We start from the raw sequence: 219,889 nt of genomic DNA, 5'->3' as shown, positions 1-219,889 counted from the left end.
GGGACCGCACACCTCGGCGGCGTCACGGCGGCGCTGGGCCAGCGTCTCGGGGAGTGGTCGACCGGCGAGTAGTTTTAAGCCACCACCAGTGGTATCGTGTATCATGGTATTCAAGAAGGTGCGGCTCATCGGCACCAGCGACGAGAGCTTCGACGCCGCCGCGGACGACGCAATCGACCGCGCGCAGGACACACTGCAGAACGTGAAGTGGGCGGAAGTTGTCGAACAGGGCGTCGAGCTCGCGGCCGCAGACGGCCGACAGTACCAGTGCGAGGTGGAGGTCGCGTTCGAGCTCGAAGGCCCCCAGTAGTCGGTCACGTCGCCTTCTCGGGTGGGTTCGCACGAAGAACGTCCGACCGTGGAGCAGCGGGGAGAGCGCAGAGAGAAACCGCTACGTTCGGCTACGTCGCATACGCGCGTGTCGCGAGAACGGCGTACGCGAAGCCGCCGCCCGCCGTCCCGAGGAAGCCGCCCGCGACGGGGGCGGAGACGAGCGCGTCGGCGGCGACGCCGACCAGCAGCAAGCCGACGAGGACGCGGGCGCGCTGTCCGTGCAGTCGGGCTTCTGCCATTCGCCACGCGTCCCGGACGCTCGCGCGCTCCGCAACGAGAGTCGGCCCGACGAGCAGAAGCGTCGGGAGGACGCCGAGGACGAGCACGAAGAGGTAGGCGACGACGAGCAGGAACTCGACGCGCGCGACGGCGAACAGGGGATGGACGAGTGCGGTCGCGAGCAGGGCGACGACGAACAGGCGCGCGTACACTGCGGGCGTCGGGCGCGGCGCGTCGGGCAGCATCCGAGCGTACGCGACGCCCGCGACCACCGCCGCGACGGCGTGCAAGGCGGCGTAGAGCCCGAGAATTTCGATGAGGGACGGGAGCCGCAGACCGTACAGGGTCCCGGACCAGAGGCCAGTCACCTGCACGCCGGTCGGGAACCCGAGCAGGTGGACGTCCACCTGTCCAGTGTAGAACCCGGACTCGACGGCGGTCGGGACCGGGTCGCGGAGCCGAATCCAGTCGAACAGCCAGCCGACGACGCCGAGCGCGAGAAACGGCAGGACGCCACGGGTTCGGTCGCGGACGTTCACGCCGACCCCTCCAGTGCGTACAGCGTCCCGGTCGCAGTCACGGCGTACGCTCGCGTTCCGACGACGGCGAGGCCCCGCACGTCGCCGTCGCCTCGCGTCCACAGTTCGTCGCCAGTCGCGGCGTCGAGCGCTCGGACGCCCGCGTCTTCGGGCACGTAGATGGTGTCCCCGGTGACGACGGGCGGCGTCTCGTGGGTTCCGCCGGGAACACGCCACAGGCGCTCGCCCGAGTCGCCGTCGAACGCGACGACTTCGCGCTCGCGTTCGCGTTCGCCCACGGCGACAACGCGCCCGCCGCCCACCGCGAGCGGCGTGCGGCTGTCGTCGATACCGCCGAAGTCGTCGACCCGCCACAGCTCATCGCCGCTCGCCGCGTCGTACGCGTACAGCGCGTCGCGGTCGTGGAAGAACACCGCGTCCTCGGTGGCGGTCGGCGGCAGCACGTACACGTCGGTCTCCGGGACGCCCCACAGGCGCTCGCCGGAGTCGGCGTCGAGCGCGACGAGGCCGCCGTCGGCGGCCCGCGCGTACGACGAGACGAACACGCGTCCGGCGGCGACGGCGACGCGCTCGCGGTTCGCGCCCGGGAGCCGAGTCGTCCACTCGGTCGTCCCCGTCGCCGCGTCGAGTGCGACGACGGCATCCTCGGTGGCGGCGTACAGCGTGCCCTCTGCGACGACCGGTGGCGCCGGACGCGTGACAGTGAGCGCCAGTCTCCCGCCGGGGTCCTCGACGGTGGTGCGCTTCCAGCGCGTCTCGAAGTCGCGCTGGCGGCCGGGCGTGTCGAAGCCGCCGGTCGCCGAAATCGCCGCGTAGCCCGACCGCGTGGCGACGACGGGCATCACGTCGCCGTACGCGGGCGCGGCGGCGAGCGCGGGCTGGAGCCACGACCCGTGCTCACTGAGTTCCCAGTGCATCTCGCCCGTCTCGGGGTCGAGCGCGTAGAAGCGGTCGAACGCGCCGTGGTAGAGTCGGTCGCCGTGGACGACGGGGTCGGGCTGGGCTCCCATCCCCGAGACTTCGGTTGTCCACGCCACTTCCGGTTCGGTTCGTGGACCGGGCGCGTCGGTACCGTTCGTGCCGCCGGGGTCGGCGCGCTGCATCGGCCACGCGTCCGCCGCGTCCGGGTCGAAGTCGGGCGGGGACCCGAGACAGCCGGCGGCGACGGCGCTCGCGCAAGCCGCGAGGAAGCCGCGGCGCTGGAGGGACGACATGCCAGTCCGTTCGCGAGCAAGTAGGAGTTCGTGTCGGTTTACTCGTCCTCGAACCGCGCATCGACGCTGGCGGCGTGACCCTCTAGGCCCTCGGCGTCGGCGAGCGTCGTCACCGTCTCCCGGAGGGCCGCGAGGCCGTCACGGTCGAGGCGCTGGACGGTCGTCGACCGCAGGAAGGTGTCGACGCTGAGGCCGCCGGTCAGCTTCGCCAGCCCGTTCGTCGGCAGCACGTGGTTCGTCCCCGTGGCGTAGTCGCCGGCCGCAACGGGCGCGTAGCCGCCGAGGAACACCGAGCCCGCGCTGTCGATTCTGTCCAGCAAGGCCTCGTCGTCGTCGGCCTGAATGGAGAGGTGTTCGGCCGCGTACTCCTCGGCGACCACCACTGCCTCGCTCATCGAGCGCGCGAGGAACACGCCGCTCGCGTCGCTGCCCAGCGCCGAACGGATAGTGTCCGCCCGGTCGCGGTCGTCGATTCTATCCTCGACCTCGTCGGTGATGGCCGCGGCCGTGGCCTCGTCGTCCGTGACGGCGACGACGCTCGCATTCGGGTCGTGTTCGGCCTGTGCGAGCAGGTCGGCCGCCACGAACCCCGGGTCGGCCGTCTCGTCGGCGAGCACCAGCAACTCGGAGGGACCGGCGAGGAAGTCGATGTCCACGTCGCCCCGGACCTCGGCCTTCGCCGCGGTCACCCACTTGTTGCCCGGGCCGACGACCTTCTGCACGCTGTCGACGGTCTCCGTCCCGTAGGCGAACGCACCGACTGCCTGTGCGCCCCCGGCCTGATAGACCCGGTCAGCGCCCGCGACGTGGGCTGCCGCGAGCGTCACCGGGCTCAGTTCCTCCGCCGGCGGCGTCGCCACCGCCACCTGTTCGACGCCCGCCACGACCGCCGGAATCACGCCCATCAGCACCGACGACGGGTAGGTCGCGGTGCCGCCCGGGGCGTAGACGCCGACGCGCTCGACCGGCCGGAACCGACGACCGAGCTCCCTCCTTCCGGAGGAGCCGTGCTCCTCCGACGTCGCGTTCGCGTCGCTCGCGCGACCCTCCCCGAACTGCTCGCGCCAGTCCTCGGGGAGCTGGGCCTCGTGGAACTCGCGGATGTTCTCGGCGGCGTCCTCGATGGCGGCCCGCACGTCGTCGTCGATGGCCTCGTACGCGCGCTCCGTCTGGTCCGTGACGTCGAGGTTCCCCACTTCGACGCCGTCGAACTCGCTGGCGAACTCCCGGAGCGCCACGTCGCCCTCCGTCCGCACCCGGTCGACGATGTCTCGCACGTCCGACCGGACGGCGTCGACGCCGGCGTCCCGCTCGAACAGCGCCCGCCGGCGGTCCGGACCGAGGTCGGCCACGGCTTCGTAATCCATAGTTGTCGTTGGACAGCCCGGCGTTAGTGCGTTTTCATCACCAGCAGTAAACACCGGGAAACTTATTCGGCGTGTAGCCATTGTGTACGTAGTATGTCAGTGGGGTTGCTCGACACCACGGGGGCCGACGGAGTAATCTGGGAAGAGATGACCGAGCAGTTGTTCGAAGAGTACCCCGAACCGCTGTTCATCGTCGACAACGACGGGGAGATACGGCTCTGGAACGACGCGGTCGTCGAGATGACGGGGCTGCCGGCCGAGCAGGCCGTCGGCACGCCCGCAATCGAGGTGTTCGGCACCGAAGACGAAGAGGAGACGCTCGCGGACACGGTCGCCCGGCGCGGCGAACCGATTCGAGAGAGCGAGATTCGGACGGCGGAGATGGCGTCCGGGACGCACCACGCGCAGGCGTCCGCCACGCCGCTTCGCGGCCCGGACGGCGTCGTCGGCGCGGTCGAAGTGCTGACACAGGTGACGAGCGTGGTCGAGCAACGCGAGCGCGTCGAGCGCGCCCAGGAGACCCTCGGTAACGAAGTCGAGGCGACCGTCTCCGAACTCTCGGAGGCCAGCGAGGACGTCGCGGACTCCAGCCAGCTCATCAACGAGCTCGCCACCCAGCAGGCCGACCGCATCGAGGAGGTCGCCGAGGACGTCTCACAGCTGTCGGCGACGGTCGAGGAGGTCGCGGCGAGCGCCGAAGAGGTGCGCCAGCGCAGCGAGGACGCCCGGGAACGCGCCGAGCAGTCCCTGGAGGCAGCCGAGCGCGTCCTCGACGCCGTCGAGGCGTTCGCGACGGCCGGCGACACGGTCGCCGAGAACACGTCGTCGCTGCGCGAACACCTCGAGGAAATCGACCAGCTCGTGGACGTCATCACGGACATCGCCGACCAGACGAACATGCTCGCGCTGAACGCGAACATCGAGGCGGCGCGGGCGGGCGAGGACGGCAGCGGGTTCGCCGTCGTCGCCGACGAGGTCAAGGACCTCGCCGAGCAGTCCCGCAGCCAGGTGGCGGACATCGAAGCGCTGGTCGCGGACATCGAAGCGGACAGCGAGGAGACCGCGGAGAGCGTCGCGGACGCCATCGACGAGGTCGACGCGGCCCGGGAAGCCGCCGAACGCCTCGTGGAGAATCAGACCGCCATCGTGGAGGCGATCACGGAGACGACCGACGGCATCGCCGAAATCGCGGCGGCGACCGACGAGCAGGCGACGACCGCCGAACAGATTGCGAACGCGGTCGACGGCGTCGTCGACCGGGCCGACGAAATCGCCGACGAGACGTCGACCGTCGCGGCCGCGAACCAGGAGCAGACGGCGATGCTCGCTGACATCGAGGAGTCGATCAGCGAGGCCGAGCGCGCGCTCGACGACGAGTAGCGCCCGCGGCGAGTCGTCGGACTTATTCTCGGCGTGGCGCAAGCGGGGGCGTGTCGCGTCAGGAGCCGGTCGCCAGCGACGACGCCGACGAGAAGCCGCCCAGCGGGGCCACCACCCCTGCCGGCGGCGAGTCTGACGGCGTCGAGGCGCGCCTCGACGACGCGCTCGAACGGGTCGCGCACGGCGCAGCCGTCTCCGTCCCGAGCATCCTCACCGAGCGCGTGCTCACCGTGGCGTTCACGGCCGCCCTCACGAACGGCTTCTCGGCGGCCGCCTACGGCGTGTTCGCGCTCGCCCGCCGCCTCCAGCGCATGCTCATGTCGCTGTCTCTGGGGTTCCGCAGCGGCATCAGCCGGTTCCTGCCGAACGCCGACAGCGACGCCGAACGGGACGCCATCGCGTCGTTCGCGGCAGTGCTGCTGGTCGGCGTCGCCGCGGTCTTCGGGCTCGTGCTGTACGCCGCGACGCCGCTCGTCGCCGCGAACACCTCGGTCGGCGGCCGCTTCGAGACGCTGCTGCGGGTGTTTGCGCTCGGTCTGCCAGCGACAGTCTGGCTGTTCACGACCGTCGAGCTGCTGCGCGGCCTGGAGGCCGTCGGCGCGCTGAACCTCACGATTCGCGTCGCCTACCCCGGCCTCCAGTTGCTCGTCGGGGTCGCGGGCTGGCTCGTCTTCGGGGACATCGTGCTCGTCGCTGTCGGCGTCGTCGCGGTGATGGGCGCGACCGGGACCGCCGCCGCGGCGTGGCTCGCCTACGAACACGGCTTCCGGCCGCGGCTGTCCGGCGACCTCGCTCGCGAAGTCCGGCGACGATACGTCCGATTCACGGTGCCGCTGTTCCTCGGCGGCATCGCCACGACCGTCCAGCGGCTGGGGTTCTACCCGCTCATCGCCGTCTTCCTCACGGGCGTCGCGAGCGGCGTGTTCGCGGTCGGCGTGCTCGTCGGCGGGCTCGTCAGGCTGCCGCTGCTCGCCGTCAACCAGTTCATCCAGCCGGTCGCCGCGACGCTCCACGACGCCGGCCACCGCGCGGCGCTGAAGCGGCTCTACCACGTCACTAGCCGGCTGGTGCTCGTCGGCGTGACGGCGCTGTCGGTGCCCGCCGTAATCTACCGGGGGCCGGTGATGGAGCTGTTCGGCCCGACGTTCGTCGAGTACGCGTGGCTGCTCCCGGGGTTCATCGTCGCCCAGTACGGCGCGTGTGCGGCCGGCAGCGTCGGCATCCTGCTGACGATGACGGACAATCAGCGCGCGCTGCTCGTCGTGAACGCGGTCATCACGGCGATTCTGGTCGTGACCGCCGTCCCGCTCACGCTCGCGTACGGGCTGCCGGGGCTCGTGGCGTCGTACGTCCTGATGCTCACCCTGAACAACGGGCTTGAAGTCGCCGTCCTCTACCGGCTGGAGGGGCTCCAGCCGTTCACGCGCCGGCACGCCTACCCGCTGCTCGCGGCGGTCCCGCTGGCAGCCATCGCGTTCGCGGTGCGCGCGGTCGCACCCGCCGCGACGGGCGCGCTCGTCGGAACGCTCCTCGGTCTCGCGGCCTACGCCGCCGTCCTCTGGCGGCTCGGGTTCACGCGCGCCGAGCGCCAGCTCGCCGCGACGCTCGCCGACCGGTACCGGGGGCTGGTCCCGGGCGTCGGCCGGTGACGACGAGACGAGTGTTCGAGGCCGCGCCCTCCCCGGGTCTGGTGGTAGGCTTTTTGTCGATACGGACGTACTAGCGGGCGACCATGTCCGTGACGAGTCGCTTCCAGGGCTGGCAGTCGATGTTCCACATCGAGTTGCTGTACGGCGTGCTGTTCGTCGGCGGGTTCGCGGCGCTCGTCTTCCGCTTCGACCCGCGGCTGGCGGCCTTCGAGGGCGGGCTCGTCGTCGGCTACATCCTGCGCGTCTGGGAGAAGATGTCCATCTACGAGCGCGTCATCCAGGAGGCGGTCTCCGAGGAAGCTGAACAGCAGGTGCAGGTCGAGGCCGAGGAGCGCGTGCAGGCGGAGGTCGAGGACACCGTCGGCGACGAGGTTGCGGACGAGGTCGCCGAGCGGGTGCCCGAGCAGGTGGACGAGCGCGTCGCCGACGAGGTGACCGCCGAGGTCGAGGACACCGTCAGCGAGGAGGTCGCAGACGAAGTGGCCGAGCAAGTGCCCGAGCAGGTCGGCGAACACGTCGAGGACGCGGTGAGCGAGGAGGTCGAAGAGCAGGTCCGCGAGGAAGTACAGGACACCGTCAGCGAGGAGGTCGCCGAACGGGTCGACGAGCGGCTCGACGACGAGGCGACGACCGAGTAGTCCCAGTCGGCAGCCGCGTCCCGGAGCGCGAGCGCGGCGAGAGCGCGGCGACTAACACGGGTACGTCGCCGAACCCGACGCCTACACGCGGCTGGCACAGGGCCGCGACTCGGAGACCAATACGGCGAGAACAGCGTCGCGCCTCCGCGGTGGGACGTGTCGCTGACGACACTGTCCGAAACACGGCGGAGAGAACAAACAGAGTTCCAGCGGTCAAACCTGCCGGTATCGGTGCGCGAGTGCGCCGAGTAGCGCGAGGAAGCCGATGGCCCCGAAGACGAGCGGGGTTGCTGTGCCGGCCGGGACGCAGCGCCGAGGAACCCCACCGTCAGGAGGACGCCGGCAGCCCACTCTGCGAGTAGCTGTTGCAGTGGTCGTCTCGAAGAGACGATGAGCGGCGTGATTGTGAGACGTGTGGAGCGTCACTCATCGAATATGCGCTGGACAGTAACGTCGTAGCACGTGCCGTCGTGCTTCACCGTCGCATCGTTCCCCCCGGAGCTGTTCCAGAGCATATCGTAGAACGTCATCGTAGCGGAATCGTAGGGAGGGGTGGCTGTGTACTCACCCTCAGTCACTAACTCGTCGGCGATCTGCTCGACCGCCCGTGAGATATCTCGCGTATCGACATTCACGTCGATAGTGGCCTCGTTGCACGGGATTTCTGACGCAGCAATCGTGATGCTTCCGTCGTTTGTCCTGTCCCAGAGACACCCCCCGGTCAATGAAACAGCACCGACGGCGGAGGCGAGGACCCGGCGGCGTTTCATGGCCGTGATTCCTGTGGCGCAGCTAAGTGTTTTCTGGCGAGAGGGTCAGAGCTGGTGGTGGTATCGCACTCGTCTTGAACGTAGACTCAGCCGACGTAGCACCCGGCAGCAGCGGCGTGAAACAGTCGGGGGCTCAATCTGTCCATCTACGTAGGAGTGGGCGACGGCTGCGTTCCCTACGCGTCTCGCCAGTAGTTCTGTGCCCGAGCGCCGAGATATCCACCGACTGCGCTCAACACGATAAAGTAGAGGAATGCCGGAATCACCGTGAGTGCGAGGAGTGCAGCGGCGGCTGGTGCCAGATCTGCCGGAATGCGCACGAAAAGGCCGAACCCGGCAAATACCGTGATGGTGAGCAATGGGAGGCTCCCGATGACGCCCGCGAGCATGCCCGGTCCGAGTCCGCTCGCCGACTGGTCCGAATCCAGATAGCCGGCTACCCCACCGCCGATCACGGGAGAGAACGGGATGAAGCTCAGGAGACCGCTAACCATCGCACCGGCGACACCGAGAACCCAGGCGGGTGTCGCCTCATCGCTCTCACGCACTCGCCCGTGCACGACCACGACAGTAACTCCGAAGGCTACGAGGAGTACTCCTGTGACGAGGAGGCCGATTCCGCCCCATTGGCCGAGGCCGACCAGAATATCGATTGCTTCCGCCTCGGTCAAGACCTCCGATTCGAATTCCCCGTTCCGTATCACCGCTGTGACGACAGCGGAACTCGACGAGGCGTACAGCACGCCTCCGCTGAGTGCAACCAGAGTGCCAAACACCCAAAGAACCGCCCCGATGCCCCAATCGATTGTCCGACTGAATGCCAATCTGGACACGCCATCACCCGGTTCATCGTCGGGCGGTTTCTCGGTGCTTGCAGCCATACACTGTCGTATCGATGTTAGTGTAATGAACCCAGACACGGGTTCTCACTCACAGCAACTGCGTCACGCATCTGCTAGGCCACTCTGTCGGACCGTGTCTGGGATGACACAGCCAACAGAGCAACTACCGCCCTCGAACCAGTTGCGGGCACAAAACACGCCACAACGGTCTGAGCCCGATATCGGGAGTCGGTGTTAGTGACTGGACCGAGTTTCGGTGCGGTCTGACGGTCGGCTGACGTTCTATCGAGACTCTGTCAGCACCACCCTGCCGAATCCAGAGCAGACACCATGCACAGGCGTTTACGTGTGAGATCTGTTATTGTTACGCGTGTCTGAAGACGAGTCAGCGGAACGACCCACGCTCGAAGCGATCACCGAATGGGACAGGGGTATCGGCTGGTTCGCACAGCCCGACGAAGACGCCATGCGCGGGAGTCACGCCCTCGCAACCGAGAGTGGCGTCTGGGTGATCGACCCGCTCGACGCGGAAGGACTGGATGACCGACTGTCCGAGCTCGGCGAGGTCACCGGCGTGGCCGTGGTCCACGACCGGCACACGCGCGACGCCGAAGCAATCGCGAACCGCCACGACGTCGCCGTGTACGTTCCGGAGTGGATGGACCTCACGCGCGAGAAACTCCAGAGCGAGCCCGAGCCCCTCGGCGACGAACTCCCCGGCACGACCTACGAGATTCGTCGTCTCATCGACACCGACGAGTGGGAGGAAGCGATTCTCGTCGACGAAGCCGGCGAGACTCTGGTAGTCGTGGAGACACTCGGAACGCTGCCGGGATTCTGTGCGAGCGACGACGATATCGGCTTGCACCCGACCCTCGACGAGACGCCGGACGGCCTCGCCGACTACCAGCCGGAGCGCATCCTCGTCGGCCACGGCGAGAGCATCTACGAGGGCGGCGCGGCGGAGCTAGACGCGGCACTCGACAGCGACTGAATCGAACCCGTCCGCCGAGGCTGTACCACGTGGACGACGAGTCGACTGGCGAGTCGGCAGCCCCGATGTTCGACCCGGTCTCTCGCGTGGCATCGTCTAGTTCAGCACTGCCGATCGCTGGAGTTGCGCCAGCTACCGCCCGATTCGGCCGACGACGAAATTGATACTTCCGGAAGATTTCGTTCCCCGGCTCCCCTGCATCGACTGCGTCCGATAATTCGACGTGTCGGGCGACTACCACGCCAGCACCAACCGCAACTGTAGACCGTAGCCGAAGCGATAGACCTCGTTTATAGATTGTTCTGGTGGTACATTCGAGGTGTCGCCCGCGACACTAACGACCGGCCTCATCCGTGGGCGGCGTGCCCTGTCGGCCGGGAAACCCTCGTGGCGGGCGAGAGGGGTCGTGGACCCCTCCAGTTGCTGAGCCGGCGAACACCGGCGAAGCGGTCGGCCTCTGCGAGGCCGACGGGTGACGAGCCGGCGAAAGCCGGCGAGTCGGGTGGCGCTACGCGCCACCAGTTGCCGAGACGGCGTCAGCCGCCGCGGCGGGCGATTCGTGACGTGAATCACGCGGGCGGGTACGGCCACCAGCCGGGCACGGTGTGGGTGCCAGTCGGGCGTGGTACGGACGCCAGCCGGGAACCGGAGTTCCGGTGTCGCACGCCGGGGTTCTCCGAGCGTCATCGCGTCCGAGTGGACGTACTCGGTCGGGGACAAACGGCGCGCACGTCGACGTACGCGGCGGCGTAGAAAGAGGGTTACGCCGTGTCCTCGGCGGCGTCGGCGAGCTCGTACACCTGCTGTTTGCTCTCGCAGAGCCCGCAGACGCAGTCCACGAAGCCCGCGGCTTCGAGTTCGGCGAGTGCTTCGCTGGCCTGGTCCTCGGAGAGGCGTGCCTCGTCGGCGATCTCCGCGGGGGAGAGCGGCCCACAGTTGTCGAGGACGACGCGCGCGAGCTTCGCCGCGCACGACAGCGACCCGGACTCACTCATCGTCCGAGGGTACTCTACACGCGTCAAAAACCCTTCGTAAAGCGGCGAGTAGGGGCCGGCGTCGCGGAACGCTTACGGCTCGCCGCGCCGAGTCGGAGACGATGGCCGACATCGTCGTCCTTCGTCGGGGAACGCACGGACTGCCGATGGACGAGTACGCCGCGGAACTCCGCGAACGCCTGCCGGACCGCGAGATAGCGCTCGCACGGACGCCGGCGGAGGAGCGCGAACTGGTGGCGGACGCGCCGGTCGTGACGGGCGTCGGCATCGACGAAGAACTCCTCGACGCAGCAGAATCGCTGGAGCTGTTCGCCTGCGCGTACGCCGGCTACGGCCACCTGCCGATGGACGCGCTGCGCGAGCACGGGGTGGCGGTGACGAACGCCGCGGGCATCCACGCGCCGAGCATCGCCGAGCAGGTCCTCGGGTACCTGTTGACGTTCGCTCGCGACCTCCACGAGGGGTGGCGGCGACAGCGGAACCGCGAGTACCGACACTATCAGGCCCGCGAACTCGGCGGGTCGACAGTCACTGTCGTCGGCCTTGGGGCTATCGGCCACGCCGTCGTGGACCGGCTTCAGGGGTTCGACGTGGAGACAATCGGCGTGCGGTACACGCCCGAGAAAGGCGGGCCGACCGACGAGGTGGTCGGCTTCGACCCCGAGGCCGTCCACGACGCGCTCGCTCGCACCGACTACCTCGTGCTCGCGACGCCGCTGACCGACACCACACGAGGCCTCGTCGACGAAGCGGCGTTCGCGACGTTACCACCCGAGAGCGTGCTCGTGAACGTCGCTCGCGGTGGCGTAGTGGACACGGACGCGCTCGTCCACGCCGTCCGCAAGCAGTCGATTCGGGGCGCGGCACTCGACGTCACCGACCCGGAGCCGCTGCCCGAGGACCACCCGCTCTGGAACTTCGAGAACGTCCTCCTCACCCCGCACAACGCCGGCCACACGCCCGAGCACTGGCCGCGGCTGGCGGACATTCTGGCGGCGAACGTCCCGAAACTGGATAGCGGCGAGGAACTCCGGAACCGCGTCGACTAGCCCTCGACCGCACCGAGCCACGCGAACATGCAGCCGATGAGGGACGCGAAGAGCGCGACGTAGAGGCCGATACCGGCGGCGTCCCCGCCCTCGGTCGCCGCGAAGTAGCCGAACGCCGCTGCGACCCCGAACGAGCCGAGCGCGAACGCGTACAGCGTCTTCGCTATCAGTGGGTTCCGGTCGCCCTCCGGCGGGTCGGCGTCGCTGGAGACGAGCGCGCGCTCCACGGCGTCGGCCCGCGCCGCGGGCACTGCCAGCAGTCGCCGCGCTGACGACCCGGTTCCGTCGTGGTAGCCGACGCGGAGCACGGCGACGCCGCCGAGGTCGTACCGCCGAACAGCGGCGACTTCGGCGAGCGTCGATTCGCTGCCGCTGCCGGTGCCGCGGTCGGCCACGACGACGCCCTCGTCGGTGTCGACGTACCCCTCTGTGTGGAGGAGCGCCGCGAACGGGAAGGAGACGAACGCAGTGACGAAGACGACGCCGTACACCACAGCGGACCGCACGCCGGCGGCCAGCAGCACCGCGAGGACGACCGCCCACGCGACGCTCGCCGCGAGCAGTTCGCGAGCCGGGAGAAACCCCTGCGTTCCGGAGATGTCGCTGTCGAAGGCCGCGAGGGCGGGCGCGAATCTGCGCGCGCCGAGTAGCGCGAACGCGAGCAGGGCGGCGAGAATCGCGGACTCGCCGGACAGCAGCGAGGTCGCGACGACGAAGACGAGTGCGCCGCCGAAGAAGACGAACAGCGAGCCGATAGCGCCCGTGCCGACGAGCGCGAGGGCGTGGAGGAGCCGACTCGTCTCGACGGTGTACGTCCACTCGATGCGGGTCACACCCGAGCGTTCTCGGGCGCGGGCTAAAGTGCTTGGCCGGTTCTCAGAGCCAGCCGTCGCGGGCGAGCAGTTCGCCGTTCAGGATGCTGGCTCCGGCCGCGCCCCGGATGGTGTTGTGCGCGAGGCAGTTGTACTGGATGCCGGTGTCCGTGGTCTGGATGCCGCCGGCCGCGATGGCCATGCCGTCGCCGCGCATCCGGTCGAGCCGTGGCTGCGGACGCTCGGGGTCCTCGAACACCTCGATTAGGGGGTCGGGCGCGCTCGGGAGGTCGAGCGTCGGCGCGTCTGCGAGGGCGGCCGCCACGTCCTCGGGCGCGGGGTCGTCCCGGGTCTCCACGAAGACGTTCTCGAGGTGGCCGTCCAGGGTCGGCACGCGGTTGCACGACGCTGACACGACGGCGTCGTGGTCGTCCACTTCGGTGCCCGTGAACTCGCCGAGGAGCTTCCGGGACTCCGTCTCCATCTTCTCCTCCTCGCCGCCGATGTGGGGGACGACGTTGTCCAGAATCTCCATCGAGGTGACCCCGGAGTAGCCCGCGCCGGAGACCGCCTGCAGCGTCGAGACGTGGACGCGCTCCAGCCCGAACTCGTCGAGTGCGGCGAGCGTCGGCACCATCGTGATGGTCGAGCAGTTCGGGTTCTTCACGAGCGCCCCGTCCCAGCCGCGCTGGTCGCGCTGCACGTCGATGAGGTCGAGGTGGTCGGCGTTCACTTCGGGAATCACGAGCGGCACGTCGTCGGCGCGGCGCTCGTTGCTCGCGTTCGAGGACACGACGAACCCGGCCTCGCAGAGTTCGGGTTCGACCGCAGCGCCCACGTCCGAGGGCAGCGCCGAGAACAGCAGGTCGGTGTCGTCGGGAATCGCTCCGGGGTCGGTCGCCCGCACAGTCAGGTCGGCCGTCTCCTCCGGAATCGGGGTGTCGAGCCCCCAGTTCGCCGCCTCCCGGTACGAGTCGCCCGCGCTCGACGGGCTCGCCGTCACGACGGAGAGGTCGAACTCGCCGTGGTCGTCGAGGAGCTGTACGAATCGCTGGCCGACTGCGCCGGTCGCACCGAGTACGCCAACCGTGGTCATACCCGTCCCTCGGCGGCGGGCGGTGATACGACTTCGGGTCGCAGAATTAGTTGCGCTTGTGCGTGATGTAGCCCGCGATGCGGTTACGGACGTTCTTCGACTCGATGTTCGTCAGCTCCGTGACGGCTTCCTTGTTGTGCTCGAAGTCCTCCCGGGAGAACGCGTCCTCGTATCGCTCCATGAGGATGTTCCCCGTCTTCTTGACGTAGTCGGGCTTGATGGCCATGCACGACGTTTCACTCGCCGCGCGTTAAAAGCATTCGTTTCCCGAGCAGCCCCCCGTTCTCGATGGCGTAGCGTGAACCGAGCAGACGATAGCCGCGTTCGAGCCGTCGAAACCAGTGTGGGAGTCGCTCGGTTACTCTGTTCGCGGGTCCTCGAACGCGCCGGCGACGAGCAGCGGGAGGACGAGGGTGGCCTCGGCCTCTATCTGGGTGTAGTTCGGTTCGGCGTCCTCGTCCTTGATTTTCCCCCAGGAGACCGCTTCCTCGGGCGGCGCGCCCGAGAGCGAGCCGTCGCCCTCCATGCCCGTGGAGATGTAGACGGCGTAGTCGGCACCGCCCCGGAAGAGGTTCGTCATGATGGCGTGGTGTTTCGGGACGCCCGCGCCGACGCAGATGAGGCCCGTGGTGTCCGACAGCAGCCCGTCCTCGATGAGGGAGTCGTAGTCGTCGAGAATCTCGATGCCGACGTCGGGCCCGCTGCCCTGCCGGTAGTAGTAGAGGAAGTTCCCGATTTCGGCGTCGGTCAGCGCGGGACAGTAGACCGGCACGTCGTTGTCGGCGGCGTTCTTCAGGATGGAGTCCTCGTCGTCGAGGGTCTCGCCGAGCTCCTTCGCGAACTCGGTCGGCGTGCGGACCAGTTCGTCGTCGAAGAAGTCGTCGAAGAAGTCGTAGAGGTACTCCTCCAGCCAGACGTAGCGGTCCGACGGCACGAAGATGTTGCCGAGGCGGTTGATGCCCTCCTCGCGGAGCGCGGCCTCGTCGACGTCCCACTCGCCCATCTTGAACGGCTTCGCGGTCTTGATGACGTCCTCGGTGAGCGACCCCGACGTGGTGATGATGACGTCGACGTACCCCTCCCGGACCATGTGCGCGACGACCTCGCGCAGCCCGGAGGAGACGATGTTCGAGGTGAGCGTCAGGTAGACGGTGGCGTCCTCGTCGCGCATCTCTTTCGTGATGTCGACGGCCTCGGCGAGGTGGGTCGCCTGGAAGCCAGTGGTCGCATACGAGTCCAGCATCTCGAAGAAATCGAACTCCCCGCGGAAGTCGTAGCCGCGCACGTCCTCGGTGTCCAGCTCCTCGTCGGACCCCGGCAGGACGTTCTCGCGCGTGTCCTCGTCGGTCATGGCCACGGATACTGGCCGCGGCGATTTGAACGTCCCGACATCGGGCCGCGGCCTACTCGCCGCTCGCGTGCGCCACGTACACCTCCTCCTCGCCGCCCGGCCACGTCAGGCGGTAGTAGCTGTCCGACTCCTCCTCGGTGGTGGCGATGTACGGGTCGCCGCCGTCGTGGGTGTACGTCCACGACACCGTCTCGCCGGCGGGAATTTCGCGGTCGAAGGCGGTGACGGGGCTGTGCGCGCCGACGACGAGGACGCCGTTCAGGGCAGCGACGAACCGAGTGTCGTCGTCGCCCTCGTTCGTCACGGTGAACGTCAGCCGGGCGGCGTTCTCGGGCTGTGTATCCGTCAACCCCCAGTCGACTGTCAGTTCCGGTTCCGGCTGCGACAGCCGCTGACGAATCGCCTCGCTGGCCGGCCACTCGCGGCCCCCGTAGACGAACGCGGCGTGAGCAGCCGACCGCGCCACGGGGAGTTCGAACAGCAGCCACCCCGACCCGCGGGCGCTGCTGTACTGCGGGTCGTCGGTCTCCGTTTCGCGGTACAGCGACGCGCCCGACCCGACGTCCAGCACCGGCGCGAACACGTCGCCGCCGTACCGGAGCCCGAACTCGCTGCGGGCCGGGGGCTCGCCGCCGGTCACGTCGACGCGGCAGAACAGGTACTGGGCGCTGTCCGACCGCACGCCCACCGAGTCGACGCCCGTCACGAGGACGCCGGGCTGGACGCGCTCGTACTCGACGGACAGCGACACATTCCCGGAGGCGTCGGTTGTCCGGACGATGTCGTCGTCCGTCCTGGCATGCGTGGTCGTCGCGCTGTCGTTCGAGGTCGCCGGGCCGGAGTCGAGGCAGCCCGCGAGTGCGGCACCCACGGCGGCAGCACCGGTGGAGAGGAGGGCGCGTCGTCGCATACCCGGAGTACCCGCGGTCGGCGTATATGCCTTGTCTCGGCGTTGACCCACAGCGGCAGCGGTCAGGACTCGATTGTCACGTCTTCGTCGACCTGGAGTTGCAGCCGCTGGTAGTCGGCGTCGTCGTCCTGCGGGTCCCGGTACTGGATACCGCAGTTCGCGAGCGTCACGCGGCCGCCGGAGGCCGCTAGCTCGTCGAGACGCCGCGTCTGCTCGGCCGTCGCGTCGTAGAGGTTCAGGTCGATCAGGCCACGGCCGTCCCAGTCGAGCGTCGCGAAGTTGTCGTTGAACTTCGCGTCCACGGACCCACTGACCGGCCTGCGACACTCGTAGTCGGTCTCGATCTCGTCGAGTTCGGCGTCGGAAAGCGGGCGATGGTGTTCGCAGCGGTGGTCCGGGAGCTCCTCGACGAACACCGACTCCGCACCCTGCACGGTCAACACGTCGAGCCGGTCGACCGCCCGCGTCACGGCGACGTAGAAGAGGCGGCGTTCCTCTTCGAGCTTGTAGGACGCCGCTTCCGCCTCGTACACGTCCGGCGGCTGTTTCACCGGCTCCACCCACCGGTCGGCTTTCGTGCTCGGATACCCGCCGACCTCCGACACCTTCGGGACGATGACGTGTTTCGCCTCGGACCCCTTCGCGTCGTGTGCCGTCCGGATGTCGACCGCGTCCGGGAGCGCGTCGACGAGACTGTAGTAGAACTCCGGGTCGCCGTCCTGCTGGCGCAACAACACCTGCACGTCCCGCGGCGGGTGTGGCGACTCGCTGACGAGGGATTCGATCTTCCGCCGCATCGAGACGTTCCGCTTGTACTCGTACGTGTCACAGCCGAGGTGATGGACGTCGATGGGTGTGCCCTCGGGACTCCCGTCCGGGTCTTTCTCGGTCCGAATCTCGTTGTTTCGGATGACGCAGTTGCTCGCGTCGACGACCGTGTTCGGACACCGGAAGTTGTCCTCCAGGCGCGTGTCGGCGAACGCGTCGTAGGACGACAGCATCGGGTTGTCGTCGGTGAACACGGACACCGGGTCGGGGAGCCCCTCGTAGTCGCCAGCGCCGAGTACGTCCCCGTAGTCGATGAACAGGTCGGGTCGCGCACCCTGAAACCCGAAGATGGACTGCCAGTCGTCGCCGACGCCGAACACCCGCACGTCGTCGATTTGGTCCGCGAGCGCGCGAACCACGCCGAACTGGACCTGGTTCAGGTCCTGCATCTCGTCCACGAAGACGTACGGGTACAGGAACTCGTCGTCGACCTCGCCGGCGTCCAGGAGGTCCCGTGTCAGCACGACGGACCCGTGGAAGTCGGTCTTCGTCCGGTTGTCGAAGACGGCGTCGAACCGCTTGTAGGCCGCCAGAGCGAGGCGACAGAACGCCGGCACGCCGTCGTCGACGTCCTCGGCCTGGTCGAGGTATTCGCGGACTTCGCTGGCGGCACGCTCGGGGTCCCACTCCCGGACCCGTGCCTGCGTGATGAACGTCTCGACTGTCTCGACGACATCGCGGAACAGCACCTTGTGGTCGTACACGCGGTCCGCGAGGTCGTCGCCCCGGAGTCGCGTTCCCGGTGTGACCGTCGTTCCCTCGATGGCGGCCGCGAGCCGCTCCCTGACGGCCCCCCTGAACCGCTCGCGGGTCCGCTGGTCGTCCCAGTCGAGCTCGTCGCTGGGCGTCCCGAGGATTGCGTCGCCGTCGAGGACGATTCCCGTCCTGTCGCTGGTATCGGTGTCGAGGTGTTCGTTCGGCTCGAAGAGCCGCTCGACGGTCTCGGGGCGCTCGCTGTTACTGTTCCGGTAGGCAGGACGGTCTGCTCGCGTGGCTTCGGACGCACAGTACTCGATGTAGACCGTCTCGTCGGTCCCGGCGTCGACCAGTCGGAAGTCCATCACGAAGCCGCCGGACGCGGAGTGCGCCCAGTCCAAGTGGACCTGGTAGTCGTAGTCGAGGTCGTGCTCCACGAGGAACCGCGCAATCGCCTCGTGAGCCAGCCCTTCCTCGGGAATCGAGTCCATGGGAACGGACTCGTCGCCGACGGTCACGCCCGACTTCTCGGTGAGCTCCTCGTAGACGCCCCGGACCACGTCGTAGTCGTTCGGGTCGTACTGGGCGTCCTTCCAGGCCGAGAGAAACGCGTCGTGCGCGTCCGAGTACTGCTCGGAGGTACAGATTGCCCGCCAGATGGCGGCGATTTCGGTCGTCTTCGCCTCCCCGACGACGAGTTCGATGTCCGGATACTGGGCTTCGGCGACGGACTTGCAGTAGGCGTTGATAGTCGACACCTCGACGCCGGTGATGTCGAACGTCTCCGCCAGCTCCGACTCCATCTCCGAGACGCCGTTGCGCGTGAACGTAATCGCGAGCAGGTCGCTGGCCGACACGTCGTCGTACTCCGAGAGGACGAAGTTCACGCGCCGACCGAACGTTGTCGTCTTCCCGGTGCCGGCGGCTGCGTTCACCCGATTGAAGTTGTCGTTCGAGAAAATCGCCCGGAACTGCTGGTCGGTGTGCGTGAGGCCGTCCCCGAAATAGCTGTTCAGTTCGTCGCCGTGTTTCGCTTTCATCGCGTCGAGCCACGCCTCGTTGTAGCTGTCTCGGTGTTCGACGAACTCCCGCACCCGCTGGATGTCCTCGTGGAGCGTCTCCGCCGCCTCGACCGCGTTCGAACTGAACTGGCCGGGGTTCTCGCGAATCGGCGCGAGTCGGTCGAGCGCGGTCTCGGCGCGCTGGTACGCTTCGAGAGCGTCTTCGACTGTCAGGTAGTCCCGGTAGTCGTCGGCGTACCCCGACTGCCACTCGCGCAGTTCGTCGCGGGTCGCCGCGACTCCCTCGTCGCCGTCCCCGCCCTTGATTACCACGTCTGTGTCGGGGAGGTCGCGTGGCGGGTCGGGTTCGGGGCGCTCGCTCGGCGGTTCGTCGGACTCGGCGCGTCCAGCAGACGACGAGAACAGCCCGCGCACGAAATCGAACATACCGGCCATCAGTACGAGTACATCAATTCCGTGCCCACATCTTACATTTGACGCTACTTCGGTTCGGAATTTCGAAACGTGTGCCCGACAGCGCCACGGTCGAACGCCAGCAGTGGTGTCCAGTCCGCGGGCTCGACGGTCACAGCGGCCGATACCGTGTCGGCGCGCAGTCTAGCGCCGTGTCTCGTACACAGTCGTGAGCGGTGCGGCGCTACCAGTCGGCGTCGGCGTGTTCGCGGACGCGCGCCATCGCTGTGCGCTCGCGGGGGCCGCCGGCCGTCTCGACGACGCTCTCGAAGTACCGCAGTCGCTCCCGGAGCGTCTCGGTGTCGTAGGCGTCGACGTTCAGCCGCGACACCGCGACCGTCGCCTCGACGACGGCGTAGAAGCCGCGGTTCACCCGGAACGGCGCGTCCCTGACCACCGCCGTCTCCGCGGGCGACAGCGCCCAGTGTTCGACGCGCGTGCCCTCGTCGTCGCCGCTGCCGGTCTGCTCGGCGTCGACGCGCGCCCACGCCGCCGCGGCGTCCAGCACCGGGTCGTCGGTCTCGCGAATCGAGAGCGCGGCGTCGGCGAACGCCACGGGGTCGTCGACGAACTGGACGTAGCCGCCGCCCTGCCGGTGGAAGTTCCGGCGCGTCCGCGTGTTCCCCCACGTCGTCGCCGTCGCCGGCTCCCCCGGCTGGTCGGGCGCGTGCAGGCCGAGCGCGGCGTGGTTCCAGCGGTCGTTCGGCCCGAGCGTCGCGACGACCGTCTCCGTCACGCCGGCGAGGTCGACCGGCCAGTCCGTCACTGGCCACCACCGCCGTCGCCGCCGCTGGCCGTGCCGTCGGTCGATACGCCGGCGACCGACGCCCCGGATTCGAGCGCGACGAACAGCGCGGCCGCCGTGAGGTCCGCCGTCGTCCCCGGGTTCACGCCGCGCTCGACGAGGTCGTCGGCGAACTCGCGGATGTCGGCGTCCGGCGCTTCGATCAGACGCTCGGCCTCCGACCGGACCGCCTCGGCCGTCGCGTCGCCGTGTTCGGTGACGACCAGCGTGTCCGGTTCCTCGGCGAGCAACCGCAGGAAGGCGTCGGCGGCGCGGTCGGTGAGCGGGCCGTCGCCCGCCGCGATTCGCTCCGCGGCGTCGAACACCCGCGAAAAGCCGGTCGTCCACTCGCGGGCGTTCGCGTCGCCGTCGGCGCTCAACTCCATCACGTCGTGAAGTGTGAGGTCGCGCTCGCGGAGCGCCGGAACGGCGGCCGCGCCGCGGCGCACGTCGAGGTCGGCAGCGCCCTCTGGCGGGTCCCCGACGGCCACGTCGGTGTGCTCGAACGCCCGGTAGAATCCGGCCGCGTCCGCGACTGTCGTGGCCTCAGTGACCTCGCTCGCGCGCTCCCGAGTGAGGTCGCCCGTCGCGGCCGTGCGGACGAGCGGCGTCACCAGTAGCAGGCAGCCGAACTGGGTGTTCGTGTCCGAGGCGGCCGCCATCCCGGCGACGGCCGTCTCGAACGCGGCTCCGAGTCGCTCGTCGGGCTCCGCGGCCAGTTCGAGCCCCTCTCGTGCGCCGACGGCACCGGCGAGGAACTGCTCGAAGCGGAGGTCTGCGAGGTCGCGCTCCCGGTCGACGTTGCCCGGCTTCGGCGCGCCAGCGACTTCGAGCAGCAACGCGAGTTCGGCGTGCTCGCTGGGCGTCACAGGAACCACTCTTTCACGGCCGCGTAGACTGCCCGGACGCGCTCGGGGTCGCGGCTCGGCCGGCCGACGCTCACTGCGTCTGCGCCGTACGAGAAGTACTCGAAGACGTCCTCGCGGGTACGGATGCCGTTGTTCGCGACGACGAAGCAGTCGGTGGCGTCGGCGACGTCCCGGACGACGCGCCGGGAGTCCATCGCGTCGACGTGAATCGCGTCCGCTCCGGCGCGTTCGAGGGCTTGCGCGAGCACCTGGAGGTGGACGCCGTCGACCTCCGCTCGGACTTTCACCGAGACCGGGGCTCCCCGCTCGCTGGCGGTCCGGACCTGCTCGCAGAGCCGGTCGGTGTCCCGCAGGAGCGCTTCGCCGGCACCGGTCGCGCACATCTCGTCCTGCCGGCAGTGGGCGTTGAGTTCGACGAGTGCGTCGTGGTCGGCGCAGACGCCGGCGACTTCGCGAAGGGGGTCGAGAGTCGTCGTGCGGACGTTCACACCCGGTCGCAGGAACGCCTCGTCGAGGTCGGCGAGCTGGTCGTCGACCCACGCCACGGGGTCCTCGGGCAGGAACTCCACGCGGTCGCGGTCGACCATCTCGCGGGCCGCCTCCCGCGTGGGGCCGTCGATGGCGATGCCGCCGAGGAACGCGCCACCGGCGTGCTGGACCGACGCGTTCGCCCACTCGGCGTCGGACTCGCCGCTGAGGCTCGCGAGGGCGAGTCGGGGCGCGAACACTACGCCACCCCCTCGGCCGCCTCGTCCACGCGGGCGAGGGCGTCCCGGCACGCCTCGGCGACGCGCTCGGCGTCGGCCGCGGAGTCGAGACTCGTGTCTGTCCGCACGACGGGCCGGTCGAGGCTGGTGTCGTCCTCGGCGTCGAGGACGAACGCGTCAGCGAAGTCGTAGACCTCGGCCACGCCCGCCGTCGAGGGGTCGTGCCCGACTGCGTCCATGAGCTTCGCGGCGGGGCCGGAGAACACCTCGTCCTCGACGAACGGCGAGACGGCCACGACCGGCGTCTCGCGGAGCGCGTCTCGGATGCCGTCGAGGGCCAGCATCGGGCCGATGCTCGTCACGGGGTTCGAGGGGCCGACGACCACGGGCCCCTCCCGGAGTGCGTCGACTGCGGGCTCGGCAGCGGTCGCGCTGTCAGCGCCCCGGAACTCCACGTCCTCGACGGCGGGCTCGCCCGCTTCGGCCACCCAGAACTCCTGGAAGTGCAGCTCGCGGTCGGGCGTGTGGATGATGCTCGCCACCGGGTCGTCGCTCATCGGTACGAGGTCGACGTCGAGGTCGTAGGCGTCGGCGAGCCGGCGCGTGACCTCGGTGAGCGTGTGCCCCTCGTCGAGCAGGCTGCTGCGGAGCGTGTGGACGGCGCGGTCGCGGTCCCCGATGAACATGAACTCGCTGGCACCCGAGAACCGCCGCCAGTCCGCGATGTCCCGGCCAGCCGTCTGGCGGTCGTCCGGGAGGTAGCGCGGCTCGGAGTCGACGCCGGCGCGCTCGGCGAGGTCGCCGAGGTAGTCGTGTGTCGTCGACTCGTCGCCCTCGATGCCCCACCACGTCTCGCGGTCGAGCACGCCGCCGCCCGCGAACAGCACCGTGTCGACGTCGGGACAGACGAGCAGGCCGCCGAGTTCGACGTCGTCGCCGGTGTTCCCGACGACTGTCGTCTCGGCCGGGTCGAAGACCTCGCGAGCGCCCGCGAGCAGCTTCGGCGTGCCCGTCCCCCCGGCGAGGAACGTCGTCATACCCGACGATGCGAGTGCCGTCCGGTAAACGCTTCCGACCCCGGGCGGCGAGAAAGCGCTGCTGCGGTCTACGCGGAGGTGTTCGACTGCGCGTCGCTCAGCCAGTCCGGCTCGGCCACGTCCGTGTCGCCGATTGCAGTGAACCGCTGGGTGGTGTTCACGGACTGCGTCTGGCCCTGGAAACTGACGGTGAGGTTGTAGCCCGCCGTCGTCACCACGCCGTCGTCGCGGACGCGGAGGGTCGCCGTCGCCGCGTCGATGTTCGACTCGTTCAGCTGCCCGAACGCCCGCGAGGACGTGTTCACCGCGGCTCCGCCCTCGGCTCCGTAGACGTGGACCGTCTCGCCGTCAACGTCCTCGGTGCCCTCGTAGGAGAAGTCGAACAGCCCGACGAACGACTGCACGGTCGTGCGAGCGTACTGCGTCGCGTTGCCGGCCTGCCCGGAGACGTTCTGGTACCGGGTCCGGTCGCCGGCGATGAACGTCCGGAACGCGGTGCCGTCGCCGGCAGCGTACAGCTCGACCGTCTGCTGGACGCCTTCCGTCCGCGAGAACACCGCGTCGGAAGCCATGTCGCCGTTGATTTCGCCGCTCGTCTCGACGGTCTGGTTCTGTCCGGCCATCGTCTGGGTGCCCTCGGACTCGATGGTGTACGAGCCCGCGTCGCCGAGCGCGTCGATGTGGGCCTCGGTGACCGTGTCGGCGTCCAGCGATGTCTCGTAAATCGGGTCTCCGGTCGTCGTGTTCCCGTCCGCGGCCGGGCCGCTCCCGCCGGCACAGCCGGCGACAGCGACCAGCCCCACGACGAGCAGGGCGGCGAGTTTGCGTCGCATACGCGAAATTCGGGCAGCGCGTGGAAGAGTCCTGCGGAGTCGCCGTTCGGTCTCACTCGTCGTCGGCGAAGCGGTCGCGGAGGTCCGCGACCCAGGCGGGCGGCGAGGCGTCCGTCTCGCCGAGGTCCGAGAACGTCACTGAAGTTGCTACTTCGCGGCGTTGGTCGCCCTCTTCGACCGTGTACGCGAACCGCAGGCGGCCGACAGCGCCCGACTCGCGAACGCGCAGCGTTACGTTCACGTCTGTCAGTTCGACGCCCGTCAAATCTCCCGGCGTGACCGTGGACGTGTTCACGGCCGCCGGGTCGGTCGCGCGGTAGACGTGGACGCGTTCACCGTCGCGTTCGGTCACGCCACGGTGGGTGAACGACGCCAGCGGGAGCAACCGTTCGAGCGGGGCTCGCGTCCACTCGACGGCGGTCCTGCCCGCTGTGTCGTTCTCGGCGCGCGAGTACGAAGTTCCGCCGGCAGACCGGCTGAAGACGGTGTCGTTCGCGTACCGGTACGTCTGCGTGACTGGTGCCGGGCGCTCGACGAGGTAGACGCGGCCGTCCGCGAGACTCACGCGAGCGGTGGCCAGCGACTCGAAGCCCGCACCGGGTCCGGTCCCCGTGATGGTCGTGTTCCGGACGACGGTGACGGTCTCGGCGTCGCGGAGCGCGGCCTCGTGGTCGGCGAGCAGGTCGCTGTCTTCGAGCGGCGTGTCGTACGGTGACTCCGCCGGTTCGAGGTCGGCGTCGCGGCTCGGCGTGGCGTCGCCCCCCGGGAGGACGCCGCCACAGCCCGCGAGGGCGACCAGAGCCGCGACTGCTAGGAGGACAGGGGCCGTGCGGGACACGTCGGCTGTTGGTGTCGCCGCCGTCATAGTTCCCGAGGCCGGTGACACGAGTTTATACCGGAGAGCGACCAACGCCCAGCCAATGACGACCATCAAGGACAGCGTCCACGACCACATCGAGGTCGAGGGCGTCGCGGCCGCGCTCCTCGACACGCCGCCCGTCCAGCGGCTGCGGAACGTCAAGCAACTCGGGACAGTCCACCTCGTCTACCCGTCGGCGAACCACACGCGCTTCGAGCACTCGCTGGGCGTCTACCACCTCGCCGACCGCGCGCTCGGCCACCTCGGCATCGCCGGCAAGCGCGCGGAGCGCGTGCGCGCCGCCGCCATCCTCCACGACATCGGCCACTGTCCGTTCAGCCACAACGTCGAGGGCGTCGTCGAACGCCACACCGGGAAACGCCACGACGACGTCGACGACCTGCTCGCCTCGGGGCGGGTCGCCGACGTGCTCGCGGCCCACGACATCGACCCCGAGACCATCGCCGACTTGGTCGCCGGCGAGGGCGAACTCGCGCAGCTCGTCGCGGGAGAGCTGGACGTCGACCGGATGGACTACCTCGTGCGGGACGCCCACCACACCGGCGTCCCCTACGGCACCATCGACACCGGCCGGCTCGTCCGAGAACTCACGTTCATCGACGGCGACCTCGTGCTCGGCGAGGGGAACGTCCAGACCGCGGAGAGCCTGCTGCTGGCGCGCGCCCTGATGAACCCCACCGTCTACAGCCACCACGTCGCCCGCATCTCGAAGTCGATGCTGCGGCGGGCGACCGAGGACTTCCTGGCCGAGACCGACGCGACCGCCAGCGGACTCCGCCGGATGGACGACCACGACCTCGTCGTCGCGCTCCGCAGCCACGACGGTGCCGGGGACATCGCGCGCCGGCTCTCCGAGCGCGACCTCTACAAGCGCGCCGTCTGGGCGGAGCTCGGCGACGTCGACGAGGCCGTCGTCGGCGCGGACCACGAGACAGTCCGGGACTTCGAGCGGGACATCGCCGCGGACGCGAGCGTCCCCGAGTCCAGCGTCGTCGTCGACGTGCAGGGCGAGCCCTCGATGCGGGAGTCCTCCACGGGCGTCCTCGTGAACGGCGAGGTGCGGCGGCTCCACGAGCAGTCCACGCTCGTGAACGCGCTCCGGCTCGCCCAGCGCGAGCAGTGGCGGCTCGGCGTCTACGCGCCCGCCGAGCACGTCGAGGCCGTCGGGCAGGCCGCCGAACGCGTCCTCGGCCTGGAGACGGAGGGCGCGCTCGTCAGCGAGGTCAGTACGCCCGGGCGGTACGCGAGCCTCCAGGACTTCGAGTGAGGCGGAGCCGCTTCGAGTAAGCTTACGGGCTCGCAGCGAGACGAGCGGACATGGAACTCTCCGGAACGGTTCTCTGGGGCGACGACTTCGAGCCCGTGCAGGGGACACTCGTCGTCGAGGACGGCGAGGTCGTGCGGCTGGACGAGGAGCGCGTCGACAGCGACGACATCGTGCTGCCGGCGTTCGTCAACGCCCACACCCACACCGGCGATTCGATTGCGAAGGAGGCCGGCCGCGGGCTCTCGCTGGAAGAGCTCGTCGCGCCGCCGGACGGTCTGAAACACCGGCTGCTCCGGGAGGCCGACCGCGACGACCTCGTCGCGGCGATGCGGCGGTCGCTGGCGTTCATGGCCGACACCGGCACGACTAGCCACCTGGAGTTCCGGGAGGGCGGCAGCGACGGCGTGCGCGCCATCCGGGAGGCCGGCGAGGGCGTCGACGTCGACTCCGTGGTCTTCGGCCGCGGCGACCCCGAAGTCCTCGACGTCGCTGACGGCTACGGTGCGAGCGGCGCGGGCGACGGCGAGTTCGGGCGGGAGCGCACGGCGGCCCGGGAGGCCGGCAAGCCGTTCGCCATCCACGCCGGCGAGGTCGACGAGAGCGACATCAACCCCGCGCTGGACCTCGACCCCGACATCCTCGTCCACATGGTCCACGCCGAACCGCTCCACCTCGACCGCGTGGAGGACAGCGGGATTCCGGTCGCCGTCTGCCCGCGCTCGAACCTCGTCACGGACGTCGGGCTCCCGCCGGTCGAGGAGCTGCTGGAGCGCACGACGGTGGCGCTGGGCACCGACAACGTCTTCCTGAACTCGCCGTCGATGTTCCGCGAGATGGCGTTCGCGGCCAAACGCTTCGACGTCGACGCCGTCGACGTGCTGCGGATGGCGACGCGGGCGGGCGCTGAACTGCTGGACGCGAACTACGGCACCATCGAGGCCGGCCGCGAGGCGCGGCTCGTGGTGCTGGACGGCGACTCGCACAACCTCGCGGGCTACCGGGACGCCGTTCGCGCGGCCGTCCGGCGGGCGGGTGCCGCCGACGTGAAGCGGGTCGTCTCCCCCTGAAGACTTAACACACCACCGCGAGAACTACCACACGATGGGTCGCTACGAGCGCATCCTCGTGCCGACGGACGGCTCCGACGCGACGATAGAGGCCGTCCAGCAGGCCGTCGATCTGGCCGCCGAGCATGGCGCGACGATTCACGCGCTCTACGTCGTGAACTCCGCGAGTTTCGCGGGGCTGCCGATGGACTCCTCCTGGGAGAACGTCTCCGCGATGCTGAGCGAGGAGGGGTCGACGGCGCTCGACGACGTCGCCGCCGTCGCCGAGGACCACGGCGTCGACGCGGAGCGGGAGCTCGCGGACGGCAACCCCGCGCGTGAAATCGTGCGGTACGCCGAGGACGAGGACTGCGACCTCGTCGTGATGGGGACACACGGCCGGGGCGGCATCGACCGCCTCCTGCTCGGGAGCGTCGCCGAGAAAGTCGTGCGGTCCTCGACGGTGCCCGTGCTGACGGTTCGCGTCGACGAGTAGCGGGCGAACCTTCAAGCACGACGGCCCGGCAACAGTTCGCATGGACAGTCTCGACTACGGCAGTCTCGACGAGGGTCGGGACTGCAACTACTGGCAGTGGGACCCGACCCTGCGACGCCACGCTCGTCGACTGACCGACGACGCCGACTGGCCGTGGGTCGACGACCGCCTCGACGACTGGGGGCGAATCGTCGGGGAGACAGTCGCGGACAACGCCGACGTGGCGAACGCGAACCCGCCGACACTGGACACCTACGACCGCCGGGGCGAGCGAGCGAACGACGTCACCTACCACCCCGCCCAGCACGAGAACGACCGACTGACCTACGAGTTCGGCGTCGTCGCGGACGCCTTCACCGCGCCCGACGACCGCGAGGACGCGCCCGGTATCGCGTACTCGCTGACCGCACAGGCGCTGCTGGCGTACACCGACATCGGGTTCGCGTGCCCGGTGTCGATGACCGCGGGTGCCGCGCTCGTCCTCGACACCTACGCCGACCACAGCCCCCAGCCCGACGTCCTCCGAGACTACTTCGACCGGCTGGTCGCCCGGGACCACGGGGACGCCATCGAGGGCGCGATGTTCCTCACGGAGAAGCAGGGCGGCAGCGACGTCGGGCGCAACGAGACGACCGCCGTCGAGGCAGACGACGGCACGTACCGGCTCGCCGGCGAGAAGTGGTTCTGCTCGAACGTGGACGCGGAGGGGACGCTCGTGCTCGCCCGCCGCGAGGACGCCCCCGAGGGGACCGACGGCCTCTCGCTGTTCCTCGTGCCGCACACGCTCCCCGACGGCAGCCTGAACGACCAGACGTACCGCCGGCTGAAGGACAAACTCGGCACCGAGACGGTGCCCACCGGCGAGGTCGAGCTGACGGGCGCGACCGGCTACCTCGTCGGCGAGCCCGAGAACGGCTTCCGGCAGATGACCACGATGCTGAACTTCGAGCGCGTCGCGAACGCCGCGGGCGCGGTCGGCGTCACGGGCCGCGCACTCCTCGAAGCCAAGACCCACGCCGCCGACCGGGCGGCCTTCGGGCGTGCGCTCGACGGCCACCCCCTGATGCGGCGCGACCTCGCCGAGTGGACCGCCCGCTACGAGGGCATGGTCGCCGTCACGCTGGAAGCCGCCCACGCGCTCGACGCCGCCGAGCGGGACGAGGGAGACGCCGACGCTCGCGCGCTCATGCGCGGACTCGTCCCCATCGCGAAGTACCGCACCGGCCGGCTGGCCGTCGACGCCACCTCCTACGCGATGGAGATTCGGGGCGGCGACGGCTACGTCGCCGACTACGTCACCGAGCGCCTGCTCCGGGACGCACAGGTGCTGCCCATCTGGGAGGGGCCGTCGAACGTGCTCGCGCTCGACCTCCTGCGCGCGCTCGAACGCGAGGGTGCCGCCGACGCGCTCCTGGCTCGCGTGGACGAGAATCTCGACGCCGCGCGCGACAGCCGACTCGCCGACCTGGTGAGCCGAGTCAGCAGCGAGCGAGACGGGCTCCGGGAGTCTATGGCGGCCGTCGCGGGCGCGGACCGCGACCGCGCCCAGCACGACGCGAAGGCGCTCGCGGACTACGCCTACGACGTGGTCGCCGCCAGCGCCCTGCTCGCGCTCGCCGCCGACAGACTGGCGGCTGGGGACGCCCGCGAGGCGGCCGTCGCGAGGCTGTTCGTCCGGGACGCCTTCGGCGACGACCGACCCAGTCCGGAGCGCGCCCTCGCCCTCGACCACTTCGAGAGCATCGCGCACTACGCCGAGCTATCGCCCGACGCGCTGAAAATGTCGAGAACGGTCGAGTAATGGCTACTCCGCCGGCCGGAGGTGCTGGCAGTCACCGGAGTGGACGACGCGCTCGCCGTCGTCGGTCGCCACGACGAGCGCGCCGTGTTCGGTGACGTCGACGGCCTCGCCTTCGACTGTCTCGTCGCCGAGGTCGACGCGCACGCGCTGCCCGAGGGTCGCGGCTCGCTCCCGCCACGCGTCGAGCACGCCGTCGGGGTCGGCGCGCAGGTCGTCGAAGCGTTCGAGGACGCGCTGGACGAACACGCGCCGTGACACGTCGCCGGCCTCGGCGCGCACGCTCGTCGCCTCACCCTCCAGATCGGCGGGGTCGACGTTCGCGTTCACGCCCATCCCGACGACCACCCAGGAGACGCGGCTGGCCTCGCCCTCCATCTCCGTCAGGACGCCCGCCAGCTTCCGGCCGCCGCGCTCGCTCGTCTCGTCCGGCACGACCACGTCGTTCGGCCACTTGATAGCGGCGTCGACGCCGGCCTCCCGCGCGGCGTCGGTGACTGCGACCGCAGCAGCGAGCGTCAGCAGCGGGACGCGAGCGGGCGGCAGGTCCGGTCGCAGAACGAGGCTCGCCCAGATACCGCCGGACGGCGACGACCACTCGCGGTCTCGGCGGCCGCGGCCGCCCGTCTGGCGGTCCGCGAGCACGACCACGTCCGCCGCGCCTTCGGTGGCGAGTTCCCGCGCGCGGTCGTTCGTGCTCGCGACTGCGTCGTGGTACTCCACGTCGAACGACGCGTCCAGCCCGAATTCGACGGCGGGCCCGCCGTACTCGGGAACGCTGGCGAGCACGTAGCCGTCGTCGCCGCTGTCCACCTCGAAGCCGGCGTCACGGAGCGCCTCGACGTGCTTCCAGACCGCCGCTCGCGAGACATCGAGCGCGTCGGCGATCGCCGGCCCCGGTTCGGGGCCGTCGGCGAGCGCGTCGAGGACCGCTCGTCGCGTGTCGTTCATCACACTCGCGTTGCCGGCCGTCGCTGTTAAACCTCGCGCGTACATCCCAGCGAGTCTCCGTGCGGCCACGAAACGCCGCTTCGAGCCCGCTTCAGCGCGGGACGCGTCCAGCACCAGTCATCTATCCACGATCTTTTCACTTTATTTATCTATGTTATTTTCAGATAGATTGAATATACGGGCGTGGCTTGGAACAGATGACGATGGCAGACAACAAGTTCAGTCAGTTCCTGTCGGACCACCCGCGAATGATCGGCGTGCTGTTCTCGATGCTGGTGTTCCTGTCGACGACAGGCGCCGCTATGGCGTCCGAGACAGCATCGACGTCTGGACCTTAATTCAGCCTGTTCTCCAGTAAGTAATCGCTCCAAGTCAGTGACCCCTCGAACATTACTGGAAAGACTCCACGCTGGAAAAACGTCCGTAGATCGCTCTCATCAAGGAGATATTCGTCAATTTCACCCGAGTTTAGATACTGGGTTGTGAGGTTTTTTACGTGAACTGTGATGAGCGACCCAATCGAAGTTCGGGAGGTCGGGTATCCGTGAACCGTAACGCGATACTCGTCCCCAACCCGCTCAACCTCGGACATTGTCGGTGTCCCGGCCGACGACTGGACTAACTGGACCGTTCCGTCACCGACCGTAATATACTGGTTCCCGAACAGCGTCACGTTTCTCGCGACAGACAGCCCAGCGAGCAACGAGAACCCCTTGTTCAGGAGTCGTGCGAGCGCTCGGCCGATGCGCACGGCCGGGTCGTTGCTGATGTCCGTAAGCGTGACTATTCCGCCGATGCTCCCCGCATCGACGAGTGCACGCCCCTGTACGTACGACCGGCAAGCGTTCAACAGGAATGCCCGGACCTCTGTCTCGTCGAGCGTCCGCGCGTCGAAGAGCCCGTCACTGCACTGAAACCCACCCTCCTCGACGTGCCCGATGTAGTGAAGGAAGTCGATATCAGCGGTCAGTAACTCCCGGAGTTCGGCTCGTTCGAGGTCGTAGTGGACGCTGATGTCGAACTCGAAGAAGTCCCGCGCACCGTAGAACTCCTCGACGATGTCCTCCTCAGTCATCGACTGGTCGTTACAGACGATGTCGATTCGGATGGACTCCCGCTCGGAGGGCGAGTGGTCGAACCGCCGCTTGTAGTACTCGGCGGCCGCCTTGCTGGCTCCCAGTGGGAAACCGTTCGCGAGCCACGTGTGCTCGATCGTGTTCGTCGCGTCTGGTTTGATCACGTTCGAGTACCCGGACGCGCTGTCGTCTTCGTGTTCTTCCCCCAAGGGACTCCGAGCGAGGCCTTCGCGAGCGCGAAGGAACGACGTAACGGCCTCCGGCTCCTCCCGGACATCGGGTGTCTCCTCGTCGGTTCTGGGAATTCGGATCTCCGCCAGGTCGTTCACCACGAACGGCAGTGACTCGACCCGTTTGGGTTCGGCTGCAACGTCGACAGTCTGCTTCCAGCGTGGCCAGTGTGGCTTCGTCACCTCGGTCGGGACATCGAGGTACGCTGCGAGACGCGTCGACAGCGACGCATCGTAGATGTTCGATAGGTCGAAGTCGAGCTCGTCTTCGACGACAGACCGCTCGTGGAGGTCTACTGGGTAGAGTCCCTCTGTTCGGACGACGCAGTCGAGGAAGAACACGTGTTTGAGGAGCGCGTTTACCCCCCGCTCGAACCCCTGTGGAGTGTCCAGCGAGTGACGGTCACCATCGACGACGAGCGTACGCTCGTCGCCCGGACGGACGTCTGCGCCGAGGTAGAACGCTAGCGAGCTCGTCCGGTAGACATCTCCCCAGTTTCGGGGGAGTTCGATCGCAATGCCCGTCTCCGGACGTGAGAGGGCATCGGGTGCGTCGAAGCTGTCCCCCAACTCGACGAGTGGCGGGTGACCCCGTAGCGTCGGAAATGAACGTTCGGGGCTAGTGGTCTTCAGTGCAGAGCCAAACAGGGAGACTGCGCGCATCCCGTCGACCGGATCGTCGCTGACAGTGATGGTCGCGGCGGGCGACTCGTGGAGTGATCGGGCTCCGAGCCGGATCGGCGTTGGATTGTGGAAAGAGATGTACGTCGTGTTGCCTTCGCGTCGCACAGTGAACGCCGAACCGGTCGAAACTGCCAGTTTCATCGGCCCGAGGTCCATGTCGAGGGAGTACTGCCGCGCAGGGTAGGAATCCACTTCCTGGTTTACGGACTGGTCGGCGAGCGTACCGTCCTGTGTCCAGACGTCGACGTTCAACAGTTGCGGGAACTCCAGTTTCGTGACGGTGAACCGGACTGCGTTGTCCACCGGGAGCGCGAACCGGTCGCCGTCTGCTGGAGTTGGATTCACGGGGTTGTCCGTGTAGACCTCGAACTGCGCGTTCTCGATCGGGTCGCTGACGCGGACGCCCGGTGGCTTAGTTAGCGACTCGAACTGCGGTTTCACGCAGACCACCCGACTCTCGGCCGACCTTCGCGTCGGTAGTTTTCGACGGGGGCAGTAGCGACGGACTCGGCGTGAATCATGCGTAAGGGATGGCGGGCCGTCGAGTGAACGCGCCTCACCGAGTTGTAGATACCGGTCGGGGCACGGCTCCGGCGATCGACCCACCGCCAATGTTCTCGTACGTCACCGAGGACGGTGACGCCAGATAAAGATTCGGCTGCCGTCAGTCGATGACGACGAGCACGTCGCCCATGTCGACGCTGTCGTCCTCGTTGACCGCGACCTGCGTAACGGTGCCGCCGTGGGAGGCGACCACGTCGTTCTCCATCTTCATCGCCTCAAGGACGACGAGTACGTCGCCGGGCTCGACCTCGTCGCCCTCGGAGACGTTCACGTCCAGAATGGTGCCCTGCATCTCGGCCTCGACGGTCTCGCCGTCGCTCTCCACGACCGTCTCGCTGTCGTCGCTGCCGCCCGCGGGCTCGGGGCGCTCGCCGCCGCTGCTCCCGCCGGTCGCGAGCTGGGCCGCGCCGCGCTCCTCGAGGTTGACCTCGAAGCGCTTGCCGTTGACTTCGACCGTGAAGTCGCGTTCGACGACGTCCTCGTCGCTGCCCTCGGAGGTGGTGTCGCCGCCCCACTGCTCCTGCGCGTCGGCGACACGCTCCTCGTCGAGATCCTCGTCGAGGTACTTCGTCGTGTGCGTGCCGCCGACGAACTCGTCGTCCTCCAGCATCAGCCGGTGGAAGGGAACGATAGTCGGGATGCCCTCGATGTCGTACTCGGCGAGCGCGCGCCGGGAGCGCGCCAGGCACTCCTCGCGGTCGCCGCCGTGGACGATGAGCTTCGCGACCATCGAGTCGTAGTCGGTGACGAGGTCGTCGCCCTGCCGGAGCGCGTCGTCGACCCGCACGCCGATGCCGCCCGGCGGGTCGTAGGTCTCCAGTTCACCGCCCGTCGCCGGCGCGAAGTCGTTGGCGGCGTTCTCCGCGTTGATGCGGTACTCGACCGCGTGACCGTCCAGCTCCACGTCGTCCTGCTCGAACGTGAGCTCGTCGTCGGACGCGACCTTGAGCTGCCACTTCACGATGTCGATGCCGGTCAGCTCCTCCGTGACGGTGTGCTCGACCTGGATGCGGGTGTTCACTTCGAGGAAGTAGAAGTCCGTCTCCGGTCCGAGCAGTTCGCCGGGCTCGCGGTCGGGGTCCTCCTCGACGAGGAACTCGAAGGTGCCCGCGTTGTAGTAGCCCGCGGAGTCCGCGCCGCGACGGGCTGCGCGTCCAATCTCCTCCCGGAGTTCGTCGGTGAGCGCGGGGCTCGGCCCCTCCTCGATGACCTTCTGGTGGCGGCGCTGCAGCGAGCAGTCGCGCTCGCCGAGGTGCCGGACGTTCCCGTGGTGGTCGGCGAGAATCTGGACCTCGATGTGTCGGGGGTTCTCCAGATACCGTTCGAGGTAGACGTTCGCGTTGTCGAAGTACGCCTCGCCCTCGCGCTCGGCGGACTCCAGCTGGTCCTCGGCCTCGTCCTCGCTCCGCACGATCTTCATGCCGCGGCCGCCACCGCCGCCCTCGGCCTTGATGGCGATTGGGTAGCCGTGCTCCTCGCCGAACTCGTGAATCTCCTCGACGGACTCCACGGGGTCCGTGGTACCGGGGACGATGGGCACGTCGGCCTCCCGCATCGTCTTCCGAGCGCTGGTCTTCTCGCCGAGCTGGCGCATCGAGTCCGCGGACGGGCCGACCCACGTGACGCCCTCGGTGTCCTCGACCTTGCCGGCGAACTCGGCGTTCTCCGCGAGGAAGCCGTAGCCCGGGTGGATGGCGTCCGCGTCGGCCTGCTTCGCGGCGTCGATGATGCCCTCGTGGTCGAGGTAGGAGTCGGCCGCGCGCGCCGGCCCGACGTTGTACGCCTCGTCCGCGTACCGGACGTGGCCCGCGTGTTTGTCCGCGTCACTGTAGACGGCGACCGTGTCGACACCGAGGTCGTCACAGGCCCGCATCACCCGCACCGCGATTTCGCCGCGGTTCGCGACGAGCACCTTCTCGAACATTCTTGAACGTTCGTTCTTGGGACGCCCTACTCATAGCTTCGGTTCTGGGACGGGCCGCCCCTCGAAGGGGTCACCCGGTGGGGCCGCGGAGTTCTGACATCACCACGGACTCCGCCTTCCGAAGGTGGTCGGAGACCGTCGACGACGCCACCCCGACCTCGGCCGCCACGTCCGCTAGTGTCGCCGCCCGCGGCACGTCGTAGTACCCGAGGTCGACCGCCGCAGCCACGACCTCCCGCTGACGGTCGGTCAGCGGTACCGCCGGCCCCCGACGGCGGTCGTACTCCCCGACCCGCTCGACGGTCGTGTCGACACGTGCCGGGAGTTCCGAGAGGAGCCCCCGCAGATGGTCCGGCTCGCCGACCACCTCGAACACCGCGTCCCCCTCGTCAGTGTAGACGACGGGCGGCACGACGAGCAGCGACGCGTACGCGAACGCCAGCAGCCACTCCCACTCCTCGGCGGTGGGCGTCCCGCGGACGAACGCGTAGAACCAGCCGTCCCCGCCGGTAGTCAGGTCGAAGCCCGCGATGCTGTCGACGTCGGCGATGCGCTTCCGGTAGGGCTCTCGGGCCCCCTCGACGCGGAACAGCACCGCTGGGGCTGCGCCTTCGAAGTTCCACGACCACAGCTCCTCGCGGTGGAGCGCCGGGTGGTCGACGAGGAACTGGTGCATCGGGTGACGGGTGCGCGGCGGGAACGCCAGACGGACGCGCAGGTGCCGCATCGTCGCTCCGTACCGGCGACACTCATAAATAGGCTAGTGTGGACGCGCCAACGCCGATTCGGGGCTCACGCGAAGCCCGCGACGTGAGCGAACCAGCCGACCGCGCGCCACTGGCACCGAAACACAACGGAGTCCCGCTCGTCGGGAGCGCCGTGACGTTCGCCCGGGACCCCTACGAGCTGTACCAACGCCTCGGTGAGACCGGCGACGTCGTTCGGTTCTCGATGGGGACCTACGATATGGCGACTGTCCTCCATCCGGACGGTATCCGACAGGTCCTCGTTGAGGATGACGCCGCCTACGAGAAGCCGGACGGGCCGGGCGTCGACGTCCTCTCGGACGGCCTGCTGTTGACCGACGGCGACCGCTGGCAGCGCCAGCGGAGCCGCCTCCAGCCGCTGTTCTACCGCGAGCGCGTGGCGACCTACGCGGAGACGATGGCGACGTACGCCGCGGCGGCAGCCGACGAGTGGGCGACCAGCGACGCCGTCCCCGTCGAAGATGTCGCGTCCCGGTACACGCTCCGTGTGCTCGGGAAGACGCTGCTCGGCGCTGAGACGGCCGACCAGCACGCAGCGGTCCGGGCCGGGGCGGAGGCAATCCGCGAACGCACGAGCGAGAACCCCGTCGCCGTGTCGGTCCCGGACTGGCTCCCGACGCCCGCGAATCTGCGGTACCGCCGCGGCATCGAACGGTTGGACGGCGTCGTCGAAGAGCTGCTCGCGGACGCCGATGACAGCGGCAAGGACCTCCTCTCGCTTCTGGTCGCTGCCAGCGAGGACGACCCCGACGGCCCCAGCGAGGCCGAGGTCCGGAGCCAGGTGGTGACGTTCCTGTTCGCTGGCCACGAGACGACCGCCACCGCACTGACGTGGGCGCTGTACGAACTCGGTCGGAATCCAGCGGTGGCGAGCCGCCTGCAGGCAGAAGTCGACGCCGTCGTCGACAGCGGGCGCGCGACGCTGGGCGACCTTCCAGCGCTGTCCTACACCGAACAGGTGGTCCGGGAAGTCTTACGGCGGTATCCGCCAGCTTCCGCAGTGTTCCGCGAGACCCGGGAGCCGGTGGTCGTCGACGGTTCCCGGCTCCCCGAGGGAACGTTCGTCACGCTCCCGCAGTTCCACGTTCACATCGACGAGCGCTGGTGGGACGACCCGATGACCTTCGACCCGAGCCGGTGGGACGACATCACCGACCCGCCCGGAGACGGCCGCCCCGAGTACGCCTACTTCCCGTTCGGCGGCGGCCCCCGACACTGCATCGGGATGCGGTTCGCGCGCATGGAGCTACGGCTCGCGCTGGCGACGATAGCGGCTCGGACGACCGTGAACCACGACCACGACGGGGTCGGTGTCGATATTGGCTCCACGACGCGGCCGGAAGAAACTGTCCGGGCGACCTTCGAGACGCGCTAGCGGGAGTCCAGCGTCTGTTCGGCGACTGCTTGCTCCCGACCCTCGTCGCCATCTGTAGTCAGCGTGAGCACCGTTGAGGGAATCCCGCGAACCAACCACGACAGTCGCGAAGAGTGGTCGGCCGAACCAGTCAAGACTGCTCGTGGCGGCCGGTCGCCCACTCGGATTCGAGGAGCCCGAACTCGGCGACGTCAATCCACTCGCCGTCGACGTAGGCGGCACGCCGAGCCGTCCCCTCCCGGGTGAACCCGAGTTTCTCCAGTACTCGCTTCGACGCCGTATTCGACTCGAACGCCGAGGCGTCGACCCGGTGCAGACCGAGTTCGGCGAACGCGTATTCGACAGCGAGTTCGCTGGCCGCAGTCGCATACCCGTTCCCCCACTCTCCGGGAGTCACCCAGTACGCGAGTTCGGCGGCCCGATACACGTCGGCGTTCGGTTGCTCACGGAGCAGGTAGACGAAGCCCACGGGAGTCGTGTCCCGGCAGACGAGCAGCCCGAGCGTGTCGTCGCTCCGCCCCATCGTGCCACCGATTCGTCTCCGTGCCTGCTCCTCGCTCACCGGCGTCTGAACGCTCCGCGACGCTCGAATCTGTGGGTCTTGCTCGTTCTCCCGGAGAAACGAGACGTCTGCGTCCGTCGCTGGACGGAGTGATACGGTATCGCCGTCGAGGAACACTGGGCCGGGCATGACCCCAACAACGACGGACTGCTTCTAAAAGCCCCCTGTCAGAACCGCTCGCGCCGGCCGGCCGCGCTCCAGGCGTCCGTGGGCGCGCCGTCGGGCACGCGAACCGAGCGCCCGCCGAGGCCCTCGACGCGACCGGCGAACGCCCACTTCCGGTCGGTCCACGTCTCCTCGTCGTCTTCGGCCGCTTCTGCGGCGGCAGCGAGCGCCGAGACGTGGCTCTGGACGGCCGCAGCGATGGCAGCCGCCTCCTCGTCGGTTGCGTCCTCGGGAATTGTCAGGTCCATCTCGGCGGGCATTACAGCGGGATGTTGCCGTGTTTCTTGTCCGGGGTGTCCTCGCGCTTGCTCGACAGCATGTCGAGGTCGTCGACGAGCCGCGGTCGGGTCTCGGTCGGCTCGATGACCGCGTCGAGGTAGCCGCGGTCCGCGGCCGTGTAGGGGTTCGCGAACTCCTCGCGGTACTCGTCGATGAGCTCCTGCCGGCGCGCCTCGGTGTCCTCAGCCTCCTCGAGTTCGTCGTCGTAGAGGACGTTCACCGCGCCCTTCGGCCCCATCACCGCGATTTCGGCGGTCGGCCACGCGTAGTTGACGTCCGCGCCGATGTGCTTGCTCGCCATCACGTCGTAGGCACCGCCGTACGCCTTCCGCGTGATAACCGTCATCAGCGGCACGCTCGCCTCGCTGAACGCGTACAGGAGTTTCGCGCCGTGCCGGATGATGCCGTTGTGTTCCTGGTCGGTGCCGGGCAGGAACCCGGGCACGTCCACGAACGTCAGGATGGGGACGTTGAAGGAGTCACAGAAGCGCACGAACCGGCTGGCCTTCTCGGAGGCCGCGATGTCGAGCGTGCCGGCGTTCACGCGGGGCTGGTTCGCGACGATACCGACGGAGCGGCCGTCGAGTCGCGCGAACCCGACGACGATGTTCTTCGCGTAGTTCGCCTGCACCTCGAAGAACGAGCCCTCGTCCGCGACGCTGTCGATGACGTCGGTCATGTCGTAGGGCTTCCGGGGCTGGTCCGGGACGATGGATTCGAGGGCCTCGTCGCGGCGCTCCGGGTCGTCGTAGGGCTCCACCCGCGGCGGGTCTTCGACGTTGTTCTGCGGGAGGTACGAAAGCAGGCGTTTGATGTTGTCCAGTGCCTCCTCCTCGCTGTCGCAAGCGAAGTGCGCGACCCCGGACTCCGAGGAGTGCGTCGTCGCGCCGCCGAGCTCCTCGAAGCCGACCTCCTCGCCGGTCACCGTCTCGATGACGTCGGGACCGGTGATGAACATGTGACTGGTGTCTTTCACCATGAAGACGAAGTCCGTGATGGCCGGCGAGTACACCGCGCCGCCCGCGCACGGCCCCATGATGGCGGAAATCTGTGGGACGACGCCCGAGGCTTTCTCGTTGCGCGTGAAGATTTCGGCGTACCCGCCGAGGGCGTCGACGCCCTCCTGAATGCGGGCCCCCGCGGAGTCGTTCAGGCCGACGACGGGCGCGCCGACCTCCATCGCGCGGTCCATCACCTTCGTCACTTTCTCGGCGAACACCTCGCCGAGGCTCCCGCCGAAGACGGTGAAGTCGTGGGCGAACACGAACGTCGTGCGGCCGTTGACCTCGCCGTAGCCCGTGACGACGCCGTCACCCGGGAGCTGTGTCTCGTCCATGTCGAAGTTCGTGGACCGGTGCGTGCGGAGCTGGTCCAGTTCGTTGAAGGTCCCGTCGTCGAGGAAGTAGTCGATGCGCTCGCGGGCCGTCATCTTCCCCTTCTCGTGCTGGGACTCGATTCGGTCTTCGCCCCCGCCGAGGAGTGCGCGCTCGGTCTTCTCGCGCAGTTCCTCGATGCGCTCTTCCATCGTCATCTGATTGAGAGACGTTTCCGCGACCGACGGCAAAAGGATTCCGAGACGGGGATGGGTCGACCGCCGGTCCAGACCCGTCAGATGACCGAGTCTGCGCGCCGCAGACCGAGGAACGAGGCGAGCGCGACGAGGACGCTGACAACGACGAACACGCGTGTCTGGCTGAACGTGACACCGAGCAGCTCCGTCGACGCGACCGAGACGCCGAGCGCGCCGGCGAGCCCGGAGACGAACGTGAAGATGAGGAAGACCGGAATGAAGACGCCGGCGGCGTACAGCCACGGCGTCCCGAATCGGCTGGCGAACGCCCCCGCGCCGAGTTCGTACTCCGCGACGGCGTCCCGGCCGAGCACCCAGCCCGCGAACAGCAGGAAGCCGACGAGGCCGCCGGTCAACAGGAGGTCGACGATGGTGCTCGCGACGAGGTCGAAGACCCCGGGGTCGAGCGCGCAGACGGAGCCAGTGACCGCGAAGACGCCGACCAGCCCGGCGGTCGCGGTCGGTCGGGAGACGCCGTACTCGTCGACGAGGAAGGAGACCGGAATCTCCAGCATCGAGATGGAGGAAGAGAGCGCGGCGAGCGCGACGACGCCGAAGAACACGGTGCCGACGAGCTGGCCGTAGGGCAGCGACGCGAACGCGCTCGCGAGACCGACGAACAGCGCGCCGGGGCCGCCGTCGCCGACTTCGCCGACGAGCGCGAACATGATGGGGAAGACGACGACGCCGGCGAGCACACCGACGAACGTGTTCAGCACGGCGATGGCGGTGCCGTCGGCGGCGAGCGACCGGTCCTCGCCGAGGTAGGAGGCGTACGTGAGCATCGTGCCAGCGCCCAGCGAGAGCGTGAACAGCGCCTGGCCGGCGGCGACCGGGAGGATGTCGAAGAAGTTCGCTTCGAGCGCGGCGAAGTCCGGGGACAGCAGGAACGTGAGCCCCTCGCCCGCGCCGTCGAGCGTGACGCCCCAGACGGCGAGCGCGACCAGCAGGACGACGATGGCGGGCATCATCACCTTGGTCGCGCTCTCGATGCCGCGTTTGACGCCCCGTAACACGATGAGCGCCGTGATACCGAGGAAGAGGAGGTGGAAGCCCGCGGCTTCGAGCCCGTAGTTCACGGCGTCGAAGTAGCCGCCGGGGTTCGCGAAGTACGCGCCCGTGACGCTCGCGCCGACGTACCGGAGAATCCACCCGCCGACCACGCTGTAGAACGACAGCAGGACGATGGCAGTGACGACGAACACGTGACCGAACGCCGACCACGCCTTCGAGTCGGAGAGCGAGGAGAGCGCGCCGACCGGGTTGCGGCCGGAGCGCCGGCCGATGACGAACTCCGCGAGGAGGCCGGGGACGCCGACCAGGAGGACGACGCCGAGGTAAACGAGGAGGAAGGCCGCACCGCCGTTCTCGCTGGTCATCCAGGGGAACCGCCAGAGGTTCCCCAGCCCCACCGCCGACCCCACGGCGGCGAGGATGAAGCCGAGTCGCGTCTGCCAGGACTCTCGTGTCATTGAGAGCGCGTAGCAAGCCACCCCATTTCAGGGTTACGACCGACGAATCGTCAACTCCCGAATACCACCGCGTTGCGGCCGTGAAGAACCGTTACGGAATTTGGAATCTGTGCTGAATTCTGGATTTCGCTGACGATTCCTAGAGGAAGGGAATCGGGGGTGCCGAGTAGATGTCGGTGACCCCGAGGTACAGCGTCACGAAGACGCCCGCGAGCACGTACGTCCGGACGGACCACAGCCACGCCGTGGCGAACGACCCGCCGTTGCTGGTGCCCTTCTGAATCTCGTCGACGGCCTCCGGGCCGTACACCCAGCCGACGAAGATGACGCCGAGCAGCACGGAAAGCGGCAGCAGGACGCCGTAGGCCAGCGAGTCGAACCAGCCGAGCCACGCGGTGTTCCACGCGGACAGCGTACCGAGCGCGAACAGCGCGCCGCCGAAGCCGAAGGCGGTCGCCGGCCGGCTGTAGCCGTAGTTGTCGACGACGTAGGACGTGACGACTTCGAGGAGGCTGATTGCCGAGGAGAGCGCGGCGACGAGCACGACGCCGAAGAACACGACGCCGAGCGCGCGGCCGGCCATCCCGAGGTCGGCGAACGCCTGCGCGACGGAGACGAACAGCGCGCCGGCACCACCGCCCGCAGCGGCGTCCGGCACGGTGCCGAACTGCACGAACAGCAGCGGGATGACGACGAGGCCGGCGAGCAGGCCGACCGCCGTGTTCAGCACGACGATGAGGCTGCCGTCGGCGAACAGGCTGTCGTCGTCACCGAGGTAGGAGGCGTACGTTATCATTGCGCCCATCCCCAGCGACAGCGAGAAGAACGCCTGACTGACGGCGTACGGAACGATGGTCCCGAGGTTGTCCGCGATGAATCCGAAGTCGGGGGAGAGGTAGAACTCGTAGGCGGCCCCCGCGCCGTCGAGCGTGAACGCGTACACGGCGAGGCCGACGAGCATCACGATGATGGACGGCACCATCAGTTTGGTCGCCTTCTCGATGCCGTCCTCGATGCCGAACGCGACGATGCCGGCAGTGACGGCCATGAAGCCGCCGTGGAAGGCGATTGCCTCCCAGCCCATCGACACGCGGCCGAAGTACTCGGCGGGCGCGGCGAAGTACGCGCCGGTGGCGCTGCCGACGATGTAGCGCGTGACCCAGCCGCCGACGACGCTGTAGTACGAGAGAATCCACAGCCCAGTCAGCAGCCCGAGTGCGCCGACGACCGTCCACGCCGGGTGTTTGAGGCGGTCGAACGCTTCGACCGCGTTGATGTTCGCGCGCCGCCCGACGACGAACTCCCCGAGGATGGCGGGGAGGCCGATGAGGAGCGCGGCGACGAGGTAGACGAACACGAAGGCCGCGCCGCCTTCGGTCGAGGTCTTGAACGGGAACTGCCAGATGTTCCCTAGTCCCACTGCGCTGCCGACGGCGGCCAGAATGAACCCGATTCTGGTCCCCCACGTTTCTCGTTCTGCCATGGTCTACCACGCCGTTCTCCGTGCCCGCTTGAAAAGCCGTTCGGATTGGTAGAGTACAACACGCCAACAGGACACTCGGTTACCGTGTGTCCAGTCCCGGACGGCTATGCGACCGGGAGCGTGACGAGCGTCCAGTGGCGGGGGCGTGTTGTAGCGGAATCGAAAGTCCAGTGCGGAGCGGCGGTGGCGAGTCAGGCCTCGCCGTAGACCGGAATCGCGCCGCCGCTCGTGGGCGGGGTGGCGTCGGTGGAAAGTGCCAGAACGACGCGGGCGATTTCCGCGGGGTCGACCCACGAGTCGTGGTCGGCGTCGGGCAGCATCTCGCGGTTCTGCGGCGTGTCGATGACCGACGGCATGACGGCGTTCGCGCGCACCTCGCCGCGGTTCTCCTCGGCGATGGTCTCCGTGAGGAGGCGGACGCCCGCCTTCGCCGCCCGGTAGGGGCCGTCGCCCTCGCCGCCCTCCAGCGACGCGCGAGCAGAGACGGAGACGATACTGCCGCCGCTGTCCTGGAGGTGCGGGAGCGCGAACTTCGACGCGAGGAACATCGTCTTCAGGTTCACGTCGAACACGGCGTCGAACGTCTCGGCGTCTGTCTCCTCGATGGGGTCGCCGCCCTGCCACATACCCGCGACGTTGCAGAGCGCGTCGAGGCCGCCGTGGGCGTCGACGACGCCCGAGACGACCTGTTCGGCCTGCGTCTCGTCCGTGAGGTCGCCGCGGTAGAACGACACCTCGCCGCGGTCCAGCTCGGTGTCCTCGCTGGGTTCCACCACGTCCGTCCCGCAGACCGTCGCGCCGGCGTCGTCGAACGCCCGGCAGACCTCGCTCCCGAGCGCGCCAGACGCGCCCGTGACCAGTACCACGTCGTCCGAACAGTCGAATTCGGCGTGCATGCAGCTACCAAGGGCCCGCCCCACCGTAAACGTATCCGCGGGCCGACAGAGCCGGTTCGTGACCGTGGAACCATCCGGTTCTAGGCGGTCATAGCGGTTTCCTGTCGGTACCAGCAGGCGTGTCCGGAAACGGAGAACGATGGGCTTTATGCGCGCCCGGGTCGCGTTTTCGAACGCATGAAGCTTCACGAGTACCAGGCGAAGCAAGTCTTCGCCGACGCGGGCATCCCGACCCCGGGGTCGGCGCTCGCCACGACTGCCGACGAGGTAGTAGAGGTCGCTGAGGACCTCGGCTACCCCGTCGCGGTGAAGGCCCAGGTACACGTCGGCGGCCGCGGGAAGGCCGGCGGCATCAAACTGGTCGAGGACGCCGACGAAGCCCGCGAGGCCGCCGAGGACATCCTCGGCATGGACCTCAAGGGCTACACGGTCAACAAGGTCCTCGTCGAGAAGGCCGTCGACTTCACGAACGAACTGTACGTCGGCGTGACGATGGACCGCGGCGAGGGCCAGCCCGTCGTCATGGTCTCGGAGCGCGGCGGCGTGAACATCGAGGAGGTCGCCGAAGAGGACCCCGACGCCATCGCACGCGAGCACGTCGACCCCGCCTTCGGCCTCCACCCGTATCAGGCCCGGAAGGCCGTCTACGACGCCGGCATCCCCCGCGAAGTCGCGGGTGACGTGGCGTCCATCCTCACCACGCTGTACGACCTCTACGAGGACCGCGACGGCAGCGACGTCGAGGTCAATCCGCTGATGGTCACGGCAGACGACGAGGTCATCGCCGCGGACGCCGTGATGAACATCGACGAGGACGCGCTGTTCCGCCAGCCCGAACTCGCCGAGATGGAGGAGGAAGCCGCCGAGGACGACCTCGAAGCCAAGGCCAACGAGTACGGCTTCGACTACGTGCGCCTCGACGGCAACACGGGCATCATCGGCAACGGTGCCGGGCTCGTGATGACGACCCTGGACCTCGTGGACTACTACGGCGGCAAGCCCGCGAACTTCCTGGACATCGGCGGCGGCGCGAAGGCCGAACGCGTCACGAACGCCCTGGACATGGTGTTCAGCGACGAGAACGTCGACAGCGTCGTCTTCAACATCTTCGGGGGTATCACCCGGGGCGACGAAGTCGCGAAGGGCATCAACGCCGCGCTCGAACAGTTCGACGAGATTCCGAAGCCCGTCGTTGTGCGGCTCGCCGGCACGAACGCCGCAGAGGGCCGCGAGATTCTGAACGACGAGCTCGTGACCGTCGAGGAGACCCTCGAGGGCGCTGTGCAGCGCGCCGTCGACTTCGCTGACGAGGAGGGAGACCAATGAGCATTCTAGTCGACGACGACACTCGCGTCGTGGTGCAGGGCATCACGGGCGGGGAAGGCAAGTTCCACGCCGAACAGATGATGGACTACGGGACGAACGTCGTCGCGGGCGCGGTGCCCGGGAAGGGCGGCCAGGAGGTCGCCGGCGTTCCCGTCTACGACACCGTCCACGACGCCGTGGACGAGGAAGACGCCGACGCGTCGGTCATCTTCGTGCCGCCGGCGTTCGCCGGCGACGCCATCTTCGAGGCGCTGGACACGGACCTCGACCTCGCCGTCGCCATCACCGAGGGCATCCCGACCCAGGACATGGCGAAGGTGAACAAGCGCCTGCAGGAGACGGACACCCGCCTCCAGGGCCCGAACTGCCCCGGCATCATCACGCCAGGCGAGGCGAAGCTCGGCATCCTTCCGGGGAACATCTTCTCCGAGGGGAACGTCGGCCTCGTCTCCCGCTCGGGCACCCTCACCTACCAGGTCGTGGACTCGCTCACGCAGCGCGGCATCGGCCAGACGACCGCCATCGGCATCGGCGGCGACCCCATCATCGGGACGGACTTCATCGACGCCCTCGAGCTGTTCGAGGCCGACGAGGAGACCGACGCCGTCGTGATGTGCGGCGAAATCGGCGGCGAAGACGAGGAGGAGGCCGCCGAGTACATCGCCCAGCACATGGACACGCCGGTCGCCGGCTTCATCGCGGGCCGCACCGCGCCGCCGGGCAAGCGCATGGGCCACGCGGGCGCTATCGTCTCCGGCAGCGGCACCGGCACCGCGGAGTCCAAGATCAACGCCCTGAACGACGCGGGCGTCCCCGTCGGCGACACCCCCGAGGAGGTCGCCGACAACATCGAAGACCTGCTGTAGACCGCGCACTCGCGGTCCACCGTTCTGCAATTTCTCGCGCTGGTCGGCTCCGGTAGCGGCTTCGCTGTCCCTCGGCCCCCGAGCGCCCCCGACCACTCGGTTCGGTGACACTAGACTTGCCCGCCGTCGACGGGCAGAAATCACTGAATCACCCCGGCAAAACTGATTCTGGGTTTTCGAGGCGTGAAACCCCAGCATTTCGGCGATTTAATCCGGGTTAATTCGGGCAGAGCCCGGGCGAGCGTCGTCCCGGCTTATGCCCCTGCCACGTCACTGACGAGTCACGATGGCGACCACACCCATGGGGACGGAACGGCAGGAGCGCTGTGAGTCCTGCAGCCGCGACACCCCACACGACGTCCACATCGAACTGCGCGCCGAGAGCGACGACCCCGGCGAGAACGCGGCGTTCTCACGGGAGCCGTACCGGGTGGCGACGTGCCGGCGCTGCGAGACCAGCCGGTCCCGCCGCATGAACGACGCCTGAGGACCGCGACACTCGGCTCGGCCCGGTGCCGAAACTGGTTTGGGGCCGGGTCTAGTCGCGTGAGGTGATGGAGACCACGCACCGCGTGCACGTCGGTGACGCCCGGGAGCTACCCCTCGCCGACGACAGCGTGGACCTCGTGGTCACGTCCCCGCCGTACCCGATGATCGAGATGTGGGACGAGGTCTTCGCCGACCTCGACCGCGAAATCGGGCGTGCGCTGGACGCCGGCGACGGCGAGCGCGCCCACGACCTGATGCACGCGGTCCTCGCCGACGCCTGGCGGGAGGTCGGTCGCGTCCTCCGGCCGGGCGGCATCGCCGTGGTGAACGTCGGTGACGCCACTCGGTCGCTCGGTCGGTTCCGGGTCTACGACAACCACGCCCGGGTCACCGAGGCGTTCGCCGATCTGGGCTTCGACCCGCTGCCGGGCGTACTCTGGCGGAAGCCCGCGAACTCCGCGGCGAAGTTCATGGGCTCCGGGATGGTGCCGCCGAACGCCTACGTCACGCTCGAACACGAACACGTCCTCGTCTTCCGGAACGGCAGCCGCCGCGAGTTCGAGCCGGGGGCCGACCGGCGCTACGAGGCGGCGTACTTCTGGGAGGAGCGCAACGACTGGTTCTCCGACGTCTGGACGGACCTCAACGGCGCGCGGCAGGCGCTGGCCGACCCCGAGTTGCGGGAGCGCTCGGCCGCCTTCCCGCTCGAACTGCCGTATCGTCTCGTGAACATGTACTCCGTCTACGGCGACACCGTCCTCGACCCGTTCTGGGGGACGGGGACGACGAGCCTCGCGGCGGCCGTGGCGGGCCGGAGTTCCGTCGGCGTCGAGACGGACCCGGACCTCGCCGCGGCGTTCGACGACCGCATCCGGGACGCGCCCGGACTCTCCCGTGACCTCGTGGCCGACCGGCTGGCAGCCCACCGCGAGTTCGTCGCCGGGACGGACGCCGACCTCTCGTACGAGTCCGACCACTACGACACGCCGGTGCGCACGAAACAGGAACGAGGACTCCGGCTGTACGAGGTCACAGACGTCGCGGAGCGTGACGACGGCTGGCGGGCGACACACCGACCGTACGACACAGAGGACTGAGAGGTATCGGACTGAACGCCGGCGGCAGTGGACCTAGACCGCGTCCGGCCCCGTCTTCCCGGTGCGAATCTGAACCGCCGACGACACAGGCAGCACGAACACCTTGCCGTCGCCTTTCTCGCCGGTGTGAGCGGCGTCCGCGATGGCGTCGACCACGCGCTGGGTCTCGACGTCCGCGACGACGCACTCGACTTTCGCTTTCTCGTGGAGGTCGACGGTGTACTCCTCGCCGCGCCACTGCTCGGTCTTCACGGGCTGGCTGCCGCGCCCGGAGACCTTCGTCACCGTGAGCGACGGCGCGCCGGCGTTCGCAATCGCCTGCTTGACGTTCGAGAGGACGTCCGGACGGACGTAGGCGACGACCATCTCGATGTCGTCGTCAGTCATCGCTGTCACCCCCGGCGTAGCCGCCGTCGGCGCTCACTGGCTGGCTGTCCGGGCTGCCGCCGCCAGTGAACTCGGGGTAGGCCGCGACGCCGTGTTCGCTGGCGTCGAGGCCGGCTTCCTCCTCCTCGGGGGAGACCCGGAGGCCGAACAGGAGGTCCGCGACCCAGAACGTCGCGCCGCTGCCGACGACCGCCCAGGCACCGATGACGGCGACGCCGACGACCTGCATCGCGAGCTGCGTGGCGGAGAACCCGCTGGTCGCGAACACCGGGATGAGCACTGTGCCGACCGCGCCCGCCATCCCGTGGACGGCGAACACGCCACAGACGTCGTCGACGCGCAGCGCGTCCACGACGAAGCGGTACGTCGGCAGGACGAGCGCGCCGCCGAGCGCGCCGAGGACGATGCCGCCGGCCCAGGTCACGTGCGGGACGGCACCCGTCACGGCGACGAGGCCGGCGAGCAGGCCGTTGGCGGTCCACAGCGGGTCGGGCTTGCCCTGGCGGCGCGCCGAGACGACCATCGCTGCGACCGCGCCGGCCCCCATGCCGAGCGTGGTGTTGAGCGCGACGCGCCCGAGCTGGGCGGACAGCAGCGTGTTGTCAGCGCCGTAGATGGCCGAGGTGCCGACGTTGAAGCCGTACCAGCCGAACGCGAGGATGAGCGTCCCGAGGACGGCCAGCAGCATCGAGTGGCCGGGGATGGGGTGGCTGTCGCCGCTGGCGTCGAAGCGGCCCTCGCGGGGGCCGACGAACCACGCGCCGACGAGGCCGGCGACGCCACCGAGCATGTGAACGACGGTGGCACCCGCGAAGTCGAGGTAGCCCGCGCCGACGACGCGCGCGATGTAGCCGTCGGGGCCGTTGGCGTTCACCGCGAGCAGCCCGCCGCCCCACGTCATCCCGGTGGCGACGGGGTAGACGACGGCGGTCATCACGACCGCGACGAACACGTACGCGGGGAAGTTCATGCGTTCGGCGACGGCACCGGAGACGATGGTGGCGGCGGTCATCGCGAACACCGCGCCGACCAGCCACGTCACCCAGCCGCCGGGGTCGCCGAAGTACGCGAACGGCGTGCCGAGGGCCGCGCCGCTCGTCAGCGACGCGAGGACCGAGGACAGCCCGTAGCCGAGCAGGAAGTACGCGAGCACGCCGACCGTCCAGTCGGTCACGTTCTTCATCAGGACGTTGCCGACGTTCTTCGCGCGGACCTGCCCGCTCTCCAGGAGCGCGAATCCGGGCTGCATGAAGAAGATGAGGAACGCGACCACGAGCGCCCACACCGTGTTGATGCCGTCGGCGACGCCGGCGGGGACCGCCATTCAGGCACCACCCCCGGACCCGGACTGCGGACCGCGATGTTCAACATTCTCCGAAGTTTCCGCTACGTTCGTATCGTTCATTCCAGTAGAAGAGCAAACCAAACATCCACTTATCGCTACTCCTGAAAATCGTAAAGTACTGATACTGCGTTCGGTAGTGTGGGGAATGGTATCGAGGCGTATCAGGTGTATAAGGGAGACGCGCCGGCTGGACCCTGCGGGTCGGGGTGGCCGAGCGAGCATTTTTGCAGGCCCACCGCCTCCGGTAGGCCGAGCCGGCAGCCGACTGGCCCACCCGTGACCGCGAACCCACAGCGACGATGACAGTCGACGACCCCGGGCTCGACACGGCGTTCTACGCCATCGACACCGACGCGTCTCCCGAGGAGTTCCTCGCGGTCGCGCGCGTCTACGCCCGCGAGGTCGTCGAGAACTACGACCTCTCTGTGACGGTCGACGACCTCGACTGGACGGTCAGCAAGCGCGCCCGACGGCGCGCCGGGGCCGTCCGGCACCGCGACGGCGACCCGGAGACGGTCTCGCTCACGTGGAAAGTGTTCACGAACCGCGGCTGGGGCGCGGCCGCGGAGACCGTCCGCCACGAACTCGTCCACGTCCACCTCCTGAACGAACACGGCGACCCGAGCCACGGCGACCGCTTCGAGGCCTGGGCCGAGCGCCTCCAGACCGCGGTGACCTGCGAGCTGTTCGCCGAGCCGAACTACTGGGTGGTCTGTCGGGACTGCGGCAGCCGGATGGCGCGCTACCGGAAGTCGAAGCTCGTGCAGAATCCCGGCGACTACCGGTGTGGCGGCTGCGGCGGCCGCCTCGACGCCCGCGAGGCGAACGATTGACTGCCCGCTCGCGCTACTGTGGTCGCGTTACAGCGGGTAGTCGCGGGGCTCGTGCTGGATGGAGATCCACTTGGTCTCCGTGACCTCGCGGAGGAACGCGTCGCTGTTGTACTCGCCCACGCCGGAGGCCCCGGTGCCGCTGAACGGCACGTGGGCCTCGTCGTTGATGGGCTGGTCGTTGATGTGGACGTTGCCGGTCTCCATGCGCCCGGCGATGTCCTTCGCGACCGAGAGGTCGCCCGCGTGGACGGCCCCCGAGAGTCCGTACTCGGTGTCGTTCGCGATGTCGACGGCCTCGTCGACGGTCGAGAACGGGATGACGGGCGCGATGGGGCCGAAGTGCTCGTTGCAGGCGGCCGCCATGTCGTTGGTCACGCCCGAGAGGACGGTCGGCCGGACGACCAGCGAGTCGTCGACGCCGTCGAGGTCGGCGGTCTCACCGCCGGTTTCGAGGGTCGCGCCGGCGTCGACCGTCTCCTCGACGTAGCCCAGCATCTCGTCGCGCTGGGATTCGTCGATGATGGGGCCGACGACGGTGTCGCCCTCGTGGGCGCTGCCGACCGCGAGTTCCTCGGCGCGCTCGGTGAGCTTCTCGACGTACTCGTCGTAGACGTCCTCGTGGACGATGTGGCGGTTGATGGAGATGCAGACCTGACCCTGGTGGACGAACGAGCCGAACGTCGCGGCGTCGATGGCGCGGTCGACGTCGGCGTCGCTCGCGACGACGAAGGCGTTGTTCCCGCCGAGTTCCATCGCGGGCACGGCGAGGTTCTCGCCGGCGAGCCCCGCGACGTGCTGGCCGACCGACGTGGAGCCGGTGAACGAGACCACGTCGCTCTCGGGGTGGCTGGCGACGCGGTCACCGATGTCCGAGCCCTGGCCGGTGACGACGTTGACGACGCCGTCCGGCAGGTCGGTCTCCTCGAAGAGCTTCGCGAACAGCAGCCCGCCCGTAATCGGGGAGTTCGAGGACGGCTTCAGGACGACGCTGTTGCCGGCGGCGATAGCTGGCAGCACCGCGCGGGCGCTGAGGTTCAGGGGGAAGTTCCACGGCGAGATGACCGTGACGACACCCTTCGGGCCGCGCTCGACGAGGTTCTCCTTGCCGGGGATGTTGGACTCGGCGTGCTCGCCTTTCATGCGTCGCGGCAGCGTCGCCGCCTCGCTGGCGTGGTCGGAGGCGATCTGGATGGAGGTCTCGCCCATGACGCGGGAGCCGCCGACCTCGTGGGCGAGCAGGTCGATGACGTCCTCGCTGTGCTCGTCGAGCGCGTGCAGGAACTGCTGGACGACGGCGGCCCGCTGCGCGGGCGGGGCCTCGGCCCACTCGGCCTGGGCCTCGGCGGCCGCCTCGTAAGCGGCGTCCACGTCGGCCTCCGTCGCCGCGGCCACCTCCGTGACCACCTCGCGCGTCGACGGGTCCTCGTTCGGGATGGTCTCGGTGCTCTCGCCGGTGGTCCACTCGCCGCCGACGTACAGTTCGCTCCAGTCCGCGTCGATGGAGAAGCCCTCTGGCATACGTTTTACCAGACGGTAGAACGACGGATAAGGCGGCTGGATGGAGAGAGTGACGCCGGTTCGCTCTCCGGAGTCGGCGACGCCCGCGCGAACCACGAGTGTTTTACCGCGCGGTAAGCGAACGTCCGTATGGTCAGCGACGCCCCGCGCAGTCCCGACGGCCCCGTCCCCGGTGAGCGAGTCAGACACGGCACCGGCGTCCACTCGACGCGAGCGTTCCCCACGCAGGGGTTCCCGGGCCACCTCGACCCGTTCGTGCTGTTCGAGCGCTTCTACATCGACCCCGAGGACGGCTTCCCGATGCACCCCCACCGCGGGTTCGAAATCGTCTCCTACATGCTCAACGGCGGCATGGACCACGAGGACTCGCTCGGCGTCGCGAACACCGCCCGCGAGGGCGACGCCATGCGCATCACCACGGGCGAGGGGATTCGCCACTCCGAGTTCCCCGCCGACGGCCGCGCGTGCAACGGCCTCCAACTCTGGGTGAATCTCCCCCGCGACCGGAAGGACGCCGACCCAGACTACGTGGACGCGAGCGCCAGCGACCTCCCCACTTCCGACCGCGGCGGCGCGACCGTGACGACCGTCGTCGGCGAGGACTCCCCGCTCTCGCTCCACACGCCGATGGAGTACCTCGACGCGTCCGTGACCGACGCCTGGGAGTGGACCGTCCCCGACGGCTGGTCCGGCTTCCTGTTCGGCGTCGACGGCGAGGGCACGGTCGAAGAGAGCGCGTTCGGCGTGGGCGACGTGGCCGCCTTCGCTGACGGGGGCACGGCGCAACTCCGGAGCGACTCGGGGCTCCGGGTGGTCGCCGTGGCCGGCGAGCCACACGACCAGCCCATCCAGCAGCGCGGCCCGTTCGTGCTCTGACGGCGGGACCGACCGACTCGGCGAGATTTTTCCAATCGGTAAAATACTTCTTGCCGGGCGTACTCGACACGGACGTGACTGACGTAGCAGTCGTCGGCGGCGGCCCCGCCGGCCTGACAGCGGCACAGTACGCGGCCAAGAACGACCTCGACACCGTTCTCTTCGACACGGACGAGTCCTGGATGCACAAGGCCCACCTCTTCAACTACCCCGCGGTGCGCTCCATCAGCGGCGACGAGTTCCTCACCGTCGCCCGCGGCCAGGCGCGCTCCCGCGGCGCTGACCTCCAGGACGCCGAAGTCACCGCCGTCGAAGAAACCGAGGACGGCTTCGTCGTGACGACCGACGACGGCGACGAGTACGACGCGGAGTACGTCGTGCTCGCCACCGGTGGCGACCGCAGCCTCGCCGCGGACCTCGGCTGCGCGTTCACCGACGAGGACGTCGTCGACGTGAACGTCGACATGGAGACCAGCGTCGACGGCGTCTACGCCACCGGCGCGATGGGCCGCGCCGAGAAGTGGCAGGCCGTCATCGCCGCGGGCGACGGAGCCGCCGCCGTCCTCGACATCCTCTCGACGGAGAAAGGCGAGTACTACCACGACTTCGACATGCCGTCGGACGTCCCCGAGCTCTAATCGGCGGACTACATCGGCTTCTCACGGTCGTTGCGTCGGTAACGAACACGCGACGGCGACCGGGCGACCTCGTCAGCGACGAGCGAGCCGACACGGAACGTCGGGTGCCCCGTACACTCAACCGGGCGGGAGACGAACGCGACGGTATGGAGTTCGTCACACAGGCCGGCGACGACGTCCCGGCCATCGGCCTCGGGACCTGGCAGATGGAGACCGAAACCGCCTATCGCGCGGTTTCCACAGCCCTCGACCTCGGGTATCGCCACGTCGACACGGCACAGCTCTACGAGAACGAGGCCGGTGTCGGCCGCGCTATCGAGGACGCCGACGTCGAACGCGACGAGGTGTTCCTCACCACGAAGGTCGACCCGTCCAACCGGACGATCACCGACATCGTCGCGTCCGTCCGCGAGAGCCTCCGGCGGCTCCGCGTCGACCACGTGGACCTCCTGCTCATCCACTGGCCGCATCCCCTCGCCGAACTCGATACCGTCATGCGAGGGCTCGACGCGGCCCGCGACGAGGGATTGACTCGACACATCGGCGTGAGCAACTTCGGGAGAGACCGCCTCGACCGCGCGCGAGACCGCTCGGACGCCCCCATCTTCACCGACCAGGTGCTGTTCCATCCGTGGTGGCCGCAGCGCGACCTGCTCGCGTACTGCCAGCGCGAGGGCGTGACGCTCACCGGCTACAGTCCGCTGGCGAACGGCGCGCTCGTCGACGACGACACGCTCGCCGAGATCGGCCGCCGCTACGGGAAGAGCCCCGCGCAGGTCGCGCTCCGCTGGGCGACCCAGCACGAAAACGTCCTCACGATTCCCATGTCCACGTCGCGCGGACATCTCGCCCAGAACCTCGATAGCTTCGGCTTCCGGCTCACTCGCGACGAACACGACCGAATCACCGCCCCCTCCACCCTCCGGACGGGCTGGGCGATGACGAAAAGCCAGCTCGGAATCTGACCGTCTCGCACCCGGCACCAGTCACGGCCACCAGCCCGACTCACCGTGACCGGAACCCCGACAACCCTGCACTCGGTGGGTCTCGGTGCTACCACTCCCAGAACGACCGAGTGAACAGCACCAGCACGGGAATCACTTCGAGTCTGCCGAGCCACATCAGCAGTATCATGTGGAGTTTCGTCGTCGCCGGGAACGCGAGATAGCTCCCGAACGGTCCGAGCAGGCCGAACCCGGGACCGATGTTTCCGATGGTTGCGATGCTCGCGCTGAGCGCCTCGAGGGTCGTCAGGTCGAGTCCCACGCGACTCGCGTCGAGTGCGATACCCACGGCGGACACCCCGAAGATGAACAGGTAGAGGAACGTGAACGCGAAGACGCTTCTGACGACGTCCTCGTCGATGACGCGCCCACCGAGACGAACCGGCTCCACGACGTCCGGGTAGACCGTCGTCGAGAGCTGTCTCCGGGCGGCCTTGAGGACGACCAGCCACCGAATCACCTTGATGCCGCCACCGGTCGAGCCTGCCGACCCACCGATGAACATCACGCCCAACAACAGCACTTGCGCCCACTCGCTCCACTGCGCGAAGTCGCTCGTGGCGAACCCCGTCGAGTTGAGGAGCGTGACGGTCTGGAACAGCGCCTGCCGGAGTGAGTTCTCGGGGACACCCAGCGTGACGCCCCCCAGTTCCAGCGGCGGCGCAGCCCCGGTGAACAGCAGCCCCCACAGGAGCACCGCGATACCGACGATGGCACCGATGTACCCCTGGAACTCCCGGTTCCGGAACACCTCGACGTACTGCCCGCGCAGGACGAAGTAGAAGAGCGCGAAGTTCGTCCCCGCGACGACGATGAACGGAATGACGAGCCACTGGACGGCCGGCGTAAACGCCGCGATGCTCTCGGCCTGCGGGGAGAACCCGCCCGTCGGAAGCGTCGTGAATCCGTGGGCGACCGCGTTGTACAGGTTCATCTCGGGCGCGAGTCCGAGCCAGTGGAGGCTGTACAGCAGACCGATGCACACGACCGTGAACCCGGCGTAGACGAGCCAGAGGATGCGCGCGGTCTCGGAGATTTTCGGGGTCAGCTTCTGCAGCTCCGGTCCGGGGGCCTCGGCGTCGATGAGTTGCGCGCCGTTGACTGCCAGTTCGGGGAGAATCGCGACCATGAGTACGATGATTCCCATGCCCCCGAGCCACTGTGTCAGCTGCCGGTACATCAACAGCGCGTGGGAGTGCCGCTCGAACGATATCTCGCCGAGCACGGTCGCCCCTGTCGTCGTGAATCCCGAGGTCGATTCGAACAGCGCGTTGACGAGCGAGTGGAGCAGGGCGGTCGGCGAATCGAGAGCGAGGCCCACTGTCGATTGTGTGCCCACGCCGGCGAGCAGGTACGGGATTGTCCCGACGGCGGAGACGCCGACCCAGGCGAGCGTGACGAACAGGAGGGCTTCCTCTAGCCCGAGTTCGGCGTCACCGTCGACCCGTTCGAGCGCGAGTCCGAGCGCGGCCGTCGCCGCGATAGACACGAGAAACACCAGAATGTCGTCTCGGTACACGAGGGCGACGAACAGGGGGACTGCGAGTGTCACTGCGAAGTACTTCAGCACCGTGCCGACGAGCGCGACACTCTGTCGCCAGTTCACGTTCACCTGCATTCAGCGACCCCACCCCCGGGAACCGGAACGACGCCCCGACACGTCGCCGACTCGCGTGGTTCGGCGTCGGTTTCTGGAGCGATTCATAGGCGGGCAATCGTCTCTTCGACGACGTCACTGTCCGCGAGTATCACGGCGTGATCTCCGGTCTCTATCACGGTGTCACCCCGCGGCACGAGGAAACTCCCGTTTCGCGTAATCGCGCCCACGACGACGCCCTCCGGGAGGTCACCGACCGACTCCCTGATCGGTCGCCCCGTGAGGACGCTGTCCCTGTCGATCCGAATCTCGATCACCTGCGCCTGATTGTCTTCCAACAGGGCGACGTTCTGCGTGTCCTGGTCGCGAACGAATTCGATAATCTCCGTGGCCGTCGCTCGGCGCGGATTCACGGCGACGTCGACGCCGGCCGCTTCGAACAGATCGACGTACTCACCGTGGTCCACGATGGCGACCGACCGGTCTGCTCCCCGCCGCTGGGCCCGCAAGGCAGCCAACAAGTTCTCCTCACTGTCGTGGTCGAGGGCTGCGACGACGACATCGACGTCTGTCATCCGTTCGCTCTCCAGAAAGTCCCGGTCGGTCGGATCCCTGTTTCGAACCGTGGTGGTGGACAGCCGTTCGGCGAGCTCCCTGGCGCGGTCAGCGTTCGCCGCCACGAGATGGGGACGGAGGCCGCGCTCCTCCAGCAGCCGGGCCGTGTGGTAGCCGACATCACTTCCCCCGATGACCAGGACGTTCTTCGCGTCGGGCTCCCTGGAAGCCAGTTCGGCTCCGAACGCGTGTACCGACTGCGGCGGCCCCACGACGACCACGTCGTCTCCAGCCTGAATACGCGTCTCGCCGGTCGGGACGATGGTCGTTCCGCCTCGAAGAATCGCAGCGAACGTGAGCCCATCGAACTGGTCGGCCTCACGTACCGATTGGTCCACGAGCGGGCTGTCGGCACCGACTTCGAACTCGGCCATCTGGACCATCCCGCCGGCGAACACGTCGAAGTTGCGTGCGGCCGACAGACCGGTCCCGCCGGCGGCGGCGGCGACGGTCAACAGGTTCGTTCCGACCATGAAATCGACGTCAAAGACGTTCTCGGCCTGGTCCCAGGTGTCGATGTATTTCACGTCCTTGACCCGGGCGACTGTCGTCACGTCGGCGAGAGCCTTCGCCGTAGCGCACGTGAGGATGTTGATCTCGTCACTGTCGGTGCTCGCAATGAGGATGTCGGCGTCCTCGATGCCGGCCTCTCGGAGCGTGTCGATGGCCGAACTGTCGCCGGTGACCGTGAGGACGTCGAGGTCGTAGCTGAGCCTGTCGATTCGTTCGGCATCGGTGTCGATCAGTACGACGTCGTGGTCCGCATCGAGTTCCGCTGCAACCCTGGTTCCCACCTGACCAGCGCCGGCAATTATCACCCGCATTCCCGTATCTGACCGGATATTTCCCTCCGGTGGATTTGGTTCCTCCGATGAACGTGGCAGAAGGTCACCGCTCACTGTCCAGGCATACTGAGGCAATTCCAGCCGTGATTTCGCATCTAGCACAGACCAAACCAGCCATCAATCACCGATTGCGTTCCGCCGTGCCGGTGGGCACCGGACGCGAATCTCGGGGTCCACTCCCGCTCGTCAGCCCGGCGGAGTATCGAGACCCGCAACACGCCCACCGGTCGCCAACGTCACGCGTACCGACTGGCGGCGGGAGGACCGTGGCCGCAGCAGAGTCCGTGAGGAGACCACGTTCTTACACACCATCATCACGCACACGCTACGCGGTGCTCGGTGGCGTGAGTACAGTAGTAGTGGGTCGGGGCAGAGTTGAACCGAAGCCAGACGTGCTCGCTTCGCTGCGCGCGACTGGCAGGATTCAACTCCTTCCGACCGCATACACCCGCGAACGACGCGAGCGACCAGCGTGTCGCTCGCGGTCGTTGCTTCGGTAGAAGTGGGTCGGGGCGGAGTTGAACCGCCGACCTGCTCCGTGTGAAGGAGCCGTCATAACCGGACTAGACCACCGACCCGGACACCAGTTGGTACCCGGAGGCCGGCATTAAGACTTGCGTTTCCCTAGGTGCGTTGGCGGACGCGGCGAACCGCCTGTCGGGCCTCCTGTTCGGCGGAGCTGGCGCGCTGACGCACGCGTTCGCGCGTGGTCGGGTCGCGCTCGGCTTCGCGGCCGGTCAGCGAGCGCGCGCGGTCCTCGACTGGCTGGAGTTCCGTTCGGAGGCCGGTGGCAGCCTCTTCGGCGGCGCGTCGGACGTAGTACGCTGCGTCGGTAAAGTGTCGGTTCATACCCAACAGAAGTCGGCAGAGTACTTGGCGCTGTCGCCAGTGCGCCCGCCACCGCAGGATTTTAGTATCTTTAGGGTAACCTAAAACCGTGTAGCGGGCGTCGCCGACCGCCCGTTGCGCGTCTGTCCCAGCCAGAGAATCGGTCGGCACTCGCCGTCCCTGGAGAGGGACGTCGGCATCACTATCTGTCCTCGTCCGCGCCCGCCGTCAGTACGACGGCGACTCCTCGCGGACACCCGCCTCGTCGTTCGCCAGCCGCGCGAACACGAAGAGGGCGTCCGAGAGCCGATTCAGGTAGGAGACGGCCGTCTCGTTCACGTCGTCCTCGTGGTCCTGGAGCGCGACCGCGCGCCGCTCGGCGCGCCGGCACACCGCCCGCGCCTGATGGAGCGCCGCGCCCGCGTCGCTGCCGCCCGGGAGGATGAACGACTCCAGCGGCTCCAGCTGTTCCTCGCAGGCGTCGATCCACGCCTCGACCTGGTCTACGTGGTCCTCGCGGACCTGCGGGTCGTCCTCGTCGGGCTCCGGGTTCGCGAAGTCCGCCTGCGCGACGTGGAGGTGGTTCTGGACCTCCCGCAGGTAGTCGTCGAGGTCGTCGACGCCGGTCGGCCGGATGGCCCCCACGGCGGCGTTCAGTTCGTCGACCGTGCCGTAGGCCTCGATTCGGGGGCTCGCCTTCGACACGCGCTCCATCGTCCGGAGGTCCGTGTCGCCGTCGTCCCCGCGCTTGGTGTAGATTTTCACGCCAGCGTCGCCTCCACGTAGCCCAGGATGTTCTCGCTCTCGGCCATCGTCACGCCGCGCTCGTCGTCCACGAGCACGGGCACGCCGCGCTGGCCGCTCACGCGCTTCACTTCGTTCCGTTCGGAGTGCATCGCCTCGACCCACTCCGTCTCGTAGTCGATGCCGTGGTCGTCGAGCGCGTCCGAGACCGTCTCGCAGTACGGGCAGCCGTCGAGTGCGTACAGGGTCAGCGCCATACCCGGGGTTGGGCCGGCGCGCCCATAGGTGTTGGTCCCCACACGTTCACGTGGGTGGGCCGCGTGCGACGAGCTACCATGTTCGACACGACGTTCGCGGTCGGCGAAGTCGTCGCCGCCGAGGCGTTCCCGGAGGCCCGGAAACCCGAACTGGCGAAACTCGATATCGACCTCGACGACGGCGAGCCCGTGCAGTCCGCCGCCCAGACCGGCTACAACTACGACCCCGAGGAACTCGTCGGTCGGCAGGTGCTCTGTGCGACCGACCTCGGCACGGTGAACATCGCCGGCTACGAGTCGGAGGTGCTGACTGTCGGCGTTCCGGACGAGGACGGCAACCCCGTGCTCGTCGGCCCAGACGAGGCCGTGCCGCCGGGCGGCGAACTCTACTGACTACTGGGCGTCGCCGCGCGCCCGCTCCGTCGGCACGACCGAGTCGCCGCTGCCCGCGGGCGCGACGTACGTCAGCCGCGGCGTGGCGTCGACGGGAACGACGCCGTGGGTGGCGAGCAGCGACAGCACGCCCGACGCGCCCCCGAAGTCCCCGCGGTACCAGAAGCAGACGCGCGGCACCGCGACGACGCCGCGCTCGGGGTCGTACTCGGCGGCCTCCTGGAGGTACCGTCGCGTGAGCGAGTACAGTTCGTCGTCGACGTTCGCGGCCGTGAACGTCACCGCCATGCCGGGGACGTGGCGGGCGGTGAGCGTCGCGAAGTGGACGCGTTCGTCCAGTTCCCGGAGTCGGTGTCGTCGCAGGAAGTCCCCGGGCAGCGGGTCCGGGAGGTAGCCGAAGCCGTACTTCCAGCGGTTCGCGCGGAGGACCCCGTGTTTCACGTCGTCGGCGGTCAGCGTCTCGCCCGCGACCTCGCAGCGCGCCCGGTCGCCGCTCCGGCCGCGGTCGACGAGCGCGCCGTGGACGTTCAGCCAGAACGCGAGCGCGGCGTCCTGGTCGTCGCGCAGCACACCCAGCACGCCGTCGGTGACGTCCGCCAGCGAGTCGAAGAGGGCGTCGGCCTCACGCTCGTGGTGGGCGGCGTGGCGGAGGCGCTGTGCGGCGGCGACGAGGTCGTACGGCGACGTCGTTCTGGCGTTGGGGGCGAACACGCGCAGTCACCCCCCACCCCAGGCTGTCGTGCCGAGTGAAACCATACCACGAATTTGGGCGTCTGACTACAAACGTCTGTCGACGGACCCCAGTCAGACCCCCACAATCGGCCCCGACAGCCCGAATCCGGGCAGGTAGGCCGGGCAGAATCAGCGCGGGCGCTCGCGGTCAGTCGGCACCGGGTTCGACGACCTCGTAGCCGAGGTTGCGCTCGCGCAGCGGGTCCGTGTGTTCGGAGAGCAGGTCGGCGCTCACGACGAGGAGGACGGAGAGCCCGCGGCTGGCGGCGGCCGGCACCGCGCTGGCGGTGCCGAACCGGACGTCGGGTTCGACGCCGGCGTCCCTGACCGCGACCAGCGCTTCGACGCCCGCCGCGACGACGAGGTCGTGGGCGGCGAGGCGGTCGGCGACGGCGTCCTCGGGGAGCGCCGCGCTGCCGCCGCGCTGGACGGCCGGCGTGGAGAGCACGGTGACCTCGCCCGGGTCGTAGGCGAGCATCCCCTCGAACTCGGCGGCACCGACGTCCTGACCGGCGTCTGCGTCGGTGACTGCGACCGCGGTCGCGCTGCCGGCGTCGCCGGGCGTCGCGTGCATCACGCCGTCCCGCATGGAGAGCGAGACGCGCTCGCCTTCCTCGATGGCGGCCGTCGCGATGGCGGTGTCGACCTCGACCTCTTCGAGGACGTTCTCCGAGACGTACTCGACGAACGAACGGAGGTCGTCGGTCTGGGAGATGAGCCAGTCGACGCCCTCCTTCGTGACCTCGTAGCGGCCGCGGCCGTGCTTGCGCGCGTGGCCTTCCTCGACGAGGTCGCCGAGGTAGTCGCTGACCGCTTGCGCGGTGACGCCGATTTCGTCGGCGATCTCCTGCTGGCTGACCGCGGGCTGGCGCTCGGCGATTTCGACGAGTATCTGGTACCGGGTCGCGTTCCGCTTGCTCCGGAGGACGCCCAGTTCCCCGTTGCTCGGTGAGTCGGCCATCGCCCGCATCGAGGTGCCGCGAATTCAAGTATTTTTGTGTAACTCCTCGCGGTGGCGGCGCTGTGGCGGTTCTACCGGCAGTTTCCGAAAGTCAACTTTCCCTAGTACAACCAAAATTGTTTTGGGCGCTACTGTCGTTGTGCTCGTCGATGGCACAGACACGACTCCCACACGACGCCAAGGCCGGCCCGACCAAACCCGAGGTCCGGGCCGTCCTCCGGTCGAAGCTCTCGCTCGGCCCCGACGACCACTTCGTCGAGGTCGGGTCCTGCACGGGCGCGGTGACCGCGGAGGCCGCCCGAGACGCCGGCCGCGTCACCGCCCTCGAACGGAAAGCCGACCGGCTGGAGACCACGCGCAAGAACCTCGACGCCAACGGACTGGCAGACGCCGTCGACCTCCGGAACGCCGAAGCGCCCGACGGCCTCCCCGAGGACGCCGACGCGCTGTTCCTCGGCGGCAGCCGGAACTACGAGGGCGTCCTCGACCACGCCGTCGAGACCGGGGTCGACCGCGTCGTGATGAACGTCTCCCGGCTGGAGGTCGCCGGCGACGCCACCCGCGCGTTCCGCGAGCGCGGCCTCCTCGACGAGGTCGTGCAGCTCCAGGTGAGCCACGGCTACGAACTCGCCGGCGCGACCTCGTTCGACTCGGAGAACCCCGTCTACATGCTCGTCGGGAGCGCCACCGGCGACGACGGTGAGCCGACGGAGGCCGACCGATGACGCTCTACGGCGTCGGCCTCGGCCCCGGCGAGTCGGACCTCGTCACCGTGCGCGGGAAGCGCGTCCTCGAGGACGCCGACGTGGTGTACTCGCCCGGCCGGCTCTCGAAGTCGGTCGTCACCGACCACATCCCGGAGCGCCGCATCGGGGACCTCGACTTCCCGATGACCCGCGACCCCGAGGAACTCCGGACAGCGTGGCGCGACGCCGCCAGCGAGGTCGCGCCGCGCGCCCGTGACGGCGACGCCGCGTTCGTCACGCTCGGCGACCCGAACGTCTACTCCACGTTCGGCCACCTCCGGCGCACGCTCGACGCCTTCCACCCCGAGGTCGACGTGGAGACGGTCCCGGGAGTCAGCGCCGTCAGCGCGTTCACCACCGCGCTCGGCGTGGAGGTCGACGCCGGCGCGGGGCTCGCGCTCCGCGAGGCCTCGCAGGGCAAATCCCCGACCGGTCCCGACCGCATGGTTCTGTTCAAGGTCACGGACGCCCCGGCGACCCACGAGGGCCTCGTGGACGACGGCTACGACGTGACCTACGGCCGCCGGCTGTTCATGGAGCAGGGCGACACCACGGTCACTTCGGACCCCGAGGAGATTGCTGAGCGCGACTACTACACGCTCGCGTACGCCGAGCGCGCCGGCCTCCAGAAGGACCGGCCGACCGCGTTCGAGGACGCGCGCGGCGACGAGGTGGCCGGCGATGACTGAGGACCCACAGGACGCTATCGACGCCGCGAGCGAGCAGCGCCAGCGCGGCCGCGACCCCCGCGTCTACGACCACACTGCCGGCGACGTGCAGGACGGCATCCCGTTCGTCGGTGCCGGCCCGGGCGACCCGGGGCTGCTCACGGTGACCGGAAAAGAGCTCGTCGAGGAGGCGGACCTCGTCGTCCACGCGGGGTCGCTGGTGAACAGCGAACTCCTCGACGAGTACTGTGCCGACGCCGAGACCGTCTCTTCGGTCGGCAAGGACCTAGAGGAGCTGATTCCCCTGATGCGGGACGCCCACGAGGCCGGCGAGACGGTCGTCCGACTGCACAGCGGCGACCCGGCGGTTTACGGCGCGGCGCTGGAGCAGATGGACGCCCTCGAACGCGAGGGCGTGCCGACGTACATCGTGCCGGGCGTCACCTCGGCGTTCGCGGCCGCGGCGACGCTCAGGACGCAGTTGACGCTGAACGGCACCGCGAACCACGTCGCGTTCACGCGCCCGCAGGGCCGGACGCTCGACGCCGAGGACGACCACGTCTCGGAGTTCGTGGAGATGGGTGACGTGACGACCTGCATCTACCTCGGCACACACGCCATCCCGGACGTGATGGACCGCCTGCTCGCCGACGGCCACGACCCGGACACACCTGTCACCGTCGTCTACCACGCGTCGTGGCCGGACGAGGATGTCATCGAGGGCACGGTCGAGACCATCGGAGAGCGCGTCGAGGACGCGGGCTACCGCGCCTCCGCGCTCGTCGTAATCGGCGACGCGGGTGCCGGCGCGAACTACGAGCGCTCGTACCTCTACGGCGACTGGGCGAACCGCGGCGACACCGAGAGCGAGGCGGACGACTGACAATGAGCACGGACAACGACACCGACGACTCCGGGGGGCACTGTTCGACGCCGGACTCCGACGGCGAAGTCGCCGAAGACATCGCCATCGTGGCGTTCGAGCGGAAGATGGACACTGCCGAGGCCATCGTCGACGGCATCGGCGACCGCTACGACTCCATCGAGATTCTGGAGTACCACGGCGACGTGTTCGCCGAGCACTGGGGCGAGTACGACTGCTTCGTCGGCCTGATGGCCTCCGGCATCGCGATGCGGAAGACCGCCGGCCTGCTCGACGACAAGTGGGACGACCCGGCGGTGGTCGTCGTGGACGAGGAACTCACGTGGGCGATTCCGCTGACGGGCGGTCACCACGGCGCGAACCAGGTCGCCGACGACCTCGCCTCGATGGGGGCGGTCCCGGCGATGACGACGGCGTCGGAGGCAGCGGGCAAGCAGGGCGTCGAGGAGCGCGCGAAGGCCCTCGACACCCACGTCGTGAACGGCGACTCGACGGTCGCCACGAACCTCGCCGTCCTCGACGAGAATCTCGGACCGGTCGCTCGGCTGGACGGCCCCCGGGCCGTCCTCGTCGGCGACGACGTGACGGTGCTGAAGCGGAACAGCGAGGACGGCATCGTCCTCGGTACCGGCAGCGTCTCCGGCGCGAACAAGGCGCAGTTCCTCGACGCCTGGGAAGCCAGCCTCGAAGACACGGACTACGACCTCGGCGACGTGGAGTTCGTCGCGACTGGCACCCGGAAAGCCGAGGAAGACGGCCTGCTCGCCGCCGCCGAGGAACTCGACCTCGGCGTCGTCGCCTTCGAGAAGGAGACCCTCGAAGCTCACGAGGGCCCGACGCCCTCGCGCTCGAAGGAACTCATCGGCTGGCCCGGCATCGCGGAGGCGTCCGCCATCGCCGGCGGCCGCGACCACGACCTGCTCGTCGAGAAGGAGCGCTACGACGAGGCGGTAACGGTAGCGGTCGGAACGTAGCGCCTCAGACTGCCCAGTCGACCGTCGTCTCTGTCGACTCCTGTTCTGTCGATTCCCCGTCGGGACGACGGCTACTCCGCGGTGTCCGGCCCCAGGAGCGTGCCCACCGGTTCGCCGTCAGTCGCCGGGTCGGACTCGACTAGCGTGAGGCTGCGGCTGGCGTTCGTCCGGAGTCGACGCGAGACGGTGTCGCCTCCTCGCCATCGGGGGGCCGTAGCGCCTCAGGTCGGCCGACGACGGTCCCGGCGAGCAAGTCACCCGGAGTCTGGTTGCGTGCGGTGTTGAGCATCACAGTGCCACCGAAGACGTAGCCGACGACGAGACCGACGGGCCGGCCGGCGTTCCGGAGGACGGCCTGTCGCGTCGAGAGGGAGCTACCGTCCGTGTCAGTGACGACGAGTCCGAGCAGCCGCTTCCCGAGGGTCCGACCCCAGATGCGCTCCAGCACCGCGTGATAGCTCATAGGGACGACGTAAGCCGCTATCCCCATGACGGCGTAGCCGGCCGGTTCGAACAGCAGGTATCCGACGACGACCGCGGCGAACCACAGCACGGCCAGGATTGCGCCGTCGACGACCGCCGCGACGATTCGTCGGCGTTGGGTTCGGAGGGCGCTGAATAGGGTTCGGAGCCGTCGCCGGAATGCGGGCCCGTCGCTGGCGAGTTCGGGGAGTTCGTCGGGAGCGAACGACACCAGCGTCTCCCCGTCGTCCCGCCAGTAGGAGACGTGGACGCGGGAGACCGTGAACGCGTGGCTGGTGGCGTTTCGGGCCAGGCCTGCGAGGTGGCCTTTCCCGGTGACGAGGACGGCTTCTTCGTACGCCTCGTCGTCCGCGATTGCCGCGACCCGGTCGAGCATCACGTCGTTCCGGTGGCCGATGCCGGTTCGGACGTAGTGGCCGAATCCGACGGCCCCGACGACCAGAAGCAGGTACGATGCGGAACCGTGTAGCAGGAGCGCGGTGAATCCGAGCAGCCCGAGGACGAACAGCACGAGCGCCGAGAGTCGGTAGTCGGCTCGACGGACGAGTCCCGGAACCAGCGACGCGAGGGCGATACCGACGAACGTAACCGCGACGGCCGGGGGTTCGAACAGTGCGACCGGGAGCACGAGCAGCCAGTTCAGGAGGACGACCGTCCAGCCGGCCGAACTGGCCCCCTGAACCGGGTGCTCGTCCACTCGGTGGACCGCCAGGTTCAGGCGGTCTGCGACCCGACTCGTGGCGACGAACTCCGAGGGGAACAGGTCCCGGGTTAGGAGCACGAACAGCGGCCCCTGAACGAACAGTTGCACGAACAGCGCACCGACGACAAAGGCGGGCAGCCGAAGCGCCGCGGCGGCCCACGTCCACATGTCGGTCGGTTCGCGGGGATACTCCAGAAACAGTGCGTCGGCGTCACCGGTGAAGGAGTCCAGTTCCGCGGTGACCTTCTCGACGTCGTCCATGTGGATGACGCCGAAGAGCCCCAATCGGGTCGCCCCACTCATCTATTGTCGTTTTCACTATTTTGGCCTAGAAAAAAGCAGCGCTCCCGAGAACCATCACGGTTGTCTTAATTCAACCATAATTGTTTTACCCGAAACTGTCGTTGTGTTTCCCGATGCGTTCCAACAGATACGAGGTCGGACGACAGCGCCGGCCAATGCCGGTATGACGGGCGCGGAGCCGCCCGACGACTACGGCACACTGTACGTCGTCGGCATCGGCCCGGGGCTGCCGGGCGGGATGACCCAGCGCGCGAAAGACGTGGTCCAGACGGCGGACTGCGTGGTCGCGTCGAACCTCTACCAGGAGTTCCTGCGACGGGACGGCACGCTGCCGCCCGAGGGGTCGGACGAGCGCCCCGACCAGGAGGTCGTCCGGTCGACGATGGGGCGGCAGGTCGAACTCGCCCGGGAGGCCTTCGAGCGCGTCCGCGACGGCGAGGACGTGGCCCACGTCTCCGGCGGCGACCCGAACGTCTACGGGAAGTCCGACCTCGTCTACCTGATGGCCGAGGAGGACGGAGCCTACGACGTCCCCATCGAGATCGTGCCGGGCGTCACGGCGGCGCTCGGCGGCGCGGCGAACCTCGGCGCGCCGCTGTCCAACGACTTCTGCACCATCTCGCTGTCCGACAAGTGGCGGGGCTGGGACGAAATCGAGGAGAAGCTCCGGGCCGCCGCCATCAGCGGGTTCGTCGTCGTCCTCTACAACTGCTGGCGGGACTACGAGCGCGCCGTCGGCGTACTGCGCGAGGAGCGCGCCGACGACGTGCCCGTCGCCATCGTGAACGACGCGGGCCGCGGCGACGCCGGCCGGAACACTGACGGCGAGACGCACACCGTGACGACGCTCGGCGAGGTCGCCGACCACAGCGAGAAGGTCGGCGGCATGGGCACCTCGATTCTCGTCGGGACCCACGAGACGGAGGTATGGGAGAACGACCACCGCGAACACCTCGTCACCCCGCGCGGCGGGCGTGACGTGGAGGACTTCTGATGAGCACTGACGACACCACCACGACCGAGACGGAGGAATCGACCAGTACGTGCGGCGGCGCGAGCACGAGCGAGACGAGCAGCGAGTCGACGTGCGGCGGGTCGTCCAGTAGTTCGAGCGACTCGTCCTCGGCGTGCGGCGCGTCGTCGAGTACGGAGGAGAAAGTCGGGTCGACCGTCGACGACTTCGACGCCGAGCCCGGGCAGCTGACGGCCGTGGGCCTCGGTCCCGGCCAGCCCGAGGGGATGACCGACCGCGCGAAAGCCGCACTCGCCGACGCCGAGCACATCGTCGGGTACACGACGTACATCGACCTGCTGCCCGACGACATCACCGACGACGCCGAGGACATCTACGACACGCCGATGTGTGGTGAAGTCTCGCGCACCGAGGAGGCGATCGACCGCGCGCTCGCCGGCAACGACGTCGCCATCGTCGGGAGCGGCGACCCGAACGTGTACGCGCTGGCGGGGCTGGCGCTGGAAATCGTGGAGTCGAAGGGCGCGACCCCGTCGATGCTCGACTTCGAGGTCGTGCCGGGCGTGCCCGCGGCGCAGTCCTGCGGGGCGCGGCTGGGCGCGCCGCTCGTGAACGACTCGGTGAGCGTCTCGCTGTCGGACCACCTGACGCCGATGCCCGAAATCGAGTCGCGGCTGCACGCCGTCGCGGGCGAGGGGTTCACCATCGCCATCTACAATCCGTGGAGCCGGAAGCGTCGGGAGAACTTCGAGACGGCCTGCGAGATTCTGCGCGAGCACCGCGACGACGACACGCCCGTGGGCATCGTCCACGGCGCGGGCCGCGAGGACGAGGAAGTCGAAATCACGACGCTCGGCGAACTCGAATCGTACGGCGAGACCGACCTCGTGGACATGACAACCACAGTCGTCGTCGGCAACGAGGACACGTACGTCTTCGACGACCGGATGGTCACGCCGCGGGGCTACGAGACGAAGTACGACTACTGATGTACCGGGTGACTATCGACCGCGACGCCTGCGACGGCGTGTTCGCGTGTCTGACCCGGGATTCGCGGTTCGTCGAGGACGACGACGGCCTCGCGACCTTCGACACGGACGAAGGCAGCGTCGAACAGACCGACGAGACCGTCGTCGGGACGTTCGACGACGAGCGCGTCGCGGACGCCGAGGACGCCGCCGCGGCGTGCCCGCTCGACGCCATCACCGTCGAAGCCGTGGAGGGGAAGCGATGAGCGCCGACGCGCCGCGGGTCGAGGTGCCGGACTCGGCGCTCGCCGCACACCCCGAGACCGCGTACTTCTGGGGCTGCGTCGCCGGCTCGGGAGACCTCACCGAGTCCTGCGTGCGCGTGGAGACGACCGACGAGGCGGCGGCCGAGCGGCTGGCGGCCGTCGCGGGCGGCGCGCAGACCGAGACCGACCACCGGGTCCGGGAGCGCGAGTACGCCCACGACACCTCGATTACGCGCCGCGAAGACGAGTACACTGTTCAGGTGTTCGGCGGCCTCGCCGAGCGCGCGGCGGCCGCGTTCGGCCTCCCCATCGACGGGGCGGCTGGCGGCTACCGGCTGGACGCCTTCGAGGGACACGAGCGCCAGCTGCTGCGCGGGCTCGTCGAGTCCTGCGGGACGGTCTGCTTCAAGTCGTCGTCGGGCACCGTCGGCCTCTCGTTCGTCCACGAGGACCGCGCGCTCTTGGAGACGGTCCAGTCGCTGCTCGACGACGCGCCGCCCGACGCGCCGCGCGGCGACCTCTCGGACGCGTCCTCGGGGTACTACTTCAGCGTCGAGGACGACGCCGTGCCGGAACTCGGCGCGTGGCTCTACGAGGGCAGTACGGACTCGGGACTGTTCGCGCCGTCGCGCCGCCGGAAGCTCCGCCGGAGCCTCGAACAGGCCGAGGACGTGGACGCCACGCTGGAGGGCGCGGAGTCGTGAGCCGCACGGACAGTCCGACCGGGAGCCTGAACGACGAGGCGGTGTTGCTGGTCGGCCACGGCTCCCGCCGCGAGGCGTCGAACGAGCAGGTGCGCACGCTTGCCGCCGACCTCGAAGGACGGCTCGGCGTGCCAGTCGACGCCGGCTTCCTCGAACTCGCGGAGCCGTCGATTCCGGACGCCATCGACGCGCTCGCGCCCGCCGTCTCCAGCATCTCGGTCGTCCACCTGTCGCTGTTCGCCGCCAGCCACGTGAAGAACGACGTGCCCGCGGCGCTCCAGCGTGCCCGCAGCGAGCACCCGGACGTGGCCTTCGAGAACGGCGCGCATCTCGGCGTCCACCCCGCCATCGTCGACCTGCTAGACGACCGCGCAGCGAGCGTCGAGGCCGACCTCGGCGTCGACCGCGAGCGCGACGACGTGGCGGTCGTGCTGTGCGCGCGAGGCTCCAGCGACCCGGACGCGAACGCCGACGTGCACAAGCTCGCCCGGCTGCTGTACGAGGGCCGCGAGTTCTCCCGGGTCGACGCGACGTTCATCGGCGTGACCGAGCCGACACTCGACGACACGCTCCACGACGTGGCGAAACACCGGCCGGACGCCGTCGTCGTCGTGCCGTACATGCTCGGCGACGGCGTGCTCACGGGCCGCATCCGCGACGGGACCGACGACTTCGACGCCGACTACCCGTACGTCGACGCCGCCTGCGGCGACCCGCTTGGCACGGACTCGCGGCTGCTGGACGTGCTCGCGGACCGCTGGCAGGAAGCCCGGACGGGGAGCGTCGAGATGTCCTGTGACACCTGCAAGTACAAGGTGGAACTCGACGGCTACGAGGAGGACGTGGGTGGCGCGAAGGCAATGCTGCGCGCCCTCAACCACCAGGAAGCCCACGAGGACCGCGAGAACGTCGCCGACGACCCGCACGCCCACGACGCGCCCGACCGCCACGTCGCCGTCTGCACGAACCAGACGTGTGCCGCCGACGGCGCGCCCGCCGTCCTCGAACGCCTCCGGCAGGCAGCCCGGGACGCCGAGGACGGCAGCCTCCGGGTCACGCGCACCTCGTGTCTCGGGCAGTGCGGCGACGGCCCGAACGTCGCCGTCTACCCGGACGGCGTCTGGTACCAGCGCGTCGACCCCGAGGACGCCGACCGAATCGTCTCGTCGCACGTCGACCGCGACCGCATCGTCTCCGACCTCGACTCACAGCTACTATGACCTGCCACGAACTCGAAGCGCTGCGACTCGGCCTGATGAACGTCCTCGGCACCAGCGACCGGAGCGCCCGCGAGCACGCCGAGAAGGAACTGGACGGCGAACTGGACGGCCCCATCGAGGGGCTGGCGGAAGCGGACTCGCTGTCCGACCTCCAGCGGCACCTCGACGCCGCGCTCGTCGACCTCGAAGAGCAGGTCGCCGCAGCCGACGAGGCCGACCCCGAGTACGACTACCTCCGTGGGCGGCTGGTCGCGGTTCGGGACGCCGAGCGGTCGCTCGCCCGGGTCGTCGACCACGGCACGGGATTCCTCGACGACCTCGGCGAGACCCACCACTCGCTGCACGATGCCTTCCCGGCAGACGAGTAGCACGGTCGCCGACCTCGGCGACGTGCAGCCGAGCGGCTCCCGGCAGCTCGGCCGCCGGTCGAGTGTCTGTCTCACCGACGACGGCGTCGTCGCCGGCCTCGCGGACGGCACCGTCGCGGCGTTCGACGACGACCTTCGTGAGGTGTGGCGCGACGAGGGCGACGACGCGGACGACCGCGGCAGCGTGGTCGCCCTTGCCCCGTTCGCAGACGGCGTCCTCGCCGGCGAGCGCGGCGCGGCCGGCGAGATTCGGCTGCACGACCGCGACACCGGCGACGTGCGGTGGCGGTACCGGACCGCCGACGACGTCGGCAGCCCGCAGAAACGCACCCGGTTCTACCTGCCGTTCGTCGTCGACATCGCTGTGCCCGACGGCGGCGAGCGCGCGTTCGTCGCCGCGCGCCGCTACGAGCGCGGCCCCGACGGCGGCCGGTGCTTCCGGAGTGTCGTGGCCGCTCTCGACCCCGACGGCAGCGTCGCGTGGCGGCATGCGGCCGACGCCTCCCCCATCAGCCTCGCCGCCGACGGCGGGGACCGACTCGCCGTCGCGTACAACCGCTGCCCCGGCGACTGGGACGCCGGCCTCGTCGTTCTCGACCCCGCGACTGGCGCGGAACGGCGGCGCTGGGACCCGCCGGGAGACGGCGACCGGCGCGTCGGCGACGTGGCCCTCGCGCCCGGGCGCGTGGTCGCCGCCAGCCACGCCGACTACCGCGGGTACTGCCTCGACGGCGACGGCGTCCGGTGGGCCGTCGACCTCGGCCGGCCGGTCGAGCGCGGCGACGAGACGGTGTACGCGTACCCGAATCACGTCCACGCGACTGGCGAGGGCGTCGTCTTCGTCACGGGGAACACGTACCCGGACGGTGACGGCCGCGAGACGGACGCGCGCCACCCGAACGAACACGCCGTGGTCGGCGTGACACCGGACGGCGACCACTCGTTCACCGGCGACGCGGGCGGGTTCGCACACGAGATTGCGACCGACGGCGCGCACGTCGCGGTCCCGGTCGCCCAGCACTTCCGCGACCGGGACGCCGACCGGCACGGCGTGTGCGTCGCGCACGTCGTCGACGGCCTGCGGACGCGACAGTCGCTGGGCGGCGTCGGGACGGCGGCGGCGCTGACCGGCGACCGGTGTGTCGCAGTCGAGGAGCCGGTCGCGTACCACGACGCCGAGGCGTCCCGGGGGGCGTACCGCCTCCACCAGTGGCCGCGGTAGCGCGGCCGCACTGCTGGTCGTCTGCAGTCCCGTGGAGAATCGTTTTGTCCTGCCGTTCGCCGACTGGTGCCCGGCAGTCAGTCCTCGGCTGCCACGCCGTCCCCGAGGTCGCCCGCGTCGGCACCGAACAGGTCTTCGAGCAGCGCGGGCACGTCCGCCGGCGTCACGTCCGAGTACCACTCGCCGCGCGGATGGACGGCCACCGCCGTCCCGTCGGCGCTGCACAGCGCCAGACAGGAGGTCTCCGCGAGCTGGACCTCCGACCAGAGGACGCCGCGGTCGCGGAGCCACTCCGCGACGGCGTCGTAGACGGCCTGTCCGTCCGCACCCGCGCAGGCGGCGTGCTCGCTATCGCGGGCGTGGGTGCAGACCAGCACGTGGTCGGTGCGGCCGGACGCCCGAACCTCGGAGGTTCGGCGCTGCATTTCAGTCGGCCGACGCGAGCGCGTCGTCGGTGAGCGCGTCGTGTTCGACCGGGTCGTCGACTCGGCCGACCAGCCACGCGTGGGTGGCGGCGAGGACGAACCAGAGCGCGACCTGACCGAACACCGTCGTCCAGCGGAACGCCGTCGTGAGCGTGGCCGGCACCGGGCTGGCTGCGACGGCGGGCGGGGTGAGGACGCCGGCGGCCGGGAGCACGGCGACCGCGACGGCACCGAGGGCGGCGGCTCGCGCCCAGCGCCGGTCGCGGGCGGCTGTGTACGCCCGCCAGGCGAGCGCGCACGCGAGCGCGCCCAGCGCCATCATGCCGACGTAGATGCCGAGCCGAACGTCGGTCGCGAGCGCGGCCTCGACGCCCGGTGGCTGTGGGGGGAGCGCGACCCACGGCGCGCCAGAGACGGTGACGAAGCCCGCTGCGCCGAGCAGGAGGCTGCGCGCGCCAGCGCCGTCGGGCAGCGCCGGTTCGAGGACGTAGTGCGCCAGTCCGAACACGACCACACCGAGCACCACCCCGAAGAGGACGCCGCCGGCGACGCTCGTGACGGACGCGACTGCGGCGGAGACGGCGGGCTCGCCGCCGTGGTGGTGCTCGTGGGTCTCCGCCAGCCGAATCAGGGGGGTGCCGACGAGCCAGACGAACAGCCCGTGGACCAGGCCGCCGGCGACACCGGCGAGCGCGCCCCGTTCGAGGGAGGTCGAGAGCATCGAGTCAGTGGCAAGTGATGCCGGCTGCGTGCCGGAAGTTGTGCATGCTGTCGTGGAGCATCGGCGTCTGGGCGAACAGGAGAACGGCACCCAGGAGCACCGCGAGCGTCAGCCCGAGGAGCTGTGTACGCGTCGGCTCGAAGCGAGTGATGCGACCGTGGACGGTGTCTGTTCCGACACTCATTGTAAACTACGGTTGCGTATAATCAAAGTCTGGTTGTAAAGCTTCCGGGGTCAGTCGCGACGGGCCCCGGCGTCGACGGACGCCGCCACCCGTTCGGGCGTCAGCGCGTCCAGCGGTACGCGCTCGCCGTCGGCCGCCCGCACCACGTCGTCGACGAGGCTCGCCCGGTCGCCGTCGCCGGCGTCCACGACGAGCACCTCGGCGTCGCGGTCCGCGAGCGCGCTCGCCGCCGCTCGGGTGTCGCTGGTCGGCTGGTCGGTCCCGCCGTTCGCGCGCCCGTCCGTGACGACGACCACGACGGCGGCGTCCGGGTCCGCGCGCGCCACCACCTCGTCGGCCGCCCGCAGGCCCGCCGGCAGCGGCGTCCTGTCGCCCGTCGGCAGCGACTTGAGGTGGCGCGCGGCGAGCGTCACGCTGTCCGTCGGCGGGAGCACCACGTCCGCGTCCTCGCCGGCGAACGTCACGACGGCGACCTCGTCGCGGCGCTCGTAGGCGTCCCGCAGCAGGTCGAGCGCGACGCCCTTCGCGGCGCGCATCGGCCCGCGCATCGACGCGCTGGCGTCCACCGCGAACACCACGAGCGCGGACGCCGACCCCGAACGGACGGACTGCCGGAGGTCGCGGGACTCGACGCTGTCGCTCCCGCGCGCGGCGGCCGCCCGGACCGACGCCGCCGCGTCCACGCTGTCGGTCGCCGACGCGCGCTCGGTCCGCACGCGCGGGCCGCGGCCCTCCGTACTCGGCGTCGCCGTCGCGCGACCGTCGCCCGCCGCCTGCTCGGCCGTCGGCGACGCCGGCTCTGGCGCGGCAGCGTCACCGGGGTCGGCTGCCTCGGCGCGCGGCTGACCGGGCACGAGCGGCACCGCCTCCTCAGAGTCATCGCCGCCGCGGTCCGACTCGCCGTCCCCCGAATCGTCGCGCCCGTCGCGCTCGCTGTCGCGGCCGTCCCCCGCAGAGCCGCCGTCGCCGCCGGTCGCCGCCGGCCCGGGCTGTGGCTCCTCGCCGTCCCCGTCGCCGGTCTCCGTCGGCTCCCCGTCTCCGGCGTCCGGACCGCCACCGCCGTCGGGTGCGTTCTCGCTGTCGTCAGCGTCCGCATCCCCTCTCTCGTCACCGTCTGCACCCTCGCCACCGTCACCGTCCATGTCCTCGCTCGGTTCGGTGGCGTCGTCGCTGTCGCTGTGTTCCGGGTCGTCGTCGCCGTCCGCGAAGTGGTCGTCGACGACCTCCTCGGGGTCCGGGGCGTCCTCGAACGGCCGGGACTGGAGGCGGTGCGGGAGCGCGAACTCGGCGGCGCGCTGGACGTCGGCCTCGGTGACCGTGGGGCGGCCGTCGAGCGCGGCGAGGGTGCGCGCGGCCCGGGCCGTCGCGAGGTCCGCGCGGTGGCCGTCGACCCCCGCGTCGCGACAGAGTTCGGCGACCTCGCGCGCCAGCGAGTCGGGGAGGTCGACCTCGGGGAGCAGGTCGCGGGCGTCGAGCAGGCGGTCGCGGACGGCGCTGGTCTCCGCGGCGTAGTCGCCGTCGAAGCCGTCGAGCGCGCGGTCGAGGATTTCGACGCGGTCGTCCAGGTCGTCGCTGCCAGCGACGGCGACGTGGAGGGCGAACCGGTCGCGGAACTGCGGCCGGAGGTCGCCCTCCTCGGGGTTCATCGTCCCGACGAGCGTGAAATCGGCGGGGTGGGTGACGCTGACGCCGTCGCGCTCGACGCGGTTGACGCCGGCGGCGGCGGCGTCCAGCAGGACGTCCACGAGGTGGTCGTCGAGGAGATTCACCTCGTCAACGTAGAGGATGCCCCGGTTCGCCCGCGCGAGTAAACCTGGGTTGAACTCGGCGTCGCCGGCCAGGGCGTCGGTGACGGACAGCGAGCCGACGACGCGGTCGCGGGCGGCACCGAGGGGGAGCGTGACGAACGGGACGGCGCGGGTCTCGACCGGCGGGTCGTCGCGGTCGCGGCAGTCCGCGCACTGGCGGTCCGGGTCGTCCGGCGGGCAGCCGTAGGGACAGTCGGCGACGGCGCGCTGGTCGGGGAGGAGGTCGGCGAGCGCGCGGGCGGCCGTGGACTTCGCCGTGCCCTTCTCGCCGGCGACGAGCAGGCCGTCGAGGGCGTCGTCGGCGGCGACGGTGAGCAGGGCCGTCTTGAGGTCCTGCTGCCCGACGACGGCGGGGAACGGCACGCTCGCCCGGTCGCCGGGCGACACCTTTTTGCCGTTTCCTAGTTCAACCATACTTGTAATACCGCAATGAGGGTTTAACAGAGTTATGTCTGAGATTGCACTCTACACGGCGACCGAGAACGAACTCGGCTCCATCCAGGCGGCCGCCGAGCGCGTCGACGCGGACCTCGTCGCGCGCTCGGAGAGCGACCTCGACGACGACACCGACGTCGAGGCGTTCCTCGACGCCGCGGCCGGGGCCGACGCCGCCGTGTTCTGGCTGCACGGTGCCGAGGACAGCATGCCCGGCTACGACCGCGCCACCCGACGGCTCGCGGACGCCGGCGTCCCGCTCGTCGTGAAGTCCACGGGCGACGCGTACGCCGTCGAGGACACAACCGTCGCCGCCGAGGACCGGGACACCGTCTACGAGTACCTCGAACGGGGCGGCACGGCAAACGTCGCCAACTGCCTGCGCTTCCTCGCGGACCGCTACTCGGCCAGCGAGTTCGCGTACGACGCCCCCGTCGCGCTCCCCACCGAGGGCGTCTACCACCCCGACCACCCCGGCGTCGAGTACGACGAGCTGCGCGCGACCTTCGACCCCGAGCAGCCGACCGTCGCGGTCTGGTTCTACGAGTCCCACTGGACCCACGAGAACACCCGCTACGTCGACGCGCTCGTCCGCTCGCTGGAGGCACAGGGCGCGAACGCGCTCCCCGTCTTCTGCAATCCGGCGACGGACAGCGACGAACAGGAAGACGCCGAGTGGGTGACCGACGAGTGGCTGATTGACGGCGAGGCGTCGGAGACGCCTCGAACTGGAGGTGGTGGAACCGCCGACGGTGAGCCGGTCGTCGACGCCGTCCTCTCCTCGTTCATGTTCTCGCTGTCGATGGACGAGCGCGGCCGGTCGGCGAGCGACGAGGGCGATTCGGCCGAGGACGTGTTCCTCGACCGCCTCGGCGTCCCCGTCCTCCAGACGGTGACGACGATGCGCTCGCGGTCCCGCTACGACTCGGCGGACACGGGCGTGATGGGCTTCGAACTCGCGCTCTCGGTCGCGCTGCCGGAGTTCGACGGGAACGTCATCACGCACCCGATTTCGGGCAAGGAGCGCACCGACGACGACGCGGGCATCGGCTCCGCGCCGAAACAGCACTTCCCGATCGAGGACCGCGTCGAGCACGCCACCAGCCTCACCGTGAACTGGGCGCGGCTGCGGCACCTCGACAACGACGAGAAGCAGGTCGCGGTCGTGCTCCACAACTACCCGCCGAGCGACGACGGCATCGGCACCGCGTTCGGCCTCGACACGCCCGAGAGCACGGTGAATCTGCTCGACGAGCTAGTCGAGAGGGGGTACGACCTCGGTGGAGCGACCCCACCCGAGGGGCAGGCGCTCATCGAACAGTTGACCAGCCAGCTCACGCTGGACGACCGCTGGGTCGCGCCCGAGGACGTGCGCGAGCACAGCGTCGACGTGGTCTCCACGGACGAGTACGCGGACTGGTGGGCGGACGCCGACCCCGAGTTCCGCGAGAACGTGGTCGAGGAGTGGGGCGACCCGCCCGAGCGTCCGTTCGCGATTCCCGGCGTCGAGTACGGGAACGTCCTCGTCACCGTTCAGCCGCCCCGCGGCTTCGGCATGGACCCGGAGAAGGTCTACCACGACAGCGACCTCCAGCCGCCCCACGACTACTACGCGTTCTACGCGTGGCTCCGCGAGGACTTCGACGCGGACGCCGTCGTCCACCTCGGCACGCACGGGAGCCTGGAGTGGTTGCCGGGGAAGACCGTCGGCCTCGACGCCGAGAGCGCGCCCGACGCGCTGCTCGGGGACCTGCCGAACGTCTACCCGTACATCGTCAACAACCCCGGGGAGGGCACGCAGGCCAAGCGCCGGTCGTACGCCGCGGTCGTGGACTACCTCACGCCCGTCATGCGCACCGCCGGCACGTACGACGAACTCGCCGAGTTGGAGGAGTTGGCCTCGCGCTACCGGGAAGCGGGCACCGGGAGCGGCGCGGACGCCGAGGCTCACCTCGCCGACCGCATCCGCGAGCAGGTCGACGACCTCGACCTCGCGGTCGAACTCGGAATTGCGGGGGAAATCGCCGAGAAAGCCGACGTGCGCGGCCCGGACGAAGCCGGCACGTCGCTCGCAGACGGCGACGTGGACGGCGACGACGTGGACATCGACGAACTGGTCGAGCGCGTCCACGAGTACGTCACGGACGTGAAGACCACCCAGATCCGCATGGGGCTCCACACGATGGGCGAAGCGCCCGACGGCGACCGGCTCGTGGAGTACCTCGTCGCGCTCACGCGCCTGGAGAACCCGGGCGCACCGTCGCTCCGCGAATCGGTCGCGGGCGTGCTGGGCGTGGACTACGATACGATGCTCGACTCGCCGGGGGAGTACAGCGACGACCTCGGCATGACGTACGCCGAGGCCGCCGACGAGGTGTACGAGACGAGCGTCGACCTCGTGGCGACGCTCGCCGCAGAGGGCTTCGACGTGCCGGCGTCGAACGTCGAGGCCGGTCCCGACGACGAGGTGAACATGAACCTCCTCGTGGTCGACATCGACACGCTCGGGGACGCGCGAGCGCAGTCCGGCGCGCACGACGACCTGCGCGAGGTGCTGGAGTTCATCTGCGAGGAGGCCGCGCCGCGGGTGTTCGGCGCGGAGACCGAGATTCCCCAGACGGCGGACGCGCTGAACGGCGAGTACGTCGAACCGGGCGGGAGCGGCGCGCCCACGCGGGGCGGCGTCGACCTCCTGCCGACCGGCCGGAACTTCTACACGCTTGACCCCCGGAAGGTCCCCGCCAGAACGGCGTGGGACGTGGGGAAGGAAGTCGCCGACGGCGTCGCGGAGCGCCACCGGGAAGACGAGGGCGAGTACCCCGAGGAAATCGGGGTCGTCGCGTGGGGCACCCCGACTGTCCGAACGCGCGGGGAGACCATCGCGCAGGTGCTCGGCCTGATGGGCGTCCGGCCGGTCTGGACGGACGCCGGCCGCGTCGACGACGTGGAGCCGATTCCGCTGGACGAACTCGACCGACCGCGAATCGACGTGACGACCCGGGTCTCGGGGCTGTTCCGGGACGCGTTCCCGCAGGCCGCGGGCGTGATTCACGACGCCGTCGACGCGGTCGTCGACCTCGACGAACCCCACGACCGGAACTACGTGAAGAAACACGTCGAGGCGGAGGCGGCCGAACTCGAAGCCGAGGGCGTCGAGAACCCCGAAGCGGCGGCGAAACACCGCGTGTTCACGACGCGGCCCGGCGGCTACGGCGCGGGGACGAACAAGGCGGTCGACGAAGGCGAGTGGGAGGACCGCTCGGACCTCGCCGACGTCTACGTGCAGTGGGGCGGCTACGCGATGGGGTCGCGGGGCCGCGTCAGCGAGGCCCACGACGCCTTCGAGCGCCGCCTCGGGAACGTCGACGCGACGGTGAAAATCGAGGACACGATGGAGCAAGACGAGTTCGACTCCTCGGACTGGTACGCGTTCCACGGCGGCTTCATCACCGCGGTCGCCGAGGAGTCCGGCGAGGAGCCGGCCTCCTACGTCGGTGACTCCAGCGACCCCGACAACGTCGACGTGTACACGAACGAACAGAAGGTCCGGAAGGCGATGCGCGCCCGCGTCCTCAACCCCGACTGGCTGGACTCGATGGAGGACCACGGCTACAAGGGGGCCGGCGACCTCTCCTCGACAGTCGACGTGACCCTCGGCTGGGACGCGACCACCGGCGTCGTCTCGGACCGGCTCTGGGACGACGTGGCCGAGCAGTACGCCTTCGACAGCGAGCGCCAGGACTGGATGCGGGACGTGAACCCGTGGGCGCTGTCGTCCATCACGGACACGCTCCTGGAAGCCGTCGAGCGCGACCTCTGGGACGCCGACGAGGACACCGAGGAACGGCTGCGCGACCTGAACATGCAGGTGGAGGGCGACCTGGAAGCGAGGGCGTCCAGCGGGCCGGCGGACGGCGAGGCCGCCGACACGGACACCTCGGAGGTGAACGCTGATGACGACTGACGGCGACGCGGACGGCGACTTCGAGGCGTACGCCGACCTCGGCGCGACGACGGCGAACGCGATGGAGATTGCGGAGACGAGCATGGACCGCGTGCGCGAGCTGGTGCCCGACGAGACGCTCGCCGACCGCGTTCGCCAGAAGTCCGTGCACGCGACCGGCGACCCCGAGTTCCAGCACCTGGTGCGGTTCACGGGCGGCGACGACTCGCAGCCCGTTCGCGCGGGCGCTCGGGCCGTCCTCGACGAGGCCCCCATCGTGACGGACATCACGATGGTGAAAGCGGGCATCACGGGCCGCGGCCACGACTGCGAGGTGCGGAAGGCCATCGGGAACGGCGCGGACCTCGCGGCCGAGACGGGGATGACGCGGACCGCCGCGTCCGTCCTCGAACTCGACAGACAGGGCGTCTACGACGGCGCAATCGCCGTGATCGGGAACGCGCCGACGGCGGCGCTCGCGCTCGCGGACTGCATCGAGGACGGCACCCGGCCGGCGGTCGTCGTCGCGACGCCGGTCGGCTTCGTGAAGGCCGCGGAGAGCCGACAGCGCCTGCGCGAGGTCGCCGGCGAGCACGGCGTCCCCGCCATCACGAACGTCGGGCGGCGCGGCGGCAGCGGCCTCGCCGCGGGGCTGACGAACGAACTGGTCCACGTCGCCAGCGACGTGCGCGACGGCGACGAGACGCTGGACGGCCGATGAGCGACGACTACGACCTCGACTCGGGGCCCGACCCGGCTGACTTCGCCGCGCGGCGGCCCGAGGCGGTCCCCGGAGACGGCGAGCGAACCGTCCACGCCGTCGGCATTGGTCCCGGGAACACGGCGTTCCTGACGCCCCGCGGCGAGCGCGCGATTCGCGAGGCGGACGTCGTGGTGGGCTTCGAGACGGTCGTCGACTTCGTCGGCGGCCTGACGGACGCCGACCTGCTGACGTGTGGCTACCGCGACGAGGGCGAGACGCTGTCGGCGTTCGCCGACCGCGTGGCGGCGGGCGAGCGCGGGACGGCGGTGCTGATGGGCGATCCGAACCACTCCGGCTACCAGTTCGTCGGGAAAGTCGAGCGGGCCGTCGGCGCGCCCGTCCGGGTCGTTCCGGGCATTTCGTCGCTCCAGGTGGCCGCGAGCAGGGCGCGCACGCCGATGGAGGACACCGAGTTCGTCACCCTGCACAAGAGCGGCGACCTGACTGCGGACCTCGCGCGGCTCCGGGACCGGGTCGGTGACCGCCACCTGCTCGTGCTGCCGCGGCCCTTCGACCTGATGCCGGGCGACGTGGCGGCCGACCTGCTGGACGCTGGCGCGGACCCGTCGCTGGACGCGCTCGTGCTGGAGCGACTGACCCACGACGACGAGGCAGTCACGCGGTCGACGCTCGGCGACCTCGCGGCGCACGCGGGCGAGGAGACGCCGTTCTCGGACCTGTCGGTGCTGGCGGTGCGCCGGGAGTAGCTGTCGTCAGTCGCTGGCCGCAATCGCTTCGAGCGCGGCGAGCACCCGCCACGCGAAGTAGCCGACACCGACGACGAGCGAGGGGAGGAGGCCGAGTAGCGGCTGGCGAGCCACCAGCACCGAGTACGCGAACACGGCACCGAGGGTGGCGACGATACCGATAGTCCACGACCGGGGGAGGGCGGGCGGCGAGTAGTCGGTCACGGCGGCAGTCCGCACAGAACGACGTTAATAGTTTCGGCTGCGACAGATTGCCGGCGGCCGGGGTCGACGCCGCAGCCCGGTTATCGCCCCTCGCCGTCCGCGGCGAACGCGGTCGCGTCCGCGGTCAGCGAGTCGTCGACGCTCTCGGCGTCCTCGCGCTCGGCGAGGACGCGCTTCTCGGCGACCAGCCCCGCCACGGCGTCCGTGAGCCGGGGGTGGGTGCCGAGGACGTCGGCGTACGCGAGGCCGCCCCGGTCGAGTTCGAGCCGGTCGGGGATGTCGCGGTCGGTGGCGTCGCTGCCGGCGACGAACAGGGGGACGGCGACCGCGTCGTCGGCGTCGAGGTTGTACCGCAGGCACTCGGCGGCGGGGTTCTGAACGAGGAAGGCGGTGGAGACATCCTCGTAGTCGCCGCGCTCGCGGAGGCGCGCGGCGTGGTACTCGGCGACCTGCCGGTGGTAGGGCTGGGAGCTGGCACCGAGCGCGACGAGGCCGACCGCGGCGGGGTCGCCGGCGGCGGCTTCGGTGGCGCGGTCGTGGAGGGCGTCCGTGACGGCACCGCTGCGGCAGACGGGCTCGCAGTAGTGGACGGCGGCGTCGACGCGAGCCAGCGCCGCGGGGACGTCGACGGTGGTTTCGCGGGCGTGCGCGGCGGTCATCGGCACCGCGAACGCGCGGTCGGCGTCGACGCGAGCCAGCGGGTCGCGGAGGTCCCGCCGCGGTTCGTGTTCGTAGTGGCAGGCGTGGACGGCGTCCGCGACGCCGCGGTCGCGGAGCCGCCGGGCGTGCGTGGCGAGCGTTTCGCGGGCGTGGGGCGTGTCCCGGCCGAGGAGGACGAGCGCGTCGCGTGTCATGGGTGTATAAAGTTGGGTTGTATTAGCCCAACTCCGATTGATTACGTGGTGTCGCGAGACCCCCTAATAGCTTGCGCTGACCGAGCCGAACCAAGGCAGACCTGAAGACACGACCGCTGAATTAAAGTCCGGTTGTGTTCTCTGGGTAGGCATGTCCGGTACGTCCGATACGCTGTTCGCGCTCGCCGCGGGGTCGACGCAGACGGCCGCAATCGAGGGCATCAGCGCGGCCGGTGCCGACCCGACGCTCATGGCCCACACGCCCAGCGCGGACGCCGAACTGCTCGCGTACGGCCGGACGGCGCGCGCTCCCGTCGTCCCCGTCAGCCCCACCGGGTGCCCGACTCCGGCGGTCGTCACGCGCGCCGTCCGCGAGCGGCTGGGCTTCGAGACCGTCGTCCTCGACGCGGGGCTCGCCGAACCAACCGGTGCGCCGACTATCGACCTCGGTGCGGCGCGGGGCGGCGACGTCCGCGACTCCGAACCGGTGCCCGACGCCGCAGAGATTTTCGAGACGGCGCGAACGCTCGGCAGCGACCTCCCCGCGGACCGCCTCGTCGTCGCCGAGACCGTGCCCGGCGGCACCACGACGGCGATGGGCGTCCTCGCCGCGCTCGGGGAGCGCCGCGCCGTCTCCTCCTCGCTCCCGGAGAACCCGCTCGAACTCAAACGCGAGGTCGTCGACGCGGGGCTCGCCGCCAGCGACCTCGACGCCGGCGACCTCGCCGGCGAGCCCACGGAGGCCGTCCGCCGGATGGGCGACCCCGTGCTCGCCGCGGTCTCGGGGCTCGCAGCGGGCGCGCTCGACGCCGACGCGGACGTGACGCTCGCGGGCGGCACGCAGCTCGCCACCGCCGGCGCGCTCGTCCGCCACGCCGGGGTCGAGGACGGCCTCGAACTCGCGACTACGTCGTTCGTCGCCGGCGACGACTCCGCGCGCATCCGCGACCTCGCCGCCGACCAATCCCTCGACCTCACTGTCACCGACCCCGGCTTCGAGGCGCGCGACTCGCACCCGGCGATGGCGGCCTACCTCGCCGGCGAAGCGAAAGAAGGCGTCGGGATGGGCGGCGCGCTCGCGCTCGCCGCCGAGGCGGACCTCGGCATGGACGCGGTCCGAGAGTCTATCGTCGAGGTCTACGACCGCGTGACCGACCCGGTGGAGGAACCGGCGTGAGAGGGTTCGTCCTCGGCGGGACCGCCTCGGGCGTCGGGAAGACCGTGGCGACGCTCGCGGTCCTGCGCGCGCTCGACGACGCCGGCTACGACCCCCAGCCGGCGAAGGCCGGCCCGGACTTCATCGACCCGAGCCACCACGAGGCGGTCGCGGAGAAACCCTCGCGCTCGCTCGACCCGTGGCTCGCGGGCGAAGCCGGAACGCGCCGGACCTACTACCGGGGCGAGGGCGACGTCTGCGTCGTCGAGGGGATGATGGGGCTCTACGACGGCTCCGTGGCGAGTACGGCGGGTGTGGCCGAAGTCCTCGACCTCCCGGTCGTGCTGGTCGCGGACGCCAGCGCCGGGATGCAGAGCGTCGGCGCGACGGCCCTCGGCTTCCGGGAATACGCCGCCGAAGCCGGCGTCAACGTGGACGTGGTCGGCGTGCTCGCCCAGCGCGCCCACGGCGGCCGCCACGAAGCCGGCATCCGGGACGCGCTCCCGGACGGCGTCGACTACCTCGGCCGGATTCCGCCCGTCGACGCCCTCGAAATCCCCGAGCGCCATCTCGGCCTCCGGATGGGCGACGAAGCGCCGGTCGACCCCGACGCACTGGACGCGGCCGCCGAGCACGTCGACGCCGAGCGGCTCGTCGATCTGGCCCGGGAGCCGCCCCGGCCGGAGCCCGCAGCGCCCGGCCCGGCCACCGAGAACCGGGTGGCGGTCGCCGACGACGCGGCGTTCTGCTTCGAGTACCCAGCGACCCGGCAGCGCCTCCGGGCGCGCGCCGACGTGGTGCCGTTCTCGCCCGTCGCGGGCGACGACCTCCCCGACTGCGACGGCGTCTACCTCCCCGGCGGCTACCCCGAGTTGCACGCCGACGCGCTCGCGGACTCGCCCGCGCTCGACGCGCTCGCCGACCGGGCCGCGGACGGTCTCCCCGTTCTCGGCGAGTGCGGCGGCCTGATGGCGCTCGCGGAGTCACTGACGACGACGGACGGCGACTCGCACGCGATGGCGGGCGTGCTGCCCGCGGACGTGACGATGCGCGAGCGCTACCAGGCCCTCGACCACGTGAAACTCCGGGCGCGCGGGGACACGCTCACGGCGAGTGCGGGTGACCGGCTGCGCGGCCACGAGTTCCACTACTCCGAGGGCGACGTGGCCGGCGACGCCCGGTTCGCGTTCGACGTCGAGCGCGGCGACGGCATCACGGGCGACCGGGACGGCCTCACAGAGTACGACACCCTCGGCACGTACGCGCACGTCCACGCCGAGAGCAGCGCCTTCGACCGCTTCCTCGATTCACTATGACCGACGACACCACCGACGACGAGCACGGCACCGACGACCCGCTCCGACCGACCGAGATTGCGCCCGGCGAGCCCGAGGAGTTCGGGCTCGTGCAGGCGTGGTGGGGCGACGGCAAGGGGAAGACGACGGCCGCCCTCGGGATGGGGCTGCGGGCGGCCGGCCACGGCTACCGCGTCCACCTCCTCCAGTTCATGAAAGGCGGGACGAGCACCGTCGAGGACGTGCGCGGCGAGTACGCTGCCCTCGAGGCGCTGCCGGGCGCGAGCTACGAGAACTCCGGGCACTACGGCTGGCACGGCTTCCACGACGGCAGCGACGACGACGAACACGAGGCCCGCGCACAGGGCGGCCTCGCCCGCGCCCGAGAAATCGTCGACGCGTCCAGGGGCGTCGACGGGTCGCTTCCGCTCGACGGCGACCCCGAGGACGGCGTCCACATGCTGATTCTGGACGAGATTCTGTACGCGGCGGGCCGCGGGCTCGTCGACCTGGAGGACGTGCTGGACCTGATCCGGGACAAGCCCGACGGCCTCGAACTCGTGCTCACCGGGAGCCACGAGGAGCCGACCTACCTCCTCGACGAGGCGGACCTCGTGACCGAGGTGCGCAAGCAGCGCCACCCCATCGAGAACGGCCACAGCGCCCGGAAGGGCACCGAGTTCTGAGATGACGACCGACGGCGCGGACGGCAGCGACCGCGAGGAGGAGCGAGCGGCGGACTGCCGAACCGTCCTCGTCGCCGGGACGGCGTCCCACGTCGGGAAGAGCACGGTGGCGGCCGGGCTCTGCCGGCACCTCGCCGACCGCGGCGTCGCCGTCGCGCCGTTCAAAGCCCAGAACATGAGCAACAACGCTCGCGCCGTCCCGGTCGCCGCGGGCGCGGACCGCGACGCCGCCTGGGGCGAAATCGGCGTCTCCCAGTACGTTCAGGCCCGGGCGGCGAGGACGCCGGCGTCGACCGACCACAACCCGGTCCTCCTCAAACCCCGGGGGGACGCCGAGAGCCAGGTCGTCCTCGACGGGCAGGCCGTCGGCCACTACGCCGCCGGCGACTACTACGACGAACACTGGGCCGACGCCCGCGAAACCGCCGTCGCCGCCCACGAGCGCCTCGCCGACGCCAACGATGTCGTGGTGGCGGAGGGCGCGGGCAGCATCGCCGAGATAAACCTCCAGGACCGCGATTTGGCGAATCTGGAGGTGGCGCGGTTCGCAGACGCGGCAATCCTGCTCGTCGTGGACATCGAGCGCGGCGGCGCGTTCGCGAGCCTCTACGGCACGCTCGAACTGCTCCCCGGGGACGTGCGCGACCGGGTCGCCGGGGCCGTCGTCACGAAGTTCCGGGGCGACCCGGGCCTCCTGGAGCCGGGCATCGCCGAAATCGAGGAGCGCACCGGCGTCCCGATTCTGGGCGTGCTCCCCTACGACGACCCGGGGCTCCCCGAGGAGGACTCCGTCTCCCTGCCGGACGGCGAGACCGAAGCGACCCGGGGCACCGACGACGGCGTACCGGACGCCCGGTCCGTCACGGTCGCCGTCCCCCGGCTGTCGCGCATCTCGAACGCCACCGACCTCGAACCGCTCGCTCGCACGCCGGGCGTCCGAGTCAGCTACGTCCCGCCGGACGGCTCGCTCGCCGGCGCTGACGCCGTCGTGCTCCCGGGCACGAAGAACACCGTCGACGACCTCCGGGAGCTCCGAGCGGCCGGGTTCGGCGACGAACTCCGCGCGTTCGACGGCCCGGTCGTCGGGCTCTGCGGCGGCTACCAGCTGCTCGGCGAGCGCATCACGAACGCCGACCGCGAATCCACCGGCGACGTCGAGACCGTCGAGGGCGTCGGTCTGCTGCCTGTCGAGTCCGACTTCCGCGCCGACAAGCGCGTCGAAGCTGTCTCCCGGACACTGGACGCCTGCGAGGCGCTGGGCGACGCGACTGGCGGCGTCTCGGGCTACGAGATTCACGCGGGCCGCACCCGCGTCCCCGACGACCTCCCGAACCCCGTGGGGCCGACGAGCGCGGCGGTCGACCGCGTCCTCGGCACGTACCTCCACGGGCTCTTCGAGAACGACGCCGCCCGCGAGGGGTTCGTGGACGCCGTCTTCGCACACGCGAACCGCGGCCGACCGGCGGCCGGCGTCGACCCCGGGTCGCCGTACGACGCGGCCGCCGCTCTCGTCCGCGAACACGTCGACCTCGCCGCGCTCGGCCTCCCGGGGTGACCGATGGCCGCGACCGACCGATTCAAGTCTACTTGCAGTAAGCAACGCGTAGTGACGACCTCGTTCGACTGCTTCGGGACGCTCGTGGACGCGCAGCGCCCCGAGGAGCCGGCGTCGGCGGTCGCGGACGCGCTCGCCGACCGGGGCGTGCGCGTGCCCGAGGACTGGACTGCCGCCTACCGGGAGCCACACGCCGAAGTGGCGCGGGGAGCCGAGTACCCGCTCCCAGACCACGTCGCGGCCGCGCTCGCGAGCCGCGGCGTCGACGCCGACGCGGAGACGGTTCGTGAGGCGACTGTCGAGGCGTTCGACCGCCCGGTCCAGCGCCGCGAGGGCGCGCTCGCGGCCGTCGAAGCGGCCCGGGAGCGCGGCCCGGTCGCCGTGCTGTCGAACTGCAGCGTCCCCGGCCTCGTGGAGCGAGCGCTCACCGGAGCCGACCTCGCCGGCGAGTTCGACGCCGTCGTGGTGAGCGTCGACTGCGGCTGGCGGAAGCCCGACGAGCGGGCGTTCCGGGCCGTCGCCGGGGCGCTCGACACCGACCCCGAGGACCTCGTTCACGTCGGCGACGACCCGGAGGCGGACGGCGGCGTCGAAGCCGTCGGCGGGCACGCGATACTGCTGACCGAGACGGACCTGCGCGAGGTCCCCGGTGAACTGGAGGGATTCGCGTGAGCGCGGCGGCCGCCGGCGCGGTCGCGGTGGCGTTCGCGCTCGAAGCCGCGGTCGCGGAGCCGCCGACCCGACTCCACCCAGTCGCGTGGCTCGGGCGGGCTATCGCCCCGTTCGACCGCGAGTGGACGCGCCCGCTCGCGGTCGGCGCGCTCGTCGCCGTCGCCCTCCCGCTGGCGGCGGCCGGCGCGGTCGCCGGGCTGGTGGCGGTCGCAGCGGAGGCGGGAGAACTGGCTGCGGGGGCTGTGGCGGGGCTCGCGCTGTTCTCGGCGACGAGCCTCCGGATGCTGCTCGGTGAGGCGCGGGCCGTCGTCGCCGCGACGGGCGACGACCCCGCTGGGGCGCGCGAGCGCCTGCGGTCGCTGGCGGGCCGCGACTCGACCGACCTCTCGGCCGGCGAACTCCGGAGCGCGGCCGTCGAGAGCGCGGCGGAGAACCTCGCCGACGGGCTCGTCGCGCCGCTGCTCGCGTTCGCCGCGGGCGCACTCGTCTCGCTGCCCGTCGCCGCGGGGCTGGCGGCCTGGGTGAAGGCCGTGAACACGCTCGACTCCATGCTCGGCTACCGCAGCAAGCGCGTCGGCACGCCGAGCGCGCGCCTCGACGACGCCGTGATGTGGCTGCCCGCGCGCCTGAGCGCCCTGCTGGTCGCAGCGGCGGCGCGCGACCCGGATGCGCTCGCCCGGGCTCGCGACTACGCCGCCGCGCCGCCGTCCCCGAACTCGGGGTGGCCGATGGCGACGCTCGCGGCCGTCCTCGGCCGCCGGCTCGCCAAACCGGGCGTCTACGACCTGCCGCTCGGGGCGGAGTTCCCGACCGCGGCGGAGAGCCAGCGTGGCGTCCGCGACGTCGGCGTCGCGGGCGTGCTCGCCTACCTGCTGACCGGGCTGGTCGCCTACGCCGCCGGCTCGGGGGTGGTCGCGTGGTCCTGAGTGCGCTGCGCGGCGCGCTCGTGTTCCTCACGCGGCTGCCGGTCGGGCACACCGACGCCGCGTGGGGCGCGTTCAGCGAGTCCCCATGGGCGTTCCCGCTCGCCGGCTACGTCGTGGGCGCGCTCCTCTCGGTCCCGTTCCTGTTCGGCACTGCCGGGCTCCCGGTCTCGACTGTCGCGCTCGCCTATCTGCTCGCGGTCGTCGCCGTCACCGGCATCAACCACCTCGACGGCGTCGCTGACGCCGGGGACGCCGCCGTCGTCCACGGCGACCGGGCCGACCGTCGCGAGGTCCTGAAGGACACGACGGTCGGCGTCGGCGCGGTCGCTGCGGTCGCGCTCGTCGTCGCGGGCCTCGGGCTCGGCGCGCTCGGCGTGGCCGGACTGCCCGTCCGGGTCGCGCTCGCCGTCGTCGTCGCCGCGGAGGTCGGCGCGAAAGCGGGGATGGCGGCCGTCGCCTGCCTCGGCGTCGCGCCACACGACGGCCTCGGCGCGCAGTTCACCGGGCGCGCGGCGAGCACGGACCTCGCGCCCGCGCTGGCCGTCGCACTGCCCGCTGCCCTGCTGTCGTGGCCGTCGCCCGCCGCGTTCGGCGCGCTCGCAGGCGCGGTCGCAGCCGGCGTCGGCACGCTCCGGTGGCTCACCGGCCTCCTCGGCGGTGCGAACGGCGACGTCTTCGGTGCCGTGAACGAGGTCGGTCGCGTCGTCGGGCTCCACGCGGGGGTGGTCGTGTGGACGCTCTCCTGATGTGTGGCGGCCGCGGCACCCGCCTCGACAGCGACGCCGAGAAGCCGCTGTTCGAGGTGGCGGGACGGCCGATGGTCGACCGGGTGCGTGACGCGCTCGCCGACAGCCGCGTCGACACCGCGTACGCCGTCGTCTCGCCGCACGCGCCCGACACCCGAGAGCACGTCACCGGCGACCTCCCCGTGGTCGAGACGCCGGGCGAGGGGTACGTCGCGGACCTCGGCGCGGCCCTCGACGCGGTCGGCACGCCGGTCCTCACGGTCGCCGCCGACCTCCCGCTCGTAGACGGTGACGCCGTCGACGCGGTCCTCGACGCCGCCGACGGCTCCACGAGCGTTCGCGTCCCGGTCGCGCTGAAGGACACCCTCGGCGCGAGCACCGACAGCGACGGCCCCTGGGTGCCGACCGGCGTGAACGTCGTCGCCGACGACGAGGACTCGGTGGTGCGGAGCTGGGACGCGCGGCTCGCCGTGAACGTGAACCGCCGGAGCGACGCCGCGCTCGCGGAGCGACTGCTCGCCGGGACCGCAGGAGAGAACTGCGGCGGGGCCGTGGAGGGAGCCGATGGACCCTGACGCCGTTCGCGGCGCGAGCCGGGTGCCCCACGGCGGGAGCGACGACCCGGACGTGCTGGACTTCAGCGCGAACGTCAACCCCCGGACGCCGCCCGGCACCCGAGCAGTGTACGAGGATGCGCTCGACGACGCGGCGCGCTATCCCGACGACAGCTACCCCGAGTTCCGGGCGGCGGCGGGCGACTACGTCGGCGTGGACCCCGAGCGCGTCGTCCAGACGCCGGGCGGCCTCGCCGGGCTCCGGCTCGCCATCGAGACGCGGGTCGAACCCGGTGACAGCGTGCTCGTTCCCTACCCGAGTTTCGGCGAGTACGCCCGCGAGGTCGAGCTCCAGGGCGCGACCCCCGAGTTCGTCCCTCACGACGAGATTCTGGACGCCGACCCGAGCGACCACGCGACCGCAATCGTCTGTAACCCGAACAACCCCACAGGGAGACTATCCGACCGCGACGCCCTCCGCGAGTTCGCGGCGCGCTGCCGGGCCGCCGACACCGAGCTGCTCGTCGACGAGGCGTTCCTCGGCTTCACCGACGCCCCCTCGCTCGCGGGCACGGAGGGTGTCGTCGTCGCGCGCTCGCTCACCAAGCTGTTCGGCCTCCCCGGGCTGCGGGCGGGCTTCCTCGTCGCGGACGGCGACCGGCTCGCCGACCTCCGGACCGCCCGCCGCGCCTGGAACCTCGGGACGCCCGCCGCCGCCGTCGGCGCGCACGCGATGCGCCAGACCGAGTTCGTCGCGGAGACCCGCCAGCGGGTCGCGAGCGAGCGCGAGCGCCTCCGGAACGCGCTCTCTGAGCGGTTCGCCGTCCGCGAGTCGCGTGCGCCATTCCTCCTGCTGGACGTCGGCGACCGGGACGTCGGCGCGCTCGTGGCCGCGACCCGGGACCGCGGCGTCGCCGTGCGGGACGCGACGACGTTCCGCGGCCTCGACAGCCACGTCCGCGTCGCCGTCCGCACGCCCGACGAGAACGACCAGTTGCTGGCGGTGCTCGGGGATGTTTGAGTCGACGATCCGGGACGACGTACTCGCCCTCGAACGACCCGAGACGCGCTGGCTGTCGACCGGCTGGGACGGCGGCACCAGCGTTGCGGACCACGCGTACAACGTCACGGTCCCCGAGGGCTGGCAGCCCGACAGCATCGACGAATACGTCGCTGACCGCCTCGCCGACGCGGGATTCCCGACCCGCGACGCCGCACCGGTCCTCCTCACTGGCGTCGCGCAGCGCCACGCCCGCCTCGCGCGGTGTGGCCCGGTCGCGGCCGCCGCGACCGTCGGCGTCTCGAACCCCGCCGCGCTCCCGATGGACGCCGACGGCGGCGCGCTCCCGAACGACCCCGACCCCGTCGCCGGCACCGTGAACGTCGTCGTCGGGACGACCCGCCGCCTCGACGACGCCGCGCTCGCGAACCTCGTCGCCGTCGCGGCGGAGGCGAAGACCGCCACGCTGCTCGCCACCGCGGGGTTCCCCGGAACGACCAGCGACGCCGTCGTCGCGGCCTGCGACCCCGCGGGGGAGCCGTCGGCGTTCTCCGGGAGCGCGACCCGCGTCGGCGCTGCCGCCCGCGCCTGCGTCCGGGACGCCGTCCGCGCGAGCCTCGACAGCCGCTACGAGGACGAGGAACTGCCCGACTCCGTCGACGACGCCCGCCACGGCGTCAGCACGGACGTCCGGGCAGACGTCGTCTCGCCGAGCGAGTGACCGCGGGGCAGGTCACGACGGACGCGCGTCGAACTCGTAGCCCACCGGGCCGTCGAGGCCGCGGCGTTCGAGCTGCCGGGCCGCCCCCGCGAGGTCCGCCGCCGTCGCGAACCCGAACAGGGCGTCCAGATACGGTTCGACGGTCGCCATGCCGCGGGCCGACGGCTCGAACTCGCGGGAGACGGCGAGCGGATTCAGCCAGACGACGCCGCCCGCGCGGTCGGCGAGCCACGTGATGCCGTCGGTGAGGAGGTCCGGGTCGCCGACGTCCAGCCCGTCGCTCACGACGACCACGACGGTGCGGTGGTCGACGGCGTGGGGAGCCTCCCGGCGGACCCGGTCGAAGGCTGCCCCGATTTTCGTGCCGCCGCCCCACTCGACGGCCGCCGCGCGCAGCGCCGCGGCCGTCGACCCCTGTGCGCGGGACACCGTCTCCGTTACCTCGGCGACCTCGGTGTCGAAGAAGAACACGCGGGCGTCCAGCGCCGTCGACGCGAACCGGTCGACGAGCGCCAGCAGCGCGCCGCGGTCGACGGTGTCCAGTACGGACCCGCTGACGTCCACGAGCAGGCAACACCGCAGTTCGCTCAGTTCGTGGTCCTCGCGGGGAACGTCGAGGGGCGCGCCGCCCGTCTCGAGGCTCGCTCGCAGGGCGGCGCGGGCGTCCAGCCTCGGGCCGTCCGTGGCGCGGCGGGTGCGGCGGCCCGGGAGCGTCGCGAGCGCGTCCACGAACCGCTCGACGGCCGCGACCTCGGTCGAGTCGGCCGCCGGCACCGCCTCGTCGACGAGTTCGCTCCCGCCGGCCGCGCTGTACCGGCGCGCGTCGCTCCCGTCAGACTCCGTCGGTCGGTCGCCGGAGGCGTGCGCGCGGTCGGTCGGAATCCGGACCGCCACGTCACCGCCGCCGTCCCCGTCACTGTCGAGGTCGGGCGGGTCGCCGTCCGACAGCGTGTCCGGGTCATCGCTGTCGCCGGCGTCGCCCGGCGTCTCCCGGTCGTCCTCGCTCCCGTCGTCCGGCGACGGGCCGTCGTGCGCGGTCGCGATGCGGTCGAGGCCGCTCCGGAGCCGGTGCCAGAACTCCGGGAACGCGTCCTCGAACGCCGAGCGGTCCGCGCTCTCGGAGACGAGCGTCGCGCGGAGCGCCGCCGCGACCTGCTGCTCGTCGCCGAGGCCGACGACGGACAGCGCGCGCGCCGCATCTAGAAGGCCGGTGGCCGGGACGGTGACGCCGTCCCCGCGGAGGGTCGCGACCAGCCGGACGAGTTCCACGAGCACGTGCTCGCGGGCCGCCTCGAAGTCGGGGACGCCCTCCATCCCCACGTGGTCCAGTCCGGCTCCGTCCGGCGTGTCCTCCCGGTCTCCCGCCATCGTCAGTCGTCTGCGGGTCGCTCGTCGGCCGCCGCGGCCGCGGCTTCGAGCTGTTCGAGGAGGTCGGTGTCGACGTTCGTGACGTCGGTGGCTTCCTTCAGCAGGCAGCCGATGGTGCGCTCGATGTCCGCGGCCGCCAGCGACCCGGGGTCGTCGTCGAGCCGGAGCGCGGCGACCGCGCGCGCCCAGTCGAGGGTCTCTGCCACCCCGGGCTGCTTGAGGAACGACTCCTCGCGCAGCCGCCCGACGACCGCGCACACCTCGGTGGCGACCGCAGCGTCGAGTTCTGGCACTTTCCGGCGGACAATCTGGTACTCCGTCTCGAAGTCCGGTGGCTCCACGTGCAGGTAGAGACACCGGCGTTTGAGCGCGTCGCTGAGCCCGCGCGTCTGGTTCGACGTGAGCACGACCACCGGCGGCTGGTCGGCGCGCACGGTGCCGAGTTCGGGAATCGACACCTGGAAGTCCGACAGCAGTTCGAGGAGGAACGCCTCGAAGGCCTCGTCCGCCCGGTCGATCTCGTCGACGAGCAACACCGGCGGGTAGTCGCCCTCGGCGCGGAGCGCGCGGAGCAGCGGGCGTTCGAGCAGGAACTCGTCGTCGAACACCGACGGCGCGCTCGGAGCCTCCGCGGACGCCGACGGCTCCTCGGTCTCGCCGCCGGGCGCGCCGTCGGCGACGCCGCGCTCGTCGGCCTGCACCGCGAGCAGCTGCTTCGTGTAGTTCCACTCGTAGAGCGCGTTCTCCGCCGTCAGCCCCTCGTAGCACTGGAGGCGGATGAGCTCCGTGTCGAAGCTCCGCGCGAGCGTCTTCCCGAGTTCGGTCTTCCCGCTGCCCGGCGGCCCCTCGACGAGCAGGGGCCGGCCGAGCCGGAGCGCGAGCGACACCGTCGTCACCGTCGTGTCGTCCGCGATGTAGTCGTCGGCCTCGAAGCGCTCGCGGAGGCCGGACTCGGTCAGCGACGCGAACGCCGGCTCGTCGTCGCTCACGCCTCCACCTCCGGGTCGTCGCCGAGGTACGAGTCGGGCTCGTCGCGGAACGAGTCCGCGCAGCCGTGACAGCAGAAGTAGTACGTCTCGCCGTCGTGCTCGACCGAGGGTGCGTCTCCGGTGTCCTCGACCGTCATCCCGCAGACCGGGTCGACCGCGGACGCCGGGGCGTCGGTCGGCTCGTCGCCGTCCGACTCGTCGCCGCTGTCGTCGCCGGTCGCGGCGTCGGCGGACTCCTCCGTCTCGGTGCCGGCCTGCGCGGCGGCGACGTCCGACGGCGTCCGCGACGTCACGTCGACGACTTCCGCCAGCAGGCTCGCCGCAATCTCCGCCGGCGCGTACGCGGCGATGTCGACGCCCGCCGGGTTCGTCACCGCTGCCCGGACGGCCTCCACGTCGACGCCCGCGAGGTCGGACGCGCGCTCCGTGTCCTCGGCCGCGCGCTCGTCGCTCGCGACCAGCCCGACGTAGGGCGCGTCCGCCAGCACGCCGGCTGCGACGCCGCGAGCGTCGTACTGCCCCATCGACGCGGCCACGACCAGTGGCGCGTCGCCGACGGCGTCGGCCACCTCGGACGGGTCGACCGTCCCCAGAATCGCCGTCGCCTCGGGAACGTCGCGGGCCGCGTCGGCGTCGTCGACGACGAGCGTCACGTCGACATCGAGTTCGCTCGCGAGCCGAGCCAGCGACTGCGCGACCGGTGAGTCCCCGACGACGACGAGGTTCGTGGTCGGCGCGACCGGTTCGAGGAACACCTCCAGGACGCCCTCGCTGTGGCACCGCATCGGGTACGCGTCCAGCCCCGACCGCGCGACCGTCTCCGGGTCCGGCGCGATGCCGACGAGCCGCGCCTCGCCGGACTCGATGGTGCGTTTCGCCTCTCGTGTGACGATTGACTGGGCGCACGCCGCGCCGCCGACCCAGCCGTGCAGGTCGCCGTCAGAGGTGACGACGGCGCGGTCGCCGACGTTCGCGGACACCGGCGGCTCGCGGCGCACGACGGTCGCTCGCGCGTACGGCTGGTCGCGCGCGGCGAGGTCGGCCTCCACCGCCGACACGTCCACGCCGGTGTCGGCCCTCCGCGGTGGCTCCTCGCCCGTCATGTCGACCGGTTGTGGTGCCGACAGCGGTCACTCGCGGCCGCCGGACTCCGGCGGCCGGTCGGTTCGACTGTCGACCACCGGACGCGGCGCGTCGTCGCGGACATCGGTCCGGTCAATCGTCGGCCGGTCCCCCGGCCTCGTCCAGTTCGAACTCCACGTTCTGGCCCGGCTTCTGGGCCAGCCCGACCTCGTCGAGGTGCTCCCAGACGACGTCCGGCGTCATCGGCATCTCCACGTGGGAGACGCCCGCGTGCGTCATCGCGTCCGTCACCGCGTTCACGATGGCGGGCGGCGACCCGACTGTTGGGGATTCGCCGACGCCCTTCGCACCGATGGGGTGATGCGGGGACGGCGTCACCGTGTGCCCCGTCTCGAAGTTCGGAATCTCGTTGGCGGTCGGCAGCAGGTAGTTCATGAAGTCACCGCCGGTGACGTTGCCGTTGTCGTCGTAGGTGACCTCCTCCATCATCGCGGTGCCGATGCCCTGCGCGAGCCCGCCGTGAATCTGGCCCTCGATGATCATCGGGTTGATGCGGTTCCCGCAGTCGTCGACTGCGACGAACTTCTCGAAGTCGACCTCGCCGGTCTCCCGGTCGACCTCCACGACCACGATGTAGGAGCCGAACGGGTAGGTCATCTCCGGCGGGTCGTAGTAGTTCGTCGCCTCCAGTCCCGGCTCCTCGCTGTCGGGGTGGTTCATGTACGCGCCGGCCGCGATTTCGGTGATGGTGATGGAGCGGTCGGGCGCGCCCGCGACGTGGAACTCGCCGGACTCGCGGTCCCACTCGATGTCCTCCTCGGCGGCCTCCAGCTCGTTCGCGGCGATGGATTTGGCCTTGTCCCGGACCTTCCGGGCGGCGACGGCGGCCGCAGCGCCCGCGACCGGCGTGGACCGCGAGCCGTACGTCCCCAGCCCGTAGGGTTCGGTGTCGGTGTCGCCGTGCTCGACGGTGATGCTGTCCACGTCCATCCCGAGCTCCTCGGCGACAATCTGGGCGAACGTCGTCTCGTGGCCCTGCCCCTGCGTCTGGACGCCTACTCGCAGGACGGCGTTGCCGGTCGGGTTCACGCGCAGGTCCGCGGAGTCGAACATCTCGATGCCGGCGATGTCACACTGCTTGCCCGGCCCCGCGCCCACGACCTCCGTGAACGACGAGATGCCGATGCCCAGCAGCTTGTCCGCGTCCTCCTCGATGCGGCGCTGCTGTTCCTCCCGGTAGTGGTCGTAGTCGGCCATCTCCAGGGCCTTGTCCAGGGCCTTCTCGTAGTCCCCGGAGTCGTAGTTCCAGCCCGTCGCGGACTCGTACGGGAAGGCCTCCGACGGGATGAAGTTCTTCCGCCGAATCTCGGCGGGGTCGACGTCGAGTTCGTCCGCCAGCACCTTCACCAGCCGCTCGATGAGGTAGACGGCCTCCGTCACGCGGAACGAACACCGGTACGCGACGCCGCCCGGTGCCGTGTTCGTGAACGCCGCCGTCAGCGACCCGTAGGCCGCCTCGATGTCGTAGGACCCGGTGAAGATGTTGAAGAACCCCGCCGGGAACTTCGACGGCTGGGCGGCCGCGTTGTACGCGCCGTGGTTCGCCAGCACGTCGACTTTCACGCCCGTAATCTCGCCGTCCTCGGTGGCGGCGAGCTCGCCGGTCATGTCGTAGTCGCGGGCGAACCCCGTCGTCTGGATGTTCTCCGAGCGCTCCTCGACCCACTTCACGGGCTCCTCTAAGACGTACGACGCCGCCGCGGCGACGACGTAGCCCGGATAGATGGGGACCTTGTTCCCGAAGCCGCCGCCCACGTCGGGGCTGACGATTCGGACCTTGTGCTCGGGGATGCCCGACACCTGCGAGAACAGGGTCCGGTGGGCGTGGGGTGCCTGCGAGGTCATGTGGACCGTCATCTTGTCCATCCCGGGGTCCCAGTCCGCGACCGCGCCACACGTCTCAATCGGCGCGGGGTGGAGCCGCTGGTACTCCATGTCCTCCTCGATTGTGACCGCGGCGTCGTCGAAGACCGCCTCGGTGGCTTCCCGGTCGCCGGTCTCCCAGTCGAAGATGTGGTTGTCCTCCTGGTCGTCCAGTTCGTCCCGGATGAGCGGCGCGTCCTCCTCGAGGGCGTCCGCGGCGTCCACGACCGGGTCGAGTACCTCGTAGTCGACTTCGACCCGCTCTGCGCCGTCTTTCGCCGCGTACCGGTCTTTCGCGATGACCGCCGCGACCTCCTGAGACTGGAACTTGACCTTATCGTTGACGAGGACGTCCTGCGTGTCGTCCATCAGCGTCGGCATCGTCGCCAGGTCGTGTTCCAGCAGGTCCTCGGCGGTGAGTACCGCGACGACGTCGTCCATCGCCTCGGCCCGGGACCCGTCGATGTCCTTCACGCGGGCGTGAGCGTGCGGGCTGCGGACGATTTCGCAGTGCAGCATGCCCGGCTTCTTGATGTCGTCGACGTAGTTCCCGCGGCCGGTGATGAAGCGCTTGTCCTCCTTCCGGCTGACCTCTTCGCCCATCCCACCGCGGCCGTGCCCGCAGTGCTTCTCGGGCTGCGGGCCGTCGTCTTCGGCGTGTTGATACTCCGTGTCGGCGTCTGGTGTGTTCTCGTGTTCGCTGCTCATCGGTCGGTGTCCTCCGTGGGGTACTCTCGCTCGAACAGGTCCGCCGACTGGCCACAGCCACAGCCCGACGCTCCGCAGGCCGCGTCCGCGTCGTCGGTGGCGGCCGTGACTGCGCCGCCGTCGGTCGCCGCGCGGTCCGCGAGTTCGTCGGCCGCGTACTCGATGGAGCTGACGATGTTCTGGTAGCCCGTGCAGCGACAGAGGTTGCCGCTGATGGCCTCGCGAATCTCTTCTTCCTCGGGGTCCGGGTTCTCGTCCAGCAGCGCCTTCCCGGACATGAGCATCCCGGGCGTGCAGTAGCCACACTGCAGGCCGTGCTCCTCCCTGAAGCCCTCCTGGAGCGGGTGGAGGTCCGTCGCTTCCGGGAGGTCCTCCATCCCCTCGACGGTCATCAGTTCGGCACCGTCGGCCTGCGCCGCGAACATCAGACAGGACTTGATCGGTTCGCCGTCTTTCAGTACCGTGCAGGCCCCGCAGTTGCCCGTGTCGCAGCCGATGTGCGTGCCCGTCATGTCCAGGTCCTCCCGGATGGTGTGGACGAGCAGGCGTCGCGGCTCGACCTCGACGGTGTGTTCGGTGCCGTTGACTGTCAGCGTGATTTCGCGTTCGTCGCTCACTGTGAAACCCTCCGTTTGACGAGGCCGGCGCGCTCCGCGGCGTCACCCAGCGCGCGCTGGGCGAGCACGTCGACCATCCGCTCCTTGTAGCTCGCGTCGCCGTGTTCGTCCGACTCCGGATTCGACTCCTCGGCCGCCAGCTCGCCCGCCTCCTCGAACAGCTCCGCGGTCGGCCGCTCGCCCTCGACGTGGGCTTCGGCGTCCGTCGCGCGCGCGTTCGTGATGTCGACGGCCGTCATGCCGAGTCTCGCCGTGTCGACGCGGCCGTCGTCGTCGAGAAGCAGGCGCGCCGCGACGCCGGCCATCGCGTAGTCGCCGGTCTTCCGCTTGAGCTTGTGGTACGCGCTCCCCTCGCTGGGCTGCGGGGTCGGTACTCTGACTTCCGTGATGAGTTCCTCGTCGCCGAGCGTCGTGTCGTACGGCAGCAGGAAGAACTCGTCCGCTGGAATCACGCGCTCGCCGTCCGGCCCGTGGGCGACCACGTCGCCGTCGTGGGCGAGCAGAATCGAGCCCCAGTCGCCTTTCGGGTCGGCCTGCGCGACAGAGCCGACGACGGTGCCGCGGTTTCGAATCTGGGGGTCCGCAATCAGCGGTGCCGCGTCCGCGAAGCTCCCGTACTTCTCGGCGACGAGGTCCGAGTCCTCGACATCGGCGTGTCGAGCGAGCGCGCCGAGTTTCAGGTAGCCGTCGTCCTCGTGGAAGTAGTCGAGGTCGTCGACGCCGTTGATGTCGACGACGACGTCCGGGTTCGCGAGCCGGAACCGCAGCATCGGCACGAGGCTCTGCCCGCCGGCGAGAATCGTCGGTTCGTCCAGGCTCTCGAGGAGGCTGACCGTCTCCTCGACCGTCGACGGTTCGTGGTGTTCGAACGGTGCCGACTTCATCAGAACATCCCCCGGATTCGGTCCGTAACGCCGGATTCGGTCTCCTCGACGTCGCTCATCTCGGACTCGATGGCGGTGAAGAAGTTGTTCACAATCTTGTTCGCGACCGGGTTGATGACGCGGCCGCCGAGCTGCGCGATGCGGCCAGAGACGTCCGCGTCAGTCCACCACTCGATGCGGGAGCCCTCTCCGTCCTCGCTCGGGTGGATGATCATCCCGGACTCCATGCTGAAGCTGCTGCCGCTGGCCGACCCGGAACCGGTGGCGACCATCTCGAAGTTCTCGCCGTCGCGCTCGTCGATGGACACCGACGTCTCGAACTTCGGCTTCACGCTGCCGACGCCGACCTGCATCAGCGCGGCGTAGGTCACGCCCTCCTTGAACGCGCGGCCCGCGACGACCTCGGGGTCGGCCTCCGGGAGCGTCTCGACGTCCTCGACCGGCTCGTAGGAATCCCACTCGAAGTCGTCGTCCATCGGCGTGATGTACTGACAGCCCTTCAGCGCGTCCCGGACCGCGATGGGGTCCGAGAGTACTACCCACGCCTGGTCCGGCGGCACGTCCTCGAGTTCGAACTCGCCGTCGAACTCCATCGGTCTACGCCTCCCTCTCGCGTCGTCGGTCTGTGCCTCGCCCCGCCCGCCTTTTATACTGGGCCGCTATGTGCATACTATTACCCTGGTGTGTGACAAGACATGCCATCACAATAAACATTTGGCAACAATTGACGGTTGGCGGAGAGAATCGACGATACAGGCCGTCTAAGGACCGTATCAGGCCGCAGGAACGACTAACGCGGGAAGGAGTCAGAAGCGACAGAACGGAACTCCGAGAAAACGCCGACGGGCCACGGGCCGCCAATCGCGCCGCCGTCTGTCAGTCGTCCCCGGCGACGACCTTCCGGACAACGATGTTGCCGTCCTCGACGTGCCACTCCACGCGATCGCCAGCGCCCACGTCGAGGAAGTTCCGCACCGGCTTCGGGATGGTCGTGAGGTTCTTCTCCGAGACCTTGGTGTCGGCGAGCGTACCCATCAATTCACGCCACGGACGTAGCGCCTACATAGCTTACGCTACGTGTAGGCGTAGCGCCGGGACGCAACAGCAGTCCGCCATCGAGGCGACCGGAGCGCTCAGACGGACGAATTCCACCGGTGAGCGCCGCCGTCCGACGCCCGGTCGAAGTCGAGCCCGAACCGGTCGGACTCCAGCAACACCGGCCCGGGCAGGTAGGCATCTCCCCCGTCCCCGGTGGGCACGAGCAGTTCGCGGTCGGCCATCGTCGAGAGGACGTCGCGCACGGTCCGCTCCCGCCCGGCCACGAGGTTCGCCTCCTCGATGACGCTGTCCACCGTCACGCGGCCCTCCAAGAGCGCGACGCGGATCGCCGACACCCACGCCGGTTCGCGCTTCGTCTCTCGACACATCTGTTAGTCGTAACACGTGCGGTCGGGTCATAAAAGCTCGCGGGCGGCTTCGAAACGTCGCGCATTCCGCGTCGTCGTCTCCGTGAACGCTCGTCTCAGATGGCGTCCCCGGGGTCGTGTTCGTCGGCCATCCGCCGCGCCTCGGCCGCGTACCGCTCGCGCTCGTCCTCGTCAGACACCTCGCCGAGATTGTCGGGGTCGGCGTCGACCGCCGCCGTCGTGTCCCGCGTGTCGCTGAAACTCGTGAGCGCGCGCTCCTTCCGGAAGTACTGCCGGCCGTCCGGGGTCGCGTACGTGAGAATAATCAGATTCTGTTCGTCGTCCGAGTACGTCCGCTCCACCAGCCACACGCGCACGGTATCCGGTTCTGTCATACGCGAGCCTACGGTTCCTCGGAGGAAGTGTGTGGCGTCAGACAGTCGGCGGGACAGCCCGACCGCCGACGGAAACCGAGTCCAGTTCGCTCGGCGCACGGCGACAGCTCACGTCCCACGGACGAACGCCCGAGAGTGGCCGTGCTCACACCGAAGAGAAGTACGACTGCCCGAACCGCAGCAGGTCCCGGTCGAACTCGTCCGGGTCGTCGATTCGGAAGTGGAAGAGCCGATTCCGCATGTCACCGATTTCGAGCACGAGCTCGCGAATCACGTCCTGCTGGTCGTCGAACAGCGGTTCGAACTCCTCCCAGTGAATAGAGAGGAACTGGGCGTAGTGCGCGTAGCTACAGTGCTCGACGGACGCCGGCGTCGGCAGCGGATGCTCGTCGTCGAACGTCTCTGCCAGCTGTTCCGACAGCGAGTCCCCGAACACACGCGTGAAGATGCTCCGTAACTGCATCTCGATCGACTCGATCAACAGGAACGGCTCGAGCATCTGTTTCAGCCGCGTCAGCAGGTCGTAGTCGGTCAGGATACGCCACTGGTCGTCCCGCTCGACCACGATGTACGTGTACTCCGCGAGCGCGTCGAAGACGGACAGCAGATTCTCGTCCTCGCTGATGGTGTGGGCGTCCTCGACCGCCGCCCCGACCGATATCTTGTCCAGTGTCTTGTGCCCGACCTCCAGCTGGTGGAACGCGAGGAGCGTCCGGACGACTGACCGGTACGTGACGATTCCGACCAGCTCGCCGTCCCGTTCGACGCCGATCTGCGTGTAGCCATCCTCGAACATCCGGCGAAGCGCCGACTCGAGTCCGAGGTCGTACTCGACGGTCTGGAGCGGGTTGTCGATCGGCAACTCAGCGATTGTGTACATCAGTGCGTGGGTGGAGCGTCGGCGTGTAGATAACTATGCGTTTCCCTCGAAATCAACACGCACACGCGCCATCGTGAAACATTTGCGTGAGTGTCACAGCCACTGGCTCGGCCGGGCGACGCGCGAGGGAGACATCCCGCCAGCGACCTGAGCCTGCTCGGGCCATCGAAGCCCAGTGTCGGGTTCACGGAGACGCACCCCACACATTCCGTATCGCGGCATGTGATTTATCGTGGACGCCGGGCCGGTGAGTTCGGGAAAATCAGTACGTTGAATTGGCTGGCAGGGCCAGTAGACAGTATGGCTAGCGAACTCGACCACGACTGCCCGAACTGCGGCGAGGAGCGGACGTTCTACCGGACCGCCGCGACGAACCTCCACCTCGGCCTGAAGACGAAGTGGGCCTGCCCGGAGTGCTCGTTCGGCTTCATCCGCATCAACGGCGACATCTCCTCGGCGTCGGCGTAGTCCGACTGGACCGCTGTTCTGCGTGCACTCGTACCGCCAGCGGTGCGTCCGTGTCGACGAACCCAGGGCACCGCCGAGGAGCCGGCTGGCGTCCCAGCCACTGAGGAGTGCTGGAACGCGCCGACTCGCGCGTGCGTGTGACGACTTGGGGGCCTGACGGTTCGGCGAGCCGAGCGGACAGCCAACTAAGCTCCGGTGTCCCGTCCAATTCGTCGGCCGAGCCGGGGCGCTCGGACGGCTCAGCTGCGTAGCCGAACGAGCGGGGCGAGTCCCGGGTTCGCGAGGAGTTTTGGCCGTTTCCGGTGTCTGGCACCGGCGAGCGCCCGCAGAGACGTAGCAAATAAATTTTATATCGCAATATCAAATTGGGGGTTCGGCGTGCTGCAGACGCAAGGAATACTGCACAGGTCTGAGGCGTTCACTCGGCAGAACTGAGCCACCGCAAAAACCTGCTCACAAGCGGATGCCCGAATGCCAGGCCACTTTGAGATGTGCTTGCTAACAGGGCGCTGTCGAACTCCGGCTCTCTGGAGAACTGGCAGGTGGCTTGCCGTGTGGGTCTATTCGCTTGCTGGTGTCTGATGGACGGCGAAGTAGTACAGCGGGACGAATCCCGGAACGACGAACGGATAGACGAGCGGGCCGACGAAGGCCGACGCGTTCCTGGCGACCCCGACGATGCCTGTGACAGTGACTAACACGTACCCGAGACAGGTCGCGTAGAGCGCGGTGGACGCTCCGAGAGACCAGAACGCGACTGCGAGCGCGATCGTCGCTAACTGTCCCCAGGCTCCGACTCGAAGCCACGTATCCGAGTCCCGACTCATTTGAATGCGTATATGGAGCACCACAATTAACCCGTTCATCGCGAGAGACGGACTGCTCCAGCAACCGCAGTCCCGATTCACGATACTCACTCACGGTCCGCCGCGAGTAGTAGTGCCAGGCTGACGACCTGTATCTACGAGAAGCCGTCTGTCCGCCCGACCGCTGATTCGACGAGTCAGAGCAGGAGCACAACGATAGCCGCAGCGGCGAGGGAGGACGGAACGAAAGAGAGGAGGCCGAGCGACGGCGCAGTGACCCACGTTCGGCCGCTCACTAGGCTTAACTCGAACGGTTCCATTCGACACGGCGTGGTCGCGACGGAGAACACGGTCCTGACGGACCGGCAGGTGGAGGTCCTCGAACTCCGGCAGCAGGGGTACACGCAGCGAGAGGTGGCCGACCGACTCGGCACGACGGACTCGAACGTCAGCGCTGTCGAGCGCGCGGCGCGAGCGAACATCGAGAAGGCCGAGCGGACGCTCGAACTGGTGGCGACGCTGCGCGCGTCCGTCCAGTTCACCGCCCCGGCCGGCGAGAGCTTCGACGACCTCGTCGACGAGGTGTACGCGCGCAGTGACGAAGCGGGCGTCACGGTCGCGTACCCCCGCCCGAAGCTGTACTCGGTGCTCTACGAGGAACTGTCGGCGGCGGCGTCCCAGAATCAGCTCGCGGTCCCGGTCAAGGTCGGCGTCTCGACCGACGGCGACGTGACCGTCCACGTGGCGGAGTCACCGGACGGCGGAGACGACGCCCCCGGTTCGGACAGCACTAGCAGCGAGTGACTCGAACGCGCGCCAGACGGGGCCGCAGCGAGTCTAGAGCGGCGCTACCGCAGTCTGCGGCCGGTCAGTCGAGGTCGTGCCAGGACAGCCGGGGGTTCCGGGCGGCGGCCGTCTGGTCGATTCGGCGGGCGGTCGTCCGGTTCGGCGCGGACGCGAGCGTCTCGTCGTCCTCGCCCGCGACCGCGTTGAACGCGTCGGCGAGGTCGTCGAGACCCGATTTCGTCTCAATCTCGGTCGGCTCGGTCATCAGCGCCTCGTCGACGAGTTCGGGCCACTTCGTCGTCGGCGGGTGGACGCCGTAGTCGAGCATCCGCTTGGCAACGTCCGCGGCGTCCTGGTCGCCCGCGCTCGCGACGAACTCGTGGTGGAACGGCCCGAGCGGGATGTCGTAGTCGAGCTGTTCGGCGAGGTAGTTCGCGTTCAGGACGGCCTTCGCGGAGGCGTCGCCGAGGCCGTCGTCGCCGAGCCGGTCGATGTACGCGAACGCCTTCACGAGCACCGGCCAGTTGCCCTGGAAGCCGTGGACCTTCCCGACGGAGCGCTCGGGCGTGTACAGCTCGTACCCATTCGTGCCCTCCCTGATGTGGGGATCTGGGAGGAACTCGGCGAGGTCCTCGGTGACGCCGACGGGCCCGGCACCCGGACCGCCGCCGCCGTGCGGGGTGGCGAACGTCTTGTGGACGTTGAAGTGCATGATGTCGAAGCCCATGTCGCCGGGGCGCGCACGGCCGAGGAGCGCGTTCAGGTTCGCGCCGTCGTAGTAGAGGAGGCCGCCGGCGTCGTGGACCATCTCCGCGACGGTCTCGATATCGCGCTCGAACAGCCCGAGCGTGTTCGGGTTCGTGAGCATCAGTGCGGCAGTGTTCTCGCCGAGCGCGGCTTCGAGGGCGTCGAGGTCGACGCGGCCGTCGTCGCCCGACGGAATCTCCACGACGTCGTAGCCACCGAGCGCCGCGGACGCGAAGTTCGTGCCGTGGGCGGCGTCGGGGACGACGACCTCGTCGCGGTGGCCCTCGCCGTTGGCCTCGTGGTAGGCCTCGGCGAGCAGGATGCCGGTGAACTCGCCGGCCGCGCCCGCGGGCGGCTGGAGCGTGACGGCGTCCATGCCGCCGATGCGGCCGAGGTAATCCTGAAGGTCCGCCATGAGTTCGAGGGTCCCCTGAAGGGAGCCCGCCGAGCGGTCCGGGTGGACGGCGGCGGCCGGGAGCGCGGCGGCGTCCTCGGTGAACCGGGGATTGTACTTCATCGTGCAGGAGCCCAGCGGGTACGGGCCGGAGTCGACACCGTAGTTCTGCTGGCTCAGCCGGACGTAGTGCCGGGCGAGCTCGGGCTCTTCGACGCTCGGCAACTCGATTTCGTCGCGCGTGAGGTCGTCGGGGAGCGGCGAGTCGACGTCGACGCTCGTCTGGTCTTTCTCGCTGAGCAGCGGCTCGTTCGTGTCGTCGTCCGCGGGCCCGTATCGGGCCTGGTCGTAGTGCTCCATCACTCGGTCACCTCCCTGACTGCGGCGACGAACTCGTCGGCCGCGTGCGCGTTCGCGTCCGTGATACACACCTGTAGGATGTGGTTGTCGACGGCGTGGACCGCGAACCCTTCGGATTCGAGGTCGCTGGCGACGGCGGGGGCGGGCTGGTCGGTTCGCGCCTGGAACTCACGGACGTGGTGGCGGTCGTGGATGGGGGCTTGGATTCCGCGAATCTCGTTCAGGTCGGCGGCGAGGTCCCGGGGGAGTTCAACGAGTTCGTTCGCGAGGTCGACGAGGCCGTCGGCCCCCAGCCACGCGGCGTGGATGCCGGCGCGGAGCGCGACCCACGCCTGGTTCGTGCAGATGTTGGAGGTCGCGCGCTCCTTCCGGATGTGCTGTTCGCGCGTCTGGAGCGTGAGCGTGAACGCCCGCGTGCCGTCTTCGTCCTCGCTGACGCCGACGAGCCGGCCGGGGACCTGCCGGAGGAACTCCTCGCGCGTGGCGAACACGCCGAGGCCCGTGCCGTAGCTCGTCGGCATCCCGAGCACGCTGGCGTCGCCGACGACGACGTCCGCGCCGACGTCGACGGGGCGCTGGAGGACGGACATCGCGACGGGGTCCGAGCCGAGACAGAACAGGGCGTCGTGGTCGTCGGCGAGGTCTCCGACGGCACCCAGATTCTCCTCGACGGTCCCGAGCGTCGTGGGGTTCTCGGCGTACACCATCACCACGTCGTCGTCGACCGTGGCTTCGAGGGCGGCGAGGTCCACGTTACCGTCGTCGGTGCCGTAGCGTTCGACGGTGACGTCCGAGCCGCCGGTGTAGTTCTTGAGGACGCTGACGTAGTTGTCGCGGACGTACTCGGGGACGAGCACGCGGTGGCCGTCTGCGGCGCGCACGCGCTTGGCGAGCAGCGCGGCCTCGGCGAGCGCGGTCGCCTCGTCGTACATCGAGCAGTTCGCGATGCCGAGGCCCGTGAGCTCGACGAGGAGACTCTGGTACTCGAACAGCACCTGGAGGAACCCCTGCGTGACCTCCGGCTGGTACTGGGTGTAGGAGGTGATGAACTCCGAGCGCTGGGAGACGCTGTCGACCAGCGACGGGACGTAGTGCTCGTAGTGGCCGCGCCCGAGGAACTCCGTCAGGTCGTCGTTCTTCGACAGCCGGCGCTTCGTCTCGCGGAGCGCCGCCTGCTCGGACTTGGCGTCGATGCCGAACTCGCCGTCGAAGCGCACCGACTCGGGGATGTCGAACAGTTCGTCGACGTCGTCGACGCCGACGGCATCGAGCATCGCCTCGGTGTCCGCCTCCGAGGGGGCGGCGTACGGACTCCCGCTCATCGTCGCCCTCCTCCCGCGACGCAGACGGTTCCGGTAGCTACCATGCCGAACGCTAGCGACCACGCGGTAATGATACTCCCGGTTCCGGAACGGGTCGAACCCCGAAACTGTACAGCTTCGTGCATATATTTAAACCACTGCGTCACGCCTTACTCACGAACGAGTGGTTGGGTGGCAGCAATTGCGTCCCGACAGCCAACGAGAAGCTCGCCATCGCGCCAGCCGACAGCCAGCATCCGCGAGCCGAGCGGCGGGCGGTTCGGAGCGAAGCGAGAACCACCGACTGCGCGAACGAGCAGAGCGAGTGGCGCAGGCCGACGAACCATCGAGGCCGCGCGCTGCGCGGCCGAGGTGGTGAGAAGTGCTTTTAGCGTAGCTTTTGCCAGGGAGCGCGCCGAAGGCGCGCGACCGCAGCAAAAGGTACCTAGGCGATCTGCTCTTCGTACTCGTCGGCGTCGAGGGTGTCGTCGAGGTCGGCGTCGTCGAAGTCCAGTTCGACGAGCCAGCCGTCGCCGAACGGGTCGTCGTTGACGAGTTCGGGGTCGTCGGCGAGGTCGTCGTTGACGGCCGTGACTTCGCCCGAGACGGGGGCGTAGATGTCGGAGACGGCCTTGATTGATTCGACGACGCCGAACTCGCCGCCGGCGTCGACGTCGTCGCCGACGCCGGGGAGTTCGACGAAGACCACGTCGCCGAGTTCGTCCTGCGCGAAGTCGCTGATGCCGACGCGGCCGGTCTCGGGGTCGATCCACTCGTGCGATTCGAGGTAGTGCAGGTGTTCGGGTACGTCGAAGCTCATTGGTCTAGGAAGGGGGGTGTGGTGATGGTCGCCTGTTTGCCGGTGCCGCGGACCTGGACGTGGACGGTCGTGCCGTCCTCGGCGTGGTCGGTGTCGACGTAGCCGAGGCCGATGGGCTCGCCCAGCGTTGGGCTCATGGTGCCGCTCGTGACGACGCCGATGTCGTCGCCGTCGGGGGTGGTGATGTCGTAGCCGTGCCGGGGGACGCCGCGCTCGTCGAGGGTGAGGCCGACGAACTGCTGGTCGAGGCCCGCGTCCTCCTGAGCGGCGATGGCGTCGCGGCCGACGAACTCGGTGTCGAGGTCGACGACGAATCCGATGCCCGCTTCGAGGGGCGTCCGGGGTTCGTCCTCGGGGTGGAAGTCCTGGCCCGAGAGCAGGAAGCCGTACTCCATGCGGAGCGTGTCGCGGGCCCCGAGCCCGCAGGGCTGACAGTCGTTCGCGAACGCGCCCCAGACGGCACCAGCGCCGTCGGCGGGGAACACGAGTTCGAAGCCGGCTTCGCCCGTGTAGCCGGTGTTCGCGACGAGCGCGTCGACGCCCGCCACGTCGGCGTCCGTCGCCTCGAACATCGAGAGGTCCAGTGCGTCCTCGCCCGCGCGGTCGGCGACGAGGGCGGGCGCGTCGGGACCCTGGACCGCGACCATGCCGTAGTCGTCGGTGACGTTCTCGACGGTGGCGTCGAGGCCCTCGTCGTCGCGGTAGTCCGTCCAGCGGTCGTAGGCGTCCTCGTCGTGGCCGGCGTTCGGGACGAACAGGAACTCGGCGTCCCGGCCGTCTGGGAGCCGGTAGACGACGGTGTCGTCGTGCATGACGCCGTTGTCGTCCGTGATGGCGGCGTACTGGGCGTCCCCGGGGTCGAGCGAGGCGACGTCGTTGGTGGTGAGCCGCTGCATCAGGTGTTCGGCGTCAGGCCCGGACACCTCGATTTCCCCCATGTGGGAGACGTCGAAGATGCCCGCGGCCTCGCGGACCGCGGCGTGTTCCTCCTGGATGCCCGCGAAGTCGACTGGCATGTTCCAGCCGCCGAACTCCGTGAAGGAGGCCCCGCGGTCCTCGTGCCTGCCGTACAGCGGCGGCGTTCGAAGACCCATACTCCGAGGGTCGTCGCCCGGGAAGTAAGGCTTTCGTAAATCGGAACGCCCTCAGACGTCGTGCTCCGGGATGCCCGTGAGCGTGTGCGTCATCACGCCGAGGACGACGCCGTACAGCCAGTGACCGACCAGCGTGACGACGAGGAAGACGGCGTCCGTGAGGGTGTCGCCGCCGGGCCAGAACAGGTAGAGGAACGTGACCCAGAACAGCGTGCTCATCGTGACGCCGCGCGCCCACCGCGGCTCCCGCGGCGGGAGGAAAGTCGCGGTGACGACGAAGAACAGCGGGAGCGCGAAGACGCCGCCGAGCGCGAAGACGAGGACGCCGACGAGCGGGCCGCCGTCGACCAGTGGAATCACTTCCAGCAGCGGGTCGACCTCGAACACGCCGAGCACCAGCGGGACGCCGGCGACGACCGGTGCCATGGCGACGAGTCCGGCCAGCCCGCCCGCGAACGCCGCGAGCACGACGCGGGCGGTGATCGGTTCGTCGACGGACGCGTACCGCGCTTCCTCGACGGTCGGAACTGGAGAGAGCGACATACACCACGTGTCGGTGTAGAGACCGGGAAGTGTACCGCCAGCTTTGTTGCAGCGTTCCGGCACGCTCTTGGCTGGCCGTCTCCGAGGTGGCGTATGGACCGACTGCGGGAGCTGCTCGGGACCGACGCGGGCGGCGTGGCGCTGTTCGTCGACGGCCCGAACGTGCTCCGCGAGGAGTTCGACGTGGACTTAGACGACGTGCGGGACGCGGCCAGCGAGGTGGGCGCGCTGGCAGTGACCCGGCTGTACCTCGACGAACACGCGACGCCGTCGCTCATCCAGGCGGGCGAAGCCCGCGGCTACGACGTGCGCGTGACCAGCGGGGACGTAGACGTGAAACTCGCCGTCGACGCCACCGAACTGGTGCTCGACGACGGCGTGGACGTGCTCGCGGTGGCGTCCCGGGACACGGACTTCAAGCCGGTGTTCGAGCAGGCCGAGCGCCGCGGCGTCCGCACGCTCGCCATCGCGCCCGGTGAACACGGCCGCTCGGACGCGCTTCGACACGCGGCGACGGACGCCGTGGTGCTCGGCGACGACGAGTAGGCGGAGAAAGCGAGGCGACAGTGGTGCTTCGCCTCAGATGTCGATGTCGATACCGCCGTCGGAGTCGGCCTCGGCTGCGGGCAGCGCCCCGGCGATGACGCTCGTGAACGCGTCGAGGCCACGGGTCTGGTACCAGACGGAACCGCCGCCAGTGAACTCCATCACGAGGCCTTCGCCGCTGAGCAGCGTCGACTTCAGGCCGCCGACGCGCCGGGCGTCGAAGTCGACGGTCTCCTCCCACGCGACGACGTGTTCGTTGTCGACGACGTACGACTCGCCGGGGTCGAGGTCGACGCGTTCGACGCCGCCGAACGCTTCGAGGAACACCGTGCCGGTGCCCGAGAGCGCGAGCGGCGTGATGCTCGCGCCTGCGAGCAGCGACTTCAGGCCGCCGAACTCCGAGGACACGTCGAGGCCCGGGTCGGACGCGAGGAACGCGCCGTCGACCGCGTACAGCGTCTCGCTGTCGAGGTCGTGCTGGGCGATGTCGCCGGGTTTCGGCGGCGCGAGCGTGACGCGGCCGGGTTCGTGCTCGGCGAGGAACTCGTTTGCGAACGCGGACTCGCCGCCGAGCATCGACTTCGCGGAGCTCAGGAGGCCGCCGCGGGTGGTCGACGTCTCGATGCTGACCTCGGGGGAGTGGCTGACCATCGCGCCGGGTTCGGCGAGGATGGACTCGCCGGGGTCGAGGTCGACGACGAGGTGAGCGTACGACGGCTGGTGGGTGATGTCTACCTGCATGTGAGTCAGGACGGAGTGTCCACCCGGGGATTCCGCGGCATCCGAGTTAAGGGTTCGCAGGGGTTTCACCGCCTGCAGCAGTCGGGCGTCGGCTCGCGACGAACAGGCTTTCGGGCTGCGAGCGCGAACGCGCCGCCATGACCGAGTTCGAGACGCCGGTGCTCGACGACCACCTCCACCTCGACGCCGAGAACCAAGGGCTCGACGCCGTCCGCGACTTCGCGCGAGCGGGCGGCACGCACCTGCTCGTCGTGAACAAGCCCTCCTGGCACCTCGGCGTCGAACCCGAGTCGGGGCCGGACTTCCGGCCCGTGTTCGAGGAGACGGTGCGGCTGGTCGACGAAGCGCGCGAGATTCTGGACGGCGATGCGTGGCCGGTGCTCGGCGTCCACCCCGGCCTGATATCTCGGCTGGTGGACGAGCGCGGGTTCACCCCGGAAGCGGCCCGCGACCTGATGTGTGCCGGCATCGACGAGGCCGCGGACGTCGCGAGCGAGGGGCGCGCGGTCGCGCTGAAGTCCGGCCGGCCGCACTACGACGTGAGCGACGCAGTCTGGGCGGCGTCCAACGACGTCATCCGGCACGCCTGCGAGCGCGCGGCGGACGTCGGCGTCTCACTCCAGTTACACACCGAAGCCACGAGCGACCTGACTGGGGTCGCGGAGTGGGCGGCGGACGCCGGGCTCGCGCCGGAGAAGGTGGTGAAACACTACGCGAGCGGCCGGCTCGCGGGCTGCACGCCGAGCGTGATGTGCGAGAAGGACTACCTCGAAGCGGCCGTCGAGGCGGGCGAGCCGTTCCTGATGGAGACGGACTTCGTGGACGACGCCGACCGACCGGGCGCAGTCATGGGACCGAAGACTGTCCCGCGGCGCGTCCGCTGGCTGCTGGAGGACGGCCACGACGACGCAGTCCGGATCGCGCACGTCGAAACGCCGGAGGCCGTCTACGGCATCGATACGCGGGCAACGCTGGACTGAGTCCTCTCCGTTGGCGCTATCGCGCCAGCAGAGCCCGTAGCGGCGAACGCAGGGGCTGCTCCGCTGAAGGAAAGGCCTTTGTCTCGCGCGGCCGGCCGTTCGGGTATGAGCGCCCCCGAAGAGGAGTTCTACTCCGAGGAACGCTGGCAGAACTGGCTCGACCGCCTCCGCGAGGAGGAACTGGACCCCGAAGACGAGGACTCGGCGCGTCTCCTCCTGAACCTCCAGGACGACGTCGCCATCGCGGTCGCGAAGATTCTGAAGGCGTACGACGACGACGAGCTCGGACAGGACGAGGGGATGGACGAGCTCGCGGACATCCGCGAGGTCGTGCTCGCCGAGCCCGCGTTCGACGACGAGGACAAGCTGATGCTCGTCGACGGCGTCCAGACGAGCCTCGTCGCCGTCTTCTACAGCGCCGAACAGTACGTCGCCGACGGCCCCGCCGACGAGGCGTCCGTCGACGAGTACGTCCACGCGGCCGTCGACGCCGAGAGCGAGGAGGACCTCGACCGCGCGCTCGGCCTCGTCGCGGCCGGCGGCACCCGCGTCATCGACGGCGACGATCTCGACATGACGCTGCTGGAGGACGTGGAGTACGGCCTCGTCACGGAGTGGGTCAACGGTCTCGACAGCCTCCAGAGCGCGCTCTCGGACCCCGAAGTCATCGAAGACGACGACGACTGACCCGGTAGCCGCCGCGTTTATACCCCTCGGCTCCCGACTTCACCCAACCGTGCGATTCAGGGACGACACCCGGGGGGTGACGGTCCAGGTGGGGGCAGTCTTACTCTTCGCCACCATCATTATCGCCCTCTCGGTCTACCAAGCGACGGTCGTCCCGGCGGAGAACGCCGACGTCGAGTACCGCCACAGCCAGCAGGTTCAGGGGCAGCTCGTCGACGTGCGGAACGCGCTCGTGTCGACAGCCGAGACCGGGAACGCGCGCCCGGCGACGGTCTCTCTCGGCACCGAGTACCCGAACCGCGTCTTCCTCGTGAACCCGCCGCCGGCCGCGGGCACGCTCAGGACGGACACCTACGACGACCCCCGCATCGAGGTGTCGAACGTGAACGCGACGAACAACGAGACCCGGCAGTATCTGGACGGCTCGTGGGCGCAGCCGACGAAGGCGCTGTCGTTCGTCCCCGGGTACAACGAGTACCGGAACGCCCCGCGGCTGCGCTACGAGGCGTCTCTGCTGTCGAACTACTACCCCGAGCAGAACACGTCGGTGCCGCTGACCGACCAGCTGCTCGTCGACGAACAGACCCGGACGGTGTCGCTCGTCGCGCTGAACGGCTCGCTGGGCACGTCGCGGTCGTCCTCGGTCGCGGTGAATCCGAGCGCCCTGAGCGCGCCCGCCCAGCGAGTGCAGGTCCAGCCAGAGACTCCGGGACAGCCCGTGAACGTCACGATTCCGACCGTCGTGAACGCGAGCGTGCTGCGGAACAGCACGAGCCTCGGCGATAATCCGAACGTCACCGTCACCCAGAACGGCACCGACCGAGTGACGCTCAGTATCGACTGGAGCGGACCGTTCACGCTCCGCACCGCGAAGGTCGGCGTCGGCAGCGACGCGACGAATCCGCCACCGCACTACCTCACGCTCGTCGAGAGCGACGACGACAGCGTCACGGTCGAGGCGCGCGACGAGTACAACAACCCAGTGTCTGGGACACGGGTGAACACGTCAGAGCCGAGCGTGTTCGATGACGATGACGGGGAGAAGCGAACCAACGAGGACGGGCGAGTGACGTTCGATGTGGACGGCGACCAACCCGAGACCGAAGTGACGTTCGGACTCGTGAACGGCGAGGGGACGTTCAAGCAGCGGACTGTGAACGAGACGGTCGGATCCTCCTCCGCGTCGGTCAACGGGAGTGGCGGGGCGGTCGTCTACCTGAACGATTCGCGGTCGTTCGACGGCCAGGACGGTGGCGACACGACCGGCGGCTTCAACTTCACCGTCCGGAACGACCACGCGAGCCAAGTCAATCTCACCGACGTGACCGTGCTGCCGGAGGACGACGAAATCGATGGACTGTCCGACGCCGCGACGAGCGAGGGACGCCGGCAGAGCGAACTGTACGCGAACACAACCGAAGAGAACGTCACCGTCGACGTGCCGACGGGCACCGGCGAGTACGGCTACGTCGGTTCGCGGGGGCTGACGCTGTCCGTCGAGGAGAGCCGGACGGAGCGGACCGCAATCGGCGACGATTTCTCGACAAGCGAGACGACCGTCCTGAATGCGGGGCTAGGAATCAGCAGCGGTGAGACCGCGACCATCGAGGTCGGGGAGTTCTACCGCGGCGTGACGACGGATACGCCGGAGGCCGTGAACGTGACTGACGAGAACTTCCGAGTCGCCGTCTCCTACGAGCGCGACGGCGTCCGCGAGACCGACTCGTTCGTAGTCTACCCCAGCGCCTCATCCGGAGACGACGAGGGTGGCGGCGGTGGTGGGTCGGCGCCGTCGGCCACGATAACCGAAACCTCGAATCGCGGGAGCAGCGGCCAGTTCGGCGTGAGTTACTCGGCAACGGCGAACGGCGACGGCGACCTCGAGAGGGTGTCCGTGGAGGCCGCGCCGCTGTTCAGCGGGCCGACGCTGACGGCGTCTAGGGGGGTCAGCGGCGAGAGCGCGACGGGGTCGTTCAGACTCAGGGGGGCCCCGGACATCGTCTACGTGGTGACCGTCACGGTCAGGGACGCCGACGGGAACACCGGCAGTGATACTGTCTTCCACGTCACGTAGGTATTCGACTTCTGTCGAAATGCCTATCGACAAGCCCATAAGCCCCTCCTGAGTACGCCCGGCTATGACAAGCGTCGGCATCGACGCCATCGAAATCTGGACGGGGAAGCTGAAACTCGACCTCGCGGAGACGTTCGCGCCGGAGATGGGCGACGACCCCGAGAAGTACACGAAGGGACTGGGGCTGCACGCGTCGTCGTTCCCGGACGCCTACGAGGACATCGTGACGATGGGCGCGAACGCCGCCCACCGGCTGATGGAGCGCAAGGGCCTCCAGCCCGACGACGTGGGCCGAATCGACGTGGCGACGGAGTCGGCGTTCGACAACTCGAAGCCGGTGTCGACGTACATCGCGGGCTGCCTCGAACAGGTGTACGACGGCGACTTCCACCACGCGAACAAGGGCGAACGCAAGTTCGCGTGCATCGCCGGCACCCAGAGCCTCGACGACGCCGTGAACTGGATTCTCGCGGGCCGGAACCGCGGCCGGGGCGCGCTCGTCGTGGCGACGGACACCGCGCTGTACGCCCGTGACTCCTCCGGGGAGGCGACCCAGGGCGCGGGCGCGGTCGCGATGTGGATTACCGAGGACCCGGACGTCGTCGAACTCTCGACGGAGCAGGGCTACGGCTCCGCGGACGAGACGGACTTCCTGAAGCCGAACCAGCAGTTCCCGAGCGTGGACGGCAAGCGCTCGATGCAGGTGTACCTCGCGCGGATGCGGGAAGCGCTGCAGGACTTCGAGGGCGTGATGGGTGCCTCCCACCCCGACGACTACGCGTACATCCCGTTCCACACGCCGTTCCCGGGGATGGTGCGGAAGGCGGCCGTGCTGGGCTACCGCCACATGATTCGCGGCACCGAAATCGAGGACGAACTCGCTGAGGACATCGGCCGGCAGCCCCGCCGCGACGACTTCGACGACCAGGAGTCCTTCGAGGACGCCATCAGCGAGTACGTCGACGGGCTGACCGACACGGACGCGTACCGTGAGTGGTACGCCGACACCATCGAGCCGACGCTCTCCATCTCCAGTCAGGTCGGAAACTGGTACACGGGCTCCGTCCACATCGCGCGGTTCAGCGCGCTCAAACACGCCGCGGAGAACGACATCGACCTCGCGGGCCAGAAGCTGCTCGTGGCCTCCTACGGCTCCGGCGCACAGGCCGAAATCCACGCGGAGACAGTCCAAGACGGCTTCGAGGAGTCGGTCGCGGCGTCGAACGTCGACGAGCAGATTGCCGCGCGCTACGACATCAGTTTCGACGAGTACGAGCAGGTCCACGACCGCCACAACCACGAGAAGAGCGTGGAGCTGGAGCCGTTCACGCAGCCCGACAGCGAGTTCGTCTTCGACGGCTGGGGCCCGATGAACGAGCGGAAGTACACGTACGTCGAGTAGCGGTCCGCGCGACTGATTTTCGCGTCGCTGGGTGCGGGAGACGAGAGCCGCGACTGCGACGCGCGCGAGGACGGTCTGTCAGGCGTGACCGCGGAGCGCGGCGAGCATCTCGTCGACCGGCATCTCGGTCACGGCCAGCGAGAAGCCGTCGCGGTTCGCGAGCGCGGGCGCGTGCTCCCAGAGTTCGTCCGGGGAGAGCCCGTGGAGGAGGACGGCGCTCGGGGTCGGGTCGACGACGCGCATCGCGACCAGCGGGCTCTCGCCGCGGGAGACGTTCGTGAACCCGAGGACGCGGCTCGTGGACTGGCCGTAGAGCCGGTAGAAGCCGTCGCCGGAGAGCCGGCGGATGGCCGCGATGGAGTCGATGACGGTGTGGCCGGAGACGGTGTCGCGGTCGCCGCGCACGACCTCGGTGGCGTCGACGCTCGCCCAGAGGTCGTCGAGCGCGATGGTCGCCGGGTACTCGCGGAGGTCGAGAACGACGTCGCTGTCGAAGCCCGCCGACAGCACGCGAGCGAACTGCCCGATGTGGGTGCCGCCGCGGCGCTCGTCGATGTCCAGCAGGGCGTTGACGAGGCGGCTGACGAGCGCGATACCCGGGCTCTTCCGGCGGCCGCTCTCGTAGTCCGAGACCACCGACGAGGAGACATCGAGTTCCTCGGCGAGCGTGGTCTGGGAGACGTCGAAGTCGGTGCGCCACTTGCGGAGCGTCGCGCCGGGGTCGTCGCTGAGCGTGACTTCGCCGGCGATGCGCACCGCGAGCCCCTCCCGGGGGTCCTCGTCCATGTCCGGATGTGGCGAGCAACCGGGGAAAAACCTACCGACCGAGTTCGGCAAACGTCGAACGGCAAGAAACATTGCCCAATGGCACCGACTCTCACGCATGCCCTCGACGGTCGTCCACGTCGCCTTCGGGGCGCTCGTGGCGACGGCGCTGCTCCGCGCGTTCGACGCCCGCGCCCTGGCCGCCGTCTGCGCGTTCGCAGCGCTCCCCGACCTCGACACGTTCCTTGGGCTCTGGGTGCCCGGCGGCCACCGCGCACTCCTGCACACAGCCCTGCTACCGCTGTTACTCGGCGTCCTCGTCGCCTGGGACGCCCGGCAGGCCGACTCCTGGCTGCGGGCGCGGTTCGGCGACCGCGGCCCACACGTCGCCGGTGTCGGCGTCGTTGCGCTCGCCGTCGGCGGCATCGCCCCCGACCTGATGACGAACGGCGTGAACGTCCTCTACCCGGTCCACGACACATTCTACGCGTTCGACGGCGACCTCCAGCTGTCGAACCAGCGCGGCGTGGTTCAGACGTTCGTCGAACTCAGCGGCGAGGAGGCCGACAGCGTCGTCGGCACGACCGCGGACGTCCACTACCAGACCGGCGTCGACGTCGCGCGCGGCGAGGACCCCGAGAACGCCGAGCGGCTGTTCCCCGTCGTCTCCTCCGGGATGCAACTGGTCGTCGTGGCAGCCGCCGCCGTCGCGGTCGTCGGGCGCTGGCGGCGGGAGTGAGCCGCCGGGAGGGCAACCGCTAACTCGGGGCGGCCGGAAGCCAGCGCATGGTCAGACCCTACGAGCCGGGAGATGGGGACGCTCTCTGGGAGCTCAAACGCGGCTTCGAGACCGGCCTCGGCGAGAACACGGGCAGCGACGAGAAAGGAGACAGATACGACGCGAAGCTCACCGACGACTATCGCCGGCGGTGGCTGGACTGGGTCGCGCGCTGCGTCGACGAGGACGCCGGCTGCGTCCAGGTCGCCGAGCGCGACGGCGGCCTCGTCGGATACGCGTTCGTCCTCCCCGAGTCGCTGTCGTTCGTCTGGGACGCCGCCGTCCTGAACGAGATTTACGTCGAGCCGGCCCACCGCGGGGAGGGCGTGGCCGACGACCTGATGGCGGCAGCCATCTCCGTCGCGCGGGACCAGCACCTCCCGCTCGACCGCATGGTGCTGGACGTCGACCGCGAGAACGAGCGCGCGCAGTCGTTCTACGAGCGGTACGGTTTCGAGCACTGGGGTGAGATGGTCGCCCGCGACCTCTAGCGCGTCACCGCACCGAGCACGCCGCCGAGCGCGCCGAATACCACGGGGTAGACGATGCCGGCGAGCAGCACACCGAGCGCGTAGTCGACGTGGACGGTGGCGTCGCCGACCGAGTACCGGAAGACGAACAGGCCGATTGCCGCGAGCACGGCGTAGCCCGCAGCGACGGTGACGCCCGCGCGAGCGCCGGACTCGACGTCGGTCGCGTCGGCGTACCGCGCGACGACGAACCCGGCCAGCAGCAGGACGACGACCGGGACGAGGTACAGCAGCATCGGCGCGTTCCCGTCCGCGACGAGGTTCTGGGCCGTCCGGCCGCTGCCGAGCGCGGGCGTCGTGAACGCGACGTTGTGGGCGTTGTAGTACAGCCAGCCGACGACCTGCCAGGTGGGAATCGGGTCACCGCCAGCCAACTCCACGAGGAAATTGATGACTTCGAACGACTCTGAGACCGAGTTTCCTTGCCAGAGGTACGTGACGAGGTAGCCGACCACGTAGACCACAGCCCCGGTTACAGCGCCCGCCCCGATGCTCGACTGTTCCGTCGGCGTCGTCTCGACTGAATCCATGTCCCGCCCTGCGCGAGGCTCCGGGAAGTCACTTCCGGCCGGCGGTCCGCCACTCCGACTGGGAGATCGTGTACCGCACCTGGTCGACGCCGCCCTCCGACCCGGCAGCGACGTTCCGTAACAGTCCCTCGCGGCGGCCGCCGTGGCGCTCGACGTACGACTCGATGGCGCGCCGGGACTGCTCGTTGCCGGCGTCGTGGCACACGGCGACGACGCCGAAGTCGAGGCGGTCGAACGCGAGTTCGAGCAGCGCGTCGGCGCGCTCCCCGGAGTAGCCGCGCCCCCAGTACTCCTTGCGCAGCCAGACGCCGAGCGTCGCGCAGTCCGCAGCCCAGTCGCAGGTCAGCGCGCAGGTGCCCGCGAGGACGCCGCGCTCGCCGTCGAGCGACCCCGTCAGGGAGTCCGGCGTCGGCTCCGACGCCTTCGGTCGGACGGCGTACGTCGCGATGTCGCCGTCCGCCCAGGTCTGCTCGAAGTGCGCGAGCGTCTCCCGCGAGGCCTGCACCGACTCGTGTGGCTCCCAGGTGAGGTGTTCGGTCACCGCGTCGATGTGCGGATTCCGGTCGGAGGCCGCGCGATAGAGCTCCAGGACGGGAACGTTCTCGCGGCAGCAGCGCTCCAGACGCAGGCGTTGCGTAGTGAGGACCTCGGGGAATCCGGGGTCGGGGTGTGAGTCACCAGTCATCGTTGGCCCCGGTCAGCGCACCCCCGAATCGGCTGCGTCGCCCGACTTCTTGTCGTCACCGGACGCCTGCCACGTGAGGGTGACGCGCCGGGTCTCCCCGTCGGCGTCCTCGCTGTGCTGTTCGATGACGTCGACGTCACCGCCGGGGCGCTCGCGGCGCGGCAGGCCGTCCGTGCGCGGCCGCATCCCCCGGTAGTGGCCCGTGATGTCCTCGCGGAGGTCCTGGAGGTACTTCGCCAGTCGGTCGCCGCGCATCGAGTCGTCGACGTCCGTGTCGTACCCCACCGCACCGCCGCCGACACCGCCGGGTGTCCCCGAGGAGTAGTTCCCGACCACGGCGTTGACGACCGCGCCCAGCAGCAACACGAACGCCGAGAAGTAGAGGTACGTGACGACGATGACGACGCCGCCGAAGAAGCTCCCCGCGGTCGGGTCGCTGAACGCGAGGTACACCTGGAAGAGCGCCTGGAACGCCGCCCAGCCGACCGCCGCGAACAGCACGCCCGGCAGCACGCTGCGCCAGCCGAGGTCCACGTCGGGGAAGACGTAGAACATCGGGTAGAACGCGAGGACGAGCCCCGCGACCAGCACCAGCGGCGTCAGCGCGTCGACGTACGGCACCGTCTCGGAGAACGCCGCGAAGACGGCAGCCGCACCGACCGTGACGACGACTGCAGCGACCAGCGCGACGAACACGACGACGCCGTCCTTCAGCGTGTCCACGAAGCTGCTCTCGCCGGTCGTCTCGTAGATCTCCGAGAACGCGGTGTCCAGCCCGCGGAAAATCTTCAGCGTCCCCCACAGCACCACGACGAGACCGACGACGGAGGCGGTCCCGCCTGCGGCGTCGCCCTGGAACACCTGCTGGACGACGTCCGCGATGGGGCCGGGCAGCCACGTCCCGCTGGCCGTCACGACGCGGTCCTCGAGGCCGCCGCCCACGACTGACACCACGAGGAACAACACGACGAGCAGCGGCGCGAGCGAGACGAAGGCGTTGTACGCGAGCCCCGCCGCCATGAACGGGACGTTCTTCTCGGAGAACTCCGAGAAGACGCGCTCGCCGAACCCGGTCGCGTCGGACAGTACGGACATACCGGACGTACGCGACCAATCTGGAAAACTCGTGTGGCGTCCGGCCCCGATTTCGGCGAGTCGCGCTCGCTCCCCGCGGCGGTCGCCCGGCGCGTCACTCGTCGGGGGGTGCCTCCTTCCGTCCCGTGAACTCGGTCGGCTGCAGCCGGAAGAACTCGAAATCCGTCTCCACGGGTGCCCGCTCGAAGACGTCCACGAGCGGGATGTCCACGCGCCGGAGCGCCTCCAGCGCCGACGTCGAGACGGCGTCCTCGTCGGTCGACTCCAGGTCGCCTTTCGCCACTACGCTGCGCCACCCCTCGTCGGTCTCCCCGTACACGACGAACGACACCGCGGCGTCCTCGGGGTCGGGCTTCTCCGTGTCCGCGTGGTACGCGAGCCGGAAGAAGAACGACTCCGTGTCGTCGTCGTACCCGTACGAGACCGGAATCGAGTGCGGCGGCCCGCTCGCGTCCGCGAACGAGACCACGCCAGTGCCACCGGCACCCAGGAACGCGTCGCGCTCCTCGGCGTCCAGGTGAACGCCTCTCGTGTGACTCATACTGACAACTACGCGAGGCCGCCGCAAAACTGTGGGGGCGACTGCCGGCTCACGAATGGGCTGCCACGTTCCCTCACTTCGCTCGGGAACGCTGTTCGCGGCTCCCGATAGTCACCGCTCACAATAACGTGCCCTCACTGCGTTCGGGCACGCTCTCCTCACGGCTCGCTCCGCTCGCCGTTCGACCATCCGGGGGACTCCCTCCGGTCGTCCCCACGCTCCGCGGGTCGCTTCGCTCCCCGCTCCGCCTCGTTCCCTCCCTTCGGTCGGGAACGCTGTCCGCAACACCTAACCGGAACTCCTGCCTACCCGAGAGCAATGGTAGACTGGACGGAGAAGTACCGTCCGTCGTCGCTCTCCGAGGTCCGGGGCAACGACAAGGCCCGGGACGCGCTGGCGGAGTGGGCGGAGACGTGGGAGGACCACCGGGAGGCGGTCGTCGTCCACGGCAGCCCCGGCGTCGGGAAGACGTCGGCGGCCCACGCGCTCGCGAGCGACGCCGGCTGGGACGTCGTGGAGTTGAACGCCAGCGACCAGCGCACGGCCGACGTGGTCGAGCGCGTCGCGGGCGAGGCGGCGAAGTCGGGGACGCTCACCGGCGGCTCCGGCGGGAAGAAGCTCGTCCTGCTGGACGAGGCGGACAACCTCCACGGGAACGTCGACCGCGGCGGGAGCGCGGCCATCACGCGACTCGTGAAGGAGGCCCCGCAGCCCGTCGTCCTCGTCGCGAACGAGTACTACGACATGAGTTCCGCGCTCCGGAACGCCACGCAGGACATCGAGTTCCGGGACGTCTCGAAGCGCTCCATCGTCCCCGTGCTGCGGGACATCTGCCGACGGGAGGACATCGACTACGACGAGGACGCGCTGAAAGCCATCGCCGAGCAGAACTCCGGAGACCTGCGGTCCGCGGTCAACGACCTGCAGGCGCTCGCGGAGACCGACCGCAAACTCACCGAGGACGACGTGGTGATGGGCGAGCGCGACCGCTCGCAGGGCGTCTTCGACTTCCTCGACGGCCTCATCAAGACCCACGGCGCAGAGGAAGCGCTGCAGGCCGCCTACGACGTGGACGAGACGCCTGACGACCTCCTGAACTGGGTGGAGGACAACGTCCCGAAGGACTACTACGGCGACGAACTCGCGGTCGCGTACGAGTTCCTCTCGAACGCCGACATCTGGCTGGGCCGCGTGCGGGCGACCCAGAACTACTCGTACTGGCGGTACGCGACCGACAACATCGCCGCCGGCGTCGCGGCCTCGCGCCAGCACGACCACGGCGGCTGGACGCGCTACGGCCCGCCGAGCTACTGGCGGAAACTCGGGAGTTCGCGGGCGACCCGAGAGAAACGCGACTACGTCGCCCGCCACATCGCCGAGACGGCGGGCTGCAGTATGGCGACCGCGCGCAACGACGTGCTGCCGTTCCTCGCGGCGATGACCCACCACTGCAAGAACCGGGAGCTGACGGTGGCGATGGCGGCCGCCTACGAGATGCAGGAAGAACACGTCTCCTTCGTCACGGGCTCGGGGGAGACGACGAACAAGGTGGAGTCCATCGTCGCCGACGCCGAGGAGCTCCGCGAGGCGGCGGCCGTCGACCACTCGGGCGGCGCGTTCGAGGGCGCGGTCAGAGACGACGAAGACGAGGACGACCAAGACGTGCTGGCGGACGACGACGAGGAGACAGCGGCCGACGACGAGCACGACTCGGGCGACGACGACAGCCAGCGCGGCCTCGACGAGTTCTTCTGAGGCGGGTGTCATCGGTTACCGAGACGTGCAGAATTTGCGGGGGAAACAGCCCGACACCCGAAAAAATGTTTTATAGGTGGAGTTCAACGCGGGTGGTATGCAACGACGTGACTACCTCAAAACGACCGCGGGTGCATCGTCAGCACTGGCGCTGAGTGGCTGTCTCGGACTGTTCGGCAACAGCGACAAAATCGTCATCGGGTCGGACATCCCGTACAAGCCCTTCGAGTACGAGACCAAGGAGGGCGAACTCGTCGGGTTCGACGTGGACATCGCCGAGGCAATCTTCGCGGAGCAGATGGACCGCGACTACGAGTTCAAGCGGACGTCCTTCGACGGCATCATGGGGTCGCTGAACAACGGGAACTTCCGCATCATCATGAGCGCGATGACCATCAACGAGACGCGGAAGGAGTCCGTCGACTTCTCGGACCCGTACTTCACCGCCTACCAGACTATCGCCGTCCTCGAGGCGGACAACATCACGTCCCCCGAGGACCTCGCCGGGAAGAACGTCGGCGTCCAGAAGGGGACGACCGGTGAGACGGCCGCCGAAGGGCTCAAAGAGGACCTGTCCGGCGACCTCGAAATCAAGAGCTTCGACCAGATTACGGGCGCGTTCGACGCTCTGCTGAACAACCAGGTGTCTGCCGTCATCAACGACAACACCGTCACCGCGTCCTTCGTCAACGAGAATGATGGTGTCATGTTCCTGGAGGGCGAGGGCGAGGCCGCAGCGCAGGACGAGAACGCGCCGCCGTACTACACGCTCACTGTCGAGAACTACGGCATCGGCTTCCGGCAGGACGACGACGAGTTCCGCCAAGAGGTCAACGACGCGCTCGCCGCGATTCGGGAGGACGGCACGTACGACGAGATCTACAACGAGTACTTCGACGGATAACTGCGGATTCACGCTCCTACAATGTCTGACTCTACCGTCGACGGAGAACCAAGCAGTGAGACGAGCGGCGGCGTGTTGATGCGGGACCGCCTCGTGCGGCGGCTCGGGGTCGTGGTCTCGCTCGCGTTCCTGGCGCTCGTCGGGTCACTCGTCACGTGGATTGTCTCCACACAGGTCGATTTCAGTCTCCTCGAAACCATCTTTCCGCGGTTCGTGGAGGCGTTCTGGCTCGTCATCCGCATCGTCGCTATCTCCAGCGTGCTGTCCGTGACACTCGGCGTGTTCGTCGGCCTCGGTCGCATCTCGACCTCCCGGATCACCGGGAAGATAGCGAAAGGCTACGTCGAGTTCTTCCGCGGGACGCCGCTGCTGTTCCAGTTGTTCATCATCTTCTTCGGTATCCCGCGGCTGTGGGCGACGGGGGAGTTCCCGATTGTCAACTGGGCGGTCCCGGCCGCAGTCATCGGACTGACACTCAACCACGCGGCGTACGTGGGCGAAGCCATCCGCGGCGGCATCGACGCCGTGCCGGACGGCCAGATGGAGGCCGCTCGCTCCCTGGGGATGTCCCGCGTCATGGCACTCCGAGAGGTCGTGTTGCCGCAGGCGTGGCGGAACGCGCTGGCGGCAATCGGGAACGACCAGATTATTCTGGTGAAAGACACCTCACTGCTCACCGTCATCGCGGTGCCGGAGCTGATGAGCGTGTTCCGGAGCGTCAACAGCAACCAGCTCGACCCGTGGACGCCGCTGGTCTGGCTGTGCGTGTTCTACCTCGCGATCACGATGACGATGAGTCAGCTGGTGAGCCTGCTCGAACGGAGGGCCGACTGGGGCGGCAGCCAGTACGCGACCGACGGCGAGGACGACGAGGACGAAGCGGATGGGTTCTTCGAGCGTCGCTTCGGGGGTGCCTGACAGATGCAAGACACTGACGCCTTACTGGAGTTCGAGGGTGTGGACAAGTACTTCGGACAGAACCACGTGCTGAAAGACGTCGATCTGTCCGTCGAGGAGCGAGAGGTCGTCGTGGTCATCGGCCCGTCGGGGTCCGGGAAGTCGACGCTCCTCCGCTGCACGAACCGGCTCGAAGAGGTTCAGGACGGGGAGATTCGCCTCGACGGCGTGTCGCTGACGGACCCGGAGACGGACATCAACGCGCTCCGACAGCGCATCGGAATGGTGTTCCAGAGCTTCAACCTCTTCCCGCACAAGACCGCGCTGGAGAACATCTCGCTGGCTCCCGAGAAGGTCAAGGGGACGCCGGAGTCCGACGCCAAGGGGGACGCCGACGACCTCCTCGAACGTGTCGGGCTCGACGGCCAGGGGTCGTCGTACCCGAACCAGCTGTCCGGCGGCCAGCAGCAGCGGGTCGCCATCGCTCGCGCGCTGGCGATGAACCCACAGGTGATGCTGTTCGACGAGGTGACGAGCGCGCTCGACCCCGAACTCGTCGGCGAGGTGCTGGACGTCATGCGGAATCTCGCGGAGGAGGGGATGACGATGCTGGTCGTCACACACGAGATGGGGTTCGCCCGCGAAGTGGGCGACCGCATCGTGTTGATGGCGGACGGGAAGGTCGTCGAGAAAACACCAGCCGAACAGTTCTTCGAGGAGCCGACGACCGAGCGGGGCCGTCGGTTCCTGTCGCGGCTCCTGTAGCCGCACCGGTCGCGTCGCGCCGTCAGCGACTCGCTGCGCCGTCGACCGAGAGGTCGACGTGCCACTGCGTTCGTGCGCTGAGCACGAGCAGCGCGGCGACGGCGGCGGCGAGCGCGTAGTACGTGAGCTGGAGGGCCGCCGAGAACTCGAAGACCCCGACCATCGACAGCACCTGGACGACGACCAGCAGGGTGGCTGCTGCGCACGCTCTGGCGGCGCGCGTCGCGCCGCGCTGGCGCGCCCAGACGTACCCCGTGAGCGCGGCGGCGAACACCGCGAGTTCGAAGGTGTGGTTGAGCAACTGGACGCGCGTGCCGTAGACGGCGAAGAGGGTGTTCCGAGAGAACGCGAGTTCCAGCGGGAGCATCGCGAGGCCGGCGAGCGCGGCGGTCCGGACGCGCCCGAGCCCGAGGCCGGTTTTCTCGCGCATGCGGAGCGTGGCGTAGATGAGTGTCCCGAAGATGGCGAGCGCGGCGAGGTGGTGGATGGCCTGCGTGATGGGCTGGTAGCCCCACGGGAGGAGCCCGCTGAAGGTGACGGTGGTGCCGCCCAGAATGACCTGCAGGGGGAGCAGGACGACGGCGAGGACGCCCGACACCTGGATGTCGCGGTCGTCGAAGTTTCGGTAGGCGACAGCGCCGGTGCCGAGGATGAAGAAGCCGACGACCATCGCGACCGAGCGGTGGAACTGCTCGATGAAGTCGTTGACCGGGAGCCCGAACGGCAGCAGTCGGCCGCTGCAGTCCGGCCACTGGAGCCCGCAAGTGGCACCAGAGCCCGAGACGGCGGTGAACTCCCCGAGGAGGATGAGCGCGAACGTGAGTACAGTGGTCACGGCCGCGAGCTGGTACGAGCGACGAGCCATGGTCCGAATTTTCGGGCGACGGTACGTATGCGTGTCGGGTTCTCCAGCGGACCGAGAACAGTCGGTTCGTCGTCTGTCGTAATCTCGTTCGACGCGTTGGGACAGGCTTTTGCTGGATGCCGGCGGTGTCACCTACATGGGACTCGACGAGGACGCGCTGGACTACCACGCCAGCGACCCGCCAGGGAAAGTAGAGATTTCGACGACGAAACCGACGAACACGCAGCGAGACCTCTCGCTGGCGTACTCGCCGGGCGTGGCAGCGCCCTGCCGGAAGATTGCCGACGACCCCGAGAACGCCTTCAAGTACACCACGAAGGGCAACATGGTCGGGGTCGTCTCGAACGGCTCGGCGGTGCTCGGCCTCGGCGACATCGGCGCGCAGGCCGCCAAGCCCGTCATGGAGGGGAAGGGCGTGCTGTTCAAGCGCTTCGCCGACATCGACGTCTTCGACATCGAACTCGACCAGGCCTCGGCGGACGAACTCGTCGAGACCGTCTCCGCGATGGAGCCGACGTTCGGCGGCATCAACCTAGAGGACATCAAGGCCCCCGAGTGCTTCGAGGTCGAGACCCGGCTGCGCGAGGAGATGGACGTGCCGGTGTTCCACGACGACCAGCACGGCACCGCCATCATCTCGGGCGCGGCGCTGCTGAACGCCGCCGAAATCGCCGACAAGGACCTCGACGACCTCGAAGTCGTCTTCTCCGGCGCGGGCGCGTCCGCCATCGCGACGGCGAAGTTCTACGTCTCGCTCGGCGTGCAGCGCGAGAACGTCACGATGTGTGACTCCTCGGGCGTCATCACCGAGGACCGCGACGTCAACGACTTCAAAGCCGAGTTCGCCCAACCCGCGGGCGAGGGCGGCGACCTCGCCGACGCGATGGCCGGCGCGGACGTCTTTGTCGGGCTCTCCGTCGGCGGCATCGTCAGCCAGGAGATGGTGCAGTCGATGGCCGACGACCCCATCGTGTTCGCGATGGCGAACCCCGACCCCGAAATCGACTACGAGGCCGCGAAGCAGGCCCGCGACGACACCGTCATCATGGCGACGGGGCGCTCGGACTACCCGAATCAGGTGAACAACGTCCTCGGCTTCCCGTTCATCTTCCGGGGCGCACTCGACGTGCGCGCGACCGACATCAACGAGGACATGAAGGTCGCCGCCGCCGAGGCGCTCGCCGACCTCGCCAAACAGGACGTCCCCGACGAAGTTGTGAAAGCCTACGGCGACCAGCCCCTGCAGTTCGGCTCCGAGTACATCATCCCGAAGCCGCTGGACCCGCGCGTGCTGTTCGAGGTGGCACCGGCCGTGGCCGTCGCCGCGATGGAGTCCGGCGTCGCCCGGACGAACCTCGACCCCGAGCAGTACCGCGAGGAACTGGAGGCCCGCCTCGGCAAGAGCCGGGAGATGATGCGCATCGTCATCAACAAGGCCAAGAGCAGCAAGCAGCGCGTCGCGCTCGGCGAGGGCGACGACGAGAAGATGATTCGCGCGGCCTACCAGATGGCCGAGGAGGACATCGCAGAGCCCGTCCTCCTGGGCGACCGAGACACCATCGACGGAGCCGTCGACGCGCTCGGTCTCGACTTCGAGCCCGATGTCGTCGACCCCGACGAGGGCGACCACAGCGAGTACGCCGACCGGCTCTACGAACTCCGCAAGCGCAAGGGCATCACGCGCAGTGAGGCCGAGTCGCTCGTGACCCGCGACCCGAACTACCTCGGGTCGACGATGGTCGAGGCCGGCGACGCCGACGCCTTCCTCACGGGGCTCACCCACCACTACCCGAGCGCGCTCCGCCCGCCGCTGCAGGTCGTCGGCACCGCGCCGGACGCCGACTACGTCGCGGGCGTCTACATGCTGACGTTCAAGAATCAGGTCATCTTCGTCGCTGACGCCACCGTCAACCAGAACCCCGACGAGGAAGTCCTCGCCGAGGTCGCGCGCCACACCGCCGACCTCGCGCGCCGCTTCAACGTCGACCCCCGGGTGGCGATGCTGTCGTACTCGAACTTCGGCAGCGTCGACAACGAGGGCACCCGGAAGCCTCGTGAGGCCGCCCGCCTCCTCCGCGAGGACGAGTCCGCCGACTTCCCCGTCGACGGCGAGATGCAGGCCGACACCGCCGTCGTCGAGGACATCCTCGAAGGCACCTACGGCTTCAGCGAACTCGACGGCCCCGCGAACGTGCTCATCTTCCCGAACCTCGAAGCCGGCAACATCGGCTACAAGCTCCTCCAGCGCCTCGGCGGCGCGGACGCCATCGGCCCGATGCTGGTCGGCATGGACAAGCCCGTCCACGTCCTCCAGCGCGGCGACGAGGTCAAGGATATCGTGAACCTCGCGGCCGTCGCGGCGGCCGACGCACAGCAGCGCGAGGAGTAGCGGCTCCGGCGGCTTCAGTTTTCGAGGGCGAAAGCGACACGGACGACGCGGAGCGACGCGTCGGACCGCCCCGTTCAGTCGCCGGCCCGGCGGTCCGACCGCGACGGCGGCGGAATCTGTGGGTCCGTCGAATCGGCGTCAGGCAGCAGGCAGCGGTCGGCCTCGTCGTTCACGTGGGCGTACTGGTCGGGCTGGTTCGCGAGGACGTGCGCGGGGTTGCGGGCGCTGTCGACCTGCGCGGCCCGAATCTCGGAGAACCCGACGACGCGGGCCCGGATGCCGCGCCAGTGGTGGCGCGCGGCCGCCGGCACCGAAAACTCCCGCAGCGGCCGGTAGTCGCGGCGTTTCGCCGCGAGCACCGCGGTGTTGACGTCCGCGGCGAGGGCGTCGTGGTCGACAAGCACGCCGACGCTCGCACCCGGCGGCACGCGCGCGGCGAGCGTGTCCAGCCCGAGGTGGAGCGCCCGATACTCCGCGACGTTGTTGTCCGGCGCTTCGTCGGGCACCGACAGTCGCGCGACGCGGTCGCCGTCCCGCGTCTCGATGATGACCCCGAGACCAGCACCGTCGCTGGCGTACGAACCGTCCGTCGCCACGTAGAAGTCGCGGCGGTGCGACCGCGGCGGGTGGGCGATGTGAGGGGTCGGCGCGTCGTCGAAGATGTCCCGCAGGCTCGGTTGGCCCACAATGGCCATACGCCGAATAGCGGGTCGTTCGACGTAAATCCTCCGCCGGTCGGCGCGCACTCACGCGATTCGTGGCGCGAGCCGGTAGGCATACGGTCCCGCGCCGTCTCCCCTCACGTATGCTGGTCCGGGAGCTGATGACGGCCGACGTCGAGACGGTACAGGAGTCCGAGGACGTGAGCACGGTGCTCCAGAAGCTCGCCGAGCGCCACTTCACCGGCTTCCCCGTCGTGGACGACGACGGCCGGCTCGTCGGCGTCGTCACGCAGCGGGACATGGTGGAGCTGTTCCAGCCGGAACACCGCACGGTCTGGATTCCAATCGGGCTGCCGCCGTTCCTCGAATCGCTGGAGTACGGCTTCGAACTCTCCTGGGACGACCTGGAGGCCAGCCTCGACCTCGCGTCGAGCGCGGGCAAGCCGGTCAAACGCATCATGACCGAAGACGTGCTGACCGTCGAACCAGACGACTCCGTCGACGACATCCTCGAGATTCTCGCGCACGACGACCGCGACGTGAACCGCGTCCCCGTCGTCGAAGACGGCGACCTCGTCGGCATCGTCACCCGTCAGGACGTGCTGCGCGCGCTGCACGCGGAGCGCTCCGGGGAGTGACGTGTAACGCCGGCCTGCCCGCTCTCACGGCGTAGCCGGCAAAACCGTCACGCCTCCGAAACGGTCAATTCCCCGCGGTGTGGAGTGGTGGCGTGACCAACTATCGCGACGCTGTCCTGTTTCTGCTGCTCGCGGCCGTCTGGGGGTCGGCGTTCCCCGCGATCAAGGCCGGTCTGGAAGCCGGCTTCGAGCCCGTGCTGTTCGCGGCGGTGCGCTACGACGTGGCCGGCGTCGTGATGCTCGCGTACGCCGCCCGCGTCAGCGACCGCTGGCTGCCGCGCACGCGGGCCGACTGGACGACCGTCGGCATCGCCGCCGTGCTGATGATCGCCGCCTACCACGCCTTCCTGTTCGTCGGCGAACAGCAGACGACGAGCGCCGTCGCGGCCGTCGTCGTCAGCCTCAGCCCCGTGCTCACGACGGGGTTCGCTCGTACGTTCCTTCCCTCGGAGCGACTCTCTGTCGCGGGCCTCACGGGCCTCGCGCTCGGCCTCGTCGGGGTCGTCGTGCTGTCGAACCCCGACCCGTCGAACCTCCTCGGCGGGAACACCGTCGGCGTGTTGCTCGTGCTGTCGGCGTCGACGTGTTTCGCGCTCGGGAGCGTCCTCACACAGCGCGTCGACGACGACCTCTCCATCGAGACCATGGAGGCGTGGTCGATGCTGCTCGGAGCCGGTCTGATGCACGTCGCCAGCGTCGCCGCCGGCGAACCGCAGGTCGTCCCCCGGAACACGGAGGCGCTGTTCGCCATCGGCTACCTCTCGCTGGTCGCCAGCGCGCTGGGCTTTCTCGTCTACTTCGAGCTGCTGGAGCGTCTCGGCCCCATCGAGATCAACCTCGTGAGCTACGTCGCGCCCGTGTTCGCCGCGATTGTCGGGCTGGTGTGGCTCGCCGAACCCATCACCCCCAACACGGTCGCGGGGTTCCTCGTCATCTTCTCGGGGTTCTGTCTGCTGAAGCGCCGCGCGCTCGTCGCAGAACTGCGGAAAGCGCGGGCTGTCTGGGCGTAGCTGCGGGCGGAACAGACTCGCTCCCCGCCGCTACCGCGCGTCCGCGATGCGCTCGAACTGGTCGGCAGAGAGTGTCACGTCCGCGGCTTCGACGTTCTCTCGGAGCTGGTCGGGGGTTCGAGCGCCGGTGATGGGTGCGACCACCTGGTCGTGGTGGAGCAGCCACGCCAGCGACACCTGCGCGGGCGTCGCGCCGACCTCGTCGGCGACCGCCTCGACCGCGTCGAGGACGTCGAAGTTCGACGACGTGAGGTAGGAGTCGACGAACTGCTGGTCGGTCGCGCCCCGCGTGCCGTCGGGCGGGTCCTCGCCGCGTTCGTACTTCCCCGTGAGGAAGCCGCCGGCGAGCGGCGACCACGGCACCACGCCGATGTCGTAGTCCCGGCACATGTCGAGGTAGTTCCCGGCGATTTCGCGGTTCACCGCGTTGAACCGCGGCTGGACGACGGTGAACGGCTCGTACCCCTCTCGTTTCGCGATTTCGTTCGCCTTCGCGACCTTCCAGGCGTTCGGCTGGAACGTCGACGCGCCGAGGTAGTGGACTGTCCCGTCCCGCACGAACCCGTCGAGCGTGCGCATGAACTCCGCAGCCGGCGTGTCGTCGTCCCACCGGTGGACGTAGAGGAGGTCGACGTAGTCGGTGCCGAGCCGGTCGAGGACGGCGTCGAGGCTCTCCCGGAGGTGTTTCCGGTTCAGCCCGCGGCCGTTCGGGCCCTGGCGGGTCGGCCAGTACATCTTCGACGCGACGACGTAGTCCTCGCGGTCGCGCTCCGACAGCCAGTCGCCGATGTAGCGCTCGGCGCGCCCGCCGCCGTACATGTCGGCGGTGTCGATGAATCGCCCGCCGGCGTCGGCGTACGCGTCGAGGAGGTCGTGGGCGCGCTGCTCCCCGACCTCCACCTCGCCGGCGTCGTTCTCCCGCCCGAACCGCCACGTCCCGAACGCGAGTTCCGTCACTCTCAGCCCGGTGCGGCCGAGCGGCACAGCGTCCAGCGCCATACGCCGACGCACGGCAACGGAGTGGTTAAGCGGTCCGTCTTCTCGTCGCCGTGCGGGTCCCTGTCGGCGGCGGCGCTGGGCGACGAACGCGAGCGGAATGAACGGAACGGGCGAGAACAGCAGCGACGAGAACGGTTGGGGAGGGCGGCTGGAGGGGGTCGAGCGGCGAGCTATTCGGTCTGGTGGCGGTGACCGAGCACGAGCGCGGCGACGTGCGCGAGCACCATGACGGCGAGGGCGGTCTGTTCGGCCGACGACGACGGACCGGCGACCACGAGCGGGACGTAGAGGAACGGCAGCGCGACGGCCGCCCAGAAGCCCGCGACCTCGAGGGGCTTCAGGAGCGTCGCGGAGCCGGGCGTGGTCACCACGTCCGTTGCGGCGTCGGCGAGCGCGGATCGGGAGGGAGTTGACATGTCGGGGGGCACCTCGTCTACTCTATCGTAGGACGGCCCACCGCATATAGTAGGTCGACCGTTGTCGGCGTTTCACTCCGTTTTAGGTGGTTATGTCGACGGCTATCTACGATTTACAACGCCACCAGAACGCAGCTAACAGTTTATCGCGGCTTCTGAGAGAGTTTCGCTAATTCAGGGTTCTCGAACGGTTTCGTCGGCTCCACTGGGGCTCGTCCCGGCGTCGAGCGCGCTCCACCCGGACTGACGGCTCGCGGTCCGGGCCGAGGTAGGGCAGACCTACGCTGAGGTGTGCGTCCAGACGCAGCTAGTAGGAAGCGCCATCTCGTCGTGAGAACGCATATCGAGGACAGCCGTCGCTCGGGACGAACACAGACTGCGGCCGCTCGCTACCGCTCGTCGTCGCGTAGTGTTCACTCGACGGACGCGTCGCTGCAGTCCGTCGTTGCAGCAGAGAAGTGCCCGGGGAGGGTTTTGAACCCTCGATCTCCGCATGTCCCAGGTTCGAGGCTCGGCGGGCCTCGCGGACATGCTGAGCATCCACGTGGCAGTGGGATGCCGCACCGAAGCTCGATACCCTATGAGTGCGGCGCTATGACCAGCTAAGCCACCCGGGCTCGTTTCGCCGTATGCCGGTCTTGCTCTTTAACGTTCTCATCTCGGCCGGCCACCCGCCGGGTTTAAGCCGAGCCGGTGGTTTCGAGCCTACATGGACGTACCTGCGCTCGTACAGTCCTCGCTCGGCGACGAGGACGTCGCAGCCCACGTCGCGCTGAAGGGCGAGGACGCGCTGTTCGTCACGCCGACGCGCACGCTGCTGTACACCGCCGACGGCCTGCTGAGCGACGAATCGGTCGACGAGTTCCCCCACGACGCCGAGGGAATCGGGGTCAGCGAGGGCCGCCGGAAGGCGAAAGTCACCCTCGACTACGGGCTCGACGGCGACGAATCCTTCTCCGTCCCGTCGGCCAGCCTCGACGACGTTCTCCACCCGATTCTCGCCGGCGTGCTGAACGCCGCCGACGTCACCGACCCCGGGGAGACGGTCAAGCGCACGTATCGCTTCAGCGAACTCACCCTCGTCGTCACCAGCGACCGCGTCGTGAAACACATCGGGTCGGCCGTCTGGGGGCCCGACTACGAGGAGATCGCGTACGCGACGGTGACTGGCATCGACACCGAGGACGGCAACGTCTCCAGCCAGCTCGTCCTCGAAACCACGGCACGCACCGAGCGCATCAAAGCGCCGAACGAGCAGTTCCGCGCCGTCCGCGAAGCCGTCCAGGACGCCGTGTTCGCTTACCACGGCGTCGACAGCGCCGCCGAGTTGAGCGCCGCGAGCGCCGGCGACGCCAGTCAAACCAACACGGGCGAGGTGTCGTTCGGAGGTGGCGTCGACCCAATCGACACGAGCGGTGTCGGCGAGGACGATGACGCGGACGCGGGCAGCGAGCGGGAAGCCGCTGCGGGTGGCGGCGGGAGCGCGTCGGCGGTGAGCGCGCAGGCGGCGAGCGAGGACGCGAGCGCAGAGGGCGACGAGTTCGAGTCCAGCGGCTTCCGGACGGCGGCCGAGAAGGTCGAGCCGCCGGTCGACCCAGAGGAACTGGAGGTCGAACTGGACGAGATGGCCGACGTCATCGAGAGTCTCGCTGACACCGTCGAGCGACAGCAGGAGGTCATCGAGGCACAGCAAGCCGCCATCGAGGCGCAGCGCGAGCGCCTCGATGCGCTCCGCGAACTCACTCCCGACCAGTGACTTTGCGGATGCACGAGGAGCCGAACGGGCCGAGTTCGCCGGCGTTCAGCTTCACGAAGTAGCCGGTCGACAGGGACGACCCGCAGCGCCGACACGAGAACTCGCCGTCTTTCTGAACGACCTGCGACTCGAAGGAGACGTAGCTGCCGCCCTGCGGGTAGACCTCGCCGGACTCGCGTTCGATGACGCCGCGGCGCTCGGCCTCGTCGAGTATCTCCCGGGTCGTCCGCGGGTGTGTCGTGACCGTCTCGATGCGGTCGATGGCGTCCGCGACCGACAGCGACCCGAACTCGAGGTTCGCGAGGAGTTCCACGCCGACCTCGACCGGGTCGGCGTCGTCGTCGACGCCACCGTGGCTCATGTCATCCAGTCAGTCGACGCCGTACTTCAGCGTTGCCCGATGGCAGCCGTTTTGTGCCTGCCCCGGATAGCGGGCGGCGATGCGACGCTACCTCGCCGGCGCTGCCGCCGCCCTCGTCGTCGCGCTGGCAGTGCTCGCGCGGCCGTCGCGAGCCCTCGACGCGCTGCGGGTCGCCGTCGCGAGCCCGTGGTTTCCCCTCGTTCTGGTCGGTCTGTACGCCGTCCGGCCGTTCCTCGCGTGGCCCATCAGCGTGCTGTCCGCGCTCGTCGGCTTCAAGTACGGCCTCGTGGTGGGCGTCCCCGTCGCGCTCGTCGGCGCGCTCGCAACCAGTCTGCCGGCGTACGCCGCGGGCCGGTACGCGCCCGCCGACGGGCTGCTCGTCGGACGGTTCTCGGACGGCAGCCGGCGGTTCTTCGCAGCGACGGGCGACGTCCGCGGGCTAGTCGCCGCGCGGTTCGCACCCACGCCCGCTGAGCCGGTGTCGGCCGCGGCGGGAGCCGGCGGCGTCCCCCTGCGGTCGTTCGCGGCCGGCACGCTCGTCGGCGAACTCCCGTGGGTCGTCGCGACTGTCGCGCTCGGCAGCGGCCTCGATACGTTCGCAGTAGCCGCCAGCAGCGTCGACCCGCTGCTGCTCGCCGTCGGGGTGCTCGCGGCGGCGGCGCTGCTCGGTCCCGTCGCGTACCGCGAGCTGGCGGCGTAGTCAGAGCGTGAACGGGTCGCTGCAGTCCACTATCACGCCGTGCTGCGGGCAGACGTACTTGCAGTGGCGCTTGAACAGGTCGGCGTCACACCGCGGGCACGCCGGCGCGTCTGCTGCCATGACTGGACGGTCGAACGCGGCGAGTAAAGGCGTGTCCCTCTCGGAGACGGGGAAGAGAACGGTCGCGCTACGCTGTCCTCAGGTCAGCACTCGCTCCAGCCACAGGACTCGCAGGTCTTGCAGCCCTCGCTGTAGTAGAGGGTCATCGACCCGCAGTCCGGACACTCGGGGCTCTCCCCGGCGTCGATGAGCGACTGCGTGGCGTCTTGGGTGTCCTGCGTCTCGTCGCCGGCACCCGACGGACCCTGCGGGCCGCCGAGCGACTCGGCAGCGCCGCCGTCCGTCTCGGGCGCGCCCGCAGCGTCCTCGATGTCGCCGAGGCGCTGCTGCTGGGGGTAGGCCGCTCGGTCGACGTCCCCGTCGAGGTAGCGGCGGAGCGCGGTGCCGAACGCGTCCGGGATGGAGTTGACCTGCTCGCCCTTGTCCCAGGCGACCTTCGGCGACCGGATGCCCTGAAGCTTGTCCGCAATCTCGGCGGGGTCGACGCCCGACCGGAGCGCGACCGAGATGGTCTTCGCGAGCGCCTCCGTGAACGAGCCCGTGAAGCCGCCGGAGTTCCCGGTGTTCGCGAACAGCTCGAACGGCCGCTCGCGCTCGGGGTCCTCGTTGATGGTGACGTAGAGCTTCCCGTAGCCCGTGTCGACGCGCTGCGTGACGCCGTGCAGGAGGTCGGGACGGGACTGCTTCTCGGCGAACTCCTCGTCGAAGTCTTCGGCGTCGCCGGCGAAGATCTCGCGGAGGTCGTCGCCGAACGCGGCCTGCACGTCCTCGTTGTCGAGGAAGCCCTCGATGCCGCCGAACGTCTCCTCGATGGTCTCGACGATGGCCTCCGCGGCCTCGTCCTCGTCCATCGACGAGAACTCCGTGTTGTCGGCGCGCGTCGTCAGCACCTGCTTGCTGCGGGTGCCGTCGCGGTAGACGGTGACGCCCTTCCCGCCGTTCTCGTAGATGTAGCGGTACACCTCGTCCATGTCCTCGACGGACGCGTCGTTCGGGAAGTTACACGTCTTCGAGATGGCGGAGTCGACGCCCTGCTGGCAGGCGGTCTGGACCGCCGCGTGCTCTTTCCCGGAGAGGTCGCTCGTGACGACGAACAGCTCGCCGATGGCGTCCGGGACCGTCGTCAGCCCGTCGACGCCGTCGAACTCGTTGTTCGCCATCTGCTCCTGGGCCTCCTCTTTGACGGCCTGAACGTCGATGTCGTTGTCCTCCAGCGTGCGGAGGAAGTAGTCGTCGAACTCCACGAGCATCTCGTCGCCCTGCACGTCGTCGCTGACGTTCTTGTAGTAGGCGACGTTGTAGATGGGCTCACAGCCGCCCGTGGTGTTGCCGACCATCGACGTGGTGCCGGTCGGCGCGATGGTCGTCGTGTTGTGGTTCCGAATCGGGTAGCCGTCCGCCCACTCGTCGGCGTCCTCGCCGGTGTGGTGCTCGAACCACTCGGCGTACTCCGTCGGGTTCGCGTACTTGGACTTGTCCCACTCGTCGAAGCTGCCGCGCTCCATAGCGAGCTCGTGGCTCGCGGTCTTCGACCCGTGGTTGATGGTCTCCATCAGCTGGCTGGCAATCTCGTTGCCCTCCTCGCTGCCGTACTCGACGCCGAGCTGGACGTAGAGCTGCGCGAGGCCCATGACGCCGAGGCCGATCTTCCGCATCTCGGAGACCTTCTCCTCGATCTCCGGAACCGGGAAGTCCGACATCGTGACGACGTTCTCGAGGAACCGCGTCCCCATCTCGATGCGGTGCTGGAACGCCTCGGTGTCGACCGCTTCGTCGAGGAACTGGCTGACGCCCGCCTCGAGGCTGTCGAAGTCGTGTTCCTCGCTCCAGACCCGCCAGTCAGGCGAGTCCTCGGCCGCGAGCGTCGAGAGGTTGATGTGACCGAGGTTGCAGGCCTCGTACTCCTCGAGGGGCTGCTCGCCGCAGGGGTTCGTCGCGAGGATGCGGTGCTCGGGGTGTTCCTCGACGTCGAAGGAGTGCTGGTCGTTGACGCGCTCCAGGTAGATGACGCCGGGTTCGCCGTTCTCGTGGGCACCCTCGACGATGCGGCTCCAGAGCTCTTCGGCAGGGAGCGTGAGGGGCTCGCCGACCTCGACGTGGTGGCCGAGGCCGTACCGGGAGTACATCTCCTTCGTCTCCTCGGTCGCGATGTGGGCTTCGCCCGTGCGCGGGTTCGTGAACGTGTACTCCTCGCCGGCTTCGAGGGCCTCCATGAAGCCGTCGGTGACGCCGACGGAGATGTTGAAGTTCGAGAGGTGGCCCTCGACGGCGTTCCGGAGGTGTTCGGGGACGCGGCCGTCGTCGTCGATGAGGCCGCGAGCCTCTTCGAGGGCTTCCGAGAACTCGGTGTACGTGTAGTCGTCGGGGTCGTTCAGCTTCAGGACGTGGGCCAGGGAGACGTCCTTGTTCTTCGCGTGGATGAACTCCACGACGTCCGGGTGGCTGACGCGCATGACAGCCATCTGTGCGCCGCGTCGCGCGCCGCCCTGCGCGATGGTCTCGCACATCTGGTCGAACGTCTCCATGAACGTCAGCGGCCCCGAGGCGATGCCGCCGGTGGAGCCGACGGTGTCGCCGTACGGCCGGAGCTGCCAGAACGCGTACCCCATGCCGCCGCCGGACTGGAAGACCTCGGCGGCCTCCTTGGCGGTCTGGTGGATGTCCGTGATGTCGTCGCCCGGCGAGTCGACGAAGCAGGCCGAGAGCTGCTGGAGTTCGTCGCCGGCGTTCATCAGGGTCGGCGAGTTCGGCATGAAGGAGAGGTCCTCCATCAGGCCACGGAACTCGGCCGCGACGCCCTCGACGTGCTCGCGTACCTCGGGGTCGTCGAGTTCGGGGACGACCGTGTCGTACGCGAACTTGTTGACGTTGTCCTCGGTGAGTGCGACGGTCTCCTCGTCGCTGTCCGGGTCGACGCCGTCGCCGAAGACCTCCTCGGTGAGTTCGTCCCGTCGCGGGTGGTCGGGCTTCAGCTGGCTGGGCGTGACCTCGACGGGGTCGTCGGACTCGTAGACGACCTCGGCGAGCGCGATGTTCTTCGCGACGCGCGGGAACAGGTCCTCCTGCTCCTCGACGAGTTCGCCGTCCGTGTTCTTCCGGAGGTAGCGAGCCGGCAGGATGTTGTGGTAGGCGTTGGCGGTGAGTCGGTCTTCGAGCGAGTCACCGGTGACGCGCTTGACCGGGAGCGTGAGTTCGTCCGCGGACAGGTCGTGCGAGCTCATTCGTCGTCCCTCCGCGAGACAGTCCGTGTGGTGGTGGGTTCGTGTATCATGTGTGGCTGAACGTCGGTGTTCGGGAACGACACACTGGTAGCCGGCACGGGGGGTTAGTAGTTGTGTTCTCGGAGCCCCCGAACCGGACCGCGCATGCCGCCCAAGTTCGGCGTGTCTACGGCCTACGACCGGACCGGATATGAAGGCTCCCAAAGCGTGGTGAAAGTGGCGGCATCTGGCCGCCAGATTCCGGGGACGGCGCGGGAACTTCAGTTTCGGCTTCCACACGAATGCAGGGGGTGTCGGCCGACAGGTGTATCACCGCTCGCTCTGTGGGCCGACACATGCATCCGGCACTGCTCGCAGTCGGCGGTCTGACGGGGTCCCCGCTGGGGACGCTGCTGCTCGCGCTGGTCGCCGTCGGGGTCGTGGTCCTCGTCGGTCGGCTCGTCCTGCGCGTCGCGTGGAAACTGGTCGTGCTCGCGACGCTCGTCGTCGCGGGCCTGTGGGCCGCCTCGACGGTGGCCGGCGGACTGTTCTGACGGCCGTCACTCGGCCGCCATCAGAAGGAAGTTCTCGACGAGGTCGTGACCAGCGCCGGTGAGCACGGACTCCGGATGGAACTGCACGCACTCGATCGGGTGTTCGCGGTGGCGGACGCCCATCGCCAGCGCTCCGTCGGCGGTCTCCGCGGTCACGTCGAAGCAGTCCGGAATCTCGGTGCAGGCCAGCGAGTGGTAGCGCGCCGCCGGGAACCCCTGCTGGACGCCCGCGAACACGCCCTCCCCGTCGTGTTCGACCGGACTGGTCTTGCCGTGCATCGGTTCGTCGGCCCGACCGACCTCGCCGCCGTACTCGTAGACGGCCGCCTCCATGCCGAGGCAGACGCCGAGCGTCGGCACGTCGGGGCTGACCTCGCGAAGCACGTCCGCGGTCACACCGACGTCGCGGTCGTTCTCCGGGTGGCCGGGCCCCGGACTGACGACGACGGCGTCCGGGTCGTAGTCCCGAATCTCGGCCAGCGAGGCGGTGTTTTTCACCACCGTCGTGTCGGGCCGAGCACCGTCGACGGTTTGCTCGGAGACGTACTCCACGAGGTTGTACGTGAACGAGTCGAAGTTGTCGACGAACAGGACTCTCATCGGTTCGCCTCCGCGGCCGGGACGCCGCTGTCTTCCTCGCGCACGCGGTCGACGGCCGCGAGCACGCCGTCCATCTTCGCCTCCGTCTCGTCGAACTCGGCAGCCGGGTCGCTGTCGGCGACGATGCCCGCGCCGGCGCGCACTCGGAGGGTGTCTTCGCCGCCGGTGCGGTCGACCGTCGCCGACCGAATCGTGATGGCGAACTCGGCGTCGCCCGTCCACGAGAAGTAGCCGACGCCGCCGCCGTAGATGCCCCGCGGGCTGGCTTCGAGGGCGTCGATGTGCTCCATCGCGCGGACCTTCGGCGCGCCCGACAGCGTGCCCGCCGGGAAGGAGGCCCGGGTCGCGTCGAACGCGTCTAAATCACCGTCGAGCGTCCCGGTCACGGTGGACTCGATGTGCTGGACGTGGCTGTACTTCAGGACGCGCATGAACTCGGGGACCTCTACGCTCCCCGGTTCGCTGACGCGGCGGACGTCGTTGCGCGCGAGGTCGACGAGCATCGTGTGTTCGGCGCGCTCCTTCTCGTCTGCGAGCATCTCCCCCGCGAGCCGACGGTCCTCCACCGGGCTGGCTCCGCGCGGGCAGGTGCCCGCGATGGGGTTGTTCAGCACGGTGTCGCCGTGGACTGCCACGAGCGTCTCGGGGCTCGCGCCCACCACGGTCCTGTCGCCGTGTTCGAGCAGGAACATGTACGGCGAGGGGTTCACGTCCCGGAGCGCGGCGTACAGCCCCCGCGGGTCGACGTCGCCGTCGAGCTCCCGGGTGCGGGAGACGACTGCCTGATAGACTTCGCCGTCGAGGACGGCCTCCTTGGCCGATTCGACCGCCGCCTCGTAGTCCGCGCGGTCCCCCGCGCGCTCGTCGGTCACGCGGAACCCACCGAACTCGGGGTCGTCGGCGTCCCGGAGCGCGGCCGCCACGCGTTCGGCCTCGGCTTCCAGGTCGTCGTAGACGGAACCGGCGTCCGCGCCGTCGACGACGGGCGTGAACACCAGAGAGACCGAGTCCGTCGCGCGGTCGAAGACGAGCGTGCGCGTGGTGAGCGCGAACTCGGCGTCCGGCAGCGGCGTGTCGGGGCGCTCGACGCCGACCTCGTCGAGCCAGAGGTCGTAGACGGCGTCGTACGCGAGGAACCCCACCAGTCCGCCGTCGAGCAGTTGGCGGTCCTCGTCGGGGAAGTTCCGGCGCTCGACTCCCGGGAGCGCGCCGCGGAGGTGGTCGAGCACGTCGCCGCCCTCGCTGCCGTCACCAGCGACGAAGTCGACGACGCGGTCGTCGCGGAGGCGCTCGACGGTCGTCTCGTCGGGGTCGACCGTGACGACCGCCGCGGGGTCGTACCCGACGAACGAGTACCGGGCGTGCCGGCTCTCGTCCGCGCCGGACGGCTGGAACGCGCCGTCCGGGTCGCTGGCTGCGGTCTTCTCGGCGCTCTCCAGGAGGAAGCCGTGGTCGCCCGCCACCAGCGTGTCGTGTGCGGTCAGCGGCGACACGTCGACGTCAAGGTCGGCGGCGACGCGGACGACCGCCGGCCCGTCGTCGGCGAGGTCGACGAACGCTTCGCGGCTGGTGTCCATCACGAGTCCACCGCCCCCACCACGTCGTCGGCTCGCGCGTCGGTCGCGGCCGCGACGAACTCGCGGACGGCGGCGTGGTCCTTCTCGCCGGGCGCGGCCTCCACGCCGGACGCCACGTCGACGGCGAACGGGTCGACCGCCTCGACGGCCGCCCGGACGTTCCCGGGCGTGAGGCCGCCGGCAAGCACGACCGGTGCGTCCACGCCCGCAGCGAACTCGCGGGTGGCGTCCCAGTCGTGCGTGCGGCCGGTCCCGCCGCCGCCATCCTCGCCGACGGAGTCCACGAGCAGCGCGTCGACCACGTCGGCGTAGCGCGCGGCCCCCGGGTCGCCGGCGTCCACGGCTTTCAATACGTCCACGTCGGTGTTCGCGGCGACGAACGCGACGTCACCGACGGGCAGGTCGCCGTGCAGTTGGAGCACGTCCGGAGCGACTGTCTCGGCGAGTTCGACGGCGCGCTCGGCGGTCTCCGGCATCGTGACGAGTACGCTGGAGACCAGCGGCGGCGCGGACGCGAGGAGGTCGGCGGCGACAGCCACGTCGACCTCCCGGGACGTGTCGACGGGGACGTCCGCGACGACGCCGACGGCGTCAGCGCCGGCGTCGACTGCCGCGCGGAGGTCGGTCTCGTTCGTCAGTCCGCAGACCTTCGCGCGCGTCATTGCGTCGCCGCGTGGGGTTCGCGGAGTCGCTCCAGCGTCTTCGCGGCGGCACCGGAGTCGATGGCTTCGGCGGCCTGCTCAGCGCCGTCGCGGAGCGAATCGGCCTCGCCCGCGACGTAGATGGCAGCGCCCGCGTTCGCGACGATGATGTCCCGCTTCGGCCCCGTCAGGTAGCCGGTGACGATGTCGCGGAGGTCCGCGGCGTTCTCGTCGGGCGTGCCGCCCGCGACGGCGTCGATGGGTGCCTCCGAGACGCCGAAGTCCTCGGGCGTGACCGAGTACTCCTCGATGGAGCCGTCCTCGTGGAGTTCCGCGACCGTCGAGGGCGCGTGGAGCGCGAACTCGTCGAGGCCGTCGCCGTGGACGACGAGCGCGCGGTCGACGCCCATGTGGGAGAGTGCGCGCGCGAGCACCGGCACGAGGTCCGGGTCGTAGACGCCGACGACTTGCGCGTCAGCGCCTGCGGGGTTCGTGAGCGGGCCGAGAACGTTGAAGATGGTGCGCACGCCGAGTTCGCGCCGCGGGCCGATGACGGCCTTCATCGCGGGATGGAACGCCGGCGCGTGCATGTAGCCGATGCCGTCGTCCTCGATGCGGGCTTCGACGGCCGCGGGGTCGGTGTCCAGGTCGACCCCGACGGCCTCCAGAACGTCCGAGCTGCCCGACGACGAGGAGACTGAGTAGTTGCCGTGTTTGGCGACGGGAACGCCCGCGCCCGCCGCGACCATCGTGGCCGTCGTGGAGACGTTGATGGTGTCGTAGTCGTCGCCGCCGGTGCCGCAGGTGTCGACCAGCGGTGAGCGGTCGGGGTCGACGGTGTTGGCGGCCTCCCGCATCCCCTGCGCGAACCCGGCAATCTCGGTCTCTGTCTCGCCTTTGGCGCGGAGCGCCGCGAGCAGCGCGCCGATTTCGGCGTCGGTCGCGTCCTCGAGCAGTCGCGTGACCGCGTCGCGGGCGGCCTCGAGTCCGAGGTCCTCGCCGGCCGTGACGCGCTCGATGTATTCCTGCATTGTGGACACCAATGTACTAGTTCGGGTTACAGTGTACAAGTCTGTACGATGACTTAAGCCTGTCGCGGGTGCCGTTGGCATCCACGCTCGCGCACCCGCGTCACCCACAGTACATCGACTGCATAACGCTCCCGACGTCGAGCCGACCGCCTTCGGCCACGACCACGTCCGTCGCGGACGCGTTGCAGTCGAACCACGACGCCTCGACGGTCGTCGTCTCCCGCCAGTCGCCGCCTTCGACCGCGACCGTGTACGCGGCCGGCGTGAACAGCACGAAGCCCGCGCAGGCGTCAGGTGCGAACGTCAGGGACCGCTCGAAGACCGTGTTCGCGTCCGTCTCGAACCCGACTGTGAGTTCACGTTCGCGGTCGGTGGCGTTCCACACCCACACGCAGTGCGGCGGGTCGTCGCCCTCGTCGGTGCGCTCCTCGCCGATACCGAATCCGGTGAACGGCGTCGCGTCGGCACCGTCGGGGACGGTGTCGAGGGCAGTCGGGACGCCCCGGTACTCGTCGGCGTCGATAGCGCGAACGGAGAGGTCAGCGGGCGGGCTCGAGTCCGCCGGGGAGAGACAGCCGGCGGCCACAGCGACGAGCGTGCCGCTGACGGCCGCGAGGAGGGCTCGTCTGCGCGTTTCGGGCATACGAACCGCATCTGTCGGCCTGGGTAAGTGCCTTCTCCCGATTCGAAACCTTCAACTATAACCCGGGGCAACGATTGGGTGTAGTTCGAAGGCCGCCCGGGTTGGTGGTCTAGTCAGGCTATGACACCTCCTTGACATGGAGGAGGTCGGCGGTTCAAATCCGCCCCAACCCACTTCTCCCGTTTCATTCACCGCGAAGCGGCGGCTCTGTCGCTTCGCGTCGGAGCCTGTTGTACGGTCTGCGGAACGTTCGATCCCGCAAGTCACAGCGCGGTAGTGGCCGCTGCGGGGCCTTCTTCGCGTATCCCTTCAGAATCGGAACAGCGGGTGGACGCCGCGGTCGTTCGGGAAGGCGTCCGGGGGAAGGGTGTCGTCGTCGTCGACGCTCCCGAGGTAGATGACGCTGTTTATCAGGCCGGTGTGACTGAACGCCTGCGGGTAGTTCCCGAGGAACTCGCCGGTCGCTGGGTCGATGCGCTCCGGGAGCAGTGCGGGCGAGTCGACGTGGTCGAGGACTGTCGTGAAACACTCTCGGGCTTCGTCGACGCGGTCCGCGAGGACGAGGGCGTCGACCAGCCAGAACGAGCAGAAGAGGAACGCCCCGCGGCCCGCCGGCGGGATGTCGGGGCCTTTCGCGCGCCGCACCAGCCCGTCGTCGGTGAGCAGGCCGTCGACGACGGCGTCGAGCGTGGACTGCACGCGGCCGTCGCCGGGTGGGAGGAACTCGTACAGCGGAATCAGGAGGCAGGCGGCGTCGAGCGTCTCGTCGGTGTCGAAGTGCTGGACGAAGCTCCCGGCGGTCTCGCTGTAGCCGCGGTCCTCGATTGCCGCACGGAGCGACGCGCGCTCGGCGGTCCAGCGGTCGGTGTCGGCGTCGCCGTCGCGGCGCGCCGCCAGTTCGATACCGCGGTCGAGGGCGACCCAGCACAGCAGCTTTGAGTGGACGTAGTGGCGGGGCTCCACGCGGAACTCCCAGATGCCGCTGTCCGGCTCGTCCCAGACGTCACAGACGTGGTCGACGACGCGCCGGACCCACTGCCAGTCGCCCTCTGAGAGGTCGTAGCCACGCTGGACCGCCTCGTAGAGCCCCTGAACGAGGATGCCGTAGGCGTCGAGCTGGCGCTGTTCGGCGGCGAGGTTGCCGACGCGCACGGGCGCGGAGAACCGGTAGCCGTCGAGGTGGTCGAGGAAGGACTCGGAGAGGTCCGTCTCGCCGTGTGCGCCGTACAGCGGCTGAATCTCGGCTGGGTCGTCGTGGCAGACGTCGAGGAGCCACTCGTAGTACCGGTCGGCGGCGTCGGAGTCACCGAGGTTGGCCAGCGCCTGGACAGCGAAGTTCGAGTCCCGAATCCAGTTGTAGCGGTAGTCCCAGTTGCGGCGGCCGCCGAACACTTCGGGGAGTGAGGTGGTCGGCGCGGCGTAGACGGCGCTGGTGTCGTCGTTCGTCAGCAGCTTGAGGACGAGCGCGGAGCGAACCACCTCGTCGAGCCAGGGGTCGTCGCCGACGACGCTGCTCGCGCGCGATTCGATTGTCGACGCGTACTGCCGCCAATAGGCCACCGTCTCAGCCCGGATTCGGCGGCAGGCGGCCGGCGACGTCGGTCGGACGTGGTCGTACTGGACGACGAACCAGACAGAGTCGCCGGCTTCGAGCGTCACCGTCCCGACGGCCCGTCCATCGGTCGGCCGGAGGCTGACGGGGCCGTAGACCTGCAGGTGGAGCGCGTCACCGTCGCCGCGAGCGACGATACCCGCTGATTCCTCCTCAACTCGCGTGTCTGCCCGAGCGTAGTCGAACCGCGGCTTGCAGTCGATTTCGACGGTGAGTTGGCCGGTCTCACAGCGCAGATGTCTGAAGAGTTCCTGCTGGGTCTCCGGGTCTCGGTCGTCTCCGCCCGCCGGCATGAAGTCGACCAGCGTCGCGCGGCCGGAGTCGGTCCGGAACGTCGTCTCGAGGATGTTCGTCCGGGACAGGTAGGACTGGCCGCTGTCGTAGCTGTCGGTGGGCGCGACCGAGAGGTGGCCGCCGCGCTCGGCGTCGAGAAGGCGGCCGAACACGCTGGGCGAGTCGACTGTCGGGAAGCAACACCAGTCGACAGCGCCGTCGCTCCCGACGAGCGCACACCGGTCGTCGTTGCCGACGACGCCGTACTCGGAGAGTGGTCGGTATCCCATGTTGAGTGATACCGTGTATCGACACTTGGGTCCGTAGCAGGAAAAGCGCGTCCGCAGTCCCGCTGGCCGTCGGCGGGCGGCAGCGACACGAGGCTTTACCGAACTGTAGGTGGTACGTTGACACGAACCGATGACTGTGCCGGAGACACCAGCGACGCCCGGAGGACGATGACTGACGAACGGCCGAACGTGGTCCTCGTCCACAGCCACGACCTCGGCCGACACGTCGGCAGCTACGGCCGGAGCGTCGACACGCCGAACCTCGACGCGCTGGCTGGAGAGGGCGCGGTCTTCGAGAACCACTTCGTCACGGCACCGCAGTGTTCGCCGTCACGGGGGAGCCTCCACACGGGCTGCTACCCGCACGTGAACGGACTGATGGGGCTGGCCCACCACCACTGGGAACTCGACGACGACGTGCCAGCGATGCCGGAGTTGCTCGCGGACGCCGGCTACGAGACGCACCTCTTCGGCCTCCAGCACGTCACCGAGGACCCGCGCAGCGTCGGCTTCCAGCACGACCACACGACGTGGCGGGTCAAGCCCTCGGCCGCGGCGCTGCTGGCGGACACTCGCGCCCGCACCGTCGCCGACACCGTCGAGACGTTCCTCGAAGCGGACGCCTACGCGGAGCCGTTCTTCGCGTCTGTCGGCTTCTTCGAGGCCCACCGTATCGACGTGGACGGCCTCTTCCGCTTCGACGACGGTTCCTACGACCCGCCGGACCCCGAGGACGTGGACTGCCCGCCGTTCCTCCCAGACGGACCGGGCGTCCGCGAGGACCTCGCCGAACTGGAGGGGATGGTCGCCGCCATCGACGACGCCGTCGGGCGAATCGTCGACGCGCTCGACGACAGCGGCCTGCGGGACGACACGCTCGTCCTGTTCACGACCGAGCACGGCATCGCGTTCCCGCGCGCGAAGGGGTCGTGTTACGACGGCGGCATCGAGGCCGCGCTCGTCGCGCGCCTGCCCGGCGTCGTCGACGCCGGCCGACGGTACGACGAACTCGTGAGCAACGTCGACGTGCTCCCGACAGTTCTCGACCTGGTAGACGTCACCCACCCGGGCGACGTGGACGGGCGGAGCTTCCTCCCGCTGCTCACGGACCAGAAGTACCTCCCCCGCGAGCAGGTGTTCTCGGAGCTGACCTGGCACGGCCGCTACAACCCGATTCGGGCCGTCCGCACGGACCAGTACAAGTACGTCCGGAACTTCTGGCACCTCCCGACGGTGACGCTGACGACCGACGTCTTCGTCAGCCGGGCGGGCCGCGAGGTCCGCGAACAGTACTACTCGGCCGACCGGCCGTACGAGGAGCTGTACGACCTCGAATCGGACCCGACCGAGTCCACGAACCTCGCGGGCGAGGCGGCCTACGAGTCCGTCCGTGCGGAACTAGAGGAGCGGCTGGTGGCGTGGATGCGGCGGACGGACGACCCGCTGCTCGACGGGCCGGTGCCGCCGGCGGACATGGAGACCATCGAACCGTGGTGAGACGCCGGCCGGCCGCCCGCCGACGCTCCACTCCCGGGGGCTCGTCCGGCTACGAAGCCGTGCCCGAGGTCACGCGGCGTCGCCCCCGGTGAGCTCGCGGACGACGGCGGAGATGCCGATGCCGGCGGCGAGCAGGACGACGAGGTTGAACGCCGCGCGGAACAGCGCCCGGTACTCGCGGCCGACCCACTCGTTGATGACGGCGACGGCGCTGGTGTAGAACTGGACGAGCGCGACGACGGCGACGAACCCGAGGACAACGAGGGCTCCCCGGAGGATGAGGTCGCGAACGTCGCTGCGGTCGTCACGAGCGCTATCGGCGGTGCGACGGCCGCTACCATCGCTACCGTCGTCGGTGTCGGTCTCGGCTGTCGATGCCGCTGGCGCGTCGCCGTCGTCGGTGGTCGACTGGGTTCGGTCTGTGTCACTCATGGTGACCGCCTCCGTGCGGCGGTGAGGATGGTTGCTGCGGCGACAGCGAGGAGGGCGACGACCGGGCCGAATCCCGGGACGTCGCCGCCCGACGCCCCGCCGCCGTCCGCGTCGATCTCCGATTGCTCGCCGCCCGTTGTCTCGAAGTCCTCGACGCGCAGGCCGGTGTCTCGGACCGTCGTGTTCGCCTCGATGCGCTCCTGCGGGTCGAGGTTGGCAGCGCCGCGCGCGGTGTCGACGACGACACCGTCTTTCCGGAGGATGGCGTCGAGGTAGTAGTTGTACTCCGAGGGCACGTCGACGGTCGCCTGCGGCGTCACCGTCGCTCCGGGGTCGACGTCGTCAACCGGGACGGTCGTCCGGGCCGCAATCACGTTCGAGTCGGCCTGCCTGACGACCAGCGCCACGGAGACGTCGCTGGACGGCTCCGCGCCGCGGTTCGTGAGGTAGGTCGACACGTCGAGGGTCGTGGTGTTGCCGTCGACGTCGCGGACCGAGTACTGGACGGCGGGGAATCCGGCACCGAACCGGTGGAAGGTGACGTGCCCGCCGGCCTGCACGCTGCCGACGCCGCGGACGGACTTGGCGACCGTGGCGACGCGCTGGTCGTCGGCGTACAGCACGGTCTCGACCCGGTAGCCGCCGTCGCGGGCGACCGGCACGTCCACGGTCACGGGGACCTCGCGGTCGCCCGAGATGGTGTCGACGTCGACGCTGCGAGTGGTCTCGACCAGTCCGGAGTCGAGACCGACCGCGCGCACGTCGACGGTGACGTTCTCCGAGTCACCCCCGCGGTGGTCGAGGTAGGCGGTGACCGAGAGGTCGACAGTCCCCGACGACGTGCCGTCGGCCGCGATGGTTACCTCTTCGACGTCGACGCGGCCGGGCCGGACGTCCTCGCGGTCGGTGTCGGCGACGACGCCCGGTATCGCGACGGCCGCGAGCGCCGACGCGACGACGACGACGCCGATGCCGACAGCGAGGAGCCGTTCGCGGTCCATGCCACCTCGTGGCCCGATAAACGTCAAGTGTCTTGTGGTTACGTCGGTGGAATTTCTCTCCGACCCGGTCGCCGCCCCACTGAGGGTCCACGGCCGGAACCACTCGGTGTCGCCTCGGTCCGACCACCACCCGGATTTATCGCATCGCTGTGAGAACAGTACCGCGTGTCGAACGAGCCGACAGACGCAGACCGGGGCGGCGAGAACGTCGCGGGCGAGACTCCCGAGACGGACGCCGGGACGGTCACAGACGAGACGACCGAACACGACGACACCCAGCTCGAACGCACCATCGGACTGACGGGCGGGCTCGCCATCGGCGTCGGGACGATGATCGGAGCCGGCATCTTCGTGTTCCCCGGACTGGCCGCCGAGAACGCCGGACTGGCGGCGACGCTGTCGTTCGCCATCGGCGGCGTGGTCGCACTGCTCGTGGCGCTCCCGACCTCGGAGCTCGCGACCGCGATGCCGCGCAGCGGCGGCGGGTACTACTTCGTCTCCCGCGGGATGGGGACGGCGTACGGCGCTATCGTCGGGCTCGGGCTCTGGCTCGGACTGATGTTCGCGTCGGCGTTCTACCTCGTGGGGCTCGGGCACTACGCCAGCGCCGTCCTCACCGAACTCGGCGTCTCGCTCGGGTTCAGTCCCGTCATCGCCACCGGGCTGGTGTTCGGCGTCGTGCTCACCGCCGTGAGCATCGGCGGCACCGAGAACACGTCGGCGGTGCAGAACGTCGTCGTCGGCGTGCTGCTGGTGGTGCTAACGGTGTTCCTCTCGTACGGCGTGCTCGACGCCGTCGGCGTGTTCGGTCGGCAGACCGCGCCGGAGACGTTCTTCTCGCAGGGCTACTTCCCGGTGCTGTCGACCGCGGCGCTCGTGTTCACCTCCTACCTGGGGTTCGCGCAGGTCGCGACCGTCGCCGGCGAAATCAAAGACCCCAGCCGGAACCTCCCGCTGGCGATGGTCGGGTCGGTGGTCGTCGTCACCGTGTTCTACGTCGTCACCATCTTCGTCGCGACGAGCGCGTTCGGTGCCGACCGCCTCGGGCAGTTCGGTGAGACGGCGATGGTGGAAGTCGCCCGCGACCTGCTCGGGACGCCGGGCGCAATCGCAATCCTCGCTGCCGGACTGCTGGCGACGTTCTCCTCGGCGAACGCCTCGATTCTGAGCGCGTCCCGGTCGGTGTACGCGCTGAGCCGGGACGCCCTGCTGCCGCGGAAGGCCAGCGAAGTGAACCTCCGGTACGGGACGCCGCACATCGCCTTGCTCGCGGCCGGCGGCCCCATCGTCGTACTCGTCGCGACCGGGCAGGTCGAACTCCTCGCGGAGGTGGCGTCGTTCCTCCACCTCGTGATGTACGGCCTGATGTGCGTGACGCTGGTCGTGCTCCGCCGTCGCGACCCCGAGTGGTACGACCCGAGCTTCGAAGTGCCCGGCTATCCGGTGGTGCCGGTGCTGGGCGCGCTCGCGAGCTTCGCGCTCGTGGCGTTCATGCAGCCGGCGTCCATCGGCGTCGGCGTCGTCGTGATGGCGGCGTCGTACGGCTGGTACCGCTACTACGCGGGCAGCGTCGACCTCCAGGGAGCAATCTGACCATGACAGACATACCCTCGATACTCGTTCCGGTGCGCGTGCTCGAAGGCGAATCGATTCCCGACGGCGTCCCCGAACTGCTCGCGGACGCGAACGTCGTCCTGCTGGGCTACCACGTCATTCCCGACCAGACGGCGGCCGGGCAGGCCCGCCTCCAGTTCGAGGACCGGGCGAACCGCCGCCTCGCCGAGTTCCGGGAACTGTTCGAAGGGGCGGGCGCGACCGTCGAGACCCGGCTCGTGTTCACCCACGACGGCCAGCAGACCATTGACCGGACCATCTACGAGCAGGACTGCCTGGCGGTGCTCGCGCCGAACTCGACCGGTGACATCGAGGACGTGCTCGTGGCTGTCCGGGGGACCGTCGGTGCCGATAGGCTGACGCGGGTGGTCGCGGGCGTCTTCGGCGACCGGGACGTGACGGTCACGCTGTACCACCTCGTCGGCCAGGGGGAGACCGAGGAGGACGGCGAGACGCTCCTGGACGGTCTCGTGGAGCGGCTGGTCGGGCTCGGCGTCGACGAGGACCGGCTGGAGACGCGGGTCGAACACGACGGCAACGCGCCGGACGCCATCGTGGGCGCTGCCGACGACTACGACGCCGTCGTCATGGGGGAGACCGACCCCTCGCTGGCGACGTACGTCTTCGGACTGCCGGCCGACCAGGTCGCCGACCGGTTCCTCGGGCCGGTACTCGTCGTCCAGCGCGAGCGGCCCGCCGACGAGGACGACGGCGCGTAATCCGCCCGCCGCCGTCCCGAGTGCCGGCACGGGCAGACAGAAGACCCTCGCGTCCGTAGCGCCGAACATGTACACGGGGAAGACAGAGCAGCCGTGCTGTCTCTGCGACGACCCAGACACCGCGGCCCGCGTCGACCTGCCGCCGGCCGCCATCCCCGAGATGGCGAACAGCGACCCCATCGCGTGGCAGGACGTCGAGGGCGAGGTGTCGATTCACTTCTGTGCGAGCGACTGGGAGCTGGTGCGGGACCTCGTGCTCGACCTCGGGCAGAACCCCCTCGGGAAGTGCAACGTCGCCCGGGCGTCGTTCGACCTCCGGGAGGACTTCGAGGCGCTGCTGAACGACATCAGGGACGAGCCCGACCACTCGGGCGTGGAGGCCGACCTGCTCGAACGGAGCGAGCGGGCGCTGTCCGGCGACGGCGACGCGTCCGACAGCGAGCGCGTGCAGGCGCTGCTCGTCCAGTGGGTGCTCGACGAGCGCGCCGAGACCGGGACGCCGGCCGCCGACGGCGAGTAGCTCAGAGCGCTTCGCCGACGTTCACGAGCAACACGGGCACGGGCGACTCGCGGACGACGCTCTCGGCGACGCTGCCGAGCAGGTCACGGGACTCGCCGCTGCGGCCGGCCGTCGCCATCACGGCCACGTCGACGCCGTGGTCCGCGACGTAGTCGAGAATCTCGTTCGCGGGGACGCCGCGGGTCACGGTCGTCTCGACCGACGTGACGCCCGCCGACCGGGCGCGCTCGGCGACCTCGTCGACCGCGTCCTCGCCGGCGTCCTGCACGCGCCCGAGCGGGTCGTCGCCCGGTGTCTCGTTCGAGCGCGTGGACTCGACGACGTAGAGCGTGTGGAGGGTGGCGTCGTACTGTCCGGCGATATCGATGGCGTGCGTGACCGCTTCGTCGGTCCCGTCAGAGCCGTCGGTCGGAACCAGGACGCTGTCGTACATGCCATCCGCTTGGCGGAGGACCGCTATCAGCCTGCGGTTACCAGTCGTAATCTCGTTGCGGGTGTGGAACGCGCGGCCTACTCGGGGACGTATCGGCGAGAACGCGGTCGCGCGGCGGGGAGCGTCGCGTCGAAGGGCGGAGCGGCCGCGGAGGGGGCCGCGTCACCGCTCGGGTTCCGGGTGGGTGGGTCGGGTCGGGCACGCTCCGTGCCCAGTAACGTGTTGGTAATACATAACTAAGTGTCTGGTGGTGTCGCTACCGACTCACACACCATCGCCACCCCGGTCGTCGTCGCGCTCGCGGCCGTGTATCGTCTCGTGGAACGCCACCACGAGCGCCGGCACCACCACCATGAAGATGTGTTCCTCCACCGGGATGCCCAGCAGGTCCACGCCGGTCCGTAACTCGATACTGAACACGCCGATAGTGAGCGTGTACCAGTCCCAGACGTACGCCACGGGGTAGAGCGCGGCTACGGTGACGGCCGCGCGCCGCAGCGCCGCCGCGCGGGACAGCAACACGACTGCCAGCGTCCCGAACGCCACCTCGGAGGCCAGGTACGTGTACGGGCCGAACACCGCGCCGATGTCGGGGAGCACGACCGCACCTACGATCCCCGACGAGTAAACTCCACCCCCGGTCGTCCAGTAGACTGAGACACGCAACAAGGTTCAAGACGATGGTGGGCGTCTCTCCGAGTGAAGGCCCATGGATATCTCTGACATTGCGACGAACGACTACATCGAGGTCGAAGCCGAAGAGCGACTGGGCAAAGTGCGGTCTATCTTCGAGAGCGAGAACCCGAAAGGCATCATCGTGACCGAGGCCGGCCAGTACGCCGGCGTCGTCACGGAGCGCCAGCTCATTCAGTCCCACATCGGCGACGACACGAAGGTCGCCGCCATGGTCACGGACGCGCCCAAGGTCGAGCGGACCGAGGACGTCCGCGACACCGCCCGGATGCTGGTCGAGGGCGGCACAAAAATCGCGCCCGTCTTCGAGGCCGACAAGCTCTGGGGCGTCGTCACCGAGGACGCGATTCTCGCCGCCGTCCTGGAGAACCTCGACGCCCTCGACGTCGGCGACATCTACACGGAGCACGTCGTCACCGTCGAGGAGGACGAGACGATGGGGCGCGTCATCAACCTCCTCCGCGAGCACGGCATCTCGCGGCTCCCCGTCGTCGACGACGACGGCTTCCTCTCCGGTATCGTGACGCGGTACGACATCGTGGACTTCGTCGTCCGCGACACTGAGAAGACCACTCGCGGCGACCGCCGCGGCGAAGTCGAGCGCCTGCTCGACCTCCCGGTCTACGACGAGATGACCAGCCCCGTCGAGACCGCCAGCCTCGGCGACTCCGTGCGCGACGCCGTTGAGGGCATGCTGGAGAACGACTACTCCGGCGTCATCGTCACGCCCGAGGACGACGACCGCGTGGTCGGCGGCATCCTCACCAAGACGGACGTCCTGCGCGCGCTCTCCTACACCGAGGAGGAGCACCTCGACGTCCAGATCACGAACATCGACCTGCTGGACGCGCTCTCCCGACAGGAAGTCCGGGAGCGCATCGAGGACGTCGCCGCCAAGTACGGCGACATGCGCGTCCACCACGCTCACGTCCGCCTCTCCAAGCACAAGGAGAAGCTCCGCGGCACCCCCCTGATTCAGTCCCAGATTCGGCTGCGGACGAACAAGGGCCAGATTGCGGGAACGGGCGAGGGCTACGGCGCGGACAACTCCTTCCACGTCGCCCTCGACAAGCTCGAACGCAACGTCCTCGAGCTGAAGGGCATCGAACACGACGAGGAGTACGAGGGCCAGCTCCTCCGGAAGCTGAACGAGCTCTAATCGGTTAGAGGTCGGCGGGCGCGGTACGTCCGCAGTCCGCCGCGTCACGCTATCTTCTTCGCTGCCCGTTCGCTGACGCCGGCACGCTGCGTTCTCGCTGTTCGCGACAGACCGAGAAAGAAGACCAGCCGTCCGCAGGAGGCGTCGGTGCGGGCTGCCAGTTACCGGACGATGGTCACCGGCATCGGCGAGCGCCGCACGACGTTCTCGGCGACGCTGCCGAGCAGGATGCGGGAGACGCCCGAGCGGCCGTGGCTCCCCATCACGATGTGGTCGACGCCCTCGTCCTCGGCGTAGTTCACGATGGTGCGGCTCGGCCGCCCGACCTCGGTCGCCGTCTGCAGTTCGACGTCGTACTCGTCGGCCACCTCCTGGGCGTCCGCGAACAGTTCGTCGGCCGCGGCCTTCGACTGCTCGAACCACTCCTCGGAGTAGCCCGGCACCGTCGCCTGCGACGTGTACCCGGCCTCGATGGGGTCGATGACGTTCAGGGCGGTGATTTCGGCCGTTTCGAACTCTTCGAGCGCGTACTCGAGGGCGGCGTCGGACTGCGGCGAGCCGTCGATGGGAAGTAGTACGTGTGTCATACCTAGCAGTTCGACGCCCCCCGAGATAAAGGGGGTGGCTGGTTCCCGTCAGTCGCGACCGTGCCGCGTCACGCACGTCGCCAGCCCCTGAATCTCCACGGGCTCGGAGTTGTCCGGCGAGTAGACGACCATCTGGCCCTTCTCCATGTAGGGGACCTTCGACTGGAGCGACGACGGGATGTTCACGGCCTGAATCGCGTCCTCGTCACCGAGGTTCAGGACGACGGTGGTGTTCACCTGTTTGAACACGGGGTCGGCGATGTCCTGCGGGTCCTGCGTGATGAGGAACAGGCCCAGTCGCTCCTTGCGGCCCTGCTTGGCGGCCTCGGTGAACTTCCCGACGACTTTGCGGGCCTGCACGCTGTCCGCGTCAGAGAGGAAGTTGTGCGCCTCGTCCATCCCCACGAGCAGCGGCGTCTCCTTGATCGTCTCGTAGCGCGGGTCGTTCGAGAGCTTCTGGTCGACGAGCAGGCTCGACACCGCGAGTACGACGGTCTCGGCGGCTCGCGAGTCGCTGACGTGGTAGGTCGGCACCACCGAGAGCCGACCCGGGCGCACGAACTGGCGGTCCTCGACGAGGTCCGTAATCGAGCGCGCGTCCTGGTCGAACAGCCCGTTCGGCATGCCGTTCACCCGGCGCAGGACGGCCTCGTAGGTCGCCTCGTGGACGCGCCCGGACTCGTCGAGTTCCTCCTTCAGCGCGGGGTCGTCGAGGAACGAGCAGAACTCGCGGTAGGTCCCGGACTCGCCGTACTGGTCGAAGAACCGCCCGAGCAGCAGGTGGAGCGCGCCGTACTGATTGTCGTTGAGGCCGCTGGACGCGACCAGCCAGGGGTTGTCCCGCACCATCGAGAACGGCACCGTGAACTCGACCTGTTCGGCGGCGTGGTGGTCGGCGGCGTACGATGCCGACCCGACCTTCGGGACGAACGCGACGGTGTCGTCGTGGCCGCCGTGCGCGAGCCCCTGAGTCTCCCACTGGCGCTCGTCGCTGGCGTCGGCGTCGGGGTTGTCGTCGTGCATCTGGGCGTACTCGTCCTGCGGGTCGAACTGCACGACCGCCATCCGCCGCTCGGGGCCGCCGGAGGAGACGGGGTACCGGCGGTCCTCGTGGAGGTACTGCCGGAGGACGTTCTTCGCGCCGTGGGTCTTCCCGGAGCCCGTGCCGCCCGCGATGAGGGTGTGCCGGAAGACCAGCGGGTCGCCGGCCTCGTAGTCGTCTTTCACGCGGTAGTCGATGGTCGGCGGCTCGGCGGCCGTCCGCACCTTCTCGCCGCCGACGGAGAGGTGCCCGAGGAACACGCCGTCCTCCGGAATCTTGAGCCCGGTCTTGATTTCGGTGGCGTCGTCGGCCGCCCGAACCACGGTCTCGGGCTTCGGCACGCGGTCGGCCATTCGGCGCTTGAGGTCGTCGCCCTCGTCGTAGAGGACGGCGACCGGCTCCAGGTCCGCGAGGAACTTGTAGTCCTGTTCGTCGACGCCGTCGGTGCGCATCGCGCGCCGGGCGTGAATCTCGGTCGCGTCGTCGCTCTCGAAGGCCTGCACGTACTCCAGGCCGGTAATCTTGCAGAACAGCTTCTCGCCGCCCGGATAGGGCGCGACAAGGTACGTGCCCAGGCGGACGGCCGACCGATTGCCCGCCGTGACGTACGCCTTCAGTTCGGTCTCGCGGCCGTCCTCGTGGATGCGGAGACCCTCGGAGACGGCGAGCGCGCCGAGGCCGTCGTCGCTGCCGACGTCGTCCAGTTCCGGCCGGTCGTAATCGTCCTCGCTCGCGTTCCCGTCGTCCGCGTCGTCGGTAGTGTCGCGGCCGTGGTCCGCGAAGTCCCCCAGGTCGCTCATGGACGAGCGGTGACCGCCCAGCGCCTAACTCCTTTCCCCTGAGGTACACCAGTTCAGCCGGCCGGCATCCGCCGCGGCCGCCGCTGGGTCGTTCGCTCGGACCTCGTGGCAGCGGTCACGTAGCCCCCGTTCCGCGGTCTTTTCCGTGTCGGCTCCCTACTCCGGGTATGTTGCTGGTACGCGGGTCTGCGGGCGGAACGGCCCTGACGGGCACCCTCTACGAGCGCGGCGAGTCCGCGCCGTCGTTCAAGGGGGCACCCGACGAGGCCGCGCCCTACGTCTGGGTGTGCGACGAGTTCTACGCGGTGGACAGCGGCGGCCAGGTCCAGACCGTGGACGGCGAGGACGTCAACGTCGCCTTCGAGTCGCCGATGCCCCGCGGGTTCGAGACGCGGGACGCCGCGCTGGAGGCCGCCCGCGAACACGTGCGGACGCAGTTCGCGCGCATCGGCGTCGACCGCGAGGACGTCGACGTCGAGGTCGTGCGCGAACACGAGGCGGACGCGGACTTCTGAGGGCGAGTCAGCCGTCGCTCGTGTAGTCGTCGAACGCTCCGACAGCGGTGCGAGCGGCGACGGCTGCTGCAGTGCCGGCGAGCGCGAGTCCGACGACGAGCCCGCCGACGTGGACGGCTGCCGGCGAGACGCCGAGCAGGTCGGCGAGCGCGTCGGCGACCGTCGGCGACTGGACGCCGGTGGCGAGGCCGGCCGTGACCAGGAAGACGATGGTGTAGATGCCGAACGACCACAGCGAGGGGACGACGGCCTCGCGGCTGCGCGTGATGTTCGTGGCCTCGTACTTCGGGAACGCGGTGCCGACGCCGGCGGCGACGGTCGCCGCGAGCGCGGGGAGGACCGCGCCGGCGACGACGAGGCAGCCGACGGCGACCGCCGAGAGCGGGCCGAGGACGCCGAGCGCGGCGGCGAGTACGAGTGTGACCGGCGTGCCGACGAGCGTGCTCGCGGCGACGAGTCCGCCGACGAACTGGCGGCCGGAGACCCCGGACGTGACGCTGATGGGGAGGACGGCACCCTCGTCGCCGAGCGGGTTGAGCGTGAACAGCGCGCCGGTCGCCCAAGCGGCGTACAGCGTCACGGTCGCGGGCAGCGAGGCGGTGACGCGGCCGGCCTCGATGCTCCCCTGAAGGGGTGCGAACAGCACGAAGACGGGGTAGACGACGTAGACGAGTTTGAGCGGCGCGCGGCGCGCGCGCAGCCAGGTCTTCCGGGCGACCCACGCGGTCCGGCGGCCGAGCAGGTCGTCCAGGCGGCCGCTAGAGGCGGAATCGGTGGCTCTGACTTCGGCGTGGGCGCTGTCGTCGTACCAGCGGCGTTCGGAGGCGCGAACGCTGGCGAGGACGGCGAGGACGCCGACAACCACCGAGCCGGCGAGAACGCCGACGGCCCGGGCGGCGCTCGCGTCGGCACCCGGGACGGGAAGCAACGCGAGGTCCGTGTACCACGCGACCGGCGACGCCTGCACGGCCTCGACGGCGGGCCGGGCGACCTCGTAGAGGTTGTTCGTGAACAGCAACGCGAGGTAGGCGAGGAAGGCCGCCGCGCCGAGCGCGGTCTTGTAGCGGTCGACGAACTCGGACTGCCCGAGGAGGTAGGCGATAGCAGCGCCGACGGGGAAGCCGACGAGGTACGTTGTGGCGGTGAGCGCGAGGACGGCGACGGCGACAGAGAGGAACGCGAGCGGCGCGTCCGCGCCGACAGCGAATCCCGCGCCGGCGACCACGAGCGGGGCGGCGAAGATGCCGGTGACGCGGAGGTAGCCGGCGGCGAGCAGCCCGCCGACGACGTCTCGGGCGGGCACCGTCGTGAGGTAGCCGTCGCGGACGTCGATGTCGCCGAGCTGGAGCGCGGTGAGGTAGGCGGTCATCGTGAGCGTGAACACGCCGACTGCGGCCGGAATCAGGCCGACGAGCTCGCCGGCCGCACCGGGGTCGTCGACGTACTCCTGGCCGGCGAGGTGGGCGAGCCAGGTGCCGGCCGCGGTGAACACGACCATCAGCAGGGCGAGGAGGCCGTACGCGAGCACCTGGGCGATGCTCTTGTCACGGACCTTCCGCCAGCCGACGCGGAGTTGGGTGTACGCGATGCTGGTGGCGTGTCCGGTGTCGGGGAGCCCCGGCATCTACGCCTCCTCGCCGATGCCGCCGGTCACCTCGAGGAAGACGTCCTCGAGGGTGCGTTCGTCGCCGGTCTCGGCGCGCTGCTTGAGCGCGTCCGGGGAGCCCTCGGTGACGAGCGAGCCGTCGTAGAGCACGCCGACGGTGTCGGCGAGTTCGTCGACGACGGGGAGGATGTGCGTGGAGAGGAAGACCGTGGCGTCGCCGTCGGCGAGGTCGGCGATGGTGTCCCGGACGGTGCGGGCGGCTCGCGGGTCGAGGCCGGACGTGGGTTCGTCGAGGAAGAGGACGTCCGGGTCGTGGAGCATCGCCTGGATGATGCCGGTCTTCTGTTTCATGCCCTTCGAGTACGCGGAGATGCGGCGGTCGGCGTCGTCGGCGAGCGAGAACCGCGCCAGGAGGTCGTCGATGCGCTCCTCGGCACGGGCCTTGGGGAGGTCACGGAGCCCGGCGACGTACCGGAGCTGTTCGCGCGCCGTGAGTTCGGCGTGCAGCGGTGGTTCCTCGGGGAGGTAGCCGATGTTCGAGACGACGGCGTCGCGGTCAGTGATGTCCGCGCCGGCGACGGTGCCGGTGCCGCCGCTGGGCTTCGTGAGCGTCGTGAGCATCCGCATCGTCGTCGTCTTCCCGGCTCCGTTCGGCCCGAGGAAGCCGTACACCGAGCGTTCGGGGATTGCGAGGTTCAGGCGTTCGACGGCCGTCGTGTCCCCGTACCGCTTCGCGAGGTTCTGGGTTTCGATGGCGCGGTCGGTCATTGGTGACTCGTCTCTGCTCGGGTGGCTTAAAACCGGGCGGGTGTTCTCGCGGCCGACACCGGCTCTGGTGCCGTCACGGACCGCTGCTGGCTACCAGCGGTGGTCGTCGTAGTTGCGGTCCTCGCGGCTCTCGAAGGACTGTTCGAGTTTGCGGACGAGTTCCTGTTTCTCGTCGCTGCCGATGCGCGCGAGCTCGTCGGCCTTCCCGACGGGCTCGGGCGGCCCGGCCTCGGCGGCGACCTGACTGGTGACGTAGCGCTCGACGGCCGCTCGGCACTCGGGGTCGTCGGCGAACACGCGCGGGAGTTCGACCTTGTGGACGAGGTCCGTCCGGGGGTCGTAGACGACGAAGAACGCGACCTCGTAGCAGGCGGCGTCGAGGTCGCGGTCCACGCCGAGTTCCTCCGCGTCCGCGAACACGCCGTCCGCGCCGAGCGTCGACGTGAACCAGCACGTCCACGTGAGTTCGTCGGTGAGCCGCCGATAGTTCTCACCGTCGAACTCGCGTCGTTCGAGCACTTGCCCGAAGAACGCGGCGTCGGTCGCCCACGGCGTGGGGCGGCCGCGGTCGCGGAGCGCGCGCACGAGGGCCTGACTGGCGGGGCTCTTCACGAAGCCGGCGAGCGGGACCCCCCGGTCCGCGAAGTCCTCGACGAGCCGGACGTAGTTCTCCAGCACTTCGCCGACGAGTTCGTTCTGCGTGACGAGGTCGGCGAGGCTGGCGTGGCGGTCCGCCCACTTCACGAGCTGTTTCGGGTAGACCGGGCCGTCGAGGAGGAGGAGGTCGTCGACGCGGTGGGCGTGTTCGAGCGCGTGGTGGCTCTCCGCGAGATAGAGCGCGAGCCCGTGGACGACGCGCTCCTGGTCGCGGGCGAGGGGCGCGGTCTGGACGATGCGACCGCGCCAGTAGCCCTCGTCCGCTTTCTGCCAGTCGGTGCCCATGTCGACGGTGGCGTCGTTGGAGTGGACGCTCGTGATGGTGGTGCGAGCGCGGTGGCAGTCCAACTCCGAGGGCGTCGCGCTCATCGCGGCCTGCGCGAGGTCGAGGACGAGGCCGTTCGTGAACGTCCGGGGGTTGATGGTGCCGGAATCGAGGCCGTGGGCGGTGTCGAAGGGCTCGGGCTGGAGCGCGAGTTCCTCGATTGGGGCGGCGCGTTTCGCGAGGTCGTCGAGGGGTTCGAGGACCGGACCGTCGTCGCCGTACAGCGGGTCGAGGAAGTCGCGCCACGTCTCGTCGGCGAGGTCGCGGTGCTCCTCGGCGTCCACCTCGTGGCGGATGCGCGCCGCGAGGTCCGCGATGCCGTCGAAGTGGACGGGGTCGAGGGTCATGCCGGGGAGTGGACGGGCGAGCCACAAGTAGCTCCCGACCGGCGTTTACTCGCGACCGAAGCAACTTTTGTCAGAATTGTTAACTGCTCGGGCGTGGTAGCTCGCCGTGGATGCAGCAACACCGCGCGAACTCGGTGAACTGGCGGCGCACCGACGACGGCGTCGAACTCTACGACGAGACCAACCCCGACGCCTGGATTCACGTCGACGTCGACCCGGGCGCGCCCGCCGACGAACGCCCGTACAGCGTCTGCCCCGACTGCGGCACCGTGGCCGCCCAGCGAACGCCGCCCACGGACCACATGGTCTGTGGCGAGTGCGGTGCCGAATTCGACAACGACGACTAGGGAGAGCGGGCTGATTCTCTGACGATTCTCTTGACAACACGCCTTCGAAAGCCCCGGGCGGCTCGCAGTCGTTCGCCGGCATATCCCTCGTTACACTCGGGATAGTGGCCGGCGAAGCGACCACGTAAACGCGAGCCGCCCGCCCCTTTCAGTCCGCCCAGCTACCGGCCGGTAAGCCAGCAGAACCACGCTGGATTCCACAACCGGTAGCGAGCAGGGAATCGAGCGGGGAGTACGAGACGCCGCCTGCTACGTCGAACCCTGCTCCAGAGAGACGACACCTACATACTCCCGGCTGCCGCAGTCCCGGGCATGCAGGCCGCGCTCGTGATTCTGGACGGCTGGGGGCTCGGCGACCACGACAGGAGAGACGCCGTGAAAGCCGCCGACACTCCGAACTTCGACGAGTACGCCGACCGAGGCGCGTTCGGGACGCTGACCACGTCCGGCCGGGATGTGGGGCTGCCCGACGGACAGATGGGCAACAGCGAGGTCGGCCACCTCACTATCGGCGCGGGCCGCGTCGTGAAGCAGGCGTACACGCGCATCGAGGACGCCATCGCGGCCGGCGAACTCTGCGGGAACGACGCCATCGCGGGCGCGCTCGACCACGTCGCCGAGACCGGCGGGACGCTGCACGTCCTCGGCCTCGTCTCTGACGGCGGCGTCCACTCCGACCAGACACACATCCACGCGCTCGTGGAGTGCGCCGCCGACCGGGGCGTCGAGGCGGCCGTCCACGCGTTCACGGACGGCCGGGACACGTCTCCGACCGGCGGCGAGGACTACCTCGCCAGCCTCGAAGCCGTCGCCGACGAGCACGGGACCAGCGACGTGGCGACCGCCTCGGGGCGGTACTACGCGATGGACCGCGACCAGAACTGGGCGCGTACGAAAGCCGCGTACAATGCGATCGTTGACCGGGACGCCGACCACCGCGCCGCCTCGGCGGTCGACGCTGTCACCGACTCGTACGAGCGCGGCGACACCGACGAGTTCGTCGAACCCACGCTCGTCGAGGGCGGCGCGGCGCTCTCGGACGGCGACGCCGTCGTGTTCGCGAACTTCCGCGCCGACCGCGCCCGACAGCTCACGCGGCTGCTCGCCGACATCGAGCCCGGAGACTGGGAAGCCGAGGGCGTCGAGACGAGTCCGCCGGACGCCCACGTCGTGACGATGACCGAGTACGACGAGACGTTCGACCTCCCGGTGGCGTTCCCGGCCGAGGAGCCAGCGGACACGCTCGGCTCGGTGCTCTCCGACGCCGGGCGCACCCAGTTCCGAGTCGCCGAGTCCGAGAAGTACGCCCACGTGACGTACTTCCTGAACGGCGGCCGCGAGGTCGAGTTCGAGGGCGAGCGCCGGAGCATCGTCGAGAGCCCGGACGTGCCGACCTACGACCAGCAGCCCGAGATGAGCGCGCCCGCGGTCACCGACGCCGTGCTGGACGCGCTCGCGACCGACGACCCGGACGTGCTCGTCCTGAACTACGCGAACCCAGACATGGTCGGGCACACCGGCGACTTCGACGCCGCCGTCGAAGCGGTCGAGGCCGTCGACCGGGAACTCGGGCGGCTGGTACCCGCGCTCACCGAGGCGGGCGACGAGCAGAGCGAGTCGCCGAATGGGCGAGCGGGGAGTGGAGCGACCCGCGAGCAGGGCGCGCACGTCTTCCTGACTGCCGACCACGGGAACGCCGACGACATGGGGACGGCCGACGAGCCCCACACCGCTCACACGTTCAACCCCGTGCCGTTCGTCTCGCTGGACCCGTCGACGACCGGTGCGGACCTGTCGGGCGGGCACTCCATCCGCGACGGCGGCGCGCTCCGGGACGTCGCCCCGACGCTGCTGGACGTGCTCGGCCTCGACCGGCCAGCGGCGATGACGGGGTCGTCGCTGCTGGAGTGACGCGTCAGTGCGCCGGCGTGTAGGCGTCCGAGACGACGTTCAGCACGACGACGCCGGCGACGATGAGCGCGAGTCCGACGAGCCCGGCCACGTCGACGGTCTCCTCGAACACGACCACGCCGACGAGCGCCGTGGCGACGATGCCGACGGCCGCCCACGTCCCGTACACCACCCCGACCGGAAGCTCCTCCAAGACGAGACCGAGGAAGTAGAACGAACTCGCGTAGCCCGCGAGGACGACGACGCTCGGCAGGGGTTTCGAGAATCCCGCCGAGAGCTTCAGCGCGGTGGTCCCGGTCACTTCCGCAGCGATGGCCACGGCGAGGTACACGTATGGTTGCACGAGTGCCGTGTCGCTCGGCCGGGGAAAGTGGGTTTCCGAACGCGGTGCCACTTGCGGCGCGTTTCCGGCAGCTACTTGCGGTCCGGCCGCCGGCAGACCGGTATGTCGCGGCTAGCCGAACTCGGGCTCTCGGCGTACGAGGAGCAGTGCTACCGCGCCCTGCTGGCGCGCGGACCGTCGACGGCGCGCGGCGTCTCGGACGCCAGCGGCGTGCCGATGGGGCGCGTGTACGACGTGCTGAACGGCCTCGCCGCGCGCGACCTCGTCGAGACGCGTCGCGGAGAGCCGACGCGGTACCGCGCCGTCGACCCGGAGACGGCGGCCGACCGGCTGCTGGCGGAACGGGAGCGCGAACTCGCCGAACAGACCGCCCGCTACGAGCGACTCGCCGACGAACTCGGCGACGAACTCGCGGCCGTCCCGCCGACCGAGAGCCGCTTCTGGACCGCGCCGCTCGGGGGCGAGACGGCCGTCTCGCTCACTCGGCAAGTGTTCGAAGATGCCAGCGACGAGGTCCGGTCGGCGATGAGCCACCCCTACGTCGACGCGCCCTGGGAGCGCTACGACGCGGAGATGGCGGCGTTCGACGAGGCGCTGCCGGCCGAGCAGTCGGTGCGCGTGCTCGTGGCCGCCCCCGTCCTCGACACGGTCCCGGAGGCGGTCCGCGACGCGTACCTCGACCGCGACGACGTGTCGCTGCGCGTCACCGCGGACCTGTCGGTGACCTTCGACCTCGTGGACGACGACCGCGTCTACCTCCACGTGCCACACCCCCTCGACGACGGCGAGCGGCTCGGCGCTGTGGAGCTCCGCGACGACGCCCTGCTCACACGACTCCAGAACCGCTTCGAGGGGGCGTGGGAGCGCGCCGAGACGCTGTCCGCCTACGCTGGCTCGGTCCGGAAGGAGTAGTCCAGGCTCGGCGCGGAGTGGGTCAGCGACCCCATCGAGATGACGTCCACGCCGGTCGCCGCGTACGCGGGAACGTCCTCGACGGTGATGCCGCCGCTGGCCTCCGCGAGCGCCGCGCCGTCGAGCAGGTCGACGGCCCGCTCGGTCTCGGCGGGCGTCATGTTGTCCAGCAGGACGATGTCCGCGCCGGCCTCGGCGGCCCGGGGCGCGTCCTCGGGAGCCTCGACCTCGACTTCGAGGTTCGTCGCGAAGCTCTTGGCTTCTCGGAAGCGCTCGATTGCGCCCTCGAGCCCCATCTCAGCGACGTGGTTGTCTTTCACCATCACCATGTGCGAGAGGTCGAGGCGGTGGGTATCGCCGCCGCCCGCGACCACCGCGCGCTTCTCGACGCCCCGGAGGCCCGGCGTGGTCTTCCGGGTGCCCGCAATCACCACGTCGTCGCTCACGTCGCGCGCGGCGTCGACGGCGCGCCGGGTCTTCGTCGCGATTCCGGAGGCGTGCCCGGCGACGTTCACGGCGACCCGCTCGGCCCGCAGCACGCTCTGTGCGTCGCCGGCGACCCGGAGGACGGCGTCACCGGCGTCGATTCGGTCGCCGTCGTTCGCGAGCGCGGCGGCCTCGCAGCCGAGGTACGCGAACACCCGGACTGCGGCGTCGAGGCCGGCCACGACGCCCGGCTGCTTGGCGACGAGCCGGCCGGTCGTCTCGCCTGGCACGTCGTTGGTCACGTCGTGGTGGCCGAGGTCCTCGCGCAGCCACCGCTCGACGTCGGCGTCAGTGACCGGCATCCGGAGTCCCCTCGGGTGCGGCGTCGTCGGTGCGGTGGTGGCAGCCGGCGCTCTCCGGGTTCTCGGCGGCGGCCCGCGAGACCAGCAGCCCGACGACCGCGGCGTTCCGCAGTTCGTAGAGGTCGCGGCTCGTCCGCGTGCGGACGTAGGAGTCGACCTCGCCCTTGAGCCGGCGGAGCACGCCCTGTGCGCGCCGGAGGTCGTCGCCGGACCGGTGGAGCCCGACGTGCTCGTCCATCACGCGGCGCAGCCGCCGGAACTTCTCGTCGGCGAAGCCGGCCGGCAGGTCGGGGTCGCGGTCCCGGAGTTCGGGCGGGTCGCCGGGGTCGGGCGTCCAGCCGTCGCCGGCCGCCGCCTCGCCGGCCCGCAGCCCCCACACGAGTCCTTCGAGCAGGCTCGTGGACGCGAGGCGGTTCGCGCCGTGGACGCCGGTGCGAGCGCACTCCCCGACCGCGTACAGGGCGTCGAGGCTCGTGCGGCCCTCGGTGTCGACAGCGACGCCGCCACAGAGGAAGTGCTCGCAGGGCGCGACCGGGATACCGGCCTCCCAGTCGACGCCGCGGTCCTCGCAGGTCTCCGCGAGCCCGGGGAACTCGCCGGCGAAGTCCAGCGGGGAGACGTCCAGTCGGACCTCGCCGGTCGCGTCGCGCTCTGCGGCGACGGCGCGCGCGACCACGTCGCGGGGCGCGAGTTCGGCGTCCTCGTGGTAGTCCGGCATGAAGCGCTCGCCGTCGGCGTTCCGCAGGACGGCACCCTCGCCCCGAACCGCCTCGGAGACGAGGAACGGGTCCTCGTCGTCGTAGGCGGTCGGGTGGAACTGGACGTACTCGGCGTCCTCGACGTCAGCACCGGCGAGCGCGGCCATCGCGAGGCCGTCGCCGGTCGACCCGCCGGGGTTCGTTGACCGCCGGTAGAGGTCGCCGATGCCGCCCGTCGCGAGCACCGTCGACCCGGCGAAGACCGGCGCGCCCGTGGCGGCGCGCTCGCCCGTCTCGGGGTCGCGGTCGAGCAGCGCGCCCGTCACGCGGCCCTCGTCGGTAATCAGGTCGAGGGCGGCGGTGTCCTCCAGCATCCGGACGTGGTCGTGGTCGTCGAGGTGCCGGAGGAACGGCCGGAGGAGGTGGCGGCCGGTGGCCGCGTCCACGTGCAGGATGCGGGGCTCGGAGTGAGCCGCCTCCTGCGCGTAGTCGAAGCCGTCGCCGTCGCCGTCGAAGGACACGTCCAGGGTGTCCACGAGCACGTCCTCGACGGCGGCCGCGGCGTCCTCGACGAGCGCGTCGACCGCGTCGGGGTCGGCTTCGCCGTCGCCCGCCGTCAGGATGTCTCGTTTCAGGGACTCGGGACTGTCCCGCGTCGTGGCGATGCCGCCCTGCGCCCAGTCCGTGCTCGCGTCGGCGGGGCGCTCGGCCTTCGTCGCGACCAGCACACGCTGGCCCTCCCGGGCGGCGGCGAGCGCGGCCGCACAGCCCGCGATGCCGGAGCCCAGCACGAGCACGTCGGCGGTGGCGTACTCCGTCATGGTCAGATGTCGAGCATGCGGTCGAGCGCGACCTGCGCCAGCTCCTTCTCGTCGGGCGCGACCTCGATGACGTTGCGCTCGCGGCCCTCGACGAGCTCCTCCAGCACCCACGCGAGGTAGTTCGGGTCGATCTGGCGCATCGCGTTGCAGTCCATGCAGGCGTCCCCGCACAGCGGCACGACGTTCACCTCGGGGTGCCAGCGCTGGAGGTGGTTCGCGAGGTGAATCTCGGTGCCGATGGCCCACGTCTCGCCGGGGTCGGCGTCCTCGACGGTCTGCGTAATCGTCGACGTGGAGCCGACCACGTCGGCCGCTTCCACGACTTCCCGCCGGCACTCGGGGTGGACGACGACGTTCGCGTCCTCGTGCTCCTCGCGGACCTGCGCGACGTGGTCGGGAGTGAAGCGCTCGTGGACCTGGCAGTAGCCGTCCCAGAGCACGATGTCGGCGTCGGCGACCTCCTCGGCGGTCTTCCCCTCGGCGTCCCACGGGTCCCACTCGACGGTCGAGTCCTCGAGGCCGAGTCGGTGGGCGGTGTTCTCGCCGAGGTGCTTGTCGGGGAGGAACAGCACCTTGTCGCCGCGCTCGAACGCCCACTCGAAGGCGCGGTGGGCGTTCGAGGACGTGCAGACCAGCCCGCCCTGCTCGGCGCAGAACGCCTTCAGGTCGGCGTAGCTGTTCATGTACGTGATCGGGATGATGGTCTCGTCGGGGGCGGCGTCGGTGATGTCCGCCCACGCGGCGTCGACCTGGAGGGCTTCAGCCATCCCCGCCATCGGGCACGACGCCTCCATCGACGGCAGGATGACGGACTGACTGTCGTCCGTGATGATGTCCGCGCTCTCGGCCATGAACGTCACGCCGCCGAAGATGACGTAGTCGGCGTCCGCGTTCGCGGCCTCCTTCGAGAGCTGGTAGGAGTCGCCGATGAAGTCGGCGTGCTCGACGATTTCGCGGCGCTGGTAGTTGTGGCCGAGGACGACGACGTCGTCGCCGAGTTCGGCGCGCGCCGCCTCGATGCGTTCCGTTCGCTCGTCTTCGGTCAGTTCTCGGTACTCCTCGGGAAGCGCTTCGAGGTCGTCGTACTTGAAGAGACTCAGGTCTGTATCGAACGACGACGTGTCCATCTCTGCCACGTTCAGGTCACCAACGTACACTACACTTCGGAAGCCTAGTATGAAAAGATTATTTCTTCAATCTCGGCTGTCGGAGACAGCAGGCGCTACTCGGGAGGAACGAGAGAGCGAGAACGAGTAGTTCGCTACTCGTCGCGTTCGCGCGAGACCTGCTCGTGGGCCTCCTCGCGAGTCATCCGGGTGGTGTCGTCGGCCTCGCGGCGCACCAGCAGGTACAGGAGGAGTGCGCCGCCGACACCCACGACGAGGAACAGCCCGAACGCGACGCCTGCTGCTGCCATATGCGGGGGTTCTCCGCCCCGGAAGTTAGGTCTGTGGGCTACCGCGCGTCGTACACGACGTCGCCGTCGACGACGGTCATCGCCACGCCGACCTCGTCGACGATTGCGTCCACGTGCTCCCACGGCGAGGCGTCCAGCACCGTGAAGTCCGCCAGCGCCCCCTCGCGAACCGTCCCCTGCTCGTCCTCGCGGAATCCGGCGTACGCCCCGCCGCTCGTGTACGCCCGCAGCGCGTCCGTGACCGACACCGACTGGCCGTCGGCGGGCGCGTTCACGGCGTGGTGGACGCCGAGCAGCGGGTCGAGCGGCATGCAGTCGCTGCCGAACGCCACTGCCACGCCCGCGTCGAGCATGTCGCCGAAGCGGTTACTCGCCTCCCGGCGCTCGGTCCCGAGCCGGTCCTCGTAGAGGCCGTCGCTGCCCGCCCACTTCAGGAAGTTCGGCTGCGGGGACGCCACGACGCCGAGGGCTGCCATGCGCTCGATGGCGTCGTCGCTCGCGAGTTCGGCGTGCTCGACGCGGTGCCGGCGCTCGCCCGCGTCGTCGGCCGCGTCCTCGTAGGCGTCGAGGACGGCGTCGACGGCGGCGTCGCCGATGGCGTGCGCGGTGACTTGCAGGCCCGCGTCGTCGGCGCGCTCCACGATATCCGCCAGTTCCTCCGGGTCGACGACCCACGTCCCGGTCTCGTCGGGCGCGTCGGCGTACGGCTCGTGGAGCTTCGCCGTGTGCCCGCCGAGGCTGCCGTCCGTGTACGTCTTGATTGCACCGACCTCGACCATGTCGCTGCCGTGGTTCGTCGCCAGCCCCGTCTCCAGGACGGCGTCGAGGTGGTCCGCCCAGTAGTTCACTCGCACCCGCACGGAGAGGTCGCCCGCCGCGTCGAGTTCGCGGTACGCTCGGGGCGCGTGCGAGCGCCGCACCATGTCGTGGACGGCCGTTACACCCTTCTCGTTGGCCTCGCGCTGCGCGGCCGTCACGAGGGACTTCGTCTCCTCGGGGTCGGGCTCCGTCGCGTCGTAGACGACTTCGACCGCGTCCTCCACGATGCGGCCGTCCCCGACCACGTCGCCCTCGGGCATCCCGTCGCCGTACTCGGCGAGCGCGACGCCGTTCACCGTCGCCGTGTGCATGTCCTCCCGAATCGCGGCGACCGGCTGCGTCTCGCTGACGGCGTCGAGGTCGGCCTGCGAGAGGTCCGCGTCGCCACCCCACTGGCTCTCGTCGTACCCGAAGCCCAGCACCCACTCGTCGCCGGCGGTCTCGCTCGCGCGCTCGGCGAGGCGCTCCGTGACTTCTTCCGGGCCGCTCGCCCCCCGAAGGTCCGCGTGGACGCCGTGCTGGCCGACGGTCTCCATGTGCGTGTGGGCGTCCACGAACCCCGGAATCACCACGCGACCCCCGAGGTCGATTGTCTCGGTCCCGGTCCCCGCCAGGAACTCGGCGTCGTAGTCGTTCGCCAGCCCGACGACCCGGCCGTCCCGCACCGCCACCGCGTCGTACACCTCGTCCTCGTCGCCGAGCGTGTGGACCTCGCCACCGTAGAGAATCAGGTCGGCAGCCGCTGTCATACGTCTACGCCGGAGGGCTGCGCGCAAAGAACTTCGGGAACCGGCCAGTCGTAGCCACCGCCGGGCGGGAGGGTCACCCCGATGTCGTAGTACTCGCGGTCAGGCGATGAGAACACCGGTCGCCACGCGTCCCCGTCCTGCCGCTCGATGTTGTACTTGTGGAGCGTCCCCACCAGTGTCTCCTCGTCGGTGTGGTTCCGGAGCGAGAACGTGATGTCGTCTCCGATTGCGACCGTGTCCGTCGAAGCAGTCAGTTCCAGCCCGGCGGCCTCCGCCGGGAACGGCCCGCCACTCGGCCGACGAATTGGGTCCAGGCCCCCGCAGTCCGGGTCGTCGTCTGGCGGCCGCTCGGGCAGTACCGCTACATCACCGTTCGAGTCGGACGACACCGAGTCTGTAGTGGTCTCTGGCGGTGTCGTCCCGCCACTTCCAGAGCGGCCGCGGGTCAGACAGCCGGCTGTGAGGGAGAGGGCACCAGCCACGGAGAGTGTCCGAAGCGCTGCTCGTCGCTTCACACGCAGTGGTTTGCATCATTTCTACAATAAGTTTTGTCCCGCACTCAGCTCGGACGGAAGGGAGGGCCGGAGTGTCAGCGGTGCGCGCGAACCCGGGCGGGTCGCAGTCCTCGACTGCTTACTGGCTCGCGATTCGCTGGGAGACGGCTTCGCGCCAGTCGTCGGCGCTGTCGCGGAGCGTCTCGTAGCCGTACTGGATGGGGGTTTCGGGGACGTGGACGTACTGCTGGAGTTCCTCGGGGAGGCTGGCGTCGGAGACGGTAGGGATGCCGACGTTCTTCTCGGCGACGTTGGCCTGAGTGTCGGCTTCCAGCATGAACGACGCGAAGTCGTCAACGAGGCCGCCGCGCTCGGTGTCCGCGAACTTCGCGGTGCCGGAGACGTACGCGTACCCCTGGTCGTTCGGGAACGCAATCTGGTGGCGGGCCATGTCGGTGTCCTCGGCCTGACTGGCGTACACCTGGTCGGTGCTGTAGGACATCACCATCGGGGCCTCCTTCCCGGAGTACGCGCTGTAGGCGGCGTTCCAGGAGCCGGTGGTGCGGAGGCCGTTGTCGACGAGGCGGTCCCAGTAGTCGAGGTAGCCGTCCTCCCCGAACTCGTGGACGGTCCACAGCAGGAAGCTCAGCCCCGTGACGGTGTCCTGCGGGTTCGGGAGCAGCAGGCCGTCGCTGTAGGCCTCGGTCGTGAGGGCCTCCAGCGTCTCCGGTTCGTCGACCTCGTTCTCGTCGTAGACGATGCAGACGTACGAGGCCCCGGTCGGCAGCACGCGGCGCTGCGGGTCGAACCAGTACGGCTCCACCACGTCGTCGGTGTTGTCGACGCTCCCGGTGTCGAAACCCGCGAACAGCGACTCGTCGAGTTCACGGTCGGCGCGCACGAGCCCCGTCGGCGTCACGCCGACGTAGCCGTCCGCGCCCAGCTCGACGCCCTGCTGCTTGCGGCGGATGAAGTCGTTCAGTTCGTTGTCCCGGACGACCCAGTCGAAGTCGACCTTGCGCTCGGACTCGAAGGCCTCCTCGACCCAGCCGCCGGCGCTCGTCGACACCGCGCCGACGTACGACTCGGTGGTGCCGATTCGGAGTTTCGGGGGTTCGCCGCTCTCGCTCGCGGTCGTGCCGCCGGTGGTCGTGGTCGTCCCGTCGCTGGTCTCGGTTGCGTTCGTCGTCGTGTCGTCTCCACTGGTGTCGCTCGTCTCGATGCAGCCCGCGAGCCCGAGTGCGGCCGCGGAGCCGACGGTCGCGACGAACTTGCGTCGGGACGTCATCGGTCGCTCGACGCCTCCCGACCGAGGTGTGCCTCGACGCGGTCGACCTTCTCCTCGACAGCGAGGTCGTCCTCGCGGTAGTGGTCGATCTTGAGCTTCGTCGACACCCGGGGCGCGTCGACGGACTCGTGGGCGGCCTTGACCGCCGCGAGGAGTTCGTCCATGTCGTCGGCCTCGATGGTGGTCTCCATCGGGTGCGTCTCGTAGCGCACGTCGAAGTCCTCCAGGGCGTCGATGGCGCTGGCTATCTCGGCGTCGAAGTCGGCCGCTGGGCTGTCCAGTGGCGCGACGGACAGCATCGCAGTGAGTGTCACGGTCGCCCTAGCCGATTAGCCAGTGATATAACTCACTGTTCGGGCCGACGCCGACGAGTGGTCGCGACCGCTCACCCGCCCGGAAGGGCAACCTTCAGGGCGGCGGGCCGCCGACTCCCGGGCATGACCGACGCCAGCGACCTCGCGGACCGAGTGCAGGCCGGCGACCTCCGGCTGTACGAACTGGAGGACCACGCCGACGCCGACACCGCCGCGGCCGCGCGCCGCGAACTCCTCGAACGCGAGACCGGCGCGGAGACGGAGGCTCTCGGGTCGTTCTCTTTCGACGCCGACGGGGTCGACTCGAACATCGAGAACCTCGCGGGCGGCACCCAACTCCCGCTGGGCGTCGCCGGCCCGCTCGCCGTGAACGGTGACGCCGCCGACGACGAGTTCCACCTCCCGATGGCGACCACGGAGGGCGCGCTCGTCGCGTCCGTGAACCGCGGCTGCTCGGCCATCACGGCCGCGGGCGGCGCGAACGCTCGCGTCACGAAGACCGGGATGACCCGGGCTCCGGTCTTCCGCGTCGCGGACGTGACAGAGGGTGCGGAGGTCGCCGAGTGGGCGAAGGACAACCACGACGCGCTGAAGGCGGCCGCCGAGGAGACGACGAGCCACGGCGAACTCACCGATGTCACACCGTACGTCGTCGGCGACAGCGTCTACCTGCGGTTCCGCTACGAGACGAAGGACGCGATGGGGATGAACATGGCCACCATCGCGACCGAGGCCGCGACCGAGGTCGTCGAGGCGGAGACGCCGGCCGAACTCGTCGCCGTCTCCGGGAACCTCTGCACGGACAAGAAGCCCGCCGCCATCAACGCCATCGAGGGCCGCGGGCGAACGGTCACCGCCGACGTGACCATCCCCCGTGATATCGTCGAGGAGCGCTTCGACACGACGCCGGAGGCCATCGAGGAAGCGAACACGCGGAAGAACCTCGTCGGGTCGGCGAAGGCCGGGAGCCTCGGCTTCAACGCGCACGCCGCGAACGTCGTCGCCGCCGTCTTCCTCGCGACGGGACAGGACGCCGCGCAGGTCGTCGAGGGCTCGAACGCCATCACGACAGCCGAAGCCCGCGAGGACGGGCTCTACGCGTCGGTGAACCTGGCGAGTCTCGAAGTCGGCACCGTGGGCGGCGGGACGAAGCTTCCGACTCAGCGCGAGGCGCTGGACGTGCTCGGTGTGCGCGGCGGCGGCGACCCCGCCGGCTCGAACGCCGACGCCCTCGCCGAAATCATCGCCGCGGGCGCGCTCGCCGGCGAAATCAATCTGCTCGCCGCGCTCGCGTCCCGGAACCTCTCCTCGGCGCACGCCGAACTCGGTCGCTGACGCGGGCCGCTGACGGGACAAAATTTTATCACGAGTGACAGTGAACCGCGGGTCGTGACAGAGCGCTCCCTCCGACAGTCGGTGTTCCGCTGGGGTAGTATCGGGGCGGCCTGCGCCGCCATCGCGACCGCGCTGGCGGTGGTGCAGTCGTTCCCGCTGCTCCTGCTCGGGATGATTCTGTTCGGCGTCCCGCTGATGGTCGTCCCGCTCATCTTCGGGGTGACAAACACGCGACTCGACACGACGGCCGGTGCGACTCGCATCGGGTTCAGCGCCGGCGACCCCGGGCAGTACGAACCCGGCCGCGTCCTCCCGATTCCGAACAGCCTCCAGGTCGCCTGCTGGCTCAGCGGGGTGGGTGTCGTCGGCCTCGTCGTCGTGGCGGCCGCCGCCTGACCAGTTTCACTTTCACTCGGCGGCAGACACAGCGTTATTTTCTCCGACGCCGAACTGTGATGTATGCGCGCTCACCCCGACGGCGACGGTGACGACCCGACCGCCCGCGCGGAGCGCGCGCTCCGCCTCCTCAAACTGCTGTTGACGGTGCTCGTGCTGGCGCTTACGCTCGCTCGCGGGCTCGCAGGCGGCCCGCTCTGACGGCCCGGAGTCGCCCGCGACCCGCTACAACAGCCGGTAGCCGTCGCCGTCCGTCACGACCTCGCCCGCCCGCTCGAACTTCGCCAGCGCGTCCTCGACGTAATCGCCGTCGACGCCGTGTTCGGCGGCGAACGCCTTCACCTCTCCTGCCGTCGGCTCGTCCAGTTCGCGGAGCGCCGTCCTGACGGCCTCCCGCTTCGAGAGGCTGCGGGTCGAGGACTCGGCGCGCTCGGCGGCCGCCGCGACCTCGTCCGTGTCGACGCCCGACTCGGCGAGATACTCGTCGTCGCCGATGCCCGCGTCCGCGACGTAGTCGTCGAGGGTGGCGAAGTCGTCGATTTCGGCGAACGCGTCGCCGTGACCGGCTTTGTTCGCGAGAATCGAGGCCCGAACCTCGCGGGCGTGGTCCTCGTCGTCGGTGGTGACGAACTGCTTGAGCGTCCCGAACTGGTGGCGTTTCTCGCAGCGCGGGCAGCCGGTGGTCTCGGGGCGGCCCTCCACCACCCAGAGCGCGTTGCAGTCCGAGCAGCCGACGACGGCGTACGTCATCACGCGGGAGTGGGGCGTCGCCCCGGATAAACTCGCGGGTGGCGACCCGTCGGCTTCGGGGTCGGCTTTTTGCCGGGTGGTACCGTGTGTGCCGGCATGGAGACAGTCGACCTCACAGACACGGAGACCGTCGAGGCCGTCGAGGGCGTCTACCTCGCGCAGCTGGCGGTCGGCGACGAGATGAGCGTCCAGCACTTCCAGATAGAGGCCGGTGCCGAGGTGCCCGAACACGAGCACCACCACGAGCAGGTCGGCTACCTCTATCAGGGCGAACTCACGTTCGTCGTCGACGGCGAGGAGCACGTCGTGACGCCCGGTGAGTCCTACACCATCCCGGGCGGGGAGGCCCACGCCGCCGTCAACGAGGGCGACGACCCGGTGCGTGGCATCGACGTCTTCTCGCCGCCGCGTGCCAACCCGGACTGGCTCGAGTAGCGCGCTGGCACCCGATACCCGGCTCGTATCTGGTACCGGTTCGAATCGAGAACGTCAGCGCTCGACCGCGAACCCGTCCTCTTCGAGGACGTCTTTCACGCGGTCCTCGTGGTCGCCCTGCACTTCGACGCTGGTCTCCCTGGCGGTGCCGCCAGCGCCGAGGCGCTTCTTCAGCGTCGTCGCCACGTCGTCGACGTCGGTCACGTCGGGGTCGAACCCTTCTACGACGGTGACGGGCTTGTCGTACGTGCGGCGCTCGATGCGGACCGAGAGCGTCTGCTCGGCGCGCGCTACGTCTTCGATGCCGGGAACGTCGATCCCCTCGAAGGGGTCGTCTTCGGACACACCCGATGTAGGTGACAGAGACCAAAAGTGTTGCCGCCGAACCCGGGGCTACGCGGCGCGAAAATAGAGAGAATCGCGGACTCCGTGCAGCGGTGTTACGCGAGTTACGCGAGCTCCTCGATGCGCTCGGCGACGGCCTCGGCGTACTCCGTGGTCGAGACCTCCTCGGCGTCCTCGCGCTGGCGGGCGAGGTCGTACGTGACCGTGCCGGAGTCGATGGTGTCCTCGACGGCGTCGCGGACGAGCTTGCCGGCGTCCTCCCAGCCGAGGTACTCGAACATCAGGCGGCCGGAGAGGATGAGGGCGGTCGGGTTCGCCTTGTCCTGGCCGGCGCGCTTCGGCGCGGAGCCGTGGACCGGCTCGGCGAGACAGCGACCCGCTCCGAAGTTCGCGCCGGGCGCGATGCCGAGGCCACCGATCTGGGCCCCCGCGGCGTCGCTGAGGTAGTCGCCGTTGAGGTTCGGCATCGCGAGCACGTCGAACTCGTCGGTGCGTAGCTGCATCCACTGGAGCATCGCGTCGGCGAGGCGCTCCTCGACCATGACGGCGTCCTCCGGGATGTCGACCTCGTCCTGCTCCTCCCAGAGCGAGTCGGGCGCGGCGAAGACCTCGTCGTCGGGGTACTCCTCGTCGGCGACCTCCATCCCCCAGTCACCGAACTGCCCCTCGGTGAACTTCATGATGTTGCCCTTGTGGACGAGCGTGACCTTGTCGCGGTCGTTCTCGATGGCGTAGTCGATAGCCTCGCGGACCAGACGCTTGCTGCCCTTCTCCGAGATGGGCTTGAGACCGAGGCCGATGTCGCCCTCGTGCATCACGCCGTCGAAGTCCATCTCGTCCTCGACGAAGTCACGGACCTGCTCGGCCTCGTCGGTGCCGGCCTCCCACTCGATGCCGGCGTAGACGTCCTCGGTGTTCTCCCGGAACGTCACCATGTCCATCTCCTCGGGCGCTTTCATCGGGGACGGGACGCCGTCGAGGTAGTACGTCGGGCGGACGTTCGCGTAGAGGTCGAGGGTCTGGCGGAGCGCGACGTTGAGGCTGCGGAACCCGGCACCGACCGGTGTCGTGAGCGGGCCCTTGATCGCGACGCGGTGCTCGCGGATGGCCTCGACTGTCTCCTCGGGGAGGTTCTCGTCGTACTTCTGTCGGGCGGACTCGCCGGCGTAGACCTCCATCCACTCGACGTCGTGGCCGGCGGCCTCCGCGGCCGCGGTCAGTACTTTCTGGGCGGCCGGACCGACGTCCTTGCCGATTCCGTCGCCGTGGATGATGGGGATGACCGGGTGCTCGGGGACGTCGAGTTCGTCGGCGTCCTCGTCGTAGGTGATCTGCTCTCCCGCTTCGGGGACCTCGATCTTGTCGTAGCTCATGTCGTTTAGACCTCTCGCGAGACGCCTAAAAGGACTGCTGTTTGCGCTGTCCGCGTCAAGGCTTGCCGCCTCCGTTGCTCCGGCCGTGTTCACGCCTCGTCGACCGGCGTCGGCCGCACGAAGTCCGCGAGCGTGACGAGCGCGCCGAGCGTCCAGCCGGCGACCGTCGCGATGCCCGCCCACATCCAGACGTAGCCGACCCCCGCGAGCCGGAACTCCTCGCGGAGGACCGACGCGACGCCAGCCGCCGAGAGGGGGTTGTCGAGCAGCCAGACCGCGAGCGCGTAACTACTCGGGAACACGCGGTCGGCCAGCGGCGGCCAGTAGAACGCTGCGACCACGGGCGGCAGGCAGAGCGCCGTGACGCCCAGCGGGTAGGCCAGCAGCACTGTCGACAGCCGGCCGCCACGCCGCGCGACGGTCAGCGACAGCACCGCCGCCGGCACCGCGACTGCGCCGCCCGCAGCGACCGCCCGAACGCCGACCAGCGGCACGTCGAGCAGCCAGACGCCAGCGGTGAACGCCGACCAGACGACAGTCGCCGCGATGGCGACGCCGAGCCAGCCCAGCGAGACGGCCGTCCGGAACAGCGTCCGGACGGAGAACCGCACCGCGAAGCCGACGAGCACGAACGGGTAGAGGGCCACTATCAGGGGGACGCCGAGCGCCGACCACAGCCAGAACGCGACCCGGCCGGCCGCCGAGGACGGTGCCCACTCGCCGAGCGCGGGGTGGTGGTCGCGTCGACTCCTGAAGCCGAAGTCGAGCCACGCGTCGTGGAGGACGGACAGGTCGGTCTGGACGCGCGCCCACAGCGACGGCGTTCCGCCGCGGCGTCCCTCGCGAGACGCTCGACTCACCGCTGCCCGAACACCCCGTCAGTCATATCGGTTCGAGCTCGTCGTCGGGGTCGGTGACGAGCTCCGAGATTGCGGTGTCGCGCTCGGCGGCCTGCGCGTCGATGTTCTCCTGGGCGTCGACGGCCTGCTCCTGGAGGGCGTCGATACGGGGCACGTCCGTGGCGTTCGCCAGCAGGACGGTCGCGCGCAGCCGGTCGGCCCCCGGCCGGGGGTCGTCGCCGGCCAGCACTTCGACGCTGTCGATCTGGGATTCGAGCCACTTGCGCGACCGAACGAGCCCCTTCTGTGAGAGCTCGGCGGGCGGCCCGGAGACGACGACGAGCGCGCGCTCCGCGGACGTGATGTCGGCTGGACACGTCAGCCGGGAGCGCGCCGCGCGCCGCACGAGGCCGTGGACCTTCGTCGCGGCCCCCTCGCGTTCGCCCGCCTCGCCGTCGTTCCGGAGCCGGCCGAGCAGGCCGCGCTGGCGCTGGGTCTCCTCCTCCAGGCTCGCCTCGGCGTACGCGACGGTGGCGACACCGCCAACGGACAGCGTCCGTTTGACGTCGCTGGAGTCCATCGCGTTCTCGGAGACCGGCGACCCGTCGTACTCGCCGGGTGCCAGCAGCGAGACGACGCGTTTCGCGATTTCGACGTTCGTCTGCTCGTAGCCGGACTCGATGGACTGCGTGCCCTCTCGCCACGCGTCGTTGTCGAACGCGATGGTGGCGTCGGTGGAGTCGACGAACGACCGAATCGAGCGCGCCGCGTTCAGGGACGCCCGGCCGCCCTCGTCGCCGCTCGGCAGCACCCCGAGCCCGTAGACCGGTTCGCCGTACCGTTCGCCGAGCGCCTCCGCGAACACGGGGCCGCCGCCGGAGCCGGTGCCGCCGCCGAGCCCCGCGACGACGAGGAAGGCGTCGACGTCGTGCAGCGGGACGTTGTCGAGGACGCGCTGCACCTCGGCGAGGTCCTGGCGCGTCAACTCGGCCCCGAGGTCGGGGTCTGCGCCGGCACCGTGGCCCTTCGAGCGCTCATCGGTCTGCCCGACGAGAATCTGGTGGCGCTGCGGGACGTACCCCAGTTTGTGGAGGTCGATGCGCGCCGAGTTCACGACCGCGGTGAACTGACAGAGCGAGCGCTCCGTCTGTGTCTCGTACTCGACGATGCGGTCGGCGATTTTCCCGCCCGCGTTCCCGAACCCGACGACTGCGAGCTTCATAGCAGGCAACGCAGCCGTCACGCACATTGGTATACAGTGACTACCGGCGGTGGCGCGTCCGTATCCCCACGGACTAAGCCGCCGGACCGAGCAGTCGACAGCATGCGAGTCATCGTACACGGCGGCGCGGGCGGGAGCCCGGACGAGCCGGAGCCTCGACAGGCGACACTGGACGAAGCGGCCGACGTCGGCGCGGCCGAGACCGACCCGGTGGACGCGGTCGAAGCGGCGATTCGGGTGCTGGAAGCCGACACCCGCTTCAACGCCGGCACGGGCGGCGCGGTGCAGTCCGACGGCGTGATTCGGACGGACGCGGGCGTTATGACCAGCGACCGCGAGGCGGGCGCGGCAGCCTCGATGCCGGGCGTCGAGGCGGCCGTCTCCGTCGCCCGCGCCGTCATGGAAGACACCCCGCACGTCCAGCTGGCCGGCGTTCACGCCGTCGACTTCGCCGCCGACGTCGGCGTCGACGTCGAGTGCGACCTCTGGAGCGACGACACGCAGGAGCGCTGGGACGACCTCGACAACCACCCCGACGGCTCGCCGACCGACCACCTCGACTGGATTCGGGACAAGTTCGGCGAGACGGACCCCGGCGGTCGCGAGGACGGATCGAGCGACGACGAAGCCGGCTACGAGAAGGACCACGACACCGTCGGTGCCGTCGCGTTCGACCGGGAGACGCTGGCTGCCGCCACCTCCACGGGCGGCCGGTGGCTCGCGCTCGCGGGCCGGGTCGGTGACGTCCCCCAGATCGGCTCCGGGTTCTACGCGTCACCCGCCGGCGCTGCGTCCGCGACGGGGGCCGGCGAGGACATCGCGAAGACCACGCTGACGCGGCGGGCCGTCCGCCACCTGGAGAACGGGCTGGGCGCGCAGGCGGCCGCCGACCGCGCCATCGAGGAGTTCGGCGAACTCACCGGGTCGTCGGCCGGCGTCATCGTGCTGGACAGCGACGGCGAGTACGGGGAGGCGTTCAACTCCGAAGCGATGCAGACGGCGAGGGCTCGAACGCAGTGAGAGCCCTCGGAATGAGCGCGCGGGGACCGAGGGTCCCGCCGTCGGGCGCGACCGGGTCGTCGACGTCGACCAGTGGGCGGTCGCCGCTAAACCGAAGCGTGCCGTGCATCGTCGAAGCGGCTCGGTTACAGGCTCCATCCCGGCCACCGCTCAAGACATTGCTAATCGGCTCACGTAGCGAGACGTAGCCGTCGGGGGAGACCCGCAACCTCTTTGCCGCGTTCGGGCGAAGCCCCGTGTATGACAGACAGCGTCGAGGTCGGTTCGGAGGCCTACGAGAAGTACGTGGAGGCCGGCGACATCCTGACCACCGTGATGTCGGAGGCGGCGGAGCGCGTCGAGGTCGGTGCGACCCACCTCGAAGTGGCGGACTACGCGGAGGAGCGCATCCGAGAGCTCGGCGGCGAGCCGGCGTTCCCCGTGAACATCAGCATCGACGAGGAGGCGAGCCACGCCGCGCCGGGTGCCGAGGACGACACCGAGTTCGGCGAGGACGTGGTGTGTCTGGACGTCGGCGTGCACGTCGACGGCCACATCGCGGACGCGGCGACGACCGTCGACCTCTCCGGGAACCCCGAACTCGTGGAGGCCGCCGAGGAGGCCCTCGACGCCGCCATCGACGCGGTCGAGCCGGGCGTCCACACCGGCGAAATCGGGGCCGAGATTCAGGACGTCATCGAGGCGTACGGCTACAAGCCGGTCGTGAACCTCACGGGCCACGGGATGGACGTTTACGACGCGCACACCGGACCGAATGTCCCGAACCGCGCCGTCGACTCGGGCGTGGAGTTGCAGGCCGGTGACGTGCTCGCCATCGAGCCGTTCGCGACGACGGGCACCGGGAAGGTCGGCGAGGGCACCGACACCGAAATCTACGAGGTCGTCGGCTCCGGGAACGTCCGCGACCGGCGCGCCCGCCAGCTACTGGAGGACCTCGAACGCTTCGACGGGCTGCCGTTCGCGGCGCGCTGGCTGGACGGCGCGCGCGCCGAGATGAGTCTCCAGCGGCTCGAGCGCGCCGACATCGTGCGGTCGTACCCGGTGCTGAAGGAGTCCGACGGCGCGCTCGTCAGTCAGGACGAACACACGCTCATCGTCACCGAGGACGGCTGCGAGGTCGTGACGGACTGACTGTCGCGCTCGGCAGGTCGAGAAATATCGGAGGAGGTGGGGTGTGGCCGGCCGGTCAGGCGTCGTTCATGCGCTTGCTCGTCTCCTCCCCGCAGGTCCGGCACGTGGCGACGCGGTAGGGCTCCCGCGAGAACGCGGCGTTCTCCCCGCCCTCGTTCTCCGTTCGGACCTCGACGGAGACGCGGTGGGCGGTGACGCCGCCGCAGTTCTCGCAGCGCTCCGTCAGTGCGTCCGTCGTGGGGGTCTTGCTCGCCACTGGAACCACCGGTTGCATTCAGGGGCCCTCGACACAAATAAACTCGGGTGGGGTTGGTCGCTGTTTGACCCTGGACCGAACGGCACCGAAAACCTCCTGCCGCGGGCCGCCCACGCCCCGGACATGGACCAGGTGTTCGCGCCGTGGCGCATCGAGTGGGTCGAACGCGACGACAAGAACGAGGGCGTCGACTGCGTGTTCTGCGAGTTCCCCGGCCGCGAGGACGCCCGCGAACACCTCGTCGTGGCGCGCTCCGAGCACGCCGCCGTGATGCTGAACAACTACCCGTACAACCCCGGACACTGCATGGTGATTCCGGACGTCCACACCGGCGAGTACACCGACCTCGATGACGACGTGCTGCTGGACCACGCGCGCCTGAAGCAGGCGACCGTCGACGCGCTCGACGCCGCGATGGGGCCCGACGGCTTCAACACCGGGCTGAACCTCGGCGGCGGCGCGGCCGGCGGCAGCATCGACGACCACCTGCACACGCACGTCGTGCCGCGCTGGAACGGCGACACGAACTTCATGGCAACCGTCAGCGACACGAAGGTCATCGTGGAGGCGCTCGACGACACCTACGACCGGCTCCACGACGCGTTCCTCGCTCGCGAAGACGCCAGTGAGGGTCCGAGCGGCGCGGTCAGGGTGACTTTCGACTGAATCAAAACCCCGAAGTGACGGGCCGGAGTAGGAGGCGTCGATGGAGCGCAAGCGGGCGGTCCGCCGCGTCGGTCTCCTCGTGCTCGCGGCGAACCTCGGGCTGGTCGCGGCGAAGGGCGCTGCGTGGTGGGCGACCGGCAGCCTCGCGGTCGGCTCCGAGGCCGTCAACAGCCTCGCGGACGTGGCGTACTCGGTGGTCGTCCTCGGCGGCCTCTACCTGACGACCCAGCCGCCGGACTTCGAGCACCCCCACGGCCACGAGCGCATCGAGCCGTTCGTCTCCCTCGTGGTCGCGCTCGGCGTGCTCGCGGCGGGCGCGGCCGTGCTCTGGCAGGCGAGCACATCGTTGCTCGCGGGCGACCCCGGTCGGAGCGCCGGCCTCCCGGGCGTCCTCGTGCTGGCGGGGACAGCCGTCGCGAAGTACGTCCTCTACCGGTACGTTCTCGGCGTCGCCGAGAACCACCACTCGCCCGCCCTGCGCGCGACCGCACTCGACAACCGCAACGACATCCTCACTGCCGGGGCGGCGCTCGCCGGCGTCCTCGGCTCGGCCGCCGGCTACCCGGTGCTGGACCCGCTGGCGGCGTTCGTCGTCGCCGCCGGCATCCTCCACACCGGCTACGAGATTGTCCGCGACAACCTCAACTACCTCGTCGGGGCCGCGCCGCCCGCGGACCTCCGCGAGGAGATTCTGTCCCGCGCGCTCGCCCACCCCGACGTAGAGGGTGCCCACGACGTCGTCGCGCACTACGTCGGTCCCGAAATCGACGTGAGTCTCCACGTCGAGGTGGAGGGCGAGATGACGCTGCACGAGGCCCACGACATCGAGACCGAACTCATCCTCGACCTCGAATCCATCCCGGAGGTCGACGACGTGTTCGTCCACGTCGACCCGAAGGAACTCGGGGAGTGGAAGGGCGAGAGCCCAGTGAACGCGACCGAGTAGCGCACTCGCAGCCGCTGTGAGTCCGCCCGCAGCGTTAAGTGTCAGCCATCCATCTACTGCGCCATGCCCGGAGGTTCCTGGCCACTCCTCGGCAGCACAGTCGCGACAGTCCTCGTCGCCGGAGTCGCTGGGCTCGCAGTCACCGCTGCCGTCTGGCACCCGTCCCTCCGCAGTCACGCGTCGTCCCCCAGTCGGTTCGCAGCCGGCTTCGGCGTCGCGTACGCCGTCGTCACCGTCGCCCTCTGGGCCGGAACGACGCTCCTCGCGCGACCCGACCCGCTCTCACTCGACCCGGCCGCCACGCTGTTCTGGGTCGCACTCGCCGCACTCGGCGCAGCCGCGGTGGCCGGTGCGTCGGCTTACGTCTACGCCCGGTTTCGGTACGCCACCTCCCTGTTCGCGCTGTTCGCGGCGACGGCGTTCACGTGGTACACGTTCCTCGTCGAGGGTGGCGGCAGCATCACGCTCGCAATCTGGGGGTCCGTGTTCGTCCCCGTGTTTCTCCTCGCGGCCGCCGCGCTGTTCGCCGTCGAGTGGGGACTCAGAACGGTCACCCACCCGCCCGAAGCCGGTGGGCCGCCGGCGTAGCGACAGGTCAGTCCGCGAGGAGGACGGCCGCCGTGAGCGCGACGCCACCGAACAGCACGAGCGCCACCCCGAGCGGCGACGAGTCGAACGACAGCGTCCGGGGCGCAACCGCGAGCGCGGCGGCCGCGCCAACCACTCCGGTCGTCCCGGCGACGTGCACGAGTTCGAGGCTGGTGGTCGCCACCGCCGACGCCCGGCTGGCGAACTCCACGGCGGTCTGCCCGGTGGTCCACGCGACAACCGTCGCCGCCGCACCGGCGGCGAGACCCGTCGCACTCGCCCCGGCGAGCCCGGCCATCGTCACCGCGACGCCCAGTCCGGCTGTGCCGAGCGTAACGGCACCCCGGCGTCCCACGAACAGCCCTGCGAGGAGCACTGCGACGGACCCGAGTGCGACGAGCGTCGACGCCGCGTCGACGCCCGCCAGAACGAGTGCCGCGACCGCAGCGAGGCCGGACGCGAAGCCGGACACGACGCCCGACCGGTTCATCCTCGCCACCCCGCCTCGGCCAGAGCTTCGCGAAGCGGGATGCCCGGCGGCCAGTCGGCGACGGGAACCTTGCGCGATGTCAAGTCGTCGAGCCGTCGCGAGCGCTCACGTGCTGCGAGCCAGTGGCCGGGGGTGTCCCCGGCCGTCGGGTCGGGAGCGACCACGCGAACCAGCGTTCGCGCCCCGAGTACGTGGAGCGCGTCCAGCGCCGCATCGTCGCACACCGGCGTCAGTGCGACCACGGCCACTCCGGCCGGGACGCGTTCACGGAGCCACGCGCGCCAGTCCGGCGGGTCAGCGGTCGAGTCCGGGTCGTCGGCAATCCGCTGCAGACAGTCGTTAACCCGGGCGTCGTGGGCTGGGCCGCTCCCGGGCGGCACCCACTCGGCACCCTCACCGAAGACCGCCACGCCGACCCGGTACCCCGCCGCCGACAGCGACGCGTACAGTTCGTCCGCACCCTCCGCCGCACGCCGTCGCGCAGTCGGCTCGCCCGGACCGGGTGCGACAGCGGCTGTCCGGCGGGCATCGACCACGAGTACGACTGTCGCTCGTCGGTCAGCGTGGTATTCGACGGTCGCGAGCTCCCCCGTGCGAGCGAGGCGACGCCAGTCGACGCGCGCGAGCGGGTCGCCGCGGCGGTACTCGCGGACGCCACGGAACGCCACGCCGCCGCCGCTCGCATCCGCTGGGCGCGTCCCTGCACGGGGAGTGGGTGTCGCTGGCAGCGACCCCACCCGGGACTCCCGAGCGACGGAGCGCGTGTCGATGGTGTCGGAGGACTGTGCCGCCATATCGACCCGGCGCTCGACGACGCCGGCGACGTCCCGGGTGACGACCGTCGCGGGCTCGAACTCGTGGGCCCCGCGGCGCGCCGCGACGTGGTACGTGACGGTCGCGGTGCTGCCCGGCGGCAGCGCCGTCCCGAGTACAGGACTGTCTGTCGTGACCGACAGCCCCGGCGGGACGCCGTCGGCGACCTCCAGCGCCGGAATCGTCCGCGACCCGGTGTTCTCCACGGCCACTGTCACGGTCACCTCGTCGCCCGGGTCGGGACGCGAGTCACTGACGGTCCGGGAGACGGACACCGACGCCGCGGGCGGCGGCTCCACTCCCCGGGCGTACGCCGCGAGCGCGACGCCGAGTGCACTCACCGAGAGCAGCGCCGGCGTTCGAGCGAACAGCCCGACGACCCCGGGCAGTAGTGCTGCACCGGCGAGCCCCCGCCACCGGCCGGTGGGCCGGACCGCTCCGGACGCGCTCGCACCGCCGGTCACTGGTCGTCCCCCCGCTCGGCGAGCACGGTCGCCGTGCGTCTGGCTCGGCGAGCAATCGTCGGCTCCCCGGTCAGCACCGTGGTGACGCGCTCGGCCGGGGTCGGGTCGCGACCCGCGAAGAACGCCCGCACCCGAGCGTTGTCGCGGCCGTCCGGCCACTCGCCCGCGTCGATTCGCTCCCGAGCAGCACTCCGAGAGCAACCGTTCTCGGCCGCGAGCGCGACCGCTGCAGCCGCCGTGAGCCGGTCTCGAACTGCCTCGCGGCCCGCGTCGTCGGTCACCGACAGGTCTGCGAGCCGGTCGTCGAAGTCGTCGCCCGGAACTGCGACAGTGGCCGACGAACTGCTCGGGTCACCGGTGCCGACGCCGTCCCCGAACCGGTCGAGCGCCGCGAGACCGCCGACTGCGAGCGCTGCGACGCCGAGGAGACCGACGACCGGCAACACGGGGACCGCCGCCGGAGCCGACGCCGGCGTCCCGAGCAACACCAGTCCGGCGGTCGTCGACGCCACGCCGGTCAGCACGAGTACCGTCTGCCGGCTCACGGCTCCTCCCCGTCGTCTGCGTCTGCGAGCGCTTCGCGGGCCGCGCGCTCACGCTCGGCTGTCGCCGTGGCTGGCCCGTACCTGACGCGCTCGAACAGTGCGGTCAGCCGCGTCACGGCGTCCTGGTCGAACCCGGCGTCGACGGCGTCTTCGGCGACCGACTGGGGCGTCCGCGTGTCCGGGACGGTCCCGGACACTCGTTCTGCCAGCGACGCCCACGCGCGGTATACTCCGTTCGTGGCAGGCGCATCGGGCGGAACGCTGTGACCGGCTGCGGTTGATTCCCCGGACCGGACCGCGCTGTCGGGGTCTGTCGGTTCGGCTCCGTTCGCCGGGTCGGCGTCTCCCTTTCGCAGCCCGGCGACCCACGCGCCAGCGGCGACGACGGCGGCGAGGACCGCCCACGTCAGCGGGCCGACGGCGGGCACCAGCCCGGCGACTAGCGAGCGAGCGCTCACGCCACAGAGCACGCAGCGAGCGCTCCCATCGGCGACGTTCCGGTCGGCGAGTCGCTCCCCGCCACCGCCGCCGCCAGCAGCCACGTCCAGAGGCCCGTCGACGGAACCGGGAGCGGGGTCGTCAGCTGGAATCGAGGCACCGAACGTGGCTCCGGCTACGCCGAACGCCACGCACGCGCCCGAAGCGGCCAGAACCGCGAGGAGGGCTCGTCGATTCACGCAGTCGTCTCGAAGCCCGCGACTGTTAGACGTTGCCCACGTTCGCAGGACGCGAAATCAGTTCGGGAGGTCGCTCGGTCAGTCCGCAGTCGTCTCGGCGCGGCCGTCGTCGGCGTCGACGGGCGCGACCGGCTCGGCGAACGCGTAGACGGTCTGGTGGCCGGTGACCTCGACCGTGGCGAAGTCGCCGGGTTCGAGGCCGTGTTCGGTGGCGTTCTGGATGATGACCTGTCGGTAGGACTCGTCGTAGCACTTCACCGAGTCGCCGGTCCCCTCCTCGACGACGAGTACGTCGCGCTCCGTGCCCACCATCGACTCGTGGGCGTCGCCGACGACGTCCATCTTCAGGTCCGTCATCGCCTTCGAGCGGTCCTTCTTCGTCTGCCCGCCGAGCCCCTTCATCTCGGCGGCGTCGGTGCCGGGGCGCTTCGAGAACCGCGTGACGTTGATTTTCTCGGGGCGGGTTTCGCGCAGCAGGTCCATCGACTGCTCGTGGTCCTCGTCGTCCTCGGTCGGGAAGCCGACGATGAAGTCCGTCGAGAGCGTCCACTCGTCGAGGTAGTCGTCGAACGTCTCCACGATGTCGAGGTACTGGCTGACCTCGTGCTGGCGGCGCATGTCTTCGAGCACGTCGTCGCTGCCGGACTGCACGGGCGCGTGCAGGAAGTTGTAGATTTCGTCGTGCTCGGCGAACACTCGGGCCAGTTCCTCGCGGATGCCGTGGACCCCGCCGGGGTTCGCCATCCCGACGCGCACCCGGAAGTCGCCCTCGATTTCGGTGGCGATGCGCTCCAGTAGCTCCGGGAGCTTCCGTTCGCCCTCGTCCCAGCCGTAGACGCCCGTGTCCTGTCCGGTGATGCGAATCTCGCGCGCGCCGGCGTGGACGAGCGCCCGGGCCTTCTCGACGTTCGCCTCGACCGGCGGCGAGTCCACGCGGCCGGTCGCCTGCTTCGTGATGCAGTACGAACAGTTGCTCATGCAGCCCCGCGCGATGGGGAGAATACCCACCACGCCGTCCAGAATCGGCTCGGCGTCCGGCGTCGTCGTCGGGCACTCGCCGTTCGTGACGGCTTCCGGGACCTCGTCCCAGTGCAGCACCTGGGCGTCGACGTCCGCGTCGTCGAACTCCTCGCCCTGAGCGAGCGCCATACAGCCCGTGACGATGAGGTCGGCCGTCTCGTCGGCGAGTTCCTCGGCCCGCCGGAGCATGTTGCGCTCCGTTTTCTCGACGACGGTACAGGTGTTGAGGATGGCGACGTCCGCGTCCGCCGGCCCATCCACCTGATGGTGGCCGGCGTCGCGGAGGCGTCGCTCGATTTCGCGGCTCTCGCCGCGGTTCGAGGTACACCCGTACGTCTCGATGTGGTAGCGGGCCATCGCTACCCAGTCGTTGCCCGCCCGCGGCCAAAAGGGATGCGGTAGGCGGTGAACCGGCTACGCGTCGAACGACTCGACGATTTCGACACCGGACGACGCGCCGATGCGGACGGCACCGGCGTCGAACATCGCCTGCGCCTGCTCGTAGGTCCCGACGCCGCCGCTGGCCTTCACGGGGAGGTACTCGCTCATCAGTTCCACGTCCGGCACCTCCGCCCCGCCGTCGGCGAACCCGGTCGACGTCTTCACCATGTCCGCGCCGGCGGCCTCGGCGGCCTCGCAGGCGGCGTGTTTCTCGTCGTCGGACAGCAGCGCCGTCTCGATGATGACCTTCACGGGGAGCGGCGTGGCGTCGACGACCGCCCCGATGTCGCTCTCGACGGCGTCGTGCTCGCCGGCTTTGAGGCGGCCGACGTTGATTACGAGGTCGAGCTCGTCCGCGCCGTCCTCGTGGGCACCCTCGGCCTCTGCGACCTTCGCAGCGGTCGCGTGCTGGCCGTGCGGGAACCCGATTACGGTGGCGACAGTGAGGTCGTCGGGCGCGTGCTCGCGTGCCTCGGGAACGTAGCACGGCGGGATACAGACGTTCATGCCGTACTCGGCGGCCTCGTCGACGACGCCTTCGACGTCCGCGGGCGTCGTCTCCGGCCCGAGGACGGTGTGGTCGATGCGGGCAGCGAGTTCGTGGCGGTCCATATCGGACAGGGCGGGCGCGCCCGGCAAAGAACCCTCGACTCTCCGTACTGATAACGCCAACCGAACGTTGAAATACGGGTACCGGAACCAACGTGGTATGCATCGTGCAACTAGACGTGACTGGCTAGCAACCGCCGGGGCGACGGCAGTCGCTGGCCTCGCCGGCTGTATGGGGATCGGGGGGTCGAGTCAGCCGGTAGCGGTCGGGTCACTGCTCCCGCTGTCGGGGCCGGGCGCGCTCGGTGACGTCGCCAGCCACCACGAGCGCGCGGTCGCCACAGCGGTCGAGCACGCGAACCGCGCCGGGGGCGTCGGCGGCCGCGAGGTCGTCCACGTCTCGAAGGACACGGCGGCCGACCCGGAGACCGCCGCGGAGGCGTACGACGAGCTCACGGCGGACCACTCGCTGCTGTCCGTGGTCGGTCCGGTCATCAGTGACGTCACGGGGTCGCTCACCGAGCGCGCCGCCGAGGACCGAACGCTACTCGTCAGCCCGTCTAGCACAGCGCCGACGCTGGCGTCCGCGGGCCGCACTGACGACGGGAAGTTCTTCGCGCGGACGTGCCCGAACGACAGTCAGCAGGCCGCCGTCATGGCGAAAATCGTCGACGACGACGTGTACGCGGGCGCAGACACCGTCGCAGTCTGCTACCTCGACAACGCGTTCGGCTCGGCGCTCGCGGAGGGCGTCGAGAACAGCCTCGACGCCGACGTGGTCGCCAGTGTCGCCTACGCTGGCTCCACCGAAACGCCCGAAGGGCCTGTCGACGACGCGCTCGCATCCGACCCGGACGCCATCGCGTTCGTCGGGTCGCCGGGCTCCTCGGAGTCCGTCCTCGAAGAGCTGCTGCGGCGCGAGTACGACGGCGGGGTGGCGCTGAGTTCCGGGCTCGTTCCGTCGAACCCCAAACCGAACTGGTCGGGCGTCTACACGGCGTCGGTCGCCAGTTCGAACACCGTCGGGACGAAGCGGCTGCGGCGCGAACTGAGCGATATCGCGCCACTGCTCGTGTACGCCACGAACGCCTACGACGCCGCGATGCTGCCGCTGCTCGCCGGCGAGTACGCGGGGGACGCGTCGTCGTCGGCCGCCGCTGGCGCGCTGCAGTCCGTCTCGGGCGGCGTCGGGCACTCGGTGACCGTCAACGAGTTCGGTCGCGCCCGCAGTCTCGTGGACGCAGGCCGCGAACTCAACTACAAGGGAGCGGCCGGTAGCATGGACCTCACTGACGACCTCGAACCGGTGACCGGCTACCTCGTCCAGCAGGTCGTGGACAGCGGCATGGAGACACTCGAACTACTGAAGCCGGGGTTCTTCTCCGGGGGTGACGGGTCGTGAGCGACATCGACCGTGGGCTGCTCGACCGCGTGCTGCCCGCCAGACTCCGGGGCAGCTACGCCGCGAAGTTCAACATCTTGTTGCTCGCAGTGGTGGTGGTGGTCGCAGCCGCCGGTGGGTTCATCCACCTCCAGACGCAGGCGTCTGTCAGTGCCGACACCGAAGAGCAGGTGTCTGGCATCGCGGAACAGCAGGCGGCCTCGCTGCACGACTGGGCGACCCAGAAGGAGGCGACCGCGCAGTTCCTCGCGTCGGACTTCGGCGGCGATTCCGTCTGGGCGAGCGATGTCGAGCCGGAGCTGGAACGCCAGCTCGCGACACTCCAAGACAGCGTGCTGGCGATCCACATCGTCTCGACGGGGACGAACAGCGTGGTGGCGAGCACGGACGACGCGCGAACGGGCGAGTCACTGTCCAGCGAGGACGTGCCGTGGTTCGGGACGATTGCCGATGGGACCACGAGCGTCCAGATGTCCGACCCCTACCGCGTCGACGGCGAGCCCGTAGTGGCGGTGACCGCGCCGACTGACAAGACCGGGTGGGTGCTCGCGATGACGGTCTCGCTGGCCGACCGCTCGCAGTCGTTCAACTCCCCGATCGCGACGGGTGACGTGAAGGTCGTCGGCGGCGACGGCACCATCACGTTCGACAACCGGAACCGCGCGCTGCTGGAGCAGTACACCGACAGCGACGGGGAGACGCCGGACGCGGTCGAGACCGCGCGCAGCGGCCAGACGGTCTACGAGGTGAACAGCGAGCGCACCGGCATGGAGGACGGCCGGTACGCGACCGCGTACACGCCGGTCGCGGGGACCGACTGGGTGCTGGCGTACCACGTGCCGCGCGGCGAGGCGTACGCGCTCCAGACGCAGGTGACGGAGTACCTCGCCGGGATGGTCGTCATCGCGCTCGTCGGCCTGCTGCTCGTCGGCCTCACCGTCGGGCGGCGGACGTCCAGTGCCCTCGACGAACTCTCCGGGGTCGCGTCGGCGGTCGCGGAGGGCGACCTCGATACCGACGTGCCGGACACCGACCGGACCGACGAACTCGGCCAGCTCGTCGAGTCCTTCCAGGGGATGCAGGCGTACCTCGGGACGGCAGCGAGCCAGGCCGACGCGCTCGCTGAGCAGGACTTCGACGCGGACGTGCTCGACGAGGACCTCCCCGGGTCGTTCGGGGCGTCGCTCTCACAGATGCACACGCGCCTGGAGGCGCTCATCACGGACCTCGACGAGGCCCGCGAGAACGCCGAGCAGACGCGCGAGGAGGCCGAGGAGGCGCGCCGCGAGTCCGAGCGTCTCACCGAGCGGCTGGAGGCGCGGGCGGCCGAGTACAGCGACGAGATGGCGGCGGCCGCGGCCGGCGACCTGACTCGGCGTCTCGACGAGGACGCCGACAGCGAGCCGATGCGGGACATCGCCGCGGCGTTCAACGACATGATGGACGACGTGGAGGCGACGCTCTCCCAGGTTCGGTCCATCGCGGACGCCGTCGACCGGGCGAGCACCGACGTCTCCACGAGCTCCGCGGAGATGCGGAACGCGAGCGACCAGGTCAGCGAGTCCGTTCAGGACATCTCGGCAGACGCCGACCAGCAGCGCGACCGGCTCGGCACGGTCGGCGACGAGATCACGTCGCTGTCCGCGACCGTCGAGGAGATCGCGGCGAGCGCCGACGACGTCGCCCAGACCGTCGACGAAGCGGCGACCGAGAGCGAGCGCGGCCGGGCGCTCGGCGAGGACGCGGTCGCCGAACTCGAGCGCATCGAGGCGACCGCCGACAGCGCCGTCGAACGGGTCAACGCTCTCGAAGAGGCTGTCGACGCCATCGGCGAGGTGACGGGCGTCATCACGGACATCGCGGAGCAGACGAACATGCTCGCGCTGAACGCGAACATCGAGGCCGCCCGCGCCGACAAGAGCGGTGACGGCTTCGCTGTCGTCGCAGACGAGGTCAAGGACCTCGCCGACGAGACCAAAGAGTCCGCCGCCGAAATCGAGGGACTCGTCGAGGACGTCCAGCGGGACGTCGAGGCGACCGTCGGCGACATGGCGGAACTCGGCGAGCGCGTCGACGCCGGCAGCGAGACCATCGAGGCCGCGCTGTCCGCGCTCGACGACATCGGCGGGCAGGTCGAGGACGCGAACGCGAGCGTGCAGTCCATCAGCGAGGCGACCGACGAGCAGGCCGCCTCCACGGAGGAGGTCGTGTCGATGACCGACGAGGTCGAGGAGCTCAGCGAGCGCACCGCGACGGAGGCTCAGCAGGTGTCGGCGGCCGCCGAGGAGCAGGCCGCCTCGGTCTCCGAGGTCGCCGGCCTCGCGGACGAGCTCGACGACCAGGTGTCGGACCTCAACAGCCTGCTCGCCCAGTTCGAGACCCGGGAGGCGCTCGCCGACAGCGAGCGCGCGGGTGGCGACGACGAGCCAGCCGGCGACGACCCGGCCGACGAGGTGCTGCCGGGTGACGACGACTCCGACTCCGCGGCAGCCGACGGCGGTGAGTCCGCGGGCGACGACGACCCGGACGCGGCGACGGACGGCGGCTTCGACTTCCGCTGACGGCGGGTCGCCGAACTCTTTTCCTCGTGGGCGCGTAGGCCGAGTATGGTCAACGAGGACGTCCGTTCGACGGCCGAGGACATCGCGGAGATGGAGATTCGGGGGGCTGCGACGATCGCCCGGGCCGCCGCCGACGCGCTCGAATCGCAGGCGCGAGCCAGCGACGCGAGCGACCCGGCGGCGTTCCGCGCCGAGATGCGGGAAGCGGCCCGCCACCTCCGCGACACCCGGCCGACGGCCGTGAGCCTCCCGAACTCGCTCCGGTACGTCCTCCGGAATCTGGACGGCGAGACGGTGGCGACGCTCCGGGCGTCGGCCGTCGACGCCGCCGAGTCGTTCCGCGACCAGCTCGACCGCGCGCAGGACGACCTCGGGGAAATCGGCGCGAACCGGCTGCGGGACGGCGACGTGGTGATGACCCACTGCCACTCGACGGACGCGCTGGCCTGTGTCAAGGCCGCAATCGACGACGGCAAGCACATCGAGGCCGTCGTCAAGGAGACCCGGCCGCGCAAGCAGGGCCACATCACGGCCGAACAGCTCCGCGACTGGGACGTGCCGGTGACGATGATCGTGGACAACGCCGGCCGCCGGTACCTCGACGAGGTCGACCACGTCCTCGTCGGTGCGGACTCCATCGCCGCCGACGGCTCCGTCATCAACAAGGTCGGGACGAGCATGCTCGCCGTCTCCGCCCGCGAGCGCGGCGTCCCGGTGATGGTCGCGGCGCAGACGCTGAAGCTCCACCCGGACACGCTCACCGGGCACACGGTCGAAATCGAGATGCGCGACGAGACCGAGGTGCTGTCGGACGACGACCGCGAGCGCCTCGGCAGCCCGGACGTCGAGAACCCCGCGTTCGACGTGACGCCGCCGCGGTACGTCGACGCCATCGTCACCGAGCGCGGCCAGTTCCCGCCCGAGAGCATCGTCACACTGATGCGGGAGCTGTACGGCGACGGCACCACGGAGCCCTGGACCGAGGACTGACCGCAACCGGTACTGGCCGGCGAAGGGCAACACTTTCCTCGCGAGCCCGACGCCACCTCGTATGAACGCTGTCGCGCTCTCCGGCGTGCTCCCGAGCGGGTTCGCGCTCCCGTCGCTGCCCTACCTCGTCGCCGTCGCGGCCGCCACGCTCGCGGTGGTCGCCGGGCTCCGCCGCGACCGGCCCGCCGTCAGCACGCGGGTCGTGCTCGCGCTCGCGCCGTGGATGGTGCTCGGGTCCAGCCTCTACGTCTGCTACCAGCTCGCGCTGTTCCCCGACGCCGTCGCACCGTTCTTCGGCTCCCCAGTCGTCTACGTGACGACGTTCGCGGTGGCGGGCGCGACGTGGCTGGTCGCCCGGCGTGCCGGCCCGTCGGTGCCAGTGGTCCCGGCGCTCGCTGCCGCCGGCTCCCTGCTCGCCGTCCCCACCGTTGGAGCCGCGCTCTACCGGGGCTGGACCGAGCAGACGCTCACGCTCCCGTGGCCGCTCGCGGCCGTCGCCGCCGCCGCCGTCCTCACGGCCGCGACGTGGGCCGTCGTCGCCCGCGTCCGTCCCGACGACGCCGCGACGGTCGGCGCGGCCGGCGTCCTCGCGGTCTTCGGCCACGCCCTCGACGCCACCTCCACCACGGTCGGCATCGACGTACTCGGGTACGGGGAGCAGACGCCGCTGTCGGCCGCCATCATCGAGTTCGCCGCCGACCTCCCGACCGAGCCGCTGCTCGGCACCGGCTGGCTGTTCGTCCTCGTGAAACTCGCGCTCGCGGCCGGCGTCGTCGCCCTGCTCGCCGACTACGTCCGCGAACTCCCCAGCGAGGGCAACCTCCTGCTCGGCGTCGTCGCCGCCGTCGGCCTCGGCCCGGGCGTCCACAACGTCGTGCTGTTCATCGCCGCGAACCCCGCGGGCTTCTAGGTCGAGCCGACCCCGCAGGACTTTAGCCGCGGCGGCCGCTCCGCGGTGGTATGGTCAGAGTCGTCGCCGCCGGCCACGTCAACTGGGACGTCACGCTCCGCGTGGACGACCTCCCCGAGCCGGACGGGGAGGCCGAGATCGTCTCCCAGTTGCGCTCGGGCGGCGGCAGCGCCGCGAACGTCGCCGTCGCGCTCGCGGGCTTCGACGTCGAGACGGGGCTCGTCGGCAGCGTCGGCGACGACGAGCACGGACTGCTCGCACAGCGCGAACTGCAGGACGCCGGCGTCGGCCTCGACGGCCTCCGGGTCGTCGACGGGCTGGAGACGAGCGTGAAGTACCTCGTCGTCGACGGCGACGGCGAAGTCATGGTGCTCGGCAACGACGGCGCGAACGAGGCCGTCGGCCCGGAGGACGTGGACCCGGACGTCGTCGCGGGCTGCGACCACCTCCACCTCACCAGCCAGCGCCCCGCGACCGCCGACCGGCTCGCCGAACTCGCCGACGACGCCGGCGCGACCGTCTCCTTCGACCCGGGACGCCGGCTCGGCGACCGCGACTTCTCCGCGGCCCTCGACCGCACCGACGTGCTGTTCGTCAACGACAACGAGGCCGAGGCCGTCCTCGACGAGGAGGCCGCCTACCCCGGCTCGGACTTCAGCGACCGCGTCGTCGTCGTCAAGCACGGGTCGGAGGGCGCGACCGTCCACACGCCGTCGGCCTCGTACAGCCACCCCGGCTTCGACATCGAGCCGGTGGACACCACGGGTGCCGGTGACGCCTTCGCAGCGGGCTTCGTCGCCGTCCTGCTGTCGGACGACGACCACGAGCGCGCCCTCGAGTTCGCGAACGCCTGCGGCGCGCTCGCCGCCCAGCACGAGGGCGCGCGCACCGCGCCGACGCGGCCCGAGGTCCGGTCGTTCCTCGACGGCCAGTTCTAGACCGGGCACAGACCTTTCGTGGTTCGCCGGGTACGACCGGTATGAGTCTGCTCGCCGCCTACCCCGACCGCGTGCTCGCCCTCGACGACGGGACGCTGTCGACCGACTTCGAGGGCGACCTGCAGTGCATCGACGACGGCCCGCACGGCGTCTTCGTCGGCGCGAGCGACGGCGTCTATCACCGTCTCGGGGCCGGCGACTGGGAGCGCGTCGCGGCCGTCGGCGACGTGACGAGCGTGACCGTCGCCGAGTCCGGCGTCTGGGCGGGAACGGAACCGAGCGCCGTCTACCACGCGCCCGAGGGCGCGTCCTTCGAGCAGTGCGCACTCCTGACCGACCTGCCGTCGAGCGACGACTGGGCGTTCCCGCCGCGGCCGTCGACGCACCACGTGCGCTGGCTGGAGTGGACCCCGGACCGGCTCTACGCCGCCGTGGAGGCGGGTGCGCTCCTCCGCAGCGGGGACGGCGGCGACTCGTGGCGCGACCGCGTGCCGACCGGCCCGATGGACACGCACTCGATGGCGACCCACTCCGAGCGCCCGGACCTCGCGTACGCGGCCGCCGGCGACGGCTTCTACGTCACCGAGGACGGCGGCGACAGCTGGCAGACCGCCGAGGACGGCCTCGACCGGACGTACTGCTGGAGCGTCGTCTGCGACCCGACCGACCCCGGCGCGCTGCTCGTCTCCGCGGCCCACGGCGCGCGGAGCGCACACACCTTCGAGACCGCCGACAGCGCCGTGTTCCGCCGCGATTCGGACGACGACGCGTGGGCGCGCTGTGGAGGCTTGCCGAGCGCCGAAGGACTGCTCCGGGCCGAACTCGCGACCACGGGCGAGTCGGGGGAGGCCGTCGCCGCCACGAACCACGGCGTCTACCGGACCGAGGACTGGGGCGAGTCGTGGACGTGTCTGACCGACGGCTGGCCGCCCGCACTGGAGGACGCGACGCCGCGCGGCGTGGTTGTGGGCTGAGCGCGACGGCGTTCGGAGCCGTCGTGTCTCGCTGAGCCCGGCGGTGCTCGTGTCGGCGGCCGCGTATCCACGTCTTTTTCTCCGCGACCGCCGAACCCCGTCGCATGGCAAAGCAGCCGCACCTGCTCGTCGACGAGGGAGACGTCCACGACATCGCACTCATTCCCGGCGACCCGGGTCGCGTCGACCGCATCGCCGGCCACTGCGACGACAGCGAGGTCGTCGCCGAGAACCGCGAGTACAAGGTCGTCAACGCCACCTACGACGGCGTCGACCTCACGATTAGCTCCACCGGCATCGGCGGCCCGAGCGCCGCCATCGCCGTCGAAGAACTCGCGAAGGTCGGCGTGGAGACGTTCATCCGCGTCGGCACCATCGGCGGCCTCCAGACAGACGTCGAGGTCGGGGACATGATTGTCGCGACCGGTGCCGCGAAAGAGGAAGGCACGAGCAAGCGCTACGAGTCCGTCGAGTACCCCGCCGTCCCGGACTACGACGTACTCGCGACGCTCGTCGACGCCGCCGAGAGCAACGACGAAGAGGTCCACGTCGGCCCCATCGTGAGCGACGACGCGTTCTACAACGAGGGCGACGAGTACATCGGTGACTGGGAGGACGCCGGCCTGCTCGGCATCGAGATGGAGGCCGCAACCGTGTTCTCGCTGGCGCGCCGCCGCGGCCTCGCCGCGGGCGCTATCTGTACCGCCGACGGCAACCTCGTCGCCGGCAACCAGAAGGGAGCCGACAGCGACGACGAACTCCCGGAGAAGGCGAAGAACAACGTCGCGCGCGCTATCGACATCGCGCTCGACTCGGTCGCCGAACTGAAACGCGCCTGAGTCGGCGTGGACAGCCCGTCCACTGGCGGTCGGGCGCGGGCGTGTCCGCCGCGGTCTGCAGTGGGCTGAAGGCGGGTTCCGTTCGGGAAGCGACGAACGATGCCGAAACACCCATAGGGAGCGACCGCCGATTCGCTGGACGTGTTCTCCGAGCTCCGACGACGGCTCGCGGCCGCACGGCGGCGCGCCGTTCGCGTCGAGCGGCGCGAACTCCGCCAGCTCCGGCGGTGGCTGGAGACGACGTCGAACCTCCTGCACGTCTCCGTGCTGCTGTTCGTGCCGCTGCTCGTCGGCCTCGTGACGCTGCTGTCGAACACCGTCGACGCCGTCTCGTTCCTCCTCTTCCCGCCGCTGGCGTCGGGCGCGTACACGCTGTTCTCGGACCCGGAGGGCCGGTACTCGGACCCCTGGCGGTTCGTCGGCGGGCTGACGGTCGGCGCGCTCTGCGGGTGGGCGGCCGTCGAAGTGACTGCGACGTATCTCTACGGCATCCCGACGGCCGATCTCGGCGCGGACGCGGGCGCGGCGGCCCTCGGCATCCTCCTGACGGGCGCGGTGACGTGGGCGCTCGACCTCGAACTCCCGACGGCGTACTCGACGGCGCTGCTCGTGCTCATCACGGGCAGCGCCCAGTTCGCGTACGTCGCCGGAGTCGCGCTGTCCTCCTCGCTGGTCGCTGTCGTGTTCTCCGCCTGGCGCTCCGAGGTCTACCAGGAGCGCGCCCGCTACCTCTACCACACGACGGAGGTCGACGACCACGTCATCGTGCCGATGCGCGGCGAACACGCGGCGAAGACCGCGATGCTGGGCGCGCGTATCGCCGCCGCCCACGACGCCGGGAAGGTGGTGTTGCTCCACGTCGTCGACGACGAGGAGGTCGCGGCCGCCGAGCGCAACGTCGACGAGGACGGCGACAGCCCCGACTACGTCGAGGGTGCCGCGTCCGTCGCCGAAGCAGAGGCCGCGGACGCCGCGTCGCGTCGCCTCGAAGCGCAGGCCGCGAACATCGAGACGAAGGTCGGCGTCCCCTGCGACGTCGTGGTGGCGGTCGCCGACGACAACCACGCGAAGACCGTGGTGTCGACGGCCGGCGAGGTGAACTGCGACCTCGTCGTGACGCCGTTCGAGCACGCCGACGACGGCGGCCCGGCGGCGTTCGTCCGGACGCTGCTCGGCAGCGACCTCGACGTGGTCGCGCTGCAGGCGGCCTCCGACCGCACGCGCTGGAAGCGCATCATGGTCCCAGTGCGGGGCGCGTCAGACGTGGCGCACGCGATGCTGGACTACGCCGGCCGGCTCGCCGGCCGCAACGGGTCCGTGAGCGTCTGTTCGTGCATCGACGTGGAGCGCGAGCGGCGGCGGACGGAGTCGATGCTCGCGAACCTCACGGAGACCGTCGAGGCGCGGTGCGAGACGCGCGTCTCGCGGTCGACCGTCGAGGAGTTCGTCCAGCGCAACGACACCCACTACGACCTCGTGTTCCTCGGGGCGAGCACGGACCGGTCGGCCGCCTCGAAGTTCGTCTCCCGGCCGACCTACGAGCGCCTGCAGAACATCGAGACGGACGTCGCACTCGTCCACACCGGGTGAAGCGGTAGCCGCGCAGTCACAGCGGCGAGTCAGTCTGCGGAGCAACGACGTACCCGGCCGCGACCAGGAGCGTGCCGACCGCGAACGCGACGACTGCCGACTCGCGGTGGTCGTACCCGGGGACGGCGGCCAACTGGGCAGCGCCGGCCGCGAGCAAGACAGAACCGAGTATGGTTCTCGGGGTCACACTCGGACGCACCGGACGCTGGAGCAAGAAGCTGTCGGCGGTGGTCGCGAGGTGGTCAGGCGAGGTCGTCGAGGACGTCCTCGGCCTCCTGTTCGGCACTCCGGTCGCCGAGCGCGGAGCGCGCGAGCAGTCGACCGCCGATGACCGCGGGACTGATAACGGTGTCCGCGCCCGCGCGCCGGAGTTTCGCCTCGTTCTCCTGTTCGGTGGCGGCGGCGACGACGCGGACGTCCGGGTGGTTCTCGCGGACCGTCAACACGACCAGGGCGTCCTCGCCGTCGTCGCTGGTCGCCGTCACGACGGCGCGGGCGCGGTCGACGCGAGCCCGAATCAGAGCCTCGTCGTCGGCCGGGTCGGCAGCGAGCACGTCCACGCCGCGCTCGCGGAGTTCCGAAGCACTCTGTTCGTCGGTGGTGAGCACGACGAACCGCCGGCCGCTCGTCGCGAGTTCGGTCAGAATCGGTTCCGTCAGGTCGCCGTAGCCCGCGACGACCACGTGGCCGTCGAGGGACTCGAGGTCGCTCTGTGTCATGCGTCCGAGTGCGCTCGCGAACCGGGCTTCGAGGGCGGGGCCGAGCAGCGCGCCGAGTGCGATGGCGAAACTCGCTGTGCCGAGGACGACCACGGACAGCGAGAACAGCCGGGCTTCCTGCGTGGTCGGCGTGAGGTCGCCGTAGCCGACGGTGCTGGACGTGACCAGCGTGTAGTAGAAGGCGTCGAGCATCGTCGAGACGCCAGTGAAGCCGCGGTCGCCGCGCAGCGCGTACGTGCCGATGGTGCCGTAGGCCTGCACGCCGGCGAGCGCGCCGCCCGCGGCGAGCTGGCTCGTCGACAGCGAAATCGGCTCGTCGAATCGGCTGCGGGCGACGGCAAGCACGGGAATCGCGACGACGGAGAGCGCGACCAGCGGTACGGAGTACGGCGTCGCCTGCACGAGGCCCTGGACGGCGGTCACGGGCAGCAGGACGAGCGTGGAGTACCACGCGACCCGCAGCCCGCGGCGCAGCCCGAACGCGCTCATCACCATCAGGAACCCCGTCAGCGAGCCGGTGAACCCCGCCGTCTGGCTGACCGGGACCGGAACGTAGCGCGCGACCGGCCCGAAGCTCGCGGCGGGGTCGACGATGCCGAGGATGCCCGTGGCGACGGACAGCGCCGCGACTGCGAGCGTCAACGCCACCGCTACGCGGCCGGTCACTCGCTCGACGCCCGGCAGGTCCATACCCCTACGCCGGGGGCGGTGCGGCTTAAGACCGGCGGCGTCCGGCCGTCGCCCGCGTCGGTAGGGTTTTGACGACAGCGCGACTGGCCGGGTGTATGACTGCGCTCCCCGTGCAGGTGTTGCACGGCATCTATCTCGGGCTGCTGGCTGGCGTCGTGCCGGCGGTGGTCGCGTTCGGCCTCGGGTTCCTGTTCCGGTACGTCGTCGGGCTGACGGTGCCCGCGTTCGGTGTCGTCGTGCTCGGCGTCGCGCTCGCCGGCGTCAACGGCGGGCTGCTGGCGTTCGCGGACCCCTCTATCACGGGCGCTGCGAACGCCGCGACGCTCGTGGTCGCCTTGCTGGTGGTGACGATGCTGACGCTGTACACGCACGCCGTCGGCGACCGGCTGGGTGCAGACCTGCCGCGCCGCATCACGCTCCGGGGGCTGCGGGACCGCACGCTGCACGCCGACGTGGTCGACCTCGTCGGCGGCCGCAGCGAGGTCACCGTCCGGGTCGTCGGGAGCGTCCGCGACGTGGAGGGGTATCCGCCGCTGCCGGAGCCGCTGCGCGCCGAGCTTCGCGCAGTGGCGTGGCAGTTCCCGGGCGACCTCCGGCTCTCCGAACTGGAGGAACGGGTGACCGACCGGCTGCGATCGGAGTTCGACCTGCAGGAGGTGTCGGTGTCGGTCGACGAGCGCGGCCGCGCGAACCTCGCCGCGGCACCGCCTGCGGCCGGCGTCTCGAAGCGCACGCCGACGGGGAGGCGGGCGGTGTCGGTGGAGACGCTGGTGCCGACGGGGATGGCCCGCGGCGACGAGGTGGCGGTGCTGCTGGACGACGGCCGCGTCGAGGGGACGGTCGTGTCCGCACGCTCGGACGGTGGAACGCCGCCGCAGGCCGCGTCGGCCGACCCCGAATCGGCCGCGGAGGACGCCCACGAGGACGACACGCCGGTCGCGCCGTCGGCCCCCACGACGACCGGCGGCGAGGGCCGCGTGACGGTGGCCGTGAGCCGATCCGACGCCGACCGGCTGCTCGACACCGACCGCGCGCCGGTCGTCGTCGAGGCCCGGGGGACGGGCCGCGAGTACGAGCTGCTGGGCGTGCTGCGGCGGGCCGGACAGCGCGTCCGGCGGCTCGCGCTCGGCGAGAACGACCCGCTCGGAGTGGCGGCCTCCCCGGGCGGCGTCCGCGAAGAGTACGGCGTCGCGGTGCTGGCAGTCCGCGACGGCGGGAGCTGGCGAATCGCACCCGAGGACGACCGGGCGCTCGCGGCCGGCGACGAGCTGTTCGTCGCCGGGTCGCGGGCCGACATCGACCGGTTCGCGGAGGTGGTGGCGTGACGACCCCCGCGACGGTCGTGGACGGCCTGCCGACGCAGTCCGCCGTCGAGGTCGCCGCCGTCGTCATCGTGGCGACGGGCGTCGTCGCCGTGCTCGCGGCGGTGTTCCGGTGGTACTTCCGCCAGCAGATTCCGTTCGGCGTGGCGCTGCTGGTCGACGCCACGGTCGTGACGCTGTACCTCAACACCCGGGTGGCGCTCGGGCAGGCAATCAGTGGCAGCACGGGCCCGCTGGAGCCGCTCGTGGTCGCGTTCAACCTCGCGGCGTTCGCGGTCGCGGGCGCGCTCGTGGTGCCGGGCATCCGGGCCGGCGACCGCCTCGGCGTGCTGGTGCTGGGCGCGACCGACACCCGCGAACTGGCGGCCGACGTGGGCGGCTTCGTGCAGAGCGTGGGGCGAGCCATCGCCGTCGACCTCCCCGAGGACATCGCGGACATCGAGGGCTACGACCCGGTGTCCGGGGACGTGAAGTCCGAGCTCGCGGGGAAGACGCTCGTGTTCCCGCGCCGGCTCACCGTCGAACAGCTCCGGGAGCGCGTGACCGCCCGGCTGAAAGACGACTACGACGTCGGCTACGTGGACGTGGAACTCGACGAGGACGGCACGGTGTCGTACCTCGCGCTCGGCCGCCGGGTCGCCGGCATCGGGCCGACGCTCCCACCGGGGACGGCCGCGGTCGCGGCCCACGCCGACCCGCCGTACGCCGCCAGTTCAGGCGACCTCGTGCAGGTGTGGTCGGTCGCGGACAGCGCTCGCGAACGGGTCGCCACCGCCGAGATTCGGGGCGTCCACGGCGACGCGGTGACGCTGGCCGTGGACGACGCCGACGCACAGCGGGTCGCCGGCGGCGACTTCCGGCTGGCGACGCTGCCCCGAGAACCCGGCGCGGACCACCAGTTCGCGGCGCTGCTCCGGGGTGCCGACGAGACGATGACGGTCGTGTCGGTGGCCGCGGGCAGCGACCTCGACGGTGCGACCGTCCGCGACGCGGCGGGCGTGGTGGTCGCGGTGCGGTCGAGCGGGAGCGTCGACTCGATACCGGACCGCTCGCGGACGCTCGCGGCGGGCGACACCGTGTACGCGGTCGTGCGGCCCGACGCCGCCCGTCGGCTGGAGACCGCGACGGCCGCACCGGACGCGCCGGACGCGACCGACGCCCCGTAGCACCTATGTCCGGCGACCGACGAGGGGACGGCATGGAGTGGCAGTTGTTCGCAGACCTCTCGGACGTAGCGGGCGACGACCGGGTCGCGGTCGAGGTGCCCGAGGGCGGCACCGTCGGGGACGCGCTGGACGCGCTGCTCGACGCGCGCCCGGCGCTCGGCGACCGCGTGCTCGCCGCCGACGGCAGCCTGCACAGCCACGTGAACGTCCTCGTGAACGGCGAGAACGTCAGGACGGAAGGCGAAGGGATGGACACGCCGGTCGAACCGGGAGACGAACTGGCGATGTTCCCGCCGGTCAGCGGCGGCTGATGCGCGAACTCGCACACCGGGGGTTCGCCGGCGTCGCCCCCGAGAACACGCTCGCAGCCGTCGAGGCCGCGGTCGGCGGGAGCGCGGACGGAGTGGAAGTGGACGTCCAGCCGGCCAGCGACGGCACGCCGGTCGTCTTCCACGACCACCGGCTAGACGACAGCAGCGACTCCCGTGGCATCACGGACGGCGCGGGGTTCGTCTGGGACGCGAGCCCCGACGCGCTCCGCGAGGCCGACGTGTTGGGCTCGGGCGAGGGCGTCCCGACGCTCGACGCCGTGGCAGAGACTGTTCCGGCCGATACGGTCCTCCACGTCGAACTCAAAACGCCCGGTGTCGAGGCGACCATCGGTCGGTCCGGCCCCGACGAGTCGCGCTGGCGGCCGTTCGTCGAGCGCGTCGCGAGTGTCCTCGACGCCGCCGACGCGCCGGTCGTGTTCTCGTCTTTTTTCGACGGCGCGCTCGCCGCCGCGCGCGAGGCCGCACCGGGGATTCCGCGCGCGGCGCTCTGCCTCGACGCCGACCGCGGTCTCGACCGGGCGCGCGAGTTCGACTGCGAAGCACTCCACCCGCCGGTCGACGCCGTGGACGCGGCGCTCGTGGAACGCGCACACGGTCGAGGCTGGGCGGTGAACGCCTGGACGGTCGAGACGTGGCGGGAGGCTCTGGTCTGCCGCGACGCGGGCGTCGACGGCGTCATCACGGACTACCCGGGCGTCACCGACTTCGCGGACGGCGAGAAATCGCGGTGATTACGCGCGGTAGTCGGCGGTGAGGTCGGCGGCCATCACGAAGTCCGGTTCGTCGCCGATTTCGGTTCGAGTGACGGCCACGTCGCTGACCATCGCGACGTCCTCGGGAAGCAGGACGCGCGTGCGGTCGGCGTCGACGCTCGCGGCGTCCCGCGCGACCGCAGCGAGGAGGTCCTCGGCGGCGTCCCGGTCCGTCCAGCCGGCGACGCCGTACTCGGCCCACGTCTGCGCGACGCCGTCGTCGTCCTCGCGCTCGTAGGTCCGCGTGCGGAACGTGAACCCCTCGGTTCCGGTCGATTCGTCCTGGACGACGAGCAGGCCGTCGCGCTCGTCGCGGGCCGCGGCCAGCCGGTCGCGGGTGAGTTCGGCGAGCGCCCACGACTCCTCGGTGTGCAGCGCCAGCCCGCGGAGCGCGTCGCGCGCGTCGCTGTCCTGCCAGAACCGCCAGGCGGCGTTCACGTCGTCCGTGACCTCGCGGCTCGGCGACGCGGACGCGTCGGGCGTCGGGTGGACCCACCGGAACTCCGACGCGGGCGCGAAGCCGGCGGCCCGCGAGTGCCCGAGCCCCATGACGTTCCACGAGAACACCATGTTGCGGGCGACCGTCGCGCCGTGTTCGCGCGCCCAGTCGAAGCCCGCGTGGACGAGTTCGAGGCCGACGCCGGACCCCCGGTAGTCGGGGTTCGCGCGCATCCCCTGCGCCCACGCCTCGTGCTCGGAGAGCCGGACGAACTGGACGAGGCCCGCGATGTCGTCGCCGGTGTCCGCGACGAACGTGCGCTGGTACTCGTCGTCGCTCTCCACCCAGTCCTCGAAGATGGTCGGGATGTAGTCGCCGTCCTCCCGGCGGTCCGACCACGTGTCGCTCGTGAACGCCACCACGTCCTCGTAGTCGTCCAGTTCGGCCTGCCGGATGGTGAGTTCGACGCTCATGTCCACGGACGGGACTGCTCGGTCAGTTCGCCCGCGAGCGGCTCCTGCATGGCCGCCTCGGGGTCGTCGCTGTTCGCGAGCGCCCACATCAGTTTGACTTTCGCCGTCCCCGGCAGGGTGTCACCGGCCTCCACGACGCCGGCGTCGAGCAGGTCTCGGCCGGTGTCGTAGACGCGGTCGCAGACGCGGCCCTCGATGCACTGGCTCGTCATCACGACCGTCGTCCCGTCGTCGACGAGGTCCGCAACGGTCTCCACGAAGTCCGTGTGGACGTGGCCGAGCCCGGTGCCCTCGACGACGACGCCGTCCTTGCCCTCGCAGGCCGCGAAGAACGCCTCGTCCATGCCGGGCGTGAACTTCACCAGTTCCACGTCCGGGTCGAGGCCGGCGTCGATAGCGAGGTCGGCCGCGCCGCGCTCGGCGTGCGCTTTCGTGAACTCGACGCCGCGGGGGTCGCCGGTGGCGTCCTCGCTGGCCTCGTCGTAGTTGACGTAGCCCAGCGGCTCGGCACCCACGGTCTCGAAGGCGTCACGCCGGCTCGTGTGGTTCTTCCGCACTCGGGTGCCGCGGTGGAGCGCACACCGGTCGTCGCTCTCGGCGGCGTGCATGCAGACCATGACCTCGGCGGCGTCGGACTTGGCGGCCTCAACCGCGCTCACGGCGTTCATCACGTTGTCCGAGGACGGTCGGTCGGCCGAGCGCTGGCTGCCCGTGAACACGACCGGGACGGGCGTGTCGAGCATGAACGAGAGCGCGCTCGCGGAGAACTGCATCGTGTCCGTGCCGTGCATCACGACGACGCCGTCCGCGCCCGCCTCGATTTCCTCGTGGACGGCCTCGGCGAGGTCCCGCCAGATGGACGGCTCCATGTTCTCCGAGAGGATGTTCGCGACGACGCGACCCCGGTAGTTCGCGCGGCCCGCGAGGTCCGGCACCGCGCGCAGCACGTCCTCGGCGTCGAACTGGGCGGTGACCGCGCCCGTCCGGTAGTCGACGGTCGACGCGATGGTGCCGCCGGTCGAGATGAGCGCGATAGTCGGCAGGTCGTCGTCGAACTCGACGGCCGAACTCGCGTCCTCGTCGCCGTCGTCGTCGAAGACGCCTGCCTCGAGGACCTCCACGTCGGCCGCGTCGGCGTCGACGCCCACGTTGTACCCCGAGTCGAGTTTCACGACCAAGTGGTCGGGCGACGTCGACGGCAACAACACGCCCTCGTGGGTCAGGCCGTCGCGCTCGACGCGCACGCGGTCCCCAGCGTCTGCTGTCATACGCCGACGTACCGGACCGCCGGAGGAAAAGGTTGCTACTCGGGGATGCGGTACTCGCCGCCGTCCGCGGCCAGCACGTCGCGGTCGGCGAGCGTCTCCAGGACGCCCTCGACGAGCGGCTCGGGGGCCTCCAGGCGGTCCGCGACGCCGGACGGCGTCCGCGTGCCGTCGGCGACGGCCGCCAGCACGTCGGCGTACAGCCGGTCCGGCCCCTCGCCGATGGTGTCTGCGAGCTCCGTCTGGATGTCCGCCAGCCGGCCCTGCACCCAGCGCTGGGCCAGCGAGAGCTCCCGTTCGAGGTCCTTCAGCTCGTCGAGCTTCCCGGCGAGGTCGCCGACGTCGTCGTCGGCGTGGCGCTCCTCGACGCGCACGGAGACGTACTGGCAGCGCGTCAGATCGAGGTCCGCGCTCGCCGGGTATGCGGACTTCGCGCCGAAGGCGAACGGCGATAGCTGGACCTCCAGACGGAGGTTCTCGGCGATGTTGAAGTACTTCCGTCGCTGGTCGTCGGTCCGGGATTCGACGAGGCCGGCCTCCTCGAGCTGGCGGAGGTGGTCGATGACGGCCTTCGGACTCACACCGATGTACTCGGAAATCTCGGTGACGTAACAGGGCTTGCGCGCGAGCAGCCGGAGGATGCGACGGCGGTTCTCGTTGCCGAGCAGGTCCAGCAGTGCCCCGGAGTCCATTCTATCCAGTGGTTGTCGGTCAGCGCTGAAAAGGGTGTCTGCTCGGTGGAAATGCGGTACGGCTTAAACCTTCGGCGACGCACTTATCAGTGAGTACGTTAGAGAGTGACATGCATGTTCGAGGCGTTCTCCAGCGGCTATTACCTCGGACGGCTGTACGTCGAACCCGCAGACACGGACCGGGCCGCGATGAACCGGTCCCAGCACGAGCGGGTCAACGAACAGCTGTACGCGACAGACGACGGACTATCCCGCACCGACCTCCCCCTCGTGATGAAACTCGGGGAGGCACACCTCGCGGTAGACGGAGAGGAGAGCGTCCCGCAGCGAACACTCGCCGTGCCAGCTGACCTCCTGGAGGGGCTGAGCGTGGACAATCCCCCGACGCTGGCGGAGGTGCTGCTGGCGAAACGCGACCACGCCGCCCGTCTCCTGAACATCGGCGCGGTCTGACTCGGCGAGACAGCACCGGAGCGGACACAACGCCTTTACTCGCGGGCGTCCGCCGTCCGTCCATGCTGGACGACATCCTCGGGCGCACCGAACTCAAGGAGCGCATCGAGGAGCTAGAGGCCGACAAGGAGTCGCTGGCGAACCAGCTGGCGGCCGAGGAAGAGCGCCGCAGCGAGGCGAGCCGGGAGCGGCAGGCGGCCGAGCGCCGCGTGAACGAACTGGAGGACAAGGTCACCGAACTCGAAGACCGCCTGGACCGCGTCGGCGGCGAAGACGCCGGCCCCGAGTTCCGCGGGCGGGTCGACCTCCGGGGCCGCCGCCGGGCGCGCGTGCTCACGCTGCTCGACAGCCTCCGGGCGGGCGAGGAAGGCGTCCTGACCGCGTACGTCCCCGACGAGCCGCCGGAAGCGGTCCGGGACGCGCTCGGAGAACGCGCGCCGCTCGTGGCGCGAGCGGCACCGTGTCTCGTGGTGCGCGACCAGGACGGCGTCGTCTCCGCGGCGCTGCGACCGCCGAACCCGCCCGAGGACGCGTTCTGCGAGTACGGCGACGGGGCGCGCATCGAGCGGGCGTGGTTCGAGCCGTCGGGCCGGTACGCGCTCGCCGTGGTTCGCGCGGACCTGTTCGCGCTGGGAGTGTACTCGGACCGCGCGGCCGGCCAGAGCGAGGCCGCGACCAGTGCGAGCGGGGAGCTTCGCGACCCGCGAGCAGTAGAGCGCGAGTCGTTCGAGGGGTTCGAGAGCGACGTGAAAAGCGACCACTCGAAGGGCGGGTTCTCCCAGTCGCGGTTCGAGCGCATCCGCGACGACCAGATTCGGGAGCACGTCGAGAAGTGCCAGGCGGCGCTCGCGGACGTGGACGCCGACCGGGTCTTCGTGGTCGGTCAGGAGACGCTGCTCGGGGAGTTCGACGCGGACGCGACGGCGGCCGTGGACGCGACGGGCGACCCCGAGGACGCGCTCGCGCACGCTCACGAGGACTTCTGGAGCGTGCCGCTGTCGCTGCTGTAGGGCTACAGGCGGTAGGTCCGCTTCCGGACCGCGCCGCAGCGCGGGCAGACGTGACTGTAGTGGACCTGGCTGCCGTCCGTCGTCGACCGCCACCGGCCGTCCTCGTCGTCGTACCCGCAGGCCGAGCAGGTCGTGTCCACGCGCTCGTAGCGACTGCGCAGTCGGTCGAGCGCGGTCACGCCTCGTTCTTTCGTCGCCATGCCAGTCGGTACACCGCGGACCATCAAAACTGTGTGGGTAGTTCACAGTAAACACGGCACTGCCCTTGCCCACTGCATCAGGTTTACGACGGCCGGGAGCGACCGGTTCGCCATGAACGTCGCCTTGCTCGCTCACGAGCAGTTCCCGGACCGCGCGAAGACCGCGGTCGGCGTGCTGCGGTACGCCGACTACGACGTCGTCGCCGTCCTCGACCGCGGCACCGCCGGCAGCCGGGTCGCCGACCACGTCCCGGACGTGCAGGACGCGCCCGTCGTCGCGTCGATGGACGACGTGGGCGCGGACGTCGACGCGCTCGTCGTCGGCATCGCGCCCATCGGCGGCGGCTTCGAGGAGTCGTGGCGACCCGACGTCCGGACGGCGCTCGAACGCGGCGCAGACGTGTACGCCGGCCTCCACTACTTCCTCGCCGACGACGAGGAGTTCGCCGGCCTCGCCGCCGAACACGGCTGCGACCTCTGGGACGTCCGGAGCCCGCCCGAGGACATCGGCGTCGCCGAGGGCACCGCCGGCAGCGTCGACGCAACCGTCGTCACCACGGTCGGGACCGACTGCTCGGTCGGGAAGATGACCGCCACCCGCGAACTCTACGAGGACGCCCGCGAACAGGGAATGGACGCCGCGTTCGTCGCGACCGGCCAGACCGGCATCCTCATCGAGGGCGAGGGCGTGCCCGTCGACCGCGTCGTCTCTGACTTCGCCGCCGGGGCCGTCGAGGCGATGGTCCTCGACGCCGCCGAAGACCACGACTACGTGTTCGTGGAGGGCCAGGGCAGCATCGTCCACCCCGCCTACTCGGGCGTGACGGCGAGCATCGTCCACGGCTCCCAGCCAGACCACCTCGTGCTCTGTCACGAAGTCGGTCGGGAGTCCGTCCACGGCTACGACCAGCCGATTCCGCCCGTCGAGTCGTTCCCGGGGCGCTACGAGCAGTTCGCCGGGCCGGTCAGTGACAGCGACGTGGTCGGCGGGATGCTGAACACCCGGAGCGTCGACGGCGACGAGGCCGCCCGCGACGCCGTCGCCGAGTTCGCCGACACCATCGACGCACCTGCGGACGACCCGGTCCGGTTCGGCACGGAGTCCGTTCTGGAGGCGATTCGATGAGGACCGAGTTCGAGCGCCGCGAGTTCGAGCTGGAACACCCGTTCACCATCGCCCGCGGCACCCAGGAGACCGCTGCGAACGTCGTCGTCGAAGTCCACGACGAGGAGGGGCACACGGGCGTGGGCGGCGCAGCGCCCGCCGCTCACTACGGCGAGACCGCCGGGACGGTGGAGGCCGTCCTTCCGTCGCTGCTGGACGTCGTCGAGCGCGTCGATGACCCCGAAAACCTCGCCCGCATCGAGGCAGGTATGAACGAGGTCGTCCGAGACAACCCCGCCGCACGCGCCGCGGTGTCCATCGCGTGCCACGACCTCGCCGCGAAGCGCGCCGGCCTCCCGCTCTACCAGTACTGGGGGCTGGACCCCGCGAAGAGCCTGGACAGCTCCTACACCATCGGCATCGACGACGCGGAGACGATGCGGGAGAAGACCCGGCAGGCGGTCGACGCCGGCTACGGCACGCTGAAAGTCAAACTCGGGACGCCCCGCGACGAGGCGTTGCTGTCGACGGTGCGGGAGGCCGCGCCCGACGCCACCATCCGCGTCGACGCGAACGAGGCCTGGAGCCCCCGGGAGGCCGTCCGGAACATCGAGTGGGTGGCGGACTACGGCGTCGAGTTCGTCGAACAGCCCGTCCCGGCGGAGAACCCCGAGGGGCTGCGGTTCGTCTACGAGCGCGCCGCACTTCCCATCGCCGCCGACGAGTCCTGCGTCACGGCCAGCGACGTGCCACAGATAGCGGACAAGTGCGATATTGCGAACCTCAAACTGATGAAGACCGGCGGGCTGCGCGAAGCCAAGCGCCTGATTCACACCGCGAAGGCCCACGGGCTGGAAGTGATGTGTGGCTGCATGATAGAGTCGAACGCCAGCATCGCGGCCGCCGCCCACCTCGCGCCGCTGCTGGACTACGCCGACCTCGACGGCTCGCTGCTGCTCGCCGACGACGACTTCGACGGCGTCCCGCTGCCCGCCGGCCACGTCGACCTGCAGGCGGTCGACCGGCCCGGGACGGGCGCGCGGGAGTAGCGCGGTCACTCGCTGTCGTTCTTTGTAGTCAGTGATTACCGGGCGCTGTCACTACGCGGGAGAAATCTGCACGCCCGAACAGTTCGCACAGCGCGAGCTACGGGGCGTGAATAGTGAAATGAATCGTCGACCGTCGTCAGAAACGACGGGCGGCGGTGTTACTCGTTACGGACGAGGTTCGTTGCGCGCGGGCCCTTCGGGGACGACTCGATGTCGAACTCGACTTCCTGCCCCTCCTCGAGGTCAGGACCGCCAACGTCCTCCATGTGGAAGAAAACGTCCTCGTCGTCGTCGACGTCGTCTGCGTCAGTCGAAATGAAACCGTAGCCGCCCGTGTCGTTGAAGAAGTCAACCTTACCTTCTGCCATTGCAAACAACCGTAGGGCCGGTTCGGGGATAAGCGTTGCGAGTGTCGCGGTACCACGGACTGTGATTGGACGAATATCCGTCTCGCCGGGCGACAGTGGACCATTGGCGGCCGTTCGGCCGGTTCTGCCCTCCGTTCAGTCGCCCGTCCCCTGTGCCACTGTGTCAGGCGTGTGGGGACTCGGCGGCCCCGGAAGAGTTCCGACGACCGCCCGGACTCCCTGAAGCAGTCGCACAGTCTCAACAGGCTTATGGAGCCCTCCCGGCGAAGCAACTGTGTAATGAGTTCGGTCACTGTGACGCTGCCGGACGGGTCCACGCTCGACGTGGAGTCCGGCGCGACGGTCGAGGACGTAGCGTACGAAATTGGGGCTGGCCTCGGCCGTGACACAGTCGCGGGGAAGATAGACCACGAGCTGGTGGCCAAAGAGCAGCCCCTCACGGAGGACTGCGAGATCGAGATTGTCACCGACCAGAGCGACGAGTACCTCGACGCGCTCCGGCACACGGCCGCGCACGTGCTCGCGCAGGCAATCCTCCGCCACCACCCCGACGCGAAGCTCACCATCGGTCCGTACACCGACGAGGGCTTCTACTACGACGTGGCGAACGTCGAGCTGGACGCCGACGACCTCGACGAGATTCAGGCCGAGGCCGAGTCCATCATCGACGACGACCTCGACGTCGAGCGCGTCGAGGTCGCCCGCGAGGACGCCGAAGCCGCGTACGAGGACAACGAGTTCAAGCGCGAGATTCTGGAGACGGAGGCCGCGGGCGGCGACACCGTGAGCTTCTACGAGCAGGGCGACTTCGAGGATCTCTGCCGCGGTCCGCACGTCGACTCGACGGGCGAAATCGGCGGCTTCGAGGTGCTGGAGACCTCCGCCGCGTACTGGCGCGGCGACGAGGAGCGGGAGACCCTCACGCGCGTGTACGGGACGGCGTTCCCCTCCGAGAGCGAACTGGAGGACTACCTCGAACGCCGCGAGGAGGCCCAGGAGCGCGACCACCGCAAGCTCGGCCAGGAGATGGACCTGTTCTCCATCCCGGACGTCACCGGTCCCGGGCTCCCGCTCTACCACCCGAACGGGAAGACGGTGCTGCGGGAGCTCTCCGACTTCGTCCACGGCCTGAACCGCGAGATGGGCTACGAGGAGGTCGAGACCCCCCACCTGTTCCGCACGGAGCTGTGGAAGCAGTCCGGGCACTACGACAACTACGTCGACGACATGTTCCTCCTCGACGTGAACGACGAGGAGTACGGCCTGAAGCCGATGAACTGCCCGGGCCACGCCACCATCTTCAACGAGGGATCGTGGAGCTACCGCGACCTCCCGGTGCGGTACTTCGAAGACGGCAAAGTCTACCGCAAGGAGCAGCGCGGCGAGCTCTCCGGGCTCTCGCGGGTGTGGGCGTTCACCATCGACGACGGCCACGTGTTCGCGCGCGCCGACCAGATCGAGGAGGAGGTCCGGCGGCTGATGGACACCATCACCGAGGTCCTGGACACCTTCGACCTCGACTACGAGGTCGCGCTCGCCACGCGCCCGGAGAAGTCCGTCGGGAGTGACGAAATCTGGGAGAAGTCCGAGAGCCAACTCCGCGAGGTGCTCGACCAGCAGGGCGTCGACTACGAGGTCGAACCGGGCGACGGCGCGTTCTACGGGCCGAAGATCGACTTCGGGTTCTCCGACGCGCTCGGCCGCTCGTGGGACGGCCCGACGGTCCAGCTCGACTTCAACATGCCCGACCGCTTCGACCTGGAGTACACGGGCTCGGACAACGACGCCCACCAGCCGGTGATGATCCACCGCGCACTCTACGGCAGCTACGAGCGGTTCTTCATGGTGCTCATCGAGCACTACAACGGCCGGTTCCCGACGTGGCTCGCGCCCGAGCAGGTGCGCATCCTCCCCGTGACGGACGACAACCTCGGGTACGCCCACCGCGTGAAGAACGAGCTCGACGGCTACCGCGTGGAGGTCGAGGACCGCGACTGGACGGTCGGCCGGAAGATCCAGCAGGCCCACGACGACAACGTCCCGTACATGCTCGTCCTCGGCGACGACGAGGAGGACGCCGAGACGGTGTCGGTGCGAGACCGGCAGGAGCGCGAGCAGAAGGACGTCGCGCTCGACGACTTCCTCGCGCACCTCGACAGCGAGGTCGACGGGAAGCGCACCGAACCGGACTTCCTCGACTAGCCGGATGGCGCGGGGCCCGGTCGGCCTCGCCGCCGGCACGTACGTCGCGTTCCTGCTGGCTGTGCTCGGCTCGATAGCGTGGGCGACGGGGACGGCGGCGCTGCTACCGAGTCTGGGGCCGTCGGCGTACGTGCTCGCCGCCGTCGACGACCGGCCGCGACGGGTGGTCGTCGGGCAGTTCGTCGGCGCGCTGGTGGCGTTCCTCGCGGTGCTCGCGTTCGCCAGCGCCGCGGCACCGCTGCTCGACGCGCCGGCCGGGTCGCCGGCGGGGCTGCGTCGCGTCGCGGCGGCGCTCGTCGCTACCGTCGCCGCGACTGTGGGGATGACCGTGACCGACAGCGTTCACCCGCCCGCGTACGCGACCGTGCTCATCGTCTCGCTGGGCATCGCCGACGGCGCGCTGGACGTCGCGGCGTTCGGCGTCGGCGTGCTCGTGCTCGTCGCGACCCACACCGCCGTGCGCCGGCTGGGGCCGTGGCGGCCGCCCTACTCGCTGTAGTCGCGGGCGAGCTCGCTGTCGGTCGCGTGGTCCGTCTCGCGGAGGACGAACGCGCCGATGGACAGCGTGCGTTTCGTGACGGTGACGATGCGGACGATGTACGACAGCAGGACGAGGAACGGCAGCGAGGCGACGGTGGCGGCGGCGCTCACGACGAGCAGCGCGTGGTTGACGCCGAGCGTCGTCCCCGGGTACTGGGCCGGATTGAACAGCAGGAGTGCGGCGATGGAGACGACGAGCGCGGGGACAGCGGCGTACAGCAGCGTCCGGGAGAGCTCGGAGAGCTCCCACTGGAAGTACAGCGTCTTGAAGTGTTCCCGCGCCGGCCCGAACAGCCGCAGCGTCTCCAGGAGGTCGTCGAGCGTCCCGTTCGCGCGCTCGGAGAGGGCGTCGCCGTGGTCGGCGCGCAGGCGCTCGCCGGCGTAGATTTTCCACGAGTAGTTGTAGTTCAGCGCGGCCCGCAGCACGTCGAACGTCCCGAACTCCGTGCCGCGGAGTTGCGCGACGACCCTGTCGGCGTTCTGCACGAGGTTGTCGGTGTACGTCTCCACGGCGTCGCCCGCGTCGCCGTCCGGAGCGGCGTCCCGAAGCTGTTCGGCCCGCTCGCGAGTATCCACGACGAGCGTGCGCAGGAACGCCGACGGCTCCGTCGGCGCGACGTCCACGCCGATGGCGTCCGCGACGTCCGACCGGAACGAGACCGCGCCCTCCATGCGGTCGCGCTGGTCGCCGACGGAGCCGAGTTCCTGGGAGAGCACGAGCTGGCTGAGTGTCAACACGAGCGTGACGCCCGTGATGGTCGCGCCGACGAGCGCGTTGAACAGCGTCTCGTGGGGGTCGCCGGCGGTCAACAGAGAGTACGCCGACCACGGGAGCAGGGTTCCGGCGGTGACGAGCGAGACGAACACGACGGTGAGCAGGCCGCCCGTGACTGCGCGGCGGTCGGCCTCCATCGCCAGCCAGACGCGGCGGCTGTCCCGCGGGCCGCGTTCGCTCATCTCGTCGCTCGGCTGGTCGTCCGACATTCGTCGAGACGTACAACGGCCGCCGGGATAACGGTACGTGCGGGACGCCGGCCGCCGTGGAGACGGGACCGATAACTGGGTCGGACGCGAACTGAGCGGCATGCGACAGGAGACGGTACTCGTTCCGGGAGTCAGAGACGTCGAAGCGACGCTGGACGAGCCGGAGGACACCGAGGCGACCGCGTGCATCGTGGCGTGCCCGCCCCACCCGCAGCACCGCGGCCACCGGGGCGACGCGCGGCTGGAAGCGGTCTCCGAGTACGTCGTCGACGCGGGCGTCGCGTGTCTGCGCTTCGACTACGGCGACTGGGACGAGGGGCTGGGCGAACGCGAGGACGCCCGGAACGCGCTCCGCTGGGCCGCCGAGCGCTACGACACCGTGGGCGTCTTCGGGTTCAGCTTCGGCGGTTCGATTGCCGCGCTCGCCGCCGCGACGACCGAGGTCGGGTTGTGCGCGGTGTCGCTGCTGGCACCCGCGGCGGAGTTGCCCGCGGACCTCGACGCCGCCGCCGCGCTCGCGGACGTGACGGCCCCTCTGCAGGTGGTGTACGCGACGCGGGACGACACGGCAGACTGGGAGCCAGTCGTCGACGCGGCCCGCGACCTCGACTGCGAACTCGTGGAGCTCGACAGCGACCACTTCTTCGTCGGGAAACTCGATACGGTCGCCGAGACGGTCGGGCCGTTCCTGCTCGACGCCTGCTAGCGCGCTCGCTCGGGGGACGCTCGTCGATGTCGAACGGGGCGACGTTCCGTCTTCTGGGGGTTCTGTGGGCAGGTGGGTCGGACCGGTCGGCGCGTGGGAGACATCTCTCCGCCCGAGGTAATCCGAGATCGGGCCGGGAAACCGCCGGTAGCTGTCCGTTCTCAGAGCACCGCACGGGGACCGGTCGGCGTACCGCCAGTTCAGCCCATCAGCAGGCCGGCGGCGAGAGACAGCACGCCGAGGATGGTGAGAGAGACGGCCAGCGCAAACGCGTACTCCCGCTGTGTCTCCTCGGCCTGTCGGGGAGTCTGTTGCCATTCGCGGGGGGGAGGTAAACTGCGCACGTCCATCGGACGGGTGTACGGATACACGGAGCAGACGAGGAAGAACACACCCACGGCCACGAGAAAGACGTTCACGTCTCCGACCTACCGCCGAACTCACAAAAATCTGTCACCAGCCCGGTTCGGCCAGCGCCTCCGCCACACGTCCGAGGTGGCGGGTCGTGGGACCGGCGCGCCCGGGTGGGACGGTCTGTCGCGCGACCGGCGTCCCGAAACGGTTTTTGCCGCGCCTGCCGGACGGTCAGTATGCCGACGGAGACCGGATACGACCCCTCTCTCGGGAGCAAGTTCGTGTTCGTGACTGGCGGCGTGATGTCGGGCCTGGGGAAGGGCATCACGGCGGCGAGTCTCGGACGACTGCTCTCGAACGCGGGCTTCGACGTTACTGCGGTGAAGATTGACCCGTACCTGAACGTGGACGCAGGCACCATGAACCCCTACCAGCACGGCGAGGTGTACGTGCTGAAAGACGGTGGCGAGGTCGACCTCGACCTCGGGAACTACGAGCGGTTCCTCGACGAGGACATGACCTCCGACCACAACGTCACCACGGGGAAGGTCTACCAGAACGTCATCGAGCGGGAGCGCTCGGGCGACTACCTCGGGAAGACCGTCCAGATCATCCCGCACGTCACCGACGACATCAAGCGCCGCATCCGCGAGGCGGCCGAGGGCAGCGACGTCTGCCTCGTGGAGGTCGGCGGCACGGTCGGCGACATCGAGGGGATGCCGTTCCTCGAAGCCCTTCGCCAGTTCAGCCACGAGGAAGACGACGAGGACATCCTGTTCACGCACGTCACGCTCGTGCCGTACTCGAAGAACGGCGAGCAGAAGACCAAGCCGACCCAGCACTCCGTGAAGGAACTCCGGTCGATCGGTCTCCAGCCGGACATCCTCGTGGGGCGCTGCGAGAACCGACTCGACCCGGACGTCAAGGAGAAGATCGCGCTGTTCTGCGACGTGCCGACCGACGCCGTGTTCTCGAACCCGGACGTGGAGGACGTCTACCACGTGCCGCTGACCGTCGAGGAGGAGGGCCTCGACGAGTACGTCATGGAGCGCTTCGACATCGCGGACGACGCGCTCCCCGCCGAAGAGCGTTCGACCGAGTGGCGCGACCTCGTCACCCGGGAGCGAACGGGCGAGGTCGACATCGCGCTCGTCGGGAAGTACGCTCTGGAGGACGCCTACATGAGCATCCACGAGGCGCTCAAGCACGCCGGCCTGGAGGCGGGCGTTGACGTCAACGTCCTCTGGGTTGACTCCGAGGAGATGCACGACCACCACGAGGACCGCATCGAGCGCGCCGACGGCATCGTCGTGCCGGGCGGGTTCGGCTCCCGCGGTACCGAGGGCAAAATCGAGGCGATTCGGTACGCCCGCGAGCACGACGTGCCGTTCCTCGGACTCTGCCTGGGCTTCCAGCTCGCGGTCGTGGAGTACGCGCGGAACGTCCTCGGCTGGGAGGGAGCCCACTCCACCGAGATCGACGACGAGACGCAGTACCCCGTCATCGATCTGCTGCCCGAGCAGTACGACCTCGAAGACCTCGGCGGCACGATGCGGCTCGGCGCTCACGAGACCGAGATTCAGCCGGGGACGCTCGCCGCCGACCTGTACGGCGGCACGTCCTGCACCGAGCGCCACCGCCACCGCTACGAGGTCAACCCCGAGTACATCGACGACCTCACCAGCGACGGCCTGACGTTCTCCGGGGAGGCCGGCAACCGCATGGAGATCGTGGAGTACGACGACCACCCGTTCTTCTTCGGGACGCAGTTCCACCCCGAGTACCGCTCCCGGCCGACCCGGGCGAGCCCGCCGTTCGTCGGACTGCTGGACGCCGTGCTCGAACGCGCGGACGTGGACCCGGCTCGCGACGACGCGGGCGCGGAGGTGACGAACTGATGGTGGACGTCGACTCCTTCGTCGACGACGCCCGCGAGGAGATCAGCGAGGAACTCGGCGACGAGACGGCCATCATCGCGCTGTCGGGCGGCGTCGACTCCTCGACGGCGGCCGCGCTCGCCTACGAGGCGGTCGGCGACCAGCTCGTTCCCGTCTACGTCGACACCGGCCTGATGCGGAAGGGCGAGACCGACGAGATCCGAGAGGTCTTCGACTACATGGACAGCCTCCGTGTCGTGGAGGCGCAGGACCGCTTCTTCGACGAGCTGGCTGGCGTCACGGACCCCGAGGAGAAGCGCCACCGCATCGGCGAGCAGTTCATCCGGGAGTTCGAGACGGTCGCCGAGGAGGTCGGTGCGACCCAGCTCGTGCAGGGCACCATCTACCCGGACCGCATCGAGAGCGAGGGCACCATCAAGAGCCACCACAACGTCGGCGGGCTGCCCGAGCGCGTCGGCTTCGACGGCATCGTGGAGCCGATGCGCGATCTCTACAAAGACGAGGTCCGGGAGGTCGCGCGCCACCTCGGACTCGAGGAGATCATCAGCGAGCGCATGCCGTTCCCCGGCCCGGGGCTCGCCGTGCGCATCGTCGGCGAGGTCACGCCCGAGAAGGTCGAGGTCTGCCGGGAGGCGACCCACATCGTCGAGGAGGAGCTCGAAGAGTACGAGCCGTGGCAGGCGTTCGCCGCCGTGCTCGGCCGCGCCACGGGCGTCAAGGGCGACAACCGCGTCCACGGCCACGTCGTCGCCGTGCGCTCCGTGGAGTCGCGGGACGGCATGACCGCCCGCGCACAGGAACTGGAGTGGGAGACGCTCCAGCGGCTGCAGTCCCGCATCGCCGGCACCATCGACGAGGTGTCCCGGGTCGTCTACGACGTGACCCACAAGCCGCCCGCCACCATCGAGTACGAGTAGTTCTCCTCGGACTCGGCAGGTTCTTCAGCCAGCCGCCCCGAGCCACCAGTATGCACGCAATCGTCGTCGGAGCCGCGGACGCCGACATCGCCGACGCGCTCGAAGCCGAGGGCGTCGACGTGACGCGCCTCGAAGGCGTGGCGTCCGGCGAGCGCCTCGAAGACGCCGGAGCCGCGGACGCCGACCTGCTAGTCGTCGTCGACGTCGCCGAAGCCACCGCGGTGCCCGTCGCCCACGAACTGAACCCCGACCTGCGGACCGTCGCGTACACCGGCGACGGCGTCCCCGAGTTCGTCAAGGGCGTCCTCGACTTGACCGTCGACCCCGCGCTGCTGGACGTAACCGCCGTCGCGGAAGAACTGGTGGCGTAAGAAACACTTTTCATCGGTCGTTTCGAATCCGCGGAGCGTGCGAAAAACTGTAGTGCTCGCTGCCGTCCTCCTCCTCGTCGTAGCCGGGTGCAGTGCTCTGCCACCCGCCGAGACGCCGGAGAACCCACAAACGACGGTCTCGGAGACGGCGACCGGCGAGCCGGCGTCGTCGGTGACGGTCAGCGTCACCGAGCGCGGCGCCAGCCTCGGCGACGCGAACGCCACCGCGGTCTGGCAGCGCGTCGGGGACCTCGTGAGCGTCGACGCGCCTGAGCCGCCTCGCGTCGTGGTGGATGCCGGCGCGAACAGCACCGACTACCAGCCGACTCGCTTCCAGCGGTCCTTCGGCGCGACGAACTTCACGCGAGCCGGGCCCGCGCTCAAGGGGACGTACAACCGGACGCACGACGAAGTCCGGCTGTTCCGGTCGCCGGCGATGGCCGACGCCGAACTGGAGGCGCGGCTCGCACACGAGTTCGCGCACGTCTACCAGTGGCACGCCGACGTGGAGCGGCCGGAGATTCGGAACGTGTTCGCCCGGATGGCCACCTGGGAGGGGGCGGCTGAGTACGTCGAGTGGCAGTACGCCGACCGCTATCTCGACTACGGCCCGGAAGCAGCGGAGGTTGCCGACCTGGCGACGGACGACCCGCTCGACTGGCGGGGCGCCGCGGCGTACTACTACGGTGCCCAGTGGGTCCGGACACACGCCGACGCCGACGCGCCGCTGGCGTCCACCTTCGCAGACCCGCCGCGAGCCGCCGAAGAAGTGCTTCGCGGCCTGGGGCCGGGCAGCGAGCAGGCCCCCTCGCTGACCGTCGAGGCCGAATCCGGCGCCTACGGCATCGCCGACGAATCGGCCGTCGAACCGACCGGCGAAGACCGCCTTCGGGCGGTTCTCCAGGCCGGCCTGCCACGCGACCAAGCCGCGCGAGCGACCGCTGGCTGGGGCGCCAGCCGAATCGCGACGTTCAAATCGGAATTGGGGAACGGCCACGCGTGGGTGGTGCGCTGGGACGAACCCGCCGCAGCGACAGGGTTCAGGGAACGATTCGGCGACTTCCAGGCGAACGTCTCCGAGCCGCTTCGCGTCGAAGCGGTCGACGACGAGACGACTGTGGTGTTCTCGGGTCGTGAGGCGTTCGTCGAGAACGCGACCGTCTCGGGAACCGCCGGGAACGTCACCGTCTCGGCCCGAAACTGAAGTCACTCGCCCGCGTCTCGCCGGTATGGCACTCGACCGCTATCCTGACGTCGACCCCGACGAGGGCGAGGTCGTCACCGAGGAACTGTTCGTCAGCGAGGACGCGCTCGTGAAGGCGTTCGCGCTCGGTCCCGGCGCAGCAGTCGACCCCCACGAGCACGCCGACCAGACGAACGCCTTCCACGTGCTCTCGGGCGAAGTGGTCGTCGTGCAGGGCGACGACGAGGAGGCCGTGACGGCACCGGGCGTGGTCGTCCACGAGCGCGGCGTCCCGCACGGTGCCCGCAACGACTCGGACGCCGCGGCGGTGTTCACGGCGACGATGGCTCCGATGGGGTGACTACCGCCGGACTTCGACGCTCGTGTAGAGGAACCAGACCCCCAGAGGTCCGAGCAGGGGGACGACGGCGGCCGCGACAGCCATGGCGGCGGTCCACGTGACCGGCCGTGGGCTGTGCGCGCTGGCGTCCCGGTAGATGCCGACGGTCGGAATCCCGACCAGCAGGACGCCGACGATGACGAACGCCGAGAGCATCTCGGCCTGTGGGCTCGCGAGGAGGGCCAGCGACATACGGTCCGGTGTCCGGGACAGAACAAACGCGTTCCGGTCACAGCGAGAGCGCGAGCGGGCGGCCGGGCCGCGCGTCCTCGGGGTCGTCGACGGCCGCCGAGAACGGGCTGACGTGCTCCCAGCAGACGAACGTCTCGACCCGGCCGGGCTCGTAGAGGAAGTAGTCGGCGGGCTTCGAGCAGCGGTCGCACTCCGGGTCGCCGTCCCGGGCGTCGATGGCCGCGGACAGCGCTGCCGCCGCGTCGGCCTCAGCGTCGGGAGCCGACGTGGTCGCGGCGTCGCTGCTCCCGGTGGGCTCGCCGGCCGCGTCGTCGCTCGGTGACGGCATCTACAGGCGAGTACGGCGTTCTCCCGCTTAAACTTCGTCCCGCCGAACCCCGACAGCGTGTTCACCGGCGACCGGAACTGACGGCTACTCCCGGAGCCGCCCGAGCACCGGAATCTCCGCGATGCGGTCCTCGCCGAGCGCGTTCCAGTCGATGCCGGTGGGTTTGCCGCCCTCGTACTCGGTGTCGACGGTGCGCTCGGGCGTGACCACGAGGTCCATCGGCACGTCGTGGTCGCCGGCCGGGACGGCGTCGTCGACGACCTGTCGCTCGTGGACGGTGGTGACGGTGGTCGTGTCGTCGTCGACGCGGTCGAACGCCCGGAGGAGCGCGAACTCCAGGTCGCTGTACCCCTCGCCCTTCCCGACGCGCTCGCCGCGCTCGGTGACGGCGACGCTCCCCGAGACCACGAGGTCGATCGGCTCGACCGCCTCGGGGCCGACGGGCTCGCCGTACTCCCCGATGCCGGAGACGGTCGTCGCCGCGTCGACGTCGTCGACGGTCGCCGGGTCGATGCGGAGGAAACAGTCCTCGTCGCGGAGCCGCGGGACGGCGGCGTAGAGGGTCTTCCCGGCGCGCAGCGCCGCGCGTCGAACGGGGAGCTGGGGGGCGTCGGGGTTCGCCTTGACGGTGTCCGCCTGCCGCCACGCCTCGGTGCCGGTGAGCCGGTCGGCGGCCTCACTCGCTCCCGCGAAGTTGGGGATGCGGCCGTGCGGCGGGAACGGGAACCGGGCGACACCGCTCGCTTCGAGGTCGTCCCAGACGCGCTCGCGGAGCGCCTGCTTGTCCATACGTTCGGTTTCGGGGCTGGCCCCGTAGTCGTTCCCGTTCGCCCGGAAAACTCGACCCAACTCCAGTTAATCGGAGTTGAGGCGGCCTGAAACACTGGAAGTAGGATTCACGGCTTCCCCGGTTGAAGTGGGTGTGGCGCTTCGCCCCGAGTGCGATGAACGCTCGAACACTGCTCGCGGTCGCCGTCGCCGCGTCCGTCCTCCTCGCGGGGGCGGTCGCCGCCGGTGCCGCCGCGCCAGCCGAACCGGCCGACGACCACGCGCCCGAGGAAGCCGACCGTACCGCGGGCGACACGGACGAGAACGCCACCGACGGCGACGAGACGGCCGTCGACGCCGGCCCGCCGAGTGACGTGCCTGCGGCCGGCGCAGGCGACGACACCGCGGCCGCGCAGGGCCCACCGACCGACCTGCCGAGTCAGGTCCCCGACCACGTCAGTGAGGTTCACGAGACCATCGGCTCGTTCCTGAACGACGAGGTCGACCACCTCGGCGACGCGCTCGGCGGCCTGCTCGGCAGCGACGGCGAGCAGACGGCCGAGAACGCGTCCGCGCAGGCCGCGGCGTAACGCCGGCTGAGTCCAGCCCGTTCGTTCTCTCACGTGTCACTCGCGCCGCCGTCCGGACGCCCGTCAGCGGTTCGCCAGCCCGACGAGGTGCGGGAGTTCGGGGAGGATGACGTCCTCGGTGCCGAGCCGCGTGGCGCGCTCGCTGCCCGGCAGACAGAAGACGAGCGTCCCCTCGACGACGCCGGCGGTCGCCCGCGACCCGACGACCTTCGTCCCGATGTCCTCGAAGGAGAGCCGGCGGAACAGTTCGCCGAACCCCGGTAGCTCGCGGTCGAACAGCGGCCGCGCGGCGTCCACAGTGACGTCGTCGGGGGTGACGCCCGTCCCACCGGTGGTGACGACGACATCGACGTCGTTCCGTCCGAGGAGGTTGTCGAGAGCGCCCTGCACGCGGTCGTAGCTGTCCGTGACGAGTTCCCGGGTGACGACCTCGTGGCCGTCGGCTTCGAGCGCGTCGACGATTGCGTCCCCACCGGGGTCGTCGTCGAGCGACCGGGTCGAGGACACCGTCAGCACCGCCGCGCCGACGGCGGCGGCGTCGTGGTCGTGGTGGTCGTGGTCGGTGTGCGTCTCCTCGTCGTCGTGGTGTGTGTCCTCCTCGTCGTGACTGTCGTCCGCCGATTCGGCTTCGTCGGGCGCGTCGGGCGGTTCGTCGTC

231 protein-coding genes, 3 tRNA genes and 1 pseudogene (2 of these 235 running past the window's edge) are annotated in these 219,889 nt (G+C 69.8%); 109 read left to right on the top strand and 126 right to left on the bottom strand.

Translation table 11 applies throughout. From position 1 onward, the window contains the following. On the top strand, nt 1-72 hold the 3' portion of the coding sequence (locus tag BMW35_RS13725) for a DUF2238 domain-containing protein (protein ID WP_089670104.1). It extends 597 nt beyond the left edge of the window; only the last 72 of its 669 coding nucleotides appear in the window; its start codon lies off the left edge, out of view; it ends in the stop codon at nt 70-72. 31 nt (nt 73-103) lie between these two features. Next, the gene (locus BMW35_RS13720) at nt 104-310 is read left to right on the top strand and encodes a dodecin (RefSeq protein ID WP_089670103.1); all 207 of its coding nucleotides are present in this window, start codon (nt 104-106) and stop codon (nt 308-310) included. 91 nt (nt 311-401) lie between these two features. Here the strand turns inward: BMW35_RS13720 and BMW35_RS13715 are convergent, their stop codons facing one another. From BMW35_RS13715 to hisD, 3 genes are read right to left on the bottom strand one after another with little or no spacing between them, the layout of a single operon-like run. Further along, entirely contained in the window at nt 402-1,091 is a 690-nt protein-coding gene (locus tag BMW35_RS13715; protein WP_089670102.1) for a hypothetical protein, read from the bottom strand. Further along, nucleotides 1,088-2,305 (bottom strand): PQQ-binding-like beta-propeller repeat protein, encoded by a 1,218-nt coding sequence (locus BMW35_RS13710; RefSeq protein WP_089670101.1) that lies wholly within the window; start codon nt 2,303-2,305, stop codon nt 1,088-1,090. The genes BMW35_RS13715 and BMW35_RS13710 overlap by 4 nt, the downstream gene beginning before the upstream one ends. Before the next feature lie 38 nt (nt 2,306-2,343). Next, nucleotides 2,344-3,672, bottom strand: a complete 1,329-nt coding sequence (hisD, locus tag BMW35_RS13705; protein WP_089670100.1) for a histidinol dehydrogenase — start codon at nt 3,670-3,672, stop codon at nt 2,344-2,346. 93 nt (nt 3,673-3,765) lie between these two features. On the opposite strand from hisD, the gene BMW35_RS13700 reads away from it, so the two are divergent. From BMW35_RS13700 to BMW35_RS15925, 3 genes are all read left to right on the top strand, one after another. Further along, nucleotides 3,766-5,052, top strand: coding sequence for a methyl-accepting chemotaxis protein (locus tag BMW35_RS13700; RefSeq protein WP_177170850.1), 1,287 nt, complete (start codon nt 3,766-3,768; stop codon nt 5,050-5,052). A gap of 50 nt (nt 5,053-5,102) precedes the next feature. Continuing rightward, nucleotides 5,103-6,701, top strand: a complete 1,599-nt coding sequence (locus tag BMW35_RS13695) for a lipopolysaccharide biosynthesis protein (protein WP_089670099.1) — start codon at nt 5,103-5,105, stop codon at nt 6,699-6,701. An 83-nt stretch (nt 6,702-6,784) separates the two neighbouring features. Further along, on the top strand, nt 6,785-7,339 hold the full coding sequence (locus BMW35_RS15925) for a hypothetical protein (RefSeq protein ID WP_245708178.1): 555 nt from the start codon (nt 6,785-6,787) through the stop codon (nt 7,337-7,339). Nucleotides 7,340-7,761: 422 nt separating this feature from the next. Here the strand turns inward: BMW35_RS15925 and BMW35_RS13685 are convergent, their stop codons facing one another. Next, nucleotides 7,762-8,109 carry a hypothetical protein gene (locus BMW35_RS13685; RefSeq protein ID WP_089670098.1) on the bottom strand — a complete coding sequence of 116 codons (348 nt, stop codon included), beginning with the start codon at nt 8,107-8,109 and terminating at the stop codon, nt 7,762-7,764. 176 nt (nt 8,110-8,285) lie between these two features. After that, nucleotides 8,286-8,990, bottom strand: a complete 705-nt coding sequence (locus BMW35_RS13680) for a DUF5518 domain-containing protein (RefSeq protein WP_143052207.1) — start codon at nt 8,988-8,990, stop codon at nt 8,286-8,288. Nucleotides 8,991-9,321: 331 nt separating this feature from the next. Between BMW35_RS13680 and BMW35_RS13675 the strand changes: the two genes are divergently transcribed. Further along, complete coding sequence (locus tag BMW35_RS13675; protein WP_089670096.1) at nt 9,322-9,945, top strand: hypothetical protein; 624 nt, start codon at nt 9,322-9,324, stop codon at nt 9,943-9,945. Nucleotides 9,946-10,706: 761 nt separating this feature from the next. Here BMW35_RS13675 and BMW35_RS13670 read toward each other — a convergent pair. Then, complete coding sequence (locus tag BMW35_RS13670) at nt 10,707-10,940, bottom strand: helix-turn-helix domain-containing protein (protein ID WP_089670095.1); 234 nt, start codon at nt 10,938-10,940, stop codon at nt 10,707-10,709. Between the two features lie 101 nt (nt 10,941-11,041). On the opposite strand from BMW35_RS13670, the gene BMW35_RS13665 reads away from it, so the two are divergent. Further along, the gene (locus BMW35_RS13665) at nt 11,042-11,989 is read left to right on the top strand and encodes a D-2-hydroxyacid dehydrogenase (protein WP_089670094.1); all 948 of its coding nucleotides are present in this window, start codon (nt 11,042-11,044) and stop codon (nt 11,987-11,989) included. Here BMW35_RS13665 and BMW35_RS13660 read toward each other — a convergent pair. The 12 genes from BMW35_RS13660 to BMW35_RS13605 all read right to left on the bottom strand — a co-directional run bounded on the left by BMW35_RS13660 (nt 11,986) and on the right by BMW35_RS13605 (nt 24,225). After that, nucleotides 11,986-12,822: a hypothetical protein gene (locus BMW35_RS13660; RefSeq protein ID WP_089670093.1), complete on the bottom strand. Its 837-nt coding sequence runs from the start codon at nt 12,820-12,822 to the stop codon at nt 11,986-11,988. The genes BMW35_RS13665 and BMW35_RS13660 overlap by 4 nt on opposite strands. A gap of 43 nt (nt 12,823-12,865) precedes the next feature. Beyond that, nucleotides 12,866-13,897 carry an aspartate-semialdehyde dehydrogenase gene (gene asd / locus BMW35_RS13655; RefSeq protein ID WP_089670092.1) on the bottom strand — a complete coding sequence of 344 codons (1,032 nt, stop codon included), beginning with the start codon at nt 13,895-13,897 and terminating at the stop codon, nt 12,866-12,868. Between the two features lie 46 nt (nt 13,898-13,943). Then, nucleotides 13,944-14,123 carry a 30S ribosomal protein S17e gene (locus BMW35_RS13650; RefSeq protein WP_089670091.1) on the bottom strand — a complete coding sequence of 60 codons (180 nt, stop codon included), beginning with the start codon at nt 14,121-14,123 and terminating at the stop codon, nt 13,944-13,946. A gap of 132 nt (nt 14,124-14,255) precedes the next feature. Further along, the gene (locus tag BMW35_RS13645) at nt 14,256-15,248 is read right to left on the bottom strand and encodes a deoxyhypusine synthase (protein WP_089670090.1); all 993 of its coding nucleotides are present in this window, start codon (nt 15,246-15,248) and stop codon (nt 14,256-14,258) included. A 52-nt stretch (nt 15,249-15,300) separates the two neighbouring features. Further along, on the bottom strand, nt 15,301-16,158 hold the full coding sequence (locus BMW35_RS13640) for a hypothetical protein (protein ID WP_089670089.1): 858 nt from the start codon (nt 16,156-16,158) through the stop codon (nt 15,301-15,303). A gap of 62 nt (nt 16,159-16,220) precedes the next feature. Next, nucleotides 16,221-19,130, bottom strand: coding sequence for a UvrD-helicase domain-containing protein (locus tag BMW35_RS13635; RefSeq protein ID WP_177170849.1), 2,910 nt, complete (start codon nt 19,128-19,130; stop codon nt 16,221-16,223). Between the two features lie 211 nt (nt 19,131-19,341). After that, the gene (locus BMW35_RS13630; RefSeq protein ID WP_089670087.1) at nt 19,342-19,923 is read right to left on the bottom strand and encodes a DUF447 domain-containing protein; all 582 of its coding nucleotides are present in this window, start codon (nt 19,921-19,923) and stop codon (nt 19,342-19,344) included. Continuing rightward, the gene (locus tag BMW35_RS13625; protein WP_089670086.1) at nt 19,920-20,810 is read right to left on the bottom strand and encodes a triphosphoribosyl-dephospho-CoA synthase; all 891 of its coding nucleotides are present in this window, start codon (nt 20,808-20,810) and stop codon (nt 19,920-19,922) included. Before BMW35_RS13625 ends, BMW35_RS13630 begins: the two co-directional genes overlap by 4 nt. After that, on the bottom strand, nt 20,807-21,538 hold the full coding sequence (locus BMW35_RS13620) for a tRNA-dihydrouridine synthase (protein ID WP_089670085.1): 732 nt from the start codon (nt 21,536-21,538) through the stop codon (nt 20,807-20,809). Before BMW35_RS13620 ends, BMW35_RS13625 begins: the two co-directional genes overlap by 4 nt. Beyond that, the gene (cofD, locus tag BMW35_RS13615; RefSeq protein ID WP_089670084.1) at nt 21,538-22,554 is read right to left on the bottom strand and encodes a 2-phospho-L-lactate transferase; all 1,017 of its coding nucleotides are present in this window, start codon (nt 22,552-22,554) and stop codon (nt 21,538-21,540) included. The genes BMW35_RS13620 and cofD overlap by 1 nt, the downstream gene beginning before the upstream one ends. A gap of 68 nt (nt 22,555-22,622) precedes the next feature. Continuing rightward, a complete protein-coding gene (locus BMW35_RS13610) occupies nt 22,623-23,387 on the bottom strand; it encodes a DUF7537 family lipoprotein (RefSeq protein WP_089670083.1) in 765 nt (254 codons plus the stop codon). A 52-nt stretch (nt 23,388-23,439) separates the two neighbouring features. Beyond that, nucleotides 23,440-24,225 carry a DUF7537 family lipoprotein gene (locus BMW35_RS13605; RefSeq protein ID WP_143052206.1) on the bottom strand — a complete coding sequence of 262 codons (786 nt, stop codon included), beginning with the start codon at nt 24,223-24,225 and terminating at the stop codon, nt 23,440-23,442. An 82-nt stretch (nt 24,226-24,307) separates the two neighbouring features. Here BMW35_RS13605 and BMW35_RS13600 point away from each other — a divergent pair, with 82 nt between their 5' ends. From BMW35_RS13600 to BMW35_RS13585, 4 genes are read left to right on the top strand one after another with little or no spacing between them, the layout of a single operon-like run. Then, nucleotides 24,308-25,534: an HD domain-containing protein gene (locus BMW35_RS13600; RefSeq protein ID WP_089670081.1), complete on the top strand. Its 1,227-nt coding sequence runs from the start codon at nt 24,308-24,310 to the stop codon at nt 25,532-25,534. Between the two features lie 50 nt (nt 25,535-25,584). Beyond that, entirely contained in the window at nt 25,585-26,601 is a 1,017-nt protein-coding gene (locus tag BMW35_RS13595) for an amidohydrolase family protein (RefSeq protein ID WP_089670080.1), read from the top strand. 34 nt (nt 26,602-26,635) lie between these two features. Next, the gene (locus tag BMW35_RS13590; RefSeq protein ID WP_089670079.1) at nt 26,636-27,076 is read left to right on the top strand and encodes a universal stress protein; all 441 of its coding nucleotides are present in this window, start codon (nt 26,636-26,638) and stop codon (nt 27,074-27,076) included. Nucleotides 27,077-27,116: 40 nt separating this feature from the next. Beyond that, a complete protein-coding gene (locus BMW35_RS13585; protein ID WP_089670078.1) occupies nt 27,117-28,877 on the top strand; it encodes an acyl-CoA dehydrogenase family protein in 1,761 nt (586 codons plus the stop codon). Between the two features lie 3 nt (nt 28,878-28,880). Here the strand turns inward: BMW35_RS13585 and BMW35_RS13580 are convergent, their stop codons facing one another. Then, nucleotides 28,881-29,825 (bottom strand): biotin--[acetyl-CoA-carboxylase] ligase, encoded by a 945-nt coding sequence (locus BMW35_RS13580; protein WP_089670077.1) that lies wholly within the window; start codon nt 29,823-29,825, stop codon nt 28,881-28,883. A 197-nt stretch (nt 29,826-30,022) separates the two neighbouring features. Here BMW35_RS13580 and BMW35_RS16075 point away from each other — a divergent pair, with 197 nt between their 5' ends. After that, the gene (locus BMW35_RS16075; protein WP_449404981.1) at nt 30,023-30,163 is read left to right on the top strand and encodes a DUF7503 family protein; all 141 of its coding nucleotides are present in this window, start codon (nt 30,023-30,025) and stop codon (nt 30,161-30,163) included. Here the strand turns inward: BMW35_RS16075 and BMW35_RS13575 are convergent. The 3 genes from BMW35_RS13575 to BMW35_RS13565 form a co-directional block, all read right to left on the bottom strand. Beyond that, complete coding sequence (locus BMW35_RS13575; protein ID WP_089670435.1) at nt 30,160-32,256, bottom strand: CHAT domain-containing protein; 2,097 nt, start codon at nt 32,254-32,256, stop codon at nt 30,160-30,162. The genes BMW35_RS16075 and BMW35_RS13575 overlap by 4 nt on opposite strands. A 223-nt stretch (nt 32,257-32,479) precedes the next feature. Continuing rightward, entirely contained in the window at nt 32,480-34,303 is a 1,824-nt protein-coding gene (locus tag BMW35_RS13570) for an acetyl-CoA carboxylase biotin carboxylase subunit (protein ID WP_089670076.1), read from the bottom strand. A gap of 70 nt (nt 34,304-34,373) precedes the next feature. After that, complete coding sequence (locus BMW35_RS13565) at nt 34,374-35,030, bottom strand: helix-turn-helix domain-containing protein (RefSeq protein ID WP_089670075.1); 657 nt, start codon at nt 35,028-35,030, stop codon at nt 34,374-34,376. Between the two features lie 83 nt (nt 35,031-35,113). Between BMW35_RS13565 and BMW35_RS13560 the strand changes: the two genes are divergently transcribed. Then, on the top strand, nt 35,114-36,445 hold the full coding sequence (locus BMW35_RS13560; protein ID WP_177170847.1) for a cytochrome P450: 1,332 nt from the start codon (nt 35,114-35,116) through the stop codon (nt 36,443-36,445). Nucleotides 36,446-36,575: 130 nt separating this feature from the next. Here BMW35_RS13560 and BMW35_RS13555 read toward each other — a convergent pair whose 3' ends face one another. The 6 genes and pseudogenes from BMW35_RS13555 to BMW35_RS13530 all read right to left on the bottom strand — a co-directional run bounded on the left by BMW35_RS13555 (nt 36,576) and on the right by BMW35_RS13530 (nt 42,872). After that, on the bottom strand, nt 36,576-37,136 hold the full coding sequence (locus BMW35_RS13555) for a GNAT family N-acetyltransferase (protein ID WP_089670073.1): 561 nt from the start codon (nt 37,134-37,136) through the stop codon (nt 36,576-36,578). A 38-nt stretch (nt 37,137-37,174) separates the two neighbouring features. Continuing rightward, a pseudogene (locus tag BMW35_RS13550) lies at nt 37,175-37,405 on the bottom strand (acc operon protein); the annotation flags it as partial. Nucleotides 37,406-37,431: 26 nt separating this feature from the next. Further along, nucleotides 37,432-38,976, bottom strand: a complete 1,545-nt coding sequence (locus BMW35_RS13545) for an acyl-CoA carboxylase subunit beta (protein ID WP_089670434.1) — start codon at nt 38,974-38,976, stop codon at nt 37,432-37,434. An 83-nt stretch (nt 38,977-39,059) separates the two neighbouring features. Continuing rightward, a complete protein-coding gene (locus BMW35_RS13540; RefSeq protein WP_089670071.1) occupies nt 39,060-40,493 on the bottom strand; it encodes a sodium-dependent transporter in 1,434 nt (477 codons plus the stop codon). A 139-nt stretch (nt 40,494-40,632) separates the two neighbouring features. Continuing rightward, complete coding sequence (locus tag BMW35_RS13535; RefSeq protein WP_089670070.1) at nt 40,633-41,976, bottom strand: sodium-dependent transporter; 1,344 nt, start codon at nt 41,974-41,976, stop codon at nt 40,633-40,635. Between the two features lie 191 nt (nt 41,977-42,167). After that, nucleotides 42,168-42,872, bottom strand: a complete 705-nt coding sequence (locus BMW35_RS13530; protein ID WP_089670069.1) for an SDR family oxidoreductase — start codon at nt 42,870-42,872, stop codon at nt 42,168-42,170. A gap of 177 nt (nt 42,873-43,049) precedes the next feature. Here BMW35_RS13530 and sucC point away from each other — a divergent pair, with 177 nt between their 5' ends. The 4 genes from sucC to BMW35_RS13510 all read left to right on the top strand — a co-directional run bounded on the left by sucC (nt 43,050) and on the right by BMW35_RS13510 (nt 46,650). Beyond that, nucleotides 43,050-44,198: an ADP-forming succinate--CoA ligase subunit beta gene (gene sucC / locus BMW35_RS13525; protein ID WP_089670068.1), complete on the top strand. Its 1,149-nt coding sequence runs from the start codon at nt 43,050-43,052 to the stop codon at nt 44,196-44,198. Beyond that, entirely contained in the window at nt 44,195-45,064 is an 870-nt protein-coding gene (sucD, locus tag BMW35_RS13520) for a succinate--CoA ligase subunit alpha (protein ID WP_089670067.1), read from the top strand. The genes sucC and sucD overlap by 4 nt, the downstream gene beginning before the upstream one ends. Before the next feature lie 286 nt (nt 45,065-45,350). Then, a complete protein-coding gene (locus tag BMW35_RS13515) occupies nt 45,351-45,551 on the top strand; it encodes a DUF7835 family putative zinc beta-ribbon protein (RefSeq protein ID WP_089670066.1) in 201 nt (66 codons plus the stop codon). Nucleotides 45,552-45,618: 67 nt separating this feature from the next. Then, nucleotides 45,619-46,650 (top strand): DNA-methyltransferase, encoded by a 1,032-nt coding sequence (locus BMW35_RS13510; protein ID WP_089670065.1) that lies wholly within the window; start codon nt 45,619-45,621, stop codon nt 46,648-46,650. Nucleotides 46,651-46,683: 33 nt separating this feature from the next. Here the strand turns inward: BMW35_RS13510 and BMW35_RS13505 are convergent, their stop codons facing one another. Both BMW35_RS13505 and BMW35_RS13500 read right to left on the bottom strand, forming a co-directional pair. Then, nucleotides 46,684-47,037, bottom strand: a complete 354-nt coding sequence (locus BMW35_RS13505; protein ID WP_089670064.1) for a nitrogen regulatory protein GlnK1 — start codon at nt 47,035-47,037, stop codon at nt 46,684-46,686. After that, a complete protein-coding gene (locus BMW35_RS13500) occupies nt 47,030-48,361 on the bottom strand; it encodes an ammonium transporter (RefSeq protein ID WP_089670063.1) in 1,332 nt (443 codons plus the stop codon). Before BMW35_RS13500 ends, BMW35_RS13505 begins: the two co-directional genes overlap by 8 nt. A 320-nt stretch (nt 48,362-48,681) precedes the next feature. Between BMW35_RS13500 and BMW35_RS13495 the strand changes: the two genes are divergently transcribed. Continuing rightward, nucleotides 48,682-49,215, top strand: a complete 534-nt coding sequence (locus BMW35_RS13495) for a SprT-like domain-containing protein (RefSeq protein ID WP_089670062.1) — start codon at nt 48,682-48,684, stop codon at nt 49,213-49,215. A 27-nt stretch (nt 49,216-49,242) separates the two neighbouring features. On the opposite strand, the gene BMW35_RS13490 is transcribed toward BMW35_RS13495, so the two are convergent. After that, entirely contained in the window at nt 49,243-50,733 is a 1,491-nt protein-coding gene (locus tag BMW35_RS13490) for an aldehyde dehydrogenase family protein (RefSeq protein WP_089670061.1), read from the bottom strand. A gap of 129 nt (nt 50,734-50,862) precedes the next feature. Here BMW35_RS13490 and BMW35_RS13485 point away from each other — a divergent pair, with 129 nt between their 5' ends. From BMW35_RS13485 to BMW35_RS13475, 3 genes are all read left to right on the top strand, one after another. Beyond that, nucleotides 50,863-51,609 (top strand): pirin family protein, encoded by a 747-nt coding sequence (locus BMW35_RS13485; RefSeq protein WP_089670060.1) that lies wholly within the window; start codon nt 50,863-50,865, stop codon nt 51,607-51,609. Between the two features lie 74 nt (nt 51,610-51,683). Then, on the top strand, nt 51,684-52,247 hold the full coding sequence (locus BMW35_RS13480; RefSeq protein ID WP_089670433.1) for an NAD(P)/FAD-dependent oxidoreductase: 564 nt from the start codon (nt 51,684-51,686) through the stop codon (nt 52,245-52,247). 146 nt (nt 52,248-52,393) lie between these two features. Continuing rightward, a complete protein-coding gene (locus BMW35_RS13475) occupies nt 52,394-53,212 on the top strand; it encodes an aldo/keto reductase (protein ID WP_089670059.1) in 819 nt (272 codons plus the stop codon). A gap of 88 nt (nt 53,213-53,300) precedes the next feature. On the opposite strand, the gene BMW35_RS13470 is transcribed toward BMW35_RS13475, so the two are convergent. From BMW35_RS13470 to BMW35_RS13445, 6 genes are all read right to left on the bottom strand, one after another. Then, nucleotides 53,301-54,869, bottom strand: coding sequence for a TrkH family potassium uptake protein (locus BMW35_RS13470; protein WP_089670058.1), 1,569 nt, complete (start codon nt 54,867-54,869; stop codon nt 53,301-53,303). 83 nt (nt 54,870-54,952) lie between these two features. Beyond that, on the bottom strand, nt 54,953-56,287 hold the full coding sequence (gene trkA, locus BMW35_RS13465) for a Trk system potassium transporter TrkA (RefSeq protein ID WP_089670057.1): 1,335 nt from the start codon (nt 56,285-56,287) through the stop codon (nt 54,953-54,955). Nucleotides 56,288-56,811: 524 nt separating this feature from the next. After that, nucleotides 56,812-56,886: transfer RNA gene (locus BMW35_RS13460), tRNA-Val, on the bottom strand. A 46-nt stretch (nt 56,887-56,932) separates the two neighbouring features. After that, entirely contained in the window at nt 56,933-57,157 is a 225-nt protein-coding gene (locus tag BMW35_RS13455) for a DUF7553 family protein (RefSeq protein WP_089670056.1), read from the bottom strand. Nucleotides 57,158-57,364: 207 nt separating this feature from the next. Next, nucleotides 57,365-57,901, bottom strand: a complete 537-nt coding sequence (locus BMW35_RS13450; RefSeq protein ID WP_089670055.1) for a cob(I)yrinic acid a,c-diamide adenosyltransferase — start codon at nt 57,899-57,901, stop codon at nt 57,365-57,367. Continuing rightward, the gene (locus BMW35_RS13445) at nt 57,898-58,137 is read right to left on the bottom strand and encodes a glutaredoxin family protein (protein ID WP_089670054.1); all 240 of its coding nucleotides are present in this window, start codon (nt 58,135-58,137) and stop codon (nt 57,898-57,900) included. The genes BMW35_RS13450 and BMW35_RS13445 overlap by 4 nt, the downstream gene beginning before the upstream one ends. A gap of 78 nt (nt 58,138-58,215) precedes the next feature. Between BMW35_RS13445 and BMW35_RS13440 the strand changes: the two genes are divergently transcribed. Further along, nucleotides 58,216-58,530 (top strand): tRNA-binding protein, encoded by a 315-nt coding sequence (locus BMW35_RS13440; protein ID WP_089670053.1) that lies wholly within the window; start codon nt 58,216-58,218, stop codon nt 58,528-58,530. Here BMW35_RS13440 and BMW35_RS13435 read toward each other — a convergent pair whose 3' ends face one another. Then, nucleotides 58,531-59,241 carry a DUF547 domain-containing protein gene (locus BMW35_RS13435; protein ID WP_089670052.1) on the bottom strand — a complete coding sequence of 237 codons (711 nt, stop codon included), beginning with the start codon at nt 59,239-59,241 and terminating at the stop codon, nt 58,531-58,533. It lies immediately after the preceding gene. A 169-nt stretch (nt 59,242-59,410) separates the two neighbouring features. Beyond that, entirely contained in the window at nt 59,411-60,223 is an 813-nt protein-coding gene (locus BMW35_RS13430; protein WP_089670051.1) for a DUF7839 domain-containing protein, read from the bottom strand. A 149-nt stretch (nt 60,224-60,372) separates the two neighbouring features. On the opposite strand from BMW35_RS13430, the gene cbiT reads away from it, so the two are divergent. From cbiT to cbiG, 4 genes are read left to right on the top strand one after another with little or no spacing between them, the layout of a single operon-like run. Next, nucleotides 60,373-60,948, top strand: a complete 576-nt coding sequence (gene cbiT, locus BMW35_RS13425) for a precorrin-6Y C5,15-methyltransferase (decarboxylating) subunit CbiT (protein ID WP_089670050.1) — start codon at nt 60,373-60,375, stop codon at nt 60,946-60,948. Beyond that, nucleotides 60,945-61,658, top strand: coding sequence for a cobalt-factor II C(20)-methyltransferase (locus BMW35_RS13420; RefSeq protein ID WP_089670049.1), 714 nt, complete (start codon nt 60,945-60,947; stop codon nt 61,656-61,658). Before cbiT ends, BMW35_RS13420 begins: the two co-directional genes overlap by 4 nt. Beyond that, nucleotides 61,651-62,520, top strand: coding sequence for a cobalt-precorrin-4/precorrin-4 C(11)-methyltransferase (locus BMW35_RS13415; RefSeq protein WP_089670048.1), 870 nt, complete (start codon nt 61,651-61,653; stop codon nt 62,518-62,520). Before BMW35_RS13420 ends, BMW35_RS13415 begins: the two co-directional genes overlap by 8 nt. 2 nt (nt 62,521-62,522) lie before the next feature. Continuing rightward, nucleotides 62,523-63,494 (top strand): cobalt-precorrin 5A hydrolase, encoded by a 972-nt coding sequence (gene cbiG / locus BMW35_RS13410; protein WP_089670047.1) that lies wholly within the window; start codon nt 62,523-62,525, stop codon nt 63,492-63,494. Between the two features lie 139 nt (nt 63,495-63,633). Here cbiG and BMW35_RS13405 read toward each other — a convergent pair whose 3' ends face one another. After that, a complete protein-coding gene (locus BMW35_RS13405) occupies nt 63,634-64,983 on the bottom strand; it encodes an RDD family protein (RefSeq protein ID WP_089670046.1) in 1,350 nt (449 codons plus the stop codon). 163 nt (nt 64,984-65,146) lie between these two features. Here BMW35_RS13405 and BMW35_RS13400 point away from each other — a divergent pair, with 163 nt between their 5' ends. Genes BMW35_RS13400 through BMW35_RS13370 form a run of 7 tightly spaced genes read left to right on the top strand, consistent with a single transcriptional unit; the run spans nt 65,147 to nt 70,704 of the window. Then, nucleotides 65,147-65,977 carry a precorrin-3B C(17)-methyltransferase gene (locus BMW35_RS13400; protein ID WP_089670045.1) on the top strand — a complete coding sequence of 277 codons (831 nt, stop codon included), beginning with the start codon at nt 65,147-65,149 and terminating at the stop codon, nt 65,975-65,977. Next, entirely contained in the window at nt 65,977-66,945 is a 969-nt protein-coding gene (gene cobJ, locus BMW35_RS13395) for a precorrin-3B C(17)-methyltransferase (RefSeq protein ID WP_089670044.1), read from the top strand. The genes BMW35_RS13400 and cobJ overlap by 1 nt, the downstream gene beginning before the upstream one ends. Continuing rightward, entirely contained in the window at nt 66,945-67,190 is a 246-nt protein-coding gene (locus BMW35_RS13390) for a ferredoxin (protein ID WP_089670043.1), read from the top strand. The genes cobJ and BMW35_RS13390 overlap by 1 nt, the downstream gene beginning before the upstream one ends. Further along, on the top strand, nt 67,187-67,894 hold the full coding sequence (locus tag BMW35_RS13385) for a cobalamin biosynthesis protein (protein WP_089670042.1): 708 nt from the start codon (nt 67,187-67,189) through the stop codon (nt 67,892-67,894). Before BMW35_RS13390 ends, BMW35_RS13385 begins: the two co-directional genes overlap by 4 nt. After that, the gene (locus BMW35_RS13380; RefSeq protein WP_089670041.1) at nt 67,891-69,114 is read left to right on the top strand and encodes a CbiX/SirB N-terminal domain-containing protein; all 1,224 of its coding nucleotides are present in this window, start codon (nt 67,891-67,893) and stop codon (nt 69,112-69,114) included. Before BMW35_RS13385 ends, BMW35_RS13380 begins: the two co-directional genes overlap by 4 nt. Further along, nucleotides 69,111-69,482, top strand: coding sequence for a DUF3209 family protein (locus tag BMW35_RS13375; RefSeq protein WP_089670040.1), 372 nt, complete (start codon nt 69,111-69,113; stop codon nt 69,480-69,482). The genes BMW35_RS13380 and BMW35_RS13375 overlap by 4 nt, the downstream gene beginning before the upstream one ends. Then, entirely contained in the window at nt 69,460-70,704 is a 1,245-nt protein-coding gene (locus BMW35_RS13370; protein WP_089670039.1) for a PQQ-binding-like beta-propeller repeat protein, read from the top strand. Before BMW35_RS13375 ends, BMW35_RS13370 begins: the two co-directional genes overlap by 23 nt. A 77-nt stretch (nt 70,705-70,781) precedes the next feature. Here BMW35_RS13370 and BMW35_RS13365 read toward each other — a convergent pair whose 3' ends face one another. Genes BMW35_RS13365 through BMW35_RS13350 form a run of 4 tightly spaced genes read right to left on the bottom strand, consistent with a single transcriptional unit; the run spans nt 70,782 to nt 74,256 of the window. Next, nucleotides 70,782-71,129, bottom strand: a complete 348-nt coding sequence (locus tag BMW35_RS13365) for a (2Fe-2S) ferredoxin domain-containing protein (protein WP_089670038.1) — start codon at nt 71,127-71,129, stop codon at nt 70,782-70,784. 1 nt (nt 71,130) lies between these two features. After that, entirely contained in the window at nt 71,131-71,850 is a 720-nt protein-coding gene (locus BMW35_RS13360; protein WP_089670037.1) for a CbtA family protein, read from the bottom strand. A gap of 4 nt (nt 71,851-71,854) precedes the next feature. After that, nucleotides 71,855-72,034 carry a CbtB domain-containing protein gene (locus BMW35_RS13355; protein ID WP_089670036.1) on the bottom strand — a complete coding sequence of 60 codons (180 nt, stop codon included), beginning with the start codon at nt 72,032-72,034 and terminating at the stop codon, nt 71,855-71,857. Between the two features lie 50 nt (nt 72,035-72,084). Beyond that, on the bottom strand, nt 72,085-74,256 hold the full coding sequence (locus BMW35_RS13350; protein ID WP_089670035.1) for a VWA domain-containing protein: 2,172 nt from the start codon (nt 74,254-74,256) through the stop codon (nt 72,085-72,087). 34 nt (nt 74,257-74,290) lie between these two features. Here BMW35_RS13350 and cobN point away from each other — a divergent pair, with 34 nt between their 5' ends. The 3 genes from cobN to BMW35_RS13335 are packed head-to-tail and all read left to right on the top strand — an operon-like array spanning nt 74,291 to nt 79,690. Continuing rightward, the gene (gene cobN / locus BMW35_RS13345) at nt 74,291-78,241 is read left to right on the top strand and encodes a cobaltochelatase subunit CobN (protein ID WP_089670034.1); all 3,951 of its coding nucleotides are present in this window, start codon (nt 74,291-74,293) and stop codon (nt 78,239-78,241) included. Further along, on the top strand, nt 78,231-78,941 hold the full coding sequence (locus BMW35_RS13340) for a precorrin-8X methylmutase (RefSeq protein ID WP_089670033.1): 711 nt from the start codon (nt 78,231-78,233) through the stop codon (nt 78,939-78,941). Before cobN ends, BMW35_RS13340 begins: the two co-directional genes overlap by 11 nt. After that, complete coding sequence (locus BMW35_RS13335; protein WP_089670032.1) at nt 78,938-79,690, top strand: cobalt-precorrin-7 (C(5))-methyltransferase; 753 nt, start codon at nt 78,938-78,940, stop codon at nt 79,688-79,690. The genes BMW35_RS13340 and BMW35_RS13335 overlap by 4 nt, the downstream gene beginning before the upstream one ends. A gap of 6 nt (nt 79,691-79,696) precedes the next feature. Here BMW35_RS13335 and BMW35_RS13330 read toward each other — a convergent pair whose 3' ends face one another. Beyond that, complete coding sequence (locus tag BMW35_RS13330; RefSeq protein ID WP_089670031.1) at nt 79,697-79,894, bottom strand: DUF8066 domain-containing protein; 198 nt, start codon at nt 79,892-79,894, stop codon at nt 79,697-79,699. Nucleotides 79,895-79,974: 80 nt separating this feature from the next. Next, on the bottom strand, nt 79,975-80,748 hold the full coding sequence (locus BMW35_RS13325) for a sirohydrochlorin chelatase (RefSeq protein WP_089670030.1): 774 nt from the start codon (nt 80,746-80,748) through the stop codon (nt 79,975-79,977). A 151-nt stretch (nt 80,749-80,899) separates the two neighbouring features. Between BMW35_RS13325 and BMW35_RS13320 the strand changes: the two genes are divergently transcribed. From BMW35_RS13320 to BMW35_RS13275, 10 genes are read left to right on the top strand one after another with little or no spacing between them, the layout of a single operon-like run. After that, nucleotides 80,900-81,925, top strand: coding sequence for a nicotinate-nucleotide--dimethylbenzimidazole phosphoribosyltransferase (locus BMW35_RS13320; RefSeq protein ID WP_089670029.1), 1,026 nt, complete (start codon nt 80,900-80,902; stop codon nt 81,923-81,925). Beyond that, a complete protein-coding gene (locus BMW35_RS13315) occupies nt 81,922-83,220 on the top strand; it encodes a cobyrinic acid a,c-diamide synthase (protein WP_089670028.1) in 1,299 nt (432 codons plus the stop codon). Before BMW35_RS13320 ends, BMW35_RS13315 begins: the two co-directional genes overlap by 4 nt. Further along, the gene (locus tag BMW35_RS13310) at nt 83,217-83,885 is read left to right on the top strand and encodes a cob(I)yrinic acid a,c-diamide adenosyltransferase (protein WP_089670027.1); all 669 of its coding nucleotides are present in this window, start codon (nt 83,217-83,219) and stop codon (nt 83,883-83,885) included. Before BMW35_RS13315 ends, BMW35_RS13310 begins: the two co-directional genes overlap by 4 nt. A gap of 1 nt (nt 83,886) precedes the next feature. Then, a complete protein-coding gene (locus BMW35_RS13305; protein WP_089670026.1) occupies nt 83,887-85,440 on the top strand; it encodes a cobyric acid synthase in 1,554 nt (517 codons plus the stop codon). A gap of 51 nt (nt 85,441-85,491) precedes the next feature. After that, complete coding sequence (locus BMW35_RS13300) at nt 85,492-86,112, top strand: HAD family hydrolase (RefSeq protein ID WP_089670025.1); 621 nt, start codon at nt 85,492-85,494, stop codon at nt 86,110-86,112. Beyond that, nucleotides 86,109-87,038: a CobD/CbiB family cobalamin biosynthesis protein gene (locus BMW35_RS13295; protein ID WP_089670024.1), complete on the top strand. Its 930-nt coding sequence runs from the start codon at nt 86,109-86,111 to the stop codon at nt 87,036-87,038. The genes BMW35_RS13300 and BMW35_RS13295 overlap by 4 nt, the downstream gene beginning before the upstream one ends. After that, entirely contained in the window at nt 87,029-87,784 is a 756-nt protein-coding gene (gene cobS, locus BMW35_RS13290; protein ID WP_089670023.1) for an adenosylcobinamide-GDP ribazoletransferase, read from the top strand. Before BMW35_RS13295 ends, cobS begins: the two co-directional genes overlap by 10 nt. Beyond that, nucleotides 87,784-88,359 (top strand): NTP transferase domain-containing protein, encoded by a 576-nt coding sequence (locus tag BMW35_RS13285; protein WP_177170870.1) that lies wholly within the window; start codon nt 87,784-87,786, stop codon nt 88,357-88,359. The genes cobS and BMW35_RS13285 overlap by 1 nt, the downstream gene beginning before the upstream one ends. Continuing rightward, a complete protein-coding gene (gene cobD / locus BMW35_RS13280; RefSeq protein WP_089670022.1) occupies nt 88,349-89,359 on the top strand; it encodes a threonine-phosphate decarboxylase CobD in 1,011 nt (336 codons plus the stop codon). Before BMW35_RS13285 ends, cobD begins: the two co-directional genes overlap by 11 nt. Next, nucleotides 89,352-90,059 carry an adenosylcobinamide amidohydrolase gene (locus BMW35_RS13275; RefSeq protein ID WP_089670021.1) on the top strand — a complete coding sequence of 236 codons (708 nt, stop codon included), beginning with the start codon at nt 89,352-89,354 and terminating at the stop codon, nt 90,057-90,059. The genes cobD and BMW35_RS13275 overlap by 8 nt, the downstream gene beginning before the upstream one ends. Before the next feature lie 12 nt (nt 90,060-90,071). Here the strand turns inward: BMW35_RS13275 and BMW35_RS13270 are convergent, their stop codons facing one another. From BMW35_RS13270 to BMW35_RS13220, 11 genes are all read right to left on the bottom strand, one after another. Continuing rightward, the gene (locus BMW35_RS13270) at nt 90,072-91,427 is read right to left on the bottom strand and encodes a VWA domain-containing protein (RefSeq protein WP_089670020.1); all 1,356 of its coding nucleotides are present in this window, start codon (nt 91,425-91,427) and stop codon (nt 90,072-90,074) included. A gap of 2 nt (nt 91,428-91,429) precedes the next feature. Further along, nucleotides 91,430-92,416: an AAA family ATPase gene (locus tag BMW35_RS13265; RefSeq protein ID WP_089670019.1), complete on the bottom strand. Its 987-nt coding sequence runs from the start codon at nt 92,414-92,416 to the stop codon at nt 91,430-91,432. After that, nucleotides 92,413-93,519 carry an XdhC family protein gene (locus BMW35_RS13260; RefSeq protein WP_089670018.1) on the bottom strand — a complete coding sequence of 369 codons (1,107 nt, stop codon included), beginning with the start codon at nt 93,517-93,519 and terminating at the stop codon, nt 92,413-92,415. Before BMW35_RS13260 ends, BMW35_RS13265 begins: the two co-directional genes overlap by 4 nt. Before the next feature lie 112 nt (nt 93,520-93,631). Then, nucleotides 93,632-96,130 (bottom strand): aerobic carbon-monoxide dehydrogenase large subunit, encoded by a 2,499-nt coding sequence (locus BMW35_RS13255; protein WP_089670017.1) that lies wholly within the window; start codon nt 96,128-96,130, stop codon nt 93,632-93,634. Further along, nucleotides 96,127-96,747 carry a (2Fe-2S)-binding protein gene (locus BMW35_RS13250; protein WP_089670016.1) on the bottom strand — a complete coding sequence of 207 codons (621 nt, stop codon included), beginning with the start codon at nt 96,745-96,747 and terminating at the stop codon, nt 96,127-96,129. The genes BMW35_RS13255 and BMW35_RS13250 overlap by 4 nt, the downstream gene beginning before the upstream one ends. Continuing rightward, nucleotides 96,744-97,631 carry an FAD binding domain-containing protein gene (locus tag BMW35_RS13245; RefSeq protein ID WP_089670015.1) on the bottom strand — a complete coding sequence of 296 codons (888 nt, stop codon included), beginning with the start codon at nt 97,629-97,631 and terminating at the stop codon, nt 96,744-96,746. Before BMW35_RS13245 ends, BMW35_RS13250 begins: the two co-directional genes overlap by 4 nt. Next, nucleotides 97,631-98,224 carry an SRPBCC family protein gene (locus BMW35_RS13240; protein WP_089670014.1) on the bottom strand — a complete coding sequence of 198 codons (594 nt, stop codon included), beginning with the start codon at nt 98,222-98,224 and terminating at the stop codon, nt 97,631-97,633. The genes BMW35_RS13245 and BMW35_RS13240 overlap by 1 nt, the downstream gene beginning before the upstream one ends. Before the next feature lie 283 nt (nt 98,225-98,507). After that, nucleotides 98,508-98,666: an AbrB/MazE/SpoVT family DNA-binding domain-containing protein gene (locus BMW35_RS13235; RefSeq protein ID WP_089670013.1), complete on the bottom strand. Its 159-nt coding sequence runs from the start codon at nt 98,664-98,666 to the stop codon at nt 98,508-98,510. A 98-nt stretch (nt 98,667-98,764) separates the two neighbouring features. After that, a complete protein-coding gene (locus BMW35_RS13230; RefSeq protein WP_089670012.1) occupies nt 98,765-99,058 on the bottom strand; it encodes a hypothetical protein in 294 nt (97 codons plus the stop codon). 95 nt (nt 99,059-99,153) lie between these two features. Continuing rightward, nucleotides 99,154-99,432, bottom strand: coding sequence for a DUF7967 family protein (locus BMW35_RS13225; RefSeq protein ID WP_089670011.1), 279 nt, complete (start codon nt 99,430-99,432; stop codon nt 99,154-99,156). Nucleotides 99,433-99,577: 145 nt separating this feature from the next. Next, a complete protein-coding gene (locus BMW35_RS13220; RefSeq protein ID WP_089670010.1) occupies nt 99,578-100,312 on the bottom strand; it encodes a CBS domain-containing protein in 735 nt (244 codons plus the stop codon). A 300-nt stretch (nt 100,313-100,612) separates the two neighbouring features. Between BMW35_RS13220 and BMW35_RS15725 the strand changes: the two genes are divergently transcribed. Then, nucleotides 100,613-100,780, top strand: a complete 168-nt coding sequence (locus tag BMW35_RS15725; RefSeq protein WP_177170846.1) for a DUF7838 family putative zinc beta-ribbon protein — start codon at nt 100,613-100,615, stop codon at nt 100,778-100,780. A gap of 560 nt (nt 100,781-101,340) precedes the next feature. On the opposite strand, the gene BMW35_RS13215 is transcribed toward BMW35_RS15725, so the two are convergent. Continuing rightward, on the bottom strand, nt 101,341-101,607 hold the full coding sequence (locus BMW35_RS13215; protein ID WP_089670009.1) for a hypothetical protein: 267 nt from the start codon (nt 101,605-101,607) through the stop codon (nt 101,341-101,343). 309 nt (nt 101,608-101,916) lie between these two features. Here BMW35_RS13215 and BMW35_RS13210 point away from each other — a divergent pair, with 309 nt between their 5' ends. Next, nucleotides 101,917-102,390: a Tfx family DNA-binding protein gene (locus BMW35_RS13210; RefSeq protein WP_089670008.1), complete on the top strand. Its 474-nt coding sequence runs from the start codon at nt 101,917-101,919 to the stop codon at nt 102,388-102,390. A 64-nt stretch (nt 102,391-102,454) separates the two neighbouring features. On the opposite strand, the gene gcvPB is transcribed toward BMW35_RS13210, so the two are convergent. From gcvPB to BMW35_RS13185, 5 genes are all read right to left on the bottom strand, one after another. Beyond that, on the bottom strand, nt 102,455-103,873 hold the full coding sequence (gene gcvPB, locus BMW35_RS13205) for an aminomethyl-transferring glycine dehydrogenase subunit GcvPB (protein ID WP_089670007.1): 1,419 nt from the start codon (nt 103,871-103,873) through the stop codon (nt 102,455-102,457). After that, complete coding sequence (gene gcvPA, locus BMW35_RS13200; protein ID WP_089670006.1) at nt 103,873-105,195, bottom strand: aminomethyl-transferring glycine dehydrogenase subunit GcvPA; 1,323 nt, start codon at nt 105,193-105,195, stop codon at nt 103,873-103,875. The genes gcvPB and gcvPA overlap by 1 nt, the downstream gene beginning before the upstream one ends. A gap of 424 nt (nt 105,196-105,619) precedes the next feature. Further along, entirely contained in the window at nt 105,620-105,994 is a 375-nt protein-coding gene (gene gcvH, locus BMW35_RS13195; RefSeq protein WP_089670005.1) for a glycine cleavage system protein GcvH, read from the bottom strand. Further along, a complete protein-coding gene (gene gcvT, locus BMW35_RS13190) occupies nt 105,991-107,088 on the bottom strand; it encodes a glycine cleavage system aminomethyltransferase GcvT (protein WP_089670004.1) in 1,098 nt (365 codons plus the stop codon). Before gcvT ends, gcvH begins: the two co-directional genes overlap by 4 nt. A gap of 51 nt (nt 107,089-107,139) precedes the next feature. Beyond that, entirely contained in the window at nt 107,140-107,631 is a 492-nt protein-coding gene (locus BMW35_RS13185; protein WP_089670003.1) for a DUF6789 family protein, read from the bottom strand. A gap of 93 nt (nt 107,632-107,724) precedes the next feature. Here BMW35_RS13185 and BMW35_RS13180 point away from each other — a divergent pair, with 93 nt between their 5' ends. After that, nucleotides 107,725-108,177, top strand: coding sequence for an NYN domain-containing protein (locus tag BMW35_RS13180; protein ID WP_089670002.1), 453 nt, complete (start codon nt 107,725-107,727; stop codon nt 108,175-108,177). Nucleotides 108,178-108,210: 33 nt separating this feature from the next. On the opposite strand, the gene BMW35_RS13175 is transcribed toward BMW35_RS13180, so the two are convergent. After that, on the bottom strand, nt 108,211-108,918 hold the full coding sequence (locus BMW35_RS13175; RefSeq protein ID WP_089670001.1) for a TIGR00266 family protein: 708 nt from the start codon (nt 108,916-108,918) through the stop codon (nt 108,211-108,213). A 137-nt stretch (nt 108,919-109,055) separates the two neighbouring features. Here BMW35_RS13175 and BMW35_RS13170 point away from each other — a divergent pair, with 137 nt between their 5' ends. The 4 genes from BMW35_RS13170 (at nt 109,056) to hmgB (ending at nt 114,061) form a co-directional block, all read left to right on the top strand. Beyond that, on the top strand, nt 109,056-109,898 hold the full coding sequence (locus BMW35_RS13170) for a TatD family hydrolase (protein ID WP_089670000.1): 843 nt from the start codon (nt 109,056-109,058) through the stop codon (nt 109,896-109,898). A 105-nt stretch (nt 109,899-110,003) separates the two neighbouring features. After that, entirely contained in the window at nt 110,004-110,585 is a 582-nt protein-coding gene (locus BMW35_RS13165; RefSeq protein WP_089669999.1) for a DUF2150 family protein, read from the top strand. Between the two features lie 49 nt (nt 110,586-110,634). After that, nucleotides 110,635-112,659, top strand: a complete 2,025-nt coding sequence (locus BMW35_RS13160; RefSeq protein ID WP_143052205.1) for a hypothetical protein — start codon at nt 110,635-110,637, stop codon at nt 112,657-112,659. A gap of 64 nt (nt 112,660-112,723) precedes the next feature. Beyond that, entirely contained in the window at nt 112,724-114,061 is a 1,338-nt protein-coding gene (gene hmgB / locus BMW35_RS13155) for a hydroxymethylglutaryl-CoA synthase (RefSeq protein WP_089669997.1), read from the top strand. Between the two features lie 78 nt (nt 114,062-114,139). On the opposite strand, the gene BMW35_RS13150 is transcribed toward hmgB, so the two are convergent. Further along, a complete protein-coding gene (locus tag BMW35_RS13150; RefSeq protein ID WP_089669996.1) occupies nt 114,140-114,847 on the bottom strand; it encodes a helix-turn-helix domain-containing protein in 708 nt (235 codons plus the stop codon). Nucleotides 114,848-114,944: 97 nt separating this feature from the next. Between BMW35_RS13150 and BMW35_RS13145 the strand changes: the two genes are divergently transcribed. Further along, nucleotides 114,945-115,565 carry a metal-dependent hydrolase gene (locus tag BMW35_RS13145; protein ID WP_089669995.1) on the top strand — a complete coding sequence of 207 codons (621 nt, stop codon included), beginning with the start codon at nt 114,945-114,947 and terminating at the stop codon, nt 115,563-115,565. A 47-nt stretch (nt 115,566-115,612) separates the two neighbouring features. Continuing rightward, nucleotides 115,613-116,095 carry a GNAT family N-acetyltransferase gene (locus BMW35_RS13140; RefSeq protein ID WP_089669994.1) on the top strand — a complete coding sequence of 161 codons (483 nt, stop codon included), beginning with the start codon at nt 115,613-115,615 and terminating at the stop codon, nt 116,093-116,095. Here the strand turns inward: BMW35_RS13140 and BMW35_RS13135 are convergent. The 4 genes from BMW35_RS13135 to BMW35_RS13120 all read right to left on the bottom strand — a co-directional run bounded on the left by BMW35_RS13135 (nt 116,092) and on the right by BMW35_RS13120 (nt 118,985). Then, entirely contained in the window at nt 116,092-116,664 is a 573-nt protein-coding gene (locus BMW35_RS13135; protein WP_089669993.1) for a DUF7978 family protein, read from the bottom strand. The genes BMW35_RS13140 and BMW35_RS13135 overlap by 4 nt on opposite strands. Nucleotides 116,665-116,692: 28 nt before the next feature. Next, nucleotides 116,693-117,349 (bottom strand): GNAT family N-acetyltransferase, encoded by a 657-nt coding sequence (locus BMW35_RS13130; protein ID WP_089669992.1) that lies wholly within the window; start codon nt 117,347-117,349, stop codon nt 116,693-116,695. Between the two features lie 12 nt (nt 117,350-117,361). After that, nucleotides 117,362-118,444 (bottom strand): YihY/virulence factor BrkB family protein, encoded by a 1,083-nt coding sequence (locus BMW35_RS13125; RefSeq protein WP_089669991.1) that lies wholly within the window; start codon nt 118,442-118,444, stop codon nt 117,362-117,364. Nucleotides 118,445-118,538: 94 nt separating this feature from the next. Further along, the gene (locus BMW35_RS13120; protein ID WP_089669990.1) at nt 118,539-118,985 is read right to left on the bottom strand and encodes a pyridoxamine 5'-phosphate oxidase family protein; all 447 of its coding nucleotides are present in this window, start codon (nt 118,983-118,985) and stop codon (nt 118,539-118,541) included. 318 nt (nt 118,986-119,303) lie between these two features. Here BMW35_RS13120 and BMW35_RS13115 point away from each other — a divergent pair, with 318 nt between their 5' ends. From BMW35_RS13115 to BMW35_RS13100, 4 genes are all read left to right on the top strand, one after another. Beyond that, nucleotides 119,304-120,740 (top strand): replication factor C large subunit, encoded by a 1,437-nt coding sequence (locus BMW35_RS13115; RefSeq protein WP_089669989.1) that lies wholly within the window; start codon nt 119,304-119,306, stop codon nt 120,738-120,740. 97 nt (nt 120,741-120,837) lie between these two features. Further along, nucleotides 120,838-121,644, top strand: a complete 807-nt coding sequence (locus BMW35_RS13110) for a transporter substrate-binding domain-containing protein (protein WP_089669988.1) — start codon at nt 120,838-120,840, stop codon at nt 121,642-121,644. A 21-nt stretch (nt 121,645-121,665) separates the two neighbouring features. Next, the gene (locus BMW35_RS13105) at nt 121,666-122,562 is read left to right on the top strand and encodes an amino acid ABC transporter permease (RefSeq protein ID WP_218138608.1); all 897 of its coding nucleotides are present in this window, start codon (nt 121,666-121,668) and stop codon (nt 122,560-122,562) included. 3 nt (nt 122,563-122,565) lie between these two features. Then, complete coding sequence (locus tag BMW35_RS13100) at nt 122,566-123,306, top strand: amino acid ABC transporter ATP-binding protein (RefSeq protein WP_089669987.1); 741 nt, start codon at nt 122,566-122,568, stop codon at nt 123,304-123,306. A 22-nt stretch (nt 123,307-123,328) separates the two neighbouring features. On the opposite strand, the gene BMW35_RS13095 is transcribed toward BMW35_RS13100, so the two are convergent. Continuing rightward, the gene (locus BMW35_RS13095) at nt 123,329-124,171 is read right to left on the bottom strand and encodes a COX15/CtaA family protein (protein ID WP_089669986.1); all 843 of its coding nucleotides are present in this window, start codon (nt 124,169-124,171) and stop codon (nt 123,329-123,331) included. Between the two features lie 136 nt (nt 124,172-124,307). Here BMW35_RS13095 and BMW35_RS13090 point away from each other — a divergent pair, with 136 nt between their 5' ends. Further along, nucleotides 124,308-126,560, top strand: a complete 2,253-nt coding sequence (locus BMW35_RS13090; protein ID WP_089669985.1) for an NADP-dependent malic enzyme — start codon at nt 124,308-124,310, stop codon at nt 126,558-126,560. A 74-nt stretch (nt 126,561-126,634) separates the two neighbouring features. Here BMW35_RS13090 and BMW35_RS13085 read toward each other — a convergent pair whose 3' ends face one another. After that, nucleotides 126,635-127,255, bottom strand: a complete 621-nt coding sequence (locus tag BMW35_RS13085; RefSeq protein ID WP_089669984.1) for a ribonuclease H — start codon at nt 127,253-127,255, stop codon at nt 126,635-126,637. A 110-nt stretch (nt 127,256-127,365) separates the two neighbouring features. On the opposite strand from BMW35_RS13085, the gene BMW35_RS13080 reads away from it, so the two are divergent. Beyond that, nucleotides 127,366-127,860, top strand: coding sequence for a CBS domain-containing protein (locus tag BMW35_RS13080; RefSeq protein WP_089669983.1), 495 nt, complete (start codon nt 127,366-127,368; stop codon nt 127,858-127,860). Between the two features lie 92 nt (nt 127,861-127,952). After that, on the top strand, nt 127,953-128,870 hold the full coding sequence (locus tag BMW35_RS13075; protein ID WP_089669982.1) for a DMT family transporter: 918 nt from the start codon (nt 127,953-127,955) through the stop codon (nt 128,868-128,870). Between the two features lie 30 nt (nt 128,871-128,900). Here the strand turns inward: BMW35_RS13075 and BMW35_RS13070 are convergent, their stop codons facing one another. The 3 genes from BMW35_RS13070 to BMW35_RS15720 all read right to left on the bottom strand — a co-directional run bounded on the left by BMW35_RS13070 (nt 128,901) and on the right by BMW35_RS15720 (nt 130,902). After that, the gene (locus BMW35_RS13070; protein ID WP_089669981.1) at nt 128,901-129,869 is read right to left on the bottom strand and encodes an aldo/keto reductase; all 969 of its coding nucleotides are present in this window, start codon (nt 129,867-129,869) and stop codon (nt 128,901-128,903) included. A gap of 170 nt (nt 129,870-130,039) precedes the next feature. Beyond that, nucleotides 130,040-130,285, bottom strand: a complete 246-nt coding sequence (locus BMW35_RS13065; RefSeq protein ID WP_089669980.1) for a DUF8028 family protein — start codon at nt 130,283-130,285, stop codon at nt 130,040-130,042. Between the two features lie 459 nt (nt 130,286-130,744). Beyond that, nucleotides 130,745-130,902: transfer RNA gene (locus BMW35_RS15720), tRNA-Met, on the bottom strand. A 92-nt stretch (nt 130,903-130,994) separates the two neighbouring features. On the opposite strand from BMW35_RS15720, the gene BMW35_RS13060 reads away from it, so the two are divergent. Next, nucleotides 130,995-132,041 (top strand): DUF7115 domain-containing protein, encoded by a 1,047-nt coding sequence (locus tag BMW35_RS13060; RefSeq protein WP_089669979.1) that lies wholly within the window; start codon nt 130,995-130,997, stop codon nt 132,039-132,041. On the opposite strand, the gene BMW35_RS13055 is transcribed toward BMW35_RS13060, so the two are convergent. After that, the gene (locus tag BMW35_RS13055) at nt 132,025-132,402 is read right to left on the bottom strand and encodes a DUF5830 family protein (protein WP_089669978.1); all 378 of its coding nucleotides are present in this window, start codon (nt 132,400-132,402) and stop codon (nt 132,025-132,027) included. The genes BMW35_RS13060 and BMW35_RS13055 overlap by 17 nt on opposite strands. A 79-nt stretch (nt 132,403-132,481) precedes the next feature. On the opposite strand from BMW35_RS13055, the gene BMW35_RS13050 reads away from it, so the two are divergent. Next, nucleotides 132,482-133,102 carry a TVP38/TMEM64 family protein gene (locus BMW35_RS13050; RefSeq protein WP_089669977.1) on the top strand — a complete coding sequence of 207 codons (621 nt, stop codon included), beginning with the start codon at nt 132,482-132,484 and terminating at the stop codon, nt 133,100-133,102. Here BMW35_RS13050 and BMW35_RS16020 read toward each other — a convergent pair whose 3' ends face one another. Both BMW35_RS16020 and BMW35_RS13045 read right to left on the bottom strand, forming a co-directional pair. After that, nucleotides 133,103-133,222 carry an HVO_2523 family zinc finger protein gene (locus BMW35_RS16020; protein WP_342706525.1) on the bottom strand — a complete coding sequence of 40 codons (120 nt, stop codon included), beginning with the start codon at nt 133,220-133,222 and terminating at the stop codon, nt 133,103-133,105. It lies immediately after the preceding gene. Nucleotides 133,223-133,305: 83 nt separating this feature from the next. Further along, nucleotides 133,306-136,443 (bottom strand): adenosylcobalamin-dependent ribonucleoside-diphosphate reductase, encoded by a 3,138-nt coding sequence (locus BMW35_RS13045; protein ID WP_089669976.1) that lies wholly within the window; start codon nt 136,441-136,443, stop codon nt 133,306-133,308. A gap of 335 nt (nt 136,444-136,778) precedes the next feature. Between BMW35_RS13045 and BMW35_RS13040 the strand changes: the two genes are divergently transcribed. Then, nucleotides 136,779-136,976, top strand: a complete 198-nt coding sequence (locus BMW35_RS13040; protein ID WP_089669975.1) for a DUF8029 family protein — start codon at nt 136,779-136,781, stop codon at nt 136,974-136,976. A gap of 6 nt (nt 136,977-136,982) precedes the next feature. Here BMW35_RS13040 and trpG read toward each other — a convergent pair whose 3' ends face one another. From trpG to BMW35_RS13015, 5 genes are all read right to left on the bottom strand, one after another. Further along, nucleotides 136,983-137,576, bottom strand: a complete 594-nt coding sequence (gene trpG, locus BMW35_RS13035; protein ID WP_089669974.1) for an anthranilate synthase component II — start codon at nt 137,574-137,576, stop codon at nt 136,983-136,985. Next, nucleotides 137,573-139,156, bottom strand: a complete 1,584-nt coding sequence (gene trpE, locus BMW35_RS13030; RefSeq protein ID WP_089669973.1) for an anthranilate synthase component I — start codon at nt 139,154-139,156, stop codon at nt 137,573-137,575. The genes trpG and trpE overlap by 4 nt, the downstream gene beginning before the upstream one ends. Next, nucleotides 139,153-139,815, bottom strand: coding sequence for a phosphoribosylanthranilate isomerase (locus tag BMW35_RS13025; RefSeq protein WP_089669972.1), 663 nt, complete (start codon nt 139,813-139,815; stop codon nt 139,153-139,155). Before BMW35_RS13025 ends, trpE begins: the two co-directional genes overlap by 4 nt. Continuing rightward, nucleotides 139,812-140,825, bottom strand: a complete 1,014-nt coding sequence (gene trpD / locus BMW35_RS13020) for an anthranilate phosphoribosyltransferase (protein ID WP_089669971.1) — start codon at nt 140,823-140,825, stop codon at nt 139,812-139,814. The genes BMW35_RS13025 and trpD overlap by 4 nt, the downstream gene beginning before the upstream one ends. Nucleotides 140,826-140,925: 100 nt before the next feature. After that, entirely contained in the window at nt 140,926-141,468 is a 543-nt protein-coding gene (locus BMW35_RS13015) for an Ig-like domain-containing protein (RefSeq protein WP_089669970.1), read from the bottom strand. 98 nt (nt 141,469-141,566) lie between these two features. Between BMW35_RS13015 and BMW35_RS13010 the strand changes: the two genes are divergently transcribed. Further along, nucleotides 141,567-141,641 (top strand) — tRNA-Val (locus BMW35_RS13010). 136 nt (nt 141,642-141,777) lie between these two features. Here BMW35_RS13010 and BMW35_RS13005 read toward each other — a convergent pair. Then, a complete protein-coding gene (locus BMW35_RS13005) occupies nt 141,778-143,643 on the bottom strand; it encodes a glycoside hydrolase family 15 protein (RefSeq protein ID WP_089669969.1) in 1,866 nt (621 codons plus the stop codon). Nucleotides 143,644-143,811: 168 nt separating this feature from the next. Between BMW35_RS13005 and BMW35_RS13000 the strand changes: the two genes are divergently transcribed. Continuing rightward, the gene (locus BMW35_RS13000; RefSeq protein ID WP_089669968.1) at nt 143,812-145,140 is read left to right on the top strand and encodes a sulfatase family protein; all 1,329 of its coding nucleotides are present in this window, start codon (nt 143,812-143,814) and stop codon (nt 145,138-145,140) included. Between the two features lie 69 nt (nt 145,141-145,209). On the opposite strand, the gene BMW35_RS12995 is transcribed toward BMW35_RS13000, so the two are convergent. Then, entirely contained in the window at nt 145,210-145,572 is a 363-nt protein-coding gene (locus tag BMW35_RS12995; protein ID WP_089669967.1) for a DUF8060 family membrane protein, read from the bottom strand. After that, nucleotides 145,569-146,573, bottom strand: a complete 1,005-nt coding sequence (locus BMW35_RS12990) for a DUF7490 domain-containing protein (protein WP_089669966.1) — start codon at nt 146,571-146,573, stop codon at nt 145,569-145,571. The genes BMW35_RS12995 and BMW35_RS12990 overlap by 4 nt, the downstream gene beginning before the upstream one ends. 165 nt (nt 146,574-146,738) lie before the next feature. On the opposite strand from BMW35_RS12990, the gene BMW35_RS12985 reads away from it, so the two are divergent. From BMW35_RS12985 to BMW35_RS12975, 3 genes are all read left to right on the top strand, one after another. Next, complete coding sequence (locus BMW35_RS12985) at nt 146,739-148,166, top strand: APC family permease (RefSeq protein ID WP_089669965.1); 1,428 nt, start codon at nt 146,739-146,741, stop codon at nt 148,164-148,166. Nucleotides 148,167-148,168: 2 nt separating this feature from the next. Further along, nucleotides 148,169-148,906: a universal stress protein gene (locus BMW35_RS12980; RefSeq protein ID WP_089669964.1), complete on the top strand. Its 738-nt coding sequence runs from the start codon at nt 148,169-148,171 to the stop codon at nt 148,904-148,906. Nucleotides 148,907-148,973: 67 nt separating this feature from the next. Beyond that, nucleotides 148,974-149,426 carry a DUF7960 family protein gene (locus tag BMW35_RS12975; RefSeq protein WP_089669963.1) on the top strand — a complete coding sequence of 151 codons (453 nt, stop codon included), beginning with the start codon at nt 148,974-148,976 and terminating at the stop codon, nt 149,424-149,426. 1 nt (nt 149,427) lies between these two features. Here the strand turns inward: BMW35_RS12975 and BMW35_RS12970 are convergent, their stop codons facing one another. After that, nucleotides 149,428-149,859, bottom strand: a complete 432-nt coding sequence (locus BMW35_RS12970; RefSeq protein WP_089669962.1) for a universal stress protein — start codon at nt 149,857-149,859, stop codon at nt 149,428-149,430. Between the two features lie 264 nt (nt 149,860-150,123). Next, entirely contained in the window at nt 150,124-150,459 is a 336-nt protein-coding gene (locus tag BMW35_RS12965) for a lycopene cyclase domain-containing protein (RefSeq protein ID WP_089669961.1), read from the bottom strand. 109 nt (nt 150,460-150,568) lie between these two features. Here BMW35_RS12965 and BMW35_RS12960 point away from each other — a divergent pair, with 109 nt between their 5' ends. Continuing rightward, nucleotides 150,569-151,711, top strand: a complete 1,143-nt coding sequence (locus tag BMW35_RS12960; RefSeq protein WP_089669960.1) for a CBS domain-containing protein — start codon at nt 150,569-150,571, stop codon at nt 151,709-151,711. Between the two features lie 161 nt (nt 151,712-151,872). Here the strand turns inward: BMW35_RS12960 and BMW35_RS12955 are convergent, their stop codons facing one another. Both BMW35_RS12955 and BMW35_RS12950 read right to left on the bottom strand, forming a co-directional pair. After that, complete coding sequence (locus BMW35_RS12955; protein WP_089669959.1) at nt 151,873-152,298, bottom strand: universal stress protein; 426 nt, start codon at nt 152,296-152,298, stop codon at nt 151,873-151,875. A 48-nt stretch (nt 152,299-152,346) separates the two neighbouring features. After that, entirely contained in the window at nt 152,347-154,140 is a 1,794-nt protein-coding gene (locus BMW35_RS12950; protein WP_089669958.1) for an ATP-binding protein, read from the bottom strand. A 167-nt stretch (nt 154,141-154,307) separates the two neighbouring features. Between BMW35_RS12950 and BMW35_RS12945 the strand changes: the two genes are divergently transcribed. Further along, nucleotides 154,308-154,655 carry a DUF7113 family protein gene (locus BMW35_RS12945; protein ID WP_089669957.1) on the top strand — a complete coding sequence of 116 codons (348 nt, stop codon included), beginning with the start codon at nt 154,308-154,310 and terminating at the stop codon, nt 154,653-154,655. Nucleotides 154,656-154,662: 7 nt separating this feature from the next. Here the strand turns inward: BMW35_RS12945 and BMW35_RS12940 are convergent, their stop codons facing one another. The 3 genes from BMW35_RS12940 to BMW35_RS12930 form a co-directional block, all read right to left on the bottom strand. Then, nucleotides 154,663-156,279 carry a hypothetical protein gene (locus tag BMW35_RS12940; RefSeq protein WP_089669956.1) on the bottom strand — a complete coding sequence of 539 codons (1,617 nt, stop codon included), beginning with the start codon at nt 156,277-156,279 and terminating at the stop codon, nt 154,663-154,665. Continuing rightward, nucleotides 156,280-157,029 (bottom strand): ABC transporter ATP-binding protein, encoded by a 750-nt coding sequence (locus tag BMW35_RS12935; RefSeq protein ID WP_089669955.1) that lies wholly within the window; start codon nt 157,027-157,029, stop codon nt 156,280-156,282. It lies immediately after the preceding gene. 90 nt (nt 157,030-157,119) lie between these two features. After that, nucleotides 157,120-158,358 (bottom strand): DNA double-strand break repair nuclease NurA, encoded by a 1,239-nt coding sequence (locus BMW35_RS12930; protein ID WP_089669954.1) that lies wholly within the window; start codon nt 158,356-158,358, stop codon nt 157,120-157,122. A gap of 110 nt (nt 158,359-158,468) precedes the next feature. Between BMW35_RS12930 and BMW35_RS12925 the strand changes: the two genes are divergently transcribed. Both BMW35_RS12925 and gpmI read left to right on the top strand, forming a co-directional pair. Then, nucleotides 158,469-158,705: a hypothetical protein gene (locus BMW35_RS12925; protein WP_089669953.1), complete on the top strand. Its 237-nt coding sequence runs from the start codon at nt 158,469-158,471 to the stop codon at nt 158,703-158,705. A gap of 312 nt (nt 158,706-159,017) precedes the next feature. After that, nucleotides 159,018-160,616: a 2,3-bisphosphoglycerate-independent phosphoglycerate mutase gene (gene gpmI, locus BMW35_RS12920; RefSeq protein WP_089669952.1), complete on the top strand. Its 1,599-nt coding sequence runs from the start codon at nt 159,018-159,020 to the stop codon at nt 160,614-160,616. A 4-nt stretch (nt 160,617-160,620) separates the two neighbouring features. On the opposite strand, the gene BMW35_RS12915 is transcribed toward gpmI, so the two are convergent. Further along, nucleotides 160,621-160,959: a DMT family transporter gene (locus tag BMW35_RS12915; protein ID WP_089669951.1), complete on the bottom strand. Its 339-nt coding sequence runs from the start codon at nt 160,957-160,959 to the stop codon at nt 160,621-160,623. Between the two features lie 102 nt (nt 160,960-161,061). Here BMW35_RS12915 and BMW35_RS12910 point away from each other — a divergent pair, with 102 nt between their 5' ends. Further along, nucleotides 161,062-161,871 carry a TrmB family transcriptional regulator gene (locus BMW35_RS12910; RefSeq protein ID WP_089669950.1) on the top strand — a complete coding sequence of 270 codons (810 nt, stop codon included), beginning with the start codon at nt 161,062-161,064 and terminating at the stop codon, nt 161,869-161,871. Here BMW35_RS12910 and nadC read toward each other — a convergent pair. The 8 genes from nadC to BMW35_RS12875 form a co-directional block, all read right to left on the bottom strand. After that, nucleotides 161,844-162,659, bottom strand: a complete 816-nt coding sequence (gene nadC / locus BMW35_RS12905; protein WP_089669949.1) for a carboxylating nicotinate-nucleotide diphosphorylase — start codon at nt 162,657-162,659, stop codon at nt 161,844-161,846. The genes BMW35_RS12910 and nadC overlap by 28 nt on opposite strands. Continuing rightward, nucleotides 162,646-164,178: an L-aspartate oxidase gene (locus BMW35_RS12900; RefSeq protein WP_089669948.1), complete on the bottom strand. Its 1,533-nt coding sequence runs from the start codon at nt 164,176-164,178 to the stop codon at nt 162,646-162,648. Before BMW35_RS12900 ends, nadC begins: the two co-directional genes overlap by 14 nt. A 2-nt stretch (nt 164,179-164,180) precedes the next feature. After that, nucleotides 164,181-165,305, bottom strand: a complete 1,125-nt coding sequence (gene nadA / locus BMW35_RS12895) for a quinolinate synthase NadA (RefSeq protein WP_177170869.1) — start codon at nt 165,303-165,305, stop codon at nt 164,181-164,183. Nucleotides 165,306-165,439: 134 nt separating this feature from the next. Continuing rightward, on the bottom strand, nt 165,440-165,595 hold the full coding sequence (locus tag BMW35_RS15715) for a DUF8143 family protein (RefSeq protein ID WP_177170845.1): 156 nt from the start codon (nt 165,593-165,595) through the stop codon (nt 165,440-165,442). A gap of 38 nt (nt 165,596-165,633) precedes the next feature. Further along, a complete protein-coding gene (locus BMW35_RS12890) occupies nt 165,634-167,163 on the bottom strand; it encodes an amidohydrolase (protein WP_089669947.1) in 1,530 nt (509 codons plus the stop codon). Then, nucleotides 167,160-167,678, bottom strand: a complete 519-nt coding sequence (locus tag BMW35_RS12885) for a hypothetical protein (protein ID WP_143052204.1) — start codon at nt 167,676-167,678, stop codon at nt 167,160-167,162. The genes BMW35_RS12890 and BMW35_RS12885 overlap by 4 nt, the downstream gene beginning before the upstream one ends. Nucleotides 167,679-167,796: 118 nt before the next feature. Next, nucleotides 167,797-168,945: a thiamine ABC transporter substrate-binding protein gene (locus BMW35_RS12880; protein ID WP_089669945.1), complete on the bottom strand. Its 1,149-nt coding sequence runs from the start codon at nt 168,943-168,945 to the stop codon at nt 167,797-167,799. After that, nucleotides 168,942-169,259 (bottom strand): MTH1187 family thiamine-binding protein, encoded by a 318-nt coding sequence (locus tag BMW35_RS12875; RefSeq protein ID WP_089669944.1) that lies wholly within the window; start codon nt 169,257-169,259, stop codon nt 168,942-168,944. Before BMW35_RS12875 ends, BMW35_RS12880 begins: the two co-directional genes overlap by 4 nt. 123 nt (nt 169,260-169,382) lie before the next feature. Between BMW35_RS12875 and hmgA the strand changes: the two genes are divergently transcribed. From hmgA to BMW35_RS15710, 3 genes are all read left to right on the top strand, one after another. Next, complete coding sequence (hmgA, locus tag BMW35_RS12870) at nt 169,383-170,594, top strand: hydroxymethylglutaryl-CoA reductase (NADPH) (RefSeq protein WP_089669943.1); 1,212 nt, start codon at nt 169,383-169,385, stop codon at nt 170,592-170,594. Between the two features lie 54 nt (nt 170,595-170,648). Next, nucleotides 170,649-170,990, top strand: a complete 342-nt coding sequence (locus tag BMW35_RS12865) for a hypothetical protein (RefSeq protein ID WP_089669942.1) — start codon at nt 170,649-170,651, stop codon at nt 170,988-170,990. Between the two features lie 63 nt (nt 170,991-171,053). Then, nucleotides 171,054-171,191: a hypothetical protein gene (locus BMW35_RS15710; RefSeq protein WP_177170844.1), complete on the top strand. Its 138-nt coding sequence runs from the start codon at nt 171,054-171,056 to the stop codon at nt 171,189-171,191. Between the two features lie 24 nt (nt 171,192-171,215). Here the strand turns inward: BMW35_RS15710 and BMW35_RS12860 are convergent, their stop codons facing one another. Further along, a complete protein-coding gene (locus tag BMW35_RS12860; protein WP_089669941.1) occupies nt 171,216-171,740 on the bottom strand; it encodes a DUF5817 domain-containing protein in 525 nt (174 codons plus the stop codon). A 96-nt stretch (nt 171,741-171,836) separates the two neighbouring features. On the opposite strand from BMW35_RS12860, the gene BMW35_RS12855 reads away from it, so the two are divergent. Beyond that, the gene (locus BMW35_RS12855) at nt 171,837-172,175 is read left to right on the top strand and encodes a cupin domain-containing protein (RefSeq protein ID WP_089669940.1); all 339 of its coding nucleotides are present in this window, start codon (nt 171,837-171,839) and stop codon (nt 172,173-172,175) included. A gap of 54 nt (nt 172,176-172,229) precedes the next feature. Here BMW35_RS12855 and BMW35_RS12850 read toward each other — a convergent pair whose 3' ends face one another. From BMW35_RS12850 to BMW35_RS12835, 4 genes are all read right to left on the bottom strand, one after another. Then, a complete protein-coding gene (locus BMW35_RS12850) occupies nt 172,230-172,520 on the bottom strand; it encodes an SUI1 family translation initiation factor (protein ID WP_089669939.1) in 291 nt (96 codons plus the stop codon). Nucleotides 172,521-172,624: 104 nt separating this feature from the next. Beyond that, complete coding sequence (icd, locus tag BMW35_RS12845) at nt 172,625-173,893, bottom strand: NADP-dependent isocitrate dehydrogenase (protein ID WP_089669938.1); 1,269 nt, start codon at nt 173,891-173,893, stop codon at nt 172,625-172,627. Between the two features lie 89 nt (nt 173,894-173,982). After that, nucleotides 173,983-174,753 (bottom strand): hypothetical protein, encoded by a 771-nt coding sequence (locus BMW35_RS12840; protein WP_245708177.1) that lies wholly within the window; start codon nt 174,751-174,753, stop codon nt 173,983-173,985. A gap of 22 nt (nt 174,754-174,775) precedes the next feature. Continuing rightward, the gene (locus BMW35_RS12835) at nt 174,776-175,954 is read right to left on the bottom strand and encodes a tubulin/FtsZ family protein (RefSeq protein ID WP_089669937.1); all 1,179 of its coding nucleotides are present in this window, start codon (nt 175,952-175,954) and stop codon (nt 174,776-174,778) included. A 102-nt stretch (nt 175,955-176,056) separates the two neighbouring features. On the opposite strand from BMW35_RS12835, the gene BMW35_RS12830 reads away from it, so the two are divergent. Together BMW35_RS12830 and map are read left to right on the top strand one after the other, a co-directional pair. Continuing rightward, on the top strand, nt 176,057-176,974 hold the full coding sequence (locus tag BMW35_RS12830; RefSeq protein ID WP_089669936.1) for an isoaspartyl peptidase/L-asparaginase: 918 nt from the start codon (nt 176,057-176,059) through the stop codon (nt 176,972-176,974). A gap of 240 nt (nt 176,975-177,214) precedes the next feature. Then, a complete protein-coding gene (map, locus tag BMW35_RS12825; RefSeq protein WP_089669935.1) occupies nt 177,215-178,105 on the top strand; it encodes a type II methionyl aminopeptidase in 891 nt (296 codons plus the stop codon). A gap of 55 nt (nt 178,106-178,160) precedes the next feature. Here the strand turns inward: map and BMW35_RS12820 are convergent, their stop codons facing one another. Further along, nucleotides 178,161-178,379 (bottom strand): DUF7835 family putative zinc beta-ribbon protein, encoded by a 219-nt coding sequence (locus tag BMW35_RS12820; RefSeq protein ID WP_089669934.1) that lies wholly within the window; start codon nt 178,377-178,379, stop codon nt 178,161-178,163. Nucleotides 178,380-178,484: 105 nt separating this feature from the next. On the opposite strand from BMW35_RS12820, the gene BMW35_RS12815 reads away from it, so the two are divergent. The 3 genes from BMW35_RS12815 to BMW35_RS12805 all read left to right on the top strand — a co-directional run bounded on the left by BMW35_RS12815 (nt 178,485) and on the right by BMW35_RS12805 (nt 180,561). After that, entirely contained in the window at nt 178,485-179,027 is a 543-nt protein-coding gene (locus BMW35_RS12815) for an HIT domain-containing protein (protein WP_089669933.1), read from the top strand. A 40-nt stretch (nt 179,028-179,067) separates the two neighbouring features. Beyond that, nucleotides 179,068-179,973, top strand: a complete 906-nt coding sequence (locus BMW35_RS12810; protein ID WP_089669932.1) for a cation diffusion facilitator family transporter — start codon at nt 179,068-179,070, stop codon at nt 179,971-179,973. Nucleotides 179,974-180,036: 63 nt separating this feature from the next. Further along, entirely contained in the window at nt 180,037-180,561 is a 525-nt protein-coding gene (locus BMW35_RS12805) for a hypothetical protein (protein WP_089669931.1), read from the top strand. A 7-nt stretch (nt 180,562-180,568) separates the two neighbouring features. Here the strand turns inward: BMW35_RS12805 and BMW35_RS12800 are convergent, their stop codons facing one another. The 6 genes from BMW35_RS12800 to deoC all read right to left on the bottom strand — a co-directional run bounded on the left by BMW35_RS12800 (nt 180,569) and on the right by deoC (nt 185,623). Beyond that, nucleotides 180,569-181,051: a DUF7519 family protein gene (locus tag BMW35_RS12800; RefSeq protein WP_089669930.1), complete on the bottom strand. Its 483-nt coding sequence runs from the start codon at nt 181,049-181,051 to the stop codon at nt 180,569-180,571. Then, the gene (locus BMW35_RS12795; RefSeq protein WP_177170843.1) at nt 181,048-182,328 is read right to left on the bottom strand and encodes a DUF58 domain-containing protein; all 1,281 of its coding nucleotides are present in this window, start codon (nt 182,326-182,328) and stop codon (nt 181,048-181,050) included. Before BMW35_RS12795 ends, BMW35_RS12800 begins: the two co-directional genes overlap by 4 nt. Then, the gene (locus BMW35_RS15705; RefSeq protein ID WP_177170842.1) at nt 182,325-182,873 is read right to left on the bottom strand and encodes a DUF7269 family protein; all 549 of its coding nucleotides are present in this window, start codon (nt 182,871-182,873) and stop codon (nt 182,325-182,327) included. The genes BMW35_RS12795 and BMW35_RS15705 overlap by 4 nt, the downstream gene beginning before the upstream one ends. Beyond that, nucleotides 182,870-183,550, bottom strand: coding sequence for a DUF4129 domain-containing protein (locus tag BMW35_RS12790; protein WP_218138607.1), 681 nt, complete (start codon nt 183,548-183,550; stop codon nt 182,870-182,872). Before BMW35_RS12790 ends, BMW35_RS15705 begins: the two co-directional genes overlap by 4 nt. A gap of 78 nt (nt 183,551-183,628) precedes the next feature. Then, nucleotides 183,629-184,927, bottom strand: coding sequence for a tRNA (N(6)-L-threonylcarbamoyladenosine(37)-C(2))-methylthiotransferase (locus tag BMW35_RS12785; RefSeq protein WP_089669927.1), 1,299 nt, complete (start codon nt 184,925-184,927; stop codon nt 183,629-183,631). A gap of 57 nt (nt 184,928-184,984) precedes the next feature. After that, complete coding sequence (deoC, locus tag BMW35_RS12780; protein ID WP_089669926.1) at nt 184,985-185,623, bottom strand: deoxyribose-phosphate aldolase; 639 nt, start codon at nt 185,621-185,623, stop codon at nt 184,985-184,987. A 97-nt stretch (nt 185,624-185,720) separates the two neighbouring features. On the opposite strand from deoC, the gene BMW35_RS12775 reads away from it, so the two are divergent. From BMW35_RS12775 to BMW35_RS12740, 8 genes are all read left to right on the top strand, one after another. Next, nucleotides 185,721-186,962, top strand: a complete 1,242-nt coding sequence (locus BMW35_RS12775; protein ID WP_089669925.1) for an ABC transporter substrate-binding protein — start codon at nt 185,721-185,723, stop codon at nt 186,960-186,962. Next, nucleotides 186,959-189,523: a methyl-accepting chemotaxis protein gene (locus tag BMW35_RS12770; RefSeq protein WP_281242495.1), complete on the top strand. Its 2,565-nt coding sequence runs from the start codon at nt 186,959-186,961 to the stop codon at nt 189,521-189,523. Before BMW35_RS12775 ends, BMW35_RS12770 begins: the two co-directional genes overlap by 4 nt. Nucleotides 189,524-189,568: 45 nt before the next feature. Then, the gene (locus BMW35_RS12765; RefSeq protein ID WP_089669924.1) at nt 189,569-190,513 is read left to right on the top strand and encodes a ribose 1,5-bisphosphate isomerase; all 945 of its coding nucleotides are present in this window, start codon (nt 189,569-189,571) and stop codon (nt 190,511-190,513) included. 61 nt (nt 190,514-190,574) lie between these two features. Further along, a complete protein-coding gene (locus tag BMW35_RS12760) occupies nt 190,575-191,423 on the top strand; it encodes a DUF63 family protein (RefSeq protein ID WP_089669923.1) in 849 nt (282 codons plus the stop codon). A gap of 50 nt (nt 191,424-191,473) precedes the next feature. Then, the gene (locus BMW35_RS12755) at nt 191,474-192,361 is read left to right on the top strand and encodes an ATP-dependent ribose-1-phosphate kinase (protein ID WP_089669922.1); all 888 of its coding nucleotides are present in this window, start codon (nt 191,474-191,476) and stop codon (nt 192,359-192,361) included. Between the two features lie 41 nt (nt 192,362-192,402). Then, complete coding sequence (locus BMW35_RS12750) at nt 192,403-193,335, top strand: WD40/YVTN/BNR-like repeat-containing protein (RefSeq protein ID WP_089669921.1); 933 nt, start codon at nt 192,403-192,405, stop codon at nt 193,333-193,335. Between the two features lie 104 nt (nt 193,336-193,439). Continuing rightward, nucleotides 193,440-194,174 carry a nucleoside phosphorylase gene (locus tag BMW35_RS12745; RefSeq protein WP_089669920.1) on the top strand — a complete coding sequence of 245 codons (735 nt, stop codon included), beginning with the start codon at nt 193,440-193,442 and terminating at the stop codon, nt 194,172-194,174. Between the two features lie 141 nt (nt 194,175-194,315). Further along, nucleotides 194,316-195,764, top strand: a complete 1,449-nt coding sequence (locus BMW35_RS12740; protein ID WP_089669919.1) for an HPP family protein — start codon at nt 194,316-194,318, stop codon at nt 195,762-195,764. Nucleotides 195,765-195,780: 16 nt separating this feature from the next. Here BMW35_RS12740 and BMW35_RS15700 read toward each other — a convergent pair whose 3' ends face one another. Then, nucleotides 195,781-195,951, bottom strand: a complete 171-nt coding sequence (locus BMW35_RS15700) for a hypothetical protein (RefSeq protein WP_177170841.1) — start codon at nt 195,949-195,951, stop codon at nt 195,781-195,783. Between the two features lie 55 nt (nt 195,952-196,006). Further along, a complete protein-coding gene (locus tag BMW35_RS12735) occupies nt 196,007-197,173 on the bottom strand; it encodes an NAD-binding protein (RefSeq protein ID WP_089669918.1) in 1,167 nt (388 codons plus the stop codon). Nucleotides 197,174-197,268: 95 nt separating this feature from the next. On the opposite strand from BMW35_RS12735, the gene BMW35_RS12730 reads away from it, so the two are divergent. Genes BMW35_RS12730 through BMW35_RS12715 form a run of 4 tightly spaced genes read left to right on the top strand, consistent with a single transcriptional unit; the run spans nt 197,269 to nt 200,724 of the window. Further along, nucleotides 197,269-198,498, top strand: coding sequence for a TrkA C-terminal domain-containing protein (locus BMW35_RS12730; RefSeq protein ID WP_089669917.1), 1,230 nt, complete (start codon nt 197,269-197,271; stop codon nt 198,496-198,498). Further along, complete coding sequence (locus tag BMW35_RS12725) at nt 198,495-199,661, top strand: DUF8167 domain-containing protein (protein ID WP_089669916.1); 1,167 nt, start codon at nt 198,495-198,497, stop codon at nt 199,659-199,661. The genes BMW35_RS12730 and BMW35_RS12725 overlap by 4 nt, the downstream gene beginning before the upstream one ends. Before the next feature lie 32 nt (nt 199,662-199,693). Continuing rightward, entirely contained in the window at nt 199,694-199,972 is a 279-nt protein-coding gene (locus BMW35_RS12720) for a ubiquitin-like small modifier protein 1 (protein WP_089669915.1), read from the top strand. Continuing rightward, nucleotides 199,972-200,724: a glycerophosphodiester phosphodiesterase gene (locus tag BMW35_RS12715; RefSeq protein ID WP_089669914.1), complete on the top strand. Its 753-nt coding sequence runs from the start codon at nt 199,972-199,974 to the stop codon at nt 200,722-200,724. The genes BMW35_RS12720 and BMW35_RS12715 overlap by 1 nt, the downstream gene beginning before the upstream one ends. Here BMW35_RS12715 and BMW35_RS12710 read toward each other — a convergent pair whose 3' ends face one another. From BMW35_RS12710 to BMW35_RS12700, 3 genes are read right to left on the bottom strand one after another with little or no spacing between them, the layout of a single operon-like run. After that, a complete protein-coding gene (locus BMW35_RS12710; protein WP_089669913.1) occupies nt 200,725-201,657 on the bottom strand; it encodes a GNAT family N-acetyltransferase in 933 nt (310 codons plus the stop codon). Next, nucleotides 201,654-202,925 carry a Glu-tRNA(Gln) amidotransferase subunit GatD gene (gene gatD / locus BMW35_RS12705; protein ID WP_089669912.1) on the bottom strand — a complete coding sequence of 424 codons (1,272 nt, stop codon included), beginning with the start codon at nt 202,923-202,925 and terminating at the stop codon, nt 201,654-201,656. The genes BMW35_RS12710 and gatD overlap by 4 nt, the downstream gene beginning before the upstream one ends. A 35-nt stretch (nt 202,926-202,960) precedes the next feature. Further along, the gene (locus tag BMW35_RS12700; RefSeq protein WP_089669911.1) at nt 202,961-203,614 is read right to left on the bottom strand and encodes an ArsR/SmtB family transcription factor; all 654 of its coding nucleotides are present in this window, start codon (nt 203,612-203,614) and stop codon (nt 202,961-202,963) included. 114 nt (nt 203,615-203,728) lie between these two features. Here BMW35_RS12700 and BMW35_RS12695 point away from each other — a divergent pair, with 114 nt between their 5' ends. Together BMW35_RS12695 and BMW35_RS12690 are read left to right on the top strand one after the other, a co-directional pair. Further along, entirely contained in the window at nt 203,729-204,067 is a 339-nt protein-coding gene (locus BMW35_RS12695; RefSeq protein WP_089669910.1) for a DUF5802 family protein, read from the top strand. A 62-nt stretch (nt 204,068-204,129) separates the two neighbouring features. Further along, nucleotides 204,130-205,077: a Vms1/Ankzf1 family peptidyl-tRNA hydrolase gene (locus tag BMW35_RS12690; RefSeq protein WP_089669909.1), complete on the top strand. Its 948-nt coding sequence runs from the start codon at nt 204,130-204,132 to the stop codon at nt 205,075-205,077. Nucleotides 205,078-205,079: 2 nt separating this feature from the next. On the opposite strand, the gene BMW35_RS12685 is transcribed toward BMW35_RS12690, so the two are convergent. Further along, entirely contained in the window at nt 205,080-205,277 is a 198-nt protein-coding gene (locus BMW35_RS12685) for an HVO_0649 family zinc finger protein (protein WP_089669908.1), read from the bottom strand. 112 nt (nt 205,278-205,389) lie between these two features. On the opposite strand from BMW35_RS12685, the gene BMW35_RS12680 reads away from it, so the two are divergent. Both BMW35_RS12680 and BMW35_RS12675 read left to right on the top strand, forming a co-directional pair. Beyond that, complete coding sequence (locus BMW35_RS12680) at nt 205,390-206,403, top strand: N-acetyltransferase DgcN family protein (RefSeq protein WP_089669907.1); 1,014 nt, start codon at nt 205,390-205,392, stop codon at nt 206,401-206,403. Beyond that, nucleotides 206,400-207,431 (top strand): dipeptide epimerase, encoded by a 1,032-nt coding sequence (locus BMW35_RS12675; protein WP_089669906.1) that lies wholly within the window; start codon nt 206,400-206,402, stop codon nt 207,429-207,431. Before BMW35_RS12680 ends, BMW35_RS12675 begins: the two co-directional genes overlap by 4 nt. Before the next feature lie 158 nt (nt 207,432-207,589). Here BMW35_RS12675 and BMW35_RS12670 read toward each other — a convergent pair whose 3' ends face one another. Then, the gene (locus tag BMW35_RS12670) at nt 207,590-207,799 is read right to left on the bottom strand and encodes a cold-shock protein (protein ID WP_089669905.1); all 210 of its coding nucleotides are present in this window, start codon (nt 207,797-207,799) and stop codon (nt 207,590-207,592) included. A gap of 279 nt (nt 207,800-208,078) precedes the next feature. Here BMW35_RS12670 and thrS point away from each other — a divergent pair, with 279 nt between their 5' ends. Beyond that, nucleotides 208,079-210,001: a threonine--tRNA ligase gene (gene thrS / locus BMW35_RS12665; RefSeq protein ID WP_089669904.1), complete on the top strand. Its 1,923-nt coding sequence runs from the start codon at nt 208,079-208,081 to the stop codon at nt 209,999-210,001. 4 nt (nt 210,002-210,005) lie between these two features. Continuing rightward, on the top strand, nt 210,006-210,500 hold the full coding sequence (locus tag BMW35_RS12660) for an HPP family protein (protein WP_089669903.1): 495 nt from the start codon (nt 210,006-210,008) through the stop codon (nt 210,498-210,500). Here the strand turns inward: BMW35_RS12660 and BMW35_RS12655 are convergent. Next, on the bottom strand, nt 210,488-211,525 hold the full coding sequence (locus BMW35_RS12655; protein ID WP_089669902.1) for a DUF7972 family membrane protein: 1,038 nt from the start codon (nt 211,523-211,525) through the stop codon (nt 210,488-210,490). The two genes, BMW35_RS12660 and BMW35_RS12655, sit on opposite strands and share 13 nt — an antisense overlap. Nucleotides 211,526-211,625: 100 nt before the next feature. Between BMW35_RS12655 and BMW35_RS12650 the strand changes: the two genes are divergently transcribed. Beyond that, the gene (locus tag BMW35_RS12650) at nt 211,626-212,231 is read left to right on the top strand and encodes an alpha/beta hydrolase (protein WP_089669901.1); all 606 of its coding nucleotides are present in this window, start codon (nt 211,626-211,628) and stop codon (nt 212,229-212,231) included. A 200-nt stretch (nt 212,232-212,431) separates the two neighbouring features. On the opposite strand, the gene BMW35_RS12645 is transcribed toward BMW35_RS12650, so the two are convergent. After that, nucleotides 212,432-212,650 (bottom strand): hypothetical protein, encoded by a 219-nt coding sequence (locus tag BMW35_RS12645; protein ID WP_089669900.1) that lies wholly within the window; start codon nt 212,648-212,650, stop codon nt 212,432-212,434. A gap of 171 nt (nt 212,651-212,821) precedes the next feature. Between BMW35_RS12645 and pyrG the strand changes: the two genes are divergently transcribed. Genes pyrG through BMW35_RS12620 form a run of 5 tightly spaced genes read left to right on the top strand, consistent with a single transcriptional unit; the run spans nt 212,822 to nt 217,315 of the window. Further along, the gene (gene pyrG / locus BMW35_RS12640; RefSeq protein WP_089669899.1) at nt 212,822-214,483 is read left to right on the top strand and encodes a glutamine hydrolyzing CTP synthase; all 1,662 of its coding nucleotides are present in this window, start codon (nt 212,822-212,824) and stop codon (nt 214,481-214,483) included. After that, nucleotides 214,483-215,400, top strand: a complete 918-nt coding sequence (guaA, locus tag BMW35_RS12635; protein ID WP_089669898.1) for a glutamine-hydrolyzing GMP synthase — start codon at nt 214,483-214,485, stop codon at nt 215,398-215,400. Before pyrG ends, guaA begins: the two co-directional genes overlap by 1 nt. A 50-nt stretch (nt 215,401-215,450) precedes the next feature. After that, on the top strand, nt 215,451-215,771 hold the full coding sequence (locus BMW35_RS12630; protein WP_089669897.1) for a DUF7126 family protein: 321 nt from the start codon (nt 215,451-215,453) through the stop codon (nt 215,769-215,771). Between the two features lie 37 nt (nt 215,772-215,808). Next, nucleotides 215,809-216,975, top strand: coding sequence for a hypothetical protein (locus tag BMW35_RS12625; protein WP_143052203.1), 1,167 nt, complete (start codon nt 215,809-215,811; stop codon nt 216,973-216,975). A gap of 25 nt (nt 216,976-217,000) precedes the next feature. Continuing rightward, a complete protein-coding gene (locus BMW35_RS12620; protein WP_089669895.1) occupies nt 217,001-217,315 on the top strand; it encodes a cupin domain-containing protein in 315 nt (104 codons plus the stop codon). Here BMW35_RS12620 and BMW35_RS12615 read toward each other — a convergent pair whose 3' ends face one another. The 3 genes from BMW35_RS12615 to BMW35_RS12605 form a co-directional block, all read right to left on the bottom strand. Then, a complete protein-coding gene (locus tag BMW35_RS12615; protein WP_089669894.1) occupies nt 217,316-217,546 on the bottom strand; it encodes a hypothetical protein in 231 nt (76 codons plus the stop codon). A 37-nt stretch (nt 217,547-217,583) separates the two neighbouring features. Further along, a complete protein-coding gene (locus tag BMW35_RS12610; RefSeq protein WP_245708176.1) occupies nt 217,584-217,874 on the bottom strand; it encodes a hypothetical protein in 291 nt (96 codons plus the stop codon). An 84-nt stretch (nt 217,875-217,958) separates the two neighbouring features. Further along, nucleotides 217,959-218,663 carry a 5-formyltetrahydrofolate cyclo-ligase gene (locus tag BMW35_RS12605; RefSeq protein WP_089669893.1) on the bottom strand — a complete coding sequence of 235 codons (705 nt, stop codon included), beginning with the start codon at nt 218,661-218,663 and terminating at the stop codon, nt 217,959-217,961. Between the two features lie 155 nt (nt 218,664-218,818). Between BMW35_RS12605 and BMW35_RS12600 the strand changes: the two genes are divergently transcribed. Beyond that, on the top strand, nt 218,819-219,232 hold the full coding sequence (locus tag BMW35_RS12600; protein ID WP_089669892.1) for a hypothetical protein: 414 nt from the start codon (nt 218,819-218,821) through the stop codon (nt 219,230-219,232). Between the two features lie 63 nt (nt 219,233-219,295). Here BMW35_RS12600 and BMW35_RS12595 read toward each other — a convergent pair whose 3' ends face one another. After that, nucleotides 219,296-219,889 carry the 3' portion of a MogA/MoaB family molybdenum cofactor biosynthesis protein gene (locus tag BMW35_RS12595; RefSeq protein ID WP_089669891.1) on the bottom strand. It continues 45 nt past the right edge of the window, so 594 of the gene's 639 nt are visible here — the last part of the coding sequence; its start codon lies beyond the right edge, outside the window; it ends in the stop codon at nt 219,296-219,298.

This window comes from Halobacterium jilantaiense (genome assembly GCF_900110535.1).
In the GTDB taxonomy this organism is placed as follows: Archaea; Halobacteriota; Halobacteria; order Halobacteriales; family Halobacteriaceae; genus Halobacterium; species Halobacterium jilantaiense.
This window is presented reverse-complemented; position numbering and strand designations above follow the sequence as displayed.

Excerpts from the sequence above, each read along its gene's own strand:
- BMW35_RS13720 (WP_089670103.1), top strand. The coding sequence starts at position 104 with ATGGTATTCAAGAAGGTGCGGCTCATCGGCACCAGCGACGAGAGCTTC.
- BMW35_RS13710 (WP_089670101.1), bottom strand. The coding sequence starts at position 2,305 with ATGTCGTCCCTCCAGCGCCGCGGCTTCCTCGCGGCTTGCGCGAGCGCC.
- hisD (WP_089670100.1), bottom strand. The coding sequence starts at position 3,672 with ATGGATTACGAAGCCGTGGCCGACCTCGGTCCGGACCGCCGGCGGGCG.
- BMW35_RS13700 (WP_177170850.1), top strand. The coding sequence starts at position 3,766 with ATGTCAGTGGGGTTGCTCGACACCACGGGGGCCGACGGAGTAATCTGG.
- BMW35_RS15925 (WP_245708178.1), top strand. The coding sequence starts at position 6,785 with ATGTCCGTGACGAGTCGCTTCCAGGGCTGGCAGTCGATGTTCCACATC.
- BMW35_RS13685 (WP_089670098.1), bottom strand. The coding sequence starts at position 8,109 with ATGAAACGCCGCCGGGTCCTCGCCTCCGCCGTCGGTGCTGTTTCATTG.
- BMW35_RS13680 (WP_143052207.1), bottom strand. The coding sequence starts at position 8,990 with ATGGCTGCAAGCACCGAGAAACCGCCCGACGATGAACCGGGTGATGGC.
- BMW35_RS13670 (WP_089670095.1), bottom strand. The coding sequence starts at position 10,940 with ATGAGTGAGTCCGGGTCGCTGTCGTGCGCGGCGAAGCTCGCGCGCGTC.
- BMW35_RS13665 (WP_089670094.1), top strand. The coding sequence starts at position 11,042 with ATGGCCGACATCGTCGTCCTTCGTCGGGGAACGCACGGACTGCCGATG.
- asd (WP_089670092.1), bottom strand. The coding sequence starts at position 13,897 with ATGACCACGGTTGGCGTACTCGGTGCGACCGGCGCAGTCGGCCAGCGA.
- BMW35_RS13650 (WP_089670091.1), bottom strand. The coding sequence starts at position 14,123 with ATGGCCATCAAGCCCGACTACGTCAAGAAGACGGGGAACATCCTCATG.
- BMW35_RS13645 (WP_089670090.1), bottom strand. The coding sequence starts at position 15,248 with ATGACCGACGAGGACACGCGCGAGAACGTCCTGCCGGGGTCCGACGAG.
- BMW35_RS13640 (WP_089670089.1), bottom strand. The coding sequence starts at position 16,158 with ATGCGACGACGCGCCCTCCTCTCCACCGGTGCTGCCGCCGTGGGTGCC.
- BMW35_RS13635 (WP_177170849.1), bottom strand. The coding sequence starts at position 19,130 with ATGTTCGATTTCGTGCGCGGGCTGTTCTCGTCGTCTGCTGGACGCGCC.
- cofD (WP_089670084.1), bottom strand. The coding sequence starts at position 22,554 with ATGACGACGTTCCTCGCCGGGGGGACGGGCACGCCGAAGCTGCTCGCG.
- BMW35_RS13610 (WP_089670083.1), bottom strand. The coding sequence starts at position 23,387 with ATGCGACGCAAACTCGCCGCCCTGCTCGTCGTGGGGCTGGTCGCTGTC.
- BMW35_RS13600 (WP_089670081.1), top strand. The coding sequence starts at position 24,308 with ATGACGACCATCAAGGACAGCGTCCACGACCACATCGAGGTCGAGGGC.
- BMW35_RS13595 (WP_089670080.1), top strand. The coding sequence starts at position 25,585 with ATGGAACTCTCCGGAACGGTTCTCTGGGGCGACGACTTCGAGCCCGTG.
- BMW35_RS13590 (WP_089670079.1), top strand. The coding sequence starts at position 26,636 with ATGGGTCGCTACGAGCGCATCCTCGTGCCGACGGACGGCTCCGACGCG.
- BMW35_RS13585 (WP_089670078.1), top strand. The coding sequence starts at position 27,117 with ATGGACAGTCTCGACTACGGCAGTCTCGACGAGGGTCGGGACTGCAAC.
- BMW35_RS13580 (WP_089670077.1), bottom strand. The coding sequence starts at position 29,825 with ATGAACGACACGCGACGAGCGGTCCTCGACGCGCTCGCCGACGGCCCC.
- BMW35_RS16075 (WP_449404981.1), top strand. The coding sequence starts at position 30,023 with ATGACGATGGCAGACAACAAGTTCAGTCAGTTCCTGTCGGACCACCCG.
- BMW35_RS13570 (WP_089670076.1), bottom strand. The coding sequence starts at position 34,303 with ATGTTCGAGAAGGTGCTCGTCGCGAACCGCGGCGAAATCGCGGTGCGG.
- BMW35_RS13565 (WP_089670075.1), bottom strand. The coding sequence starts at position 35,030 with ATGCGGCACCTGCGCGTCCGTCTGGCGTTCCCGCCGCGCACCCGTCAC.
- BMW35_RS13555 (WP_089670073.1), bottom strand. The coding sequence starts at position 37,136 with ATGCCCGGCCCAGTGTTCCTCGACGGCGATACCGTATCACTCCGTCCA.
- BMW35_RS13545 (WP_089670434.1), bottom strand. The coding sequence starts at position 38,976 with ATGGAAGAGCGCATCGAGGAACTGCGCGAGAAGACCGAGCGCGCACTC.
- BMW35_RS13540 (WP_089670071.1), bottom strand. The coding sequence starts at position 40,493 with ATGACACGAGAGTCCTGGCAGACGCGACTCGGCTTCATCCTCGCCGCC.
- BMW35_RS13535 (WP_089670070.1), bottom strand. The coding sequence starts at position 41,976 with ATGGCAGAACGAGAAACGTGGGGGACCAGAATCGGGTTCATTCTGGCC.
- BMW35_RS13530 (WP_089670069.1), bottom strand. The coding sequence starts at position 42,872 with ATGCACGCCGAATTCGACTGTTCGGACGACGTGGTACTGGTCACGGGC.
- sucC (WP_089670068.1), top strand. The coding sequence starts at position 43,050 with ATGAAGCTTCACGAGTACCAGGCGAAGCAAGTCTTCGCCGACGCGGGC.
- sucD (WP_089670067.1), top strand. The coding sequence starts at position 44,195 with ATGAGCATTCTAGTCGACGACGACACTCGCGTCGTGGTGCAGGGCATC.
- BMW35_RS13515 (WP_089670066.1), top strand. The coding sequence starts at position 45,351 with ATGGCGACCACACCCATGGGGACGGAACGGCAGGAGCGCTGTGAGTCC.
- BMW35_RS13510 (WP_089670065.1), top strand. The coding sequence starts at position 45,619 with ATGGAGACCACGCACCGCGTGCACGTCGGTGACGCCCGGGAGCTACCC.
- BMW35_RS13505 (WP_089670064.1), bottom strand. The coding sequence starts at position 47,037 with ATGACTGACGACGACATCGAGATGGTCGTCGCCTACGTCCGTCCGGAC.
- BMW35_RS13500 (WP_089670063.1), bottom strand. The coding sequence starts at position 48,361 with ATGGCGGTCCCCGCCGGCGTCGCCGACGGCATCAACACGGTGTGGGCG.
- BMW35_RS13495 (WP_089670062.1), top strand. The coding sequence starts at position 48,682 with ATGACAGTCGACGACCCCGGGCTCGACACGGCGTTCTACGCCATCGAC.
- BMW35_RS13490 (WP_089670061.1), bottom strand. The coding sequence starts at position 50,733 with ATGCCAGAGGGCTTCTCCATCGACGCGGACTGGAGCGAACTGTACGTC.
- BMW35_RS13485 (WP_089670060.1), top strand. The coding sequence starts at position 50,863 with ATGGTCAGCGACGCCCCGCGCAGTCCCGACGGCCCCGTCCCCGGTGAG.
- BMW35_RS13475 (WP_089670059.1), top strand. The coding sequence starts at position 52,394 with ATGGAGTTCGTCACACAGGCCGGCGACGACGTCCCGGCCATCGGCCTC.
- BMW35_RS13470 (WP_089670058.1), bottom strand. The coding sequence starts at position 54,869 with ATGCAGGTGAACGTGAACTGGCGACAGAGTGTCGCGCTCGTCGGCACG.
- trkA (WP_089670057.1), bottom strand. The coding sequence starts at position 56,287 with ATGCGGGTGATAATTGCCGGCGCTGGTCAGGTGGGAACCAGGGTTGCA.
- BMW35_RS13455 (WP_089670056.1), bottom strand. The coding sequence starts at position 57,157 with ATGAACCGACACTTTACCGACGCAGCGTACTACGTCCGACGCGCCGCC.
- BMW35_RS13445 (WP_089670054.1), bottom strand. The coding sequence starts at position 58,137 with ATGGCGCTGACCCTGTACGCACTCGACGGCTGCCCGTACTGCGAGACG.
- BMW35_RS13440 (WP_089670053.1), top strand. The coding sequence starts at position 58,216 with ATGTTCGACACGACGTTCGCGGTCGGCGAAGTCGTCGCCGCCGAGGCG.
- BMW35_RS13430 (WP_089670051.1), bottom strand. The coding sequence starts at position 60,223 with ATGGCCGACTCACCGAGCAACGGGGAACTGGGCGTCCTCCGGAGCAAG.
- cbiT (WP_089670050.1), top strand. The coding sequence starts at position 60,373 with ATGGCACAGACACGACTCCCACACGACGCCAAGGCCGGCCCGACCAAA.
- BMW35_RS13420 (WP_089670049.1), top strand. The coding sequence starts at position 60,945 with ATGACGCTCTACGGCGTCGGCCTCGGCCCCGGCGAGTCGGACCTCGTC.
- BMW35_RS13415 (WP_089670048.1), top strand. The coding sequence starts at position 61,651 with ATGACTGAGGACCCACAGGACGCTATCGACGCCGCGAGCGAGCAGCGC.
- cbiG (WP_089670047.1), top strand. The coding sequence starts at position 62,523 with ATGAGCACGGACAACGACACCGACGACTCCGGGGGGCACTGTTCGACG.
- BMW35_RS13405 (WP_089670046.1), bottom strand. The coding sequence starts at position 64,983 with ATGAGTGGGGCGACCCGATTGGGGCTCTTCGGCGTCATCCACATGGAC.
- BMW35_RS13400 (WP_089670045.1), top strand. The coding sequence starts at position 65,147 with ATGACGGGCGCGGAGCCGCCCGACGACTACGGCACACTGTACGTCGTC.
- cobJ (WP_089670044.1), top strand. The coding sequence starts at position 65,977 with ATGAGCACTGACGACACCACCACGACCGAGACGGAGGAATCGACCAGT.
- BMW35_RS13390 (WP_089670043.1), top strand. The coding sequence starts at position 66,945 with ATGTACCGGGTGACTATCGACCGCGACGCCTGCGACGGCGTGTTCGCG.
- BMW35_RS13385 (WP_089670042.1), top strand. The coding sequence starts at position 67,187 with ATGAGCGCCGACGCGCCGCGGGTCGAGGTGCCGGACTCGGCGCTCGCC.
- BMW35_RS13375 (WP_089670040.1), top strand. The coding sequence starts at position 69,111 with ATGACCTGCCACGAACTCGAAGCGCTGCGACTCGGCCTGATGAACGTC.
- BMW35_RS13370 (WP_089670039.1), top strand. The coding sequence starts at position 69,460 with ATGCCTTCCCGGCAGACGAGTAGCACGGTCGCCGACCTCGGCGACGTG.
- BMW35_RS13365 (WP_089670038.1), bottom strand. The coding sequence starts at position 71,129 with ATGCAGCGCCGAACCTCCGAGGTTCGGGCGTCCGGCCGCACCGACCAC.
- BMW35_RS13360 (WP_089670037.1), bottom strand. The coding sequence starts at position 71,850 with ATGCTCTCGACCTCCCTCGAACGGGGCGCGCTCGCCGGTGTCGCCGGC.
- BMW35_RS13355 (WP_089670036.1), bottom strand. The coding sequence starts at position 72,034 with ATGAGTGTCGGAACAGACACCGTCCACGGTCGCATCACTCGCTTCGAG.
- BMW35_RS13350 (WP_089670035.1), bottom strand. The coding sequence starts at position 74,256 with ATGGTTGAACTAGGAAACGGCAAAAAGGTGTCGCCCGGCGACCGGGCG.
- cobN (WP_089670034.1), top strand. The coding sequence starts at position 74,291 with ATGTCTGAGATTGCACTCTACACGGCGACCGAGAACGAACTCGGCTCC.
- BMW35_RS13340 (WP_089670033.1), top strand. The coding sequence starts at position 78,231 with ATGACGACTGACGGCGACGCGGACGGCGACTTCGAGGCGTACGCCGAC.
- BMW35_RS13335 (WP_089670032.1), top strand. The coding sequence starts at position 78,938 with ATGAGCGACGACTACGACCTCGACTCGGGGCCCGACCCGGCTGACTTC.
- BMW35_RS13325 (WP_089670030.1), bottom strand. The coding sequence starts at position 80,748 with ATGACACGCGACGCGCTCGTCCTCCTCGGCCGGGACACGCCCCACGCC.
- BMW35_RS13320 (WP_089670029.1), top strand. The coding sequence starts at position 80,900 with ATGTCCGGTACGTCCGATACGCTGTTCGCGCTCGCCGCGGGGTCGACG.
- BMW35_RS13310 (WP_089670027.1), top strand. The coding sequence starts at position 83,217 with ATGACCGACGACACCACCGACGACGAGCACGGCACCGACGACCCGCTC.
- BMW35_RS13305 (WP_089670026.1), top strand. The coding sequence starts at position 83,887 with ATGACGACCGACGGCGCGGACGGCAGCGACCGCGAGGAGGAGCGAGCG.
- BMW35_RS13285 (WP_177170870.1), top strand. The coding sequence starts at position 87,784 with ATGTGTGGCGGCCGCGGCACCCGCCTCGACAGCGACGCCGAGAAGCCG.
- cobD (WP_089670022.1), top strand. The coding sequence starts at position 88,349 with ATGGACCCTGACGCCGTTCGCGGCGCGAGCCGGGTGCCCCACGGCGGG.
- BMW35_RS13275 (WP_089670021.1), top strand. The coding sequence starts at position 89,352 with ATGTTTGAGTCGACGATCCGGGACGACGTACTCGCCCTCGAACGACCC.
- BMW35_RS13270 (WP_089670020.1), bottom strand. The coding sequence starts at position 91,427 with ATGGCGGGAGACCGGGAGGACACGCCGGACGGAGCCGGACTGGACCAC.
- BMW35_RS13260 (WP_089670018.1), bottom strand. The coding sequence starts at position 93,519 with ATGACGGGCGAGGAGCCACCGCGGAGGGCCGACACCGGCGTGGACGTG.
- BMW35_RS13255 (WP_089670017.1), bottom strand. The coding sequence starts at position 96,130 with ATGAGCAGCGAACACGAGAACACACCAGACGCCGACACGGAGTATCAA.
- BMW35_RS13245 (WP_089670015.1), bottom strand. The coding sequence starts at position 97,631 with ATGAAGTCGGCACCGTTCGAACACCACGAACCGTCGACGGTCGAGGAG.
- BMW35_RS13240 (WP_089670014.1), bottom strand. The coding sequence starts at position 98,224 with ATGGAGTTCGACGGCGAGTTCGAACTCGAGGACGTGCCGCCGGACCAG.
- BMW35_RS13235 (WP_089670013.1), bottom strand. The coding sequence starts at position 98,666 with ATGGGTACGCTCGCCGACACCAAGGTCTCGGAGAAGAACCTCACGACC.
- BMW35_RS13230 (WP_089670012.1), bottom strand. The coding sequence starts at position 99,058 with ATGTGTCGAGAGACGAAGCGCGAACCGGCGTGGGTGTCGGCGATCCGC.
- BMW35_RS13225 (WP_089670011.1), bottom strand. The coding sequence starts at position 99,432 with ATGACAGAACCGGATACCGTGCGCGTGTGGCTGGTGGAGCGGACGTAC.
- BMW35_RS13220 (WP_089670010.1), bottom strand. The coding sequence starts at position 100,312 with ATGTACACAATCGCTGAGTTGCCGATCGACAACCCGCTCCAGACCGTC.
- BMW35_RS15725 (WP_177170846.1), top strand. The coding sequence starts at position 100,613 with ATGGCTAGCGAACTCGACCACGACTGCCCGAACTGCGGCGAGGAGCGG.
- BMW35_RS13215 (WP_089670009.1), bottom strand. The coding sequence starts at position 101,607 with ATGAGTCGGGACTCGGATACGTGGCTTCGAGTCGGAGCCTGGGGACAG.
- gcvPB (WP_089670007.1), bottom strand. The coding sequence starts at position 103,873 with ATGGAGCACTACGACCAGGCCCGATACGGGCCCGCGGACGACGACACG.
- gcvPA (WP_089670006.1), bottom strand. The coding sequence starts at position 105,195 with ATGAGCGGGAGTCCGTACGCCGCCCCCTCGGAGGCGGACACCGAGGCG.
- gcvH (WP_089670005.1), bottom strand. The coding sequence starts at position 105,994 with ATGAGCTTCGACGTACCCGAACACCTGCACTACCTCGAATCGCACGAG.
- gcvT (WP_089670004.1), bottom strand. The coding sequence starts at position 107,088 with ATGGGTCTTCGAACGCCGCCGCTGTACGGCAGGCACGAGGACCGCGGG.
- BMW35_RS13185 (WP_089670003.1), bottom strand. The coding sequence starts at position 107,631 with ATGTCGCTCTCTCCAGTTCCGACCGTCGAGGAAGCGCGGTACGCGTCC.
- BMW35_RS13180 (WP_089670002.1), top strand. The coding sequence starts at position 107,725 with ATGGACCGACTGCGGGAGCTGCTCGGGACCGACGCGGGCGGCGTGGCG.
- BMW35_RS13175 (WP_089670001.1), bottom strand. The coding sequence starts at position 108,918 with ATGCAGGTAGACATCACCCACCAGCCGTCGTACGCTCACCTCGTCGTC.
- BMW35_RS13170 (WP_089670000.1), top strand. The coding sequence starts at position 109,056 with ATGACCGAGTTCGAGACGCCGGTGCTCGACGACCACCTCCACCTCGAC.
- BMW35_RS13165 (WP_089669999.1), top strand. The coding sequence starts at position 110,004 with ATGAGCGCCCCCGAAGAGGAGTTCTACTCCGAGGAACGCTGGCAGAAC.
- hmgB (WP_089669997.1), top strand. The coding sequence starts at position 112,724 with ATGACAAGCGTCGGCATCGACGCCATCGAAATCTGGACGGGGAAGCTG.
- BMW35_RS13150 (WP_089669996.1), bottom strand. The coding sequence starts at position 114,847 with ATGGACGAGGACCCCCGGGAGGGGCTCGCGGTGCGCATCGCCGGCGAA.
- BMW35_RS13145 (WP_089669995.1), top strand. The coding sequence starts at position 114,945 with ATGCCCTCGACGGTCGTCCACGTCGCCTTCGGGGCGCTCGTGGCGACG.
- BMW35_RS13140 (WP_089669994.1), top strand. The coding sequence starts at position 115,613 with ATGGTCAGACCCTACGAGCCGGGAGATGGGGACGCTCTCTGGGAGCTC.
- BMW35_RS13135 (WP_089669993.1), bottom strand. The coding sequence starts at position 116,664 with ATGGATTCAGTCGAGACGACGCCGACGGAACAGTCGAGCATCGGGGCG.
- BMW35_RS13130 (WP_089669992.1), bottom strand. The coding sequence starts at position 117,349 with ATGACTGGTGACTCACACCCCGACCCCGGATTCCCCGAGGTCCTCACT.
- BMW35_RS13125 (WP_089669991.1), bottom strand. The coding sequence starts at position 118,444 with ATGTCCGTACTGTCCGACGCGACCGGGTTCGGCGAGCGCGTCTTCTCG.
- BMW35_RS13120 (WP_089669990.1), bottom strand. The coding sequence starts at position 118,985 with ATGAGTCACACGAGAGGCGTTCACCTGGACGCCGAGGAGCGCGACGCG.
- BMW35_RS13115 (WP_089669989.1), top strand. The coding sequence starts at position 119,304 with ATGGTAGACTGGACGGAGAAGTACCGTCCGTCGTCGCTCTCCGAGGTC.
- BMW35_RS13110 (WP_089669988.1), top strand. The coding sequence starts at position 120,838 with ATGCAACGACGTGACTACCTCAAAACGACCGCGGGTGCATCGTCAGCA.
- BMW35_RS13105 (WP_218138608.1), top strand. The coding sequence starts at position 121,666 with ATGTCTGACTCTACCGTCGACGGAGAACCAAGCAGTGAGACGAGCGGC.
- BMW35_RS13100 (WP_089669987.1), top strand. The coding sequence starts at position 122,566 with ATGCAAGACACTGACGCCTTACTGGAGTTCGAGGGTGTGGACAAGTAC.
- BMW35_RS13095 (WP_089669986.1), bottom strand. The coding sequence starts at position 124,171 with ATGGCTCGTCGCTCGTACCAGCTCGCGGCCGTGACCACTGTACTCACG.
- BMW35_RS13090 (WP_089669985.1), top strand. The coding sequence starts at position 124,308 with ATGGGACTCGACGAGGACGCGCTGGACTACCACGCCAGCGACCCGCCA.
- BMW35_RS13085 (WP_089669984.1), bottom strand. The coding sequence starts at position 127,255 with ATGGCCATTGTGGGCCAACCGAGCCTGCGGGACATCTTCGACGACGCG.
- BMW35_RS13080 (WP_089669983.1), top strand. The coding sequence starts at position 127,366 with ATGCTGGTCCGGGAGCTGATGACGGCCGACGTCGAGACGGTACAGGAG.
- BMW35_RS13070 (WP_089669981.1), bottom strand. The coding sequence starts at position 129,869 with ATGGCGCTGGACGCTGTGCCGCTCGGCCGCACCGGGCTGAGAGTGACG.
- BMW35_RS13065 (WP_089669980.1), bottom strand. The coding sequence starts at position 130,285 with ATGTCAACTCCCTCCCGATCCGCGCTCGCCGACGCCGCAACGGACGTG.
- BMW35_RS13060 (WP_089669979.1), top strand. The coding sequence starts at position 130,995 with ATGGACGTACCTGCGCTCGTACAGTCCTCGCTCGGCGACGAGGACGTC.
- BMW35_RS13055 (WP_089669978.1), bottom strand. The coding sequence starts at position 132,402 with ATGAGCCACGGTGGCGTCGACGACGACGCCGACCCGGTCGAGGTCGGC.
- BMW35_RS13050 (WP_089669977.1), top strand. The coding sequence starts at position 132,482 with ATGCGACGCTACCTCGCCGGCGCTGCCGCCGCCCTCGTCGTCGCGCTG.
- BMW35_RS16020 (WP_342706525.1), bottom strand. The coding sequence starts at position 133,222 with ATGGCAGCAGACGCGCCGGCGTGCCCGCGGTGTGACGCCGACCTGTTC.
- BMW35_RS13045 (WP_089669976.1), bottom strand. The coding sequence starts at position 136,443 with ATGAGCTCGCACGACCTGTCCGCGGACGAACTCACGCTCCCGGTCAAG.
- BMW35_RS13040 (WP_089669975.1), top strand. The coding sequence starts at position 136,779 with ATGCATCCGGCACTGCTCGCAGTCGGCGGTCTGACGGGGTCCCCGCTG.
- trpG (WP_089669974.1), bottom strand. The coding sequence starts at position 137,576 with ATGAGAGTCCTGTTCGTCGACAACTTCGACTCGTTCACGTACAACCTC.
- BMW35_RS13025 (WP_089669972.1), bottom strand. The coding sequence starts at position 139,815 with ATGACGCGCGCGAAGGTCTGCGGACTGACGAACGAGACCGACCTCCGC.
- trpD (WP_089669971.1), bottom strand. The coding sequence starts at position 140,825 with ATGCAGGAATACATCGAGCGCGTCACGGCCGGCGAGGACCTCGGACTC.
- BMW35_RS13015 (WP_089669970.1), bottom strand. The coding sequence starts at position 141,468 with ATGCCCGAAACGCGCAGACGAGCCCTCCTCGCGGCCGTCAGCGGCACG.
- BMW35_RS13005 (WP_089669969.1), bottom strand. The coding sequence starts at position 143,643 with ATGGGATACCGACCACTCTCCGAGTACGGCGTCGTCGGCAACGACGAC.
- BMW35_RS13000 (WP_089669968.1), top strand. The coding sequence starts at position 143,812 with ATGACTGACGAACGGCCGAACGTGGTCCTCGTCCACAGCCACGACCTC.
- BMW35_RS12995 (WP_089669967.1), bottom strand. The coding sequence starts at position 145,572 with ATGAGTGACACAGACCGAACCCAGTCGACCACCGACGACGGCGACGCG.
- BMW35_RS12990 (WP_089669966.1), bottom strand. The coding sequence starts at position 146,573 with ATGGACCGCGAACGGCTCCTCGCTGTCGGCATCGGCGTCGTCGTCGTC.
- BMW35_RS12980 (WP_089669964.1), top strand. The coding sequence starts at position 148,169 with ATGACAGACATACCCTCGATACTCGTTCCGGTGCGCGTGCTCGAAGGC.
- BMW35_RS12975 (WP_089669963.1), top strand. The coding sequence starts at position 148,974 with ATGTACACGGGGAAGACAGAGCAGCCGTGCTGTCTCTGCGACGACCCA.
- BMW35_RS12970 (WP_089669962.1), bottom strand. The coding sequence starts at position 149,859 with ATGTACGACAGCGTCCTGGTTCCGACCGACGGCTCTGACGGGACCGAC.
- BMW35_RS12960 (WP_089669960.1), top strand. The coding sequence starts at position 150,569 with ATGGATATCTCTGACATTGCGACGAACGACTACATCGAGGTCGAAGCC.
- BMW35_RS12955 (WP_089669959.1), bottom strand. The coding sequence starts at position 152,298 with ATGACACACGTACTACTTCCCATCGACGGCTCGCCGCAGTCCGACGCC.
- BMW35_RS12950 (WP_089669958.1), bottom strand. The coding sequence starts at position 154,140 with ATGAGCGACCTGGGGGACTTCGCGGACCACGGCCGCGACACTACCGAC.
- BMW35_RS12945 (WP_089669957.1), top strand. The coding sequence starts at position 154,308 with ATGTTGCTGGTACGCGGGTCTGCGGGCGGAACGGCCCTGACGGGCACC.
- BMW35_RS12940 (WP_089669956.1), bottom strand. The coding sequence starts at position 156,279 with ATGCCGGGGCTCCCCGACACCGGACACGCCACCAGCATCGCGTACACC.
- BMW35_RS12935 (WP_089669955.1), bottom strand. The coding sequence starts at position 157,029 with ATGACCGACCGCGCCATCGAAACCCAGAACCTCGCGAAGCGGTACGGG.
- BMW35_RS12930 (WP_089669954.1), bottom strand. The coding sequence starts at position 158,358 with ATGACCCTCGACCCCGTCCACTTCGACGGCATCGCGGACCTCGCGGCG.
- BMW35_RS12925 (WP_089669953.1), top strand. The coding sequence starts at position 158,469 with ATGCAGCAACACCGCGCGAACTCGGTGAACTGGCGGCGCACCGACGAC.
- gpmI (WP_089669952.1), top strand. The coding sequence starts at position 159,018 with ATGCAGGCCGCGCTCGTGATTCTGGACGGCTGGGGGCTCGGCGACCAC.
- BMW35_RS12910 (WP_089669950.1), top strand. The coding sequence starts at position 161,062 with ATGTCGCGGCTAGCCGAACTCGGGCTCTCGGCGTACGAGGAGCAGTGC.
- nadC (WP_089669949.1), bottom strand. The coding sequence starts at position 162,659 with ATGCCGGTCACTGACGCCGACGTCGAGCGGTGGCTGCGCGAGGACCTC.
- BMW35_RS12900 (WP_089669948.1), bottom strand. The coding sequence starts at position 164,178 with ATGACGGAGTACGCCACCGCCGACGTGCTCGTGCTGGGCTCCGGCATC.
- nadA (WP_177170869.1), bottom strand. The coding sequence starts at position 165,305 with ATGGACACGTCGTCGTTCGATACAGACCTGAGTCTCTTCAAGTACGAC.
- BMW35_RS15715 (WP_177170845.1), bottom strand. The coding sequence starts at position 165,595 with ATGGCAGCAGCAGGCGTCGCGTTCGGGCTGTTCCTCGTCGTGGGTGTC.
- BMW35_RS12890 (WP_089669947.1), bottom strand. The coding sequence starts at position 167,163 with ATGACAGCGGCTGCCGACCTGATTCTCTACGGTGGCGAGGTCCACACG.
- BMW35_RS12880 (WP_089669945.1), bottom strand. The coding sequence starts at position 168,945 with ATGACGTCCCGACGCAAGTTCGTCGCGACCGTCGGCTCCGCGGCCGCA.
- hmgA (WP_089669943.1), top strand. The coding sequence starts at position 169,383 with ATGACCGACGCCAGCGACCTCGCGGACCGAGTGCAGGCCGGCGACCTC.
- BMW35_RS15710 (WP_177170844.1), top strand. The coding sequence starts at position 171,054 with ATGCGCGCTCACCCCGACGGCGACGGTGACGACCCGACCGCCCGCGCG.
- BMW35_RS12860 (WP_089669941.1), bottom strand. The coding sequence starts at position 171,740 with ATGACGTACGCCGTCGTCGGCTGCTCGGACTGCAACGCGCTCTGGGTG.
- BMW35_RS12855 (WP_089669940.1), top strand. The coding sequence starts at position 171,837 with ATGGAGACAGTCGACCTCACAGACACGGAGACCGTCGAGGCCGTCGAG.
- icd (WP_089669938.1), bottom strand. The coding sequence starts at position 173,893 with ATGAGCTACGACAAGATCGAGGTCCCCGAAGCGGGAGAGCAGATCACC.
- BMW35_RS12835 (WP_089669937.1), bottom strand. The coding sequence starts at position 175,954 with ATGAAGCTCGCAGTCGTCGGGTTCGGGAACGCGGGCGGGAAAATCGCC.
- BMW35_RS12830 (WP_089669936.1), top strand. The coding sequence starts at position 176,057 with ATGCGAGTCATCGTACACGGCGGCGCGGGCGGGAGCCCGGACGAGCCG.
- map (WP_089669935.1), top strand. The coding sequence starts at position 177,215 with ATGACAGACAGCGTCGAGGTCGGTTCGGAGGCCTACGAGAAGTACGTG.
- BMW35_RS12820 (WP_089669934.1), bottom strand. The coding sequence starts at position 178,379 with ATGCAACCGGTGGTTCCAGTGGCGAGCAAGACCCCCACGACGGACGCA.
- BMW35_RS12815 (WP_089669933.1), top strand. The coding sequence starts at position 178,485 with ATGGACCAGGTGTTCGCGCCGTGGCGCATCGAGTGGGTCGAACGCGAC.
- BMW35_RS12810 (WP_089669932.1), top strand. The coding sequence starts at position 179,068 with ATGGAGCGCAAGCGGGCGGTCCGCCGCGTCGGTCTCCTCGTGCTCGCG.
- BMW35_RS12805 (WP_089669931.1), top strand. The coding sequence starts at position 180,037 with ATGCCCGGAGGTTCCTGGCCACTCCTCGGCAGCACAGTCGCGACAGTC.
- BMW35_RS12800 (WP_089669930.1), bottom strand. The coding sequence starts at position 181,051 with ATGAACCGGTCGGGCGTCGTGTCCGGCTTCGCGTCCGGCCTCGCTGCG.
- BMW35_RS12785 (WP_089669927.1), bottom strand. The coding sequence starts at position 184,927 with ATGGCCCGCTACCACATCGAGACGTACGGGTGTACCTCGAACCGCGGC.
- deoC (WP_089669926.1), bottom strand. The coding sequence starts at position 185,623 with ATGGACCGCCACGAACTCGCTGCCCGCATCGACCACACCGTCCTCGGG.
- BMW35_RS12775 (WP_089669925.1), top strand. The coding sequence starts at position 185,721 with ATGCATCGTGCAACTAGACGTGACTGGCTAGCAACCGCCGGGGCGACG.
- BMW35_RS12765 (WP_089669924.1), top strand. The coding sequence starts at position 189,569 with ATGGTCAACGAGGACGTCCGTTCGACGGCCGAGGACATCGCGGAGATG.
- BMW35_RS12760 (WP_089669923.1), top strand. The coding sequence starts at position 190,575 with ATGAACGCTGTCGCGCTCTCCGGCGTGCTCCCGAGCGGGTTCGCGCTC.
- BMW35_RS12755 (WP_089669922.1), top strand. The coding sequence starts at position 191,474 with ATGGTCAGAGTCGTCGCCGCCGGCCACGTCAACTGGGACGTCACGCTC.
- BMW35_RS12750 (WP_089669921.1), top strand. The coding sequence starts at position 192,403 with ATGAGTCTGCTCGCCGCCTACCCCGACCGCGTGCTCGCCCTCGACGAC.
- BMW35_RS12745 (WP_089669920.1), top strand. The coding sequence starts at position 193,440 with ATGGCAAAGCAGCCGCACCTGCTCGTCGACGAGGGAGACGTCCACGAC.
- BMW35_RS12735 (WP_089669918.1), bottom strand. The coding sequence starts at position 197,173 with ATGGACCTGCCGGGCGTCGAGCGAGTGACCGGCCGCGTAGCGGTGGCG.
- BMW35_RS12730 (WP_089669917.1), top strand. The coding sequence starts at position 197,269 with ATGACTGCGCTCCCCGTGCAGGTGTTGCACGGCATCTATCTCGGGCTG.
- BMW35_RS12720 (WP_089669915.1), top strand. The coding sequence starts at position 199,694 with ATGGAGTGGCAGTTGTTCGCAGACCTCTCGGACGTAGCGGGCGACGAC.
- BMW35_RS12715 (WP_089669914.1), top strand. The coding sequence starts at position 199,972 with ATGCGCGAACTCGCACACCGGGGGTTCGCCGGCGTCGCCCCCGAGAAC.
- BMW35_RS12710 (WP_089669913.1), bottom strand. The coding sequence starts at position 201,657 with ATGAGCGTCGAACTCACCATCCGGCAGGCCGAACTGGACGACTACGAG.
- gatD (WP_089669912.1), bottom strand. The coding sequence starts at position 202,925 with ATGACAGCAGACGCTGGGGACCGCGTGCGCGTCGAGCGCGACGGCCTG.
- BMW35_RS12700 (WP_089669911.1), bottom strand. The coding sequence starts at position 203,614 with ATGGACTCCGGGGCACTGCTGGACCTGCTCGGCAACGAGAACCGCCGT.
- BMW35_RS12695 (WP_089669910.1), top strand. The coding sequence starts at position 203,729 with ATGTTCGAGGCGTTCTCCAGCGGCTATTACCTCGGACGGCTGTACGTC.
- BMW35_RS12690 (WP_089669909.1), top strand. The coding sequence starts at position 204,130 with ATGCTGGACGACATCCTCGGGCGCACCGAACTCAAGGAGCGCATCGAG.
- BMW35_RS12685 (WP_089669908.1), bottom strand. The coding sequence starts at position 205,277 with ATGGCGACGAAAGAACGAGGCGTGACCGCGCTCGACCGACTGCGCAGT.
- BMW35_RS12680 (WP_089669907.1), top strand. The coding sequence starts at position 205,390 with ATGAACGTCGCCTTGCTCGCTCACGAGCAGTTCCCGGACCGCGCGAAG.
- BMW35_RS12675 (WP_089669906.1), top strand. The coding sequence starts at position 206,400 with ATGAGGACCGAGTTCGAGCGCCGCGAGTTCGAGCTGGAACACCCGTTC.
- BMW35_RS12670 (WP_089669905.1), bottom strand. The coding sequence starts at position 207,799 with ATGGCAGAAGGTAAGGTTGACTTCTTCAACGACACGGGCGGCTACGGT.
- thrS (WP_089669904.1), top strand. The coding sequence starts at position 208,079 with ATGAGTTCGGTCACTGTGACGCTGCCGGACGGGTCCACGCTCGACGTG.
- BMW35_RS12660 (WP_089669903.1), top strand. The coding sequence starts at position 210,006 with ATGGCGCGGGGCCCGGTCGGCCTCGCCGCCGGCACGTACGTCGCGTTC.
- BMW35_RS12655 (WP_089669902.1), bottom strand. The coding sequence starts at position 211,525 with ATGTCGGACGACCAGCCGAGCGACGAGATGAGCGAACGCGGCCCGCGG.
- BMW35_RS12650 (WP_089669901.1), top strand. The coding sequence starts at position 211,626 with ATGCGACAGGAGACGGTACTCGTTCCGGGAGTCAGAGACGTCGAAGCG.
- pyrG (WP_089669899.1), top strand. The coding sequence starts at position 212,822 with ATGCCGACGGAGACCGGATACGACCCCTCTCTCGGGAGCAAGTTCGTG.
- guaA (WP_089669898.1), top strand. The coding sequence starts at position 214,483 with ATGGTGGACGTCGACTCCTTCGTCGACGACGCCCGCGAGGAGATCAGC.
- BMW35_RS12630 (WP_089669897.1), top strand. The coding sequence starts at position 215,451 with ATGCACGCAATCGTCGTCGGAGCCGCGGACGCCGACATCGCCGACGCG.
- BMW35_RS12620 (WP_089669895.1), top strand. The coding sequence starts at position 217,001 with ATGGCACTCGACCGCTATCCTGACGTCGACCCCGACGAGGGCGAGGTC.
- BMW35_RS12615 (WP_089669894.1), bottom strand. The coding sequence starts at position 217,546 with ATGTCGCTGGCCCTCCTCGCGAGCCCACAGGCCGAGATGCTCTCGGCG.
- BMW35_RS12610 (WP_245708176.1), bottom strand. The coding sequence starts at position 217,874 with ATGCCGTCACCGAGCGACGACGCGGCCGGCGAGCCCACCGGGAGCAGC.
- BMW35_RS12605 (WP_089669893.1), bottom strand. The coding sequence starts at position 218,663 with ATGGACAAGCAGGCGCTCCGCGAGCGCGTCTGGGACGACCTCGAAGCG.
- BMW35_RS12600 (WP_089669892.1), top strand. The coding sequence starts at position 218,819 with ATGAACGCTCGAACACTGCTCGCGGTCGCCGTCGCCGCGTCCGTCCTC.